Genomic DNA, 230,686 nt, shown 5'->3' with positions numbered 1-230,686 from the left:
AAAGGCTTACGGTGCATTTGCAGCTGGTAGTGGTATTACTCCTATTCTAAGTATGATCAAAGCTGTTTTACAAGAAGAAACACAAAGTAAATTTGTTTTGGTTTATGGAAATAAATCTCCAGAAGAAACTATTTTCTTAAATGAAATCAATTCTTTAAAAGAAACTTATGCCGATCGTTTTTTTGTAGAATATGTATATAGTCGTACACAAGAAGATAATGCTCATTTTGGACGCATAGAAAAACCGACTATTAACTATGTAATCAAAAACAAATACAAAGATTTTAATTTTGATTCATTTTATCTGTGTGGTCCTGAATCTATGATTCATCTTGTTACTGATATTTTATCAGAAAACGGAATTGCAAAGGATACTATTCGTTATGAATTATTTACAAGTTCTGTAGATACTTCTTCACTAGAGGTTGATCTTGATGGAAAAACTAATATAACTATCTTAGTTGATGATGAAGAATTTACTTTTGTAATGGATCAAAAGTCGAATATCTTAGATGCTGCATTAGGTGAAGATATCGATGCTCCATATTCTTGTCAAGGAGGAGTATGTAGTTCTTGTATGTGTCGTATCACAGAAGGAAAAGCTGTGATGCCTGAGAACAGTATTCTTACTGATAGTGAAGTTGAAGAAGGGTTGGTTTTAGCTTGTGTTGCTCATCCTACTACTTCAACCTTAAAAATTGATTTTGACGATGTTTAAACACTAATCATAGTATACTAAAAAGAGGCTCTAGAGCCTCTTTTTATATTTTAAATTACATTTTTAATCTTCTCTATAACCGTATCTGGTAATATACTATACATTACTTTTTCATATCCTTCTGGAAATTTATTTCCATAAACAGAAGTTGGTATCAAATTATATTGCTTCATATCTGGTAAAATAGCATAATCATCTGGTTGTTTAAATGGCATAAAACCTGCATACGGATGCGTTACTCCCCATATAGTAATTGTTTTGATACCATACATTGCTGCTAGATGTGCATTACCACTATCCATAGATAGCATTCCGTCTAAATTTGAAATTAAAATCAGTTCTTGATCAAAACTCAGTTTTCCTGCTATATTTATAACATTATTATAGCTTTTTTCTAAGGTTTTAAATATTGTGATTTCTTTTTCTCCTCCTCCAAAAAGCAATATTTCATATTGGTTAGTTTGATCTAGTTTGGCGATCACTTCTTTTATCAACTCAAGTGGATATGTTTTCCCCTCGTATTGTGCAAAAGGAGCTATTCCTAACCATTTTTTAGAAGTCCCATTTGTAATGTTATAAATTTCTGGTATAAGTCGTTTTTTGGGAGGAAAAATTGCTGTGGATAAATCTAACGGAAACCCTAATGTTTTAAACACATCTGCATATCGTTGATGAGATGTTTTTAATTGCTTAAATATTTTGTTGCTTTTTCTTGTTAATGCTTTTTTTTCTTCTCTTCCTTTATCTATTTGAACAACTGGAATATTGTTAATAGTAAAAAATGATTTTAACACTTTTGATCGCAATACATTATGCAAATCTGCTACAGCATCGATTCCTAATTGTCTTAATTCTTTTGACAATCGATATAAGCCAACAGCCCCTTTGTGTTTTCCTTTTACATCTGCTTCGTATATTTCTAAGTTATCTATATCTGCAAACATAGGTGCAAAAAACTTTCGCGTAAGCACAGTTAATTTTACTTCTGGATACTCTGCTCTAAACACTCTTAACACAGGTACTGTCATAGCTACATCTCCCATAGCTGAGAGGCGAATAACAAGAATATGTTTAACTTCTTTGGACTTCACTTTCTTTCTATTTTGATATCAACGAACTCATTTAAATTCTTTTTAGTTAGCTAAAAACTTAAATGGGTTCAATAAAAAATGATATCCAAATTTACTCTGAATATCATTTTTCTAATACTTTTAAGCTATTTTTTTATTATTTCTTACCTCTTAATACAGGATTTAGCTCATCATCATTATACATTTTCATTTGCTTATACACTTTCATGTATTTATCTCCGTTTTCTATATCGGCAAGTAATGTATCTATTGCAGTAGAAAGATCTACACGTTGTTCTAATAATACATCTAGTTTTTTCTTACATGCAGCTTTATGTTCTGCTGTAGCATCTTCTCTATTTACCTCAACATCCATATGGTAAATTTTAAGTGCTAATATCGATAATCTATCAATAGCCCAGGCTGGACTTTCTGAGTTAATAGTAGCATTTTCTTTTGGTGTTATTTCTTTGTATTTATCTAAAAAATAACTATCTATATACTCTACTGTATCTGTACGATCTTGGTTTGAAGCATCTATCTTTCTTTTAAGTGTTAATGCTGCAACAGGATCAATTTCTGGATCTCTAATGATATCTTCATAAGCCCATTGTACAGTATCTATCCAACATTTTCTATATAATAAATGTGCTAGAACATCTTCTTGCTTATCATATTTGTTTGTAAAAGGTTGGTCAACAGTATTAAGTATTTTATACGTTTTTATAACGTCTTGAAAAATAGCATTGGCTTTTTCTGAAAACATAATTTAATTCTTTATCTAAAATTTTATAAGGTAATCCTTTATTATCCTTTAATAATAAAGAATAACTGGTACAAAGGTATTATATTTTATTTATAGGCTTGTTTTTATTTTATTAGAATACCTCTAGTCTTAAAGAATTTTGAGTATTTGCAACAGTATGGGTGTTATTAGGAATAACCATAAACCAACTTCTTTTATTATTTTTTTTATTTTAAATTCAAAGAAACTCGCTCCCATTATAGCTAAGGGTGGAATTAAAAAAATGAACTGTATACTTGTTTTTTGATTTGATATAAAAGGTATTATACATGCTATCATCAAATAAATCACCAACATCACCATTGATGGTTTTATTTTTGTAGAGCTTCTATTATATTTTATCATAAATGCAATTAAAAATAACACTATAGAAATCATCATAACTATTGTTATCCAAAAATTATTTGCTGTAAAAAATAGTGTATTCTTTAAAGAATAATCTTGATACCATCTTTGTATCGTGAAAAATTCACTTGATCCTTGTAGGGTCACACAAGTTGTTAATACATATACCGCTAAAAACCCTATAATAGGTATTAATACATTGCGATAATTAGGTGCTATAAAAATTACCATTCCTATATACAATGGTAGTATGAATATAATACTCCAAAAATCTATTATAGTAGCTAAGCCAATACATAGTGATGCATTAAGTATTCTTTGTTTAACTGCTGTTTGTTTTTTTAAAGCAAATATATTGTGCATTGCAGCAACTATTAAGAAATTTACCCCTAATACAACTGGGTATGCTACTACATCATAAATCAAAAAGGTATAGGATGTAAATAGAAGCATTACATAAGTACTTTTACCTATTAACTCATTAGATTTAGCCAATTTATTAACGATAACCATGGTAAACCATAAGATTACCATACCTAAAATTAAATTTAGTATTGCTGTTAATGTAAATGAAATTCCAATATTTAAATGTACTATAACATACATCAACAAGATATAGATACTTACAATTGTAAAGTTTATAGGTTTTGATTTGCTAAAAAAACTTGATAACATTATTGTTTTTTATATTTTTGCTAAGTCATGTGTGTTTTACACATAAAATGCGAATTTAACCAAAGTATAAATATTTTTTATACTTGAAACTTATTAAAATCATGTTAGAATTTTTTCAATCGATTCAATCGCTTTTTGAAGATGTCATATTTGCACCTATGCACTTTTTTAGAGCATTAGAATTAGAGAATTGGACTGCTGCCAATATTATGAATTGGTTTTTTATGTTAATTGGTTTTGTTGCTTTTATCTACTGGATGAAACAACTTAAAGCTTTTAATGATAATAATGAAGAGGACAGAGATCCAACTGCCCACTCATTTTTAGGATAAAATCTTAAAGATCAAATCCAAGATCTTTTCTATAATACATCTTATCAAAATGTAGTTTTTCTATATTTTGATAAGATTTTTTTAGTGCCTTTTTATAATCTTCATCTAAAGAGGTTATTGCAATTACTCTTCCTCCATTAGTAATTACTGCATTCTCATCTTGCTTTGTACCTGCGTGAAAAACAATTGATTCTTCTATAGTTTCTAAACCTGTTATTACTTTACCTTTTTCATAAGCTTCTGGATACCCCCCAGACACTGTCATTACAGTTGTTGCAGTTCTATCATCAATTTCTAAAGTAATCTGTTCTAATGTTTCTTTATCTATGTGTTTAAAGATATGTACTAAATCAGTTTGTATCCTAGGTAATACTACTTCGGTTTCCGGATCTCCCATACGTACATTGTATTCTATCACCTTAGGATCATCTCCTACTTTAATAAGTCCTATAAAAATGAATCCTTTGTACGGTATATTTTCTTCTTGTAATCCTTTTACTGTAGGTTTTACAATACGCTCTTCTATTTTATTCAAGAATTCTTTATCAGCAAATGGTACTGGTGAAATAGCGCCCATACCTCCAGTATTAAGCCCTGTATCTCCTTCTCCTATACGCTTATAATCTTTTGCTGTAGGTAGTATTTTATAGTTTTTACCATCTGTTACTACAAAAACACTCAATTCGATTCCGTCAAGAAACTCTTCTATTACTACTTTTTCACTGGCTTTACCAAATTTTTGTTTGGTTAGCATATTTTCTAGCTCCGTTTTTGCCTCTTCTATGTCATTAAGAATTAAAACACCTTTTCCTGCAGCCAATCCATCTGCTTTTAAAACATAAGGAGCTTTGAGACTTTCTAAAAATAGTTTTCCGTCTTCGACTGTATCAGAAGTAAAGCTTTGATATGCTGCTGTAGGAATTTGATGTCTTTCCATAAATTCTTTAGCATATTCTTTACTTCCTTCTAATTGTGCTCCTTCTTTTGATGGTCCTATGACAATAATATCTTTAAGCGCTTCATCTGATTTAAAAAAGTCATAAATTCCTCTAACTAATGGATCTTCTGGTCCTACGACTATCATTTCTATTTGTTCTTGAAGAACAATATCTTTGATTGCTTCGAAATCTGTAACTGAAATTTCAATATTTGTTCCTAGTTGAGCAGTTCCTGCATTACCCGGAGCAATAAAAAGTTTTGAAGTAAGTGGACTCTGTGCAATTTTATAAGCAAAAGTATGCTCTCTACCTCCAGATCCTAGTATTAAAATCTTCATTGTAAAAATTGGTGTTATGTTGCTTTTATTTTGTGTTTCAAAAATAGATTTATTCCGCTTTAAATAACAACCTAATTCTCTTTTTTTACTTTGTCATCTATTTAATAGGCATTTTCGTCACCTTTCATGATATTTAAAACTGTTTCTATGATGATTTTTAGATCTAATAACACTGACCAGTTCTCTATATAGAAAATATCAAATTTAATCCTGTTAATTATATCTTCATCTTGTGACACTTCTCCTCTATAACCTTTTACTTGAGCTAACCCTGTAATACCTGGTTTAACCGAATGTCTAAACATATAGTTATACTTATCAACCTTCTTTGCATAATCCTTTGTATAAGAAAGCATATGTGGTCTTGGTCCTACTACGGACATATCTCCAAAAAGTACATTAAAAAATTGTGGGAGTTCATCAATACTAGTTCTACGTATAAAACGTCCTATTTTTGTTACTCTAACATCTTCTTTTGTTACTTGTTCTAATGCTAAATGTTTTTCGTTTTTCATTGAACGAAATTTATAACACTCGAATTCTTTATAATTTATTCCATTTCTTTTGTGTTTATAGAATAATGGGCCACTAGATTCTAACTTAATCAAAAGATACATTAGTGGAGTTAACCACGAAAGAATAAAAATGATAACCATTAAAGAAAAAGCAATATCAAAGACTCTTTTGATATATCTATTTGCATTTTTATTTAGCGCTACTTGCGGAATAGATAAAATAGGTATATAATCATAATGATCTACTTCTATTCGCTTAGAAAGCATCATTCCAGAATCTGGAACAAACTTAAGTACGCTATAATGCTCATCTGTATATTTTATATACTCATTAATTTGTTCGTCTGAAAGTTCTGAAACTGCACAATATATCTCATCTATATCATTCTCTTTAAGAAAAGAAAAACTATCTTCTATCGTATCTGGTAAACCTGCTGCAAAAACTTTAAGTACATTATATCCTAAATCAATTCTCTCTTTAAAAAAAGTTGCTAGTTGTTGCGTTCCGGTTGTATTACCTATAATGATTACATGTCTAGTATTACCGCCTAAATAAGATCTATATTTTTTTAATGCATAAAAGGAAATAATCTTAATTATACCTATTCCTCCTACTGCAATAGAGATAAATTGTACTGTATCTACTACAGACACATTTCTTGATCTTACAAATCCATAAAATGCATATAGTAATAAGAGAAGCATTGCCGATTGCTTAATAATCGAACTTACTATTTTTAAGACACTCGTAAATCGGTATACTTTGTAAAAGCCCAGAATATATGAGATACCTAGCCATCCTAATCCTAAATAATAGTATAATACATCATCATATTTGTCTTCAAGGCAATAATGAATAGACGTAATTAATATTGCCAAATCTATACAAATCAGTATTGGTCTAATTAAATATGAATATCCTCCTCTCTTGTGATGCATTATATCCTAATAAGCCTTATCTTCACCTTTAACTGCATTTAAAACTGTTTGTACAATAATCTTTAAATCTAAAAGTAAAGACCAATTTTCAACATAGAAAATATCATATTTCACTCTATTTACAATATCTTTATCTGTTTCGATTTCTCCTCTAAAACCACTTACTTGCGCTAAACCTGTAATTCCAGGTTTTACAAAATGACGCACCATAAATTTATTAACTTTTTCAGCAAAAATCTCAGTATGCTTAAGCATATGGGGGCGAGGTCCTACTACAGACATATCCCCAAATAAAACATTAAAAAACTGAGGTAGTTCATCTATACTTGTTTTCCTTATAAATTTACCTACTTTGGTAACTCTAGCATCATTTTTTGTTGCTTGTAATTTATCTGATTCTTCATTTTTAGCCATAGATCTAAATTTATAACACGAAAACTTTTTATAGTTAATCCCATTTCTTTTCTGCTTAAAAAAAACAGGACCTTTAGATTCTAGCTTAATTATCAATGCTAATATTGGTGTAAGCCATGATAAAATAGTAATAATTACTAACAGAGAAAAAATGATATCAAAAATTCTTTTTAAAAAAGCATTAATATTATCTTCTAATGGTATTTCTCTTAATGATAAAATAGGTAAATAATCGTAATATTCAAATTTTAATTTCTTTGTAAATATATATTTATTGTCAGGTAAAAATTTAACTATTTTTAAATTATTATCTGCAAAATCAATGATCTTAATGACTTGAGAATTTGTTAAAGATGATATAGAACAATATATTTCATCTATATCTTCATTAATTACATAATCAAAACAATCTTGAAACTCCGTATCTCTCTCTAAACAAAACTGTTTTTTAAATTCATAACCAAAATCTTCCCTTATTTTAAATATTTTTATTAGTTGATCTACCTTTTTATTTTTTCCAATTAAAATAACTTTTCTTTTATTTATTTTAGTTATATGCCTATACCTAATTACCAAATAGTAAATTATTATTTTGATTAATGTCACCCAGAAAAAAACTAGTAAACTATATTCTCCTAATTTAAGCCTACTTACACCTGGTTCTTTAAAAAAACCTATAAAGGCATATAATACTAGAAAATAAAATATAAATTGTGTAAATATTAAATTTACAACTCTTATTATTTTAGTATAGCGATAAACTTCATAAAATCTATTCTTAAATGCTATAATTATCCATAATATAGTGATATACATATAGAACACCCAAGGTTTTTCAAATTTTAGAGGTAATAAAAAAGCTATAAAATTTATTATTAATAAATCTATTAAATATGAGATTGTAGTTATATATCTTGTATACATTCCTCCTTTACTGTTCATTCTATTGATTTGCATAAAAATTACGATGATCGCTTTGGTATAAACGTTCATCAGAAAAATCTTTAAAATACTCTATTGTTTTCTCTATCCCCTTTTTTCTATCTATTTCAGGTAACCAATTTAAAATTTCTTTAGCCTTTGAAATATCGGGTTTTCTTTTCATAGGATCTCCTTCTGGTAAAGGAAGATATTTTATTTTTACTTTTTTTTGTGTTTGTTCAATTATTTCTTGAGCAAAACTCTTTATTGTAATTTCTTCAGGATTACCAATATTAATAGGTTCTGAATATTCACTCATTAATAATTTATAAATTCCGTTTATTTGATCATCAATATAACAAAATGATCTTGTTTGCAAACCATCACCAAAAACAGTTAAATCTTCTCCTCTAAGTGCTTGTCCAATAAAAGCAGGAATAACCCTTCCGTCATTTAAACGCATTCTGGGTCCATAAGTATTAAAAATTCTAACGATCCTTGTTTCTAATCCATGAAAACGATGATACGCCATTGTAATTGCCTCCATAAAGCGTTTTGCTTCATCATATACTCCTCTAGGTCCAATAGTGTTTACGTTACCATAATAATCTTCGGATTGAGGATGTAGTAAAGGATCCCCATATACTTCGGATGTCGAAGCTATTAATATTCTAGCATTTTTTTCTTTAGCTAGACCTAACAAATTATGAGTTCCTAATGATCCTACTTTTAATGTTTGAATAGGTATTTTTAAATAGTCTATAGGACTAGCTGGAGAGGCAAAATGTAATATATAATCTAATTTACCTGGAATATGAACAAACTTAGTAACATCATGATGATAAAATTCAAATTGCGGCAATGGAAATAAATGTTCAATATTCTTCATATCACCAGTAATTAGGTTATCCATCCCTATTACTCGAAAACCTTCTTTTATAAATCTATCACATAAGTGGGATCCTAAAAAACCCGCAGCCCCAGTTATAAGTACATTTTGCATTACATTCAAATTATACCACAAAACTAAGTAAAAAATAATAGACACTATGTGATATTTTAATATCGTCTCTTTTTGTCTTAAAAAATCACTTTATCGACCAATTGAAAAATATACAATATTTTCTTTTCTTAAATCTTCCACATCATATAAATTACGTCCATCAAAAATCACATGTCCTTTCATTTTTTTCTTTAATCTTGCAAAATCAGGAGTTCTAAAAATACTCCATTCTGTACAGATTACTAAAGCGTCAACACCTTTTACTGCTTCATACATTGAAGTTGAATATTCAATCCTGTTGCCAAGTTTATTTTTAACATTCTCTACGGCTTCTGGATCAAAAGCTATTATATTAACCTCTTTTTCTAATAGTTTTTCTATTAAATACAATGCTGGAGCTTCTCGAATATCATCTGTTTCAGGCTTAAAAGCTAATCCCCAAATACCGATTTTCTTTTCTTTTAAATTATTATTAAAATATGATGATATCTTAGGAAACAGAATAGTTTTTTGACTCTTATTTACATTTTCTACAGCATCTAAAATTTGAAAATCATATTCATTTTCCTTTCCTGATTTATACAAAGCTTTTACATCTTTAGGAAAACAAGATCCACCATAACCTATACCTGGGAATAAAAAGCGTTTACCAATCCTAGAATCAGTCCCCATACCAATACGAACTTTATCTACATCTGCACCTACTTTTTCACAAAAATTAGCAATTTCGTTCATAAACGTAATCTTAGTTGCTAAAAATGCATTTGCAGCATATTTGGTTAGTTCTGCAGAGCGTTCATCCATTATTATAATAGGATTGCCTGATCTAACAAATGGCCTGTAAAGTTTTTGCATTATCTCTGTAGCTCTATCTGAACTAGATCCAATAATAATACGTTCAGGTTTTAAAAAATCATCAACAGCAAAGCCTTCCCTTAAAAATTCTGGATTTGAAACTACGTCAAATTCGCAAGGAGCGTTATTTGATATAACTTTTTTTACTTGATCGGCTGTACCTACAGGCACAGTACTTTTATCGACAATTACTTTATACTCTTTAATTTCTTTACCTATTTGTTCAGCTACACCTAAAATATATCTTAGATCTGCTGATCCATCTTCATCTTCAGGTGTTGGAAGTGCTAAAAATATTATATCTCCATGATCAAGTCCTTCTTTTAAAGAAGTTGTAAAAGTAAGTCGTTTTGCATTTATATTACGCTCAAATAATACATCCAGATGTGGTTCATAAATTGGCACCTCACCGTTCTGCATTTTCGCAACTTTATCTTCATTAATATCAACACACACTACCTCATTTCCAGTTTCAGCAAGACAGGTTCCTGTTACAAGTCCTACATAACCAGTTCCTATAACTGATATTTTCATTTACCAAAAAATTTTTCTTTAAAGACTAATAAAATAAACTTAAGGTTACCCAATAAATATCTCTTCCACATTCTCTTTGGTTCTTGTATCAATCTGTAAAACCATTCCAAGCCATTTTTTTGCATCCAAATTGGAGCTCTTTTTACTTCTTCTGCAACAACATCAAAACTACCTCCAACTCCCATAATGAAGTTAACACCTTTTAATAATTCTTTATTTTCATACAAAAAATTTTCTTTCATAGGAGAACTTATTGCGACAAATAAAATATTAGCCTTACTTTCAGAAATCTCCTTAGCTATTTCACTTTCATCTTTCTTATCAAAATAACCATTTCTATAACCAGCTATGATCTCATTTGAAAATTCATTCCGATATTTTTCTACAACCTTTTTTACAACGGTTTCTTTAGCTCCTAAAAAATAAATTTTATATTTATTAACAAATGCTTTCTCCACTAATTTCATCATTAAATCTATTCCTGCAACTCTTTCTTTTAATGGCTTATTAAGAATATTTGATGCCCAAACTACTGCTTGACCATCAGCATTAATCATATCACTTTTGTTAACGCTTTCTCTAAGTCTTAAGTCTGATTGCATAGATACTATTTTCCCAGCATTAACGACAACATGATGAATCTGTTTATTATTCTTAATTGCTGTAACTATCTTTTCTAAAGTCTCTTCCATAGTAAGGTTATCTACTACAGTATTAAGCATTTTTATTCTTTCATTCCTCATTATAATATTATCTCTATTTCTAAACATAAAAATTGTATTCAAACATATTAAAAAAATAAAAGAATTAAACGGATACACAATTGTATTACCACTGAAACTTGCAATTAATAAAACTACAATGAAAAAAGCATTATTTAATTTATGTTTACAATACCTATCATATAAATATTTTAACATAAAAATCGTCAAAATAACTCCAGAAATACCAAAAAATAGAAATACATCTATAAAATCGAATTCAGTTCTCATTATTGATAAATCATATTGACCAAATAAAACATTTAATAAGTTTATATCATCTTTTATTTTATAAATAACGTCTAACAACATTTCATTTCTATAAGAAAATATTGCTGTTAAAATCCCTTTATTATTTATTATTTCTTTAAAAGTTGGAGAAATTAAAATATTAAGAAATGCTATTATAGCAATTGTCATCAAAACAATTACCATTTTAATTGATATTCTATTTTTAAAATTCAAAAAAAGTAAGATAGGAATAGCTAAAACTAACGCTTTAGTTCCTATAAAAAAGCTGCTTAAAAGTGCTATAAAAAAAAACAACTTATTTTTATCCAATAGAGCTATAGCAATAGAAGAAATATAAAAAATAGTAGATTGCATTTGAGTTAACATGATACCATTATATCCAAACCTTCCATAATATGTTTTGAACAAAGTTATATCGAATAAAACTCCTAAAACAATAAATATAAAATTTAAATAAACAATTTTTTTTACAATTTTAACAAAAATCACTCTATCAAAATCAACTATATCAAAATATAATATTAGAGAAAAGAAATATATATATTGTAATAAATATTCTATTCTTTGTAAAGAAAAATGATAAGCAAGTATAAATATTAAGATATAACTTATAAAAAAAAATAGGATTTTCTTATTAAGCTTTCTGATATTAGTAAAAACATAATAAAAAACTATACTCAAAAAGAAGATCTTTAAAATTCTATGAAATTTCAACCACCCAAAATCGTATCTATAATTTATTTTTTCTATAAAATCTAATAAAAATTGTAATACCAGATAATATATTACAATATTACTCTGTATTTTATTTTTTTTCTTAAAGAATAGATCAAAGGTAGAAGGCATTGTTTTCTTCAATTTGTATTTTTTTTAAATAACTAAAAATCGAAAAAGAAATAAAAAATGTAGCGATAAAAACTCCAATTTGCCTATCTAATATTGATTCCGTCATCATTGAAAGCAGTATAATAATAAGGATTCCAAAATTGAATAACATTTTTTTTCTTAAAAGCATTATTCCAATTATTAAAAATATTAATATAAATGAAATTCCTCCAATCATTCCAAACCTAACAAACTCTTCAAGGTATTGATTGTGTGCATTTAACTTTTCTAAGTATATCCAAGATTTTTTATGTCTAAATTTCAACATTTGATCTATAGCATCACCTGTACCAGCGCCAAATATTGGGTTTTCTTTAATAGCAAAAAAACCACTCTCCCAATTTCTTATTCTTGTTAAATCCTTTTTCTTATAAAGATGGTTTATTCTTTTTAATATATTATTACTATTTTCTATTTTTAGTTCACTAATGTAATATTCTGTAAATTGTTCTCCATTAGTCAAAATATATGTTCCTAGCGAAAGAGTCAAAATAGTTATTAATAGAAATACTTTCCTATTTATTCGAAGATAAATCCAATATAAAAAAACTAATGCTAATATGACTATAAATGTTATAAAAGTCATTTGACTCGCTAGTAATATTAAATTTATAATTAATATCATAGAAAAAATAACATATTTAAAACTCTTTTTACTTAAGAGTTCATAATAACAATTTAACATTGCGAGGTTTAAAAGAATACCAAAATAAGGAGGGTGTATTCCATAAGGCATAAACTCTTTATATATAAACCTTATATTCTTAGTATAAAAAAAACTCAAAGGTTCATTATGAGAAATAATAGAGTAAATAGATCTAACATTAGTTAATATACATATAATTAAAATAGAATACATAAAATATTTAAATACTTTATTATAATCTATTTTTTTATATAATGAAATAAAAATTATAGGTATTAATAATATTGGTAATCTTATTCTAATTAAAGAAAACGCTTCCTTTAAATTTAACGAATATATTATTCCAATAATATGAATTATCAAATAAAGAATATAAAAAACAACTATATACTTTATAAAAGTATACCTTTTAATATTTATTCTAGCTTTATTCTTAATAATACATAAAATAGAAAATAGAACACCTAAAATAATTACTACTGTATTTATAAATGGGGATATACTTATTGAAATAGGTAATAAAAAAATAATTACACTAAGAATTTCATTTTTTTTAGATAAAATATACAATTGTTAAATAAATTATATTAATTTGAAAGATTCTTTATATAAGTGTTTATAGTTCAAAACCATAGCTTGTTTTGAAAATTTACATCTAATTTTCTCTTTTTCATCGCTTAAAATTTCGCAAATATTTATTTTGTTATCTATAACATAATTTATCGAATTTAAAATTGATCCATATTCATGCACATTAAAAAAACATTCTTCTGGTAAAAAAGGAACTACTTCTCTCAATGTTGGTATATCATTACAAATAATAGGAATTCCCATTGATGCAGCTTCAACAGCAACTAAACAAAAACCTTCATATAAAGAAGGAATTACAATCATATCATAATCTTTAACATTATGCCAAGGGTTTTCATGAAAGCCATAAAAATTCAAAATATTATTCTTTTGTTTAGTTTCTCTAATGTCTCTTTCTAAAAAAAGATTTCCTTCTCCATAAAAATCCACTACTAATTTATTCTTTGCATCTTTTCTATAATTCAAAGCTTTAATAAAAAGATCTACTCCTTTTTCTTTACTTAATCTACCTACGTATAATATTTTGTTTTTCAATCCTTCATCACAATCATAAACACTTTCTCTTATATTAATACCATTGTAAATTAAATTGCTATTAATTCTATATTTTTCTAAATAGCGCTTAACACTATTAGATATACTTATAGATTTTTGAGGTTTTAATAAATAATAAAAATAGTTTTTATTTAAAAATGTGCTATGAAAAGTATGTATATGAAAACTATTCTTGCTTAAAAAAAATTTATATAAAATATCAATTCTATTATTTGTATGTAGTATTATTTTTTCATGCTTTTTGGATATATCATTTATCAATTTAATCATCTTTATACCCTTTAAGCCTGACCTATCAATAAATTTAATTTCTCTTTTAATCAGCTTTTCACTATAAACTCCTGATCTAGAAACTAAATATAATTCAAATTCTTCAGAAGAATCATTTAAACCTTCTATTAAATCAAAAAGAACCTTTTGACAGCCTCCAACTCCCATATGATTCACCAAAAAAATTATTGCCTTATTTTTCATTGCTTGTTTAAAACTAATCTTTCTTTTCTATTATTTATTATTACTTGTCTTAGCACAAAATAATAAATCATATACATCAAAAATTTAAATATCGGATATAATAAAAAGGAAATAATAAAAAGTAATAAAGCTCCTGTTAGATAAAAATCCTTTCTTGAATTAATTCTTTGTAAATGAAAAATATCTAAGAAGAATATCAGAGTACCTATTATACCAAGTTCAAAGAAATAAACAGGTAATTCACTTCCATCTCTTGAGTTTGGATTAATGGTATAATTTAAAACACTCAATCTATGCTTAACAGCTATTGTTCCCCAAGTTCCAAAACCTTCTCCAAATAAGGCTATATATACAGGTCTTTCTTCCATATAATTATAGACTCTTTTTAAAGGTTCAACTCTAGAATAATGATTAAATAATTCTATTCCTTTCCTACCTTTTTTTGATTCTGCGCGCTTATTTAAAATAATATTTCCAATTAATAAACCTATCAAAAAAACACCTATACCTATAATAAGGTTTCTTTTTAAATATTTATATCCATAAATAGCTATTAATATTATTAATGTACCAAATGTTCCATTTAATAATAAAACTATGCCTGTTAAAAAGAATACTATTGGATGTTTCTTTATAAAACCAACAATATTATTTTTTATCAGAAAAAAAGTATTAAATGTAATGGCTATAGCATACCAATTGGGTTCAACAAAAAAGCCTCTTAGCCTTTTAGGTACAGATCCTAATTTTTCATAATGATCCGTACCTAAAAAATTTAATTGATAATCAAAAAACAGAAATAGAGAAAACTGAATTAATCCAGTAATAATAATAACATATTGAAATCTAAATAATGTTTTCTCATCAATTAAATGAAAATTCTTTCTAATAAAAAAGTAAATATTTAATGCAATGAAAAAATATATCAATAAAAAACCATTGGATTCTTTATTAAGGATTATGCTTAATATTAAATAAAGAGTAAAAATGAATAACCACTTATCATTTTTATTAATAGTTATTTTCTGTTTCCATCCTTTAAAAAAAAAATAAATAAAGTTTAATCCTAGAATACATAAGATTCCAAGATGAATCTTCATCCCTAAATTAATTTTTAATAAGGAATCAAATGCAAAACTAATATAGATAATTGGTACACTAAACTTTAATATTTTTTTTTGTAATTCGGACATCAATTTTATTTGTATTATATGAAATCGTAAATTAATCCGCTAGAGCATCTAATAACAGTCTTTTTGACTGATTTACTAGATCTTGATATTTCTCATTAATAATAGAATAATCTATTTCTTCTAAATGTTTATGATTCAAATCTTCTAATTTATTTATAAATCTACTTTCTAACCCTACCCTTTCTAATAATGTTAACTGTCTTCTATTAAGTCTTTTTTTTGTTTCTCTAGTAAAGACAGTAAAATTTCTTTTGAAAATTAAGGAATATGCATTTCCATGAAATGAATTTGTACAAACTAAGCTTGCTTTAGCAAAAACCCCCAACCATTTAGACGGTGATTCGTAAAGATAATTAATCTTCGCTTCTTTAATTTTATGTCCTCCAAGATTTATCAATGGTAATCCTGTCATTTCTACGACCTTATTTATATACTCTCTAACTGATTTACTATCTTCAGTTAAATATGATACTATATACGGTTCTGATGGGACTAATGAATAATCAATTATTTCACTATAATCATCTATTAATAATGAAGGATCAACAACAATGTTTGATAAAATATTATCATCTACTCTTTTTATTTCGTTTTGAACAAAATCTTCTCTTACTAATATTTTCTTATATGATTTTAAATTAGATGCTATTCTAGCAAATTCCTTGTTATTAAAAGGTGTTTCTCCCATACTTGCTGCATATGAAATCTTATTCGCAGATTCAGGTAAAAAGTCTTGAAAAAAACCTTCATCTAATTTCCCATTTGTCAAATTAGCATTCCATACTTGATCACTTCCACAAATAAAAAAATCATCACTTTTTGAAAATGCTTTTTTAAGAGATTTAGTGCTAAAAAATATATCATCAGTTAATGGTAAAAAATCCCTTCTAAATTTATAAAACCTAATAGCTTTTAAAACTTTGGTATATGTTGTAAAAATCTTCTTTTTGGGTCTATATGTTTTATATAAAAAGTAACTAGGTCTATAATCAATAATAGAAACGTTTTTATCATTATTTTTTAAAAACTTAGCTAGAGCATAAGCTTGTAATACAGCTCCATAATTTAAAACATGGTGAAACGTTATTGTGTATATTTTTTTCATAATTATTTTATCGAGCTTGTTGTAATATATTTATTTTATTTAAATCCAATGTAAGTGTTTCTGTTAAAACACCAGGCCCAGAAAATTTCATCTCTATGTGATCTATTTGTTCAGGCTTTAATTTTGACCAACTATTTAATTTTCCTATATATCCATCTTTAGTTTTTATATAGTTTTTTAATTTTCTATATAGGTTATCAGATTTCCATTTATTTTTTTTAGACTTAACTTCCAATAAGTGTTCATATCCTTCTTTTGGAAACACACTAATTACCGTACTAACCTCTAAATAGGCATCAGGTATTGAATCAATTAAAACCCTAACATCGGTATTATATTTATTTGCAATAAGTAACTTTACATCCTTTACCTCTATTATACCTTTGTTTTTCTTATTTTTCATTTTGAAGGTAATAGAATTATTTTTTATAGTTTTGAAGTTATCAAAACTATATTGATTTTTTAAATAATTAGAAAAATATGATGTAACTTTCATTGATCCAGATTGCCTAACATGTCCAGGATCATAAAAATCTTCATACTTTAAATCAATTTCACTTTTTATTTGCTTTGTATTTAATTCCAAAACTTTAGTATTATTATAAGGTTTTGCCTTTTCCTTAATCAATTCAATAGAATCTTGATTTTCTGTACTTGCATCTAACTTTATATTATTGATAAATAAAAATTGGATTTCTGGATATTCTTCAGCTATATCTAATAATTCTTGAATTTTAATTATGCTTTCTTCGTCTATCACATTGTATTTTGTAATTTTATTGCCTGGTAATTTTTTATAAAAACTAGAGAAATCTTTCTTAAAATCTTTAAGTTTATCAGTATTTTGCTTAACTCTAACATCATAACCAAAGACTTTTCCAATTCTTGATTTCTTTTTTGTTCCATAATATTTTAATTCTTTCTCTGACGTTAAATTATATAAATTTCTCGTGGTCAATGAAAAGCTTTGTAGCCATAAATCTTTTCGATTATCTGGTATTAATCCATCTAACATTTCATATTTATCAATAGAAAAATTGAAATTAGAAATCGCTTTATTATTAAAAAACCAAGATCGATCAGAATCCGGACTAACAATTGTTGTACTTGAAATATCTATTACTACCAACTTTGGTCTTTGTGTAATCAATGCTTGTTTTAATATAAATGGCTCAAAACATAATCTTCGAGCAGAAGTTCCTAAATGTATAGAATTTAATCCTGTTAAACTTTTCAACAATAAGGGATCATATGCTGTAAATAAATAAGAATTACTCATAAACAGAACATCAAAATTTTGCTGTTTAAGAGTTTCTAAATTTATAGCAAGAGTATGATCTATACTAGGTTTAGTAAATCTTGATACAATATTGTTCGTGATAAAAATAAATACTATTAGAAATACTATTACTCTAACAATTTTAAAATTGAAAATATATAAAATTTGCTTGTTCATTATTATAATATCCAAAAATTAATAGAAAGAAAATGATCGATATATATAAAGTCCATCGTAATACTATATTTTGATTAAAAATTTCCTTTTTAATATTCAACCTAATATTCAAAAATTCTATAGTAAATAAAAGTAATATACTTATTAACGCAATTTTTACTTCAGACTCAATTAATCCATATTCATAAATTTTATCATTAAAAAAATCCACTATTTTTATATGTTTTACGCTTGATAAAACATCCAAAGCTAAAGAAAATGAATCTGCTCTGAAAAACACCCAAGCAATGGTTACTAAAGTGAAGGTAATTAATATTCTATATAATTTAAATGAAAACCTATGGACATTCCATCTTAATTTCTCATATATTTTAAATTGAACTTTACTATAAAGCTTTTCTATGATGATTAAAATTCCATGTAAAGCTCCCCAAATAATAAAAGTCAAAGCTGCTCCATGCCATAGCCCACTTACTAAGAACACTATAAAAAGATTTAGTAACATTCTTGTTTTCCCATAACGATTCCCACCTAAAGGAATATATAAATAATCTCTAAACCATGTAGATAAGGATATATGCCAACGTCTCCAAAATTCAGTTATAGATTGAGCTATATATGGATTATCAAAATTCTTTTTCAAATCAAACCCCATAATCCTTGCTATACCAATAGCTATATCTGTATAAGCAGAAAAATCACAATAAATTTGTACAGAAAACAATAACATTGCTATTAAAGAACCAAAACCATCATTTGTTACAGGGTTATTATATACATGATCTACAATTACCGCTATTCTATCTGCAATAACTACTTTTTTAAAGAATCCCCACGCAACAAGCATCAAACCATCTCTCATTCTATTATAATTGAAAGAGATTTTTCTATCAAATTGAGGTAATAAATTAGTAGTTCTTTCTATAGGACCTGCTACTAATTGAGGAAAAAAGGATACAAAAAGAGCATATTTACCAAAATGTTTTGTTGGTTGAATATCTCCTCTATAAACATCTATAGTATAACTTAAAGCTTGAAATGTGTAAAAAGAAATTCCTACAGGAAGTAAATAGTCTAATCTTGGAATATTAATATTCATTCCAAAATTAGTATACATTTTATCAACTAATTCTAATGTAAAATTAGCATATTTAAAAAAGAATAAAATAGCAAGATTTAAAGAAAAGCTTATAAAAACCCATACCTTCCTTCTAAAAATAGAACTTTCTTTTGCTATAAATAAACTTGTGATAAAAGTAATTATTGTAGATGTTAAAATCAATAAGGCATACTTAGGATTCCAGTTCATATAAAAATAATAACTAGAAAGTAATAACCATAACCATTGTATTTTTTTTGGTAGAATAAAAAGAATAATAACTACGACTGGAAAAAATAATAAAAAATCTATAGAATTAAATATCATAAAAAAAAAATTATATTACGACAACTTCTCTCTCTAATCTTATCGAAAATTTCTCATAAACAGATTCCACAATTTTCTCTGAGAATTCATGGATTTCTTCTCCAGTTGAATTTCCAAAATTAGCTATAATTAAAGTTTGATCTTTATACAATCCTACATCATTTATTCTCTTTCCTTGCCATCCACATTCTTTTATAAGCCATCCTGCTGATATTTTTGAATATTTATCATCTATATTATATGTTACCACATTAGAAAATTTATTTTTTAATTCATTAACTTTCTGGTTATCAATTATAGGGTTTTTAAAAAAGCTTCCTACATTTCCAACTTTTTTTGGATTAGGGATTTTTGCATTTCTTTTTTTAATAATCATATTCCTTATTTTTCTTAAAGAGAATATTCCAGAAGATTCAAAAACTCCTTTAAGAACTCTATAATCAATACTAATACTTCTCTTTTTCAGATTTATTTTAGCTTTAAAAAAGACATCCTTTAAATTCTTAAGTAATTCTATTAAAAATTCTAAGTATTTCGCAAAAACTCCTCCTTTATGTTCTCTTAACTTTATTTTATAGTAAGGAATCTTTGATAATTTATAAACAACCGATGTTATTATTACATTTCTATATTTTTCAGTTTTAAAAATACTATACCTATATCCAAAGTTACAATCTTCATTACTAAGTATAATCTCTTTTCTTTTTATAATATCATATGCTTTAACTTCTACTATAAAATCTTTTATTTCTACTCCATAAGCACCTATATTCTGGACAGGTGTTGTTCCTACATTACCAGGTATTAGAGATAGATTCTCAATACCATAGTAATTATTCTTAACACAAAATTCCACAAAATCATCCCAAGTTAAACCTCCATCAACTTCTAGTATTACATTATCATTGGACTCCTCTACAATTCTAATTTCTTTCATTAAAGAATGTATTACCCACCCTTCATAATCTTTAGTAAACAAAACATTACTACCTCCTCCAAGGATAAAAATGTTTTCATTTTCTTTTATATTTTCTTTTGAAAATGAATATAATTCATTCAATGACTCAAAAGAAAAAAAATACTTTGCCTTTACATTTAAGCCAAATGTATTATAGTTTTTTAAAGAATACTCTTTCTCTATCATTTGCTATAAGTTAGCTGTTGCTATTTTAAAAAATCTTCTAAAATCTTTAATAATATAATATATCCCATAAAAAATACTTTTTGTCTGTATTTTAAATATATATTTATATCTAAAAATAAATAAATGTGTAATATATGACGATGCTGCAAATGCTAAAATAGAAGCCCAAACAGCACCAATTGATCCATATTCTTGAATAAAAAAGAAGTTCAATATTAAGTTTACACACCCTCCTACTATACTCTTTATATATGATATTTGATGTGTATTTTCAATTATCATAATCTGACCTGCAACCGCACCAATTCCTATAAAAAAACCTTTCCAAGCAAAAATTTTCATTATTTCGATAGATGGTAAATAACTCTCGCCATAAAGCAATTTTATAATAATTGGAGATGTTATCATTATAACAAAAGACATAAGTATACTACTCCAAGTTAAAAAGTCAGAAAACCTTTGTCTAAACCAGATATATTGATCATTATCTTTTTCTCTAATTTTAACTAAAATAGGAACTAATGATTCTGAGATCACAATAGGTATAAAGGCTATAATGCTTGTTACGGATACGGCTGCTGCGTATTGTCCTACCGCTTCACTATCTATAAAGTGCTTAATCATTATTTGATCGATTTTTTGAAAAACAATCAATGCAAAACCAGATAGTACCAGTGGAAAAGAATCTTTAATTAATTTATTTTTAATTGATTTATCGTATTTCCATTTTTTTATTTTGCCATATTTATTATTATAAAATGTAAGCATTATTACAGAAAATAATAATAAATCTAAAACTCTAAGTATGATAAAATACGTTATAGATGTTTTCAGTATTATTAATATATAAGTTAGTAATAGAATTATTATAGTAGTAATTAATTCACTTTTAACAATAATATTATTTTTTTGTTTAGCTATAAAATAAGCTCTCAAAAAGCGAAACATTTGAAAAAAATAACTTAATCCATATAAAACGATAAATATTTTTATATCTATAGAATCTTTTATACTATAAGCGATAAAAGATAACGTTAAATATCCTATCGTTGCGAAAAAAAAACATATGTAAAAAGACGTTCCTAAAAGCTTTTCTATATTATTCCCTTTAGATATTTCTCTTAAAAGAATATTATTTAATCTAAATTCAGCTAAAACAGATAATAATGAAACAAAACTAACAACATAACTAATGATTCCAAACTTTTCTGGTCCAAGATATCTAGCTACCATAATTCCAAATATAGCCAGTTTTAATCCTGAAAAAAGTTTACTAAAAACTCCCCATATAATATTTAAAAATCCCTTTTGCATTCAATCTTCAAAATTGATTTTTATTTTAAATCTATTCCACAAAAATCTAATACAACTTTATTATCTTTTAATAATCTAAGTTCTTTAAATTCTTTGTGTCCAACTAAAAACGCTATAATATCTGCTTTTTCTACAGCTTCTTTATAGTCTGTTAGCTTAAAAACTGTATGTGTCTCTATATTAGGCTCTACTATATAATATTCTTCATTATTAGCATTTTGTAAAACTTTCTGAACTATATATTTAGCAGGAGATTCTCTTAAATCATCAATATCAGGTTTAAAAGCTAACCCCATCAATGCAATCTTAGGCTTTCTTCCATTTTGAAGTTCAAATTCTAATTTTGCATTTTTTATTTTCTCTGCACACCAGAACGACTTATAGTTGTTAATTTCTCTTGCCTTACCAATGATTTGAGATTCCATTGGATAATCAGCTACTATAAAATATGGATCTACAGCAATACAATGCCCTCCTACACCACAACCAGGTTGAAGTATATTAACTCTAGGATGTTTATTGGCCAAATTAATTAATTCCCAAACATTAATATCTGCTTTATCACAAATAAGTGATAATTCATTTGCAAATGCAATTTGTACATCTCTAGAAGAGTTTTCTACTAACTTGCACATCTCAGCTGTTCTAGCATTAGTTTTATGCAATTCTCCTTTTACAAATCTCTGATAAAAGTTCACAGCTTTCTCCGTAGAAACCTCATCTATACCTCCTATAACTCTATCATTATGAACCAATTCATACATTACATTACCAGGCAATACTCTTTCTGGACAATATGCCATATACAATTGACCTTTAAGCTCAGGTCTCTCTGTATAAATTAAATTTTTCATTTTTTCTGTTGTACCAATCGGAGATGTAGATTCTATTATATATAAATCTTCTGATTTTAAAAGCGGTAAAATTGCCTTTGTTGCTGATTCTACAAAAGAAATGTCTGGCTCATTTTTTCCTTTAAATGGTGTAGGAACTACTATAAGGTAAGTATTTGCTTCTACAGGTTTTGTATCTGCATATAAGTATCCTTGTTCTACAGCCGAAGCTACTGCTTGATCAAGTTCTGGTTCTACAATGTGAATTTTACCTGCATTAATTGTTTCTACTACTTGAGGATTAATATCTACACCGTGAACTCTTACTTTATTTTGAGCAATTAATGCTGCAGTTGGCAAACCTATATATCCTAAACCTACCATCACAACTTCTGAATTCTGCATATTCAATACTTATTTTTTTTCAATATTCTTTATAAAATCTATTATTCGTCTACAAGCTTGACCATCTCCATATGGATTATGTAATTTTTCCATTCTTTTGTATTCTTCATCATCACCTAATAAATACTTAGCCTGCTTTACTATCTCTTTCACATCTGTCCCTACTAACTTAACAGTTCCTGCTTCAACTGCTTCTGGCCTTTCTGTTGTATCTCTCATCACTAGTACAGGCTTACCCAAGCTAGGTGCTTCTTCTTGTACGCCTCCACTATCTGTTATTATCATGTAAGATTTATTCATTAACCATACAAATGAAGGATATGATAGTGGATCTATTAAATTAATATTATTAATATCTCCTAATAATTCAAAAACCGGCTTTTGTACATTTGGATTTAAATGTACAGGATATATAATCTGAACATCTTCATATGTTTCAGCTATTTCTTTTAAAGCACTGCATATATTTATAAATCCTTGTCCATGATTTTCTCTTCTATGCCCCGTAACCAAAATAAGTTTTTTAGAATTATCTACAATCTTATTTAAACTTTCAATTTCTTCATCAAAAAAATCAAACTGATTAACTTTATCTGAACTAAAATGAAGTGCATCAATCACTGTATTACCAGTAATTAATATATTTTTTTCGCTAATATTTTCTTGAATCAAATTATTCTTTGAAGTTTCTGTAGGTGAAAAATGATAATTACTAATACTTCCAGCTATACATCTATTCATTTCTTCTGGAAAAGGAGACCTTTTATTATGTGTTCTTAAACCAGCTTCTACATGACAAACTTCTGCTCCTGAATAAAATGCTGCTACACTTGTTGCCATAGTTGTTGTTGTATCACCATGAACATAAACATAATCTGGCTTAAAACTTTCTAAAATAGGTTTCAAATTTGTTATGATATCTGCAGTCAAAGTATATAAATTTTGATTTGGCTTCATTAAGTTCAAATCAAAATCGGGAGTTATTTCGAAAAAGGATAATACTTGATCAAGCATTTCTCGATGCTGTGCAGTAATACAAACTTTAGTTTCAAAAATTTCATTATCTTTTAAAAACTCTTTTACTAACGGAGCCATTTTAATTGCTTCTGGTCTAGTACCAAAAACAATTAAGTTTTTTATTTTCATATACTAACTTATTCGTTCAATATTTTTAATTGAGATTCAAAAAAATGATCTGCAAAGATACTCTTTTTTACTCTTATTTACATAAATTACAATCTAGAAGTAACTTCTTTTTTTGCTAAAAAGCTTTTTACATCAAAAACAACACTATTTTTATCTTTTTTCAGCTCTTTTATATTTAATGCTTTAAAATAATCATGCCCAACAGCCAAAATAATAACTTCATAAGTTTCATTTATTTGATCTATTAGCTCTATTTCATACGTATCTCTCACCTCCTCTTTTAACGCATAAGGGTCGTAAACACCCACCTCTATCCCAAAAGATTTTAATTCTTTTATAACATCTACAATTCTTGTGTTACGTATATCAGGACAGTTTTCTTTAAACGTAATTCCTAAAACAAGAGCTTTACTACTTTTTATTTTAAGATCATTCTCTACCATGAGCTTAATAACTTTATTAGCTATATGAACTCCCATAGTATCGTTAATTCTTCTTCCTGATAAAATAACCTCAGGATAATAACCTAGGCTTTCTGCTTTATAAGTTAAATAATAAGGATCTACTCCTATACAATGTCCTCCTACCAATCCTGGTCTAAATGGTAAAAAGTTCCATTTGGTTCCAGCAGCCTCTAATACTTCTGTTGTATCGATATTCATTTTATCAAAAATCAAAGCCAACTCATTCATCAAAGAAATATTTAAATCTCTTTGGGTATTCTCAATAACTTTTGCTGCCTCAGCTACTTTTATACTTGAAGCCTTATACGTACCTGCTTTGATAATACTTTTATAAAGCTTATCTATTACATTAGTTATTTTTTCATTACTTCCCGAAGTAACTTTTATGATATTGTATACCTTATGATTTTTATCTCCTGGATTGACTCTTTCTGGTGAATATCCACAATAAAAATCTTCATTATATTTTAAACCACTTATCTTCTCTAGTATAGGAACACATTCTTCTTCTGTACAACCAGGAAAGACTGTAGATTCATATATAACGATATTTCCTTTATCTAACAGATTACCGATAGACTTGGTAGCTTGTTTTAAAGGATTAAGGTTAGGTTTTTTAAAATCATCAATAGGTGTAGGTACTGTGACTATGTATATGGAAGCATCTTTTATATCATCAATTATCGATGTAAATTGAATTTTATTTTTTATTGACTTTAACTCTAGTTCTTCAACTTCTCTGGTTTGGTCTTTACCTGATTGTAATTCTTGTATTCTTCTTTGATTTATATCAAAACCATAAACTTCGTAACCATTTTTAGCAAACTCAACTGCTAATGGCAATCCTACATAACCTTGTCCTATTACAGCTATTTTATTATCAAATAAAGATATTTCCATACACTTACTTTAATTATTCTTTTCTAGAACACTATATCTAGGTCTTTTTGCTAAAGTTTTATATTCCTGATCAAAAACTTCTATATTTTCAATTTTATTAGATTTAATAATATCTAATGCAAATTCATACCAACTCATAATTTTATCTCCACAAAAATGATGTATTCCATAATTGTCTCTTTTATGAATAATCAACGCTATTATATATGTTGCTAAATCATCTGCATCTGTTGGACAACCAACTTCTTTACTCGTTATTGTTAACTTATCCTCTGTTTGTGCCTTTTTTAATATTGTTCGATAAAAATTCTTTCCATATCTTTTACTATACAACCATGATGTTCTAATAATAAAAAACTTCTCTAAGTATTTTTGAATATATTGTTCTCCTAAAAGTTTTGATTTACCGTATTCATTAATCGGATTTGTCTTATCATTTATTTTATAGGGTTCTGATTTTTCTCCATCAAATACATAATCTGTAGAGATATGTATTAATTTAATGCTTTTCTCTTTACAAATCTCAGTTAGATATTTAATAGCATTACTATTAACTGCTAATGCCAATTGAGGTGTTTTTTCTGCCTGTTCTACATTTGTATAAGCGGCACAATTGATAATATAATCATATTTTTTTTCTTTAAATACTTCTCTTAACTTATTATCATCTGTAATATCTAAATCTCTAGAATTTTTAAAATCCCAATTTATATTATCTATTGTTGTTTCTTTTGTTTTAGCAAAAATACTCTTACCTAATTGTCCGTTTGCTCCAGTGATAAGTATATTTATCATAATCTAGCATCTTTAAAGTTGGGAAGTATTTTATCTTTTTCTGAAACTATCAAAGTCATATTACCAATTTTCCAATTAATTTTCAATTGAGGATCATCATATCTAATACCTTCTTCTGAATTTTTATTATAAAAATTATCACATTTATAAAAGAACTCAGCTTCTTCAGATAACACAATAAATCCATGGGCAAACCCTCTAGGAATAAATAATTGCTTTTTATTTTCTGATGTCAGCTCAACTGTAATATGCTCTCCAAAAGTCTCAGAATTTGATCTTAAATCAACTACAACATCTAAAACTTTTCCTTTTAAAACTTGAACTAGCTTAGCTTGAGCAAACTCACCTCGTTGATAATGTAACCCTCTTAAAACACCTCTACTTGAATAAGATTGATTATCTTGAACAAAGTTTATTTCTTCTCCTATAAGTTTTGAGAATTTTTGCTGATTAAAACTCTCAAAGAAATAACCTCTTTCATCAAAGAAAACTGTTGGATTTATAATATAACACCCTTTTAATCTAGTTTCTTCTATCTTCATTAAACCTAAATTACGTTTAGTATAAATTCTTCGCGTAACCACTTTTCTTCAATGGCTCTACTAAATCTTTATAAGCTTTTCTATCTATATAGCCCATATTAAACGCTACTTCTTCTATAGCTCCTATTCTTAAGCCTTGTCTTTCTTCTATTACTTGAACAAATTGAGATGCTTGCATTAATGAATTAAATGTTCCTGTATCTAACCATGCTGTACCTCGATCAAGGATGCTAACATTCAGTTTTTTCTTATTTAAATATATTCTATTTATATCTGTAATTTCAAGTTCTCCTCGTTCACTTGGTTTAATACTTTTAGCTATTGAAACTACTTCATTATTATAAAAATAAATCCCTGGAATGGCATAATTAGATTTAGGTTTTTCAGGTTTCTCTTCTATTGATAATACATTTCCTTTTTCATCAAAATCTACAACACCATATCGTTCTGGATCATTTACATGATAAGCATAGATAATACCACCTTTAGGGTTTTTATTCTTCTGTAATAATTTCCCTAATCCAGATCCATAAAAAATATTATCTCCCAAGATCAATGCCACAGCATCTTTTCCTATAAATTTTTCTCCTATTATAAAAGCTTCGGCTAATCCATTAGGTTCCTCTTGAATAGCATACTGAAAATCACAACCTAATCGTTTTCCATCTCCTAACAATTCTTTAAACAAAGGCAAGTCTTTAGGTGTTGAAATAATTAATATTTCTCTTATTCCAGCTAACATAAGTGTTGACAATGGATAATAAATCATTGGTTTATTATATATTGGCATTAATTGCTTACTTATTGCTAATGTTAAAGGGTGAAGTCTGGTTCCAGAACCTCCTGCTAGAATAATTCCTTTCATTATCTCATTTTTTAAGATACATTTTATTATAATATTCTTTATAGGCCCCAGAAGTTATATTAACTAACCATTCTTGATTATCCAAATACCAATCTATTGTTTTTGATAATCCATCTTCAAAAGTAACAGAAGGCTTCCATCCTAATTCACTATAAATCTTATTAGCATCTATAGCATACCTTCTATCATGTCCAGGTCTATCTGTTATATAAGTAATCAATTGAGAAGATGTACCTTCATTTCTTCCTAATTTTTGATCCATCAATTTACATAATAATTTTATCAACGCTATATTTTGCCACTCATTAAAACCTCCAATGTTATAGGTTTCTTTATTTTTTCCATTATGAAAAACTATATCTATAGCTCTAGCATGATCTTCAACATACAACCAATCTCTAGTATATTTCCCATCACCATAAACAGGTAATGATTTATTATTGATAATATTATTTATAAATAACGGAATGAGTTTTTCTGGAAACTGATTTGCACCATAATTATTTGAACAATTTGTTATAATATATGGAATTTTATAGGTTTCACCATAAGCTCTAACAAAATGATCTGAACTTGCTTTGGAAGCCGAATAAGGTGAATTAGGTTTATATGATGTTGTTTCTTCAAACAGTCCTTTTTCTCCTAAAGAACCATAAACCTCATCTGTGCTAATATGATAAAATAAATGCTTTTTTCTATCATTGTTCCAGTTTTTTCGGCATTGTTCTAATAAATTTATAGTACCTATAATATTTGTCTCAACAAAAGCTAATGGGTTTTCAATAGATCTATCAACATGGGATTCCGCAGCTAAATGAATTATTGCATCAAAATTATATTTTCGGAAAATCTCTGTTAAAAAAGCTTTATCTGTTATATCTCCTTTAATAAAAGTGTAATTCTTTGCTTTTTCTATGTCTTTAATATTCTCAAGATTCCCTGCATAAGAAAGCTTATCCAAATTATAAATATTATAATCTGAATAAGCTTTCACAAATAATCTTACTACATGAGATCCTATAAATCCTGCACCTCCTGTTATTAATAAGTTCATTACTACTTATATTTATAAGGAACTCTTATAATTCTTTAAAAACTTATTTAAAGATTTCATTATCAAAAATCCAAACATTAAAAATATACCTAATAATCCTAATAAAAATGTTTTCTTTTCATAGATAACACTCACTCTAACTCCTCTAGATGGAAAATCAGATATCACATTAATTGTATTCTTAGTATCTATTATTTCTTTATTTAACTCAACTAGATCTTCTTTTAATTCGTCAATTCTTTTTAAGAGATCCATCTCGATATTTTCAGGATTAAGTTTAGATTCAGCTAAATTAATTTCTGTAGTAGCTGCTTCTTTACTTGCTTGAAGTTTTTTAATTTCTTTATTAAATTCTTGTAAAGATTTTATTTCTTTCAATTGATATTTTATAATAGAATCTTCTATTTTTAAATTATCAATATTAACAGCTTTTTGTTGTTTAAAATAACTATTATTATTTATTGATTCTATAATAGATGTTTGGCATTTCTTCGCAATAGTTGCATCTGTTGCTTTAAATATAACTCTATGGAATTTTGAATTAATATCATTATAATTCTTCAAATATTCTTCGTAATCTACATTACGTTGTGAAATAGTATCTAAAGAACTAATAAATTCACTAAATTGCTTTATTTTCTGAGTCTCATCTGTATATGACTCTACCGAAATCTCTTTAATTGTTTCTGCTTCTTTAATTTCAATTGAAAGAGCTCTTGATAAGCTTTTCGAGTCTTTTTCTTTTGCCAATTCATTATAAAAATGAATGTTATTATATAATTGTTGTGCACTATTAAAATTAGGAGAGACAACCATTGCTGATTGATACACAGGCTCTTCTTGTTTATCTAAATAAAGCCCTATAGCTCCAAACAAAATACCTGCTATTAAAAACTTTAAAAAATGAGTTTGAATAAATATCAAACTATTTAAGATTAATTTAATTATACGTTGTAAAAATAATTTTATTACACTCCATATCTTACCAATACCTTTTTCTATAAGAGAGAACAATTGTCCTATATCAATATCTTCTGATGAATTCTTTTCGTCCATTATATTTATTTTAACTTAACTTTTTCGTATAATTTCATGTTTATAAAAAATATAATTAAAACCAAAATTGATAAAATTGGTATAATTATAATCATTTTTCTAAAGATCAATTTTTCCTTTTTTAAAACTTCACCATAATTTAGTATCGAAAAAATATTTTCATTAAAAACTAAAAATTGTGATTCATTTTTAATGTTTTCAAGTATTCTTTCCTTTTGCTTTAACAGCTCAGTTAAGTATTTTCTATTATCTAATTCATAAACAATAGGCTTTTCTCCAGAAAAACTTTGTTTTTTTCCTATTTCTTTATTTACTTTATTAAGATATTCATCAATAAATTTTAGTGATTTTTCATTTTCTTCTAAATGATATTTGTTAGTTTTTCTGAGAAATGATATTTTTTTATTGTAAAAATCATTATTGTAAATAAAATTCAGAACATTATCAATTAACTTATTATTGATCAAACTATTATCAACAAAAGTAAATGTTATTTTATGATATGTATAAAATTCTTTAAACTTTTCATCTTCTAATATTTTATTACTAAAGTCAAAAAGAATATTATATGCTCTATTTTTATCATCATATTCTTTCTGTAAAACATCTAATACATCTCTTGAACGTATTATAGGTTCTATAGAGATGCTACTCAAGATAGATGCTTCATCTTGAGTAATATTAATTCTATTAAAAAACTCAGGGTTACTTAAGTTTAAATTAATAAACTCTATACTCTTATAAAGATATTCAGTGCTCTCTAATTTAGGTTCGATTATTATATCTTGATAGTATATTTCTGTAGCTCTTTTATCTATAAAATATCCTAGTACAATACTAATAATAATAATTGGAAAAAAGAACTTAGCTTTCTTTATGAAAAAAATTGGTATACTATATATTATAGCAACAAATTTTAATAAGGAACTATTAACCAATTGTAGCAATTGTGATACATCAATTTCATCTTCATTATGTTCAGATTGGGGATTATCTTTCATTTATTTATTCTTAAATAATTGTTCTAAGATTTTTTCTGTAATTAAATACGTTGGTTTTACTCCTGTTGTTCCTAATCCTCCAGAAGCTAATGTACTTCCTGTTTCTAATGGATTATCAGATGCATAATAGGCGTATCTAACCTTCACATCTGCACTAATACTTCCTCTTAATTTTGAAGCAGATTGTATTGCTTTTTGATAATGTGCTCCTTCCATCTCTAGTCCTATTACATTCCAAGTTGAATCATGGAAGAATTTTAAAATATCTCTATTTTGTAAAGATGTACCTAATACAGTTACCATAGCACCGTCGTAAACAGAAATTCCTTCTCCTTCAAGGTCTTCTTTTTGTAATTCGTTTACAAAAGGATAATTATCTGCCGTTCCTTCAAACAAATGAGCTGTAGGAATCATGATATCTCCTTTTCCTCCTTCTAGGATACCAGCTTTACCCATAATAGAAACAGAATCTACATTTAAATAAACTTTCTCAGACTCAGTTTTATTATATGGTTTTAAAAGTTCATCCATAGTTTCATATGCTTGTTCCCCAAAAGCATAATCCATTACTATAATTACTGGCTTTTTATCTTCTTCAAACCCCTTAATTAATGTTTTATATTTACTTGCTTCTGCATATTTTGCAGTATCAATAATTTGAACATTAATATTTGTACCACTTTGATCTTCAATATAGATCATTCCATTTTGTAGTGCTGTTTTTTGAACCTTAGCTCTTAACTTTTCGTTTTTACCATCACTAAGTAATTCGTAAACATCAAACGTAGATTTATTTTTTAATTCTGTTTTAAGTGCAACAGGTGCATATAACGTATTCATTACGCTATGCATATTTGCACTAATGATATGAATTGGTCTTTTTAATAAACCTCTATCATCTAATACTTTTTTAATCGAATCTGCCCATATTTCGCCATGGATATGATGTCCTAAACGTTCTCTTAATACTGGACTAAAAGTCACTATTCGTTTATTATCATTAATCCCTTCTTCCATAGCTAGTTTTCCTAACCAATAGATAATATGTAAGAAACGTTCTTTATTTTCTGGACAAGAGAATCCGTCATAAATAGAAGAAACTTCTCTAAAAGTTCTTCCTAATATATTGGCTGTATGAGTCAACGCAATTTCTCGTTGAGCTTGTGTTAAATCTTTTTTAGAAAGTACCGCATTCTCTAATTTCTTCCAATCTCTTGTTACATTTCCTTCTTCGTCAATCACAACTCTATGCATGATCTTGTGTGATTCAATAAATAAGAACGTTAAATGTGTTAATATATCATAGATTTCTGATCTTCCTCTAGTGATTTCAATATTCATTTGCTCATCGTCTATACGATAGCAATTTCTTCTTCTTTTTGGAGGGATTATGGCTTTAAAATGTGAGTTCTTATATCCTTCATCACTTGTAAGGTTAATAAATCTACATTCTTCTATCCCAATTGGTAATCTATCTATTACATATAAAAGTCCGTTTAATTCTACTTTCTCTTCTGCAATAGATCCATAAATTTCTGGACGTAATGTTAATAGTCCTTCTCTTAACGTTTCTCCAGAAACTCCCATTGGTTTATAAAAACCTCTATTAAATAAATGACGCATTGTAATATACATGCGTTCTATTGCGTTGGAACTTTCTTGAGCTCTTGTTCTCCCTTGTATTTTTATATCTGCCATATTCTTTTCTATATATAATTATTAACCGACTACCATATCTGAAAGTGCTTCAGCTATCTTACGATCATTTGATAATCTCGGTAGTTTATTTTGTCCTCCTAGTTTGCCTATTGATTTCATATACATTTTAAAACCATCTTTTTGTACTATTGTAATCTTAAGTGGTTTTAAAATACTTCCTTCAATTAAATCATCATAATACGAGTTTTGTTTTCTCAATGATGTATCAATTGCTATTGTTAATCTTTCAATATCAGTAGGCTGTTCTTTAAACTCAATAAACCATTCATGATATGGTAATCCTTCTTTTGGATTTATTTGTGGAGCAACTGTAAATTCATTAACAGCTCCTCCTATTTGTTCTATCCCCTCTTTTAACGCTTGATCTACTTCTTTCCCTATCACATGTTCCCCAAATGCTGAAATAAAATGCTTTATTCGTCCTGAAACAATCACTCTATATGGTTTTACACTAGTAAATATTACCGTATCACCAATGTTGTAACTCCATAATCCTGCGCTTGTTGAAATCAAAATTACATAATTAACTCCTACCTCAACTTCTCCTATGGTATAACGTTTAGGGTTTTCTGTAAAAAACTCATCTGTTTTTACAAATTCATAAAACATTTCGGAATCTAATTGTAATAGCATTCCTTTTTCATTTTGCTTATCTTGAAATGCAAAAAAACCTTCAGACGCTGGATACAACTCTATACTGTCAACTTTTCTCTGAATTAATTGCTCAAAAGTAGCTCTATAAGGTTCAAAATTAACACCTCCATAAATAAATAATTCAAAACTATTAAACAGTTCTCCGATTGGTTTACCTGTTTTATTTTTCAATCTTTCAAAATACATCTGTACCCAAGGCGGAATTCCGCTTATTACAGACATATTCTCTTTATAGGTTTCTTCTACAATTGCATCAACCTTTGTTTCCCAATCTTCTATACAATTAGTTTCCCAACTAGGCATTCGATTTTTTTGCAAATACTTAGGAACATAATGAGCTGCTATACCTGACAATCTTCCTAATTTTATCCCATTCTTTTCATTAAGTACTGGACTTCCTTGTAAAAAAATCATCTTTCCATCTACAAAAGACGCTTTTCCTGTCTCTGCTATATAACATAAGATAGCATTACGAGCAGCGTTGATATGATAAGGTATAGACTCTTTTGTCAACGGAATATATTTAACTCCACTAGTTGTTCCTGATGTTTTAGCAAAATAAAGTGGTTTTCCTGGCCATAAAATATCTTCTTCTCCTGCAACTACACAATCAACATAAGAACGTAATTCTTCATAATCTCTTACGGGCACTCTTTTGACAAAATCACTATGAGTTTTTATATTATCAAAATCATGATCTTTACCAAAACTAGTATCCTTTGCTTTGTCAATCAGGTATTTAAAAACTCTTTCTTGAGTTTCAATTGGATTTTCTGACCATTTATCAATCTTTTTACGAATGTACTTCGCAAAAATTTTAGCTCCTATTACTTTTATAGACATATAATTACCTATTCAAAATCAATAAATAAAGATGGGTCGATAGAATATCCATCTCTCCACAACTCAAAATGTAAATGCGGTCCCGTAGATAAATCTCCGGTAGATCCAGCAGTAGCAATCACTTCACCAGCTTTAACAAGTTCTCCTTGTTGTTTTGTTAGAGATGCATTATGCTTATATATGGTTAAGATATTAAAGCCATGATCTAATATCATTACATAACCTGTATCTGCCGTCCAATCTGCAAAAATCACTGTTCCATCTGCTGCTGCTTTAATAGGTGTATCTTTGGGTACAGCTACATCTATTGCATAGTGTTTTTCATTAGAATCGTATTTTGAGGTAATAGATCCTTTTACCGGTGGAAATAAAGAAAAATCTGCATTAGCTTTTTCTTTATCAAATAAGCTGTATTTATCTTCTCTAGAAACCTCTTCTCTTAATTCTATATCTTCTTGAGAAGGAGTTAAGTCTATTTCATCTATCTCAACTTTTTGTGTATTTGTAGAAGTATCTTTAAAATTTTCTTCTCCTTCTACATCTCCTAATAACACATTTTTAATAGCATTATATTCTTGCTCTTTAAGCGCAAATTGCGTTTTTAAAGAATCTGCTGTAATTTCTAATGCTCTCGCTTTTTTTGCTAATGAAGAAGATGAATAACCTGGAATGTATTCTCTTAATGGTGTAAAAGCAATTAAAACTGTAGTACAAGAAATTAAGATAACAGAAACCATCATGACTATAACAAATACATTTAGTCTGTTTAGTTTAAAAGAAATACGCTCTTCAAAAGTATCTTCATTAAGGATTACCAAACGATACTTATTAAGCAGTTTTCTAGCTATCTTCTTTTTATTTTTCTTGTCCTTTCCCATAAAATTAACGACAAATATACGTATTCTCCCTATGCATAAAAATCCTTACTCATAGATTTCTTCCTTTTTTAACTCTAAATTCAACTTCTTCATTTTATTTTTTCATTTTTTTGAATTATCTCTTCTTTCTTAGCTTTTTTTAGTAGGTAAATCTTTTTAACTTTGTATTCTAAATTTTAAGACAATGATTTCATTACATACTTTTTTAGGAATGATTGGTGCTCCTCAAATCATTCTAATCGTAGTTGTAGTTCTACTTTTATTCGGAGGAAGAAAAATTCCTGAATTAATGAGAGGATTAGGAAGCGGTATCAAAGAATTTAAAGACGCAACTAAAGAAGATGAAGATCCTAAAATAGATCAAAAAAATTAATACTATTATATCATAAAAAAGAAAACCCTTCTAAAATTTAGAAGGGTTTTCTTTTTGTTTTAATCTATCAACGATAATTGTATTCTCTTTCTTGCTAAATCAACATTAATTACTGTTGCCATGACTTGTTGATTTAATTGTACAACTTCATTAATATCACTTATATATTCATTAGCTATTTTCGAAATATGTATTAATCCACTTTCTTTTACTCCTATATCTACAAAACATCCAAAATTGGTAATATTATTTACTATTCCAGGTAGTTTCATTCCTATTTTTACGTCTTCTATTGATTTAACGTTAGGGTCAAACTCAAAAACCGAAGCAGTTGCTCTAGGGTCAACTCCTGGTTTTTCTAGTTCGGCTATAATATCTGTAAGTGTAGGTATTCCTACTGCTTCAGAAACATATTTATTGATTTTAATTTTTTGAATGGCTTGTTTATTACCTATTAATTCTTTTAATGGAACTCCTATATCTTTTGCCATTTTATTCACCAGTTGATATCGTTCTGGGTGTACTGCCGAATTATCCAATGGATTTTCTGGTTTTACAATTCTCAAAAAAGCTGCAGCTTGTTCAAAAGCCTTACTGCCTAATCTTGGTACTTTTTTGAGCTCTTGTCTAGATTTTAAAGCTCCATGTTCTGATCTATACGTAACAATATTCTCTGCTAATTTTTCACCGATTCCTGATACATAGCTTAATAGTGGTACACTGGCTGTATTTACATTAATACCCACACTATTTACACAACTCATAACAACAGTATCTAACTCACTCTTCAGTTTTGTTTGATCTACATCGTGCTGGTATTGTCCCACTCCTATAGATTTAGGATCAATTTTTACTAATTCTGCCAATGGATCTGCTAATCTTCTTCCTATAGAAACTGCTCCTCTTACTGTAACATCATAACTAGGAAATTCATCTCTAGCAATTTTTGATGCAGAATATACCGATGCTCCACTTTCGTTTACCATAAAAACTTGCAAATCTCTATCAAATGGAATTTTCTTAATAAAAGCTTCAGTTTCTCTTGCCGCTGTTCCATTACCTATCGCTATGGCTTCTATTTTATATGCATTAACCAAAGATTTAATCTTTTTGATCGCTTGTGTTGTTTCTCTTTGTGGCGCGTGTGGATATATATTTTCATTATGTAATAACCCTCCTTGTTGATCTAAACACACTACCTTACATCCCGATTTAAAACCTGGATCTAATGCCAAAATTCTTTTTTGCCCTAATGGAGAAGCTAATAATAATTGTTTTAAATTTTGTGCAAATACTTTAATTGCACTTTCATCTGCTTTTAATTTATTTTTATTCAATGCTTCAGTTGCCAGTGCAGGTGTTAATAATCTTTTGTAGGCATCTTCTATTGCAATGAATAATTGATCTGTGCATGCTTTTACATCTGTTTTGATAATAATATCATCAATAGTATCTAAAGCTTCTTCTTCATTTATAGCTATTTTAACTCTTAATACCTTTTCTTTTTCTCCTCTCAAGATAGCCAATAAACGATGAGATGGGCATTTATGCAATGGTTCTTCCCACTCAAAATATTGCTCATATTTCTGAGCTTCTTCTTCCTCTTTTTTTGTTTTTATTACTTTGGCACTGATTACTGCTCTTCGTTCATAAATTCTACGCAATTTGGTTCGAACTCTTTCATTTTCATTTATCCATTCTGCAATAATATCTCTAGCTCCTTCTAATGCTTTATCCGTATTCTCTACATCTTTATTTACAAATTTTGAAGCTTCAAAATCTAACTCAGTTTCTCTTTGCTTCATGATCATCTGTGCCAATGGTTCTAAACCTAATTCACGAGCAACAGAGGCTTTGGTTTTTCGCTTTTTCTTATAAGGTAAGTATATATCTTCAAGTATGGTTAAATCAAAACATTCTTTAATCTTCTGTTCTAACACAGATGTTAATGCATCTTGTTCTTTAATACTTTCTAAAATGCTTTCCTTTCTTTTTTCTATAGTTTCAAAAGCTGTTTTGTGTTTTACAATTTCTCCTATAGCTACCTCATCAAGATTTCCTGTCATTTCTTTTCTATATCGAGAAATAAAAGGGATTGTTGCTCCTTCTTCTAATAAAGAAACAGTATTCTTAATTTGCTTTTCTGATACTGCTGTTATTTGCTTGTTTATATAATGTACTAGGTTCATTCTAATATTCTATATATTTTTTATATAAAAAAAGGAGATGCATCGCTCTCCTTTTCAAGTTTTTTTTATACGTATATTAGTTAAATTTAACTGTTTTCATAATTGCTTCAAGCTCAAACATATTATCTCGTTTGTTCACTGATGGAGCAAATACAAATCCTTCTAAAACAACTAATCTATTATTCTTTTTATCCTCAATCACATAATTTACAAAAGGTCCAGCCATAAATTTATTTTTTACTTCCCAAGTACCTTTAGTTTCATAAGCAAAATTACCATCCATTGTTGTTTCAAATAAAAATGGTGCGTATGATTTTTCTGTGATAAATCTTCCTCCTTCTATCGTTGGGATATTAATTCCTCCTATAGAATCACGCATTTTAATAATATTAGCAACAATACTACTATCTTTTTTAATTGTATTTATTGGTAATTCATATGCGATTAAATTCATGCTACCATGTGTAATATCTTTTCTAATCCAAAAGAAGTTTTTCTCAAGTTTGGCTAATCGATAAGCTGTTGGTATTTTTAGTTCAACGCCTAATTGTTCTTTTAGTTCTGGTATCTTTTCAAGCGACTTACTTATACGTCTTTGTTTTTCTTTTGTTTCTGTAGCTTTTAATTTTGCAATTATTGATTCTGCATTTTCTGTAATCTGTGCAATAATCTCTTCATTCGAATTACCTGCTACAACTATACCTTTTTGAGGAGTTGCGTATTTATTAGTGTATTCTTTAATGTTTTTTTGCCCTTTTTCTATTTTCAGAAATGTTCTATTCTTTCTAGATATCCCAGAAAATGCTTGCGGTGGCATTTGTCGCATAGAAAATAATGGTTCTACTTGAGGTAACCCCGCTACTTCTGCTGCAAAATATTTTCTGATAGTTTCTCCAACTTCTCCTTTCCATAATTCATTATCTACAATGATAGAAAGTTCGTTAATCCTACCTACAGATTGCGCCATAGCGTTTTTATTCCTATTTGCTTTGTTTTCTTTCTTATCAGAACAACCTATAATTGTAAAAACACTAAGAGTAAGTATTGCTAGATATTTTTTCATTTGATTAGCTTTTTGATATTTTTAGTTTCATTCCTGGCTTTATACCACTACTGCGAATACCGTTCCATTTTTTCAATTTATCAATAGTAACTCCTTTAAATTTTTGTGCAATGCTCCATAAAGTATCTCCTTTTTTAACCGTATAGGTTCCTCCTTTTGGTGCTACTTTAGAATTTTTGGCTACACTACTCTTCTTTCTTCCAGACATAACTGGTCTTCTAGGATAAATTGTTAATCGTTGGCCAACTCTTAAATTATTGCTCCGCAATCCATTCCATCTCTTGATCTGACTTACCCTTACTCCATATCTTCTAGCTATCTTTCCTAAATAATCTCCATTACGTACACGATAACGTATACGGTTTTGTGCTTCAAAAAATTTGGGTAAAGGCTTTTCTCTTTTATCTAATTCTGCTTGTGCTAAAGCATATATTTGATCTTCATTGGCTACAAATTGACCTATCTTATCTAATGGTAATCTTAACGTATAATTTTCATCTTTGATATAAGGTATAATATCTAATTTATAAGAAGGGTTTAAGAATTGTAATTCTTCGATATCAATACTCATAATTTCTGAAACCTGATCTAGAGTAATCATCTTCTTGACTTTTACTGTATCTGTTTCAAAATATGCAAACTCAGGTTTTTTAGGCTGAAATCCATGCTTATCTGCATATTCAAAAATATACATTGTAGCTAAAAACGCTGGTAAATATCCTGCTGTTTCTCTAGGTAAATTAGGTCGAATATTCCAATAGTTAGTATAACCTCCACTACGTCTAATCGCTTTTGTTACATTACCTGGTCCAGAATTATATGAAGCCAATACCAAATCCCAGTCTCCAAATACTTTATATAAACTTGCTAAATATTTACAAGCTGCTTCTGTAGCCATAACAGGATCCATACGCTCATCTACATAAGAACTCACTTCTAATCCAAACATCTTTCCTGTTCCAAACATAAACTGCCATAATCCTGTTGCTCCTACTCTTGATTTTGCTCTAGGTTTTAATGCAGATTCTACAATCGCCAAATATTTTACCTCTAGAGGAATATCATAATTATCTAATTGCTGTTCGAATAACGGAAAATAAAATTCTTTTAATGCCATTAATCGCTCAAGTGTTCTTCTTCTATTTTTTAAATACCCTTTGATAACACTTTCTAAAGCAGGATTATAATCTATATTAAACGGTGTTCTTGCATCTAGTTCTTTTAATCTTGCTTTTAAGGTATCTGTTGGTAACTCTTTATACTCAACAGGTTTGTATTCTAAAGTTGTAACTGTTTTATGTATAGTATCAAACAGATCTGAGTTATATAATTCTTGTTTCCAAATAGAATCTAATGCAGCTAACTGAGGATGATCCTCTAAAGTATAAACGATACTATCTTTTACCGAGGTTTTTGTTAATGTACTAGTTTTAAGCTCTCCTCCTAGATTATGTATAACTTGCGTTGTATCTACAATATGTAATGTATCTTTTTTAATACTCAACTCAAGAGGAACAATTTCTTTTCCTTTAGTCTTCTTTGTTTTAGATGATGTTTTTTTTTGAGTATATCCAGAGACACTAATTAACAGTATCAAGAGTAGCCCATATACATTTTTCATTCTATCTATCTTTTTTAGCACTATAATTATTATTATTCTACATAGACATAACGTCTAGAGATCAAAAAAGTGTCAATTTTAATACCAAGGTTTGTTTTTTTAATATAAAAATAACGTTTTCCCCCATTAACTTATTAAATACCAATCTTATTTAGTATTAAACACTCTTAAGACAACCTTGCGAAAATCGCATAATTTTATAAAAATCCAAAATGGTCTTTTTAATAAACAAGAAAATCTGGCTAAGTGCCAGATTTTCTGATTCTATTATATCTATTTATTTCTTAATCTAAAATTGCTGCAATTCCCGGTAAAGTTTTTCCTTCTAAACTTTCTAACATTGCTCCACCTCCTGTAGAAACATAACTCACTTTATTACCAAAACCAAATTGTTTTACAGCAGCAACAGAATCACCACCACCTACAAGAGAAAAAGCTCCATTAGCAGTAGCTTCTGCAATTGATTCTCCTAATGCGATAGTTCCTTTTGCAAAGCTTTCCATTTCAAAAACACCAAGTGGTCCATTCCATAATATTGTTTTTGATTGCATTATTACTTCATGAAATTTCTTTATTGTTTCTGGTCCTGCATCTAATCCCTGCCATCCATCAGGTATAGCATTTACAGCAGCTATTTGTGTATTAGCATCATTTGCAAAAGCATCTGCACCTATTACATCTACTGGTAAATGAATTTGTACACCTTTTTCTTCGGCTTTCTTCAATATTTCAAGAGCCAATTCTTGCTTATCATCTTCGCATATAGAATCTCCTATTTGTCCTCCTTGAGCTTTAATAAAAGTATATGTCATTCCACCTCCTATAATTAAGTGGTCCACTTTGTCTAATATATTTTCAATAATCGTGATCTTTGAAGAAACTTTTGAACCTCCCAAAACAGCTGTTACAGGTTTTTCTCCACTCTTTAACACTTTATCTATACTTTCAATTTCTTTGGCTAATAGTTTTCCAAAGCATTTATTTTCTGAAAAGAACTTCGCTACTATTGTTGTTGAAGCATGAGCTCTATGTGCTGTACCAAATGCATCATTTACATAAATGTCTCCTAATTTTGATAGTTTTTCTGCAAAAGCATCATCTCCTTTAGTTTCTTCACTATAAAATCTTAGGTTTTCTAATAATAATACTTCTCCTGGATTTAGTTTTGCTACTTCGGCTTCTACTGCTTCGCCTACACAATCAGTAACAAACTTTACTTGTACACCTATAATATCAGATACTTTCTCTACAATATGCTTTAAAGAAAACTCCTCTTGAACTCCTTTAGGTCTTCCTAAATGAGACATTAATACTGCACTTCCACCATCTTCCAAAATTTTTATAATAGTAGGTTTTGCAGCTTGTATACGCGTTGTATCGGTTACATTAAAATTCTCATCCAAAGGCACATTAAAATCTACTCTAATTAACGCTTTTTTATTGTTGAAGTTAAAATCGTTTATGGTTTTCATTTCTAATTGGTTTGATCACAAATATACTTTTTTCATAGTAATTCTGTCTCTCAATCCAGCAAATCCTTGATACACTTTAATGTTAAAATTATCTTTGAATCTTATATGTGGTTACATATGCAACATTTATCTTTGCTTCATGCTTTTTTCAGAAATTTTAGGTCTACCTCATATCAAGAAACATCTTACACATAGTGTAGATGGTAAACGAATTGCGCATGCTCAACTGTTCTCAGGAGCAAGTGGTAGTGGTGTATTACCCATGGCTATTGCCTATGCACAATATATTTTATGTAATAATACCAATGGTGAAAATACTGGTGGTAATCAAGCTTGTAATCTTAAATTTGATCACTTAGCTCATCCTGATTTACATTTTGCTTATCCAGTTGCTACTAACGATAAAGTAAAAAGACATCCTATTGCTGATCATTTTGCTCAAGAATGGCGTTCTTTTATTCAAAAGACTCCATATGGGACAATTTTTGATTGGTATCAACATATAGGGATCGAAAATAAACAAGGGCAAATTGGGGTTGATGAAGCTTTAGAAATTGTTAAAAAACTTTCTCTTAAAAGTTATGAAGGAGGCTATAAAGTAATGCTAATCTGGATGGCCGATAAAATGAATGTTGCAGCCTCTAATAAACTTTTAAAGTTAATAGAAGAACCACCAGAGAAAACAATATTTCTTCTTATTGCCGAAGATGAAAAACAATTACTTCAAACGATACGTTCTCGTTGTCAAATTTTACATTTTCCTCCTCTTGGTGAACAAGTAATTAAAGAATCCTTAAATAAAAATGAAGGAGTTGATGAAAATACTGCTATAAAAATTGCTCATCAAGCTAATGGAGATTATAATAGAGCTTTGTCAATTTTGCACAATGATGGTAGTGATCAACAATTTGAAGAATGGTTTATTCAATGGGTTCGTACTGCTTTTAGAGCCAAAGGAAATAAATCTTCTGTGAATGATTTAATTGCATGGAGTGAAACTATAGCTGCTACGGGGAGAGAAACTCAAAAGAAGTTTTTAAGGTACTGTCTTGACTTTTTTAGACAGGCTATGCTTCTTAATTATGGAGCTAATGATTTGGTATTTCTTGAACCTAAAACAAATGGGTTTAAATTAGAAAAATTTGCACCTTTTGTTCATGGTACAAATATTATTGATATCAATAAAGAACTTCAAGATGCTATTTATCATATTGAACGTAATGCTAATGGAAAAATAGTTCTTACTGATTTATCTATTAAATTAACTCGATTACTACATAAAAAACCGATATAATACTCATGGAAAACTTTATGCATCACATTGTTTCTATTACTATTCTTTTATTCTTTTTTATTACTTATTTTCAATCTGGAGTAGATAAAATCTTAGATTGGAAAGGTAATGTTACTTGGCTTAAAGGTCATTTTTCAGCCACATTTTTAAAGAATTTTGTACCACTAGCTTTAGCATTAATACTTTTTATAGAAATCATTACTGCTGTATATACTGTATTAGGGATTTATAATCTTATCGTTTATAATACTACTCCAATTGCTATACATGCTTTATTCTTATCATGTATTACGCTTTTAATGCTTTTATTTGGGCAACGTCTTGCAAAGGATTATCAGGGTGCTTTAACCATTACTTGCTACTTTATTGTATCTGTGTTTGGTTTATATGTGATCACTGCTTAAATCCTATTTAAATTATAAAAGAAAGGGCTTTAGAATAATTATCCTAAAGCCCTTTCTCTTTTTCTGTATTTCTATTTTAATATGTACATCCACATTTACTTTGTCTACAAGCAAAGTCAATACCAAATGTTATCATATGAGTTCCTGCTGTACTGGTTGGAAAAAATTCATTCACGTTTACCTGATATCCATAAGCTAAATAAAAATTAGCTTTCTTAATTCCTATCATAGGCGAAACAGATAATGGTTTAAAATCTTGATCTACCAAAGATCTTAACGAAACCCCAGCCCAATAATAATCTGTCGAGTGACGATCTTTTTTACGCACTTTAAGGTTAATATCTGCTGTTGATCTACCGTCTCCTGCAAAGTTTTGATATAGCACTGAAGGTTCATACTCCATATCTGTTAATTGATGTTGGAACGTATATCCCGTGTACACAAAATAGTTTTGGATCGCTTGTGGTTCATCAATTTGAAAATCATCTATTTCTCTTTTTAATAAGTTAACTGCATTACCACTTAAAAAGAATCTTCCATAACGATATAAGAACCCTATATCAAAATTTGAATTATTCACCTGAATATTAGGTAAATTAGGTGAAATAGGATTATCTGGATCTCCATTATTAAACTCACTTGCATCTATACCAAATTGAGTAAATCTATAACTTAAACCAAAAGATAAATAATGATCATTATATGCATCTAGGGTCAAGTGATGAGCAAAAGACAATTGAGCTCCCCTTTGTGTAGTAAAACCATTTTTATCATTAAACAAAACGGCTCCTACACCAGATCGATCAGATATTCTACCATCTACAGATAAAGATTGTGTACCTGGTGAATCTTCTATATTTACCCATTGTTCTAAACCAATACCTCTAACTTGCCAGCAATCCCCAATTCCAGCATAAGCACTGGAAATTAGATAGGGATTATCTGCAATATATTGATTCTGTACAGGTGGTAAAAACTCCTGTCCTAAAGCCATACAACTTATAAACAGGCTTACTAATAATATGCTATACTTTTTCATCTTATCTGTATAATGTAAAGTGACCTGTAAATTCTCTATTTTCTCTATCGTTAAGTTCTATCACATACCAATAATCTCCTGATGGCAATTCTTTACCATTATAAAGACCATCCCATCCTTGACCTTCTCCTCTAGGTCCCATAAAAGTTCTCAATAATCGACCATTACGATCATAAATATTCACTTCTATATTTGGGAAGAATTCAAGTTCTCTAGGATACCATGTATCATCTTCACCATTATTATCTGGTGTAAAGTAATTAGGTATTTGTATATCGATAAATTCAAGCGGTATACTTCTTATCAATTCACAACCATCATTATTAGCAAAATCTAATACTCTGATTTCGTAATCTCTAGTTTCATCGATAATGAAGATATTAGTTCCTATAGGTAGTAACTCGTTTCCATCAACAAAGTAACGGTAATTACCTCCAGCAGAAACTCCTCCTGTAACCTCTATTCTATATTCATTTAATTCTCCAGTAGCAACTACTTCAAAAGCTACAGGAACATATGCTTCAAGTTCAACATTATCATTCAATATTCTAGTACAAGAACTAGCTGTATGCTCCATCGAAGCTATAAAAGTTAAGCTTGATGTTGCACTAAAGGTAAATACATTACTAGTTTGACTTATTGGATTCACTCCGTCATCTAATGTATAGATAATACCCGTATTTATTGATGCATCACTATGCTCAAATGTTACTCTATACATAGCATCAGTAATTACTGTACCATTTTCATCTCGTTCTGGACAAATTAATTCTGTTACTATATTTGCTTCTAACAATGGTCCTGCTGGTATGATAACATCATAAGATGTTTCACAATCATTAGCGTCTCTAATAAATATACTCACAGTACCAGCTGCAAGTGGTGCAAAAGAAACACTAGTAGGATCTGAAACCTGTCTAAAATCAGTATCTAATCCTGTTAAGCTTACAAAGTATGGTGGTGTTCCTCCTTCTAAAGAAATAGTTACAGCTCCATCTGCATCTCCTTGACAAGTTTCTGGTATCACATTATTAGGATCCAATGTTACTTGAATAGCATCTGGTTCTACAATTTCGATATTCTCGATTAAGAACGCACATCCATTATTATCTTGAACATATACTGTATAAATTCCAGCTGTTAAATCTTCAAATACATGTTGACCTATTGTACCATCTCCTTCATCTTCAAAATATTGATTATTATCTAATGAATAGAAATAAGGTGCTGTACCTCCACTAGCAACAACAGTTATCATTCCATCTGCTTCTGCATTACAAGTAATATCTTGCGGTGTAGCATCAGCTACGAAAGCTGCATCAGGTTGCGTTATTTCAAATGGTAATACAACTGGAGTACAATCTCCACTAGTTACAGTGTAAGTATAAGTTCCAGCTAACAATTCACCAAAGAAACTTTGACTCTGTGGTCCAATGTTAACTCCAGCTCCTAAATAATCTGTTCCTGTAACTGTGTACATATAGTTTCCTAATCCACCTTGTACAGTACTATCTATAGAACCTGAATTATCTCCGAAACAAACAATCTCTAAGTTATCCATATCTAGAGTAACATCTAGATCATCTGGAGCATTTACAGGAACTGCATTAGAAGGTAATGAAATACATCCATTTGCATCTCTTACATAGAATACATATGGTTCATCATTAGCTTGCTCTGCAAGGTTCAAGAATACATTACTAGTTTGGAAATTCACTCCATCAATACTATATTCATAAGTATTACCTGCTAAAGGAGTTCCTCCACTTCCTGTAACTTCGACATCTATGGTTCTATTTGTACAATCTGGGAATCTTGTTATCACTACATCTGCCATTACTCTTGTAGGTCTAACGATAGTAATCGCTGGTAATACAAAGAAATCACAATTTAAAACATCTGTAACTTTTATAGTATATACTCCTGGTGCTAAATTTTCAAATATATTAGATTGCTGTAAAGCAGATTCTGGTCCTCCTTGCTCTTGGATTGTATAGAAATAACTACCTGCTCCCAAACCTCCTGTAGCATTTACTGTAATTGTACCATCGATACTATCAAAACACGCTAATGTACTAGGAGTAGCTGTAGCTGTAATCAAGGCTGGTGGAGTTATTTCAATTACAAATCCTGCTAGACAATCATTAGCATCCCTTGCTCGTACTCTATAGAATCCATCACTTAATCCAGTAAATGTAGATACCGTACTATAAGGTGTTATTATTGTACCACCAAGTGTTTCTAATTGGAATTCTTTAGCTCCTGTTCCTCCAGAAGCTACTGCTTGAATACTCGCATCACCGCCAGGGTTACAAGATTCTGGATTAACCAAACTAGCTGTAACAGTAACAGCCTCTGTAGGTGAATCTATAGGAACAATAGCACTAGTTTCTTCACAGAACGGATATGAAGTTTCTACAAATCTAATTTCATATGATCCGGCTGTTAATCCAGTTAATGGAATCGTTGTAGGATCAGCAGTTATCGTACCTGTAACTGTTGGTAATGGTGTTCCTGAAATTGTTTCAGTTATAGTATATTCATAATTTCCTGTGTATCCAGTTACAACAAGATCAATAGCCCCATCTGCATCTCCAAAACAAGCTAAATGATTTGTTGCTGAAGCATCCAAAGTTATATTGTCAAAAGGAATGACTTCGTATGTGGCATTAATCGTACATGTTGTATCGTTATCTCTTACCTCTATTGTATATAATCCTACGGCAGTTAAATCAAAGATTCCTGTCGTATTAGTATCTCCTGTTTCTATTACCGTAAATGTATAGTTTCCTGATCCTCCTGTAACTGTTACCGTAATATTCTCAAAATCTCCAGCTTGACATGAAATCTGAGAATTTTGAGTAATTACTGGATCGTTCATAATTTCAAATGTATTAACTACTACATTTTCTGTATCTGTACATCCATTAGCATCTGTAACAACCACTGTATAAGTTCCTGCCTCAGTAGCTTCTAATTGCATAGAAGTCGCTCCTCCAGGTATTGTATTTGTAATTGTCCTACTAGGTGTTGTGTAAACAATTTCTTGTGGGTTAGTTCCTCCTGTAATATTAGTAGTAATCACAGGTAAAACTCCTCCATTAGAAGTATCACAACTATATTCTGTTGCAGAAACTGTAATATCTAATAATGTAGGATCATCAATTCTGATATTAGGCTGAGTAACATCACATCCACGATCAGAGGTTACCGTAATAGAATAGTTACCTGCTGGTAAGCCTGTAAATAATGGATTATCTACTTGCGTAAAAACATTCGGAGGCGGTATCCCTAAATTTGTTAATACATAGGTATAAGGTGGTTCAGAAATCGGATCTATATTAATTAAAATAGTTCCATCACTATCTCCTACACAACTTGGACTTGTAACATCTACTCCTAAAACAGTTGGTATAGTAGGTCTACTTCTAGATACATCGGCAGTATAAGTACATCCTGCAGCAATAATTCCTGAATCAAATACTTCTACAGTATAATCATCTGCTTCTTGATTAGGGAATACATTACTAGCTTGAGGTCCTGTAACTACTCCTGTACGATTATTGGTTAAAGTATACATTAAGGCAGCACCTGATCCACCCGAAGTAGTAACTGTAATTACTCCATCGGCATCTAAACAATTAGGTTCTATAGTAAAATCAGCATCTACAACTACAGGATCAAAAACTGTAATAGTTCCTGTATCAAAACAACCTCTTGCATCTCTTACAGTTATAGTATATGTACCTGAAGATCTAATTGTAAAAATATGACTACCTAAAGGATCCCCAGCTATATTAATATCTGTTTCAAAATTAATACCGTCTAAACTATATTCTAATGGTCCATCTCCCGTAGCAGTAACTGTAAACTGATAAAAACCATTAAAATTACAAATATCAAAAGGTGGTACCGTAATTGTTGGATCTGTAAATAAAGTTAAAGGTCCTACATCTATCGGGCTAGGAATAGCCTGACATCCATTAGCATCTATAACATATACATCCCAATTTAAAGAAATTGTAGCATCTAAATCCAATATACCGTCTGCATCTGCAACAAAAGCTCCCACAGGGTTACCATCTGGAACTGCGCTATAACTATATGGTGGTGTTCCACCAACAACGCTAATAATAGCTGTTGCTAGATTATTACAATCTTGTGGTGTTATATCAACTAAATCGGCAGTTAATACTGGCGGTACATCAATAGTAAAGGTTTCTGCAGCATTACAAGGTTCCGCTAGTGCTGTATCTGTTTCTATTACTCTAAATAAATAGTCTCCAGGAGCTAATCCTGTAACTGTTCCTGTAACTGCTGTACCCGTAAGCCCTGTAGTAGGATTAGGTATAGAAATAACAACAGTTCCTGTAATATCTTGTAATGTATTAGCTACTAATACTTCATAGGTTAACTCTGCACCTTGGTAATTTGTAATTTCAAAATCTAAACTTCCATCAGTAGTATCGTTACAACTTGTTAAATTAGGTGTAACATCTATTACCATAGCTGAAGGACTTGGTTCTGCTGCTATAGACTGTATATCTGTACAACCCGTATCAGTATCTCTAATTTGATATACAAAAGGAGTATCAAATGGTAAACCAGTTAAACTAACATTTCTCACTACTGTTGGTGGCGTTCCTATCGCTGTATAGGTTCCTGATGGGTATTCTCTTATTTCGAAAGGTCCAACTCCACCAGTAATAGTAATATCTATAGTAACTCCATCTGTACAGATTCCAGTAGTTACAGAAGATGTTGTGAAAATAGGTAGTGTTTCAATAAGTTGTGAAAATTCTCTAAAACACCCTCTTGAGTCCTCTACACGTATTCTATGGTTACCAAAACCTAAATTCAGGAATTCAACAAAATCATTCATTGTAGGTCCTACTTGTACAGTAGAATTATCAGGATTAATCAACGTATAGGTATATGGTGGTGTTCCACCAATAACATTTGTTAATTCAAAAGAACCTGGAATATCACCTGTAGGTCCACATCCTATTGGTTCGTGATCTTGTACAGCTGTAATAGCAGCTGGTTCCCCAACGGTAACTGTAAAATCTGCAAAACACTCTTTTGCATCTCTAACTCTATAAGTATATGTACCTGCTGTTAAATTTCTATAAGTTAAGTTAGTACTAAATCCTCCTCCATCAAAATCAACTTCAAATGGAGCTACTCCCATAGTATCATCTATATCAATAACTACTGTACCATCACTACCTCCTGGACATGTAACATCATCTACTGTTTCTGTCGCTGCAGGTGTTTCTAAAGGCTCTAAAAGAAAATCATTAGAAAAATCTTCACATCCTCTAGCATCTCTTACAGCAAAAAAGTAGTGTCCCGGAGTTGCAACTGAATGCGTTAAAGTACTTACTCCTGTTGTGAAATTACCAATAGGCACAGCACTTGCTGGGTTTCCTACTTCCAAAAAGAAAAGTGTAGCTGGTAAATATCCTCCAGTATTAGTAATCTCAAATTGAGCTTCAGGTGTTGCAGAACAATCTAAATCTTTAAGTAATCTAGCTGTGATGCTAATTGCTGGTTCAATCGTAACTGTAACATCTGTAGCGTTACATGAGTTAGCATCCATTACAGATATTGTATGTGTACCCGGTGTTAATCCTGTAACCGTAAAATCTGTTTGAGTAGCTCCTAATGTAACAATTGCTCCTCCATCAACTTGATAGCTATATGGTAAAACACCATCTGTTACATCTACATGAATACTCGCTGCATTAGGGTCTGTAGGATCATAACAATAATCACTTAATGTATCATCTATTGTGGCAGTAGGATCAACTGTAGGATCAATAGTTATTGTTGTACTAGCAATACATCCTCTACTATCCTCAACATTTACTGTATATGTACCATCTGATATATTAACAAAAGTATTAGCTGCTTGGTAAGGTCTAATTACTGTTGTATTTGCAGCATCTCTTAATTCGTATCTATATACAGGTTCACCTCCTGTTGCAGTAACTGTTATAGTAGCTCCAGTAACACAAGTAAGTCCTGCTTCTGTAGCAGTAACTGTTAAATCATTTGCTGGTTCGTCTATAACTATAGTTTCTGTAGCTGTACAATTAGTCACATCATCTGTTACTGTTATTGTATAGTTACCAGCACCTAAATTACTTAACACAACTGGAACTGTAGTGGTACCTGTAACTGGAGGTACTGCTGTTCCTGTACTAGTAACCGTATAACTATATGTAGTATCAAAACTACCTGCAGTAAATGTTATTTCTCCTTCTGTTCCTCCACGACAAACAATATCACCTGTTCTAGTTGCTGATATTGTAATATTATCAATATCATTTATTGTGATTTGTTCACTATAAGAACATCCATCTGTTATAGTTTCTGCATCTATTCTATACGTACCTGCAGATAATCCAGTAAAGATATTTGATGTTTGAGGACCTACAACTAATGCAGGCGCAGCTGGAATAACTCTTGTTAAAGTATATCTAATATCAGCTGCTGCACCATTAGATGTTGCCGTTACAGTAAGATCAGATGTTAATGCTGGACATTGCATCTGAGAAATATCAAAATCTAAGTTTGTAATCTCATGTAAAGGATCTATTGTTAATGAAGGTAATGTTACTGTACATCCATTGGCATCTCTTACATGTGTAGTATATGTTCCTGCTGTAAGGTTGGTAAATACTCCTGTTGTATTGGTAAAGTCAGTACCATTAATGCTATATGTATATGCAGGTGTACCACCATTAACATTAGTTATTGTAATAGTACCTTCTTGGGCACATGTATAATCTTGAGTAATCGCTACATCTGCAGTAATAGGAGTAGCATCAATAACTTCAACATTTATTTCATCAGTTTCACAATCATAAACATCTTTTATTGTAACTATATGATTCCCTACAGATACTCCAGTAAACGTATATGTTGTAGTTGTCCTTGGAGCTAATTCAACTCCATCCAATGCATATATATAAGGTGGAATTCCTCCTGCTACCGTAACAGTTATCTCTCCTGTTTCACCTGGACAATCGGGACTAGTAGCTGTTGCTGTTCCTGTTATAGGTGTATAAGGGTCTATTACAACACGTATTGGTTCTGAACAAACAATACTTGTAGCTCCAGTATCTTGTACTTCTATAGTATAAGTACCATCCGTATGGAATCTAAATTCATATGTTGTTCCTGTTACTGGCTCTAAAACGTTTCCTCCTGAAGTAAATGTATAGGTACCAGATCCTCCTGTTACAGTAACTTCTACAAGAGCTACTAAAGGATTAGGATCAAAAGGCGGTGCCGTAGGATCATAATCAGGATGAGTATCATCATTTAAATCAGGGTTAGGTTGAAAACCTGGATTACAATGTAATTGCTCAATAACTCTAGCATTAATCGTTAACTCTGGAGCTGGGTTTATAGTTACAGTTTCTGATCTAACACAAACACCATCATTTGTAGTTACTTCTACATCATAAGTATCTGCACCTAATCCTGCAAAGGTATGTAAGGTTTGAGTTGTTGGTCCCTCAGTAATAGAAAATGGAGTACTTGTACTATTAACTGTATATAAATAATTAATATCTCCATCAGTTACCTGAACAACAATGCTTCCGCTATCTGCTGCACAACTCATATCATTAGCAGTAACAGTCACGGCTGCATCTTCACCAAATAAGTTGATTCTATCTTCATAGATACATCCTTCTGGTGGATCTCTTCTTACTCTCGCTTCTAATCTATATTCTCCTATTTCAGTAAGTCCGTCAAATAATGGACTGTCTTGATAAGCTGTAGGTGTACCTGAAGGTAAAATTAAACGGTATTCGTATGCAGTTGCTGCATTTAAAACTTCTAATGCACCAGCATTTCCACAAATAATTTCTCTTACAACACCTAACTCAGGTTCATAATTATTAGTAAATACATTAAAATGGAATGTTACTTCACATCCACCAGGGAATGTTGCTCTAATTCTATATTCACCCTCTTCTGAAATCGTATGTACTCTTGTTGTAGCAATTTCTGTCCATTCTGGTTCACAAACAGGATCTATAGTAGGACAATCAGGATCTCGAGTTACTGTAGCACAAGCTGTAGGATCTAATCGTTCCCAAATAATAGAAGTTGCATCTATAAAATTTGTATCGATAGTTTGAGAATCAGAAGCCCCACATAAAAATATTTCTGGTAATTCTTCACCGTTAATAGGACATGTTCTTATGTTATCAGCTATAGGAATAACTGGGTTAGTTACCGCCGTAAATACATCTACGGTCCATTCTTCAAATAAACTTATACATCTTGTACTTGTTTTATTTACTCTATATGTTCCTGCTGCTGATGCAGTGAAAATATTACTAGGTCCATCTTGAACTACATTACCACCACCATCTGTCCATGTATAGTTATCAAAACCTGTTCCTGCTACTAAATCAACATCACCAGAACATATAAACGCACTATATTGGTTATCGCAACTATCTGTATTAATTAAGAAATTAGATAATCCTGGTATTGGAGTACCACAAATAGGATCTATTCCTGAAATACTTTCGTCTCCTGTAACTACATCTCCTGTATCTACTCCCTCATATCTAGATCTAACTGTATTAATAATATCATTAGAACACGCATCTCTTAAATCTGCACAAGTAGCTACTACTTGAACTTTAAATCGTATTTTAAATGAGGGGGCATTCTCTTCAACTAAACTATCATCTGGAAGAAAACGAAGTCTTCTTATACCATTAGGTAATACTGTATTTTCAAAGGTTACTCCTGCTGGTACAATAATATCACTGTCTGATAATAAATCAGTATTAATAGGTAATCTATCATTAATTCTTACATCTGTAAGATCTTCATTTCCTATATTTTGAATAGTAAGTTCATAAAATAATTCATCACCAAAGTTTACTCCTCCACCTGTAATATCAACACCACTACTATTTAAAACACGCTTAATAACTCTCAATTCAGGTTTAACAACTTCAATAGAAAGTGCGTTTAAGAAAATATTATAAACATCACCTGTTGTTGTTGCTTCAAAACGAACTGAGGTCTGATTATTTCCTATAACTGTATTACTGGGGTTATTAATACTAAAATAATCGGCATCAAAACCTAAAGTATTTCTAGAGTTAGGATTTCTTGTATTATCATATGCTCCTTGATTTGATACAGAACTATTAAAAAAGTTAGTAGAACTATTTACTGGATCAAATAAATCCATTTGAGTAGTATTAACTCTTCTTATACGTAAACGATCTCCTCGAATACCAAAATCTCCTTCTAAGGTAGCTACACCAAAATTAGCTCTAACTGGAGTTGGAGCTTCTAATGTTAAAAATCCATCATAAGTAAAAGGTTGATTTTGCCCACTAATATTTAAAAAACCATGTTTTGTAGATAATCTTTTGGTAGACAAATTCTCATCTTCATACATCAGTACCAAAACCCATCCAGAAGAAGCTCCATTAGTACTTCTAAATAATGTTCTTCCTGTTGCAGCTCTTACATTGGCAACTGTATATTCACCTCCAGGACTAGTTAAACTACTTAAAAGACTAGTTACATCTTTATAACAAACATAAGGCATATCCCATGCAGCACGAGTAGTATTTGCATGAGTAGGATCTCCTGGATATCCATTATAAATTACTTCGTCTGCAGTTAAATCTACATAAGAAGTTGTTCCTGGTAATTTAATTTTAGCATTTCTAAATGTTCCTGGCAGTCCATCTTGTATATGCCTATTATCTGGTATTGTAGGTGTATTTAAGTTCGTGCTTTCTAAAAAATATGCAGAAGACCAATATAATCCAGCATATACTACTCTAGAACAAGCAGAAGGGGGTGTAAATGATGCCGAACTAGAACTAAAAGTTGTAGGGTCACTGTCCACATCTATATAACCATAAGTCAAGTTATTATTTCTAGCACCTCCATTATAAGCATTGTTAGGATTATATGTAATATTTTGAATATCAACTTCAACTCCTTGAGGTTGGGGACCTGATAATCCTATATTAGTATTTCCTATAAATTGCATATCACCTCTTATCTCTATATCTGCTCCAGTAGGAGTTCTAAAAGGTATATTAGTCACAGATGTCTGTGCTAATAAGGTATTGACCGAGAATAGTATCAAGGCCAATAGGGTTAAGCTTATTTTTAGATTACTCTTAGTTTTCATAAGCGTTGTATTTTATTTCGGTTGAATTGGGACTCTATATTGTTGTTTATTTATTCAATTTTTAGAATAAATAAATCTCCATTATATGTATTGTTTACGTTAGAGAATAAACTTTCTTTAGCTTCATCAAGAGAATCAAATCTTTTTAGATATACATAAGTATAATTATCCTTAGGGTTTCTAAAAGATTGTGGTTCTAAACCTAATGATCTTAGTCTAGCCATTCCTCGTTCTAAATAATTTTCTTTTTTATATGTATCTGTAATCAAATAATATCCAACTTGAATATTGTGACCTCCGATATATGATAGTTTTTCAGATAATACAGAATCATCTTGTACTTGATCTTTGATCGTTCTTGTTTCTTCAACTAATCGCTTAAATGATTCTACTTTATTATGTGCAATTTTTAAAATCCACATATCTCCAAAATACTGACCATCAATATTATTTAAGTATTTTTCTACAGCTACATCTTTATCTTTATAACTTTGAATAGCTACATATCTATAATCATTTTCTGGATTAATTACAGTTTGAGCATTATCAAATCCTAACTCATTTAATGTTTCTGTAAACTTCTTAGCATAGTTATCTGCTTTAAATACATTTCCTATTAAATAATATCCTTCTGGATAATCTAAGATATACTTAGTAGCAAATTTAGCATCAGGTCTTGCTTTTATCGCATACTTTACAAACTTAGAGTTTTCTATTAAACGCTTAGAACTACGTTTACCCGGCTCTCTTTTTATTTCATTAGCATCATTAGTCATGCTAATTAAAGATTGTAATACATTTTGGAATCCTTTCTTATCAACTTCTAAAGTTGAATTTAAAAGAGAATCTTGTTGGGCTACTAATCTATTAGTAATTCTACTACTACTCTCTAATTCTCGTTTAATGTTTTCAATTTCATTATCATTCCCACTAGCTGAAGCGGCAGCTTGCCTTGCAGCTTCTTCTTCGGCTGCGATTCTTTGTTGTTCTGCCTCTAGCTCTCTTTCTCTACGAATTCGCTCTTCCTCGGCCTTTCTAGCAGCTTCTTCTTCAGCCGCTTTTCTTGCTGCCTCTTCTGCTGCGATTCTTTGTTGTTCTGCTTCTAACTCTCTTTGCCTACGAATTCGCTCTTCCTCAGCCTTTCTAGCAGCTTCTTCTTCAGCCGCTTTTCTTGCTGCCTCTTCTGCTGCAATTCTTTGTTGTTCTGCTTGTAATTCTCTTTCTCTACGTACTCGCTCTTCCTCAGCGGCCTTCTCTGCTGCGATTCTTTGCTCTTCTGCCTGTAATTCTCTTTCTCTACGTACTCGCTCTTCCTCAGCTGCTTTCTCTGCCGCGATTCTTTGTTCTTCTGCTTGTAACTCTCGTTGTCTGCGTACTCGCTCTTCTTCAGCGGCCTTCTCTGCTGCGATTCTTTGTTCTTCTGCTTGTAATTCACGTTGTCTGCGTACTCGTTCCTCCTCAGCTGCTTTCTCTGCCGCGATTCTTTGCTCCTCTGCCTGTAATTCTCGTTGTCTGCGTACTCGCTCTTCTTCAGCTGCTTTCTCTGCTGCGATTCTTTGCTCCTCAGCTTGTAATTCTCTTTCTCTACGTACTCGTTCCTCCTCAGCTGCTTTCTCTGCTGCGATTCTTTGTTCTTCTGCTTGTAACTCTCGTTGTCTACGTACTCGTTCCTCTTCAGCTGCTTTCTCTGCTGCGATTCTTTGCTCTTCTGCCTGTAACTCTCTTTCTCTACGTACTCGCTCTTCTTCAGCTGCTTTCTCTGCTGCGATTCTTTGCTCTTCTGCCTGTAACTCTCTTTCTCTACGTACTCGCTCTTCTTCAGCTGCTTTCTCTGCTGCGATTCTTTGCTCTTCTGCTTGTAACTCTCTTTCTCTACGTACTCGCTCTTCTTCAGCTGCCTTCTCTGCTGCGATTCTTTGCTCTTCTGCCTGTAATTCTCTTTCTCTACGTACTCGTTCCTCCTCAGCCTTTTCAGCTGCTATTCTTTGCTCTTCTGCCTGTAATTCTCTTTCTCTGCGTACTCGTTCCTCCTCAGCCTTTTCAGCTGCGATTCTTTGCTCTTCTGCCTGTAATTCTCTTTCTCTGCGTACTCGTTCCTCTTCAGCTGCTTTCTCTGCTGCGATTCTTTGCTCCTCTGCCTGTAATTCTCTTTCTCTACGGATTCGCTCTTCTTCAGCTGCCTTCTCTGCCGCGATTCTTTGCTCTTCTGCTTCTAACGCTCGTTGTCTGCGGATTCGCTCTTCCTCTGCTGCCTTTTCAGCTGCGATTCTTTGTTCTTCTGCTTGTAATTCTCTTTCTCTGCGGATTCGTTCTTCTTCAGCTGCCTTCTCTGCTGCTATTCTTTGTTCTTCTGCTTCTAATGCTCGTTGTCTACGGATTCGCTCTTCCTCTGCTGCCTTCTCTGCCGCGATTCTTTGCTCTTCTGCTTCTAATGCTCGTTGTCTGCGGATTCGCTCTTCCTCTGCTGCTTTTTCAGCTGCGAGCCTTTGCTCTTCTGCCTGTAATTCTCTTTCTCTACGGATTCGCTCTTCTTCTGATTGTGTATTGTTTTGAGCAGCTAATCTTCTTTCTATTTCTAAACGCGCTTTCTCATCTTCAATCACTTGAATTCTTTCTGAGTTAGCAATTCTAGCCGCTTCAGATTTAGCTATTTCTGCAATTTGTTCATCTGTTAATCCAGCTTTTTTACGAATCTCATTTTCAGCATCTAATTCACGCTGTCTACGAATTCGTTCTTCTTCTTCTGCAGCAGCCAGTGCTCGTCTTTCATCTTCAACAATTTGCTCAGGAGATTTGTTTAGTAATTCTACTTCTCTATTTCTTTTAATTTCAAGTTCTCTAGCCGCTTCTTCTTTCTTTCTATTTTCCTCTGCCAAGCTACGTTCTATACGACTTCTAGAATTTCTTCTATCGGCTAATGTATCTACTATACCACCTCGAAGTTCTTTGATAATTTTATTTTGATCTCTAATCTCTTTTTGAAGTCTTCTTATTTCAGAATCGCGTTCTTCATATTTACGTTGTAAACTAGATCTACTTCTTCCTCTTCTATATCTAGTTCTATTATCACCAAAATTATACGCAAAACCTACCTCATGTGTTGTACCAAAAGAACTTGTATCTCCAAAACCTGTTTCGAAAGTATATCCTACAGAAACATTAGGATTAATATTTCCTCCTATACCCACAGAAACTCCATAGAAACTATTATAACCTGCTTGAGCCCAACCTAATTTTGGTAATTCCAAAATCATGTTAGCCCCATATCTTAAATCAGCATCTGCTATCATATTAGCATATGCCATAGCTCTTAATATTTTATCAGACCTTCTTTCTATACTTGTAGTATACATTACATGTCCTCTAAATCCTATATAATCTGTAATTAATTCGCTACCAGATATATTATATGCTACTAAATTATTTACAGCGATTCCTACATCAAATGCATCATAATTAAAGTTTACTCCAGGGTGTAATAAAAAAACAGAATTACCTTCATAATTCTGAATAACTGGATCTATACCTACGTTTCCATTATTAAGCGTTACTGGTTCTGAATCTATATTTGATTTAATTGCACTTTGAGAAAAATGCAGATTAACTCCAAAGGTTAGATTCATATCTCTATCTAATTCTACATTGTAAGCATAGTTACCAACACCTCCATAATAGCGATATATTCCTTCATTTTGTTGAAATAAACCAATACTAACTCCCATTCTATCATCAAAATTAGAAGTATAGTTTATTAAATATGTTTGAGGGTTATCGTTAAAAGTAGCCCACTGTACTTTATTATAAACATTTATAGATGTTTTGTTTTCTCGTACTAGTGAAAATGTAGGGTTAAAATAGAATCTGTTATATTTTACTAAACTATGCGTAGGAATATCTGATGGTAAAACACCATAAACAGAAGCCTCTTCTTGTGCCCTTACCACATGAAGAGAGAGATAGCATAGTACTAATAAAAATAATTTTTTAATCATATATTACCTCATTACCGTAATAGATCCTTTTCTTAATACGGAATTATTTTTTGTTATTATATAATAATACACAGATTCTTGTCCTTGACTTTTTGAATTTTCTTCTGGCCAATTATTTTGATAATTAGTACCACTAAAGTCTTCTTTACCTTGTGCATTATAGATTTTAATTTCTACATCTTGTTGGTTAGCTAATTCTGCTGGTAAAACCCAATTATCATTAATTGGTGAATCTCCTCCTGGAACAATTACATTAGGTATTAATCCAGAAAAAGATACTGCATCATTTACTTCTACCTCAATTCTTTTTCCATCACATAAATCTGTTGTGATTACTACTGCATAAATACCTTCTGTAGATACTTCTAAAGTATTTTGAGTTGCTCCGTCAATAATTTCATCGGTATCATTAACTACTTGATACCACTGGTATGTGTATCCTGTAACTTGTGTTGCTGTTAATAATACTGTACTTCCTAGAGGCAATGTATCAGGTGTTCTGGTTACTTCGACTGTATCTGATATTAAAGCAACTTGTAATGTATTTGAAAAATCGGGTTCAAATCCTCCAGGAATAAATGTTAATTGCAGCACATAAGCTCCATTTTCGTCAACTCCATTAACAAGAAAATCTGAAGTCGTAACTCCAGTTGCTGTATTATCTTTAAACCATTCTAAACTAAATTGAGCTATTTGACTATCAATCAAAGGAATTTCTAATCCTCCTCCTGTGATACCAAAAATCCGTTCTGTAATTAAACCTACTTCTTCTAGATCACAATCTATATCTGAATCAAATGCAATTTCAGCTCCAAAATCTGTGGGTATAAAAACCTCAGTTTCTGCTATTAATATACTATCACAAGCATCATTTGTTGTTACTTCTACTCTATAAATACCTGTTGTAGTAGCTGTAATAGATAATCCATTTTCACCAAATAAAGCTGTATTATCTTTAAACCATTGTATAGTTCTACCGGCTGGTGCATCTGTAGTTATTTCTAAAGTTAAAGTTTCTCCTGGTAATACTACCATTTGAGGTGGAGGTTGTGTCAATAAATTAGAACCTAAATTGATTACTTCTACAGGATTAGTGATTACACTACAATCTTCTGTTGCTGTTACTTCTACTCTATACATTCCTCCAAAATTACTTTGAGGTAATGTTAATATCGCAGTATTCGAGTTTTCTACAGGTTCTCCATCTTTAAACCATTGATATGTAAAAGCATCATCAACTATATTACAACTTAAAATTCTATTATCTGAAGGACAGTATGAAACTTGAGGATTTTGATCTATAAAAACATCTGTAGTAGTAAAATTAATTACTTTGATTGTATTTGACGTATTAAAAGCATAAAATGGATTACAAGATCCAAAATCAATTTCAACTCTATATTCTCCTGTAGCTATCACATCTGTTAAAATAGCATCTGTTTCTCCTGGTATAATTACTCCATCTTTGTACCAAATATATGCAGGAAAATCATTAGGTGTTACTGTAAGATCAACAGCTTGAGCGTTACATATAGCTGCATGTAACTCACTATCACTTGGTGCAGTTACTTTAGGTTGTTCATTACTAAAATAGTATATCGGAATATTTTGAAGCTCTCTTCCAATTTCAACTGGATCTGTAGATACTATTCTTAAACTATAATTTTCTCCTCTTACTGTAATTGGAAAACTAAAATTATCAAAATTTATAGTTGCTGGAGAAGGTGAAGGTGTAGTAATATCATTTAATCTGTCTAGTTCTACATTGTTGAATACATCTGAATCAAAATTTCCATCTGCATCTGATAATTGTAAAACAAAATCATTTCCTGCATTAAAACCAGCTGGACTTACATAAGTAGCTTCAACAGAAAATGTATTTCTTCCATCACGTGCACATGCTAAATCATCTGATGTACCGTTAAGTTCAGGCGCGTTTATCCTCTGCGCAAAAATCCCCATAGATGGTAATAGCAGGGATAGCACCATTAGTAATGACGACAGGTTAAGTTTATTTTTCATTGTATCACATTTATACAAAATGCTGATATATGCAATATTACATTAGCGATTTGGGATGAACTTGTTAATAATATTGTTAATATATTTATTGCAAGGTCATAAAATTATAAATTAAATGTTTACCACGTAGCAAAAAAATGTTTTTTTATTGTGCTAATATTCTTACTACTATAATAATTAATCATCAAATTTATATAAAAAACTAGATATCAAGCATTTAACAACAGTAATATTCATTTATAATTGTTAATAATAAAATCATTGTTATTACTTATAATTTTTATAAAAATAAGCTTATTTCAGTAGCAAAAAGACCCACTTTTTGATTAAATGAAATGCTATATGCTTATAATTATTTAAACATTTCAATTTGATATTAAATTATTGCTTTTTTAAATATTTCTTAAAATATGAAAAAAATCTAAATATATCAGTATATAAATACTATTTAATTCATTTTCAATACTATTCTGTCTTAAATATTAAAAAGAATAGCCTATCAAACGGTAATATATTATTGAAATTTTCTTATACAAATATTAGAACTAATCAGTTAGATTATAAGAATTTTTAATTAATTCTTCTTTTTTAAAAGGTAAAGTTTATGTTTTAAATAGTCATTTATCTTATCTAACATTGATAATATTATGGTATTTTATACTAGTATTTAATTATATATATTCTTACCTTCTATTACTTAAAAGAATAATTCTTTTTGCATTTAAAACATATAGCTTATCACAGTTTTTGAACATATTAAACAAGTTCATAATTTATGCAATGTTTACTACTGAGGAGTCTCGGTCCTGTATAACTCACTTTAATAATTTTATCTAAAGCACATCATTAGACTATTTTATATAAACATATTTTCAAATTCTAAAGATTTATAATTGAAAATGATGATTTCTCTATTAATTAAATTACTGCTAAGTGATTCAAAATTGAGATTAATAAAAAAGCCCAGTGAAAATACACTGAGCTCATATTTATTAGGAATCTTATAATTCTTATTCTTTAGTTGATCCGTTTAATTCTGCTAATACTTTATCAGTAAGATCTAAACCATCTTTTGCATATAAAATATTTGAAGCTTCATTGTCACCATAGATATATGTAAATCCATTTTTCTTACCGTAATCTTTGATATAATCTTTTACAGTTGTTATGATAGAATCTATTTCTTTTTGGCTTCCAGCTTGAATTTCTTGGATTCTCAACTGTTGTTCTTGCTGTAGTTTTTGTTGCTTAGCTAATAATTCGTTTTGTTTTTTCTCTTGATTAGCTTTGCTCATAGATTTGCTTATATTTTGAAATCCTTGAACTTCAATTTGAAATTGCTTAGCCTTCTCTTCTAATTCAGCTCTAAGTTCTTCATTTTTTTTAGTCCATTTATCTTGAGCCTCTTTCATAACTTTATAATCAGTTACTACTTTAGTGTTATTAATATAACCTGTTTTTTCTGCTTGTTGGTTACATGACTGTAAAGTAGCTACTGCAAGAGCTATCCATAAAATTCTTTTCATTTTCTTAAAAATTGATTTCTGCAAAAATATAAAGATCAATTGAAGTTTTTCTAGAAAACTTCAATTTTATCATCTATCAATAAAATTAATGATAAAACTTAGTCATTATTTTAAAAAGTTATAAAAAACGGCTTAAAATTAGTCGTTTTAAGCCGTTTTTAAATTTTATTAAGGTATTTGTACATATCTACCTTAAATAACTAATATTATTACATTCTAAATCGTTTTTACTCTTTTTTAAGGATATAAATATGCGATGAATACTCTTTTGAACTCATTCCTTTAAAATTTGAGAGAAATCCAATAATAAAAGCTTTTATAAAATTCATTTTTCCATTTTTATATTTTTCTGATAAAAGAGAAACATAATAAGAATCAAATTTCATTGGTTTTATTTTTTGCAAAACAAAACCTTCTCTGGAAAAAAGCTTCTCAATGCTATTTTTTGAAAAATGCCATAAGTGTCTTGGCACATCATAAGCAGCCCAGAATTCTTTATAATAGTTAGCATCGTACGATTTAAAATTTGGTACGGCTATAAAAGCATATCCTCCCTTTTTCAATATTCTTTTTATTTCTTTAATCTGTTGATCTAAATCTGGTACATGTTCTAAAACATGCCACATCGTAATTACATCAACCTCATTATCTTTAAATATTGAAGTTGTTTGATCTAATATCACTCCTTTTTTCTGGGCAAGTTCAATTGCAGAAGTATTAGGTTCAACTCCGGATACATTCCAATTATTTTTTTTAGCAACGGTAAGAAAATCTCCAGTTCCAGCTCCGATATCCAAAATATTCCCTTTTTTAGAAAGAAAGCTTTCTATTAGGTTTATTTTTTGTTGTAATGCATATTTTTTTACAATTTGATATACTTTTTCAAATAAACTCCTTGTACCATCTGTATGTGATATATAATCCTCACTTTCGTAATACTTTCCTAGTTCTTTTGTTTCAGGTTTGGGAGATGTAACAAGCATGTCCAATTTTTCATTATATACTAATTCAAATTGTTCTCCTGTTACAGTATAATCTTTACACTTTAAAAATGATCTAGTCATTATTCTTTTTCTAATTAAAACAAAAAAGAATCATTTTCTATTGAAACAATTCTTTTATCATCTATTTACTTTCTCTGAAGAATTCGAAAGATACTTCATTTTTATTGGAATCATAAATAAGTTTTAAATTTCTTTAGAACTTATAAAATCCTTTTGTTTCTCACAACTTCTACTCTATTTCAAATCTTATTTACAGATAATTTTATCATTATTCATAACTAGATTTGTATTCTTTAGATTAATAATTAATTTTTCTTTTAAAAGATCTTTCTGCTTTCAAAAAAATAGACTTTATATCCATTTTTTAAATATTAGCATAAAAAACACAACTATTATTTCATTAATTGATCAAAATAGCACTAAAACTCATTTTTTATTCATCTAATTACTATTTTTAGTAATCAAGTCTTTTTTATAATACATATGCTCTTTATTTTAATACTGAACTGAGCCCTACATACTTTGATTAAAAATTAAATTCTAAAATATAATTTTAATTCTTTAGTCTTAATCTTTCTTTTTCATCATCATTGATTATACTCAAAATACTTTCGCTTTCTTATTTAAATTTTCACTACTAAAGTCTTCAATGTATCAATCCAAAAAATCATTTATGAATTTTACTAATATATTGAATTAAGAATAACGATTGTATTTTTTCATTATAAACCCATCTACTTAAAAACTAAAGCTACTTACACATTTCAGATTGACTGAACATATTCTTTTAAATATCGCTTAAAAAGAATCAAAAATCCAGATAAAAGAATGAAAAATATCGAATATCGGTTGCTGACTTTAGATTTCACTCAAAGGTTCCTAATTCACCATATTTATTACTAGCTAAGTTTATATCTTCTTCATCGCAGTTTTTTAGGATATATTTAAATAGGTTGATAAAAGAATTCAGTTTTATATTTTCACTTACATCGGTCACTGAGTTTATTGAAATGATTCAAAAACTCATCATCTATACATTTTAGATTATCTGTGGGAGTTAAAACCACACTAATTGTTCTTCTTCCCTTCTATTTATAGCAAAATAATACAGACATCTCTTTTATACCATTACTCAATTAAAAATACCGTATTAAAATTGTTATTTATGCATTTTACTTCAACATAAAATATCAGCGTAGCTATTACTTCGACTTTGCTCAGTACAGGTGTTAGGTTTCTATTCTCTTTTGTGTAAAACCTCAAAATCTAGAATTTTTCTACAATATACTTTCAAATAAGAAATGGTATTGCACTTTATTTTAAGTATAAAATTGTTCAAATTCATTTACAAAACATATCTTCTTGCTAATTTTTAATAAAAAAAAGATACTGCATAAAAAAAGAGCAAGTTTCATTAAAAACCTGCTCTTTTTTATCTTTTTATTCATGTTCCACGTGGAACCTTCCTTTTTATCTCCCCATATATACTAATAATACAGAAATATCACTTGGAGAAACTCCACTTATACGCGAAGCTTGAGAAATTGTGACTGGTCTTATTTTCGAAAGCTTCTCACAGGCTTCAAATGATAACGATTTTAATTTTGTATAATCAAAATTATCAGGGATACGTATATTTTCTAATCTGTTTAATTTATCAGCATTATTTTTTTCTTTCTCAATATATCCTGAATATTTCACTTGAATTTCAGTTTGCTCTAAAATTTCACGATCCAAATTATTTTTACTTATATATTCTGAAACACTTTCTACCTTTTTCATGTCTTCAAGTGTAATTTGAGGTCTCGCAAAAACTTTAAACATTTTCCCTGTTTGTTTTATTGCTGTAGATCCTCTTTCTTCAAGAATAGGGTTCATTTCTTTAGGTGTAACGCTAGTATCCTTAAAAAACTGAACAAAAGAAGAAGCTTTTTTGCTTTTCTCTTCCATACGACGCATTCTATCCTCTTTTGCTAGCCCAATATTAAAAGACATAGGTGTTAATCTAAAATCAGCGTTATCTTGCCTTAAAAGCGTCCTATACTCTGCTCTAGAGGTAAACATTCTATAAGGTTCTTCTGTGCCTTTTGTAATTAAATCATCAATTAAAACTCCTATATAAGCTTCATTTCGTTTAATCAAGAAAGGATCTTCTTCTTTTACTTTTAAAGCAGCATTAATACCAGCAATCAATCCTTGAGAAGCTGCTTCTTCATATCCGGTTGTACCATTAATTTGTCCAGCAAAATATAATCCAGATACTAATTTTGTTTCCAGGGTATGTGTTAATTGTGTAGGTGGAAAATAATCATACTCGATAGCATAACCTGGTCTAAAGAATTTCACGTTTTCAAAACCTGCTACAGAACGTAAAGCTTTAAATTGAACATCTTCTGGAAGAGAAGTTGAAAATCCATTTACATACACTTCTACTGTATCCCATCCTTCTGGCTCTACAAAAAGCTGATGACGATCTTTATCTGCAAATCGATTTATCTTATCCTCGATAGAAGGACAATATCTAGGCCCTAAACTTTTAATTCGCCCATTAAACATAGGAGAACGATCAAAACCTTCACGCAATAAGTTATGAACTTCTTGCGAAGTATATGTCATAAAACAAGAACGTTGTTTTGTTAACGCACTTGTTTTATCTGAGTAGCTAAATTTCTCTGGGTTATCATCTCCTGGTTGTTCTATCATTTTTGAATAATCAAGAGATCTTCCATCAACTCTAGGAGGTGTTCCTGTTTTCATCCTTCCTGATTCAAATCCAAGCTCAACAAGTTCTTCTGTAATTCCTCTAGAAGCACTCTCTCCTGCTCTACCACCACCAAACTGTTTTTCTCCTATATGAATTAATCCATTCAAAAAAGTTCCGTTTGTTAGTACAACAGATTTAGCTTTAATATCCAATCCGAGTGAAGTTTTCACTCCTTTTATCTTTCCATTTTCTACGATCAAACCAGAAACCATTTCTTGATAAAAATCAAGATTTGGAGTTTGTTCCAACATCAATCTCCACTCCTCTGCAAAGCGCATTCTATCACTTTGAACTCTTGGGCTCCACATTGCAGGTCCTTTTGATTTATTCAGCATCTTAAATTGAATAGCAGTTCGATCACTTACAATACCACTATATCCTCCAAGTGCATCAATCTCTCTTACTATCTGTCCTTTTGCAATACCTCCCATAGCTGGATTACAACTCATCTGTGCTATGTTCTGAAGATTCATTGTAACCAATAAAGTACTACATCCTAAATTTGCCGCTGACGCGGCCGCTTCACTTCCCGCGTGACCACCACCAACTACTATCACATCATACTCTTTATCAAACATCTCTTTCCTTTTTTGTTTTGTGTTCCACGTGGAACACAAATAACTCTATATACATTTCAACGTTCCACGTGGAACGTTGTTTTTATTAACTAAATCAGCACATGTTCCACGTGGAACATGTATTCACAACTCTATCGTTCCACGTGGAACATATCTAGCTTTTCGTTTTCTTTATTTCTCATCATCTTATCCTCTTCTTCTGTCTTATCTTTATATCCACAGAAATGTAAAACCCCATGAATCAATACTCTTCGTAACTCCTCTTCAAGTGATACTTTAAATATTTTAGCATTTTCTTCTACTCTTTCGATAGAAATAAATATATCTCCGTTTAATTGATTACCTAAAGTATTATCAAAACTTATTATATCTGTATAAGTATCGTGGTCTAGGTAATCTTGATTTATCTTAAGAAGGTATTCATCGTTACACAAGATATAGTTAATTTCACCTATACTTTTACCTTCAGAATTAACAACATCTTTTATCCAATTTACTAGTTTATCTTCTTCTAGCTTACTAGTTTCACATTCGTAAAAAAAATTAATCATCCTTTTTATTAAAATATTCTTGAACCTTAATTTTATAATTTGACCGCAAAGGTAATGTTTGTCTATTTAATATTTCTGTAGCATTAAAATATTGTCTTATCTTTTCTTTTAAATCATTACTATTATTTTCAAAATCGACATTGCTATTCTTACTTTCACGCTCCTTTTTTTCTCCTTGTTTAAGCGTCGCTTCTTCTAATTTTAATAATTGATGTTTTAAATTAATAAGTCTACTTAATGTCTGTTCATTAAATCCTTTATTTAGAAGTTCATCCTCTACATCTTTCATTTCATTAAGTATTCTTTTTTCATCAGGATTCAAACCATTTTCAATAAGCTTATTTTCTAATGCATTCCTTAGCTCTTGCTGCTTTTTATAAATCTCAAATAATTGTCCGTTTAATTCTTCATTAAAATCATCACCTTCACCATCTCCATTCTTTTCACCACCATCTTTTTTTCCTCCTTGCTTACCTTCCTTACTTTCATTAGATTTTTCACCTTCTTTATTTCCTTTTCCATCTTTAGGTTTACCATCTTTACTTTTCTTCAATCCTTCTTTCATTTGTTCTCCTAATGATTCTTGCTGCTTTATAATATCAGGTAATTGAAATCCTCGAGATTGATTAGGCTTACCAGAAGAACTACTAGCAGACATGCTTATATTCATATTATTTAAAGCTTGACTTAACATATAGGCTAAATCATTCGCTCCAGTAATAGTGTAACGTTGACTAGAAGTTCCTTGAGAAATCATATTTTCTGATAAACGTTCAAGAGATTTATCTATATTAAATTCTATATCTGTAAGTTTTTCTGTTACATCTTCACTTATTTTAGGATTACGTAAAGCTAATGCATAAAGGCTATCGTCAACATGTCTAAAGTTTTCTCTTAATACACTTTGTCTTTTTAATCTATTTGCATAAGTAGGATGGTTAGGTTCTATGCTCTTGAAATTCTTCATAAGTGTTTCTTGAGATTTAGAAAACTCAACAAGGTTATCCAATATCTGTCTTAGCATTTCAATATCTTCTTGCTCTTGTTCTTCTCCTCCACTCTGCATCATTGATTGCATCTGTTCGCCCATTTGCTTCATTTTGTCTGCAGCACTTTTTTGTTTTTTTTGGGCAGCATTTTTATCTCCTTTCTCTAATTCTTCAGATGCTTTTTGTTGATCTTTTTTTACACTTTCTTCTTCAGATTTTTGATCTTCTATTGGAATTGGTTTCTTTAAATTCTCATTATCTTTTTTTAGTTCTTCAAGTTCTTTTTGGTAATCTTCAAACTTATTATTGAGTTTATCTTGTTTTTCTTTTGCATTATCTTCATTATTATCTTTAGATAATTGCTCTTGTTCTTCTGCTAATTTATTTAATTCTGAAGCTAACTTTTCTAATTTCTTATTTACATAATACCTCTTAGTAAGCTCTAGTAATTGCTCAAGATTTTTTTGAGAACTTTTATTCTTCTTCCCTAACTTTTCAAGCTTATCAAATAATTCTTCTTTATTAATTTTATCTTGTATCTTTTCTAATTCTTCTAATAACTTTTCATTTTGTTTTAGCTTCTTTTCGTTACGTTCAAGTCTTTCTTTTAAGGCTTTTTTATATGGATCATCTGTTTTATTTTTTTCAAACTCTTCAAGATTTTTCTTCAGTTCATCTCCAAATTTTTGCATCAGTTGTTCTTGCTGCTTTTGTCGCTTTAAAAAATCTTGTAGCTTTTTCTTATCATTAAAACTTAAATTCTTTTTTTCTTTTTGTGTCTTGCTTATCTCTTCAAAAGTCTTGTTTTGTTCTTTTAGCTTATCTAGAGTTTTATCTATATTATCTATCGTATTGTTTTGTTGTAACAATTGTTCCTTTTCTTTTTCTTCAAGTGTTAGTTTGTTATATGAAAAGGTTTTTGTCTTTGAATTTTTGTAACCATGCAAAACATCATTATCGTATACTCTAAAGAAAAACTCATAACTATTGCCTTCTATCAGTTTTAAACCTGAAGGAAATTGATAATTAAATTCATCATAATTTGTATTAGCTATTTCAATCTTCTTCTTTTGAATTTCATCTGGATTATTAACATCGTAATAGATAAGTTCCAAAGCTCTCAATCCATAATCATCACTAACCTGTCCAAGAAAATACCATATCTCTGTATTGGTAGAATCTACTTGAGATTGAATTTTTATTTCTGGATATTGATCTTTTATTACATTTAAATTAAATGATAAGCTTTCATAATTTTTTAAATGTTCATTTGAAGTATTAAGTGTATATGGAATGGCTTCAAAAATAGTTCTGTTATAATTAAACTCATCACCGTCCTTTTGAAATTTAAAAACAGAATCTCTATCTACAAAATCTACTATTTGAGTATTTCTCCCCTTCACTTTCCATTCAACAAGAGTTCCTTCAGGTATAGTAGCATTACCTGTACTTTTTAAAATTTCTGATTTTTTATTTAAATATTCAGGAAACTGAAGCTTCATTTCAAAAGCTTCAATAGCAGGAATTGCTGTTATCTCTAAAGTATATTCTTTTGATATAACATCATTAGCTTTAAGTTGAAAAGTAATATTATCATCTATTCCGATGAAATCATAACTAAAACTACCATCTCCTCTATTCTTTAAAAAATAGTCTTGGTCATTAAAATGTACTTGAACTTGGTCTGGTAAAATTTTTCCTTCAGTTTTAACTTGCAGTCTAAAATTTTGATTCTCTTCTGTAGTTAATGATTTATTAAGAATAACAAAGTGAAATGGTGCTGGTGCTTCATATGCAACTTTATAATTAACCATTCTTTCGTAACTTGAGGAGAACCAATTTTTACTATTAAAAATAGAAACAACTAAAAAAATTAAAACTGGTATAATTGCATACTTGAGATACTTTATGTTTTCTCTAAAATTAATTGCTAATCGAAATGGTACAGATTGTAATTCTAGTGACTTTTGTTCAATACTAGCAAGTACTAACTCAGCATCATTATGCTGTTTTTTTAATTGTAAAATATTTAAAAGTTTATCATTTACTTCTGGAAAGTGTTTCCCTATGATTTTCGAAGCATTAAACTCGTCTATTCCTTTAAAAACTTTGAAGAGTTTTAAAACAGGAAATATAATTAGTCTATAAAACAATCCAATTTCAACAATCACAAATAGCCAGAATAGTATACCTCTACCGGTTTTATTTAGCCATAAAAAATTCTCTATTAAAACACTTGTCAAAAAATATAAAGCTCCGATAGCAAAGAAGAGAATAATTCCCTTGATTAATTCATTGACATAGTATTTATAGATAAACTTTTCTAGTTTTTGTTTTATTTGATCGTAATGATTCATAAGCAATTTTTAAAAAACAATCTTTTTTAGAGTGATTAGTACATGATTAAAGCTTCTAATTTTTAGCCAAAATCACATAGAAAACAGTTTAACTTTTAAAACTACAATTTTATTTTTACAATTGATTTTATAATTTTCTTAATTCTACTTCAAAAAACTTTCTCTTTTTATCTTTTAACCATTAAAAACTAATGATAGATAAGATTATCTTTGCTCCTAATTTTGAATTTAAATTGTAAAGCGTCATAAAAAAATATAGTATGTCGAAAGCTGTTAGAGTGCGATTTGCACCTAGTCCTACAGGACCATTACATATAGGTGGTGTGAGAACTGCTTTATTTAATTATTTGTTTGCCAAGAAACACGGTGGAACTTTTATATTAAGAATTGAAGATACAGATCAAAACCGTTATGTTTCTGGTGCAGAAGATTACATTAAAGAATCATTAGAATGGTGTACAATTCCTTATGACGAAGGTCCTGGAAAAGAAGGTGATTTTGGTCCTTATCGTCAAAGTGAAAGAAAACATTTATATAAAGAATTTGCAGAACAATTAATTAAAAGTGGTGATGCTTATTATGCTTTTGATACTGCAGAACAATTAAGTGCTTTAAGAACTGAAGCCGAAAGTAAAAAGGAAACTTTTATCTATAATCATACTACTCGTATGAATTTAGAAAACTCTTTGACTTTGTCTGAAGAAGAAGTTCAAAAAAGAATTGACAATGGTGATAATTATTCTATCAGATTTAAAATTCCTTTAAACGAATCATTAGCTCTTGAAGATGAAATAAGAGGTCAAATGAAAATAGATACCAACTTATTAGATGATAAAGTATTATTTAAAAGTGATGGTATGCCAACATATCATTTGGCAAATATTGTTGATGATCATTTAATGGAAATCACTCACGTTATCCGTGGTGAAGAATGGTTACCTTCTTTGGCTCTTCATGTTCTTTTATATAGAGCTCTTGGTTGGGAAGCTCCAATTTTTGCTCACCTCCCATTAATTCTTAAACCTGTAGGTAAAGGTAAACTAAGTAAAAGAGATGGTGATAAATTAGGATTTCCAGTATTTCCATTAGAATGGAAAGATCCTAAATCTGGAGAAATATCTAGTGGTTATAAAGAAGATGGTTATTTACCTGAAGCTGTTGTTAACATGTTAGCCTTTTTAGGATGGAATCCAGGAACTGATCAAGAATTATTTTTAATGAATGATCTTATTCAAGCTTTTAATCTAAAACGTGTAAATAAGTCTGGAGCTAAATTTGATCCTGAAAAAACTAAATGGTTTCAACAACAATACCTACAACAATTAAGTCAAGAAGAATTAACTATAACATTTAAAAATATACTTAAAGAAAATTCAATAGAAACTTCTTTGGATATTTCAACTATAGCTTCTTTGATCAAAGAGAGAGCTGTTTTTCCAAAAGATCTATGGAATCTAAGTTCATACTTTTTCATTGCACCAACATCTTATGATACAAAGGCAGCAAAAAAAGCTTGGAAAGAAGACACTCCTACTCTAATCACTGAACTAGTTTCTGTTATAAAAAATATAGAAGATTTTTCTACTGACAATGTAACTACCATTATAAAAGAATGGATTACAAGTAAAGAAATTGGTTTTGGAAAAGTAATGATGCCTCTTCGTTTATCATTGGTAGGTTCATTACAAGGTCCAGATGTTTATCAAATAGCAGCTATTCTTGGTAAAGATGAAACAATTAAACGTTTAGAAAATAGTTTGAATACTTTGTAATCATTACTATTTTATCGATATAAAAAGCATTGCTCAATAAAGGGTAATGCTTTTTTTGTAACAAAACTTCAAATTTTACTACACATAATTAAAGTACTTCAAAAAATAAATTAAGCTTTCACTTTAACTTCTTAATTCAATTTGTACTTTTAATAAAAAATCAATCAACATTAATTTAAAAAAATAATTATGAGTTTTTACACTATACCTTTAATCATTCTCGGAATCTTAATGATTTTCTCTGGGATATTCACAGTTAAGCAACAAACTTCTGCTATTATAGAACGTTTTGGAAAATTCTCAAGTATTCGTAATTCTGGATTACAAATTAAAATTCCAATTTTTGATAGAATAGCAGGTCGTATGAATTTAAGAATACAGCAGCTTGATGTTATAGTTGAGACTAAAACAAAAGATGATGTATTTGTGAGATTAAAAATATCTGTACAGTACCAAGTTATCAAAACCAAAGTATATGAAGCTTTCTATAAATTAGAAAATCCACATGATCAAATTACTTCATATGTTTTTGACGTTGTTCGTGCCGAAGTTCCTAAAATGAAATTGGATGATGTCTTTGAGCGTAAGGATGATATCGCAATCGCTGTAAAAGGTGAATTAAATGAAGCTATGGTTGAATATGGTTATGACATTATAAAAACACTTGTTACAGATATAGATCCTGATCTACAAGTAAAAGAAGCTATGAACAGAATTAATGCTGCAGAGCGTGAAAAAGTTGCTGCAGAATATGAAGCTGAAGCTGAACGAATTAAGATAGTTGCAAAAGCAAAGGCCGAAGCTGAAAGTAAACGTTTACAAGGTCAAGGTATTGCTGATCAAAGAAGAGAGATTGCACGTGGTCTTGAAGAAAGTGTAGATGTACTGAACAATGTAGGTATTAATTCTCAAGAAGCTTCAGCCCTAATTGTAGTAACTCAACATTATGATACTTTACAATCTATAGGTGAAGAGACAAATAGTAATTTAATTTTATTACCTAATTCTCCTCAAGCCGGAAGTGATATGCTTAACAATATGGTTGCTTCTTTTACTGCTTCTAACCAAATCGGTGAAGCCATGAAAAAGCAAAGTTCTATAAAGAAGAAAAAAGATGATCTAGATTCTTAATTTCAAAATTATTCAAAAAAAGCCCATCTATGAGATGGGCTTTTTTTATATAGCGATATCTTATTACTTAACAAAAAATCATCATTATTTTTTATATTTTATTTTAAAAAGTAAAAAAACTAATTTAAATACTATTTAAAGCTACTTTGTACAGTAAACAATACAATTACATTTCTCTTTTTTTTTAAAGCCTTATATAGTTTATTTTTAGCTCTTTTTTGATAAATAAAAGTTATCATTAAATACTAATAAATAATTTTTAATGATGTAAACAAAATAATTGAAATAAATGCTTTTAATACATTATCTAAATCTAAAATAATAATTACTACAGGTAAGTTTTTAAATTTCTTTAAATCGCTTAATTTTAATCAACTTTTAATCAAAATATACTATAACAGATAAAATATTCATAATTAAAATCAATATTAAGTAAAAATCAAAAATTAATACATTTTAAGCTTATTAAATTATAATAACATATAAATACATCAACCTATTTTTTAAACACTCTAATAAGGCTTTATATCGATTCAATATTAATAATAAAAAACTATAATAATAATTAAACAATAATTTATAATTATACATATATTCAGTAATTTATTATTATGAAAATAATTATTAACATAAAATATAATTATCATTAATAATGGATCAAAAAAAAACCAGAGATGACTCTGGTTTTATAAACTTAATAAAAAAGTGTTTATATCTTTTCTTTAAACTTTTCTTGAAGTGATTTATTTTTTGAGATAAGATTAATAGTTTCATTTTTTAACAACTCGTTTTTGTCATCAAGTCCTAAAGTAATATAATCTAATATTGCGTTATTAACTTCTATATTATTTTTGTTAATAAGTACATCAAGAGCTAACATAATAGCTATTCTAGTACCAACTTTTTTAATTGCCGTACCAAAATGTTTTTCAACATCTTCATAAGAAACATCTTCAGCAGCTATCAAAATTTTCGATTTTAAAGCTTCTCTTTTAGCATCTGGTAAATTTGTATACTTCTTACCAGACTTTAGTATTTCGTTAATTTTAGGCGCCTCATTTTGAGTTTTAGGCTTATTTACTGGCTTATTCTCAGCAGTTGGTTTAGATTTTTTAGTCCAACCATCTTTTAATCCAACAGTTTTATTAAATACTAACTTATCAACAGTACTGTCAATATCTACATTAAAATATCCTAAACGTTGAAATTGAAATTGTTCATAAGTCTTAGCCTCTTTTAAACTAGGCTCAACGTAACCAGTAATTGTTTTTAATGATTCTGGATTTACAAAATCCATAAATGTTTTGTCCTTATGACCATCTGGTGCTTCATCTATAAACAAACGATCATATACTCTAATTTCTGCAGGAATTGCATGTGCTATAGAAACCCAATGCAATGTTCCTTTTACATTACGTTTTGAAGCTTCGGTTCCACTACCCGACTTACTATCAGCATCATATGTACAGTGAATCTCTATTATGTTTCCTTGATCATCTTTTACTACACTTTCTCCTTTGATGATATACGCATTTTTAAGACGTACTTCTTTACCTAAAGTAAGTCTAAAATATTTACGGTTAGCTTCTTCTTTAAAGTCTTCTCTTTCTATGTATAATTCTCTAGAAAAAGGAACTTCTCTAGTTCCTGCATTAGGATCTTCTGGATTATTTTCTGCAATTAAATATTCAGTTTCACCTTCAGGATAATTAGTAATAACCAATTTAACAGGATCCAAAACTCCCATTACACGAGTTGCTATCTTATTTAAATCTTCGCGTACACAAAACTCTAATAAAGAAACATCTATAACATTTTCTCTTTTGGCTACTCCTACAGTTTCAACAAATTTCCTAATTGAATTAGGTGTGTAACCTCTTCTTCTTAAACCAGATATTGTAGGCATTCTAGGATCATCCCAACCTGTTACTATACCTTCATTTACTAATTGGAGTAACTTACGTTTACTCATGATGGTATAACTAAGGTTTAAACGTGCAAATTCTCGCTGTTTAGGCTTTAATTTAGTAGAATCATATACTTGTTCCAAAAACCATTCATAAAGCTCTCTATGAGGCTTAAATTCAAGCGAACATAATGAATGTGATATTTGCTCTATATAATCACTCTCACCATGAGTCCAGTCATACATAGGATAGATACACCAATCACTTCCTGTTCTATGATGATCCTTCTTTAATATACGATACATAAGTGGATCACGCATTAACATATTAGGGCTAGACATGTCAATTTTTGCTCTCACTACATGTGCTCCTTCATCAAATTCTCCAGCTTTCATTCTCCTGAATAAATCCAGGTTTTCTTCTACACTTCTATCTCTATACGGACTATTAGTTCCTACTTCTGTAGGTGTTCCTTTTTGTTCTGCGATAGCTTCGGCAGACTGAGAATCTACATAAGCTTTATTATTTTTTATTAAAATTTCAGTCCAATCATATAACTGTTGAAAATAATCTGAAGAATAACATTCTTTATCCCATTGGTATCCTAACCAGCTAATATCTTGTTTAATAGCATCAACATATTCTTGTTCTTCTTTTGCAGGATTAGTATCATCAAACCTTAAATTTACAGGTGCATCATACTTTAATCCTAATCCAAAACTTATCCCAATAGCTTTAGTATGCCCTATGTGTAAATATCCATTAGGTTCTGGTGGAAATCTAAATCGTAACGCATCATTAGACATCCCATCCTTTAAATCATCTTCTATTATGTGCTCAATAAAATTAAGCGATTTTTTTTCTTCTGTCATAAGTATCTGAAATATGAAACAAAAATACTAAAAATTGCTACTCTAAAAGATACAATACTTGTAAACTGAATCGATTTTATATGAAATTTATTCTGTTCATTTTATAAATTTTATGCTACTTAATATTCTTTGTTCATAATTGTTAAATTCTATACAATCTTAAAACCCCTTTATATCATATTAAAAAACAATAAATTATAATCATAATGTAAGTTTTTACATTCTAAAACGATTAATTATAAATAAAAACTATAAAAGATCACATTATGATAAGTAATACAAAAAAAAGAAACCATACACACTCTACAAATAGTTATGTTGCAAGAACTTATACTGCAAAAAAATACACTACAGATAATTGTCCAAATTGTTGGGGAGAACAAGAATATGATGGACTGTATACAACACCATCAAAACAGTAGTTTAAATAGTATTACCTACTAGATATTAACTATGTTTGTAAAAAAAACAAGTGGGAATAATTAAGTTACAAAATATCAAGGTATATGCTTATCACGGTTGCCTTGTTGAAGAAAAGAAAATAGGTTCTGATTATAGAGTTGATTTAACTATAAAGGCAGATTTAACAACATCTGCAGCATCTGATCAATTATCTGATACCGTAGATTATGTTCATCTTAACCATATTGTTAAAGAAGAAATGGCTATTGCATCAAAATTATTAGAGCATGTTGCAGAACGCATATTGATGAGAATACTAAAAGAATTGCCTATGGTGAAGAAAGCAACAGTAAATGTTTCAAAAATTAATCCTCCTATAGGTGGTAATGTTGAGATGGTTACAATACAAAAATCAAAAAAACGATAATTTTATTGCCAATCTATTTTTTTGTAATGGTAAAATTTTATTACATTTGCGAACCAATAACGAATTGGGTGTCGTGGCCGAGTGGCTAGGCAGTGGTCTGCAACACCATCTACAGCGGTTCGAATCCGCTCGACACCTCAAAAAACCTTTATCAAATATGATGAAGGTTTTTTCTTTTTATATAGAAATGAGATTTATTGCATAAACAAAAAACGCTATCAAATTTGATAGCGTTTTTTGTTTTATTTCTTTCGTTCTATATTAATCTTATCTATTCCTTTTTGAATGTCTAATTTATCTTTTGGTAAAAATCCTTTTATCATCATGACGACTCCACAAATAAGTAGAATAAATCCTAACAGTTTCTTTAATTTGAATATTCTTCTAGGCGTTAATTTTCTTTTTAGTTGCTTTGCTAAAACTATTTTTAATAAATCTGTAGCAAAATACATCCCTATTGTAGCACCAAAAAATAAAAATAAACGATTAGGATCGTTGTCCAAAGTAGGCCCAACAATAATAATTACTCCTAACCAAAATACTAAAACTCCTATATTGATAAAGTTAAGTAGAAAACCTTTTATAAATAATCCTAAGTAGTTGTTCTTTTTAACTTTTAATCGTTCTGGATCTAGCATCTCTCTTGTTGGTTTCTTGAGATAAGTCACTAAACCATAAATAATTAAAATTGCACCTCCAAAAACATATAATCCAGGTTCATTACTTAGATTTTCTAATAATTGAAAACTACTTAAATAAGCAATTGCTATAAATATTATATCGGCAACTATTACTCCTAAATCAAAAGAAATAGCAGCTCTTACACCTTTAATAGCAGCGGTTTCTAATAACACAAAAAAAACCGGTCCAATCAAAAAAGCTAAAAAGAAACCTAAAGGAATTGCAGCCTGAATGTCTTGTAGCATAAGGAAGTTCTAAATTTCTTACAAAGTTAGAAAATACTAATTAGTTTACCTCTATTATTTTACCTCCTAATACCTTTTTACTATCAATTTGTCTAGGATTACCATAGATTCTTATAGTTCCTCCGGCATTGGTATTTGCTTTTACATATTTTGAAGCATTAACACTACCTCTACCTCCTGCACTAATTTTAATTAAACTATTAACTGTCGTTAAATCTTGACCTTGATATTCTCCTCCAGCTTTAATTGTAATTTCTTGTTCTTTACTCTCTCCAAAAGTTTCAATATATCCTCCTGTAACAGCTCTACCTATAAAGCTATTAGCTTTTACTCCAGCATATATTTTACCTCCTTCTTGTGCTTTAAAAACTATAGTTTCATTTTCTATAGTTTCTTCTGTTTTTACAACAGCTCCTTCATTTACATCTATAATTTCTAAATATGTATAATACACTGTAACTTGAGTATTATTATTATCCCATAAATTATTTAAAGCCATTTTGATTTTTAGCTTTCCATTTTTTTGAACTACATCTATCTTTTCTCTATAAATACCTGATATTTCTACTTTATTAACATTGGATTTTACCAGCGTTAATTGGATCTTATCAAAGACTTTTAATTCATTAAATCTACTTACTTTTTTTTCTATAACTTCTTGAGCCGAAGCATTTATTCCTATACATAAAAGGAAAATATACATTAAGTTTTTCATTGTATACATTTTATAATTTCATGTTCTTTTTAAATAAAAAAAACCTACTTTGTTAATAAGTTAGGTTTTTTAGTGGTTGTCGTAAATAACGTATTTTTAATAACGTTTATTCTATTTCATCTCGTGTACCTAACAATGTAAAATCAAGATGTCTTTTTATTAAATCTGCGTTTTTCACTTTAACATACACTTCGTCTCCTAATTGGTATGTCTTTTTTGAATGTTTACCCACTGCTGCATACAGTTCTTCATCAAAAACATAAACATCATCATTCATATCTTTTAAACGTACCATCCCTTCACATTTATTAGCGATTATTTCTACATAAATTCCCCATTCTGTTACTCCAGAAATCACTCCTAGAAATGCTTCATCTTGATGATCTTGCATAAAACGAATTTGCATAAACTTGATAGAATCTCGTTCTGCATTAGCAGCCAAATGCTCCATTTCGCTACTGTGTTTACATTTTTCTTCAAATTCTTCTTCGCTTGCAGATTTACCTCCATCTAGATAATGTTGTAACAAACGATGTGCCATTACATCTGGATAACGACGAATAGGTGATGTAAAATGTGAATAGTAATCAAAAGCTAATCCGTAATGCCCTATATTGTTTGTAGTATATTCTGCTTTACTCATACTACGTATCGCTAGGGTATCAACAAGATTTTGTTCTTTTTTACCTTGCACTTCATTTAAAAGCGAATTTAAAGACTGTGTAGTGCTTTTTCTATCCTTAAGGTTAAGTTTGTATCCAAAACGTCCTATTACGTTTTGTAATGCGGCTAATTTTTCGTCATTAGGCTCATCATGTATTCTATATACAAATGTCTTTTTAGGTTTTTGCTTTCCTATAAACTCAGAAACTTTTTTATTAGCCAGAAGCATAAATTCTTCGATCAATTTGTTGGCATCTTTTGATGTTTTAAAGAATACTCCTGTAGGATTGTTAACTTCGTCCAAATGGAATTTTACTTCTACTTTATCAAAAGAAATAGCCCCAGCTCCCATTCTTTTGGCTCTCATTAATTTGGCTAATTCATCTAACTTAAGAATAGCATCTGCTATATCTTGATCTGCTTTATATGTTTGCCCTGTTAATGAAATTTCTTCTGGAATAACATTCTCTTTAGTTTCAATAATATGCTGTGCTTCTTCATAAGCAAATCTAGCATCAGAATATGTTACAGTTCTCCCAAACCATTCGTTTATAATTTCTGCTTTATCATTCAATTCAAATACTGCAGAAAAAGTATATTTTTCTTCATGTGGTCTTAATGAACAAGCATTATTTGATAATACTTCTGGCAACATAGGTACTACTCTATCTACTAGATAAACAGATGTTGCTCTCTCATAAGCTTCGTCATCAAGTACAGTTCCTGGCTGCACATAATGTGATACATCTGCAATATGAATTCCTATTTCATAATGACCATTTTCTAAAACTTTAAATGATAATGCATCATCAAAATCTTTGGCATCTTTAGGATCAATCGTAAAGGTAAGCGTCTCACGCATATCTCTACGTTTTGCAATTTCAGATTCTTGTATACTCGTATCAAGCTCGTTAGCAAATCTTTCTACTGCTTCAGGAAATTCATATGGTAATCCATATTGAGCCAAAATAGCATGAATCTCTGTGTTGTGTTCTCCAGGTTTACCTAAAACTCTAATTACTTTACCAAAAGGTGAATCTGCTTTTTCTGGCCAATCTGCTAATTTTACTAAAACTTTATCACCATGTTCTGCTTCATTTATCTTATTCTTTGGAATAAAAATATCAGTATACATTCTTCCATCAGGTACATTTACAAAAGCATAATTCTTTTGTATATCTATAACACCTATAAATTCTGTTCTCTTTCGTTCGATTATTTTGGTAATCTCACCTTCACTTCTTCCATTGCGTTTTCTACGATATACATAAATTTCTACTTCGTCTCCATCTAAAGCTTTATTTAAAGCATTATTAGGTATGTATACATCGTTTTCAAGATCTTCTACTATAACATACCCGGCTCCTTTAGAAGTTATTTCTAAAACACCTGTATATGTATTTATATTAGGGATAATCTTAAATTTTCCTCTATCTACTTCTTCTATTTGTTTTTTTGAAGCTAGAATAGCAAGTTTTTTAATGATTTGATTACGACTACTCGCATCATTCACATTAAATTTTGCTGCTATTTGTTTATAATTAAATGATTTTGAAGGTTCTGCTTTTAATATTTTGAGTATTCCTTGGGCAACATTTTCAATTTTTCCTGACTTTTTTCTTCTTTTACTCTTTCTTTTCATTAATCTCTCTTAAAATAATACGTTATAAAATTACGTTTAATCTACCAACATTTATAATATTAAGATTAAACTTTTGTTAATCCATTAACTGCATTTTTAATGGATTACATTTTAATTTACTGATAATAAGCTGTATCAATTATACATTTTAAAGATATAACATTATCGTTATTTCTTAATATTTTCTTAATTTTAACATTATAAAACTCAAATCACAATACTATTTGTGTTTATTTATTATGCTAAAACTTAAAAGAATACATAAAATCATATTCCTTTTTATACTAATTTTTATATTAGGAATATATTCTTTATCAGTATATATAGACAATAGCATAAATCAAATGGACGAAGTCTATACTCCTGTTTCTCCCCAAACAGATTCTAAAGATATTAACAATTAGAATTTATTACGATTCCTTATCTTTATAAAACAACAATTTTTTATATAAAAACTTAGATGAAGGATTCTGTAATCATAGCAACTTTCACATATTCACACGAATACACCGTTATAAAGCTTCTTTTGGAACAAGCAAAAATCACTTATTTTTTCGAAAATGAAACCATGATAGGTGTATTTCCATTCTATTCTCAAGCTATAGGAGGCATCAACCTAAGAGTCCACCCGGCCGACGAAAAACGCGCAAAGCAAATCCTCGAAGAATTCAAAAACAATCCTCACCTCAGAATAGTCTGACTCAAAACAAAAGTTCAATTCAAATCTTCTCTTATTCAAAATTTCTTTTTAATTCTTCTTATTAACATATATAACTATTAATATTCTTTCTTTTTCTTTTTTTAAAAAATTAAATAGTGATTATTATAGTGTGTTAATAAGTGGAATAACTTTTTTGAATTTTATTTGTTTTTGAAGTTAGCTTGTGTTATCCCCACGTAATTAACAACGATATTTGATACTAAATAGCTGATTTTATAGGGATATTAAAAAATAATCAACAGTTATTAACAGTTGTTAACAATGAGAGTTCACGAGTTATTTTTAATTCTTTTTTTTGAAAAGCATAGTTGATAACTGTAAAACTATGTTTAAAAAGTCTCCAAGAAAAAAAGAATAACTAAATAGGTTTTATGAAAAAAATTACGCTATTCGAATTCTGTATATAAAATGCAAATTTTTTTGTTCGATTTTAACTACAAATTATTCACAATGGATATTAACATGAGTTAGGGAGTTATGAACAATAATTGTGATATTGCTAAAATATTGATGTTTTGATCTTTAGTTATTTCTAGATTGAAGTATCTTTGTGTATATCGTAGAGATAATTTTAAAAGTTTATATAAGTGTATGTTGATACACTCTTAAAATCCATTAATTAAATGAAAATTGCCATAGGAAATGATCACGCAGGCACAGCTTATAAGCTTGCGATTGTTGAATTTTTAAAATCTGAAGGGATAGATGTTAATAACTACGGAACTGATCATACTGATAGTGTAGATTATCCAGATTTTGTACATCCAGTTGCAAAAGATGTTGATACTAATACAGTTGATTATGGAATTTTGATTTGTGGTAGTGGAAACGGTGTTTCTATGACTGCTAATAAGTATAAAAATGTAAGAGCAGGACTATGTTGGACCAAGGAAATAGTATCTTTAACAAGACAACATAATGATGCTAATATATTAAGTATTCCTGCACGTTTTACTTCATTACCTCAAGCTATAGAAATGGTTAAAACATTTTTAAATACAGAATTTGAAGGAGGACGCCATTTAAATAGAGTCAAAAAAATAACAATGTGTTAATAACTATATAAACTATTGAAATATAGTTGTATATACTGTTAATTATAGGATAAAAAAGCTAAGATGTTTGTTTTACAATCAAATATCTTAGCTTTTTTGTTTATTAATGATTGAGTAAGACATAATACAATGGTGTTAATAATGTTAATAAGTGTGTAGAAGTTAAAATAGATTGCACATATTTGCTTCTATAGTAGCGGTTTGATAATTCGCTTAATGATATTTAGAAAGGAATGATACAATTTGAAGTAAAAAAATTTGAAGATATTAATAGTATTGAATTATATGATATACTGAGATTACGAGCAGAAGTTTTTGTAGTGGAGCAAGATTGTGTATATCAGGATATTGATGGTAAAGATAATAATGCTTTACATATAATAGGGAGAAAGAATGGAAAGGTTATAGCTTATTCTAGAATATTTAATAGTGGTGATTATTTTGATTTACCAAGTATTGGGCGTGTAGTTGTTGATAAAGAAGAACGACAACATGGATATGGACATGATTTAATTAAAGCAAGCATTAAAGCTGTTGATAAGTGGTTTAATAAAGGTAAAATCAAGATATCAGCACAGTTATACCTTAAAAAATTCTATGAATCACATGGTTTCATTATGAAGGGGGAAGAATACTTAGAAGATGGTATACCACATATTGGTATGATTAGAGATAGTAATTAACAATAGTGTTAATAAGTTGATAATAGTATAAAAAAAGCCGATTTTTAATTAAAATCGGCTTTCTTACTTTATTTTATTATGGAGTTGTTAATATCTTTTGGTATTGTTTAGTATCATTAAGAACCTCTTGAGCTTTAGCTATTTCTGGATTATTTTTAATATAATATTGATACAAACCTTCTCTATAAAAATAGCGTTTTATGATCTCATCTGTTAATAAACTTTGGATTTCACTTTTACTATCATTTAAAGCTTCATCTTTTGCTTTATCTATAGCTGTTAACAATGTATTGTATTGATTTTGAATAATGACATCAAATTTCTCCTCTTTTGCTGCTTCTAATGTCTTTTTTAATGCTTTATCGGTCTTTGTATTATATTCAAAGTTTTGAGCCTTTAAATAAGCTTTAAAATCATTAAAATCATTAGAGGTGAATTTGAATTGTAAAGGATCTTTTAAAGAATGTTTATAATAATAAGCAGTAGCATAATCAAAAATAGCATCTGCTTTAAGCAAAGCTGTAGTAATACCACTATATTTTGAAGAGGCTAACTCAATATCTGGTTGAATTCCTCCTCCATCATAGACAGTACGTCCATTTTTTGTTTTAAAAGCTTTGTAATCTTGAGATTGAGTACGAGTTGCATTATTGTTTTCATCTCTATTCCAGTAATCTAGAGATTGTATACAACGCCCACTAGGTGTATAATATCTTGATATAGTTATTTTTAATTGTGTACCATAAGTTAAGTTTTTTGGTCTTTGAACTAATCCTTTCCCAAAACTTCTAGCACCTATTACTACACCTCTATCAAGATCTTGAATACTTCCTGAAACAATTTCACTAGCAGAAGCACTTCTACCATTAACAAGTACTACTAAAGGGATATCAAGATCAATAGCAGGTTTTTTTGTATAATATTCTTTATTATATTTTTTAATAACAGATTTTGTAGTAGTTATTAATTGTCCTTTAGGAACAAAGATATTAGTGACATTAATGGCTTCACTAAGTAAACCACCTGGATTACCTCTTAAATCTAATATTATTTTAGTAGCACCTTTACTTTTTAAATCTTGTAAAGCACTTATAGTTTCAGAAGAGGCTTTCTGATTAAACTTATTTAATATAATATAACCTGTATTGTCGTCTAATAAGGTAAAAAATGGAACAGCTTTGACTTCAATTTCTTCTCTAGTAATGGTAGTATTATGTTGTTTACCTTGACGTTTATAAATGATATCTATTTTTGAATTTGGAGCTCCTTTTAGAAGTTCACCAGCGTCATCTTTAAAATCAATTACGTTGATATCTCCAATTTTAATAATTTCATCTCCTGCTTTTAATCCGGCTTTATCTGCAGGATAACCTTTGTAAGGTTCTATAATTATGATTTTATCTTTGATTGTTTTTACAATAGCTCCAATACCTGTATATTCACCAGAATTGCGTATTCTAGCAGCTTCTACATCCTGTTCATTCCAATATTTTGTATATGGATCAAGGTCATCAAGCATAGATTTGATTGCAGTATCCATAAGTTCTGCAGGATTGGTTTCATCTACATAATTCATGTTTAATTCTTTAAATAATGTAGTGAAAATTTCTATTTGCTTTGCTATTTCAAAAAAATCAGATTTGATAGTAAAACTAGCAGTAGTTAAAAAAAGAACTACAACTACTGTTAACAGAGATAATCTTTTCTTTATCATGATAAGGGTTTGATTTCTTGTTCAATAAATTTTTCGATGAGTTTTTTCATCTTTATGTTTATGGTTGTAAAATCTTTTAAATCTTTCCCCACATATAAAAACATAAAAATAAATTTACGGTCGGTAGCATCTTGTACAAGATACTTATTTTTTCTGTAGGCTTCTCTTAAAAATCTTTTAATATGGTTGCGATCAACGGCTTTTTTAAAGTTTCGTTTACTTACAGAAACAGCGATTTGTATAGGAAAAGATGATTCTTGGTCGAGTTCTCTATATACTAATCGTATAGGATATTTTGCTGTTGATTTTCCTTCAGAAAATAAGGAATCAATTAACTTTTTACTTTTTAATTTTTCTTCTTTGCCTAATCTTTCATTCATAATAGGTAAAAGTAGTAATATGAAATGTAGAAGAATGAATTTTAAGCATAAAAAAAACCGATTATGTATCATAATCGGTTTTTGATCTCATGAAAATGAGAAATTATATTTTGATAAACTTAGATGTTTTAGTTCTATTAGAAGAAGCTAATTGTAAGAAATAAACACCATTAGTTAAATCTTGAACATTAACTTTCTTATCACTAGATAAAGTTCCACGTTTAACAACTTTACCAGTTAAGTCTACTACTGAGTAGTCTAAATCTCCTTCAACAAAAGATGATTCTAAAGAAATATTTAATTCTGATGAAGTTGGATTAGGATACATAGTTATAGCATTATCAGAAGCAGCATCAAATTCGTCTACAGATAGAGGTCTAACTGTAGCCATATACATTCCATTACCGTGAGTACCAATTAATAATTGATTATCTGCTGGTCTATAAGCTAGAGATCTAGCAACAGCAAAACCAATTTGATCTGGTGATTCAATAACCCAATCATTAGATGTTGGATCTATAGAACTATATAATCCTCTCGCTGTACCAACAAAATAACGAGTTTCACCATTAACTTCTGTAATAGCTGCGGCTCTTATTGAGAATGAAGCTAAGTTTCTTTCAACTTCAGTCCAAGTTGGATTAGCACTTGTAGCATTTGTTGTAACAAAAATATTTCTTACAGAACTTCCATAACTAGAATACGTAACCATAACAATATCACGGTTATTAGGATGAACAGCTATACCACTTACATTAGCACCATTTGTAGCACCAGAAGGAGTAATATTTACAGCATTAGAAATATTAAATTTGTTTTGAGGATCATCTAATCTAAATAAGTTACCTCGATTTCCTCCTATTAATAAGTAACTTGTTGATGTATCATAATCTCCCCACGAAGTTGCCATAGTTGATATAAGCTCGTTATTAGCTAAAGCTCCTATATCTAACCATGAATTAGATGTTACATTACTAGCATCTGTAGTATATATTAAATTACCTCTACCAGCATAATAAAGAGCATTATTATTACTAGGATCTAGATAGAAGTAAGTAACAAACTCACTTGAAGAACCAGCTGGAGTTATTATTTGTCCATTAGGACAATCTCTACGAATTCTTCCAAATTGTGAACCAAAAAAGAAAGGTATACAACTATTATCTCTAGAAATAGCAACAGCAACACCATCACCACCTCCTACACTACTCATTGAAGTTAAATCAGGTCGTCCAAAGTTTGTACCACCAGCGACAGTACCATTATCTTGAGCTCCCCCAATAACAGTATCTGATCCTGCTTGAGGGTCAATAGCTACATGATAAAATTGATATGTTTGATAATCATTATTTAAACTAGTCCAGGCTACAGTACCTGCATCTACATCATCTGTTCTATGAACACCTCCATCGGTACCACTAAAAAGTCTATTAGGATTATTAGGATCAAAAACTAATGCATGAATATCAGGATGGTGATCATCTCCACCACCACGATTATATAACCCATAAGAACTATTATTTATATAACCACCTATACGAGTAAACATAGGATCTGTGGTTATATCCTCTATTTTATAAACATTTGTACCACCTATAACAACAAAATTTTCATTATCAGGTTTAACAGAAACAATCATATCATAACCACCTTGAACAGATATAGGATCATTACCAGATAAGTTTCCACCTGCTTCATCTGGCATTTTACTAGAATAATTGGTCCAAGTATCTGTAGCATCATTCCATTGCCATAGCCCTGCTTGAATTACTTGAACAGCTTGACTAGGATCATTAGCTGTATGCATAAAAGAATATACTATATTTTCATTAGAAGGTGCTATAGCAATTACGTTTCTACTAATAGCTCCAAAACCAGGAGAAGTATTAGAACCTATTCTAGTCCAAGAACTAGGGCCATTAGGATTATCAGACCTCCATACACCTTCTAAAGAAGCATTTGCACGAGCTGAAATTGATACATAGGTTATACCTGTACTTGTAATAGCTACATCTGAAAATTGCGTACTACTAGTAAGGTCAAATTCTTGAATCCAACTTGTACCATTAAATCTATAAACACCACCAAAAGTAGCTGCTATAAGTTCACCAGAAATGGGATGAACTACTAATTTGTGAACAAAATCAAAAACAGAATCATTACCTGCTTCTTGTTGTGATGCAGTAGTAGGCATTTGAGTCCATGTTAAACCATTATCTGTAGATTGCCATATACCTTGACCATTATATGAAGCTCCACTAGCTCCTGCACTATTTCCAGCGAATTCACCAGTTCCATAATACCAAATATTTTCAGATCCTGCTCTTGGATCTTGAACTATTGTTGTTACATTGTGAATTTCTTGATTAGAAGAAACTTTAGTCCATTTAGCACCACCATCAGTAGTTCTAAAAACACCACTACTAACACCACCAGATATCATTGTATTTCCAGTAGCATCAGATTTATCAATAACAACTGATCTTGTTCTTCCTCCTAAGTTAGAAGGTCCTCTAGAAATATAATCATTATTACTAGCATTAGTAGAGCTATTTTTTTGAGATTCTTTTAAATTTTTAGCCATTAATAGCTCTTTTTCTACTTCAGCTTTAGGAATTACGCCAGAAATTGGATCTTTTTGGAGTTCAAACTCATATTTCAGTCTTTCTTCTACATGTAATCTGCGATCTTCTAAAGTTTTCTTTTTTTTCTTTTTTTTCTCTTGTTTTGTAGCTATTTTTTTTACAGCTACATCTTGAGTTTGTGTATTACTATCGAAATAGTAAGTACCGACTGCTAGAAGAGACAGTACGGAAAGGGGGATAAGTAATTTTCTTCTTCTCATTTTTATATATAATTACACTATAAATCAATACAAATAATTCAGTAAAATTAATAAACTATTTTTTAATAAGTTAAGAATTTAACATATTAAGAGATTATTTGTTTATAAAGTTGTTATTATTTTTGTTAATATCAGCCATTTTATTCTTTGGATCTATAATTATTTTTTGTATTAAGTCTTTAGTCTTACTGATAGAAAATGAATATTCAGGATGAGCCCAATCCCAATCTTTTAGGATAGTTCTTTTTGTATTTTTTGAATCACTAGGTTTCTCTCCACGCATCATTCTTAAAGGGATGTAGTACAATTCTTTTGTACCATCTGTGTATTCTATTAAGAGATCAATAGGCATAGGCATAAGACCATTACGTTGTAAAGTTATTGTAGTATCATCGTTTATAGTTTCAACTGAAGTTATTTCGTAATCAATAACATTAGTAGTTTGAGTCCAATCTGTTAAATACCAATCTAATTGTAATTGAGAAACTTTTTCTGCTATTCTCTTAAAATCATTAGGAGTAGGATGTTTAAATTTCCATTCCTGATAATATCTTTTTAATGTTTTTGCTAAATTTTCTTCCCCTATAATATATCCTAATTGAGCAAGAAATACTTGACCTTTAGAATATGCAGCAGCTCCATAAGCACCATTTCTAGCATAGCGATCTGCATGTGTTGATTGTGGTTGTTCTATACCTGACGTTGCTAATCGGACATAGCTTTTAAAGGCTCCAGCATTAGGATTTTTTGATTGCATAACTTTACTCATAGCTTTATTAGAAATATAGCTAGTAAAACCTTCATCCATCCACTCGTGTTTAGATTCATTTGTAGCTAGAATATGTTGAAACCAAGCATGAGCCATTTCATGTGAGGTTACACCTACTAAGCTACCAAAACTTCTATGTCCTGTAATTAATGTACACATAGCATACTCCATACCTCCATCACCTCCTTGAATTACTGAGTATTGCTTATATGGATAAGGTCCTATATGCTTACTAAAATACTGTATTAATTCTACAGATTTAGGTTGTAATTTTTTCCAATTTTCAATAATCTCAGGAGTATTTTTATATAAGAAATGTAATGTTGGTCCATTAGGAACTTGAATAGTATCATGAAGATATTCAGGGTCAGCAGCCCATGTAAAGTCATGTACATTAGGAGCTATAAAATGCCATGATAATTTTTTTCCTTTTCGTTTTACTTTTGTGCCTTCAGTTTCATATCCGTATCCTATTTCATTAGGATTTTGTAAGTAACCTGATCCACCTAGAATATAGTTTTTGTCAATATTAATGGTAACATCAAAATTACCCCATACACCATGAAATTCACGACCTATATATGGATCAGCATGCCAACCTTCAAAATCATATTCTGCAATTTTAGGATACCATTGTGTCATTGATAAAGCAACTCCTTCTTTATTATTACGACCAGAACGACGAATTTGTTGAGGTACTTGACCATCAAATTTCATTTTAAAAGTAACTTGTTCGCCCGGAAGAATAGGTTTGTTTAATTGTACTTCAAGAACAGTACCTTCTGTATGATATTTTAATGTTTTCCCATTTTGTTTTAATGAACTAACTTTTATGTATCCAATTTCGTCTGGACTAAGTTTACTAATGCGATCTTTTACACGAGGATCTGGATCTGCAATAGAACGAGAGCGTATATCCATTTCGCTATTAGGTTGAAAAGCATTAAAAAATAAATGATAAAATACTTGATGTAAGGTATCTGGAGAATTGTTTGTATACACTAATTCTTGATTTCCTTTGTATTGATAGGTTTTAACATCCATATCAATATCCATTGTATAATCAACTTTTTGCTGCCAATAAGAAGTATTGTTTTGAGCTGAAACAAGTTGAGCTCCTATTAAGGAAATAATTAATAAAAATCGCTTCATGATATTAATTTTTAAATAAACACATAAGCTCATTTAACAGATTTAAATGAGCTTATGTAAAAGATATATAATGTTATTTATAAGCTATTTAGATATTTTATCGGCTAATATCATAGCATTATAAAGGTTTACCATTTTACCAGATGTTGATAAGTCTGTAAATTTCCCAGTATGAGAAGTATCTCCACCTATGACTACAGTTGCTGTAGATGTTAAACCACTATCCATAATAATTTTCTTTACTTGTGCAGCAGAAAGTTTAGGATAGTGAGATCTAATTAAAGCAGCTACACCAGCTACACCAGGAGCTGCCATAGAAGTACCTTGTAGGTAGCTATAGGTATTAGATGGTGTTGTAGCATATATTTTTACTCCAGGAGCAAAAACATCTACTTGATGTTTTCCATAATTAGAGAAACTAGCTACTAAGTCTGATCCGTACTTATAGTTAAGTGCACCAACAGTTAAGAAGGTATCCGAAATTTCGTTAGTATTATCTGTTTGATCATTAGGATATACTTGAGTACTATCTAAGTCAGAAGAATCATTACCTGCTGCATTCACAATTAAAACATCTTTTTCTGCAGCATATTTGATTGCATCATAAACCCATTCTGGATGTGTTGAATAGTATTTACCAAAACTTGTATTGATTACTTTTGCACCGTTGTCTACTGCATAGCGAATAGACAAAGCTATATCTTTATCATATTCATCTCCATCTGGAACGGCTCTTAATGTCATTATTTTTACATTATTAGCAACTCCCTTACCTCCTAGTTTATTTTTTCTGTTTGCAGCAATAATTCCAGCTACGTGAGTACCGTGTTTCGTACTTTCGCGATCAGGTCCCATAACATTATTATCACCATAAGTTTTATCTGAAAAATCATCTGGATTATCTCCTAAAACTGCTCTGTAATTTGAATCCAAATTTAAATTACCATTAAGTGAACCAGCAAAATGATCAATACCTTCTTTAAGATCTTTGATAATATCAGGTATACCTTGTCCTGGATCTACATAAGAAAACATTTGAGTAAGTCCAGCAATATTTTGTTTCATTCCTTCTGTAGAAGGTTTTAGAGCTAATAATTCTTCTTTGGTATAGTTTTCTTTACCTAGAGCAGCAGAAACATCTTTATGAGCAGCAGAAACTTGTTGTAAAATAAGTTCGTATCTATTTTTATTTTGCAAGGCTTCATTATACTCTTTTTCATACTCTGCAGCAGCCTTTTGATATAATGCAAATTCTTTTTGATCTTCTGCACTTACCATAGAAGCATCTTTACCTTCGTATTTAGGTTTTAATTGCTTTAAAATACGTACAAACTCTAAGTTTTCAGTAACAATATCACCTAGAAAATTCCAACCATAGATATCATCGATATATCCATTGTTATCATCATCTTTACCATTACCTTTGATTTCGTTTTTGTTTGTCCAGATTGAACCTTTTAAATCTTCATGTTCTACATCTACACCACTATCTATAACAGCAACAATAACAGATTGTCCTTTTTTATTTTTAATGAGTTCATTATAAGCTTTATCAACACTCATTCCAGGAATAGTATCTTTTATAAGATCAAGAGCATTCCAGTGTTTTAGTTGAGTATCTGATAAAGATGCTGTTTTAAGAGGAACATTATCTATGTTTTCTATTGGAGTAGAAATTATTTTTGGAGCACCACAACTTGCTAAAATTAAAGAAGATGCAAGTGTAAAAATAGATGCTTTATGTTTTGTATTCATTTGTAAGTTATAATATTTATAAAGTAAATAATTCGTTAAATGTAAAAGTATCTTTAAGACGGACACCTTTTTCTGTATGTTGCACAGTAATTACATGATTATGTGCATCGTGTTCTAAGAATAGATACCAATTGTTACCTGCAGCTTGATCAAGAAAACGCTTTTTTTCGTCAAGAGTTAATAAAGGTCTAGTATCATATCCCATAACATATGGTAAAGGGACATGACCTGCTGTAGGTAATAAATCGGCCATAAATACTAATGTTTTATCCTGATATTGAATATGAGGAATCATTTGTTTTTCTGTATGACCATCTGCAAAATGAATACCAAAACCTAATTCTGACGAAGATTGAAAATCATCTCCATTTCTTTCTATAAAATTGAGATGACCACTTTCTTGTATAGGTAAAATATTTTCTTTTAAAAAAGAAGCTTTTTCTCTAGCATTAGGTTCTGTAGCCCATTTCCAATGAGATTCATTACTCCATACTTTAGCATTTTTAAAAGTCATTTCATAACCAGTTCGAGTAGCATTCCATTGAACAACACCACCACAATGGTCAAAATGTAGATGAGTTACAAAAACATCTGTAATATCATCTCTATGAAAACCATATTGAGCTAAGGATTTGTCAATAGTATCATCTCCCCATAGCGAATAATAGCTGAAAAATTTGTCTGACTGCTTGTCTCCCATTCCAGAGTCAATTAAAATAAGTCTTTTTCCTTCTTCTATGAGCAGACACCTTGCAGCAATATCAATTTGATTATTTGCATCTGCAGGATTTGTTTTATTCCATAAAACTTTAGGAACTACTCCAAACATGGCACCACCATCCAACTTAAAGTTTCCTGCATTAATAGGATATAATTTCATGTATTTAAATAGGTTAAACTATGAAAAAAAAGTCTGAATATTAGTGATATTTAAATCGTTAACTTAGTGTCTAAGTAAAAATTAAAATATCACCTATTTATATCCTTGCAAAATAGGAAAAAAGCTAGGGATAAGTAATGTATTTGCATTCTTTTTAACAAACTATGAAGAGAATGTCTATAAAGGCTTTCTTTATTAACAAATGAAAACCTTTATAAACAAGTATATTTTAATATACCATAACAGGCTCAGTAATAGAACTAATTATTTTTTCTAAGCGCATACCATAATCTAGCATTTCTTTAATTTCTTTTGTACTAGCTTGACGCTCTTTTTTTAATAACAATAATTGATTACCGTTAGATTCTATGTGATAATAAGGATTACTCTCAAAGAATAAAACTAATTCTTTTGTGAAAAAATCTTGTATTTGTTTTTCGTTTTCTCCTAATAAGAAGAATCGCTTAGAAAAATCAGATGAGTTTTTTATGTTAATATCTTTAAAACCAGCAAACTTATAGATGAACTCTAATAAACCTTCTTTATCCAAAGTAAATTTCGGAATTTCAAATTTAAGATTAATATGCATTATGGTTGTTCTCACTACTTCTTTGGCAATAAATTCTCCTTCAGAAAAGAGTACATCAGTAATTTCATAGGTTTGATCAAAATCAGAAATAGTATTGTATTTAACATCAATTTTTTTAGTTCTGAAATAAACAAAATCATTTAAAAATGAAGTGTTTTCGTTTTTAGAAGGTGTATAATTCCATGAAAAATTTGAAGCGATATTTTTTAATTCTTCCTGACGTTTTGTTAGCGTTGATCTTCTCTTTAAAGACAAAACTTTATCAAAAGAAAAAACACTTTTAATTGCAAGTGGATGGGTAGATGATGTAGCATGTCGATCTAATCCAGTAATTTCAAAAGAGCCTCCTTTTCGTTTAAAAACTTCTTGATAATTTAATAAATTTTCTTGTACAGTATGATCTACAAAATCACACATAGAAAAATCTATGATAGCATCTTTATCCTCTGGAATAGCGTCTAATTTTTGCTTTAATTTGTTGAAATTAAGAAAGCTGGAGAAATTTTTTACACTTATAAAATAAGTACCATTTACCCCACTTTCTTTAAACATTAATACATTAGGTTTAAAGATATTACGTACAAAGAGCATTAGACTCTTGTTTAATATAACATGAATTAAAATAGTTGTTAAAATACCCGTTAAAATACCATTAATGAGATTTGAACTTATAGTACCTATGATAGTAGCAAAGAAAATAATGGACTGTTCCACTCCTATTTTTGCAATACTTTTTAAATTTTGAGGCGCTGCTAATTTATATCCTGTATAAACCAAAATTGCAGCAAGTGCAGTAAGCGGAATTCTACCTAATTGATCTTGAAATAATAAGACAAACAAAACTAAGAATATAGAATGAAAAAAGTTTGCAGATCGATTAGTACCTCCATTATTAACATTAACAGAACTACGAGCAATTACTGTTACAACATTTAGCCCTCCTAAGAAACCACTAACAATAGATGCTATACCTAATGCATTTAAATCTTTATTAACATTAGATCTCCTCTTTTTTGGATCTAGTTTATCAACAGCTTTAATACTCAATAACGATTCTATACTAGAAATTAAAGTAATAGCAATTACAACACCTATAAATTTTGAATCTAGAACCATCGAAAAATCAGGAAAAGGAAAACTAGATAAAGGATCTTCTGGAATGTTTACCAATAATTTTTTATCTATAGGATAGTCATTAACAGAGAAAAACTCGTAATAATAGCTTAATCCTACTGTTAAAACAACAATCCACATTGGTGCAGGAATTAATTGAAAATATTTATTGCGAATTTTTCCATAGAAAAACATGATTAAAAAACTAAAAATACCTATGATAGCAGCAATTATAATTCCTTGTTGATTGGTATGAAATAAATTGATAATACTACCTGGAATATCTAATAATAAAGAAATAGTATCTCCTTTTATTGATATATTGGCTAACATTACATGAAACTGCTTGGCTAAAATACCTAGACCTATGGCGGCTAGCATCCCTTGAATTGCCGATGACGGAAAGAAATCCCCTAGAATACCTAAGCGTAAGAGTCCAATAATAATTAATAAAACTCCAGAACAAATAATAGCGGCTAATGTGAATAAATACCCTTGATATAAATCACCATTTGCTAGTGTAGTAATTGCACCTAATAATACAATAACGAGTCCATTACCAGGACCAGTAATAGTAACATTAGAACCTCCTAAAATAGAAGCTACTATCCCTCCTGCTACAGCAGCTATGATACCGGATATAGGTGGAGCTTCAGAGGCGATAGCGAGGCCTAATCCTAAGGGTAAGGCTATTAATGAAACTACAAAACCAGAAAATATATTTTTGGGTAAATTCTGTATGAATTCTTCTAAATTGTTTTTTGACTTTACCATATAATTATCTTACAATTAACACATCTGTAGGAAGTTCAGAAAGAATATATTCTAAATCATGAGGGAAAATTCGATCCCATAACGAAGTTCTTTTTGGCGCATTCATGATCAATAAATCGGCACCTACTACCCTAGCATAATGACCAATAGAATATCCTCGTTTACCGAAAATAGATTGTGTTTTAATTGTTATATTATTTTTGAGTGTTTCAGGAATTTGTTTTAAAATATCTTGTACCCTAAGATCTTCTTTACGACTAAGTTGTTCTTTTCTCAAGAAATTTTTTCTTAAAGATTCATCATCTTGAACAGTAAAATGAACTTCTTGCTGAGAAATTTCTTCTACAACTGTTATTTTTTGAGTTCCTAAATTTTGAGCTACGCCAAAAGAAGTTGCAATAGTTTCTTCAGTTTTTTTATCTTTTAAACCATTAACAACAATGTGTTTACAAGGGACTGAATTTTCTGAAGGTTTTATCAAAAGTAAAACAGAACAAGATGCTTTACGCGTAATCTTTCTAGCAATTGATCCAACATAGAATTTAAAAAATTGTTCACGTTGTAGGGCTCCTAGCATGATTAAATCTACATGATTATCTTTTGCAGCATTAATGATAACATTAACAGGATCACCTTCTTGCCATATTGTAGTTACTTGTTCTTTATGATTAGGAAATCTAGAAAGTAAAGTGTCTATTTTATCTATTTTTTCTTTAGTTTTTACACCTACATGAACCAGAATTAACTGGGCATCAAAGAAATCAACCATCCTCATAGCTTCATAAATATTGTTCTTTAAATTAGGTGAAAATGCAATACCGATAAGAATGGTTTTAAATTTATGTTGTGGTAATAAACTCAATATAATTGAATATTAAATAATGATTAATACTATTAAAAAACTGTTATAAACTCAATTTAAGGGCGATAATATATTATTTTTTTTAAAAAAACTTAAAAAGGATATTAAAATTGTTATAAATACATAAAAAAATCCCTTTGTACTCATGCAGTACAAAGGGATCTAATCATATCGTTAAAATATATTAATTCTCTTTAATTAAGTAAATGTATACAGGGAAATGATCACTATATCCTCCTGTATATGATCCATTTGCAAAACTACGGAAAGGATATCCTTTGTAACGACCTCTAGGGTTTGAAAGATATGTCTTATTAAAAACTCCAGCTTGGTAGAATTTATAAGAAGTATAATCTTTGTCTAAAAGCCCTTTTGAGATAATAATTTGATCAAATAAATTCCAACTATCTCTATATGCTAAAGAGCCTATCCCCTTTTTAGCCATTTTTTCCATTGGATTATACAATCCTTTTAACCCTACTTTTTCTTTTTTTGCTTTTGCGCCTAAAACTTTCTTTACACTAGAATTAGAAGGATCATCATTAAGATCTCCCATTGTAATAATCTTAGCATAAGGATCTAAATTATGTAAAGAATCAATAATCTTTTTATTTAAAGCAGCAGCTTTTTCTCGCTTATAACGACTTCTAGCCTCTCCACCACTTCTTGATGGCCAGTGATTTACAATAACGTGAATTTTATCTCCGTCTAAAAAACCACTAACTAATAATTGATCTCTAGTATAAATACGTTTTGAAGCATCTCTATTATCATATATTAGTAATTCATGTTTACTTATATTAGTAGGTCTAAACAAAGACTTTTGATATAATAAAGCAACATCGATTCCTCTACGATCTGGAGAATCAAATTGTACGATTCCGTAATCTTTTGCTAATAAATTAGGCTGATTTACAAGATCTTCAAGAACTTTTCTATTTTCAATCTCAGCAACACCAAGTAATGCCGGAGCATTTTTGGTAACATCATGACCAATATCTGCAATTACTTTGGCCATTTTCTTCAATTTATCTTGATAAATTTCTTCTGTCCAATGATCTTTTCCATTAGGAGTCCTATCATCATCAAAAGTGACAGGATCATTTTGAGTATCAAATAGATTCTCTAAATTATAGAAAGCAATGGTATTTACTTTGTAAGTTTTCTTCCCTTGAGCCGTCATTGACGAATAAGAAAAAATAAAAAGCACTGATAATAAGATACTTATGTTTTTCATTTTAGTGTAAATAATATTAAATTAACGCTAAGTTTAACCCAAACTTTGCGCCAAAATTAGCTTTTCTATTTAAAAAATGTACTTTTGCTCGTCAGAAATTATAATTTCTTAACTAAAATTAGTATTTAATGAGAATATCGTACACCAAAAAAATCAGTATGTTTTTACTGATTTTTCTGAATTCGGTTTTTGTGATGCACGCACAACAAACAGGGTTTAAAGGAAAAATTGTTGATGCAATTACAAACGAGAGTCTCCAGGGAGTAATGATTAGGATAGAAGGAACAAGTTTATCCTCATTCACAGACGCTTTTGGAGAGTTTAGTTTTGAAGCTATACAGCTTCCTTTAGGAGAACAAGTTGCTTCCATTTCAAAAAGTGGTTATGTAACGCAACGTTATCCAATTACAATTAACGAAGGACGTATTTTAGACATTAAAGTGGTAAGTCTTCAATACGACGTTAATCAAGAGCAATTGCAGATCGGTACTATCAGCCTTGCTGATAACGAACTTGATCAAGAAGAAGGAGTGACAGATAATATATCTGGTTTATTACAATCTTCGAGAGATGTATTTCTCAATGCGGCTGCCTTTGATTTTAGTGCAGCCTTTTTTAGACCCAGAGGTCTGGATAATGCAGATGGTAAAGTTTTGATCAATGGGATCGAAATGAACAAATTATCAAATGGTCGTCCACAATGGGCTAATTGGGGAGGATTAAATGATGTACAACGTAACCGAGAGTTTACTATGGGATTAACACCTAATGAGTATACTTTTGGAGGATTAGCAGGAACTACTAATATAGTAATGAGAGCTTCACAATACCGTAAAGGTGGAAGAGTATCTTATTCTGTAGCAAATAGAAGTTATACAGGAAGAATTATGGGAAGCTATAGTTCTGGTATGATGCAAAATGGATGGGCTTATTCGTTTTTAGCTTCTAGAAGATTTGGAGATGAAGGGTTTATTGATGGCACTTTTTATGATGCAAACTCATTCTTTGCAGCTATCGAAAAGAAAATCAATGACAAGCACAGTATTAATTTAACTAGTTTTTATGCTCCTAATAGAAGAGGAAGATCTACAGCAATTACTAGAGAAGTTTATGATTTAAAAGGAAGAAAATATAATCCTAACTGGGGATATCAAGATGGTGAAAAGAGAAACTCTAGAATCCGTGAAATAGAAGAACCAGTATTAATGTTAAATCATTATTGGACAATGTCTGATAAAGTAAGTTTGAATACAAACATTGCTTATCAAACAGGAAAAATAGGAAATAGTCGTATCGAAAGTAGAGGAACTACTTTAGGAAGTACAGGTGATTTTGTATTTGGAGATGCATCAAATCCATCACCAGATTACTTTAGAAATTTACCAAGTTTCTATTTACAAGATGCTAATCCTAGCACAGAAGATTTAGCCAATGCTTATTTAGCAGAACAAGCCTTCTTAAATGATGGACAATTAGATTGGAATAGTCTTTATTTGGCTAACCAAAATAATGCAGGTCAAGGATACAATTCTACTTATATTTTATATGAAGATAGAACAGATGATACTCAAATCTCTGCAAATACTATCTTAAATGCAACATTAACAGATCATATTTCTTTAAATGGTTCGGCTAGTTATACTAACTTAAAAAGTAAGAACTTTGCAAAAGTATTAGATTTATTAGGAGGTTCGGGATATTTAGACGTTAATGCATTTGCGTCTGATGCAGATGAGAATTTCTCTATTGATAGAGCTCAAAATGATGTGGCTAATCCTAATAGAATAGTAGGAGTAGGTGATACTTTTAGATATAATTACGAAATCGATGCAGAAGTAATTTCTGGATTTGCACAAGCACAATTCAAATATAATCTTGTTGATTTTTATGTAGGAGCTAATGTTTCTCAAACTTCATACCAACGTACAGGTCTTTATGAAAACGGACGTTATCTAGGAAATGCTTCTGTAGGAAAGAGTAGAAAATTAGATTTTACAAATTACGGAGCAAAAGCAGGATTTACATTTAAAATTGATGGTCGTAACTTGATTGATGTAAATGGAGCATATTATACAAAAGCACCTACAATTCGTAATGCATTTACTAATGCAAGAGAAAATAATGTTACTGTAGGAGAATTCTATAATCCACTAACAAATCAAATAGAAACATTAAGAGATCCTGATAATGAAAAGATTAAAAATGTAGATGTAAGTTATATTTTTAGATCTCCAATCGTTAAAGCGAGGTTAACAGGGTATTATAACGAATCTACAGATGGTACAGATATATCATTCTTCTTTACAAATGGTTTAGGAAGTTTTGTACAAGAAGTATTAACTAATGTTGATGAGCGTAGAATAGGAGGAGAGCTAGGTATCGAAGCTCAAGTAACACCTACTATTAAATTAAAAGCTGTAGCAGCAGTAGGACAAAATACCTATACAAACAATCCTGATATCGAAGTAACATCTGATGATGCCAACTTTATTTTTCCAGGAGGATTAAAATCAAACTTAAAAGATTATCACGTAGCGTCAGGACCAGAAAGAGCTTATCAAGTAGGGTTTGAATATCGTGATCCTAACTTCTGGTGGGTAGGAGTAACAGCAAACCATTTTTCTAATACATATTTAGACATTAGTCCTTTAACAAGATCTGAGGCGTTTCCTCTTAACTTAGATGATCCAGATCAGTTACCTTATACAGATTATGATCCAGCTGTAGCTAGAGAATTATTACGTCAAGAGCAATTTGATGCGTATACTTTAGTAAATGCAGTAGGAGGTAAGTCATGGAAAATAGGAGACTATTTTGTTGGAGTATTTGCGGGAATCAATAATATCTTTAACGAAAGATATATTACAGGAGGTTTTGAGCAATCAAGAAATTCTGATTATAGAAATGCTTTAGAAGAGAGTCAAAGAGATACACCATTATTTGGACCTAGATATTTCTTTGGACAAGGAACAAATTACTTCGTAAATTTATCTTTAAGATTTTAAGAACAAAAAGAGGAAAAACAATATAAAATTTTCAGTATGAAAACGAATAAACTTAATATATTTTTACTTTCTGCATTAATGACATTAGGGGTGACCTCTTGTGTGCAGGATGACGATTTTTCTACACCAGCTGTAGTTCAAAATCAAGATGGAAGAGAACTTCCGGCAGGATTAATTAAAACTGATATTGATGCTATTAAAGATGCTGTAGCACAAGATGGTTTTACAACTTTTGAAAATACTAATTTATATATTGAAGGATATGTAGTATCTAGTGATGAGAGCGGGAACTTCTTTGAAGAATTAATTATTCAAGATGCAGCAGAAAATCCAACAGCTGGAATACGTGTTAGTATCAATGTTTCTTCTTTATACAACACTTACGAGTTTGGTAGAAAAGTAGCAATCTTATTAGATGGATTAAGCGCTGGAGAAGGTAACGGAGTTGTATCTTTAGGTTTTGCTAATGGAAGTAGTGTAGGTCAATTACAAGAAGCACAATTAACAGATTATATCTACAGAAGATCAGAAGTAGCTACTATCGTAGCAAAAGAGGTTGCTATCGCAGATTTTTCTGATGAGTTAGAAAACACATATATCCAGTTAACAAATGTACAATTCCCTAAGGATATCGCTTTAGGAGATGATACTATTACATATGCAGGAGAGGCTTCAGATAGTTTTGATGGTGAAAGACCATTAATGAGTTGTGAGACTGGACAATCAGTAGTTCTAAGCACAAGTACTTTTTCAGATTTTAAATCTGTTCCATTAGCAACAGGAGCTGGAAATGTAAGTGGTATTTTGACAAGAGATTTTAGAGATGAATTTTATACTGTAATTGTTAATAACTTAAACGGTGTTGATTTAGGTGGTGAGCGTTGTGATCCAGATGAAATTTCTTGTGGATTAGCTACTACAATTGGAGCTACAAATATCTTTGCAGATGACTTTGAATCTCAAACTTTAAATGCACCTATTTCTGGAAATGGATGGACTAACTATATCGAAGCTGGTACAGAAACTTGGGAAGCTTATACTGCTTCTGGTGGTAACGCTTCTTTAGGAGTATCTGCTAGAGTAGGATCTTTCAGATCTGGAGATGCTAGTACTGTAGCTTGGTTAATTTCTCCACAAATTGATTTAGATGCTCAAGAAGGAGAAACGTTAAGATTCCAGACTTCTAATAGTTTTGCTGATGGTAGTGAAATGCAAGTATTATTCTCTAGAGATTGGGATGGTACAGAAGCTAACATTACTGCTGCAAACTGGGGAGTTTTAGTTGACGCTACTATTGTTCAAGATTCTGATGATTTTGGAGATTGGATCGAGTCAGGAAATGTTGATTTATCATGTGAAACAGGTACTATTTACATCGCTTTCAAATATACAGGAAGTGGAGATAGTGCATTAGATGGAACATATGAGTTAGATGAAATCAGTATAGATGCAAACTAAGAATTAGTTTTTTACTATAAAGAACCCTCTCAGATACCTGAGAGGGTTTTGTTTTTTTATAATATTGCAGTTAAAATAGAGTAATGATCATACAACCTATACTTCATTATAGTTTACATTTTTTGTTTCCAGGATTATTATCCTATATTTTTTTTAGGAAACAATGGAAAAAAGCATGGTTAATAATGATAGCTACTATGCTTGTCGATCTAGATCACTTATTAGCAGATCCTATATTTGATGCCAATAGATGTAGTGTGGGATTTCATCCATTACATAGCTATGTAGCAATAGGAGTATATGTCATATTTTTGTTTATTCCTAGAATGAGAATCATAGGTGTAGGTTTGCTATTTCATATGTTTACAGATTATCAAGATTGTTTATGGATGTAAAAGAAAAGAAGAATGCGTAGTAATTTATATATCACTCATAAAGAAAAGATAGCCATAGATGAAATTATGTATGACGATTTCTTGAAAGTTCAAATTCAAGAAATTTTACAAGAGTACAAACATCTAGAAGCGTTAAGAAAATATGATTTACCAGTACACCATAAACTACTGTTATACGGTAAAACAGGTTGTGGTAAAACGATGACGGCAAGAGCTATTGCAAGTTATCTAGATAAAAAGATTATTATAGTTAATCTAGCTACTATTATTTCTTCAAAACTGGGAGAAACTGCAAAAAATATAGCAGATATATTTAAAAAAGCAAGTATAGAAAATGCGGTATTATTTTTTGATGAATTTGATGCTTTAGGAAAATTAAGAACAGCAGAAGAGAGTGATAGTGGAGAAATGAAACGTGTTGTAAATGTACTTTTACAACAATTAGATTATCTACCTATAGAAGTGATATTTATAGCAGCAACCAATCTTAGAACAAGTATAGACGAGGCTATATTACGTAGATTTGAAGCACAATTAGAATTTAAAGCGCCATCTAGAACTTTATTAGATCAATACTATGATCAATTTTTAGTAAGGTATCCAAAAGAATACCGTCATTTTGAAAGAAAGTATGAATTATCTTTTGCAGAGGTAAAAAATTACATTCAAAAGGAAGTTAAAAAAGCAATCATTAAACAAATAGAACAATAAATTTTATGTCTCTAGAATTGATTAAAACATATCATTTTAAAGAACAAGATCAGGCTACCTTTAGTTTGAGCTTGGTTAGTTTTGATGAAGCGTGTATAATCAATGCACCAGAACAAGTTGATGCATTCAAAATTTATTGGATCAAAGAGGGAAGAGGAACCTATACTATTGATTTTAAAACATACAGTTTTGAAGGAGAAGTATTGTTTTTTTTGACACCAGGACAAGTATTTTCTATTACATCTGAGGCTATAAAAGAAGCATGTAGATTAAGTTTTATACCAGACTTTTATTGTATAGCAACTCATGATAAAGAAATATCATGTAATGGTATTTTATTTAATAATACATATGAAACACCGTTTGTAAAACCACAACAAAGAGTATCTAATCAATTGAGAAGAGTATTAGAGAATATTATAGATGAATTTGAACATCCAGATACAGCTCAATATGATTTATTACAGTCTTTTTTAAAGCAGTTTATTATTCTCTCTGTAAGAGCAAAAAAAGAGGGCACAATGCTACTAGATGAGGAAGAATCTTTGGTGTTTAAAAACTTTAGTGTATTAGTAGAACAAAACTATAAGAAAATGCATAGTGTTTCTGCCTATGCAGAACGATTGGGGATTACTTCAAAATCTTTGACAAAACATCTTCAACGTATAGGAACATCGAGTCCGAGTACAATTATCAAAGAGAGGATTATTCTAGAATCCAAAAGAGCATTAATATATACAGACAAAAATATTAAAGAAATAGCATATGATTTAGGGTATGAAGACCCAGCGTATTTCTCTAGATTTTTTACTAAAGCTGTAGGTAAATCACCTTTAAATTTTAAATCAGAATACAAATCTTCTTAAAAGAGGAAAATAATCCAATACTAAAGAACTTTTGTCCATGTATTGCCTTTGATTATTACAGCAATTTTGTCCTGAATAATTAAAGTAACACATTATGAAAAAGATTTTTTTAGCATTAGGAGCAATCATTTCTTTAACAAACAGTGCTTTTGCGCAATTACCAGATCCAGGGTTTACTATAGACGAACATACAGCAATTGTTATAACTGATCCACAGAATGATTTTTTAAGCCCAGAAGGAGTAGCTTGGGGAGTAGTAGGAGAAAGTGTAACAAAGAATAATACAGTAGAAAATCTCGAGACCTTATTTAAATTAGCAAAGAAGAATGATATGCTAACATTTGTTTCTCCTCATTATTATTTCCCTCATGATCACAAATGGGAAATAGAAGGTTCTTTAGAAGCATTAATGCATAAAATTAATATGTTTGATCGAAAAGGGTCATTATCTGTAGATGGTTTTGAAGGATCTGGAGCAGATTGGTTAGATCGTTACAAAAAGTACCTTAAAGGAGATAATATAGTTATTACAAGTCCACATAAAGTATATGGACCAGATACAAATGATCTAGTATTACAATTAAGAAAAAGAGGAATTAATAATGTAATTCTTGCAGGAATGTCTGCAAACTTATGTACAGAATCACATATGAGAGAGTTAGTAGAGCAAGGATTTAGAGTTGCTGTGGTAAAAGATGCTACTGCAGGAGCAATCTTACCTAATATGGATGCTTATGAAGCTGCTGTGATTAATTTTCAGATGATAGCTAGTCATGTATATACTATAGCAGAATTGAAAAAAGAATTCAAAAAATAGAGATAATATGACTAGTCCTAAATAAGTATTACACATTTTGTAATGCTATTTCAAGACGTAATAATATTTATCATAAAAAAAGAGACTCTTCAAGAGTCTCTTTTTTTATGAATTAAGTTTTAGTTGTACAAATACTGGAAAATGATCACTATAACCACCGTGATATTTTTTACCTACATAAGTACGAAAAGGAGTTCCTTTGTAACGACCTTTATGTTGCCTTAAGAAATCTTTATCAAAGATCTTTGCATCAGAAAAGGTGTGTGTATCTTTTTTATATTGATGAAAGTTGTGACTAAAAATTATTTGATCAAATAAATTCCATCTATCTCTATAGCTCAAACTACCCTGATGTCTCGTATGTAAACGTTCCATAGGATTAAATAATTCAGGACCTATTAAATGCTTTTTAATACTAGTATTACTAGGATCATCATTAAAATCACCCATGATGATAATTTTTGCATGAGGATCTTCTTCAAGTATTTGAGTAATCAGTTCTCTATTTCTTTCAGCAGCAATAATACGTTTGTACTCAGAGGCACGAGCATCATCTCTACGAGAAGGCCAATGATTGACTAGAATATGCATTTTCTCATTATGCATCATACCTTCAACCCATAAAATATCACGAGTATAGTCCCTTTCGCCATTAGGTTCTGTAATATAAACAGGTATACTTTCTGAGTGTAATACTGTAAAATGATTCTTTTGATATAGTAGAGCTACATCGATACCGCGTTCATCTGGAGAGTCATAATGAACAATATCGTAACTCTTATTTTTAAGATGTTTAGAATGTATAAGATCTTCGAGAACTTGTCTATTTTCAATTTCGGCTACACCAACAAGAACAGGAGACTTACCTGATCTAGCAAAACCTATATTAGAAATAGTAGTTCCTAATTTGAAGATTTTTTTTTCATAGCGTTTGATATGCCAGTTTTTTTCAGAGTTGGGAAGAAAATCAGTATCTCTTATTTTAGGATCATTATGGATATCAAAAAGATTCTCTAGATTATAAAAAGCAACAGTAAATAGATTTGTGATTTTTTTTGTTCTGTAAATAGAATGTGACATATACAAAAAATAAATAATGAATGTGCAAAGTACGAATTCATAAGCATACAATGTTGTACCTTTGTAGATTAATTGTACTCACAAGATGGTTGTGAGTACTCCCTTTATACTATTGAAGGAGGAAAAAACGATATAGAAGTTTATGTTAGAAAAAAAAGAGATAGCATACGAAAAAGCCATATTAATAGGAATTATAACTAGAAGTCAGAATGAAGAAAAATTAAATGAGTTTCTAGACGAATTAGAATTTCTTACATATACAGCAGGAGGAGAGGTTGTAAAGCGTTTTACACAAAAGATGGACATGCCCAATTCAAAGACGTTTATAGGAACGGGTAAGATGGAAGAGGTTCAAGCTTATGTAGAGCAACACGATATAGGTACAGTAGTTTTTGATGATGAATTGAGTCCTGCACAACAACGTAATATAGAAAAGATACTTAAAGCAAAAATCATAGATAGAACAAATTTGATTCTAGATATTTTTGCTCAAAGAGCACAAACAAGTTATGCACGTACACAAGTTGAATTAGCTCAATATCAATATTTACTACCTAGATTAACAGGAATGTGGACTCACCTTGAACGTCAACGAGGAGGTATAGGTATGCGTGGACCAGGAGAAACAGAGATTGAGACAGATAGACGTATAGTAAGAGATCGTATAGCATTATTAAAGAAAAAGCTATTAACGATAGATAAGCAAATGGCTACGCAGCGAGGTAATCGTGGTAAATTAGTGAGAGTGGCATTAGTGGGGTATACTAATGTAGGTAAATCAACATTAATGAATGTAATCGCAAAAAGTGAAGTATTTGCAGAGAATAAATTATTTGCCACACTAGATACTACAGTACGTAAAGTAGTAATAGGTAACTTACCATTTTTATTGAGTGATACTGTAGGGTTTATTCGTAAGTTACCTACACAGTTAGTAGAAAGTTTTAAAAGTACTCTTGATGAGGTGAGAGAAGCAGATTTATTATTACATGTAGTTGACATCTCCCATCCACAGTTTGAAGATCATATTGCCTCTGTAAATAATATCTTGAAAGAGATTGATAGTACAGATAAACGAACTATTATGGTGTTTAATAAGATAGATGCTTATAAACACGAAGAAATAGCCGAAGATGATCTGGTGACAGAACGTACCAAAGCACATTATACGCTAGAAGAATGGAAGCAAACATGGATGAATAGAATAGGGGATAGTGCCTTATTTATTTCGGCTACCAAAAAAGAAAACATGGATACCTTTAGAAATAGAGTATACAAAGAAGTTAGAGATATACATGTAACACGTTTTCCTTATAATAATTTCTTATATCCAGAAATTATGTATGAAGAAGGAAGTGAAGAATAAGATCAAAAAGGCTTTAGAAAATTTATAATTCTAAAGCCTTTTTTTATAGTTATAAAGTATAGTTTAAACCTATACCTATGATTTCTCGTATTTGAAATCCTCTAGAGGCGTTATCATTATAAATAGCTTGAAAGACCAAACTACCAGAAATGTATTTGTTAACAGTGAGATTGACATTTGTGGTATAATCAATGTCTACATTAAGAGGCTCCTCAATGTAATTTGAGTATAAATTAAGCTTGTTCTCCATAGTAATATCTTCCATTACCTTAAATTTGAAATAAGCGTTTAAATGCCCTCCAAATTCGAATCTAGAATTTTTTCCTGTACCAACTCCAAAATAACTACCATCAACATACTCTGGAGTAGATGTAAATTTATCATCTACAAAAATCATACGTGCAGTTACTGGTGCTAAGTTAAAATTAAAATTATCGTTTTTTTTCCATAATAAACCTGGACCAGCTTGTATAGTAGCAGGAGAGAAGAAGTGAGTTTCTTCTGTACGAATGATCTCTTCTGATTCTTCGCTTTTGTCAAAACGATACCCAATAGCGAATTGAGATTTAAAATTGGTAAAATAAGAATAGTTCCAATTACCGTTGTTAATACGATGACCTAAACGGGTTTCTAATTCAACACGGTCGTTAGTTTTTCTAACAAAATCTTCGCCTTTGATAAAGGTTAAACCAAAATCGGCTAAAAATTTGTTTTCCCATGTAAAGCCGTGGTTTTTGTGAAATAATTCATAATTGACAGTCGTGTTTCCTGCTACGTTTGAGCTTCCACCACCTTGCCAATTTCTATTAAAGGCAGCTTGATTAAATACTAAAGAAAACTTCCCTTTTTGTTTCCAATAGATTAAAGAATCTTTTTTGCCTAAGTTTTTATCATTAGCATGTAAACTTATAGTACATAAACCTATAAGTAAGCCGGATACAATTTTTCTCATAGATACTTTATGTTTTCAATTACAAACATAAAGACTTAATTACTTTTAAGAAGTTGTAAAATGAAAGAAATTTCTTATAAAAAAAGGGATTACCTATAAGCAATCCCTTTAGTTTATATAAATGTGTTAGTTATTAAAAACCATAGTTGATTCCTAAACCAAATACTTCTCTAATCTGCCAAGCTTTAACAGCATTATCATCATAAATAGCTTGGAATGTTAAGTTTGTAGATAAATACTTATTGATAGTCATTACAATATTAGCAGTATAGTCAACATCAACATTTTGAGGATCTTCTAGATAGTTAGAATATAAGTTCAAGATGTTTTCCATAGATACATTTTTCATGATTTCAAATTTGGCATAAGCATTTAAAGCAGCACCAAACTCAAAACGTGAAGATTCATTAGCATCTACACCAAAATAAGGAACATAAGCATCTAATGCACCCGGAACAGTAGTATCAACTCTAGTAAAATCTTTATCTACAAATACGAATTTTGCAGTAGCAGGAGCGATGTTTACTTTTAAGTTATCGCTCTTTTTCCATAACATACCAGGACCAAACTGTAAATATGCAGGAGAGAAGATATGCGTAGTTTCGGTTCTTGTTTCGTTACCTTGAGCATCTTCACCAAATACGAATCCTTTGTCAAATTGAGTTCTAAAATTTAAGAAGAAAGATACATACCAGTTAGAATCTTTTAATTGCTTTCCAGCTAAAGAGTTAAGTTCAAAACGGTCATTGGTCTTTCTTGTAAAATCTTGATCCTTAGTTTTTGATAAACCATAATCAGCTAGAATTTTGTTATCCCAAGTAAAAGCTCCTTTTCTATAATTGAAATCATATGAAAGAGAAAAGTTACCTGCAATATTAGAAGTTCCTCCTCCTAGCCAATCATTATTAAAAGCAGATTGATTTAATAAAAAGGCAATGTTTCCTTGTTTTGTCCATCCATCTTTAGGACCTTCTTCTGTTGTAGCTTCTTGTGCATAACTAGTAAATGCACCAACAAATAACGCTAATGATAGTACTATTTTTTTCATATTGTTTTGGATTTTTTTGCGGCAGCAAATATAGATTAAGTTGTTTCTAATAATTAAAAAGCTAATAGTATAAAATCACAAATTCGATAAAAAGCGCAATCAATCGATCAAGGGGGAATTTATTTACGTTTGTATAATGGTACTGACGAGCAAGCCTCACCATACATAATACTTTTTGCAATAGGTTGTAACTTTTGGATAAGGGCTATATATGCTCCTTCTGGAACAGGTTTATTAGAGCATCCTTTAATGATCACAAGTTTATCCTTATATGTTGTAGTATCTAAGGTAGTAATTATTTCGTTATAAAGTATAGTTTCTAAGTGATCTAATGTACCTACTACTACTTTTTTTGTATACGGAATTAATTGAGAAGTAAGTAATAAATAGGCCCAACCAGGTATTATAGCATCGCTAGAACAACAAAGTGCTATATAGTGATCTTGATATTGAGACCAATCATGTTGAGCTACCTTTGCTCTAAAATCTTTTTCTCTAAGAATAAGACCTTCATATAACCAATCTTTAATATCAAAAAGAACTCTTTGACCTTTAGGGTAATATTCTTCAAGGTCAAAAGAGACTAATTTTTGATTATTGGCTACTCTATTAATAATTTCGTCTGCCATGATAATATAATTATAGCATTCCTAATTCTAATTTAGCTTCTTCGCTCATTAGGTCTTGAGTCCATGGAGGATCAAAAGTAATTTCTACCTCGGCATCATTTACAGCATCAATAGATTTTACTTTTTCTTCTACTTCTACAGGCAATGTTTCTGCTACAGGACAATTAGGCGTTGTTAATGTCATTAATATTTTAACATCATAGTTTTCGTTAACAAAAACATCATAGATTAAACCTAACTCGTATATATCTACAGGAATTTCTGGATCAAAAATAGTTTTTAATACACGTACTATTTTATCTCCTAATTCATTTGTATCGATGGATATGTTATCACTCATAATTTTTAATTTATTTGTGTTTGATAAGCAATAGCATACATTTTTAATTGCTTTATCATACTTACTAGACCATTAGCTCTAGTAGGAGACAAATGTTCTTTTAGACCAATTTCGTCAATAAAATCAGTATTAGCATCTATAATATCTTGAGGGTGTTGATTAGAAAAAACACGTATAAGAATAGCAATAATACCTTTGGTTATAATAGCATCACTATCGGCTGTAAAAACAATGTTATCTGCATTCATCTCTGCATGAACCCAAACCTTACTTTGACACCCTTTGATAATATTTCCGTCTATTTTATATTTTTCATCTATTAAAGGAAGTGATTTTCCTAATTCTATCATATATTCATAACGCTGCATCCAATCATCAAACATAGCAAACTCGTCAATGATCTCTTCTTGTAATTCTCGTATAGACATGCACTTAATTTTTAGCTGCAAAAATACAATAACTCATATCCCTTAACAAATTCTAATTAAGGAAACACTGTGAATCAAACGTTAATTGTATAAATAAAGAGTGATAATAGGCTAATCTCTTAAATATAGAGACAGTTCATCCATTAATTGTTGAAGCGCTTTAGGAGGAGTACCATGATCAAAAGAACTAGAAGTATAAGTAGAGTCTCCTTTTTTAATTACTACAGCAGCAATGGCAGCAGCATCATAAAAACGCTCTGTTGTAGGTGATTTTAAGTTTTTTATCTCAGGTAAATTAATAGCCCTTACAATATTTTGAATACGTTGCCAATGTATAGTTTCTTTTTTAAGTTTGATAGGAGCTTTCGCTAAATTTTTTCTTGTGATTAAACAGTGTTCTTTATTGATTTTTAAATTAAGATTAAAACCTCTAGTTATAGCAGAATATTCTATTTCTAACGGAAGTTGTTGCTGTGTTTTTGAAATAATTCTTTTTAAAGTATAACGTAGTGCTGAAGCATCTGCAGGAGGGTTGGCTATTTTAGAAACTTCGACTTCGAGTTGGTATTCATAACCTTCTTCATAAGAAAAGCCATCTATAGTGTCATAAAAGTTTGTCCAATCATTTTCTAGGCTTTCTTTTACTAACATACATTTTTGAGGTGCGACACCTTGACAATCTACGGTATAATGAGCAATATAGATAGTTCTTAAGGCTTTACAAGAACTTAAAAGAGGTAATAAAAAACATAAGAAAACTAATTTTTTCATAATCATATAATAAGTGTAAAGTGTATAAGAACTATCTATAATATTTTTAGCTTAACATCATCTTTGCTTTTTTAACAGCTTCGACCAAAATATCAATTTCTTCTTTGGTATTATAGAAAGCAAAAGAAGCACGAACTGTACCTGGTATGTTATAAAAATCCATAATAGGTTGTGCACAGTGATGCCCGGTACGAACAGCTACTCCTAGTTTATCAACTATCGAACCAATGTCATATGGATGAATATTTTCTATATTAAACGAGATAACCGATGTTTTTTGTTTAGCAGTACCATAGATTTTTAAACCTTCGATCTCAAGTAATTTTTGTGTACCATAAGCTAACAATTCATTTTCATAGGCAGCTATTTCATCAAAACCAATAGCATTCATATAATCCAAAGCTGCTCCAAAAGCAATTCCACCACAAATATTAGGCGTACCAGCTTCAAACTTATGAGGTAATCCAGCATAGGTTGTTTTTTCAAAAGTAACTTGATCGATCATCTCACCACCACCTTGATAAGGAGGTAGTTTATTTAACCATTCTTCTTTACCGTATAGTAAACCTACACCAGTAGGGCCGCATAATTTATGTGCAGAAGCTACATAAAAATCAACATCCAATGCTTGAACATCAGGTTTAACATGAGGACAAGCTTGAGCCCCATCAATTAATACTACTGCACCATGTTGATGCGCTTTGGTAATAATCTCTTCTATAGGATTAATTGTACCAAGTGCATTAGAAATGTGATTTGTAAAAACTAGCTTGGTTTTACTAGATAGTAACGCGTCATAAGCATCCATTAATAATTCTCCATCTTGATTCATAGGAATTACCTTAAGGATAGCTCCAGTACGCTCACAAAGCATTTGCCACGGAACAATATTAGAGTGGTGCTCCATAGCAGATACTATAATTTCGTCACCTGCTTCTAATAAAGCAGAAAAACCAGTAGCAACAATATTAATACTATGTGTTGTACCAGAAGTTAAGATAATCTCATGAGAATGCTTGGCATTAAAATGTGACTGTACTTTTTTACGAGCAAGCTCATAGGCATCTGTTGCTTCTTGAGATAAGGTGTGAACACCTCTATGTATATTGGCGTTGTATTTTGTATAATAATCTACAATAGTATCAATAACTACAGTAGGAGTTTGAGATGTTGCTGCATTGTCAAAATAGACTAGAGGTTTCCCATTTACAGTTCTTTCTAAAATAGGAAAATCAGCTCTTATTTTTTGTATGTCTAACATGTATTCAATCTTTTTCAATGAGACAAAGTTACGATATTGAAATTTGATAAAAGCTAGTTTATATGAATCTTATAAAGAGTTTTTTATTGCTCAAATTTGGTTATAAAATAATTAAAGACTAGAATGAGAAAAGGTCTAACTCTTCTTGAATTAGACCTTTTCTTTATAATAACACTTTAAAATAGCTAAAGCTAATTATAGATCAAAACCTATATCTACATTAAGCTTTTTGGCGATAAGCTTATTGATTCTAGCCTTAAGTTGAGGTATTTTAACACTTTCTAAGATGTTGTTTGCAAAAGCATACATTAATAATGCTCTAGCTTCTTTTTCGCCTATACCTCTAGATTGCATATAGAATAATGCTTTTTCGTCTAATTGACCAATAGTACATCCATGTGAACATTTTACATCATCTGCAAAAATCTCTAATTGAGGTTTTGAATTGATAGTAGCTTTATCACTTAATAGGATATTGTTATTAGATTGAAAAGCATTAGTTTTTTGAGCTTCTTTATTTACGATAATTTTACCGTTAAATACTCCAGTTGCTTTTTCGTCAAAAATACCTTTATAATCTTGATGACTCTCACAGTTAGGCTCTGTATGATGTACTAAAGTATAGTGATCAACATGTTGTTTGTTTTCTATAATAGTAACACCATTAAGAATAGAATCTATACGTTCTCCTTTTTGATAGAAGTTTAAGTTATTACGCGTAATATTTCCACCAAAAGCAAATGTATGAACAGAAACCACACTTTGAGTTTGTTGTTCTATATAGGTATTATCGATTAAAGAGGCATGTTCATTATCATTTTGGATTTTATAATAATCAACAAAAGCTCTTTTATCTGCATAAATCTCTGTAACAGAATTAGTCAATACAGGATTGTCTGTTAAACTTTGATGACGCTCAATAATTTGTACATGAGAATTTTCATCTACAATGATTAAGTTACGTGGTTGTAACATTTGAGCAGCTTCATTACCTGTAGAAAAATGTATGATTTGTACAGGCTTATCGGCCATTTTATTAGCACTGATATGTATATAAGCTCCTTCTCTTGAAAACGCAGTATTTAAAGAAGTTAAGCCATCTTGTTTAGCTACTTTATTAAAGTAATTATCAATAACAGCTTTGTACTTATCATGCGTTAATGCAGCAGACATTAAACATACATCAATCTTATCATGAGTAGTTTCAGACAAATGAGAAGAATATTTACCATCAATAAATACAATTTTATAGGTATCTAAATCATTGATAAAATACTTCTTTACATCTCTAAATTCTAAAGCATTTTCTTCTTTAGGGAAAATACTAAAATCATGTTTAAGAACTCCTTTAAGCGAAGTGTATTTCCAAGCTTCTTCTTTTTTTGAAGGAAATCCTTGTTGTTCAAACCTCTTGATAGCTTCGCTACGAATATCGTGTATTGATGAGTTTACATCAACAGTATTTTCAAAAGCTAAAAAGGAGGATACTAATTTATCTTTTAAATCCATTTTTATGCTTTTACTTCGTCTTTAATCCAATCGTATCCTTTTTCTTCAAGCTCTAGTGCTAGTTCTTTTGTACCAGACTTTACAATTTTACCATCGTGTAGTACATGTACAAAATCAGGAACGATATAATCTAATAATCTTTGGTAGTGCGTAATCACGATAACAGCGTTATCTTTATTCTTTAGCTTGTTTACACCATTTGCTACGATACGAAGCGCATCGATATCCAAACCAGAATCCGTTTCATCCAGAATAGCTAACTTAGGTTCTAACATAGCCATTTGGAATATTTCGTTACGTTTCTTTTCACCTCCAGAGAATCCTTCGTTAAGAGAACGAGATAAGAATTTACGATCAATCTCTAATAATTCTGATTTCTCACGAATCATCTTAAGCATGTCTTTTGCAGGCATTTCTTCAAGACCTTTTGCTTTACGAGTTTCATTAATCGCAGTTTTCATAAAATTAGTAACAGTTACACCAGGAATCTCTACTGGGTACTGAAATGATAAGAAAATACCTTTATGTGCACGTTCTTCGATAGCTAATTCTTCGATATCCTCTCCTTCAAGAAGGATATTACCTTGAGTTACTTCATAATCTTCTTTACCAGCAATAACACTCGCTAACGTACTTTTTCCGGCACCATTAGGCCCCATGATTGCGTGAACTTCTCCTGCATTTACTTTTAGGTTAAGACCTTTTAAAATCTCTTTTCCTTCTACACTTGCGTGGATATCCTTAATTTCTAACATTTTTAATCTATCGTTGTATCCCTTATTACAATAGGATTAGGTTATTCTTTTCTTTGCCTTTTTTCTTTACTCAGCAGGCTTAGTTTCTGAGGTTGTATTTGTTGTTTCTTCTTCTGTTACAGAAGATTTTACTTTGGTAACTAGTTCTGCAGTAGGAGCACTTACTCCTACAATTTCAGTAATAGCTACAATTTTCTCCCAACCTTCGTTAGGATTATCTTTTAAGATTCCTTTGATAACAACAGGAACCATATCATATTCTTCTCTTTGTAATGGCTTAGTTTTATTTGCTAATTCTTTTGCTTTAGCATCCAATTGAACTCCATATAAAAAGTCTTTTCCTTTTAATACTGCGGCGTTATCAGTATAAATAAATTCACCTCTAAATACTTGTCCTTCTTCTGTTTCTGAAGCAGGTTTTGTTTCGTTTTTGCAAGCGAAAGTGATTACACTTACTAATAGAATTAAAAGTATCTTTTTCATAATTAGTTCATATATTTTGGTGCCTTAGGCATTTTAGCAAAATCAGTTACTTCGTGTTGAATATATACTTTTGCATTATTTTGTTTTGCAAAATCTTCAAACTTAGCGATACTTTTTTCTGTTTCAGGAATATCATGATTGAATTGCGGAACAATTTTACCTGTTCTGTTTTTTCCAAAATGATATAAATCTCCAGAAAGTAGGATAGGACCATTATTGGTTAAGTTTAAAAATAAAACTTGATGACCAGGTGTATGACCAGGCATTGATTTTATGATTACGGTACCATCACCAAAAACATCATGATCACCATGAAGTTGTTGTACTTTATTTAATTTTGCTATAGCATCAACAGAATAGAATCCATTTGATTTAATTTCTTCACCTTGAGAAAATTCATATTCTGGTTGTTGTACTAACCATGTAGCATCTGCAAAATGATTTGCAGGTCCAGTATGATCAAAGTGTAAGTGAGAAAATGCTATATAATTAACATCACTAGGTTTAAGATCAATTTTATTTAATTGATTTACAATAGAATCTTTACGTGTTACAGTAAAAGCTTTATCAGGAGAAGTATAAGGTTCTTGACCTACGAGATTCTCTGGTAGACCAGCATCCCATAATAAATTTCCTTTGGGGTGTTTAATTACATAAAAAGCATTGGCTAAATCAATAGTTTCTCCTTTATAAGTATCACCTTGAGCAAATAAATTTAGGTTATTAACTTTAATATGACCTCCGTCAAAAGTATATAACTTAACTTCAGGTTTTTGAATGACTTCTACGACATTCTCCGTTGTTTCTTGTACAGGTTTTGCTTCTTCCTTGGCATCATTTTTACAAGCAACGATGCTGAGGGCAACAGCAGACAATAGTGCTAATTTTTTCATTTTCAATTGTATGTTAGTTTAGTTTATCCTACAGAACCTTCTAACGAAATTTCCAATAATTTTTGTGCTTCTACAGCAAACTCCATTGGTAATTTGTTTAGAACTTCTTTACTAAATCCATTTACAATTAATGCAATTGCTTTTTCTGTATCGATTCCCCTTTGATTACAGTAGAAGATTTGATCTTCTCCAATTTTACTCGTAGTAGCTTCGTGCTCAATTTGTGCTGTTTTGTTACTAGCTTCTATATAAGGAAATGTATGTGCTCCACATTCATTACCCATTAATAAAGAATCACATTGAGAGAAGTTACGTGCATTTTTTGCTTTGCTATTAATTTGAACTAAACCACGGTAACTGTTTTGTGATTTACCAGCAGATATTCCCTTTGAGATAATAGTACTTTTTGTATTCTTCCCTAAATGAATCATTTTAGTACCTGTATCTGCCTGCTGATAATTATTAGTTACTGCGATTGAGTAAAATTCTCCTACAGAGTTATCTCCTTTAAGTACACAAGAAGGATATTTCCATGTAACTGCAGATCCTGTTTCTACTTGAGTCCAAGAGATCTTAGCATTGGTTTCACAAAGTCCACGTTTTGTAACAAAGTTGAAAACTCCTCCTTCTCCTTCTGCATTACCAGGATACCAGTTTTGTACTGTAGAATATTTTATTTCTGCATCATCAAGAGCAATTAATTCTACAACTGCAGCATGTAGTTGATTTTCATCACGAGAAGGTGCTGTACATCCTTCAAGATAACTTACATAACTACCTTCGTCTGCGATTACTAAGGTACGCTCAAATTGACCTGTCCCTGCTTGGTTAATTCTAAAATAAGTAGACAGTTCCATTGGACAACGTACACCTTTAGGTATATAACAGAAAGATCCGTCACTAAATACAGCCGAGTTTAAAGCTGCATAAAAGTTATCTTTTTTAGGAACGATAGTTCCTATGTATTTTTTTACTAATTCTGGATGTTCTTTTATAGCTTCAGAAATTGAACAGAAAATAATCCCTTTTTCTGCTAGAGTTTCTTTAAATGTAGTTGCTACAGATACAGAATCCATTACAATATCAACAGCTACACCAGCAAGTTTCTTTTGTTCGTCTAACGAAATCCCTAACTTTTTAAATGTTTCTAATAATTCTGGATCCACTTCATCTAAGCTATTGTACTTAGGTTTTTTGTTTGGTGCAGAATAATAAGAGATATTTTGAAAATCAGGTTTTTGATATGTTACATTAGCCCATTCTGGTTCTTCCATTTTTTCCCAAATACGAAAAGCATCTAATCGCCATTCGGTCATCCACTCGGGCTCTTCTTTCTTTTTAGAAATTGCGCGAATAATATCTTCATTTAAACCTACGGGAAAAGTTTCAGATTCTATGTCTGTATAAAATCCGTACTCGTATTCCTTAGTTTCTAATTCCTTCTTTAAATCGTCTTCAGTATATGCCATCTTCTTTCTTCCGAATACCTTTCGAAATATTCAATTAAAATTATAGTGAAAAACTTTCACCACATCCACAAGTCCTACTTGCATTAGGGTTATTAAATACAAATCCTGTTCCGTTAAGACCACCAGAATATTCTAGTGTAGTCCCAACGAGATATAAAAAGCTTTTCTTATTAACAACGATACGAACATCATTGTCTTCAAAAACTTTATCTCCTTCTTCTTGATTTTTATCAAATTTTAAATCATAAGATAAACCTGAGCAACCACCACTCTTAACACCTACACGAACATAGTCTGTTGTAGTGTCAAATCCATCGTCATTCATGAGCTCAATGATTTTCTTTTTAGCTATATCAGAAACCTTAATCATACTTGATTATTAATAGATTAATTCTAAATTATGCGCAAATATACTACATAAGTAGGTTTTATGCACGTAACCTAACATTATTCTATTATATGGAGGTATAATTAAAATCAATACTACTATTGAAATAAACGATTAATCCTTTTGGAAATCATTCTTTACCTGAGTTTAATATTGATAAGAAAGTAATATTAAACTCAGGTATAATGTAAGTTTTGTCTGCTAAGATGAAATAATGAAACTAGAATTCTGAAAAACGATCATCTGCTATAAAGCTATCATCTGTTAATGTTTTTAGAAAAGCTATGATGTCTTCTTTTTCTGAGTCTGTCATAGGAATACCAATAACCGTATCTCCTTGTTTAAAGAAAGGGTCTAAAGTTTCAGAATTAACCATTCCGTCGCTATAATGATCTAATACGTCTGGTAAGGTCTTAAAACGACCATCATGCATATAAGGAAAAGTAACTTCAATATTACGAAGATTAGGTACTTTAAATTTATAAATATCAGTATCTAAGCCTGTAACTCGTTTTCTACCTATATCGTTGTATTGAGGATCAATAGGGAGTCCGTTATTGCGATATGACTGATCTGTAAACAAGGTTCCTTGATGACAATTAGCACATTTGGTCTTAAAAAGTTCAAAACCTCTAGCTTCGGAATCTGTAAAAACAGCTCCTTCGTTTCTTTCTATTTTATCGTATTTAGCATTAGAAGAAACCATCATGATCATAAATTGAGATAGCGCTTTTAATATATTATCGGCATTGATTTGTTGATCTTTAAATGCTTGAGAAAAAAGAGTTACGTAAGACGGATCTTGTTGTAGTTTTGAAATGATATTTGAAAAAGTTTCATTCATTTCGACTTCTGCTGTGATAGGAATTACAGGTTGTAAATCTAAATGTGCAGCAGCACCGTCCCAAGTAAATTCTTTTTGAAAAGCAAGATTATGTAGCGGTTGAGCATTGCGAGTACCCAAGGCACCATCTACACCATGACTTACTATATGTGTGTGATGTGTAAAGGCAAAATCTTGTATATGACAAAATCCACAAGAAACTACACCATCTGAGGCAAGTTTACCATCATAAAATAATTTTTTTCCTAATTCAAACCCTTTTTCTGTAGGCGGATTTAAAGCCATATTGTATGTAGGTTCTGGAAAGTTTGATGGTACTGTAAATTCTAAGGCAGGATTAGACGAAATAGGCATATAAGTCTCTTTGTCAGAACTACAGCTAATACCAAAGATGGCTAAGAATATGTAGGTTAAAAATTTCAAATTCTAATTATTTATGCTAAACATTGTACGTACGTTTTCTGCAATTTTAGGAGCATTGACAGGATCTACTTGAATATCACTTTTTGTAGCTAATGCATGTGTATTTGTACTGTCAAATATTTTTGCTATATCTGCTTTTATATTAATCGTAGCACTACCACTTTCGTTAACTGCTATACTAGAAGGTAAATCTAATACTACTTCTTTATAATTATCCAAAGTTGCTCCATGACTACCTACGTGCAATATAAAATCATCTTGTGTTCCTCCATCTGGAGTAAAATTACCTTCAAACTTTAAGAATTTATATCCTGCAGACCATGACCATAACATTCCTGTTTCTTCGGCAGTAGGAATAAAATTATTAACACCATTAAGAGGATAATTGGACTGATCTATCCCAAAACCAAATTTAATTTGAGCATATTCTCCAGCAGTAATACCACTTAAAGCAACAGTTTTACTATTAGCATCAGCTTCATTAATTACAAAATAACTTTGTGCTATAGGGTAGATAAATTCTTCTCCATTAGCTTTAATAAGAGTTATATTACTAATGATATATTTTAGTTCTGATACTGTGTAGGTTTCATTACTAGTATTTGTATAATTTTCTGTTTCTAGTGTAAGAGCATTTGTTCCTACTACATTAGTAAATTGAAGTGATAAACTTCCAGTAGGGTTGTCATCATCTTTACAAGAATACATAAAGAGTGATAAACATATGAGATATATAATCTTTTTCATGAATTATTTTTTAGGGTATTTTATTTATACTTTATGATAACAACATCTCTTTCTCCTTTATTGTTAGAGATGTCATGATCGTCACTTTCTGTAGTACCTACTACAACTAATTTTGAATCATTTGTACCTATACAACCATTACCAAAGTCTGATTGAGAACCACCTAAAGTATGTTGCCAGCTAACATTGGCATTGGCGTCAATAAGCATAGTCCAAATATCGCTTTGACCAAGGTTATTAGATAGATCGATATCGTTACTGCGAGAGTTTCCTGTAATCACAAAATTACCATCAGGTGTTTTATGAATGGCTCTCCCTGTATCAAATTGAGAACCACCAAGAGATTTCTCCCATAATAAATTTCCGTTACCATCGATTTGTACCATCCATAGATCTGCATTACCATTGGCAGTAGTAATATTACCATCATTACTTCTTGAATCTCCTACAATAATGTATTTACCATCACCAGTTGCAGTAATAGCATAAGCAACATCGATTTCACTCCCGCCATACGATTTTTGCCATAATAAAGTTCCTTGTGCATTAACTTTTACTAACCAAAAATCATAACTTCCTTTACTATTAGTAATATCAAAATCATCACTCTCTGAAGACCCAATCATTAAAAAACCATTATCTGGAGTCTGAAGCACATCATAACTGCGATCATTGTTAGTACCACCAAAATATCTACGCCATTCTTGTTCTCCGTTTGCATCAAGTTTAATTCCCCAAAATTCTCCTACACCATGTCTAGTGTTATTTTTGGTAAAACTGTTTCCATCTCCACCACTAGCAGTTACATCTAAAAAGCCAGATATAAAATAACCACCATCAGTAGTTTGTACTACAGAATAAGCTCTATCAATACCAGCAAAACCAAATGATTTTTGCCATTGTAAGGTTCCGTTTGCATCAGTTTTTACAATCCAGTAATCTTGTAACCCTTCATTATTAGAACTATCTCCATCATTACTTCTACTATAGCCCACCATAGCAAAACCACCGTCGGATGTCTGGATTAATTTATCTGCACGATCATCATTAGTACCACCATAAGTTTTACTCCATAGAATGGTTCCTTCTGTATCTAATTTAAGTAACCAGAAATCACTATCTGTTGCAGTTTTGTCTGTGATATCCCCATCATTACTTAGGGTATATCCTAAAACAGCATATGCATTATCTGTAGTTTCTACTACAGATAATGCATTATCTTCTTTACTTCCTCCAAAAGTTTTTACCCAATCGACAACGCCTTCAAATTGAGGATCTGGAGTATCAGTAGTGGAGTTATCGTTAGTATCATCATCTTTATTACAAGAGAATAGCCCTAAAGTAAGACTGATTACTAAAGCGTAAGATGATATTTTATTCATATATTTCATTAGCTACGAACTATAAGTTTTTTAGTTATTGTATCATTTATTTTAACAATATAGATTCCATCTGGTAAATTTGAAGTAGAAACATTAGTTTCTTGAAGAGGTGTTTCTAATTGTATAGATTGAACACGTTTACCCAAAATATTAAAAAATTCTATGTGATGTATTCCAGAAGTCAATCCGGTTTTAAATGTTACATTACCACGAGTAGGATTAGGGAACATGGATAAGCCTGTAGTAGGATTAGTACTTACTTCGTCAACAGATAAAGTATTACTTTGACGAATAAGAATGAATCCTCGATTGATATCACTCAATACGATATTACCACTTTCAAAATAGGGATATACATTCCATACACCGCTAAAACTAGCGCTATTACTAGAAGGATAAGTATCAAAAAAACCAACTTCATTAATATTTTTATTTCCAATATCAGAGATATCAATAATTCTTACACCAGCACGATAATTAGCCAAAAAGAATTTATCTCCTTTTACATATCCATTATGATCAATAGCTGGAGTAGGACCATTGTAAACCATATGTTGTATAGGGTTATCAAGATCAGAAAAATCAAATACAATAGACCTAGTATTAAAACCAACTCCTTGTTCATCAGTTTCATCTCCTAAGATGAAATATCTCATATCTTCTGTAAACCAACCTTGATGTGTATAGCCTAGATCAGCATAACTAATAGTAGAAATATTGACAGGATTAGCTTTATCTGTAACATCTGCAATTACAATTTCTACCTCGTTACTTCCGATAAGAATTTCTCTACCTGTATAATCATTATCAGGGCCGTTATAAATAATAACTTGTGCGTCATGACTATATTGTCGAGCACCTGTAGATGCAAAACCACCTTCTAGAGTAGGATTTAAAGGATCTTGTATGTTTATAAAAACAGGACCACCTCTATATGTACCCGAACGACTTGTACCAACAGCATAGGCATAACCAGAATCTTCGTTAATTACAATATTGTGCGCACTACCAAAACCAGTAAAATGTGTATCGGCATTAAATGTTTGTGGTGGGTTAGCTACATTACGTAATCTTGTTAAATCAAAAACCTGCATTCCGTGATTAGAAGCTTCACTTACAATAAAGGCATGATCATTATATACTTTTACATCTCTCCAAGAACTGTTGTTTGTTGCTGTAGGGAGTTTACCTAAATAAATAGGACTAATAGGATCTGAAATATCAATAAAAGCAGTACCATTATTTAAGCCTATTAATGCATACTCTTTGTTTGTCGTGGGATCTGTCCATCCCCAGCTGTCGTTACCTGCACCAGCACTCATTTGAGCAAGTGAAATTTCAGACATGAGATCATAATCATTACAAGGGTAAGATCCTGCCATACCGTTTTCACATAGTGTCTGACCAAAAGTAGCAAAGGAGGTCAGCATAAGTAGGGTTGATAATTTTCTTAACATAGTTGAATTTTTTAGATTTGTGTTTAGGTTAAATAGATTAATTGGGGGTAATAAGTATAAAGCCAGAGCTAATATCACTGACGACTATATGGTTACTCTGGAAATAAGGATATACACTCCAGGCACCTTCAAAACCTACATTATTATTTAAAGGATAAGTGTCAAAAAAACCTATTTCAGAGATATTTTTATTTTCTATATCAGATATATTTAAAGCCCGTATACCTGCACGATAATTAGCTAGATAAAAAGTGTTACCTACAACATAACCATTATGATCTGTAGCAGGCGTGATACCTATATAATTGGTATGAAATAAAGGATTATCTAGGTCTTGTAAATCAAATATGATAGTTCTAGTATCAAAACCTACAAGTTGTTCGTCTAATTCGTCTCCTAGCAAAAAGAATCGCATATCTTCGGTAAACCAGCCTTGATGAGTATAGCCGACATTATTATAACTTATTGTGGAGATTATAGTAGGATTATTTTTTTCGGTAATATCTGCAATTACAATTTCAGATTGATTACTTCCTATAAAAATTTCACGATTGTTATAATCTTGATCAGGACCGTGGTAAGTGATAATCTGAGCATCATGACTATAAGGATCTCCATTAGGCGAAATAAAGCCACCTTCAGCTATAGGATTAATAGGATCTTGAATATTGATAAAATGAGGCCCACCGTTAAAGGTTTCTGTACCTACAGCATAGGCATAACCAGAAGTTTCGTTAATAACGATATTATGCGCATTCCCAAATGCAGTATAGTGTGCATCGACTGTAAAGGTTTGAGGCGGATTTGTAACGTTTCTTAATTTAGTTAAATCAAAAACTTGCATACCATGATCTATAGCCTCACTTACAATAAATGCGTGGTTTTGATAAGTTTTTATATCTCTCCAAGAACTGTTAACAGTAGCAGTAGGAAGTTTACCCAAATAAATAGGAGTAATAGGATCTGAAATATCAATAAAAGCAGTACCGTTATCTAAACCTATGAGTACATATTCTTTATTCGTATTAAGATCTGTCCATCCCCAACTATCATTGGCTTTTGAAGCATTCATTTGAGTTAATGAAATTCTAGATACTAAGTCAAAACCTTGGCAAGGGTAAATACCAGCAAAACCATCTTCACACAATGCATTGTTTACATCTTCTCTATCAGTTGTAGGAGATAGCTGTAGCGTGTCATCATCACCACAACTTATTAATAATAAGCATAGAATATATAGACATAAGAAAGGCTTTTTTATGACATACATGAGTAGTTTTTTAACGATAGGGTAAAGTATTAATAGTAATTATATAATGTTTTTTTTATAAAAATATTGCTTTTGCATATTTTTTATTGCTGTTTGTGAGATATTTAAGGATTTTTAACATTTGAAGTAAAATAATAATAATGATATATATAATAAAGCATGAATTGTAAAATACCCTACCACCAAGTATGAACTCTTAATTATAAAACTAAGAGAAGTTGAGTGGTATGATTTTGATAATTTTTAACTTTGCAGCTATGTTAGAAGATAAAAATACATCCAAAACGCAATTGTCTGATTTAGGAGAATTCGGACTAATAAAACATCTTACCAAGCATTTTAATATTACTCATAAAAGTACAGTTTATGGAATAGGAGATGATGCAGCGGTATTGGCATTTGAAGGAGATCAATGTGTAGTTACTACAGATTTGCTTGTAGAAGGAGTTCATTTTGATTTATCATATGTGCCTTTAAAGCATTTAGGATATAAGGCAGTCATGGTTAACTTATCAGATGTATATGCTATGAATGCTACTGCGACCCAAATTACAGTATCAATAGCTGTGTCTAATCGTTTTCCATTAGAAGCATTAGAAGAATTGTATGCAGGAATTAAAACTGCAGCAGATATTTATAAAGTTGATGTTATAGGAGGGGATACCACATCGTCTACAACAGGACTTTTGATTAGCGTAACAGCAGTAGGTCAAGCAAAAGCAGATGATATTGTTTATCGTAATGGAGCAAAAGAAAGTGACCTATTAGTGGTGACAGGAGATTTAGGTGCAGCATATTTAGGTTTACAAGTATTAGAAAGAGAAAAAGAAGTATTTAAAGTAAACCCAAATTCGCAACCAGATCTAGATCAATATAGTTATCTAATAGAACGACAGTTAAAGCCAGAAGCTCGTAAAGATATTCCAGAATTACTTAAAGGATTAGAAGTAAAACCAACTAGTATGATTGATATTAGTGATGGATTATCTTCAGAAATCATGCATTTATGCGAGCAATCTGAAGTAGGAGTACATTTATATGAGAACAAAATTCCGCTAGATCCAACAGTGATTTCTACCTGTGAAGAATTTAATTTAAATAGTACTACAGTCGCTCTTAATGGTGGTGAAGATTATGAATTACTCTTTACCATTAAGCAAGAAGATTATCCAAAAATTAAGGCAAACCCAAATCTAACCGTTATAGGACATATAACGAATAAAGATCAAGGAGCAGCATTAATTACTAGAGCTAACGAGAAAATAGCGTTACAAGCTCAAGGCTGGAATCCTATAAAAAATAACTAAGTTTTAAGAAGCTGATTGAAGTTGGGCTTGATTTTGTTTTCGAGCCTGCTTCTTTGCATGTACAAATTCTAAAGCTTGATTAATTTCCTTAAGCTTTGGAGTGAGTACTTCTAATCTTCCATTACTATTTGTAGTAATCTGTTCTTTACAATTACAACAAGTATACTCATTAATGTGATGAGTTACTTTTTTAGATAGTTTGTAATTATGTCCAAAAACTGAGCAATAGATTTTGGATATAGAAAAAGATGACGAGGGGGAATGCTTTTTCATTATCAATTGGGGTTACAAGTTCATTATCAATACAATAATAATGTTTTTTTTTATAAATACCTCTTAAATGACTGAAAAACACACGAATTACCCTAATATTAACAATTAAATAACATAAAATACTGCTTTTTAACCTAAATTAATGTCGTTTGTCGGTTAAATTACCTTTTTATGATATTGAATTACGGTGTTTGATGATTGATAATCATATCTTTAATGTATTTTTTAACTAGTATAATTACTCACAAGAAAAAGATTTAATGTTGAAATAACATCAGTTTTATTTTCTAGATAAGACATATGCCCCCCATCAAAAGATATTAAGTTAGTATTACTTTCTAACGCTTCATTTTGTAATTGATTATAAGATAAGACAGGATCTTTTTTACCTGCTAGTATTAATTTACCACCAGTAAAGTCTTTTAAAATATGCAAACGATTCTTTCTTATTTTCATACCTTCTAGAGCAGCTATGATTCCTTGTAACGAAGTTTGAGCAGCTTGTTCTTTAATAAACAAAATATCTTCTAATAAACTAGCTCTATTTTCTGGAGCAAATAGATTAGCGATGGCCATACTGGTATATGCATTAGGATTCTTTTTTACTACAGCTATAGCACGGTCTCTGTTTAATTTTCGCTCTGAGCTGTCTTCTAGAGAGGTTGAATTAAGTAAGACAATATTAGAAACGGTATCAGGGAATAAATCTATATACGCTAGAGCAACATAACCACCCATAGAATGGCCTATTAAGGTATATTGAGTTAATTGAAGCTGTGTAATAAGTACATGAACCAATTGAGCCATCTCTTCCATAGTATGGATATATCCCAAATTTTTAGTTTGACCATGCCCAAATAGATCTATGGTAATGCATTGAAAAGTATTAGAAAAATGTGGTATAAGATCTTTCCAGATCGTACTGTTTTCAAGGAAACCATGTAAGAAAATTAAAGGTTTACCTTGACCAGATATAGTGTAATGTATTTGAGTTTGTTTATAGGTAAATATCATATACGAATAATATAGTACAAAGGTAAATTCTTATAGAAGAGGTACAAGTTTATTTTTTAGGATAAAAAAATAAATGGATATTTGAGAAAAAGACAATATTGCTATTGAGCAATATAACGTAGAAAAAGAATTATAATATGAAGTTTACAAAAGAATCATTAGTTACTGGATTTGCTTTATTTTCGATGTTTTTTGGAGCAGGAAATTTAATTCTTCCTCCTAATCTAGGGTTAAAAGCAGGAGATATGTGGTCTTGGGTAACTATAGGGTTTGCTATTTCTGCAGTATTACTTCCGCTATTAGGAATCGTCGCCCATGCTCGTTTACAAGGAACAATGTTTGATTTTGCAAAAAAGGTATCTCCTGTATTCAGTATGATATATTGTTTTATTGTTTATGCCATATCTATAAGTCTACCTTCTCCACGTACAGCATCAGTAACACATGAAATGGCAATAGCACCTTTTTTTGGAACAAGTTCATTACTCACTAGTAGTATTTATTTTGTGTTGGTTTTGTTTTTTGTATTGAATAGATCCAAAGTAATTGATTACATAGGTAAGTTCTTAACACCGCTTATTTTTATAGTGATTTTAAGTATTATTTGTGTAGGGATTTTTACAGCAGATACAATAATGATATCCACTACAATGAAAATGCCTTTTATAGATGGATTATTAGAAGGATATCAAACTTTTGATGCCATAGGTGCAGTTGTAGTAGGAGGAGTACTTATTGTTTCTTTAAAAATAAAAGGAAATCACACTTATGAAGAAAGTAGATCATTGATAGCAAAATCAGGAATAGTAGCAGGAATAGGGCTTTTTATCGTATATGCAGGATTAATTTATAATGGAGCTTTATTTAGTGCTACAGTAGATCAAACCATAAGTAGGACAGAGCTGTTATCAACATTAAGTATAGCTACATTAGGTAATATAGGTAATGTGTTTTTAAGTGTATTAGTTAGTCTAGCATGTTTTACAACAGCAGTAGGTATCACTACAGGAACAGCAGATTTTGTAAAAGGAATATGTAAAGATTCTACTCTAGCATATACGTTAACAGCTATTGTAGCTTGTTTGTTTGGTATTGCTATGGGACAAATGGATGTACATGATATTATTGTGGTAGCAATACCAGCATTAATGTTTATTTATCCTATAACTATTATTTTGATTTTATTAAACGTATTACCAGCAAAACTACAATCAACTATAGTTTTTAAAGCTGTAGTTTTGGTAACTATAATATGTAGCATTCCAGATTTTATAAAATCGTTAGGAATAACCTCAGAAACTATAGATGCAATACTTCAAAACATGCCTTTAGGAACCTATAGTTTAGGATGGTTATTACCAGCGATTATTACATTTGTGATCACTAATCTAGTACAGAAAAAAATATAAAATTAAACAGTGTATCTATAGATATTAAGTTGGTTATCATTAGGAGGTGTTTTTGTTTCCACGAAATCAAATTTTAATTTGTGAAATAGTTTTTCTGAAGCAATATTCTCAGGTTCATATACGCCATAAATTTCAGTAAGCTTTAATGTATTGATAGCATGATCCATTACGGCTTCTGCACATTCTGTAGCGAACCCTTTTCTATGATGAGCATTTTTTAATAACCAACCTATTTGAATCTTTTCAGGTTCAGTAGGAATAGGAGTGAGATTAATAGCACCGATAAATTCGTTTGAATCTTTTAATCGTACTACCCAATAATATCCTTTTTTAGTTCTAATTTCTTCTAGTTTTTTCTGCAAAAAAGAAAGGTGCTGCTCAACCGTAGCATTAAGCATAGGTTTGATATATTTAAATGCATCAGGTTCAAGAAACATATCTAATGCATCTTGAGTATCTTCTGTAGTAAATAGAGATAAATGAGTTCTAGCTGTAGTAATCATATACAAGTTTTGATTAAGATTAAAGTTTAATACCATTACTCAATTAAAATTACCATATTAAAATTGTTATTTTTGCATTTTACTTCAAAATAAAATATCACCGTAGCTTTGGCTATGCTTCAATTTTCTTTTTTGTAAAACATCAAAAATCTTCAATTTTCCTATACGATACTTTCAAATAAGAAATGGTATAAAAATAAAAAAACCAGTCTAGGACTGGTTCATTAAATCTTCAATTTCTTCTACTTCGATAGGAATATCTTGCATAAGATTAAGAGGAGCACCATTTTCTTGGATTACCACATCATCTTCTATACGAATTCCCATATTTTCTTCAGGAATATAAATACCAGGCTCAACAGTAAATACCATATTAGCTTTCATAGGTGTTTTTAATGCACCATAATCATGAACATCTAATCCCATATGATGAGAAGTACCATGCATAAAATATTTCTTATATGCAGGCCAATTAGGATCTTCATTTTGAACATCGGCTTTATCAACTAAACCTAAACCAAGTAATTCACTAGTCATGATATTACCAACTTCTTTATGATATTCTGCCCATAATGTTCCTGGAACGAGCATTGCAGTAGCTGCATTTTTAACACGATTTACAGCGTTGTAAACAGCTTTTTGGCGTTCTGTAAAACGACCAGAAACAGGAATAGTACGAGTCATATCACTAGCATAGTTAGCATATTCTGCACCTACATCCATTAATAGCATATCTCCAGCTTTACACTCATGGTTATTTTCGATATAATGTAAAACACAAGCATTGTATCCAGAACCTATGATAGGTGTATAAGCAAAACCTTTTGAACGATTACGGGTAAATTCGTGAATATACTCTGCTTCAATTTCGTATTCCATAACTCCAGGCTTTACGAATTCAAGCACTCTACGGAATCCTTTATTTGTAATATTACAAGCGTGTTGAATTAAGTCGATTTCGATTTGTTCTTTTACACCACGTATTTCTTGTAAAATAGGATTACTTTTTGCCCAAGTATGCGCAGGAAAATCTGCTTTTACCTTTTTGATAAAGCGATCTTCACGTGTTTCCATTTCTACAGATTGGCGGTAATGCTCATTAGTATTAAAATATACTGTCTCTGCTTCTGTCATTAAATCAAAGAATACCTTATCAAAATCTGTTAGCCAGTATACAGTTTTAATACCAGAAACAGCAGTTGCTTGTTCTTTGTCTAATTTTGCACCTTCCCATATAGCAATAAGTGGACTAGTTTCTTTTACAAAAAGCACTTCTCTATGAGCAGGATTAATAGCATCAGGAAATAAAAGTAAAATACTTTCTTCTTGATCTACACCACTTAGATAAAAAATATCTCTGTGTTGATGAAAAGGTAAAGCACCGTCTGCACCAGTAGTAAAAATATCATTGGAATTAAAAACAGCAATACTTTTAGGTTTCATATGTGCAGTGAACTTTGCACGATTTTTTATAAATAGAGTAGAATCTATAGGATGATATTTCATACGTTCCGTTAATTTAATATATATCAAAAATAAAGTGTTTTTTGAGATAAACAGTATGATTAGGCAAGCTTATTCATGTTAAAGATGTTTTAGGTACTATATAAGCTTGTTAAACTTGGAATAAAGTTTTTGTCAACATCTAGGGTTTCAATACATTTAGAACACTATAATAACCATAAAAATGATAGTTGTGAAAAACCAAGTGTATACTTTGGTAGCATCAATGTTGTTAGGATATAGTGCATATGCGCAATCTCCTGCGACTACAGCAGCGATGGTACAGAACGGAATTCAACAAAAAGAAAACCTAGCAAAAACATCTATAGTTAATAAAGTACCTTTTGTTAATATAGGACCTACAGTGATGAGTGGGAGAGTAGTAGATTTAGAAGTAAATCCACAAGACCCAACAGAGTTCTATGTAGGATATGCTTCGGGAGGACTTTGGTATACCAATAATAATGGAACTAGTTTTACGCCAATTTTGGATAATGCACCTACACAAAATGTAGGAGATATAGCAGTAGATTGGAAAACTAAAACTATCTGGGTAGGAACTGGAGAAAACAATTCATCTAGATCATCTTATGCTGGAATCGGAATTTTAAAATCGAAAGATCAAGGAAAAACATGGGAACATGTAGGATTACCTGATTCACATCATATAGGCCAAATTTTGATCAATCCACAAAATCCAGATGAAGTTGTTGTGGGTGTTATAGGACATTTGTATTCTCCAAATGAAGAACGAGGAATCTACAAAACTACAGATGGAGGAAAAACATGGAAAAAAACATTGTTTATTAATAATGAAACAGGGATTATAGAAATTGTTCACGCACCAAATAATTATAATGTAATGTTTGCTGCATCGTGGCAACGTGATCGTAAAGCTTGGCATTTTGAAGGTAGTGGAGAAGGTTCTGCTGTTTATAAAAGTACAGATGCAGGAGTTACATGGACTAAGATATCATCACCTGATAGTGGATTGCCTACAGGAAAAGGAGTGGGTAGAATAGGTTTGACTGCATTTAGTGAAAACGAAGTGTATATACTACACGATAGCCAATTTCGCCGTAAGGCAGAAGACAAAAAGAAAAAGGCTAGTGGTTTAACCAAAGAGAATTTTAAGACAATGACTAAGGCTGACTTTTTAGCTTTAGAAAATAAAAAACTTAATGTTTACCTGAAACAACATGGTTTTCATGAAAAGTATAGAGCAGAAAATGTAAAGCAATTAATTAAAAGCGGAAGTGTAACTCCAGCAGATTTAGCAAAGTATTTAGAAAATGCAAATGCTATAATACACGATACTCCAGTAATAGGGGCAGAAGTATATAAAACTACAGATGGAGGAAAAACATGGAAGAAAACACATAAACAATATATCGAAAATATGTATTCAAGTTATGGATACTATTTTGGAGAGATTAGAGTAGACGCAACTAAATCAAATACGATTTATTTATTAGGAGTATCTATTTTAAAATCTGATGATGGCGGAAAAACATTTGAGTCCATTGGTAAAGAAAATGTACATGCAGATCATCAAGCTTTATGGGTAAACCCAAAACGTTCTGGGCATTTAATTAATGGAAATGATGGAGGAGTGAATATCACCTATGATGATGGGGCACACTGGAGCAAAGCTAATGAGCCTAGTGTAGGACAATTTTATTATATCAATATAGATCACCAGAAGCCATATAATGTATATGGAGGATTGCAAGATAATGGAGTATGGGTTGGACCACATACTAATAAAGAATCAAGAGCGTGGGAGAGTACGGGTCACTATCCTTATGAAAGTTTAATGGGAGGAGACGGAATGCAGATTCAGATAGATCGTCGTAATCCTGATATTGTATATACTGGATTTCAGTTTGGAAATTATTTTAGAATCAATAGAGCAACAGGAGAACAAACTTATATTCAACCAAAACATGAGTTAGGAGATACGCCATATAGATTTAATTGGCAAACACCTATTTTATTATCATCGCATAACCAAGATATCTTGTATTATGGAGGAAATAAATTGATGAGGTCAATGAATAAAGGAGACGATTGGGCTGTGATTTCTCCAGATTTAACTAATGGAGGAAAGAAAGGTAATGTGGCTTATGGAACATTAACTACGATAGCCGAATCACCTATGCAATTTGGTTTAATCTATACAGGTAGTGATGACGGTATAGTACAATTGACTAAAAATAGTGGAGGAGATTGGACAAAAATCTCAACTACATTTCCTAAAGATTTATGGGTATCTAGAGTAGTAGCATCTCAACATAAGAAAGAACGAGTATATGTGACACTTAATGGATATCGCTGGGATGATTTTACGCCTTATGTATATGTAAGTGAAGATTACGGTACAACGTGGAAATCTTTATCAAAAGGATTACCTACTTCTCCAGTTAATGTAATAAAAGAAGACCCTAGTAATGAAAATGTACTATATCTAGGAACAGACAATGGTGTTTATGTATCCTTTGATAAAGGAACTAAATGGGAGTTGTTTAAAGAAGGAATACCTAATGTAGCAGTACATGATTTGGTAATACAACCTGAAGCCAAAGACCTTTTAATAGGAACACATGGTAGAAGTATTTATAAAACTAATATCACATCATTACAAGAATATGATGTTAAAGGAGGTTTACAAAGTTTTAAGATTAATCCAGTAAAATGGTCACCAAGATGGGGAAGCTCGTGGAGTGTATGGCGCCCAGCTTTTGAGAGTAAAACAGCAGTATCCTTTTATGCGCCAAGAACAGATAAAGTAACTATAGCTTTTCAAATAGAAGATACAGTATTTAAGAAAGAAACTATAGAAGCTGTTACAGGATTCAATTATTGGGATTACGATTTAAGTATTACAGAAAAAGAAAAGAAACAATTATTAAAAGCGTTACCTGAAGAAAAGATAGAGAAGAAAACTAATGAGAAGTATTATTTACCAACAGGTAAGTATACTGTAATAATCACTCAAGGTAATCAAAAAGTTACTACTGCTTTAGAAGTAAAGTAAATAAATAGTAGATAAAAAGAATAACAGAAAAGGGTTAATACTGCATGATGCGAGTATTAACCCTTTATTCGAATTTAACACTTAACTTATATTGTAACTATTAATATTAGATATTAATGGTTGAGGTTTAAATTTCGGAAACTCTAAGTGTATTAACCATCCCCTTATTAGCAACAGGCATTGCAGCTAAGTTGATTAGCATATCTCCTTCTTCAACAAAACCACGTTCTTTGGCAAGGACATTAACATCATCTACAGTTTCATCTGTACTCACGTATTTATCATAATAGAAAGCTTTTACTCCCCATAATAAATTTAATTGACACAATATACGCTTATTGCTTGTAAAAACCAATATATGCGAATCAGGTCTCCATGCCGAAATCTGGAAAGCTGTATATCCACTGTTTGTTAATGTTGAAATAGCTTTGGCTTTGATATCATTAGCCATTAAAGCAGCATGGTAACAAATAGATTTAGTAATAAAACGATTTGTTCTAATATGTGGAGGACTTTGAGGCACTTTAATTAAAGGAGATCCTTCTACGCTATTTAATATCTTAGACATAGTTTGTATTACCTGTACAGGGTATTTACCTACAGAAGTTTCTCCAGAAAGCATTACAGCATCTGCACCATCCATTACAGAGTTTGCTACGTCATTTACTTCGGCACGAGTTGGAGTAAGACTATCAATCATTGTTTCCATCATTTGAGTAGCAATGATTACAGGTATTCTAGCAGTTTTAGCTTTTAAAACTAATTGTTTTTGTATTAATGGTACTTCTTGTGCAGGAATTTCGACACCTAGATCTCCACGAGCAACCATTAATCCATCGCAATAAGCTACAATTTTATCAATGTTTTCTACACCTTCTGGCTTTTCGATTTTAGCAACAATTGGAATTTTATATTCACTATGTTCTCTAATTAGTTCTTGTAGTTCCATTAAATCTTGAGCATGACGAACAAAAGAAAGTGCAATCCAATCTACTTGTTGTTGACAAGCAAAAATAGCATCCTTAACATCTTTCTCTGTTAAAGCAGGTAAAGATATTTTTGTATTAGGTAGGTTTACTCCTTTTTTTGAACGTAAAGGACCACCTTGAACAACTTTTGCTGTAACAGTATCTTTTTTGTTTGTGGCAACAACTTCAAAGATTAATTTTCCATCATCTAGTAAGATACGCTCACCGGTATTTACGTCTTTAGGAAAATTTTGATAATTCATATAAACACGATCCTTGTTTCCTTGAAAAGGCTCACCAGTAACAAAGTCTATAGTATCATCTTTGGCAACAATAACATCACCACTCATAACACCAACACGTAATTTTGGACCTTGTAAGTCGGCAAGAATAGCTGCATTGTAACCGTGTTCTTCATTTAACTCACGTATGATTTTAATACGTTCTTTAACTGCTTCATAATCTGCATGAGAAAAGTTTATTCTAAAAACATCTACTCCTGCTTGCAACATATTGTTTAATACCTCTTTAGAACTGGTTGCCGGTCCCAAGGTTGCAACTATTTTGGTTTTTTTACGTTTTGGCATTATTCAAATATTAAATTATTCTTCGATTTTAGTTGTTTGTAATCTACAGTATATGCCGTAATGATTTGGGGTATAGTAATCATTTTGGCAATTAGTGATTTAATAGGAAACAGGAGTCCCTCGGTTTCTATTTTCAATAAATAATCAACATTTTTTAATTCAGGAATTAAATACTTAATAATATGTCGCGACTCAATATTAGTGGTAGTAAAAAGCCCCTCGTTATTTTGAGCTTTTCTCACGACTCTAGTATGGTATTTATTTCCGATTAAATTAAAAGTATGATATTGATACTCATCATAATATTGATATAAAGGAAAACAGGCTATCATTTCACTAAATTCAAAAAAGATGTCTTTATCTTTTCTCGCAAAACGAACATCTATATTTTGATTTAATAAAAAGGCTAAACGATAAGAAGGAATAGAACAGTGAATGGCGATTAATTGATAATCGTCTTCCTCTATCATATCCAAAACCAAACGTTGAGCAGCCATGTGATTCTTTTATTTTTCAGAAACCAATGCGAAATATACGAATAAAATCTACGTATGGGATTAATGAATTATAAAGAAATTACACGAAAACGATTGAGTTAATATTTTTATAAAAAGAATGAGAAAATTATAATAATGTGATACCATACGAAGACAAAAATGTCATCTTATTTACACATTATAAATACTAAAAAATAATTGTTTTTAACTTTTCATCCTTGATTGCAAAGCAAAATATGCGCGTTTTGAAGCTTTTTCTTCAGCTTTCTTTTTTGAAGTAGCTCTTGCCTTTGCAATTACTTTTTCGTTAATCCATAATTTCACGGCAAAATGTTTCATTTCATCTTTACCAGTATCTTCATAGATTTCGTATTTAAAAGCCTTTTTTTCTTTTTGACACCATTCTATCAATAAGCTTTTATAACTAATGATTTGTCCTTCTAGGCTTTCAATATCTATATAAGGTTCTATAACTGCCTCTTTTACAAATTTTTCGCAATAAGTGAAACCACGATCAAGGTAAATAGCTCCAATAAGCGCTTCAAAAATATTTCCATGAATATTAATACCAAATTGGCTATTAGGAATATTAGATCTCATTAAATCTATGAGTTTAAGATCTTTACCTAGTTCGTTTAAATGTTTTCTACTTACCACTTTAGAACGCATTTTGGTTAAATAACCTTCATTACCTTCAGGAACTTCATTAAATAAATGAGCTGCAATAATACTACTTAACATAGCATCTCCTAAGAATTCAAGGCGCTCATAATTAATAGCATTTCCCTTTTTGTCTTTGATATTCATCGACCTATGAGTGAATGCTTTTTCGTAAATAGAGATGTTTTTTGGCTTAAAACCAAGTATTTTTTGAATTTTAGTAAAAAAAATCCCGTTCTTTTCAGAGCGGGATTTTAATATGTTGCGAATAACGTTCATACGCTTATTCATCTAATTTTTTAAATAACACACATGCGTTATGTCCTCCAAAACCAAAAGTATTACTCATTGCTACTTTGATTTCACGTTTTTGAGCATTGTTTAGTGTTAAATTTAATTCTGGATCTATGTTTTCATCAACTGTTGTATGGTTGATTGTAGGAGGAACTATACCGTGCTCGATAGCTAGTAAAGAAGCGATCGCTTCGATAGCACCTGCAGCACCAAGTAAGTGTCCTGTCATAGACTTGGTAGAGTTAATATTTAACGTTTTAGCATGGTCACCAAATACATTTGTGATAGCTTTTAATTCGGCTACATCACCTAATGGTGTAGATGTACCGTGAGTGTTTATAGCATCAACATCTTCTGGTTGTAAACCTGCATTTTCTAAACAATTTTTCATAACAGCCATTACTCCAATTCCCTCAGGATGAGGAGCGGTCATATGATGAGCATCGGCAGATAAACCTCCACCTACAACTTCAGCATATATTTTAGCACCTCTGGCTTTTGCATGTTCGTATTCTTCAAGAATCAATGCTCCTGCTCCTTCACCAAGTACAAAACCATCTCTGGTAGCGTCAAATGGACGTGAAGCTGTTTCTGGACTATCATTTCTTGTAGAAAGTGCGTGCATTGCATTGAACCCTCCCATACCAGCTTGGGTTACAGCCGCCTCACTACCTCCGGTAACGATAACATCACTATGACCTAGTCTAATATAGTTAAGTGCATCAATTAATGCATTAGCCGAAGATGCACAAGCAGAAACTGTTGTGAAATTCGGTCCCATGAAACCGTTTCGGATAGAAATGTGACCAGGTGCGATATCAGCAATCATTTTAGGAATGAAGAAAGGATTAAAACGTGGTGTTCCATCTCCTTTGGTAAATGAAGTAACTTCTTGTTGAAAAGTTTCTAAACCACCTATTCCTGCTCCCCAGATAACCCCAACACGACTTTTGTCGATTTTGTCAAGGTCCATACCAGAGTCTTTGATAGCTTCGTCAGATGCTACGATAGCATATTGAGCAAATTTATCGAGCCTGCGAGCTTCTTTTCTATCGATAAAATCTGTAACAGTAAAATTTTTGATCTCGCAAGCGAATTTAGTTTTGAACTTCTCAGTGTCAAAATAGGTAATAGGAGCGCAACCGCTCTTACCATTCACTAATCCGTCCCAATATTCTTGAATATTGTTACCTATAGGTGTTAATGCACCTAAACCTGTTACTACAACTCGCTTTAATTCCATACGTTATTGTGGAAGTTATTATTTTGCGTCTTCGATGTATGATATTGCTTGACCAACTGTCGCAATATTTTCTGCCTGATCATCTGGAATTTGAATATCGAATTCTTTTTCGAATTCCATAATTAATTCAACAGTGTCTAATGAATCGGCTCCAAGGTCGTTTGTGAAGCTAGCTTCTGTTACTACCTCGTTCTCGTCTACTCCTAATTTGTCAACGATTATCGCCTTTACTCTTGATGCAATGTCTGACATAATGTTTAATTTTAATTTTTAATTAAGTGGCAAAAATAAAAAACTTTATTTTAAAACCCCATAATCCTTTAAAAATGTGACAGAATTTTCTCAAAAATAAGATAAGTATTTAGTTTTTGCTACCTTTAAATGGATAATAATTCTTTTTTTTGTCTTGAATCAACCCTAATTTTTTGTCATTTATGAAGCGTATCATCATTTTTGCTTCGGGATCGGGTACCAATGCCGAAAACATCATTAAACATTTTCATAGTAAGAATAATGCTGTAATTACACATGTATTTTCTAACAATCAACGTGCGAAGGTTTTAAAAAGAGCACATGACCTTAAAGTTAAAGCGCTACATTTTGACCGAACTTCTTTTTATGAAAATAATGAAGTCTTACGAATTTTAAAAGATGCTAATCCAGATATTATTGTGTTGGCTGGATTTTTATGGAAATTTCCAGAAAGTATATTAAATCATTTCCCTAGTAAGGTTATTAATATACATCCTGCATTATTACCTAATTATGGAGGAAAAGGTATGTATGGAAAATTTGTACATGAAGCAGTGATAAATAATAAGGAGAAAGAGAGTGGTATTACAATTCATTATGTAAATGAAGCTTATGACGAAGGAGCAATTATTTTTCAAGCAAAGACAACGATAAAAGAAGGAGATACACCTGAAGTTTTGGCTTCTAATATTCACAAATTAGAATATGAGCATTTTCCTAAAGTAATTGAAGATATTTTATTTCCAGGAGAATAGTATATAATGGCAAAAAAAGAAAAGTTTTATGTAGTCTGGGAAGGACATAGACCGGGTATTTATTTAAAATGGGATGATTGTAAAGCTGCAATACAAGGATATTCTGGTTCAAAGTATAAATCATTTTTATCTTTTGATGAAGCTAAAGAAGCTTATAAAGGAGTATATGAAGATTATAAAGGGACTGCCACAAAAAAGAAATCATTAAGTCAAAAAGAGTTAGATGATATAGGAGAGCCTGACCTATATTCTATAGCAGTTGATGCTGCTTCTAGTGGTAATCCTGGTAAAATGGAATATCAAGGAGTTGATACGCAAACAGGTAAACGATTATTTCATCAAGGCCCTTTTCCTGAAGGAACGAATAATATAGGAGAGTTTTTGGCTTTAGTACATGGATTAGCTTATTTAAAACAACAAAAAAGCGATAGGATTTTATATACAGATTCTAAAATAGCAATGGGGTGGATTAAGAAGAAAATCTGTAAAACAAGTCTGACTCGTAATGCTAGAAATAAAAAAATGTTTGATCTTATCGATAGGGCTATTCACTGGTTAAAAACTAACGAGTATACTACAACAATAGTAAAATGGGAAACCAAAGCATGGGGAGAGATTCCAGCAGACTTTGGAAGAAAATAATAAAGAATATAATACAATTAACGTATAAATAGAATCCCCCAGAGTTTATTACTCTAGGGGATTTTTATTAATCTTAACTTAGATAAGTTTTATTTTTGATTAGTTACATGGTCCAAGGTTAGTCCATCCAGTTGCTGTTCTCTGGTATAATGATCCTTGGTAAGTTACTTGATCTCCTGTAGCGTAAGATCTAAATCTATTATATGCTGCTACACCTGCACATGGATCTACATCTTCTTCTACACTACCACACTCTCCAAGGTTAGTCCATCCAGTTGCTGTTCTTTGATATAAAGATCCCTGGTATGTTACTTGGTCTCCTGTGGAGTAAGAATTATTTGAGTTATATGCTGCTACTCCATCACAAATATCTCCACTAGTATCAGGGAATGGGTATATTCTACCGATAAAAGCTTTATCAGTTTCAGAAAGACGAGTGTTAGATCCTACGGCTACACCATCTAATGTATGTTCAGCAGGAATAGGGTAATGCATGATAGATAATGGATCATATTCACTATAGTTAGAAACATTAGTCTCATAACGTCTAAATAAGTTGTGATCAACTTGATCTTTAGTCCAGTAGTTTGGCGCTCCAGCATAGTATGCATAAACAGCTTCTCTATCCCAGTTAATTCCTGCAACTGGATTTTGATGTTCGTGAATTAATCCAAGAGCGTGTCCAAATTCATGAATTGTAGTTCTTCTAAATTCAGTATCCGAAGTATTGTTATTAAACCATCCAAAATGCATACTATGAGGTTCTAAATTAGAATCTGTTCCTAAATAAGACCACGAACCTGTAATACCTGCATAATCACCTTCGTTAAAAGCAATTTTGATGTTTGCACTACTACTTGAAGAAACCCATTCAAATTTAATATTTGCATGTTCTTCCCATTCTACAGCGTATTGTCTAACCTTTGATTGAACAAAGTTACTCCCGTTTAAAAACTTTACACGAATTGTTTGACCTGTTTCCCATTCTTTATCTTTAATACTGGCAGCTTTACCTGTTTCAAGATCCCATTTAGCAATACACGCATGGGCATTTTTAGAATGATCAATCTGATTTTGTTCGAAAACTTCTTCTGAGTCCTTTTCACAGTTAGCGACAGAAAATGCGACTACGACAGCTAGGGCTAGTTTTGCCCATTTAGTTTTTTTCATAATAATTGTTGAGTTTAGTTAAAATGAGCGGCGAATTAACAAAAAAAATAACAATAACTAAGCTTTTTCTGTAAAAAAAGTACGTTTTTATAGTAAAACAATTAATTTGATTAAGAAAAGCATAATGGTAAATCTTGGTTTTTACTATGCTCATACTGAGTCAGAGAAACTAATAAATGACTATTCAACAAATATTTTTTCTGAAGGCATAAATTAGATTAGGAGTGTTTTTGATATATGAACTCGAGCTTATATTAGCTATTTGGAACAATAAGAAGAGCTAGATATTGCCTTATAGAGTTATTCCCTGTTTAAAATATTAATATGGATTTATTCTAAATAATATTTTTATTTAGAATAAATTTAAATAGATTTGTTACCCCAAAATTAAAATAATGTTAAGAAATAGGTTTGTCCTTTTTGTTTTCGTCTTATTTACACAGTTGGTAGCTAGTCAAATACAAGGGAAAGTTATAGATAAAGATACTGGTGAACCCATAGCAAATGTGTTGATACAAGATGTAGATCATAAAAAATGGGCAATTACAGATACCCAAGGTGATTTTGAATGGATTACCGAAAAAGAAATAGTAGAGCTTTCATTTTCTCATGTAAGCTATACAGATTTTAAGAAAAATATTGTTGTTGATTTAAACAAAGAAGTTTTAATAACAATAGAAAAGAAAACATTAAGAATAGATGAAGTCCTGTTAATAGGGAAAAAGAAAAAGTTCTCAGAAATCAAGTTAGAAACTGAAGCAATACAAAATGTACAAGCATTTACGCTTAAAAATGTATTGTCGCAGTTACCAGGACAAAATATAGGAAATTCCGATTTTTCTGGTTTTGAGAATGTTGTTTTTAGAACAGGACAACAAATAGGAAATTCCACAACTCATAAAGAAGCTTTTGCTAATAAAGCTTTTGGAACTGCAATAATCGTTGATGATATACCATTGAGTAATGATGCTAATATGCAAAGTTGGGCAACAAATACGGCTCCAGTATTTGGTAATGTATTTAGTGTTTTTGGAGTAAATAATCCTAATGTGGGTATAGATTTAAGACAGATATCCACAGAGACTATAGATGAGATAGAAGTTGTTCAGGGAATTCCAGATGTTAAATACGGTAACTTAACTTCTGGTTTAGTAAAGATAAAGACAAAAGCAGGTAGAACACCTTATTTAGCTTCGGTTTCTTTTAGAGAAGGAACAGTTCAAACAAGTATATCAAAAGGCTTTAACATAACAGATAGATGGGGAGATGTTAATCTTTCTGCTTCATATTTAAGATCAGATAATGATCCTAGAAATTCACTCAATGCCTTTAATCGATTTAATGTAGGAGCAATATGGTCTTTGTATAGAGAGCAGTTTAAAAATACGGTACAAGTTTCGGTATTTACAAATGTTGATGATGCAGAAGAAAACCCAGATGATGTTAATGGTACCACATTAGACAATCATACTAATGGGATACGATTGAGTAATAATTTTGACTATCAATTTAAGGATAATAAATGGGTAGATCAATTTTCTGCAAATATTAGTTTTAGTTATCAAAATCAATATACTAAACGAACGTTATTAGTTAATAATGGGGGATCTGTAGTTCCTTTAGGGTTAGAAACAGGAGTGTTTAGAGCAGCATATTCTCCAGTAGCATACCGATCTACTCGAGAAATTGAAGGAAAACCTATTCACGGATTTTTAGATGTAGATATTAAAAAGACTGTAGAGACTTCTAGCTTATGGAAGCATAGTTTAAAACTGGGAGGATCGATTAATTATACAGATAATCTAGGTGCAGGGCAGTTAGGATCTCCAGAAACTGCAGATAATAAATTTATAGTAAGATCAAATAAATCTGGAGTAGGAGTACGTCCGTATAACTATAAAGACAATGTAAGAGCACAAGTAAATAGTGCAATATATATTCAAGATAGAATAAAAAAACAGTGGGAAGACCATTTCTTAACGATACAATTAGGAACGCGTGTAGATATACAAAATGGTTATGTATCATGGTTACCTAGATTAAACACTTCTTGGAGGTATAATAAAATGAGATGGAGAGGAGGGATAGGATTTGCATCTAAAGCACCTTCTTTGAATCAAATTTATACAGGAAGACAATATTATGACAGATTAGTAGGTGATTATCGTTTGCCAGGAGAATATGCGGTAGCATGGGTACAAACCTATGTAAAAGAACCTCAAAATAGAGATTTAAAACCTACAAAGAGTTTTAAGACAGAAATAGGGTTTGATTATGAACTCCCTATAGCAACAGCAACAATAACAGGTTTTTACAATAGACTTTATGATGGTGTAACAAATACAGATATTATTAATAAAGAGCTTTTGCCAGAAACAGAGGTAATATTTAATGACCCAGAAGAACCACAATTAGTATTCACTGGAAATATAACAGACTTTTATTATACAGATAGTAGGATTATTAATGATTTGAGCTCTGTAGATAAAGGAATAGAGTTTTCTATTGATTTTAAAGAAATAGAAGCATTAGGGCTTGATATCTCTGTTAATGGACAATATATACAAACGTCGACTACTTATGGAGATTCTTTTCAGTTAATACGATCGTCAGAGCTAACCTCAGAAGAAATTTATGGAGTATATAATCGAATCGATAATAGCTCTGAGATTTTTAAAGTAGGAAGTATATGGAAATATCATTTTGCAAAAGCAGGATTATTATTAACACTACAAACAGAACATTATTTAAAAGATGATTATCAGACTGCAGATGATAACAATTACCCAATAGCATTCTATGATGCTAATTTACAATACCATGAAATTCCAGAAGCAGATCGGTCAAATCCTGCTTTATATGGACATTTATTTAGAAGTGTAACAGGAAACGGAACTATAGGTAGTTTACAGAATACCTATCACAATTTTCACCTAAGAGTATCCAAGGATTTTTTAAGTGGATTGCGATTTGATTTTTATGTGAATAATGTCTTTAACCTAAAACCCACTTATACCGATCAAGATAACGAAATAAGACGAATATCAAATGTTACGAGTTTGTCTTTTGGATCCAAATTAACGTATAAATTTTAACCCTTATTAACAATAAACAACAAATGAAAAAAGTAAGTATCCTAGCACTTTTATTAACGCTATTTTTAATAGGTTGTAATAGTGACGATGATTTTTCTGGACCAGCAGTAGAATTAATAGACTTTGAAGTGACTTTAAATTTTGAAGCAAATTTAGGTCAAGGTAATGTAGCAGGAGCTAGAGTGATTGCTGTAGATCAGGCTACTGGAGATGAATTTGAAACAATATCAAATGAAAGTGGTGTAGCTACTTTTGAAGGATTAGTAGCGGGTAATTATAATATTACTGCGACCAAAGAATTAAACGCTACAGCATTTGAAGCTTTATTTAATTATACCCCAGATGCAGAAACAATAAACTTTAATGGTAATCAAGAGAATGTAACGGTATCTGTTAATGTAACTGCAACAACTATTGAATTGATAGCAGGAAGAATAGGAGATTTGGTAATCAAACAAATCTATTATGCAGGATCAGATTTGGCAGATGGATCAGCATTTAGAGATCAATTTATAGAGATTTATAATAACTCCAATCAGGTAGTATATGCAGATGGATTGTTAATTGCACAAACATATGGACGAAGCCGTACAAGTGTATTAGATTATACATTAAATGATGGGCAATATGATTGGTCTAAGTCTATTACTAATACTATAGGTGTAGGAACAGCAGCAAATACAGATTATGTATATTCAGATTATATCTATAGAATACCAGGAACAGGAGAAGAAAATCCAATTCAGCCAGGAGAGAGTATTGTTATTGCAGCAACTGCAATAAATCACAAACAACCATTAACTATCGATAATGGAGATGGAACTACAGATGTTTATCAACCTAATGATCCATCCTTAACAGTAGATTTAAGTACTGCAGATTTTGAAGGACATTTGGCAGAATACTTGACACAAACAGGAACAAGTTCTCCATTAGCTACAGATGTACAAAACCCAGGTGTAACAGATCTTGATATTGTATATTTTAAATCAGGAAAAGAGATGGTTTTTCATACCAGTGGATTTGATAGTTTTGTGATTTTTAGAGATACAAGAGATGCTGTAGAAGCATATCCTAAATACATTAGACCAGGATCAACATCAGATACTAATATATATGTACAAATACCTATTAGTAAGGTAATAGATGGTGTACAATTGCAACGTAATGATGTTTCTGATTTAATACCTAGACAACTACCAACTAGTATTGATGGGGGGTATACCTTTAATACTTTAGGAAAGTTTACTTCACAATCTGTAATCCGTAAAGTAAAAACAACTGTTGGAGAAAGGAAAGTATTAGTTGATACTAATAATTCTATTGACGATTTTGTAGTATTAGATAGAGCAGAACCTAGAGGTTTTGCTCAATAATATAAGCTATAAAAATAATGATGAAGAATACGATTCTTTTTGGAATACTAATTTTAAGTGTTAAGTTATCAGCTCAGGTTGATAGCTTAACACTTGATTTAAATAGGTATTATGCACATCATAAAGAAATGCTTTATGATAATCCTATATATTTCTCAACTTTAGATGTAGTAGATTATACGCGATTATCGTTGTATGGTGTGACCAAAGAGCAATCTTTACGAAAACGACAAGAACCTAATCGTACTATATATTATGGTGTAGAAGGAGAAGGGATTTTTCACTTAAATCTCAAAACTAGCTTATTGGGAACAATGAATGTTGCTAATTCTAGATATAAGAGTTCATCTTATAATTTGTTGATTCAAGATATAGATGAAACACAGAATGAAATTCATTCCCCACATTACCCATTTGCCAAACGTATTGGTAATTGGGAAAACCAGCATTATCATTTTTCAGGAGGATTGATGCGAAAACTTAGTCATCAATTATTCTTAGCTGGAAAGATTCACTATAATACAGACAAATATTATAAAACTATAGACCCTAAACCAGAAATTAGTAGGCTTAATTTTGGAGGGAAAATATCTCTGGGATATAAAAATAACGGATATACATTTTTTGCTAATACTGGATATAAAAGAAGAGATGTAGATTATAATATCAGTTATACAGATGCAGAAACACAAGATCAACCAGCAGCACCTTTAACATTTTTAAGAACCTCTTATGGATTTGGATCAGTAAGAGCTGCACAAAATCAAGTACGTTCTGGATTTTTACAACAACATGATATACATTTTGGAGGTGGTATTTTAAAAAAGAATAAGAAATATCAAGCTCAAATAGCTTATACCTATCGAGATCAGCAAGAAAAAATATATTATAAAAGTTATAAAGACCCTAATAATTTATTGGGAATCTTTAATATAGATTCACATAAGTTAACTTTTGGTTACCAAAATACAGCCTCTTCATTACAATGGAAAATAGGAGGTAAGCTGTGGTTACAAAAAGGCACAAATGCACAGATTTTTAGGACGTATAGAGAAGATAATGCGAGACAAGCAGAAGCAACATCAAATTATAAACAAAATAAAAATGAGATTACAGTTTATGCTGGAGTTTTAAAAAAGAAAGAAACCACGACACTATATGATATTTCACTAGAGACATCATATATCGATGATAAAATTGTTGATCTTTTGGCTGCACGTAAACAAATACAATATTGGAATACCACGATAAGAGCTAATAAAGACTTAAAAATAACTCCAAAACAAAAAATTAATTTAGAAGGAAGCATAGAAACGTATATTCCTGTTACAGATAAATTTCAATATACAATAAACCCTAATGCTTCAGAACCTACTTTAAATGATGATTTTGTAAATAATGTAATCTTACCTGATATGGAATATGAATCAAATATAAGGTGGAGTACATCATTACAATTGCAATATCATTTTAGGTTACTAGATCAAAAGTCTTTAATAATTTCTTCAAGTGTGTATTTTTCTAAAATCTATGACCAATCACACAACTATTGGAATCAAAATTTTGATGATAATACCAATTTAAATTTAGGGCTTATTTATCGTTACTAACAACAACAATGAAACATACAAAACGCATAATAATAAGTACATTCTTTTTAATGGGAATATTGTTAACAACGATGTCTTTAACAAAAGAACCACAAGATGAATATTATGACATTAATGAATTAAGAAAAATTTATGGGAGTGGAGATGCTACTTTATGGCCAAAACCACAAATAGATAGTGTAGTTATAAAAGACTATGTAGAAATAGGTAGTTTACCCAAACCTGAATTCCCAGAAGATAATACATTTAATAAAGCTAAAGCAAAATTAGGAAAGACGTTGTTTTTTGATGCTAGGCTTTCTGTATCAAAACAAATAGCTTGTGCATCGTGTCATGAACCACAATTAGGATGGGGAGATGGAAAACGTTCTTCACATGGACATAATAGGACTTTGGGAAATCGTAATGCACAAACGATTCTAAATATAGCCTATGCTAAGAGTTTATTTTGGGATGGGAGATCTCCATCTGTAGAAGCGCAAGTACTTTTTCCGCTACAAGCGCCAAATGAAATGAATACACATTCGGCTATAGCAGTACAACATATTAAAGAAATAAAAGGATATTATCCTATGTTTAAAGAAGCTTTTGGAAATGATAGTATTACAGTAGATCGTATACAAAAAGCAATAGCAACATATGAGCGAACAGTAGTAAGTACATCATCAAAATTTGATCGTTTTATAAGCGGAAAAAATAATAGGTATACAGATCAAGAAGTATTGGGGTTGCATTTATTTAGAACCAAAGCTAAATGTGTTAATTGTCATTATTCACCATATTTTTCAGACCAAAAGTTTCACAATTTAGGGTTGACATATTATGGTAGAAAGTATGAAGATTTAGGATTGTATAATGTTACTAATAAAAAAGAAGATGTAGGTAAATTTAGAACACCTACCTTGAGAGAAGTAGCTAATACAGGACCATGGATGCATAATGGATTATTTCCTAGTCTAGCAGGAATAGTGAATATATACAATGCAGGAATGCCTAATGAAAAACGTAAACCAGAGATGGTTAATGATTCTTTGTTCCCTGTAAAGTCAACATTGATCCATAAATTAGAATTAAACAAAGAAGAAAAAGCAGCCTTGGTAGCATTCATGAAAACATTATCTACAACGGCCTCAAGAAGATCTATTACTAATGTTAAAATGCCAATGTAATCTTATAGATAATAAAAAAAGAGCAATTACATTATTGAATTTTTTTTATAGGATATACATTAGTAATATGTAACCCTTATATTTGCAGAAAATTTATTAGCTATACTATGAGCAAGTTATTGATAGTAGGGACAGTAGCATTTGACGCTATTGAAACACCTTTCGGAAAAACTGATAAGATATTAGGAGGAGCAGCAACATATATTGGGTTAGCAGCTTCAAACTTCAACATACCATCTGCAATAGTATCTGTTGTGGGTAACGATTTTCCTGAAGCATATTTAAAAATGTTAGAAGATCGCAATATTGATATTTCAGCTATAGAAATTGTACCAGATGGAAAAACATTCTTTTGGAGTGGAAAGTATCATAATGATATGAACTCTAGAGATACTTTAGAAACACAGTTAAATGTTTTAGAAAACTTTAATCCAGTGGTTCCAGAAGGATATAAGGATGCAGAAGTAGTAATGCTAGGAAACCTACACCCATTAGTACAGTTAAGTGTACTTGAACAAATGACAGAAAAACCTAAGTTAGTAGTATTAGATACTATGAACTTTTGGATGGATGTAGCTTTAGAAGATCTTAAGAAAGTAATTGCAAAAGTAGATGTAATCACTATCAATGATGAAGAAGCTAGACAGTTAAGTGGAGAATATTCTCTAGTAAAAGCAGCTAGAGTAATAGCAGAAATGGGACCTAAATATGTAGTGATTAAGAAAGGAGAGCATGGAGCTTTATTATTCCACGAAGATCAAGCCTTCTTTGCACCAGCACTACCTCTAGAAGAAGTATTTGATCCTACAGGAGCAGGAGATACTTTTGCAGGAGGATTCTCTGGATATATTGCAAGAACAGAAGATGTGTCTTTTGAGAATATGAAAAATGCAATTGTTCATGGATCAAATTTAGCATCATTCTGTGTAGAGAAGTTTGGTACAGAGCGTATGGAAGGACTAGCAAAAGAAGAGGTTCAAAAACGACTACAAAGATTTAAAGAACTGACTCAGTTCGAAATAGAATTATCATAACTACAATGCCCTGAATTTTCGGGGCATTTTTATACCATTTATAACACAACAACACAATAGTTTACAATGAGCGATGCATTAAAACATGAGTGCGGTATAGCACTTGTTAGACTTTTAAAGCCATTAGAATATTATAAAGAAAAATACGGAAGTGCATTTTATGGCGTAAATAAAATGTACTTGATGATGGAAAAACAGCACAATCGAGGTCAAGATGGAGCAGGTCTAGCAAGTATAAAACTAGATATGAAACCTGGACAACGATACATAAGTAGAGTACGCTCAAGTGAACAACATCCTATTCAAGATATTTTTGGACAAGTTAATGAACGAATCAACAAGGCATTAATAGAGAATCCAGAATATAGAGACGATGTTCAATTACAAAAAGAAAACATACCTTATATAGGAGAAGTATTATTAGGACATGTACGCTATGGAACTTTTGGAAAGAATAGTGTAGAAAATGTACATCCTTTCTTAAGACAAAACAACTGGATGCATCGTAACCTAATCGTTGCAGGTAATTTTAATATGACTAATAACCATGAGTTATTTGCAAACTTGGTTAAAATAGGTCAGCACCCAAAAGATAATGTCGATACCATCACTGTGATGGAAAAAATAGGTCATTTTTTAGATTCTGAAGTAGCTAAGCTATATAAAAAACTTAAAAAAGAAGGCTTTAATAAAATCGATGCTTCGCCACAAATTGTAGAACGTTTAAACATTTGCAAAATACTTAAAAAGTCTACAAAGAAATGGGATGGAGGATATGCAATGGCAGGAATGTTAGGACATGGTGATGCTTTTGTATTACGTGACCCAGCAGGAATAAGACCAGCATATTACTACCAAGATGATGAGGTGGTTGTTGTAGCATCAGAGCGCCCAGTTATACAAACAGTATTTAATGTAGCCTTTGATGATGTAGTAGAATTAGATCCTGGTAAAGCGATTATTATTAAGAAAAACGGAAAGATTTCTATAGATCAAATTATTGAACCACTTGAACGAAAAGCATGTTCTTTTGAACGTATTTATTTTTCTAGAGGAAGTGATGCCGAAATTTATAAAGAGCGAAAGGATTTAGGAAAACTAGTAATGCCTCAAGTATTAAAGGAAATAGATTATGATACAGTAAAAACTGTTTTTTCATATATTCCTAATACAGCAGAAACATCTTTTATCGGAATGGTTGAAGCTGCTCAAGATGAATTGAATAAGCAGAAGAATGAAACCATTCTTAAAGAAAGAGAAACACTTACAGATGAACGTTTATCAGAGATTTTAGCATACAAACTGCGCACTGATAAGATCGCTATAAAAGATGCTAAACTAAGAACTTTTATTACAGAAGATAGTAGTAGAGATGATTTAGTTGCTCATGTGTATGATGTAACATATGGTGTAGTAAGACCAGAAGATAATCTAGTTATTATAGATGATAGTATTGTAAGAGGAACTACCCTCAAGAAGAGTATCATTAAAATGCTTGATCGATTAAATCCTAAAAAAATCGTGATAGTATCCTCTGCACCACAGATTAGATATCCAGATTGTTATGGTATAGATATGGCAAGATTAGAAGGATTGATAGCTTTTAAAGCCGCGCTTGAATTATTAAAAGAGAATGGGAATTACGACTTGGTAGAACAAGTTTATGAAAAGTGTAAAGCCCAAGAATCTTTACAAGATAACGAGGTGGTAAATTATGTGAAAGAAATTTATGATGGATTTGAGCCACAAGAAATAAGTGATAAAATAGCAGAATTATTAAGTGATAAATCGGTAAAAGCCGAAGTAAAAATTATTTATCAAACTGTAGATAATTTACATAAAGCTTGCCCTAAGAATTTAGGAGATTGGTATTTTACAGGTAATTACCCAACAGATGGAGGTAATAGAGTTGTAAATAAAGCTTTTATCAATTTTTATGAAGGTAAAGATGAACGCGCTTATTAGAACTAAATAACACCGTTAAAAAAAAGTTAATTTGTGTAGTTCAACAATTATTTAGGTTGTTTATCTAAAAATTTTTAAATCTACCTATTATCATCATATATTAGCTTCGCCATAGCATAAGTAGGTTAAGTTCATGGTAGATTTGGGGCAAAAAAGGGTGGACTATCCACCTTTTTTTATTTTATATACTTTCCATTTTTAGAAAATCAAAAGAAAAATATAAGCGCGATTATTTTATAGAAATAATTAAGTTATATCTAGATATAGAAAGAGGTGTTATCTAATCGATAACACCTCTTTTATTTTGTATGATAAAGAATCTAGTGACTATTTATTTTTTGCAAAACGTGTAGCTACTTCTTCCCAGTTAATTACGTTAAAGAAAGCCGAAACGTAATCAGGTCTACGGTTTTGATAGTTTAAGTAATAAGCATGCTCCCATACATCAAGACCTATGATAGGAGTACCACCACATCCTATTTCTGGCATTAATGGATTATCTTGATTAGGTGTAGCACAGATTTCTAGTTTTCCACCATCATGAACACATAACCAAGCCCATCCAGAACCAAATTGAGTTGCAGCAGCTTGTGAAAATTCATTTTTAAAAGCTTCAAAAGACCCAAAAGTACTATCGATAGCTTGTGCTAATTCTCCTGTTGGTTTTCCACCTCCATTAGGAGATAAAATTTCCCAAAATAGACAGTGATTGTAGAATCCACCACCATTATTTCTCACTGCAGTATTAGAAGTATCTAAGTTTGTAAGAATATTTTCGATTGTTTTTCCTGCTAAATCAGTTCCTTCAATTGCAGCATTAAGTTTTGCCGTATATCCTGCGTGGTGCTTACCATGGTGAATTTCCATAGTACGTGCATCAATATGTGGTTCTAGCGCGTCAAAAGCGTAGTTTAGTTTTGGTAATTCAAAAGACATATTATACTTATGTATTTAGTTAATAAAAATATGACCTCAAATTTAGGAATTAGAGTGGGGAATTAAAATTTTTATATGTTATAAATTGATTAAAATGAAGTAAATCAAATATATATCGGGATAAAAAGCTATTACTAATGATATTACAGAGATGAAAACAAAAGCGATTTAGTATTTTAGTAAAAAATATAATTATTGGAATCACAACATTCATTTACGGTTTATAATGCGGCAGCAGGAGCAGGAAAGACCTATACGCTTGTAAAAGAATACTTAATACAACTTCTTAACACAAAGAGAGAAGATAATTATAAAAATATTCTAGCAATTACATTTACCAATAAAGCTGTAGGTGAAATGAAAACTAGAATTCTAGAAACACTTCAAGGTATTAGCGAGCCAGAAATATCTGAGAAATATAAGACTATATGGAAAGATATTTATGAAGAAATAGGAGGGGTAGAAAAAGATCTAAAAGAAAAGGCTGCTAGAATTTTAAAAAAGATTTTACATAATTATGCAACTTTTGATGTAGTTACAATTGATACTTTTACACATAGAGTTATTAGAACCTTTGCTCACGATCTTGAAATTCCGATGAATTTTGAGATAGAAATGGATACAGATTTCTTGCTACAAGAAGCTGTTGATTCTTTAATAAACAAAGCTGGAGTAGAAGAAGCATTAACTCAAATCATAATTGCTTTTGCTTTTTATAAATTAGAAGAAGATAAAAGCTGGGATATTACTTTAGAATTAAATAAGATAGCTAAATTATTACTCAGTGAAAATGATAGAAATTATATAGCACGATTAACATCAAAAACTCCAAAAGATTTTGAAAACCTTAAAAAGAAGTTAGTTAACGAGACAGAAAATTTACAGTTGAAGACTATAGCATCTTCAAAAAAAATATTAGAAAAATTTGATCAGCAAGGATTAGAAAAATCAGATTTTACGAGAGGATCGATACCAACTCATTTTTTGAAACTGTCTCAAGGAGAAATATTAACAGATTATACAGCCGCCTGGAAACAAGAGATAACAACAGCATCTTTTTATAGTGCTAAGTTAGATGCGAGTAAAAAAGAAAGAATAGATGCTCTTAGATTAGAAATAGAAAATGTTTTTTTAGAAACTAAGGAGGCAATGCAAACTATAGGGTTTTATAAAAATATATTAAAGAACCTTACACCATTATCTGTTCTTAATGCGATTCATAAAGAAGTAGAGCAGATTAAGAAAGAGCAACATATTTTATTGATTTCAGAGTTTAATGCTATAATAAGTAATGCTATAAAAGATCAGCCAGCTCCTTTTATATATGAACGATTAGGAGAACGATATAAATCTTATTTTATTGATGAATTTCAAGATACTTCTGTATTGCAATGGCATAATTTAATACCATTAATAGATAGTGCTTTATCAGGAGAAAATTTAGAAGGAGAAACAGGTAGTCTGGTTATAGTTGGCGATGCAAAACAAGCAATTTATAGATGGAGAGGTGGAAAAGCAGAACAATTTATTTCGTTGTCTAACGATGAAAATCCATTTTCAATACAAGATAAAAAGGTATTGAATTTACCAACCAATTATAGAAGCTATTCAGAGATAATTAAGTTTAATAATGAATTCTTCACATACCTCTCTAAAGAATTTTCAGATACTTCACATCAAGAATTATATTTAGAAGGAAATAGGCAAGAAACAAATGCTAAAAAAGGAGGATATGTTAATATTTCATTCATTGAAGCAAAAAATGCAGTTGAAGAAGACGAAGCTTATGCTCAGCGAACGTATGAAATTGTGGAAGCATTATTAGAAAAAGGATATAGACTTAATGAGATATGTATACTTACACGAAGGCAAAAAGAAGGGATTGCTATTGCAAACTATTTAACAACAAAAGAGATCGATATTGTCTCGTCAGAAACCTTATTAATTAATAATTCGCATGAAGTAAGATGTATTATTAATATTTTAAAATTAGCAATGCATCCCAACGATTTGTTGTTAAGAGTAGAGGTGTTGTATTATTTAGCAAATAAATTTGATATAGCAGATCATGCGCAGTTTTTGGCTGATCAGACCCAAGCAACAATTGAAGAATTTGAGCACTATTTATCCGAATTAGGAATTGAATTTGAATTTAAATTTAATCAGTTGTTTATATTACCATTATACGAAAGTGTAGAGTATATCATAAGAAGTTTTAAGCTTCATGAACAGGTATCAGCATATATTCAGTTCTTTTTGGACATTGTATATGATTTTACTCAAAAGAATATAGAGGGAATCATAGGATTTTTATCATACTGGGAACAACGAAAAGACAGATTGAGTATCGTAGCACCAAAAGGTAGAGATGCTATTCAAATTATGACAATACATAAATCCAAAGGGTTGGAGTTTCCTTGTGTAATTTATCCATATGCCAATGTTGATATTTATAGAGAACTAGAACCCAAAGTTTGGATACCAGTAGATGAAGAAGATTATGAAGGTTTTGGAGAAGTGTTTGTAAATTATAATAAAACAATTGCAGATATAGGAATTGTAGGTGAACGATTAGTACAATATAGGGAGTCACAATTAGAATTAGATGCGATTAATATATTATATGTAGCACTTACTAGAGCAGAAGAACAATTATATATTGTAAGCAAATTAGATTTAAGTGCAAAAGGCATAGCAAATAAAAATAAATTCTCTGGAAAACTTATCAATTACCTTAGTGCTATAGAACAATGGAATAGGGAACAATTAGAATATAGTTTTGGTGAAGAGAAAAGAAGCAGTGAACTACAAAAGATCAAGGATACAGAGGATGCATTAGAATTGAATAAGATGATTAATACCTCTAAAGAAGCTCATAATATAAGTATAGTTACTAATCAAGGAAAATTATGGGATACAAATCAACAAGATGCAGCAGAAAGAGGTGTTTTGTTACATGATATTTTGGCAAAAATAAAAACAGAAAAAGATATAAAACCTATTGTAGAAGAAGCTTATCAAACAGGAATTATCAACGAAAAGCAAAAAGAAGAATTAAAAGAAAGTCTATTTTATATTATTACAAGCGATGAATTAAAAAAATATTTTGACAATGAATTAACTATTTTAAACGAAAGAGATATTTTTTCAAATGGAGAGATTTACAGACCAGATAGGGTAGTTATCAATCAATATAATAAAGCAGTTGTAATAGATTATAAAACAGGTTTATATGAGACTGGGCATGAAGAACAGGTATATGATTATGGAGTCCTACTAGAAAAATTAGGATATAGTATTGATAAACGAATATTGGTTTATATCAACGAAAAAATGGAAATAAAATACGTTTAAAATAAAGAGAATTATATAATTACTAGAAAAAATATATAGATAAAAGGTATTTTTATCTTATAATTGTACCGTAAATATTTATAGTATAAATTATTAATAAAGATTATTGTCATTCCTTATAAGCATTATGGATTATACGTAATGGCTGTGAGGTATGATATACACTGGGCTATTAAGAAAAATTTAGTAGTTTTGTCTTTGTTAATAAATTTTAACATATTACATTTGCTTTAATTAACACTTAAAAAATTAAATTATTGAATATGAAACATCTTAGCAGATTTTTATTGGCTTCGCTGTTTGTACTTGGTTTTAGTACAGCGAATGCGCAAGACGAAAACAACCCTTGGGCTGTATCTATTGGCGTAAATGCTGTAGATTTTTACCCTACTGGAGGTGACGACGGTTTCCAAGGAGAAATTTTTTCAGAATACTTTAATGTAAACGATCACTGGAACATTTTACCATCAGTTTCTAGATTAGCAGTAGGAAGATACATTGGAGATGGTTTCTCATTCACTGTAGCAGGTACTGTTAATAAAATTGAAAAATTAGGAGATGTAGCTGCAAATGATTTAGCATACTACGGATTAGATGGGAATATCAAATATAGCTTTAAAGATCTTTTAAAGACTAGCTGGTTTGATCCTTACTTAGGTGTAGGTGGAGGATATACTTGGTTAGACGATGAAGGAGCTGGTAACTTAAATGGATTAGTTGGAGCAAACTTTTGGTTAACTGAGAATTTAGCATTCAATATACAATCTGCTTATAAGCATGTTTTTGAAGATAACATTCCTGAGCACTTCCAACATTCTGCTGGAATTACTTTCGTATTTGGAGGTAAAGATACTGACGGTGACGGAGTATATGACAAAGAAGATGAGTGTCCTGAAGTACCAGGTTTAGTTGAATTTAACGGATGTCCTGATTCTGACGGTGATGGTATCATCGATAGTAAAGATGAGTGTCCTGAAGTTCCTGGAACTGCTGAATTTAACGGATGTGCTGATTCTGATGCAGATGGTATTCCTGATCCTAAAGATGAGTGTCCTACAGTTGCAGGTATCGCTTCTTTAAATGGATGTCCTGATGCAGATGGTGATGGACTTACTGATGCTAAAGATGGTTGTCCTAACGAATTTGGACCAGCTGCTAATAACGGATGTCCTTACCAAGATAGAGATGAAGATGGAGTATTAGATAAAGATGATAAATGTCCAGATGTAGCAGGAACTAAAGCTAACAATGGATGTCCTGAGCCAACTAAAGAAGAGCAAGATCAGTTAAACGCTTACGCTAAAACTATCTTATTTGCTTCAGGTAAATCTACTATCAAAACTCAATCTGAGTCAGTATTAAAAGATATCGTTGAGATCTTAAAGAAATACCCAACTTCTAAATTTACTGTAGAAGGACATACTGATAGTGCAGGTAGTAACAAGTTAAATCAAAGACTATCTGATTCTAGAGCTAACGCTGTTAAGAACTTCTTAGTTGAAAACGGAATTGATCAATTCAGATTATCAGCTGTTGGTTACGGAGAAGATAAGCCAATCGCTTCTAACAAGACAAGAGCTGGAAGAAAAGAAAACAGACGTGTAGAAATAAACTTAGTTAAAGAATAATTTATTTCTTCATAAATAATATAAGAACGCCTCGATTATATCGAGGCGTTTTTTATTTTTAGAAAATGAAAAGTTTTCTAAGAGAAGTCATAGAATATGCCGATAGACAAGAGGAACAAAAAATAAGTGACCTTATTTTTATCTTACCTAGTAAGAGAGCTGGCCTTTTTTTAAAAAAAGAACTAGCAAATTATTATAAAAAACAAACACTCTTTGCTCCCAATATAATAAGCATTGAAGATTTTATAGCAGAATTATCAGATTTACAATTAATAGATAATACAGAAACTCTATTTGAGTTTTACGAAGCTTATTTAGGAGTTAATATGTCTCAACCTAAAGAAGATTTTGAAACGTTTAGCAGTTGGGCTCAGACATTAATTTATGATTTTAATGAAATTGACAGGTACTGTATTGACCACCATTCTTTCTTTAGTTACTTATCAAGTATCCAAGATATAAACCATTGGTATGTACAAAAAGAAAAGACGGCATTAATTGAGAATTATATCATTTTTTGGAATAATTTATATTTATATTATCAAGCTTTTTCAGAGAAATTAATTCAGAAAAAGGCTGGATATCAAGGATTATTATATAGAGAAGCTGCAAATAAAGTTGAAGAATATGCTTCAAATAGTACTCAAAAACATTTTTTTGTAGGGTTTAATGCCCTAAATAATGCTGAACAACAAATTTTTCAAGTTTTATTAGAAAAAGAAAAAGCAGAAGTATTTTGGGATGTCGATAAGATATTTATAGAAGATAAAAATCATGATGCATCATTATTTGTAAGAGATTATTTAAAGCACTGGAATCATTATAAAAAACAACCATTTAAACCTACAGAAACTCAATTTGCTTTAGCAAAAAAAATAGATATTATTGGAGTACCAAAAAATATAGGACAAGCTAAATATGTAGGAGAAATTTTAACCTTAGTTCCAAAAGATAAGTTAGAAAATACAGCGGTAGTACTCGCAGATGAAAAACTGCTCTTACCTATGTTAAACTCATTTCCTAAATCGGTAGATGCAGTAAACATTACAATGGGATTATCATTAAAAGATGTTCCTATGGCAGCTTTTTTTGAACTTCTTTTTAAGTTACACAAACTACCTAATGAACAAGGGATTTATTACAAGGCAATTTTAGAAGTTTTAAATACACAAATAGCTACAAGAATCCTTGGAGAGTTAGCACAGTATATTGCTAATGAAATAACCAAGGATAATTTAATTTACATATCAGCAGCTCATCTTTTCAGTTTTACAAAAAATAAGCAAGAGTTAAATCGATTAAAACTTTTGTTTGAATCATGGAGTAATGCAACTATAGCTTTAGAGCGATGTCATAAAATTGTTTATGTTTTAAAAGAATGTTTAGATAAAGAAAAACATGTTTTAGAATTAGAATATGCCTTTAGATTTCATACAGTTTTTAATAATTTAGAGAGACTTAATACTAAGTTTAAATATATTGAATCCTTAAGTTCTTTATATCGATTGTATCAAGAAATAATAACGGTAGATACGTTAGATTTTAAAGGAGAACCATTAAGAGGATTACAATTAATGGGAATGTTAGAATCAAGATGTTTAGATTTTGAAACTGTAATTATAACCTCGGTAAATGAAGGAATATTGCCAGCAGGAAAAAGCGCAAATTCATTTATTCCGTATGATTTGAAAAGAACATATAAGTTGCCTACCTATAAAGAAAAGGATGCTATTTATACGTATCATTTTTACCATTTATTACAAAGAGCTAAACAAGTATACTTATTATATAATACAGAAGCAGAAGGAGTAAGTGCAGGAGAAAAGAGTCGATTTTTATTACAATTAGAAATTAATAAGCAAGCTCAACATGAGATAAGCCATAAGGTGGTAGCAACACCTGTACCTAGAATACAAAAAACGTCAATTACCATTCAAAAAAACGATCAGGTATTAGAAAAACTTCGAAGTTTGATGAGTTATGGTTTATCGCCTTCGGCAATTACCAGCTATATTAGAAATCCTATTGAATTTTATTATAGATATATTTTAGGAATTAAAGAAAGTGAAGTTGTAGAAGAAACTATTGCAGCAAACACAATGGGAACCGTGATACATAATACATTAGAAAACTTTTATAAACCATTTGTAGGCAAAAATCTAGAATTGGTTGATATAAAGAAAATGTATAAGCAAATTGATAAGGAAGTAACACAACAATTCAAAGAAGAATATTCTTCTTTAGACATAAAGCAAGGAAAAAACCTGTTGATATATGAAGTATCAAAACGATATGTATATAATTTTTTAAAATTAGAAGAAGATAGTTTAAAACAGGGAAAAACATTGAGAATTGTCGCGATAGAAAGTGATTTAAAAGCTCAAATTGATATTCCAGAATTGCCATTTCCTGTATATATCAAAGGAAAAGTTGATAGAATAGATGAATTAGATGGACAGTTGAGAATTATTGATTATAAAACTGGTAAGGTGATGCAAGGAGATGTAGAAGTTGTCGATTGGGATGTCATTACTACAGATTATAAATACAGTAAGATTATTCAAGTGTTAGCATACTCGTATATGCAATACAAAGAAAAAGCGTTTGAAATGCCAGCAGAAGCAGGAATCATTTCGTTTAAGAATCTCAAAGGAGGTTTTTTAAAGTTTGGTACAAAAGCTTCAAAAATGGCTCGTAAAAAAGATAATGCTATTACGACTGAAGTATTAGAAGAATATTTAAAAGTACTCAAAGCATTAATTATTGAAATCTACGATCATAATCAACCTTTTATAGAAAAAGAAGTATGATAACTATAAAGAAGAATATAGCAGTTACAGGAAAATATGAAAAACCTATAGTGACAGATGTTTTTTATAAAGAGAACAAAAAAAATAAGCCAGTAGTAATTTTTTGTCATGGATATAAAGGTTTTAAAGATTGGGGTGCATGGGATATAGTGGCTAAGCATTTTGCAGCTTCAGATTTTTTCTTTATAAAGTTTAATTTTTCACACAATGGAGGAACGCTTGAGCAACCTATAGACTTTCCAGACCTAGAGGCATTTGGTAATAATAATTATATAAAAGAATTAGATGACCTTCAATCAATTATTGATTGGAGTATTTCTAATGAAGAATTTCATGAAGAACTAAACCATAATGAAATTATTTTAATAGGACATTCTAGAGGAGGAGGGATTGTAAGTTTAAAAGCTGCAGAAGAACATAAAGTAACACAAGTGATAAGTTGGGCAGGAGTATCAGATTATGCATCGAGATTTCCTATAGGAGAAGCTTTTCAACAATGGAAAAAAGAAGGTGTGATGTATATCAAGAACGGAAGAACATTACAAGATATGCCACATTATTTTCAGTTTTATACAAATTTTATTGAAAATAAAGAACGATTAACAATTGCTAGAGCAATACAACAATTATTAAAACCACATTTAATTATTCATGGAGTAGAGGATACAGTAGTACAGTTAGAAGAAGCAAAAAGATTACATAAATGGAATCCTAAGAGTAAATTAGAATTTATTTCTAATGGAGATCACGTTTTTGGAGCAAAACATCCATGGAATAAAGTAGAATTACCGCAGGAATTAGAAGAAGTTATTTTTAAAACTATAAAATTTAGCATTATAAATATGAATAAAGAAAGCTAAATATTTAATTTATAGTATTTAATAGCATTTTGTTTAATTGGGTTTTTACTCCATTCTTCCCATTGATTAGTATAAGGGTTGTACCCACATTTTAAAGGCTTCGAAAAAATATCAGTAGGATTTTCTATGAAAGCTCTACAATCAGTACAAATATTTCTAAATTCACAATCTTTACAAACATCAATTTTGTTTTTATTTATGCGCCAATTTTTTTTTATGGTACTATTAGTTAATATATCGTACATAGAAGATTGGCGGATATTACCATAACTATCTTTCATAGAAGGACAGTTTTTTATATAGCCATTGACATCAACTGAGATTTTTTTATTTAAACATGTATTATGTTTTTGAGATTCAGAAAATACTTTTGTATCAATACAAAAATATTTTTGATTAATGACCCCGCAATAATTGTTGTTTATAATTGTTTTTGTAGAAAAATTGAAAAAATCATCATTTGAATTAAATGGAGCAGAATGAAATTTAATTTTTCCTATTAGAGGATTCTCTAATATTATTTTTTTTAGAATAACAATATCATTTTCATTTTTAGGATAGTTTAGAATAAAATCGATATTCCTAAAATATCCTTTTGACGAATGATGTATAATGTCTTTTATTATATCAACATTAAGGTATGAATATGATCGTATTTCAAGAAAAACACATCTTAAATCGATAAGTTGATCAATTACATTTTTAATATCATAATCAGAATTTTTATCCAGATCAATTATTGCATTGTTAATAATTTCAGGAGATTGAAAATCTAAATTTAATAAAGGGAAAACACTAGGTGATTTACAATAAAAGCCGATACCTTCATCAATGAAATAATTAATATAATCCATTAAGATTTGTTGACTATTTTTATCAAACTCTGATATTAACGTATTTAAAGGTGTAGTTCTTAATTGAACTAGAGTGTCATGCAATTCGTTAGGTAGAAAATGAATCTGTTGTTTCTGTAAATCGGTAATAGTACTTCTATTAGCACCTTTTGTTAAAATACAATTTGAAAAAAGTATGAAGTGTTTTTTCATAAATTAAAATATTTTAGAAACCGGCTTAGGTGATGTAAATGCATAAGTCTTTTTTGAATTATACTTTTTTATAGAGATAAATCTATTAGATCTTATATTATTTAAGTTTTTATCTATGCTATCTTCTTTTGTATTATGATTGATTTCAGCTAATTGATATACGAGAGGAAGTTCGTTTAAACCAGATTTGATTATTTTTTTCATAGTTAATTATGGATTCATTAAATCTAAAGCAATTTTTCGTTCTAAATAATAATTACAAGACTCAGAAATCATTCCAAATTGTCCAATAGGGTTAATTTCTAAAAAATATAATTGATCATCTTTACCATAAATAAAATCTAAAGAAGCTGTATTTAAATTTAATTTGTTCATTAAAACTTTAATTTTTTCTTCTACTTCGTAAGGTAATTGATAAGGCACTTTTCTTAAATCATTAGGATCTCTCTTTCTATAATCAATTTCATTTCCTGAAGTAATAATTGCCATTGAATATATATTACTATTTAATACAAAAGCTCTTATTTCATATTCTTTTTCAATAAATTTCTGAATAAAAGATTCAGGAAATGTTGAAGGAATTTTATTAAGATGATGATTTGTAATTTCAATTGTATAGAACAATACAGAATATTCAGTATCTATTAGCATTTCTGTATTAGCTATACTTTTGGTAATTATACGTTGATTATTTTTTTTGAATTCTACTAGCCTTTTTTTATTGTTTACTAATGTATAATTAGGAATATTAAATCCTATCGTTTCAGCTATATCTAATACTATTAATTTATTAATATATACATTCTTTGGATGAGATAACCAATAAGAACTTCTTAGTTTATGAAAAAAAAAATCAGATTTAGCTTTTTGATTATATAATAAATTGTTTTTTAATATAGATGTACTTTTTATAGAGTTTAATTCTATTTTAAAATTTTTAGAATTATCCCATCTCCTATACCAAACACTTTTATAGTCATCAAAATCTTTTAATATATCAAGTCTTTGATCGCTATTAATTTTAACATAACTAATATTAAAATGGAGTAGCCAATCAATTACTTGTTCTGTAGAAATTTCAAATTCACTTTGACTTAAAATTAATATCATAAATAAAAACAGTCTAATTTTTAAATTAGACTGTTAAGTTTTGTTAATGATTTAAGGTAAATTAAAATTTTATAATCTCAGGATCTCCCTTTTCATCATAATAAGAAGCAACAACCCAATTTCCTGGTGTACTTGTTCCTCCAGGTTTAGCATATTCTAAGATATAGCTATGCCAACCACCTTTAATCTTTTCACAAGTTTTTAAATCTAATTTATTAGCTTTAAATTCAGATAATGTTTTCATAATTAATGAATGTTATAAATTATACATGTCAAATATATGTGCTAATGTTAAAATTTTCAAATTTAATTGAATATTTAACATTATATTTTTTACATTGCAATCGTGAAAAACAAGAGACATATCATAGCATCTTTTTTACTGATCATATTTAGTATGCTTCAGTTTGCAGATCTGCATGCTTTTGAGCATGATGCAACAGATGTTGATTGTCATATATGTCAGATGGTTTCGAGTGAGGATGTTAATGATGGTTTTATACCTTCTATTGTTTTAGATATCCCAGAACCAATCTTGTTACCAATAGATACTACTATCTTATCAAAAGATATAGAGAAGGTAACGGCAATTACACTACTTACACATAACAATAAAGCTCCACCTAGAGCTTAATTATATTTTATCTTTTATATAAAAGATTAATCTTTAATACAATAGTATATAATCCTATATACTATTATGACCTTATTATTTAATTTTTTTCAGAGCAATGAAGAAGCATTTATATGTTGTAATGTTTCTTTTAGCAGGTATATCAATGTTTTCACAAGATTGTAATCTTGTATTAACAGGTAGAGTAATAGACTTTCATGATGGTGTGCCTCTAAAAGGGGCAGAGATTTCGTTTAATAATCAAAAAATAATCACAAACGAAAAAGGAGAATATCGAATAGAAAATTTGTGTAATGTAGCTTATGCCTTTACGGTGGCACATAAAGAATGTAATACACAAGTTGTAACAGTAGATATGGGTGAGAAATCAAAATACGATTTCTATTTAGAACATCATTATACAGACTTAGAAGAAGTTGATATAATAGATAGTTCAAAAAAAACACTAACTAATAGTCAAACAGAAGGAAAATTAAATAAAGAACAATTAGAAGAATATAGTAATTTATCTCTTGGAGATGCTTTAAAAGAAATTTCAGGAGTAAGTAGCCTTAATACAGGAAATACAATTGTAAAACCAGTTATTCAAGGATTACACAGCAGTAGAATTGTAATTATGAATAATGGTGTACGTCAAGAAGATCAAGAGTGGGGAGAAGAACATGCACCTAATATAGATCTTAACGCTTTTGATGAGTTAAGAGTAATCAAAGGAGCAGGAGCATTACAATATGGAGGAGATGCGATAGGAGGTATTGTAATAGGAGAGAATAAACTAACTACGTTACGTGATACAATTTTTGGAAAAGTTCAAGTATCTGCAAGTAGTAATGGTAGAGGCGGTAGTACTAATGGTGTTTTAAATATTGGATTTAAAAATAATTGGAGTACTAAAATACAAGGAACACTTAAACATTATGGAGATAGTGAAGCGCCAGAATATGTTTTGAGTAATACTGGTATACGAGAACAAAGTTTTTCTATAGCAACAGGCTATAACACTTTTGAATATGGAATAGAAGGATACTATAGTCTATATAATGCAAAACAAGGTATTTTAAGAGCTTCTCATATAGGTAATAGATCAGATCTTTTTAGAGCAATAGAAAGTGATGAACCATTAATTATTAATTCGTTTGCATATGATATAAATGCACCTAGGCAGGAAACACAACATCACCTAGCTAAACTTAAATATTATCAACGTTTTAAAAATGCAGGTAAACTTGTATTGCAATATGCATTTCAATATAACAATCGAAAAGAATTTGATATAAGAAGAGGAGATGATAGAAATAAAGCAAGTCTAGATTTAGAATTATTTACACATACACTTGAAGGTTCTTTTGTTTTTGATGCTAAAGATACTTTTAAAAAAACAATAGGAATTCAAGCGAGTACACAAGAAAATGTACCTAATCCAGATACAGGAGTAAGACGATTAATTCCAGATTATCTTAAAAACGAATTAGGAGCTTTTGCAACTTTCGATTTTGAGATTAATGACAAATTAAGAGCGGATGCTGGAATACGATATGATTACACCTTGATAGATGCAGATAAATTTTATGAAAAAGATTTTTGGGATGAGAGAGGATACAATACTGATTTCCCAGATTTAATCATAGGAGAAGAAGGAAATCAATGGTTGACGAATCCAAAGTTTGACTATCATGCAATTTCTGGAGCATTAGGTATTAATTATGAAATAGGAAATAAACAGTGGTTAACCTCTAATATTTCTTATGCAAATAGAGCACCTAACCCGGCCGAATTATTTAGTGATGGATTACATCACAGCGCAGCAATAATAGAGCTAGGAGATTTAAGAATTGAACAAGAAAAAGCTTTAAAGTGGGGAGCTAGTTATCAACACAATAATTTCATATTTAATAATGCAAAGATGACAATTGCTCCGCATGCAAGTTGGATTAAAGATTTTATAGTATTAGAACCAATAGGTTTTGAAGAAACAACAAGAGGTGCATTTCCTGTTTGGGAATACAAACAAACAAATGCAACTTTATATGGGGTAGATATAGATTACCATGTGCCAATTACAAATAAATGGAATATAGAAACAGGTTTTTCTTATATATATGGTCAAGATGAAGAAAGAGAGCGTCCTTTAATTCATATGCCTTCTCCTAACTTTAGTACAACATTTAGTTATGAAGAAGATAAATGGAATGTAAGATTAGTAAATACAACGACATTAAAACAAACTAGATATCCAGATAATAATTTTACAGAAAGCTTCTTAGAAAATGGAGTATTGGTAGATAGAATAGTAGATATATCAACACCACCAGATGGATATACAGTATTTGATCTTCATGGAGCGTATAAATTATCACTTTGGAACCCAGAAGACTTTACTATAGGTCTAAGTATTACAAATCTTTTTGACACTCAATATAGAGATTACCTCAATAGACAACGTTATTATGCTGATAACGTAGGTCGAAATTTTACAATTAATTTAAAACTTAAACTTTAAAAGCAATGAAAACAATTAGTAAATTTTTAGCTATTTCAGTAATGACAATGTTCATTTCATGTTCTAGTGATGATGATGCGCCACAAGTGATTAATGAAGAAGAAGTAATAACTACAGTACGATTGTTAGTTACAGAAGACGGTACGACTAATACGCAAACTGTGACTTGGAAAGAAGGAGTGAATGGGGCAAATAATTTACCTAATGTTACTTTAGAAGAATCAAAAACATATAGTGTTAAAGTACAATTCTTAAATGAAAGTGATCCTAATGATGTAGAAGATATTACTGAAGAGGTGATAGAAGAAAGAGACGAACATTATGTTTTCTTTGACAATAGTGCAGTAAATGGTGTCACAATAGCTAGTGGAAATGAAGATTCTATAGATAGTAACAATATTGGTATAAATATTGATACAGATTGGACTGTGACAGCTGGATCAACAGGAAGAAATTTAAGAGTATATTTGATTCATGAACCAACACAAAAAACAGGAAGCACAAGAGCTGATTTTGGTGGAGAAACAGATGTAGAAGTTGATTTTAATGTTACCATCCAGTAAGAAAATTAGCCTTATGGCTATGTGATATTATAGTATTGTTAAATGATAATAAAATGTACTAAAATTATTCAAAACAGTGCTATATTCACATTCAAAAGAGATAAAAACATATAACAATAAAATTGAAACATTCATAATTATGTATAAGTTGAGTTTGTGTTAACATAAATTAAAGTTTCAATTAGACCCTCAGGAGTAGTTAACCTGAGGGTTGTTTTTTTATACAATTTTGAAGTAGAAAATCGGGGGTTTTTACGCTAGTGAAGACGATGAATTATCACGAAATTTGAGAGTAAAACTAATTAACTCCTAATGTCATGAAAAATCAAACCCAATTACTCAAATTAAGTTGTATTATATTTTTAGTGCTAAATGTATTTACAGCATGTAAAAAAGAACAAAAAGTCAAAGAAACTCCAGAAGTAGAAAAAGCAGAAGAAGTGGCTACTTCATATGTGAAAACTAAGGAATGTACATGTGAGAGCGACTGGTTTCCGCATACACAAACACCAGCTCCAGAAGAAGGCGTAGGGAGTCCTTTTGATAGCCCTACAACAACCAATTGTATTTTTCATCAATGGTCGTGGCAAAAGTTTTTATGGTTAACAAAACCGCAAAGTAATTACCTACCGTTATTTTTAAACGAACTTACTCAAGTAAATAGCAATATGATACCTGTTACACCTGTTGCAGGCGTAAATGTGGTATTAGAAGATACTGCTCAAGCAGGATCAAGCGGTATTTTAAAAACAAATCCAGCATATAATAGTGCTAAAAACACAGCAGCAACAGTATATTATTCTATACATATAAGTGATACTTTAAAAAATGCAGCAGCAAAATTTAAAACAGGTTTAAATAATGGAACCATTCCTCAATCTAATCTAGAGACTTTTCCAGTGGGTTCATTAGAACTTAAAGTATCTTGGGTAACCGTAGATGCTATTCCAGCAGATAAACAAGCAAACTATTATAAAACTAAAGCAACTATAGATGGTAAAGCAGCAACCGTAGCATTATTAGGAATGCATGTAGTAGGTGTAGTGATCAATCACCCAGAGTTTATTTGGGCGACATTTGAACATAATGATTTAGCACCAAACTACGATTGGCCAACTAATCAAGCTAATTCAACAACAGAACAATTATTATATACCAAAGGAACTACTACTGGGTTAGATGGTATTACATGGACAGGAAGTCAAGCTAAATTACCAGCAAAAGCATATGATTTATTTCAATATGGAGTACCCGTAAATCCTGATGGTAGTTATATGACAACAAGTCAAAGTGAGCCAAAGAATTTTGATAATATTCGAGATTTAAATAAATGCGTACAAGCAAGACTTACAGATGTATTTCAGAATTATTTTTACAATGGATCTATATGGATGGATACCGATGGAAAAACACCTACACAACAAGCACAGTTATTAGTAAACACAGGGGGCGATTTAAGCAAAGCTACTCCAGGATCTGTAGCTAGAGGATCATTAAATGCGGCAAATGTAACAATGGAAACCTATACACAGACATTTGAGAGTACAATGGAGAGTATTAATGTAGATACATTAGCCAATTGTTTTTCATGCCATAACGCAGTTAGTTTTAGTGCAGAAAGACCAACATCACCATTGTATATAAGTCATATTTTTGATGGGTATTTACAAACTTCTCAAGGAAAAACAGAAGCAGAGATTGATCAACTTAAAGATCAATTGCATGAGTATTTAAACGTAAAGAAATAATCAAGAAATAAAAAGAATATAAAAGAGCCTTCAAAATTTATTTTTGAAGGCTCTTTAAATTTTATTCTGCGATTCCTTTTCCTTTTAGGACAAGTAACGGAATTCTACTTTCAAAATCTACTTTCTTAATGGTATTATCTTCCCATAACTTAGCAAAGAAACCACGTTTACGTCTAAATACACAAAGCATATCAGGATTATTTTCTTTAAGATGTTCTAATACACCATGAAAAACAGTTGCATTTTCGGTTGATTTGTACAATGAAGTGATTTCACCTAATTCTTTACCAAACTGTGTGTCTTCAGGTAGAAAACTAGCAGTTTTAACTTGTAATAGACGCATCTCTGCACCAAAAGCTTTTAGTATTTTTTTAATAGGATTCAAAGAATTTGGTTTACGTATAGCTCCAGACTTTACAGCCATTAATACACGTTGAATAGGTTTAAACTCATAGTTATCTGGAATGACTAATACAGGGAAATTCATTTTTTTAACGATATTTCCTGAAATCTCTCCTAAGAAATAAGGATCCTTAATATCTTCATGTTGAGGACTCAATGCAATAAGGTCTATAGACATTTTTAAACTAAACGTAGATATAGCGTCTAATAAATCTCCTTCTAATGGATGCGAAATAATAGTAACACCTTTTCTATCAAGACCTTCAAACTCTTGTTCGATAGTGTTAATAGATATTTCTCGTAAAACTTTATTAACGTCAGGTAAACTTCCTGCTCTGGGTAATTCTTTAAAAATACGCACTGCATATATGGTAGCGCCTAGTGCTTTGGCAAAATCAATAGCATATTGTAATTGCGAAGTACTAATAGCTTTATCACTTGATCCTAATGGGACTAGAATGTTTTTCATGGAATAGCTAAAGTTATTTTTTTATCAAAATTGTTTTTAAATTGAAACTAACTTAGATTTAAATCAAAAACCATCATCAAATCAAGTTAATAAGTGTTAATTATCTAAAGACCTTACAAGATAGATGTAAAAAATATAAAGATAAGCTCTAAATTTACACTTTAATTTGAAAAAGCCGTAATTAATCTATGATTCGATTGGCAAAAAAAGAGGAAATTGATACAATTTTATCTTTAACCCAAGCCTGTGCTCAGCACATGATAGCTCAAAATATATATCAATGGAATGATACATATCCTTCTAGAACAGCCTTTGAAAAAGATGTTGAGCGAAGAGAACTATATGTATATATCCTTGAAGATAAAATTATTGGTACTATTGTAGTTAGTGATGATATGGATGAAGAATACAAACCCATTTCATGGAAAACACCTAATACAAACAATATCTACATTCATAGATTGGCGGTACACCCATCATATCAAGGAAAAGGTATAGCACAAGCTATGATGACTTTTGCAGAAAATTATGCTCAAAAAGAAGGATATATTTCAGTGCGATTAGATACCTTTAGCCAGAATAAAAGGAATCAAAAGTTTTATATCCGAAGAGGATATGTACAATTGGGAAATATTTATTTTCCTAAACAAAGCGAAGCTCCTTTTTACTGTTATGAATTAGTATTGTGAGTACAAATATTTCTTTTAAAAGTATCAATAAATTAGCTATTCCAGCAATAATAGCGGGTATAGCAGAACCAGTATTATCATCTACAGATGCAGCTATAGTAGGTAATATACCAGAAGAAGGAACAACAGCATTGGCAGCGGTAGGAGTGGTAGGATCTTTTTTATCCATGTTGATATGGGTTTTAGGGCAGACCCGTAGTGCTATTTCTTCTATTGTAGCACAATATTTAGGAGCAGGAAAAGTTGAAGAGATTAAAAGTTTACCCATACAGGTAATTTTTCTTAATGTGATATTTAGCATAGTAGTATTATTGTCAACGTATTTTTTTACAACAGAAATCTTTAATTTTTTTAATGCAACTGGAGATGTCCTAGCGTATAGTATCCGTTATTACGAAATCAGAGTATGGGGATTTCCGTTAACCCTTTTTACGTTTGCAATTTTTGGAATCTTTAGAGGATTGCAAAATACATTCTGGCCAATGATTGTAGCAACTATAGGAGCAATAGTAAATATTGTTTTAGATGTTGTTTTGGTATATGGGATTACAGATATACTTCCTGCAATGGGGATAGATGGGGCAGCTTATGCCAGTTTAACTTCACAATTAATAATGGCCATATTAGCTTTAATATTAGTATTGAAGAAAACTAAAATTAGTTTTAATCTAGGTCGAAAAATTCATCCAGAAATTAAGAGGCTAGTATTAATGAGTTTTAATCTTATTATACGTACAATAGCGTTAAATATAGCATTGATTGTAGCGGTAAGAGAAGCAACGGCTATAGGTAAAGAATTTATAGCAGCACATGCTATAGCAATAAATATATGGTTTTTTACCGCCTTCTTTTTAGATGGCTATGGAGCAGCAGGAAATGCACTTAGTGGAAGACTACTTGGTAATAAAGATTATAAAGGATTATGGTTATTATCAAAACGTATTACAAAATACAATCTTATAGTAAGCGGAATATTAATTCTTATAGGACTGATTACATATAAGCAAATAGGACTGATCTTTAATAAAGATGAAACGGTTTTGAATATATTTTATACCATGTTTTATTTGGTATTAATTAGTCAACCTCTTAATGCAATAGCATTTAGTTATGATGCTATGTTTAAGGGATTGGGAGAAATGAAAGCGTTGCGTAATGTACTGTTAATTGCAACATTTCTAGGGTTTTTACCTATGGTATACATAGCTAAATATTTTGAATTAAAATTATTCGGGATATGGATAGCTATACTGCTATGGTTGTTTATAAGAGGAGTATTACTCATTTTAAAATTCAGAAAAAAGTATTATCCACTAGTAATGCAAGAAGCATGAATCTTTCAAAAATAGTACCTTTGAATAAAAATCAAAAAGATGAGTACTACACGACTAGACGGCAGTTTATATACGAAGATCGAAAATAAAGTAGCTACTATAGAATTTGGACATCCAGCAAGTAATTCTTTTCCATCAATATTGCTTGATAGATTAGCAAGAGCTTTTGAAGAACTGGATACCAATACAGAAGCACATGTGATTGTATTAAAATCAGAAGGAGATCGTGCTTTTTGTGCTGGAGCATCTTTTGATGAGCTGTTAGCAATTACTACAGAAGAAGAAGGAAAAGAGTTTTTCTCAGGATTTGCAAAAGTAATCAATGCTATGCGTAAATGTAGTAAGCCAGTAATTACACGAGTACAAGGAAAAGCAGTAGGAGGAGGAGTAGGTTTAATTTCGGCATCAGATTATGTGTTGGCAACAGAAGCTGCGGCTATAAAGTTGAGTGAATTATCTATAGGTATAGGCCCTTTTGTAATAGAACCAGCGGTAACACGTAAGATTGGTGTTGCAGCTTTTGAAACCTTATCATGGGATGCTACATCATGGCAAAATGCGTATTGGGCAAAAGATCATGGACTTTATGCTCGCGTATTTGAAACGATAACTGAATTAGATAAAGAAGTATTGCTATTTTCAGAGAAACTTGCTGGTTATAACCCAGAGGCACTTAAAGAAATGAAGAAAGCAACATGGAAAGGAACAGAAGAGTGGGAAGAATTATTATTTGAAAGAGCAGCTATTTCAGGAAGTTTAGTACTTTCTGAGTTTACAAAAAAAGCATTAACAAAATTTAAAAAGTAAATGGATATATTAAGTTTTATAGGAGGAAATGGATTATTCCTCATACTAGGAGTGGTAATTGTTATCTTGTATTTCGTAAACCGTAGAAGAAGATAAATAGGGTAAATAAACTTACCTTTGTACAGGAAATCAACCTAACGATAGATAGTAAAAAGAGAAAATGAGTAAAATTCGAATCACAAAGCAATTTACCTTTGAGACAGGACATGCGTTATATGGATATGATGGTAAATGTAAAAATGTACATGGACATAGTTATAAACTAGGAGTAACAGTGATAGGAACACCTATAACAGATATTTCTCATGTAAAACATGGAATGGTGATAGATTTTGGAGACTTAAAGAAGATTGTCAAAGAAGAAATCGTTGATCGTTTTGATCATGCTACAGTATTTAATAAAAACACTCCTCATTTAGAACTAGCTCAAGAGCTTAAAGAAAGAGGACATAGTGTGATTTTAGTAGATTATCAACCTACAAGTGAACGTATGGTGATAGATTTTGCAGATAAGATCAAAAAAAGATTGCCAGAAGGTGTACAACTACACTCATTAAAACTACAAGAAACCGAAACTTCGTATGCCGAGTGGTATGCTAGTGATAATGAATAGAACTTCAAACAATACTGTGAAAATACCAGAAGGAAAAAAAGTGTATTTTGCTAGTGATAATCATTTAGGTGCACCAACGCCAGAACAAAGTTTTCCACGAGAACAAAAATTTGTTAGATGGTTAGATCAAGTTAAAGAAGATGCAGCTGCTATATTTATTCTAGGAGACATGTTTGACTTTTGGTTTGAATATAAAACTGTAGTTCCTAAAGGGTTTACCAGAACATTAGGGAAATTGGCCGAGATTACAGATGCAGGAATTCCTGTATATTATTTTGTGGGAAATCACGATCTGTGGATGGATGGTTATTTTGAAGAAGAACTAAATATTCCGGTATATCATAAACCACAAGAATTCACCTTTAATAACACTAGCTTTTTTATAGGTCATGGTGATGGATTAGGGCCTGGAGATAAGGGGTATAAACGAATGAAAAAAGTTTTTACAAATCCTTTTTCCAAATGGTTGTTTAGATGGTTACATCCAGATATTGGAGTACGACTGGCAAAATATTTATCAGTAAAAAATAAATTGATTTCAGGAGACGAAGATGTTACTTTTTTAGGAGAAGATAATGAATGGTTAGTACAGTATTGTAAACGAAAATTAGAAACAAAACATAGCGATTATTTTGTATTTGGGCATCGCCATTTACCAATGACCATCACCCTTAACGAAAAATCTAAATACATTAATTTAGGAGACTGGATAGGGTATTATACCTATGGTGTATTTGATGGGAAACACTTAGAATTGAAAGAATTCGAAAAAGACAAGTAGATATAATATTAATCTAATGTTAAATAATAAAGAAGCGAAGTGATAAAATATCTCTTCGTTTTTTTTATGAAGTATAGTTGAGGATAGGTAATACATATATTGTATGGTAAATCCTTTGTGTTAAGTACTTAAAATCATTAGAAAGTATGTGGAATCTCCATATACGAAAAAGACTGATTGATGATTAATTTCATACTCACAAATCATTTTAAAAATAAAAACATGAAGTTGATCAAAGTTTGCATAAGCTTATTCTTTTTAATAGTAACAAATACATATGCTCAACATATTGGACAAGGAGTAACAAGTCCTGATGATTGGAGAGATTATTCAAACTTAGGAATTTACGTTGATGTAGATACTTCTGGTTGTGGATTTGAGAGTACACCACATTATTTAGTGAGTATTGAATCTTTAGAAGAATTAGGGTATCATTGGGGATTAACTGGATTACCAGCGATATACAGACCTACGCCTACAGGTTTTAGAGTATATTTAAGATGGGCAGATCACCCATCTGAAGAACCTACTATAGGTAGTTTAGCGTTTGCAAATCCATTAAGAACTTCTACTGCGATTGATAGACAATGGGTGATTAGATGGACAGGAATCGAACAAAAAGATTGCCCTAGCAGACAAACACTTAAATGGAAAGAAATAGAATCTGAAAACCTCAAAATATATCCAAATCCGGGGCATGATAAAATATCAATAGCGAGTGAAGAAAAGGTATCAGTTTATGAAATATATGATTTGAATGCTAATATTGTTAAAATTTCAAATAAAGATACTATTGATATAGCTGAGTTACCTAATGGGAAATACATTGTAAAAGCATTTACAAAGAAAGGAATTATAACCAAAAAGTTTATAAAGGAATAGTGAGTTTCAGTTTAAAGAGTGTTAAATTGAGTGAAGTTTAGATAGAATTTAGAATAGCTTTTTAAGTTGCATTAAGTTTTTTTATAAGAAACTCACTAAACAAAAGCGGATGGAATTATTACAATTCCATCCGCTTTTTATAGTTATAAACTAGATTATTCTCTTATATAAACCTGTAAGGAATTGCTTTTTTTCATGGCATATGATAAAGCTTTACCATTAAAAGATTTTTCTGGTTTAAAGTTTAACAGTGATAAAACAGGAGGTAATTGTAAGTTCCATGATGAAGATTTTTTCATTTCACCAGGTACAAGCATTACAACATGTCCATATGAGTTTTCGGTATCAATAACTAGAGATAACCCACCATTATTAGTATGTTCCATTGCCTGGTCCAAATGTTGTTGATTAAGAGCACTACCTAATTTTTTCCATTGATTTGAACGGGAAATAATGGGACGAATACTATCATAAATCACATAACCATTTTTTTGATCTTTAAAATCAGCTATAGAATAAGTCTGACTAATGATTTGAGAAATAGAATTTCTACAATGATTACGCTCAGAAGCTTGTTGCTTACAAGCGATAAAATCAGAAACTACAGTTGTGAAATCTATAGTAGGAGTTGATGATGTAGTATTTGTGGTATGATCATCTTGTAAAGAAGCTGGTTTTTTAGATTCTTTACGAGTACGCTCTCTACTTTTTTTCACCATAGGAGACACTTTGGGCGCTGTTTTTTTAGTATCATCTTTACAAGCAAAACATAAACTTATTGCAAGTATAGGTAAAATTAGTTTTTTCATATTTGAGGGTTTCATTTGAAGTACGAAGATAGTATATCTATAATCATAAACGGTTTTGAAAAATAAATATTTGAATACAAAAAAACGGATGCGATTACCCTTTATCGCATCCGTTCTTTGAACATAACCAACAAATTAAATGATTGTTGCAATTGCAACTGAGAGATACACCTCGTTTTTTGATTTGATTCAAATATATGGTGAAACCATAAACCTATAAAGTATAAATGAGTGAACGCGTTTGTTTATTGAGGGAAATGACCTTTTTTATAAAAAAGCGTTAAAAAAGAGATACTACTTGTATATCAAATGAGTTTTTAGAAATAAAATACTGCATAAAATTAAAATTCATCATAGCATTATTTAAGATCCAAGCATCAGAAGTTATAACAATATGATTGCTTTGAGCTAGAACTTTATCGGGATTATTATCTAAATGTATTTCCCATTCAAAATTATGTGTAATGGCTAATTCATAGAGTATAGTTTTTAATCGACCACTATTAGAAACAGGAGCATCAAAATACCATATAGCTTTGGTAATACCGAGCTCTTGTAAAGTTTTTCCGATTAATAAAAGAGCTTCTTCTGTTTTTTTAACACGCTTATAAGTACCATGAACACTTGAAATATCTCTATAATAACCATCTAATCCTTCAAATAAATATGCACCAGATAAAGCACTTTCCATAATGATTAGTAGATTAAAACCATCGATAATTACTGTTTTTTGTGATAGTTGTTCTGCTGGTAAAGACTTTTCACTTCTTAACGAAATAGCTTGTTTACTGGCACTCATACCTTGCATCACCATAATTTGTCTAGCATTAAGGCGATAATGATGACCAACTAATTTTACAGATGATTTTTCGGCATAACCACGAGATAATAAATAATGCATATCATGTACAGCAGCTCTTATTTTTTGCTGTTGTTTGATGTTTCCAAATAAACGATCATCGCTTGCTTCTTTTCCTCGATTGCGTTTAGGTGTTTCCATAATTAAGTTTTTAATTAGAAGGTAAAAAAGGTTCTAAAAAACCAATAAATTCAGTTCCTGTATGATTCCAGCGAATACCATGACCACTAGCTACACGAAGTTCAAAAACTAATTTATGTTTATAATGATAAAAAATATTCCACCATGTGTGTTCTTGAATCATTGTTGATAACAAATTAGTAACAGTTTCTTCTTTTTGTATCGGAGAACCAGTTATGCTACCCCAAAAGGTTTCAGAAGAGCGACCAATGTGTTTTTCCCAAGCTCGAGTAGCAACTTTTATTTGTGAATTAAAAGGAAGCATAGCACTATGGAGTAAAACTTTGGCAGTAGGAGGAATAGCTTGTTCATCTCTAATACTAGCCGAGGTTAAACGTTGTCCAAGAATCAGTAAGACATCAGCAATAGGAATTTGTTCAAAAAGAAGAACAGATTCTTCTAAAGAACAGTTTTTATCAACGGTATTTAACCATGGTTGAAATGCCAAGAAACTATGAGTAATAGAAGGAATGATTTCTTCGTCAAACCATGGTTTTGGTCGTGTTTCAGTTATTCCGTCTATATAAAATATACTTAATTGAGCAGCTAATTTTTCTAAATGCTCTTCATGAAGTAACCTATGATATTTTAAAAGCCATTCTTGAGAGAGGGAAGGGCGAATAGCTAATAATTGATTATAGATTGATGAGACCTTCATGATTGAGAATGGTAAAAATTATTACGAATGGTGTATACAAGATGATTAATAATTGTTTTATTAGGTTTTTCTTGTAAAGTACTTTTATCAAATGAAAATAATAATTCTTCTTTTAGTTGTTTAGCTTTTTGAATGAGGTAATCATAATTATAAATTCCTTTTTTTATATCCAATAAATAAGAGCTATCATTTTTTCTATAGACTTCTATTTTGTGTTCCATAGCAATTTCTTTGGCCATAGATAATAACCTAAAAGTATGCATCATATTTTTAGCATCGTAATTTTTGCCATGTGAAATAGTATTTAGATACCTATGCTCGTTACGTTTTTGAACCCATGACCAATACTCTTTATATTGTTTACAATAAGAAGAGTACCCTTCTTGATTATAATATAACATACCAATAGGAGTATGATCTTTTGGAACAGATGATAAACGAAGTTCGTTAGCATTTTCAGTGCAAATACCTTTATAACTAGAATCAGTGTCATAGAATAAATTATAACAACCTTTCATATGAGGTAGCTTAACAAGACCAAAGTATTGAATATTGAAATTTTCTTTCTCAAGAAAAACTTTCAATGGAATAGAGGTATTGTTCTTATATATATGACAAAAATCTAATATGGATTTTCGCTCTTTTTCCATAGGATTTAAAATCTTTTTATTGAGACCGTGAGCCTTTTTTATCTGAGTAAAAGCATAATTTACAAAAGTGTTTTTACATAGTTTGGATAAAAAATATTCAGCTTTAATGAGATCAAATAATGAATTTTTCTGAATGATACAAAAGTCAGGAACGAATAATAATTCTAATATATTAGGATTATTTTTTTCTAATAAAGAAATGAATTTTTTGAGTTCATAAAAAACAATATCATTAGTTTCATCATTGATTTGATCTATATGATCTAAACTATAGAAATCTTTTTTAGGATGGATAAATACGCCACGAATATCCGTATCAGAATTTTTAGAATCTAAACCATAGGATTTACTCCCACTAATACATTCAAAAATAATATGTCCAGAGGCTCTAAGTTGTTCTATGTTTTTCATAACATGATTTGTTTATATAAAAACTGATCTATACGTTCTAAGTCAGGTTTTCCAGATGGAAGTGATTTAGCGTATAATTCATTATTTTCAATAGTAAATAATATCCATTTTATAAGTTCTTTAGGTATGTCATGTGTATAAGATTCATTTTGTACTGATTTTATTGCTAATAACTCTTGTATTTGTTTTCTAATAGAAATAGGTACTAACTCGAACATTTGAGATATTAATACGGGAGGCATAGTTTTCTTTTCTAAAACCCATTGACCAGCAAGTGTTGTACGAATAGCATAAAATATAGATTTAAGTTTTGTGTTTTCTGTAATTGCTGAAGTGTAGTTTTTACTCATATTTAAATAGTGATACATAGCCGCTATTGGAGAAAAACAATCTATAGCAATAGGTTCTATTTCTTTGATGAAATTAGGAGATGATAGATAAGTTATAGGAGAATATAAGTGTTCTAAAACAGCTACATTTGATTTTTTTAAAAGACGTAACGTTTTACGAAGATCCCAACCTACAGCATCAAAATCTCCTTCAAGAATTGAAATAGTATCTTTTTTTTCTGAAATGGATAAGTACCATTCAATAGGTTTCGTATATATATAACGTACATCATAATCACTATCTGGTGAAGCCATTCCCCAGGCTCTGCTTCCAGATTCACATGCATGTACAATTTTAATATTATGTTGCTTTTCGAGTTGATATAGTTTTGTTTTCATTTGTTTCTTTATTTGATAAAACAAAGTTGAAAAGTATTTGCGCAATGTATTTACGTAGTTCTTTTTTGATATACTTTTTTTAATAAAAAAGCAGTAATTAGGATAGGTATAAAAAGACAAAAAATAACAGAGGATAATATATAATTACTACCCCCATGTATTAAAATAGTTTAAAAAATCAACAGCAAAATCGAAGAGTTGATGAGAGAATTGTTCAAAATTAGGAATGAATAAAAAAGAAGAGATAGCAATAGAAAAACCTAATAATTTAAAATAAGAAGAAGATCTAATTTTATCAATTAGAAAACACCAGAATAAGGGGATACCGTAGAACCAAATAAGAATATTAAGTTCTCTGTAAGTAAAACCTGATAAATCTTCTAGAAGTTTTAAAGAATGATATGTAATTTCAAAAAGACTTTTGATCATGAAAACAAAAAAAGCGCTTAGCGCGCTAACATTACATAGGTAAAATTTCGATAACCTTACCATATACATTTTTGGTCCATCCATTGATATGACCATGATTGTTTCCTATAAGTAATCCACGTTTTTCGTTTTTACCTTTTACCAAGTGTGTAAAACAATTACCACGTACTTTACAAAATACAATATCACCTGTTTTACATTCTTGCCATGTTATAGGCTGTAATCTTACAGGTTGTTTTGATTTAAGTAAAGGTAACATCGAATTACCAGGTTCTTTAGAAACAATTGTTTCTCCATCCAATAGTTTTTGAATCTTCCAATTCATAATCATAGTTTTAAATTAAACATAAATTCAAGAACTACGGAATGTTTTCAATATCAAAAATATATAAATTATAGTAAAGCCCACTAAAATAAGTAGGCTTTTTGATTATTGTTGTTTACGTTTTCTTCTTTTTCTTTTCAAAGGTGCGTTTTTTTGTACATCACCTGCCATGATACATCCATAAGGAAGTACCTGATCGATAACAGTACCTAAACCATACTTTTCCATTTGTGCTCTCACAGTATTAGCATTTTTATAAGCACTAGGTAATTCGGTAATATCAATTTCATTAGAGAAAAACCTAACATCTAGACCAGCGGTTTCTTCTTCAAAGATTTCGGTATAGGTTTTTCCTTCTTTAGATTTACGATGTTGAGTACGGCTTAAATTTCTTCCAGTACCATGAGGAGCAAAACCTAAATTAGCGGTAGTAGTAGTTCCCTCTACGATTAATACAGGCTCGGCCATATTTAGCGGAATCAATCTAGGACCAGTAATATCGGGCATAAATTTGGGATCAAGCGGCGTAGCTCCTTTAGCATGATAAAACAAGTCTCCATCTTTAAAAACAAAATTGTGTTCGTTCCAATAACGATCTTTTGCTTTTAAGTCTAGCTTTTGTAAAGTTGCATTATGAATGCACTCATGATTCTTTTTTGTCCATTTACGTATGATTTGTAAAGCATCCCAATACATTTCACCTTCTGGAGTCTCAAATGGAATCCAGGCATTTTGCTTTAGTGTATCTGGAGAAATTTGTTTTCTAAAACGTTCCGCAATTTTCATTCCTTTTTTGTATAACAAAGCTCCTGGAGCTCTAGAACCGTGATGAGTTACCAGCATAGTATCTCCAGTTTTTTCAGAGACTCCTACAAAAAGAAAATGATTTCCATCTCCTTGAGTTCCTAGATGAGCTCTGGCTGCTCCTATAATACGATCTTCATTGAGTAAATCATTGCTTTCAAATTCAGATAATAACTCTGTTGGAAATCTAAATTGTGTATTACGATCTCTACCACCAGGACCAAAATGTGTAATATTATGTGCTGTATCCAATACCGTTTTTGGATCTGTTTTACCAAAGTTAGTAAGCATAACAGAACAGCATATATCGGCACTATGCATACCTGGGTGAATCGCATTTTTTGCAACAGCTACACCACCTACAGGGATAGTCCCGTTTGCTCCAGTAGGACATGCATCAGGCATGATAGTTCCTGCTACTAGAGTAGGTGTTTTTAATAGAGTATGCATAGAAGAAACTACTTGATCTACGTTATGTTGTTCTACAGGGTTTGTAGCTTCAATATTAATAGCAAAAGGAATTTCTTCTTGATGTAACTCCATAGTTGGGGGAGATTTATATTGCTCTAAATAAGCCAACATTGCATCTCCTTCTAATTGATGTTCGTTGATATGAGCAATAGCTTCAGGAAACCATTTTCCCGAAGAAAACCCTAATTTAACTAATGTTTTTCCAGTTATATTCATAATGTTTTCTTTTGATGATGAAGCAAAGGTGATGATCATTTACGCAATTATTTTGCGTTGTATAAGTTTTCAATGGATTTATTTAATAAATTACAGAATAAATGAGGAGTATTTTGTTTTTTGACAAAATACTTAAAGGAATTATAGTGTTTTTTTTGAATTATTTTTTGATTATGAATCATGACGAGTTTAGGGTAATTATGTTTAGTGTTTTGTTTGGTTAAATATTCTAATAATAAATAATTGGAATTTGAATTAACATTAATGAGATTAATATTATGTATGTTTTTGAAAGATTTATGAAATAGTATAAATTCTTGATTATTGGTATATAAGAGAAATATTTTCCTTTGATTTTCTTTTAAAATTGAGCAAAGTTTTTTTTGTTTTTTAAATCTCAATATGTAATTGTTGATTAAAAGTATCACAAGAATTACGAAAAGAATTGGAGTTAATAAAATGACTATAAATAATAAAAAAGGAATTAATAGTACTTTTAAAAAGAATGAAGAATTCATGATAGGCTAAAAAAAGGAAAAACTCTAGGAATTATACTGTGATAGAGACCTAGAATTGTAATAAACATATTGATTGACATAGACTATTTGCGTACTGCAAAAATATCTTTAAGTTGTTGTACCATTCCACCATTGCCATTTACGGTAATTTCGCCAATTTTGTCTGCAATTTTTTCTACAAACTCCATTTCTTTTAGTTGATACAACATCGTATTTTCTTCCATAAGTTTGGCTGTATTTAATAGACTACGTGTAGCAGCAGTTTCTTCTCTACGTGTAATGCTATTAGCTTGGGCACGTTTTTGTGCTACCAAAACTTGATTCATAATTTCCTTCATTTCACCAGGAAGAATCACATCTCTAATACCACTATTTAATACTTGAATACCAATTTTTTGAGCTTGCTGTTTTACTTCATCAAGGATAATTTGAGCAATATCATCTTTACGATCTAGAATTTCGTCTAGTGTATATTTTCCGATGTAGGCTCTTAATGCAAGCTGTAACATTACATATAGTTGTTTCTCATAGTCTTTGATTAACAATAATGCTTTTTCGATATCAGTAATTTTATAATGTGCATAAAAATTAATTCTAATTCCTGCTTTATCTTTGGTTAATAGTTCTTGACCTGTAATTTCAAGTTGTAACTGTCTCAAATCAGCTTTGGCAAGCTTAATAGTTTTTTCATTTCTCCAAAAACGATAGATACCACTACCTAAGGTTTTAACATAAACATCATCAACCATTAAGAGTGCTTTTTCATATGTGGCGACTTCAAAACTGCGGATATATCTATTAAGCAACATGTGATTTAACACACTTTTATTTATCTTTTCGGTAATGTAGATTTTACTCAAATCTACTTTGATAAAAACCAGATCAAGCATAGGTTTCCAGAAAATGTAGCGACCAGGAGTCAATACTTCCTTTAGGTTATCATTTTTATAAACCAATGCTAATTCATGATCTTTCACATCAACAATAGTTAATAAAGCTGCAAGCTGTTCGTCTTTAAGTAAGAGTTCCAAAGCTATTGGAGCGTCAAAAGGTTGTGTAAGATCAAAACGAGATACTTGTTCTCTAATACCTAGCCAGTGTTTCCCAGCGGTAATGAAACGTTGGTAATCATCATTTTTGAAAACCAAACCAATTTGCCCTTGATTAATGTGTACTCTTTTCATAGTTTTAGAATTTTGATTAATGATTACTTAAATAAACATTGCAGTTGTAACGGAACTGATTTGTTTTTTTATTAATGGGCGTGTCCCTATCGGGCCGGGCTTTTGCTACTCGCTTTTTGCTATACAAAAGAGCTCAAACAAGCGCTCAATCCCTCACGCAATACTTCGATTTAAAAAGATTACAATAACAAACCCTCTTTTATAAGCGGATTTTTAACAAAGTATAATCTTCACAAATAATGTTACTATACATAGATGTTCTAGATGATAATAACTGTTTTATAAAACGATAGCGATTCTTTGTAAGAGTGCTATATACTTTATGATAGGTTAGAGCCAACATAGAAATCAAAAGTATAGTAAGACTACATCTTTTGATTATACGATAACTAAAATTCAGGCGTATGCCAGAGTGTTATACCTAATGATATAACCGATTAGTTATTGTAATCTTTACTGATGTTTCACGATCAGAGCATCTGTTTTACAAGTGATGCAACTTTGGGTTTAATGGTTTTTAAGACCAGTGCATTCGACCACTCTGCCATTCCAAATACGGAAGTAGGATTCGAACCTACGAAACAAAAATCTATTGCTTAACCAGACTAAGCTACACAACCAAAATGTGATGGGATTCGAACCCATGTAAATAGAATTGATAATGATTATTTGGTCAATCGTAACCTTTAAGTCAAGTTGGATATAGCATACAATACACTATGCAGTATACTATACAATGGTGCTATATAGAAACACACAACAAGACTTGCTTAAAGTGAGTGCAGTAGGATTCGAACCTACATGCTCCATAGAGACCAGATTTACAGTCTGGCGAGCCAACCAATTGCTCAATACACTCAGTGATGACCTCGCTACCATAATATGCTTCTCATGGACTAGTAGCGAGGCTGATGCTAACATCTCCAAAATGGTGTTAGCGTTCGTTTTTGATTGTGGTACAAATATTTCCAAAGAGATGCGCAATGTTTTTACGTAGTAGAAAAAATTTTGGCATCCTTTTTGAAAACACGACATTGAGAAATAAAAATCACCGCTTGAATTATGGTGATCTGATGATTTTTTTATTTTTGGATTGTGCCTATAACACATGTATATTTACTGTTTGGCAATATTTAAGCTAAAAAATCGTTACATTATATTGTCAAGCACATAACTAATAAACCTAAATAGAGACCCAAACATTATGAAAAAACTATTTTTACTATTATGTATTTTTGCTAGCAGCCTAACAATCCAAGCTCAAGAAGATTGGAGTGAATTAAAAGAAGAATATACTAAATTATATTCATTAGCTACTGATATAAGCAAACAAACGGATAAGATTAAAGTCAGTAATCGTGTTATTTCGATTGTTAAATTATATGGTACAGTGTCAATTAAACAACAATTAGATAGATCTAAACCTAAAATTAAAAATCACTATAAATATTCTTTAGTTAAGGCAGACGGTAATGAAATACCATTAAAGAAAGTTCAAACTGAAAAAGTGATGAATAGTTTTAAGATGGTTTTAACAAGAGTTAAAGAAAGTCTAGAGAAGAATCACCAAGAAGAAATAGATGATATTTTAAATAGTCTTTAAAAAAATAAATAGGGAGAATTAAAAATTCTCCCTATTTTATTATTGAATACTAGCAGCAGCTTCACATAATCGTCTAGCTCTAGCACCTGCAAGTCTCGCAGCAGAAGCTGCGTAGCTTTGTGATACACCAGAATTCCTTAAGTCATTATAAGTAATAGCTTCTACTTCTAATCCTTCTAAATCACATTCCCAATTACCACCAGTAATGTTTTTTTGCATGTTTTTTGACAAATGTGTAATACCTTTTAACTCTAAAATTTTTGATTTCATAAAATTTGATGAATTTAAATTAAACTTACCTTAATAATAAGGGTTGTTTTATAACTGAAAAAACAAGTAAATATTGTTTTTTGTAGCATTTAATCTTTATAAAAAAATGAATGATGATTGATGAATATATTGATCTATTCGTTTTTTGTTGATGTTTTTGGGTTTCATAGATAAAAGTTTTAAAAGGTTAATAAAAGGTGCCGTTTCTTTTTTGAATGAAGAAATATGAGTGTTTAGAGACAGTAAACATCATAGGTAGAATACCACGGCACAAACGGAATAGGTTTGCGGAGAACAAAGGAATCGAACCTTTACCGCTTTTAAACGGACTTGTTTAGCAGACAAGCACAGCAAACCAATATCTGTCTGTTCTCCAGTTATCTTACAATATGTCAAAGAGCATAAAAAAACCCGATCTTTATAAAGATCGGGTTATATAATATCGTTATAGTATAGTTCTTATACTATAAACCTCCGATCTTGTTTAAAATAAACAACACTTATACTGAAGTATCCTAACTCGCAACTAGTATACTTTATGTTTTGTGATATGTCTCTAGATAATGAGTGCATATATGTTGTTGTTTAATGACTATATATAGTCTTGATTAATATTTAGTTATACAGTCAAAAAATATAAATACTTGTTTTATTTTGACGTTGCAAAGATTAGAACTTAAATTTAATTCTCCAAATAAAATCTAATATTTTTTTTAAATTAAAGTATTGATTATCAGTTGTTTGTGTGTAGTTTTTAAGCAATAGAAATGCTGTCCACAATTGTTGTAGATACGATTAGTATTGCAATAGCTTGTCTATCTTTTGCTTAACCTTCAAATATTTGATTTTATATTAGTTTAACTGATTGCTCATTTTTTTCTTAAATTTTTTATTTCTTTTGATTGATTATTAGGTTTTTCTATAAATCATATGATTTTAATCCATAAAAAAAGCGCCCATTATTATGGACGCTTTAGTTAATATAGTGCTTTTCTTTTTCTAGATAATTTCGATTTCAAGTGAATAAGCAACTGGTAAACGTCCGTGTAATTGTAAAGAATATACTTTACAAAATCTACTTGATATTTGAGAGTTATGAAATAACACGGCGTTTATATTTAATTATTTTTATACTTATTCTAGTACAAATATCTAAATAAATAATTCTAAAATCCAAATTTTAAGTATAAAAAACGATTTTTTTGTTACTGCGTAAATAAATTGCGTACTTAGTATTTCATTTTATATCAATAAAAAAATAGCAGTTATGGCGGTTAATAAAAATGCATTAATTAGATATAAAACTATAGATAAGTGTTTGCAAAACACGTTTAAACAATGGACATTACAAGATTTAATTGATGCTTGTTCTGATGCGTTATACGAATATGAAGGAAAAGACACCTATGTAAGTAAACGTACTATACAATTAGATATACAAATGATGCGTAGTGATAAGCTAGGGTACAATGCTCCAATTATAGTGTATAACCGTAAGTATTATAAATATGAAGATACTAGTTATAGTATAACTAAGATTCCTATCTCTGATCAAGATTTAGATCGATTATCAGATACAGTTGCTTTCTTAAAGCAATTTAAAGGGTTTTCTCATTTTAGAGATTTAGAAGGAATGGTGCAAAAATTAGAAGATCATGTATACACTCATAAGAACAATGAAACTCCTATAATTGATTTTGAAAAAAATGAAGAGCTTAAAGGATTAGAATTCTTAGATGAATTGTATCGTGCTATTCAGCAAAAAAAAGCTATAGTGTTAACTTATAAATCATTTCAAGCTAGAGAAGAAAGCTCGTTTGTTTTTCATCCTTATTTATTAAAAGAATTTAGAAACAGATGGTTTGTGATAGGAATAAAGAAAAAGAGAGAAGGGCTTTTAAATTTAGCTTTGGATAGAATAATCACTATAAAAGAAACTACAGAGGAGTATAAGCCTAATAGAACTGTAGATCTTACTACGTATTATAAAAATGCGATAGGTGTATCGGTTAGTCCTACTATGCCAACAGAAAAAGTGGTCTTATATGTGGTACATAAACATGCTCCCTATGTTTTGACTAAACCGTTTCACGCTAGCCAACAATTGATAGCAAAAGATAATTATGGTATAACGATTTCTCTTGATGTACAACACAATTTTGAACTAGAGAAAGAGATATTGAGTATAGGAGATGGTATTAAAGTAATTTCGCCTCCTAGACTTAAACGTAATATTATTGATAGAATTCAAGGTGCATTAGATAGTTATAATACAGAAATCACTGCGTCTGGACTTAAGACGGCCAAGAATAGATTAGCATTCAAAGGATTTTCTATTATGAATTACGTATATACCAAACGTGAAATAAAAAAGATTAGGAATGTTTTGGATTCGTATATTAAAAATACAAAAGAGAAAGGATATGGGATACGAGCTATTATAAAAAAAATACCAGAGTTAAAAACGCTCTTATTAAATGATAATCTAAAACGAATTATTGAAATTATAGACGATAAAGCTGTATTGATCAAAGCGATTTATTTTGATAAACCTGCAAAGAGCAATTGGTATGTGACATGGCATCAAGATATCCCTATTAATGTTGAAGAGAAAATAAAAACCGAAGAGTATACTGAGTGGACATTTAAACAAGAAATTAATAGTGTTTGTCCTCCAGAAAGCATACTGAAAAATATTTTTACGATTAGAATACATTTAGATGATACAAATGAACGCAATGGAGCATTAAAGGTTGTTCCTGGATCACATCATAAAAAGCATACTAATGAAGAAATACAACTAATTACCAAAAACTCGATACCATATACTTGTGATGTTTTAGCTGGAGGAGTACAATTGATGAAACCATTGTTATTGCATGCATCATCAAAAGCAAAAAGCTATAAAAGAAGAAGAGTATTACACCTAGAATTTTCTTCTGAAAAATTAGCTAATGGATTAGAGTGGTTAGAAAAAGAGATATTAAACTAAACGTTGTTGTATAATAGAAGGAGATAATGTTATGTATATCTGACTTTGAGGAGTTAAAGGTGTAGGATGTGTAAAGAAAACTCTTTGTGAATTAAGTAGTGCTTCTATATAGTAATGACTTCCTTTAAAATAAGATTGCAGGGCAGTAACTTTACAATTTGAAGATGAGGTAACCGTCAATTCATGAGGATAAACAAGTAGTGTTTTTTCTTTAGAAATAGTAGCGTCAAATAAATAAGCTGGTAATTCATTAACCTCATCAAATAATGAAGCAATATAGATTGAAGATGGTTGGTGATATAATTCTAAGGTAGGTTGTTGTGTTAATAATATCCCATCTTTCATAACTAGAGTTTCATCGGTAAATGATAAAACATCTGTAGTATCATGAGTAGCTACAATACAAGTTATGTTTTTTGACTTAAGGTAAGCAAAAAGTTGACGTCTTAATTTATTCTTTCTGTGGTTATCAATATGACTAAAAGGTTCATCTAATAATAACACTTGAGGTTCTTTTGCTATAGCTTTGGCTAGCGCGATACGTTGCTTTTGACCACCACTTAAGTATTTTACCTTAGTATTTGCATAAGCGGTCATTTCTACGATTTTAAGAAGTTCATCTGTTCTTTTTTTGCTTTCTTCAGGATAAAATCGAGATAAAAAAGTATTGATATTTTCTGCAGCCGTAGTAAAAGGCATAAGATCAAAATCTTGTGCTAGATATTTTATATAGGATTCACCAGGAACAAGATGATAACTAGGTCCTAATACTTGAGTGTCTTCCCAAAAAATAGTGCCTTGATCAAGATCAAATAAACCATAAATTAATTGTAAAAGAGTACTCTTACCACAACCACTTTCGCCAATTACGGCAATGTGTTGTCCTCTCTGTATTGTAAAACTAATATTACATACTACAGGAGTATCAAAATAGGCAAATGAGATATTTTCGACCTTTAACATAGTGGGCAAAGATATTAAACAAAAAACCATTTCTAATACTAGAAATGGTTTTTTAAAAACACTGAATTAATTTGTTTAATTCTTTAATTCGTTATGTATTTTCTCTGGTAATACTTCATATCCCATATTGTATAATGTAAAACCAAGCATATCTGCAGATTGATCTATAAGTTTACTTACAGGAGTACCAGCTCCATGACCAGCATTAGTTTCAATACGAATAAGAACTGGATTAGTTCCAGATTGTTTTGCTTGTAGTTCTGCTGCAAATTTAAAAGAATGCGCAGGTACAACACGATCATCATGATCTCCAGTAGTAACCATAGTTGCAGGGTAAGCTATTCCTTCTTTTACATTATGAACAGGAGAATACCCTTTTAAATACGCAAACATTTCTTTATTATCTTCTGCTGTACCATAATCGTATGCCCAACCAGCACCAGAAGTAAATGTATGATAACGAAGCATGTCTAATACTCCTACACCAGGTAAAGCTACTTTCATTAATTCTGGACGCTGCGTCATTGTAGCTCCTACTAACAATCCACCATTAGAGCCTCCTTTAATTGCTAAGAAATCGCTAGAAGTATATTTACTGTTGATTAAAAACTCACCAGCAGCTATAAAATCGTCAAATACATTTTGCTTTTGCATTTTTGTCCCCGCATCATGCCATTTCTTTCCATATTCGCCACCACCTCTTAGGTTTGCTACAGCATAAATTCCACCTTGTTCCATCCATACGGCATTACTAATGCGAAAATTAGGAGTAAGGCTAATATTGAATCCTCCATATCCATAAAGAATAGTTGGATTTTTACCATTGAGTTCAATACCTTTTTTATATGAGATAATCATAGGTACTTTTGTACCATCTTTAGACGTGTAAAATACTTGTTTACTCTCGTATGCTTCAGGATCAAAATCAATTTCTGGTTTACGATATAATTCAGATGTACCATTTGCTATATCGTAAGTATAGATACTACTAGGAGTTGTATAATTAGTAAAAGAGAAATGTAACGTTGAATCTTCTTTTTTTGCTCCAAAACCACTTGCAGTACCTACACCAGGTAATGAAACCTCTCTAACTTTTTTACCGTTATAGTCATATTGGATGATTTTAGAAATAGCATCAACCATATAGTGAGCAAAGAAATAACCACCTCCTGTGTTAGGACTTAATACATACTCAGTTTCAGGAATAAAATCAACCCAGTTTTCTGGAGTAGGGTTGGCAACATCTGTAGTTACAATTTTTTTATTTGGAGCATTAAGATTGGTTACCAAAAATAATTTACTTCCGTCATTTTCGATTATGCTAGTGTCACTATCTGTATGATCTAGAATAGTAATCAATTTACTATTAGGATCGTTAAGATCTTTTATGAATAATTTGTTTCCAGAAGTAGATACACTTGCCGAGATGATTAAATAGCGATCATCTTCTGTTACACTGGCACCTACATAACGATGTTTTTCTTCTGGAGTTCCTCCGAAAATAAGTTGATCGTCTTTTTGTGCAGTTTTAAGTTTGTGGTAGTATACTTTATGTTGATCTGTTTTTGCAGAAAGTTCACTTCCTTTTGGTTTATCATAGCTAGAATAGTAAAAACCTTCATTTCCTTTCCATGAGATTCCAGAAAACTTTACATCTACTAGAGTATCTTCAATAGTTTCTTTGGTTTCTGCATCAATTACAATAATTTTTCTCCAATCACTACCTCCTTCAGAAATAGAATAGGCAGCTATTTTTCCATTTTTAGAAAAACTTAACCCACCTAATGAAGTAGTACCATCTTTACTAAATTTATTAGGATCTAAGAAAACCTCTGGAGTATCTCCTTCATTTTTGAATCTATAAACTACATATTGGTTTTGTAATCCATCGTTTTTATAAAAATAACTATAGTCTCCTTCTTTAAATGGAGCACCTACTTTTTCATAATTCCATAAACTAGATAGACGGTCTTTTAAATCTTTTCTAAAAGGTATTTGATCTAGGTAATTAAATGTTGTTTTGTTTTCTTCTTTTACCCAATTTTCGGTTTCGGGACTGCGGTCGTCTTCGAGCCATCGATATGGATCTTTTACTGCGGTACCAAAATATGTATCAACGGTGTCAACTTTTTTTGTAATAGGATATTTCAAATTAGTATCGTTTTTGGTATGATTTTGGTTGTTTTCGGTTTTACAAGCAAAAAATATGCTTGCAAAAGCTGCAGAGAGAAATACTTTTTTCATCATAATGGGGGTTATTATTTAATACAAATCTATATAAAAGAGAAAGAGATAATCCTAATAAAATGTAAAAAGGCTGCATAACGCTGAATACTAATCTTTTTGACTAGTGAATATTACGTTTTGGGGTATAACATAATATCTTCTATGCGTTTGCAGCCTAAACTTTTTTTGAGGGGGCAAAAAAAGATCGCTTAATATATTAAAAAATATAATATAACGACTGATACAAAGGTGAATTAAGAAGAAATTAACAAGTAATAACAATATGTTTTTTAGAATAAATAATAGATAACCTTGTATAATCTTTTAAGATAAAAAAAGACTTTTCAAATTAATGAAAAGTCTTAATTATATTGAGGTACTTTTTATATAAAGTATTATACGAGATTTTCGGCAATAAGGTGCTCTCCTATTTGAACAGCGTTTGTAGCAGCACCCTTACGAAGGTTATCTGCAACTATCCACATATTTAATGCATTTTGTCTCGAGTGATCTCTTCTTATTCTTCCTACAAAAACATCATTTTTACCTTCGGCATAAATAGGCATAGGATACGTATTTGTATCTGTATTATCCTGAACGGTAACTCCAGGTGTTTCACTTAAAATTTTACGAATATCATTTTCTATAAAATCGTTAGCAAACTCAATGTTAACACTTTCACTGTGACCACCTACAACAGGAATTCTAATAGCAGTAGCAGTGACAGCTATAGTGCGATCGTCGAGAATCTTTTGTGTTTCATTAACGAGTTTCATTTCTTCTTTTGTATATCCATTGTCTTGAAAAACATCACAATGTGGAATAGCATTACGGTGTATAGGATATGGATATGCCATTTCTCCTTTAGCACCACTATATTCGTTTTCTAATTGCTGTAAAGCTTTAACACCTGTACCTGTAATAGATTGATATGTTGAGATAACTACACGTTTGATCTTGTATTTTTGATGTAAAGGAGCTAGAGCCATTACTAATTGAATAGTAGAACAATTAGGATTAGCAATAATTTTATCTTCTTTGGTTAAATCTTTGGCATTAATCTCTGGAACAACTAATTTTTTTGTTGCATCCATTCTCCAAGCAGAAGAGTTGTCTATAACAGTAATACCTGCTTCGGCAAATTTAGGTGCCCATTCTAAAGAAGTACTTCCTCCAGCAGAAAATAAAGCAATATCTGGTTTCATTTCTACTGCAGTAGATAATCCCACTACAGGGAAATCTTTACCTTTAAAACTAAGCATTTTTCCAATCGATTTTTCTGAAGCAACAGGGATTAATTCCGTTACAGGAAAATTTCTTTCTTCTAATACTTTTAACATCACGGTTCCTACCATTCCGGTAGCACCTACTACAGCTACTCTCATAATTGATAATTTATATTGCCATTAACTGGCAGCAATTTTTAGATTTTTTAATGTTGGCAAATGTGAGAAATATTTTTAGTACTCACATCATTTATAAGTAGATATCAAAAATAGCATGTTTATGTTATATATTTAACTAATTAAAGCATAAAAAAAGACCGCTCAATTCATGAACGGTTTAAATATTAAAATATATAGTGTAGCGGTTACGTAGTTATTGTTTATTTTTAAGTAAGTCTCTAATTTCTGTAAGTAATTCTTCTTGAGTAGGTCCAGCAGGTGGTTTTGGAGCTTGTTCTTCTTTCTTCTTGGTTTTTTCATAAGCTTTAAGTACTAAGAAGATAAATAAACCTACAATAATAAAGTTAATAGTTGCTTGTATTAGATTACCGTAAGTGATAACTGCGGCACCAGCTTCTTTGGCAACTTTGAGGCTTTCATAACTATTACCATCCAAGGCTATAAACTTTTGTGTAAAATCTGTTCCACCTGTGATAACTCCAACAATAGGCATGATAATATCAGCTACAGCAGAGCCTACAATTTTGTTAAATGCACCACCAATTACAACAGCAGTTGCTAGATTTACAATATCTCCCTTTAATAAGAAAGATTTAAAGTCTTTAAAAAATCCCATATTTTTTGTGTATTTAGTTGATTACTAGTTACTAATTTAACTAAAAAACAAATACACTATCTTATGATAAATAAAAATAAGTCAAAGGTTTATAAAAAATAAATAGGCTATGTAATAATTTTACGTTGAATTCTAGAAGAGATAGAAGTAAGTAATTCATACGAAATAGTACCTGCATTTTCGGCTACAGATGCAGCTGTAGTTTTAGCATCAAAAATAGTTACCATATCACCTTCTTGACAAATGATATTAGTAATATCAACCATAATCATATCCATACATACATTCCCCAAAATAGGAGCTTTTTGACCATTTATATAGACAAATCCTTTTTGGTTACCATAAATACGATTAATACCATCGGCATGCCCAATGGGTATTGTTGCTGTCTTTGTAGTTTGTTGTGCTATAAATGCTCTATTGTAGCCTAATGATTCTCCACTTTGTAAAGTGTGTATTTGAGAAATTGAAGAAGTTAGCGATGCTATAGGTTTCAATTTTGTATCAAATAGAGGGTCGTTACCGTAACCATATAAACCAATACCTGTGCGTACCATAGAAAAATGTGCTTCAGGATAATTTAAAATTCCAGAAGTATTGGATTGATGCAGTATAGGAGTATACCCTAATAAAGAGATAAAGTTGTGACTAAGTTCTTTAAAAGTAGCTATTTGTTGTAAAGTAAAAGTTCTCTCATTGTGATCTTCACTGGCAGCCAAGTGTGAAAATAAAGAAGCTATTTTTACAGATGTAGTTTTATTGATTAATTCGAATATTAAAGGAATATCAGCAGGATCAAACCCTAATCGATTTAATCCAGTGTTAAACTTTAAATGTACACGATATTCTTTTAAATTATTATGTTCTGCTACAGCAATAAAATCTTTTAAGACCCTAAAACTATATAAATTAGGTTCAAGTTTATATGCTATTAAAGTTTTAAAATTAAGTGGTTGAGGATGTAGAACTAGAATAGGAGTTTGAATTCCTGCTTCTCGTAAAGCAACACCCTCTGCCGCATAAGCTACAGCAAAATAATCTGCACCTAGAGTTTCTAGATGCTTTGCAATAGTAATAGCGTCACTACCATAGGCTGTTGCTTTTACTACAGCCATAAATTTAGTATCCGAATCAATTTTACTTTTTAAATAGTTAAAATTATGAGTCAGATGCTGGAGATTAATAGTAAGTACTGTTGCGTGTGGATTATTCATCAATAGCTTCAGTTGATTCGTCTGTAGAAGAAATCTCGGTACTGTCTTTTACCTCTATATCTTTTACTTGTTCGTTAAGCATGGCCTTATAATAGGCAGCACGACTTAATGGTTCATATTCATCAGTTTCCCCTAAAAGTACAAGGTCATCTTGTTTTGATTTCCTATAGCTATATTGAGCCAAGTTTCCTGTACGTGTACAAACAGCATGAACCTTGGTTACATATTCTGCAGTAGCCATTAAAGCAGGCATAGGACCAAAAGGATTTCCTTTAAAATCCATATCTAACCCAGCAACGATAACACGAATCCCTTTATTAGCAAGGTCATTACAAACACTAACAATTTCTTCGTCAAAAAATTGAGCTTCATCAATACCAATTACATCACAGGTATCTGCCAAAATTCTAATATTTGCAGCTGCAGGAACTGGTGTAGAACGTATCTCGTTTGCATCATGAGAAACTACCATTTCATCATCATAACGAGTGTCTATAGCCGGTTTAAAAATTTCTACTTTTTGTTTAGCAAATTTAGCGCGCTTTAATCTGCGAATCAATTCTTCGGTTTTACCAGAGAACATTGAACCACAAATTACTTCGATCCATCCAAATTGCTCTTTATGATTTACTGTATTTTCAAGAAACATTTCGTATTTTTCAGCAACAATTAAAAGAGTGTCTTTATCCCCTAATAAAGACGAGGCAAAGGTATTAAAAAACCAAAACCTTGAGAACGACTTTTAAGAAAGTTATGAAATAAGTTTACTTTTTATACTAAAAACAAGAATAAATTCAAGGTATAAAAAACTTAAAATAAAGAGTGATAGGGGAATATGATTTTAATTAAAAAAAGCGTTATAAAAAAGAACCTACAGCGACCTAAACAATAGAGGAACAAGAAAAGTAAGATCAAAAATGAAAAAGCAAATTCAAGCAGAATTAATAAGTATTGCACATAAGATTTTAAGAGCGGGAGAAGAAGTGCCTGTTACTCAGTTACAAGAAAACGCTAGAGTATTGTATGAAAAATTAACGCTATTAAATTTTGCTGAAAAACATTTTTCTGAACCACAACCTACTATAGGTAAGGTTTATGAAGTATTAGATCTTGATACTATAGAAATACCAGAAGAAACTACTACTTCTAGTATCATTACTCCTGTACATGAAAATAATGATAGCCCAGTTGAGGTTAAAGAAATAAAAGAACCTGTAGTAGAAACACCTACAGTTGATACCTTTGAACCTATACAATCACAAGATGAGGTAGTTAAGGAAGAAGAAAAAATACCAGAAATTGTTATAGAAGAGGTAAATGCCAGAGTTATAGAAAAAGATATTTTTATACCTAGAGAAGAAACTCCAGCAGCACCAGCACCAGAGTTAGTTTTTGAAAAAAATGATATACAGGATATAGCAAATGATGCTCCTGAACTTATAACTTTTGAAAAAGTAAATCAGTCACAACAGCCTAAAGGAATCTCGTTAAATGATCGTTTAAAAAAGACTATTAATATAGGATTAAATGATCGCTTAGCCTTTATCAAACACTTATTCTTAGGAAGCTCTGCTGATTACAACAGAGTTTTGTCTCAATTAAATACGTTGAATAGCTTGGCTGAAGCCGAAGAGTTTTTAAGAACATTAGTAAAACCTGATTATAATTTTTGGGAAGGAAAAGAAGAATATGAAGAACGCTTTATGAAAATAATTACAAATAAGTTCGACTAAGTTCGTGATAGAATTCTAAAATCTAAATTACCATGAAAGTTGTTTACTGGATTTTTACAGCATTATTATGTGGACTAATGCTGTTCTCGGCTCAAATGTATTTTAGAAATACAGCAATGGTAGAAGGCTTTTTCGAAAGTTTTAACTATCCTAAATATATTGTTATACCTTTGGCCATAGCAAAAGTTTTGGCAGTAATAGCGATATTAACTAATAAGATAAAATGGATTAAAGAATGGGCTTATGCGGGACTGTTTTTTGATTTGGTTTTGGCAACAGCTGCACACCAATATGCAGGACATCCAATAGGTTTATCGTTTTACGGAATAATATTTCTTATAATCTCGTATGCTGCTGGAAAAAAAGTAAGACCATAAATGAGTAAACTATATTTAGTCCCTACACCCATAGGAAATCTTGAAGATATGACTTTTAGAGCTATTAAAGTTCTTAAAGAAGTGGATTTGATACTAGCAGAAGATACACGTACTAGTGGAAAATTATTGAAGCATTTTGAAATCAATACACAAATGCATAGTCATCATATGCATAATGAACATAAAACGGTAGAGGGAATAATTAGTAAATTACAAAGTGGATTATCTATTGCTCTTATTAGTGACGCAGGAACACCAGCAATTAGTGATCCAGGTTTTTTGTTAACTAGAGCTTGCGTAGCTAATGATATTGCTGTAGAGTGTTTGCCAGGAGCGACTGCATTTGTACCTGCATTAGTGAATAGTGGATTGCCTAATGATAAATTTGTTTTTGAAGGTTTTTTGCCGGTAAAAAAAGGAAGACAAACTAGGTTTAAATTACTAGCAGAAGAGACGCGAACTATTATATTTTATGAATCTCCACATAAACTTCTTAAGACGTTAAATAATATAATGGAATATTTTGGAGCAGATCGTCAAGTTTCTGTTTCAAGAGAATTATCAAAACTACATGAAGAAACTGTAAGAGGAACTGCAGCAGAAGTATTAAAACATTTTGAAAATAAACCACCAAAAGGAGAGATTGTTTTGATAGTTGCAGGAAAAAAATAGTATATAATCGTAACAAGATTAAAAAAGAGTACACCTATTAGATAGTTATTAAATACTACTTTTTTGAAAACAAGAAGCTCTAATTTCTCATTTGATTATACTATTATATGGATAGCCATCCTTGTATTGGCTATGTATAAACTACCTTATTTTGGAGCTTTACAATATCCCTTTAAATTATTAGGCACCTGGTTTCATGAAATGGGACACGGGTTAACTGCTCTTCTTGTAGGAGGAGATTTTCAACACTTAGAAATATATAGTAATGGTGGTGGGGTAGCATACACTAATATCACGCAAAGTTATTTACCTAATGCTATTGCTAGAGCGTTAACTGCAGCTGGGGGATTATTAGGACCTGCTATTGCAGGGGGACTATGTATAGTGGCTGCGCGAAATCATAAAACTACAGTTTGGGCATTAAGAATTTTAATAGGTATTATGATGATCTCATTACTTATGTGGGTAAGGTCTTTATGGGGGATTGTAACGATAAGTAGTTTTGGTGTTTTGTTTTTATATATTAGTTATATTAAAAACAGAAAAATAGAAAGAATAACCTTGCTATTTATAGGTATTCAATGTTGGATAAGTACTTATGGTCAATTAGATTATTTGTTTACAAAACAATTTGAAAGAGATGGACGTGTATTAAATTCTGACACTCAAAACATAGCAGAAAACTTAATAGGACCATATTGGTTTTGGGCTTTTATTATTGTTTGCATAAGTGTAGTAATCATCTGGAAAAGTTTAAATTACTATTTAAAAAAACAATCATAATAAGATAAAAAACTACGATTGCGGGAACTACGTGGTTTACCAGAAAAATCACCCGAAAATAGCGTAGAGATGAAGAATAAACAGCTTTTTTGAGTAGCTTTAATACGTTATTAATCATAACGATAAAAATTAAAGCGATGAATCAAACTTCAAAACAAGAACTCAAAAAGAACATAAAAAAGTGGAAAGAAGCAGATATACAAACCTTATCAAAACACTTTCATAGATTAAATACTCTAGCAAAGGGAGATATTCATTTTGAAAGAGTAAATAAGTTTGTGATGCAAGAGGATGATATAGTAAGATTTAGAGAATATCAAGCTACTATAAAAGGTATAAAAATACATTTAGCATTACAGAAGAATAATAAAAAGAAGTTTACTTTTTTTCCAATTTTAGAAGCGATACTTGATTCGGGTCAAGAAGAGTATTTTAAACTAATTCCGAAGAAAAATACAACAGAGAATAGTAGAGCATATTCTGCAATAGTACCAGGGATATTTAAAGAGATGATAGTTAAAAACTGGGAAGAAATTGAAAATCATTTATTAGATGATTTATTTATTGCCGAAACGAATAAGGAATTAAAGCGAGTACATTATTTTGTGATCGATCAAGCTATAGTTTCTCTTATAAATAAGTTTGAAGATATCGAAGCAATTACATTATATCCAGGAGTAGATATGAATAAGTTTAATACTAAACAAATGATATCTTTTACACCTGTATTGGGGATTTTGCATAAGAAATCAACAGAGACTTTACAAATGTTTATTCCGTCACATGGCTTATTAGAATTTGAAAACGAAGGAGAAAAAGAAGAAATTTTCATAGAGTATTCTAGACCTTGTCCGCCTACATGCGAAGATCAATAATCAAAACAAATGAGCAAAGAGGTATTTGATATTTTGAGTTTAATATCTTCATATGGGATAGTAATACCTATATGGTTGGCTATACTCAAGTACAATAGATTACAGCGAGTACAAGTCAAGTTGTTTTTATTGATGCTAGTAACATTTGTAATTGAAATCAGTGCTGGAATTTTATGGAATAAAAAAATAAATAATTTACCACTATATCATTTTTATGCAGTAATAGAATTTCTATTAATTGTAGAATTATATGAAGAAAGATTGAGTTTAATTGGATCCAAATTATTTTTTAGGGGACTGCGTATTGCTTTTATACTTTTTGCGATTAGCAATGCTATATGGTGGCAAGATATCTTTACATTTAATTCTAATGTGACAACAATATTAGGAGTTCTAGTAATATGTTTTGCATTAGGGTATTTTTATACATTATTAAAAGAAATTAAGTATGAAGCATTAGAGACTAATCCTATGTTTTGGATTAACTCAGGTTTTCTTATGTATTTTTCGAGTAACTTAATACTGTTTTTTGTTAATAATACCTTGTTTAAGAATGTTACGACAGCAACAACAGCAAGTTACATGCTTTGGGGGTTACATGCAATCATAAATATTATATTAATAATGTTTTATACCATAGCTATATGGATACATCAGAAGAAGCAATTACATTAAAAATTGTGATCATAGGGATGGTTGTTTTATTCTTATTGTCAATAGGATTGATTGTCTTTTTTATTATGTATCAACGTAGATTACTAGCACAACAAAAGAAACATCAAGAATTAGCAGCTATATATCAAAAAGAACTTTTAACAACTTCTATTTTAAGTCAGGAAGAAGAACGTAATAGAATCGCAAAAGAAATGCATGATGATATAGGAGCAATGTTAACAACCACAAAGTTGTATTTGGGGCAAATTACTCAAGAACAATCACCAGAAGAATTAGAGAGTCTTACAAATAAAGTAAAAGGTTTTATAGATGATATGATTACTAGTGTAAGAGGGATAGCTCAAGATTTAAGACCTGTTGTATTAGAAAAACTAGGGCTAGTTGAAGCCGTTCATAGTTTAACACAAAAAATACAAGAGTCTGGAACAATACAGATATCGTTTAGTAGCCCTGCAATTGTAATAAATGATAAAGCAAAAGAATTAAATAGCTACAGGATTATACAAGAATTGATTAATAATACATTAAAACACGCTCAAGCAAATGCAATTATAATTCGGTTTAATATACTTAATAAAAAGCTTGTAATTCTATACGGAGACGATGGTATAGGTTTACAATTAGAAAACATAAAGATAAAGCAGGGATTAGGACTTAAGAACATAGAAAGTAGGTTGTCTATTTTATCTGGTGAGTTTAAAATATTAGATAGTAATATAGGGTTACAAATACAGATAGAAATTCCGTTATAAACTAATAAGAAAAGAACATTATGAAAACTATAAGAATAGGACTGGTAGATGATCATAATTTATTTAGAGAAGGCATAAAATCCTTAATAGATAAAATGCCTAATATAACATTAGTTCTAGAAGCAGTTAATGGAAAAGATTTATTGATAAAGCTTAATAACGTTATTCCAGATGTGATATTATTAGACCTAGAGATGGAAGAGATGAATGGAGAAGAAGCTACAATCAAGGTAAAAGAATTATATCCAGATGTTAAGATTATTATTTTAACAATGCATAAAGAAGATCGTATGATATCGTATTTAATGGAAATAGGAGCTAATGGTTATTTACTTAAAGATACGAGCCGAGAAGAATTAGAAAACGCTATAAAATGTGTATCAGAGAATGATAATTACTTTAATACATTAGTATCTGAAGCTTTATTAAAAAACACTAAGAATAAAACCAGAGTGTTACATACAAACTTATATCATAAATATCATTTAACACATAGAGAAATAGAAGTATTACAATTAATAGCGCAAGAATATACTACTACAGAAATTGCTAAAAAACTATTTTTGAGTGTTAGAACAATTGAAGGTCACAGAAAGAATTTAATGGATAAGATGGACGTGAAAAATGTAGCTGGATTAATGATTAAAGCAGTAAAAGAACAAATGATTAATGTATAAAAATTTTAAAGCTACATTCTTATATGTAGCTTTAAAATTTTTATTTGATAAAGGAACTAATAAGATTAAATATGCTTTCCTTTTTCCCAGCCGTGTTTACCTAGATATTGCTCTCCAGATTCTACAGCCCCATCCTCAATAGACGTTCCCATAGAATCATTCCAGCGATTAAGATATCCAAAAAGAGAAATTACACCTAGCATTTCTACAATCTCACCTTCATCCCAGTGTTTATATAGTTCTTCTTTAATTTTTTCGTCAACTGCATTCGGAATTACAGAAGCGGCTAGAGAAAAATCAAGAGCAGCACGTTCTGCGTCATTAAAAGCAGGATGCGTTTTATACTCCCAGATATTGTCTAATTGTTCTTGTTCTGCACCATAACGTTCTGCAGCACGAATAGCATGTGCTTGACAGTAACGACATCCAGTAGCATTACTACTTACCCAAGCAATCATACGTTTTAAAGCAGAAGTTACACGTCCTTCATTAGCCATAACAGCTTTGTTAAGGTTAATAAATGCTTTAGAAATAGCAGGACGGCGTTGCATGGTTAATACAGAATTAGGACAAAAACCTAAAGTTTCATTAAAAAATTCTGCCAATTCTTTGGTTTCCAAATCGTGATCAGCAGAAAGGGGTGTTACTAGTGGCATAGTATTGAAATATTTTTTAGTCTGAGTTATGTTATTACAATTTTTTATATGGGTAAAATACAAAAAATAAGTAATCATTACGACTATGTTTTTATAATGTTTTGTTAGAAAAAAAAGACGGTTTTTGTATTTTGCCACTTCCGTCATACTTTAATACTATATATATGCGCTGGACGCTTAAACCTATTCCTACTAAAGAAACTATTAATCACTTATCCGAAGTTTTGCAAGTAGATCGTACAATTGCACTATTACTTGCTCAAAGAGGAATAGCTTCATTTGATGCTGCTAAGAAGTTTTTTAGACCTACACTTGAAGATTTACATGATCCATTTTTAATGAAAGATATGGATCGTGCAGTAGCTAGAGTTAAACAAGCAATAGCGCAAGGAGAAAATATTATGGTATATGGAGATTATGATGTAGATGGAACGACATCGGTAGCTCTTATGTCTTCGTATTTACTTAGTCATTATCCTCAAGTTACTACATATATCCCAGATCGATATGCCGAAGGTTATGGAGTATCCTTTCAAGGAATTGACTATGCAGCAGATAATGATATTACATTAATCATAGCATTGGATTGCGGAATTAAAGCTATTGAAAAAGTAGCTTATGCTAAAGAAAAAAGGATAGACTTTGTCATCTGTGATCACCATAGACCAGGAGCTGCAATACCTAAAGCCGCAGCTGTATTGGATCCTAAACGATCAGACTGTGAGTATCCATACAAAGAATTATGTGGATGTGGTGTTGGATTTAAATTGATTCAAGCATTATCGAGTGATTTTAATGAAACTATCGAAGATTTGTTACCATACTTAGATTTGGTAGCAACAGCAATAGGAGCAGATATTGTCCCTATTACAGGAGAGAATAGAGTATTAGCTCATTATGGATTAAAAGTTATTCAAGATGCACCTAGAGCTGGATTTGAAGCAATTATTGGAGAAGTAAAGAGACCTATTAAAACGATTACCGATGTAGTCTTTACTATAGCACCTAGAATTAATGCGGCAGGAAGAATGAAACATGGTATTCATGCTGTAAATTTATTGACAGAGACAGATATTGTTCAAGCTACAGCTTATGCAGCTGCTATAGAAGCATATAATAGTGATAGAAAACATGCCGATCAATCTATTACAAAAGAAGCTTTGGTACAAATTGAAGAGAATAATGAACAAGAACGATTTACTACGGTAGTTTATGATCCTACATGGCATAAAGGAGTGATAGGAATCGTAGCTTCTCGATTGACAGAAACTTACTATAGACCTACACTAGTATTTACAAAAAGTGGAGATAAATTAGCTGCTTCGGCAAGATCAGTAAAAGGATTTGATGTATATAATGCATTAGAAGCTTGTGCCGATTATATAGAACAATTTGGTGGACATAAATATGCAGCTGGACTCACTCTTAAAGAAGAACAATACGAAGGCTTTAAGCAAAAGTTTGAAGAGGTTGTAAAAAATACTATAGATACGCAATTATTGACACCAGAAGTAACAATAGATACCCGCTTAGATTTTGATAGTATCACACCAAAGTTTTTTAGAATACTCAAACAATTTGCTCCTTTTGGTCCAGACAATATGACTCCTGTTTTTATGAGTGAGAATGTATATGATACAGGATTTGCTAGAGGAGTAGGAGAAGACGAAAAACATTTAAAATGTAAGTTGTATCAAGAAGAGAATACGAGTTCTTTTAATGCTATAGGTTTTAATATAGGAGATAAACTAAATTTACTTGAAGGTAAACAAAAGGTAAAAGCTACTTATGTGATAGATGAAAATGTATGGAGAGACGTGACTTCTATTCAGTTACGACTAAAAGATGTAAAATAAATCTTCTTTATTTAGATTAATTATAAATAATGTTTATTTTTGAATTAAAACTAATTCAAAGATGAGCGCTATAGATAAGATATATGCAAATGATTTTGGAATCTCTTTTTATTGGAGAAAGAAAGACAAAGACACAAAAGATAAAATCCAATTAATTTTCAGAGATACAGGTTTTTTGCTTACTGTTAATGAATTGAAGGATTTTGCAAAATCGTGTGCATATACAATGACCTCTATACAATGTAGCAATTGCCAACATATAGATACATGTCGCTCTTTATTATTAAGAACACCATCAGAAAAGATAGACTTAGCTGTTAATAGAACAGAATTATATCAAATCAACGAATTGATTAAAGGCACTATTTTTAATGTAGAATTAAAATACTGGTTAAATAATCTTTGTGCTAATTAGTAATCTTAATTCAAGAAATCAAATAGAATTTCGTTAATCTCATTGTGTTTAGTTTCTTGAATAAAATGTTTTTCGTCAAGGAAATGTACATTTTTTTCACTGATATTAAAAGCTTCCATAACTTTACTTTGTTGTGGAGTCCATTGCAGTATGGTATCGTGAATTCCCCAAATTACAGCTACAGGAATTGATATGTTATAAAAAGTATCGGTATAATCGGGTAATTCGTTACAAGTCTGTGTAAAAAAGTAATACATACCTAATGTTTTCCCTTCTTTAAGCGGTGCTTTGTATCCTTCTAAATCAACAGGTGTTAAGGTGTTTTTTTGAAGTCCATCTTTAAATAAAAGATTCAATAACGTATTGGTCGTTACTCCATTGCGATAAGCCCACATAGACGTTTTTGCAAAGGCACCTGGTTTCATACGTACAGGAGGATAAAATCCTTCTTCGTTGATAACCGTATTAAGAATAACCAGTTTATTGATACGATTAGGAGCCTGTTTAAACAATTCCCATGTCCATAAACCCCCAGCATCGTGCATAACATGAGACCAAGAATCTATTGCTAAGAAATCCATTAACTCTAGAATTCTTCGTGCGTGGTTTACTTCGCTATATAATTCATAACCATCTGGAGAATCACTAGCACCAAATCCTAACATATCAGGAACAATAATGCGATATCCTTGATTAACTAATCCATTAAGCATTTTACGATACAACCAACCAGAAGTTGGTACACCATGAAGTAGTAAGATTACAGGTCCTGTACGACTTCCTTTATCAATGTATTTGATATCACCTTCGTCTGTATAAAAAGTTTTTTGGATAGATTTAAATTGCTCATAGGTAATTTGACCTTTAGCATTTTTGGTAGTGCTTTTAGGAGCATTACAACCAATAAATAATAAACTTAAACATAGAATTAATATCTTTCTCATACCAATAGGGGATATTTAGGACTTCATTTAGGTATAAATATACAATATATTACACCATAAAATCAATCATAGTATAAACAGAAATTGCATTAAAAAAGTGTGAGGATTTCAAATTTTTTACCGTTGAAAACAAAAAAATCACCTTGTTCTTTTCCTATTAGCGCTTTACCAATAGGTGTATTAGGAGCTATAGCAAAGAATTTGGTATTATCGATTGTAATTTCTCCTATAGAAATTCCGATATAATAATTTGATAAAGAAGTATAAACTACACTACCCAAATGTATACGAGAAGCATCAACACGAGTGTTAATTTTGACTAAAATTTGTTGAAGTTTTTGAACTTCTGCAAGTTGATTTCCTGTTTTTTCTCGCTCTAGTTGTAACATAGCACGACCAGTTTCGTGTTTATCGCCAGCAGTACTTTTCGTTTCAGAAGTAAGCGCTTCTTGCAATCGAGAAATGGTTTGTTGAATGCGTGACAAACGTTGTGCGACAGTGGTGGCACAAAAATGATATAACTGCTCTTTAATGTCTAATGGATTCATAAAAAACCAAAAGTACAAATAAAAAGCAGTTATAAGCTAACTTAATTAATGATCTATTTTTGGCAAATAGATATTTACGATTCCTCTATAAGATGAATTTTGTTCTTTTTTAAAATCTACAACTCTACAAGGATCAGCAACCATAGCAATATCATCAATAAGAATTCTAGGATCATTTTTAAAATAAATCTGTGTTTCTAATGTACGATATCCTGGTGCAGAAATACGATAATGAAAATGCCTTGCTCTATCCCCAAATAGACCTGGACGAATACTAGAAAAAGCATATTCACCATTTTCGTCAGTAAGGATAAATCCTCTTAAAATAGGCTTGTTTGTTGAGTAGTAACTAATATCTTTATTATGCTCTTCGATATGATATGTTCCAAAATCATCTGCATGCCATACCTCTACCTTTGCATTTCTTACAGGCTCTTTTTTGTCTAAACCACTATAAATCTTTCCAGAAACAATAATTTTGGATCCTTTAAGGTTACGGGGGTTTAAATTCACAATCTCTGTCGTAGGTTTAATTAAACCAGTTACAGCTATACCTTGAGTGGGTAACGAAGTGATTAGAGGGATGTTTTTCATATACCAAATAGTTTTGTGAAACAATCAATCACATAATAATTATAGCGGTGATTTGAAAGTATAACAGCTAACTAAGGGTATACCCTACTTTTTTTATAAAAAAAAATGAAAAATAATATCAGAGCTTAAAAACACCATACAAACGCATTTGTTTTACAATCCATTCTTTTCGTCTTTGAATGTAATTTGATGCAGGACGTGCTCTATATTTTCTGGGATTAGGTAGAATAGCAGCAATAGCAGCAGCTTCGTAACGAGTAAGTCTATTGGCAGGTTTTTTAAACCAGTATTTAGAAGCAGCTTGAGCGCCATATACACCACTTCCCATTTCTATACTGTTAAGATATACTTCTAGTATACGTTCTTTACTCCATAAGGTTTCTATTAAAAAAGTAAAGTAAACTTCAAACCCTTTACGAATCCAGCTGCGATGAGGCCATAAGAATACATTTTTTGCTGTTTGTTGTGATATCGTACTACCACCTTTAATACGTCTAGACTTTTGATTACTTTCTATAGCTTTTTCTATAGCTTGAAGATCAAAACCATTATGCGATAAGAATTTTTGATCTTCACTGCATATAACCGCTAATTGTAAATAAGGAGAGATTTTTTCTATAGGAACCCAATCATGTTTAAAAACTTTGGCTTTACCTTGTAATGATCGTATCCCCATTAAAGGAGTGTAGGGGATAGGAGCCCATTTATAGACTAGTACCCATAGAAAGGTAATAGCAATAAACCAGGCAATACATTTACCGATTAGTTTTGAGATTTTATGTAATTGTTTCTTTCTTTTTGGCATTATAGTAAATCTGCAAGTTCATCACCTACTAAGCTACCTATGGCAACTCCCATTCCGCCTAAACGAACTCCACAAAAAACATGATTAGAGAGTTGAGTGACTATGGATTTTTTTTGCGTACCTACACCCATTATTCCAGACCATCTATGTGCTATAGTAAAAGGTGTATTAGGTAAAATAATATGTTGAAGAATTTCTTCTAATTTATTTTGAATTAAAGGTGTTTGAGATATTTGTGTTGTTTCTTCTCCTTTAAAATCTAGATTGCGACCTCCTCCAAGTAAAATTCGGTTGTCAATATTTCTAAAATAATAATATCCTTTATCAAGGTGGAAAGTCCCTTTGATGGATAGGTTTTCTATAGGATCAGTGATTAGAACTTGAGCTCGAGCTGGCTTTACGTTTGTTATACCTAATTGTGAAGCAAAGCCATTTGTAGCGATTAGTAATTTGTTAGTTTTAAAACTAAAAGTATCTGTTTGAATAACAACATTGGAAATATTTTCTGTATACGAAAGAACATTACAATGATTAAGGATTTTTATACCGCTTTGTTGTACTTTATTCAGTAGCGCTTCCATCATTTTTCCGGTATGGATTTGCCCTTCAAAGGCATTAAAAATATAGTGTTCTTTAATATTGTTAAACTGAAATAAATTAGTTGTACTACTAAAAACATTAGCATTGAATAGCGGAAAAAGTAGTTTATTAATATACTCTTGCTGAGTTAAACAATGTTCATATAATTCAGTGTCTTGTCGAGTGAATAATTCATATCCTCCGTGAGCGAAAAACTCAATAGCAGTATCAGATAAGTTTTTACGTAATAAAGTTAACCCATCAATACGTTTTTTGACTAACTGAAGCACTTCTTCTTCTGTATGCGTAATGAGATCATCTAGAATTTCAGATAAACTCCCAAAACATGCAAATCCTGCATTCTTTGTACTAGCACCATTAGGAAGTATTCCTTTTTCGAGAATTAAAATTTTGGCTTTCGGAAATTTTTTACGCAACGATAAAGCACAGTTTAACCCTACAATACCACTACCTATAATAGTAAAATCTACATTAGAAAACCAAGTGTCACGTTCCCAATAGCTGAACATAAGTGAGAATTATTTTGTTGTTGAATATACTAACAAGAAATATACATAAAAAGTATAAACAAACAGTGTATAATGATGATTCAACGTAAGAAAAGAAAAAGGCGTTGATAAATTCAACGCCTTTTATATTTAGTGATCCCCTTTAGGATCTTCCATTTCAAAATCTTCCATAAATTTTGTAGTGTAGTCACCAGCGATATAATCTGGATGATCCATTAATTGTCTATGGAAAGGAATAGTAGTTTTGATACCTTCTACGATAAATTCATCAAGAGCACGTTTCATTTTATTGATAGCCTCTTCACGAGTTTGCGCAGTTGTAATCAATTTTGCAATCATAGAATCGTAGTTAGGCGGAATGATATAACCACTATACACATGAGTATCTACACGAACTCCATGACCACCAGGTACATGTAAGTTAGTTATTTTTCCTGGAGAAGGTCTAAAATCTTTATAAGGATCTTCTGCATTAATTCTACATTCTATAGAGTGTAGTTGAGGTATATAGTTTTTACCAGAAATTGGTACACCTGCAGCTACTAATATTTGCTCACGGATTAAGTCATAATTAACAACCTCTTCTGTGATAGGGTGCTCTACTTGGATACGTGTATTCATTTCCATGAAGTAGAAGTTTCTATGCTTATCTACAAGGAATTCTACAGTACCAGCACCTTCGTATTTAATAAACTCGGCAGCTTTTACAGCAGCTTCTCCCATTTCTTGACGTAATTCGTCTGTCATAAATGGAGAAGGAGTTTCTTCAGTTAATTTTTGATGTCTACGTTGTACAGAACAGTCTCTTTCAGATAAGTGACAAGCTTTACCTTTGCTATCACCTACAATTTGGATTTCGATATGACGAGGCTCTTCGATAAGCTTTTCCATATACATATCGTCATTTCCAAAAGCAGCTTTAGATTCCTGTCTTGCAGAATCCCATGCTGGTCTTAAATCTTCTGGATTCCATACAGCACGCATTCCTTTTCCACCACCACCGGCAGTCGCTTTAAGCATTACTGGGTAACCTACTTCGACAGCTAATTTTTCACAAGTTTCGAAATCTGGAATAATTCCATCACTTCCTGGTACACAAGGTACACCTGCAGCTTTCATAGTAGCTTTGGCAGTAGCCTTATCTCCCATTTTATCGATCATCTCTGCGCTAGCACCGATAAATTTAATTTCGTGCTCTTCACAGATTTTAGAAAACTTAGCATTTTCTGATAAGAATCCATATCCAGGGTGAATTGCATCTGCATTTGTGATTTCTGCAGCAGCGATAATATTAGACATCTTTAGGTAAGATTGGTTACTAGGAGCAGGACCAATACAAACAGCTTCGTCTGCAAAACGAACGTGTAAACTATCTGCATCTGCAGTAGAGTATACAGCAACTGTTTTTATACCCATTTCTTTGCAGGTTCTGATCACACGCATAGCGATCTCCCCTCTATTTGCAATTAGAATTTTTTTAAACATAACCTATACACTTTTGTAATTAGTAATGTTCAATTAGCAATTAATAAATAAGACATAATTAGCTCTATTAATAAGCTAATAATCGCTGATCATTAATTATTAATTGATAATTAAGATGGGTCAACTAAGAATAAAGGTTGATCAAACTCTACTGGAGAAGAATCATCAACTAATACTTTTACTATTTTTCCAGAAACTTCACTTTCGATTTCGTTAAAAAGTTTCATGGCTTCAATGATACAAAGTACGTCTCCTTCTTTAATTGAATCACCTACTTCAACAAAAGTTGGCTTGTCTGGAGATGGTTTTCTGTAGAGTGTACCTATGATAGGTGACTTTACAGTGATATATTTTGAGTCATCGCTAGCAGCAGCTGGAGTAGCTTCTGCGGCAGCTGGAGTAGCAGGAGTGCTAGCTACAGGAGCCGGAGCAACTGGTTGTTGAGGAATTGCAGCTCCCATAGGGATTTGCTGAACGATAGTAGTTTCTTTATCTTCTGAACCTGTTTTAATGGTGATTTTTACATCATCCATTTCTAGTTTAACCTCGCTAGCACCTGACTTAGCGACAAACTTGATTAAATTCTGAATTTCTTTTAAATCCATAATAAGAGGGTATTATTTAGTTGTTTAGGAATTATAAGCCCATTTTACATACATTGAGCCCCAAGTAAAGCCTCCACCAAATGAAGCAAATACTATATTATCTCCTTTTTTGAATTTCTTTTCATAATCACTTAACAGTAACGGTAATGTTGCCGAAGTGGTATTTCCATAACGATGAATATTCATCAGAACTTTACTTTCATCGGTAAGATTCATTCGTTTAGCTGTTGCGTCAATAATGCGCTTGTTTGCTTGATGAGCAATTAACCAATTAACATCTTCGTTTGTTAAATTGTTACGTTCCATGATTTTAACACTTGCATCGGCCATGTTTGAAACTGCATATTTGAATACAGTTTTTCCATCTTGATGTACAAAATGTTGTCTATTAGCAACTGTTTCTTCTGTAGGCGGTAATAAAGAACCTCCTGCTTCTATTCGCAAGAAATCTCTACCTATTCCATCAGTACGTAAATATTCGTCTTGAACTCCAAGTCCTTCTTCATTAGGCTCAAAAAGAACAGCACCACCACCATCTCCAAAAATGATACAAGTTGCACGATCTGTATAGTCAATAATAGAAGACATTTTATCTGCTCCTACTACCAATACTTTCTTATATCTACCAGACTCTATATAACGAGCTGCGGTAGACATAGCGTATAAGAAACTAGAACAAGCTGCTTGTAAATCATAAGAAAATGCATTTACAGCTCCTATTTTTGAAGCAGTATATGCAGCAGTAGCTGCTACAGGCAAATCTGGGGTAGCTGTAGCAAAAATTAACATATCGATTTCTTTGGGGTCTAAGCCTTTTTTTGCGATTAGATCTTCGGCGGCCTTGATTCCTAGATAAGATGTCCCTTTATCTTTATCTTTTAGGATTCTTCGTTCTTTAATCCCTGTGCGAGTGGTAATCCACTCATCATTGGTATCAACCATAGTTTCCAGAATCTGGTTGGTCAATACATAATCAGGCACATATGCGCCTACAGCAGTGATTGCGGCTGTGATTTTACTCATATCGTTGTTTTAGTTTCACAAAACTAGAGTGCAAATAAGCACTATAAAGTCGTTGAAATTACTAAATTTATATGTAAATATGGCGCAAAATAAGTTGATTTTGACACATATTCAACTAAAAACAAAAAAACTCTCACTGATGTGAGAGTTCTAGCTATAATTTTAACAATAACCTTAGGCTACTGCTTCTTCTTCAGTATTGTCGATAATCACTTGACCACGGTAGTATAATTTACCTTCGTGCCAGTGAGCTCTGTGATATAAATGTGCTTCTCCTGTTGTTGGATCGATTGCGATTTGAGGAGTAGTTGCTTTATAATGAGTTCTTCTCTTATCTCTTCTAGTTTTCGAGATTTTTCTCTTAGGATGTGCCATTGCTATATGTTATTTATTATCGTTTAATAAGTTTTTTAATTTATCCCATCGAGGATCAATTTCCTCGCTATCATTTTCTGCTTCCTTTTCTTTAGGACTTAATTCGTCCAGCTTATCTAGTAATTCGGATTCTAATGAGCCATCTTCTACACCAGGGTGTATTCTTTTTGATGGTAATGCTAATACAATCAATTCATAAATAAATTGCTGTACATTGATTTCGTAGTCACCATGAGGAAGAATTAAAATTTCTTCATTCTCATCATTGTATTCGTTTCCAAATTTTACAATCAACAAGAATTCGTCTTCAATAGGAAGATCAAATGGCTCATTGGTGAGATCACAATTTACATTAACGGTACCTTTTACTGTAAAAGTAAGTTCAAATAAAGTAGTTTTTTTATTAAACTCTAAGTTTACATCAAGGGACGCATCATTAAAATCGTCATATTCAAAATGCTGAAAGAACGTATTGTCAATTTGATATTCAAACTGGTGTACTCCTTGCTTCAGTCCAACAAAAGGGATCGTATACTCTTTTAGTTGTTTCATGTTCGTCATCAGTTTTGAGCGCGCAAAGATAATAAAAATTAATTATGAAAACTACTTATTAACAAATTTATGTGTATAACTAGCGTATTTTTATTTCTTTAAAGCAACTCATTTTGTGCAATGTAGCAATTATTATTGGTTTTGAACTTGCTTTTTTGGCGCTTTTTTAGTGTGTTTTTTTAAAGGATTTTTTGTGAGTTCTGCATATTCTTTTCGGTTTTTATACACTTTTAAAGCAGTGAATACCGCTTCTTTAAAAGAACTAGCATCTGCTTGATTTTTACCTGCAATCTCAAAAGCGGTACCGTGATCTGGTGAGGTACGTACTTTATTTAATCCAGCTGTAAAATTAACCCCTTTCCCAAATGATAAAGTTTTAAAAGGAATTAAACCTTGATCGTGATATGAAGCTATGATAGCATCAAAAGCCTTGTAGTTGTTGGAACCAAAAAAGCTGTCTGCAGCATAAGGACCAAATACTAACTTGCCAGATTCTTTGATCTTTTCGATAGTAGGTTTAAGTATTTCCTCATCTTCTTTTCCTATTACACCGTGATCACCACTATGAGGATTAATACCTAGAATAGCAATCTTAGGCTTGTTAATTCTAAAATCCTGAACCAATGATTGGTGAATTGTATTTACTTTTTGAGTGATCAATTTTGGTGTGATCTTTTTTGTGATATCTCGTAAAGCAACATGATCGGTTAATAATCCTACTTTTAATTCATCAGTAACCATAAACATCAAACTATTACCATCGAGTTCTTGATTTAAATAATCAGTATGCCCAGGGAATTTAAAATTATCTGATTGAATATTATGTTTATTGATAGGTGCAGTTACTAAAACATCTACTTGATCATTTTTTAAAGCTTCGGTTGCTGCTTGTAATGATTTTAAAGTGTATTGTCCTACTTTAGGATCTTCCTTTCCAAAGTTGATGTTTACAGGCTCTTTCCAAACGTTAAAAACATTGATTTTTCCATCTAATATCTGAGAAGTATCATCAATACCATGTAAATTGATATTTACTTTATAATGTTTCTTTAGAAATGAAAGTATTTTTACTGAAGCAAAGATTACAGGAGTGCAGAAATCTAGCATAAGAGGATCTTCAAATGCTTTTAAGGTAACCTCACTACCAATACCATTAAGATCTCCTATGGAAATACCTACTCTTATTTTCTCTTCTTTCTTCATATATAGCTTAGTTATGATTAATTTTGAAGCTCAGTAATCAATATTTGTAGCTTCAATTAGATATAAAACTACAAATTTAACCAAATAATTTGCATTTATGTTTACAGGTATCATCGAAGATCTTGGGAAAGTAATAAAAATTCAAAAGGATAAAGAAAATCTTGATATAATGGTTCAATCTAGTTTTACTTCAGAATTAAAGATAGATCAAAGTGTAGCTCATAATGGAGTTTGTCTTACTGTAGTATCTATTAATGGTGATCAATATGTAGTAACAGCGATAAAAGAAACGCTGGATAAAACAAATCTTAACAATTTAAAAGAAGGAGCTATTGTGAATCTAGAGCGAGGAATGAAGTTAGGAGATCGTTTAGATGGACATATTGTACAAGGACATGTAGATCAAACAGCAGTATGCAAAGAAATTAAGGAGGCAGATGGAAGTTGGTATTTTACCTTTGAGTATGATCCTTCGTTACATAATGTTACTATAGAAAAAGGATCGATTACAGTGAATGGAGTAAGTTTAACAGTAGTAAATTCTAAGAAAAATGAATTTAGTGTAGCTATTATTCCGTATACCTATGAGCATACAAATTTTAATACATTTGAAGTAGGAACGGTGATAAACCTAGAGTTTGATGTAATTGGTAAATATGTAAAACGAATTACAGAATTAGGATAATTGATAATAAAGCATACAATTAAAAGCTCCTTATATAGGGGCTTTGTTTTTTAATATACATTTTTGCAATCTTTTTTATATGAATCAACATCCCATGGATCAAATTTACAAGCGTTTTGATAGCAATTAACACAAGTAGAGCCTTCGCTGTTCAAGCTTACGCTAAAAGCACCATTAATTATTTTTAATTTTTAGGATTAAATATTGATTTGATTTATTTAGACATTATATCTAGGGAAATCAAGAAAGTTCACATCAATAATGAATCTTTAAAGAAAGATGTATTAATGATTTTATAGGATGCTTTAGGATTAATTAAATTTTAGCTATGCTTTTGATAAACCGATAAAAGAATAATGGATATAGAAATCTTAGATAGTCTGAAAAAGATCTTCTACAGGCTAGATTTATCTTCAATTTTAAAGCATAAAAAAGCCGCTTCAAGTTGAAGCGGCTTGTGATTCAATTTTTAAGTGGTCCCACTTGGGCTCGAACCAAGGACCCCCTGATTATGAGTCAGGTGCTCTAACCAGCTGAGCTATGGGACCTGAATCGGGTTGCAAATTTATGTAAATGTAATGTACACACCAAACTTTTTTTGAAAAATTATTTAATTTCTTCGCATAGCTCTACAAGTACTCCATTAGTTCCTTTAGGGTGTATAAAAGCAACTCGTTTATTATCAGCGCCTAACTTTGGTTTTTCGTTTAAAATAGTAAAACCTTCATTTTTTAATCGAGCTAATTCTTTTTCTATATCATCGACGTCAAAAGCGACATGATGGATACCTTCTCCTCGTTTTTCGATAAATTTAGCTATTGTTCCTTCTGGCGAAGTGCTTGCTAATAATTCAATTTTGTTTTCACCTACTTGAAAAAATGATGTAATTACAGCTTCACTTTCTACGGTCTCTTGTTTATAGGGAGGAACACCAAGTAATTTTTCATATATCGTATTGGCTTGATCAATATCTTTTACAGCTATTCCTAGATGTTCTATTTTATTAATGTGCTTCATTGAGTATAACTTTATATAATCCGTATTAATGTATATAGATATAGTGCAAAATACGTATTTTTGCACCTATGGAAACAAATAGACAGAAAAAAATTGCAGGTGTTTTACAACGAGATATAGCTGATGTAATCCAACATGCATTGCGTGAGGCAGGAGTAAACGGAATCCTTGTTTCGATAACTAAAGTGAGTGTAACAACAGATTTATCTTTGGCAAAAGTATATATGAGTGTTTTTCCGCATAAAGAGGGAGAAGCAGTACTAGAAGAAGTAAATGCTGTTAAATCTCAAATCAAGCATCAAATTGCACAACGTACAAAACATCAATTGCGAAGAATGCCTGATTTATCATATTTTATTGATGATTCTTTAGAGTATATAGAAAAAATAGATCGCGCAGTAAAAGGAATAGACAACCCACTAGAAAATCCAGATCTATTAGAACGCCGTAAAAAGAAATAAATCATATTGAACTTCTCCTATTACATTGCCAAACGATACCTTTTTTCCTCTGGAAGTAGTAATGCTATTAATATTATAACAAGCATTGCAGCAGCAGGTGTAGTGATAGGAGCAATGGCACTATTTATAGTATTATCTGGCTTTGCGGGATTAAAAGAATTTAGTATTCAGTTTTCAAATTATTTTGATCCTGATTTAAAAGTATTTCCAGAAAGTGGAAAGACAATACTGTTTTCTGATATACAGAAAGCTCAACTCCAAAAAATAGAAGGAATAGCACACTTTTCTGAAGTAATTGAAGAACGTGTATTTTTAAGATTTAGAGATAAACCATTTGTAGCCAATATAAAAGGTGTAGATAGTACATATCAAAATATTGTGATTACAGATAGTATTATGGTTTTAGGAACTTGGTTAAGAAATCATGATGCAGAAGTGGTGATTGGTAATGGAATTAGTAGAGCTTTAGGTTTGGGAGTTAATGACTATAGAGAGTTATTAAAAATTTATGTGCCTAGACCAGGAAAAGGACAGCCTACAGATCCTACCAAAGCATTTATACAAGAGAAAGCTGTTAATGTGGGGATTTATAGTGTGAATGATGAGTTGGACGAAAAATATGTGTTTTCTACAACAACACTTGCTAGAAGCTTGTTGCGATTACCTAAAGATAAAGTTAGTGCTATTGAATTAAAACTAGAGGCTAGTGCTGATGAAGATCAAATAAAGAAAGCTTTGCAAGAACTATTTGATAATAAGGTAGTGATCAATAATCGTATACAATTAAACGCTACTTTATATAAAATGCTAAATACAGAGAATTTGGTTTCTTATCTGGTAGTGACACTTATCGCTATTATAGCTTTATTTAATGTTGCAGGAGCGATTATCATGATGGTAATTGATAAGAGAAAGAATATAAAAACCTTATATAATATTGGCGCTACTTTAAGTGCAATAAGAAGAATCTTTTTATTACAAGGTTCTTTGATGACCGTATTAGGAACTGTATTAGGATTGTTTTTAGGTGGAATTATCATTGCTTTACAGCAGCATTATGGACTATTAATGATTACACCTACATTAGCATATCCTACAAAAATCACAGTAATGAATTTTGTAATTGTATTCTTTACAATTACCATTATAGGAGGAATAGCTTCTTTATTAGCTTCAAGTAGAATTAATCAGCGATTGATCAAATAGGAATGTAGTACCTAATGAAACATTAAGTACTACATAGAAATATTATAGTTTAAATTCGTATCCAGCAAATTTTTCTAAAACTTCGTCAAAAGCAGCGAAGACATCTTCAGGAAGATCGCTTGTTACCATTTTGGTGCGATATTCTTTAAAATGAGGAATACCTTTAAAGTAGTTGGTATAGTGTCTACGAGTTTCAAATACACCAAGTTTTTCACCTTTCCAATCGATAGACATTTGTAAATGACGTCTTGCAGCTTCTACACGTTCTTCTAGAGTAGGAGGAGCCATATGCGTTCCTGTTTCAAAGAAGTGTTTTACTTCTCTAAAAAACCATGGATAACCTATGCTAGCACGACCTATCATAGCACCATCAAGACCATATTGATCCCGCATTTCCATAGCGCGCTCTGGCGAATCGACATCTCCATTACCAAAAACAGGAATATGCATTCTAGGGTTATTTTTAACTTCGGCAATAGGTTTCCAGTCAGCATTACCTTTATACATTTGAGCACGTGTTCTACCGTGAATAGAAATAGCTTTTGCACCTACATCTTGTAAGCGTTCTGCAACTTCTACAATACGAATAGAATCATGATCCCAACCTAATCGAGTTTTTACAGTAACAGGTAATTTGGTATGCTCAACCATGGCTTTGGTTAATTTAACCATAAGATCTATATCTTTTAAAATACCTGCTCCAGCCCCCTTGCTAACTACCTTTTTTACAGGACAACCAAAGTTGATATCAATAATATCAGGTCCAGAAGCTTCTACGATTTCGACAGATTTGAGCATAGAATCTAGGTTAGCTCCAAAAATCTGAATACCTACAGGGCGTTCCTTCTCGTAAATATCTAATTTCATGACACTCTTTGCAGCATCACGAATTAAACCTTCAGAAGAGATAAACTCTGTATAAACAACATCTGCACCTTGTTCTTTACAAAGTGCTCTAAAAGGTGGATCACTTACATCCTCCATAGGAGCTAATAATAAAGGAAATTCACCTACGTCTATATCACCAATCTTTGCCAAAATCTTCTATTTTTCTGCAAAAGTAAGGATTTTAATTATTTCGGAAAGAGAATTGAGTTTAAGGCTTAATTTTAAAATAAGTAAGATTAATAATAGAAAAGCTAGTTATGGATACTTAAAATTATGTTTCTTTGATAAGAAAAAACATAAGAATACATTTTCCTTTTAGAAAAAATAAAGAAACCCTATCAAAACAATTATATTTGCAACGATAGAATATGATTTATGAAGCACATAAGAAACTTTTGTATAATAGCTCATATCGACCATGGTAAGAGTACCTTGGCAGATCGACTATTAGATTATACAGGGTCTGTAACCGCTAGAGAGGCACAGGCACAATTATTAGATAGTATGGATTTGGAACGTGAACGTGGTATTACCATTAAGAGTCACGCTATCCAGATGGAATATACTTATAAAGGAGAAGAATATATCTTAAACTTAATTGATACTCCAGGACACGTAGATTTCTCTTATGAGGTATCTCGATCAATAGCAGCATGTGAAGGAGCTTTATTAGTAGTAGATGCTGCACAAAGTATACAAGCACAAACGATATCTAACTTATATTTGGCGTTAGAGAATGATTTAGAGATTATTCCAGTATTAAATAAAGTAGATTTACCTAGTGCTAATCCTGAAGAAGTAACAGATGATATTGTTGATTTATTAGGATGTGATGCAGAAGAAGTAATTCCTGCCAGTGCAAAAACTGGAATTGGTATCGAAGAGATATTAGAGGCTATTATAGAGCGTATTCCAGCTCCAGAAGGAAATCCAGAAGCACCCTTACAAGCATTGATTTTTGATTCTGTATATAATCCTTTTAGAGGGGTTGAGACTTATTTTAGAGTACTTAATGGAGAGATAAAAAAAGGACAACAAATTAAATTTATGGCAACCGATAACAGTTATTATGCAGATGAGATCGGAACGCTTAAATTAAATCAAGTACCTAAAAAAATAATCAAAACAGGAGATGTAGGGTATTTGATTACAGGTATAAAAGATGCTCGTGAAGTAAAAGTAGGTGATACAATTACAGATGCAAAAGTATCTACAGAAAATGCAATTGAAGGATTTGAAGATGTAAAACCAATGGTATTTGCAGGGATTTATCCAGTAGATACAGAAGATTATGAAGAGTTACGTGCTTCAATGGAAAAATTACAACTTAACGATGCGTCGTTAGTCTTTCAGCCAGAAAGCTCTGCTGCATTAGGATTTGGTTTCCGTTGTGGATTCTTGGGAATGTTGCATATGGAGATCATTCAAGAGCGTTTAGAGCGTGAGTTTAATATGACGGTGATTACTACGGTACCTAACGTATCATATCATGCTTTTACACATAAAGAACCAGATCAAATCATTATTGTTAACAATCCATCAGATCTACCAGATCCATCTAGTATGAATCGAGTAGAAGAACCATATATTAAAGCATCTATTATTACTAAAGCAGATTTTGTAGGGCCAGTAATGTCATTATGTATAGAAAAACGTGGTGAAATTACTAATCAAACATATCTTACACCAGAGCGAGTAGAGCTTAGTTTTGATATGCCATTAGCCGAGATTGTATTTGATTTTTATGATCGATTAAAAACGGTATCAAAAGGATATGCATCATTTGACTATGCTCCTATAGGAATGCGTTCGTCTAAATTAGTAAAAGTTGATGTATTATTAAATGGTAATACAGTAGATGCATTATCAGCTTTATTACATAAAGATAATGCATATGATATAGGGAAGAAAATGTGTGAGAAATTAAAAGAATTGATTCCACGTCAACAGTTTGATATTCCTATTCAGGCAGCAATTGGAGCAAAAATCATAGCTCGTGAAACAGTTAAAGCATTACGTAAAGATGTAACTGCAAAATGTTATGGAGGGGATATCTCTCGTAAACGTAAATTACTTGAAAAACAAAAAAAGGGTAAGAAGCGTATGCGTCAAGTAGGTAATGTAGAGATTCCACAAGAAGCATTTATGGCTGTTCTTAAATTGAACGATTAATCATAGTATTCTATATATAAAATCCGAAACCATATGGTTTCGGATTTTTTTATTGTTGAGATGTTTTCAAATAAAAAACATCATCAAATTAAGGTTTATTTCTTATTACTGAAGCGATAGTTTTGCCATATATGGTAAGGAATAACAAAAATATGCTTTAATAAGAAAAAGGAATTGATCTATCTAGGATAGTAAACACAAACTCCATTTTGAGGCCTCCAGTCTCTACAAAGACATAGTGTTCCGTCTAACGAAATTGCATTTGCACAAGCAGGATTGTTAAATCCACCATTGATTTGCTTTTGTTCCTTTTTGTTTAAAGAAGTAATTCCTTCTGATGATAAAAGATTTTGTAACATTTGTAATGAAAGTTTTAAATTAATAATGCATTAAAAATAAGGATATTATATTTTTTATGCAAGTAAAAAACTTTAAAACAATGCTAACTATAAAATATAGAAGTATAATCTAATTATAAGAGTTAAGATATTACAACTATATGAAAGTCTGTTTATATAGCGTTAAAATATATATGTCTTTTCTGGTGTAATACAGTAATTCAAAGGAATATCAGTAGGTAGAACATCAATAAGTTCTTCTTCTGCTTGAAAAAGAGAAAGCCCTATTTTAAGTGTATTGGAGTTGCATAGAGCTAAAAACTTATCATAAAATCCTTTACCATAACCTACACGATTACCATGAGTATCAAATGCTAATAACGGAATAAAAACAACTTCGATAGAAGCTTCCGGAATAGGAATACCAGATACAGGTTCTGGAATACCCCATTTATTAACCTGAATAGGCGTGTTGTCTGTTAATAATATATGTTGAAGTGTTTCGGTTTCAAAATCACTTTTAGGTACGATGATATGTTTGTCTTTGCCTTGTAAAATATGCAACAAATATTGCGTATCAAGTTCTTTTTGTTTTGATATAGGCAAAAAGATATGATAATAAGATTTATCCCATATGGGTATAGATAACGCGCGGTTTGCCAAATCAAGACTAAGATCATCTATTTGATCAGATGTGAGTTGATTGCGTAAAGTTTTATATTTTTTTCGTAAAGCTGTTTTGTCCATTAAGGTAGTTTTTGTGAAATATGAAAAATAGCATCACCTTTATATACAATAGGTGCTTCATTAACATTGATAATATATCCTTGATTAGGAGCCTTAACGATATGTCTCATTTTACCATAAGGATCAGTAATAGTAGCTAGCTCTTCGCCTTTTTCTACTTTTTTACCATAAGGTACTTTAATATGTAATAACCCACTGTATTTAGCGCGAATCCACATGCTCTTTTCAATAAAAACAGTGTCTTGTTTTTGTATTGGGATTTCAAAATGAGGTAATAACATTTCTAGATGGGCTAAGATACGCATAGTACCTTCAACTCCTTCTTTGGCAATATCTCGATTATTATCTTGAGATTTACCTCCTTCAAAAAGAAGGATATCAATATCTTTTTGAGCACAAATACTACGATAAGATTTCTTAATATTCTTAGAGAATAAAGTAAAAGGTGCATTAAAGATTTTTGCATACTCAATGAGCGAAGTATTGTCGGGTGCTACACGTATATGAGGAGCATTAAATCGACTAGCACCTCCTGTATGAAAATCTAAACAAAAATCTACATGAGGTAAAATTTCATTGACAAATTGATAAGCAAAACGACTGGCTAAAGAACCATTTTTTGTTCCTGGAAATACGCGATTTAAATCCTTACCATCAGGAAAGTAACGATCCATGGATAGAAAACCAAAGACATTTAATAACGGAATACAAATAATAGTACCTCTTGCTGGTTTGTTTATTTTTTTTGCAATGATTTGTCGCACCACTTCAACACCGTTTAATTCATCACCATGTATACCTCCTGTAATGAGTACAGTAGGTCCAGCATTTTTAGAACGCTCAACAATGACAGGAATTTCTACTTTGGTAGAAGTATATAATTTGGCAATATTGAAATTAATAGTTTTACTTTTTCCAGGAGCAATAGTCTCTCCTAAAATGTGTAATATATCAGTGGTTTTTTCTTTATTCATAAAAGTTGATCAATACGTAACACTGCGCTCAATATAACGAATAATAGCTTTGGCAATATCTTTTCCAGTAGCATTTTGTATACCTTCTAATCCCGGAGACGAGTTAATTTCTAAAAGTAAAGGACCTTGACGACTTTGTAAGATATCAACTCCAGCGACTCCTAAATTCATGACCTGAGCAGCTTTGATAGCAATAGCTTCTTCTTCACGACTTAAATTTATAGATGTAGCAGAACCCCCGCGGTGAAGATTGGACCTAAATTCTCCATTTTTGCTTTTACGTTTCATAGCAGCTACAACCTCTCCATCTATAACTAACACACGTATATCTTCTCCTTTTGATTCAGGAATATATTGCTGAATTAAAACATCTTTTTGTAAACTTCTAAAAGCTTCAATTACAGAAATAGCAGTATTAGAGGTCTCGGCTAAAATCACACCTAAGCCTTGTGTACTTTCTAATAATTTAATAACAACAGGTAAACCACCAGCTTGAGTAATAAGTTCTGAAGCGTCTCTTGTATGGTGACCAAAAACTGTTTTTGGCATATTAATACCTGCACGAGATAATAATTGTAGACTACTAATTTTGTTTCTAGAAAGCAAGAGACCAGAAGACGATACGGTGGTGAAAATATTCATCATTTCAAACTGACGAATAACACTGCTGCCATATGCAGTACTAGAAGCACCAACACGTGGTATGATAGCATCTACGTGATTTAATCGTTTGCCTTTGTAATAAATTTGTGGTTTGCTTCTTTCTAGATGTATGTCACAATGCATAGGATCTATAACTTGTACATTGTGTTTACGTTTGATGGCAGCTTGTATCAAAACCTCTGTTGAATATAAGCTAGAACTGCGTGACAAAATTTTAATATTCATCTTGAGGTAGCGTTACGAACGTATATAGTTTTTCATTTTATGTTGATTTTGCAAAATAGCACGATACTAAGGTACTAAAAAAACATATTGACTAAGAAATAAGTTGATTTTTATGAATTTAGAATAATAAAAAGAGATGTAAATAAAATTAATAATAAAGGAAGCAGTTTTAATGATTCAAAAAGTAGAGTAAAAAGAGATAATGCCTTAAATTTACACTAGCTTATGGAAAAAACTGCTATTGAAATACAATTAAAAACATTACCTACTAGCCCAGGAGTATATCAATATTATGATAAGGATGGAAAAATACTCTATGTAGGAAAAGCTAAAAATTTAAAAAAACGAGTTACATCATATTTTACGAAAAAGCATGAAAATGCAAAGACAGCTGTTTTAGTAAAAAAGATTGTAGATATACAACATATTATAGTACCTACAGAAACTGATGCATTATTGTTAGAAAATAATTTAATAAAGAAATATCAGCCACGATATAATATTTTATTAAAAGATGATAAAACATACCCATGGATATGCATAAAAAAAGAGCGATTCCCGCGCATATTTTCTACAAGACGTTTGATTAAAGATGGATCAGAATATTTTGGACCATTTACGAATACAAAAACAGTAAGTACACTCCTAGAATTAATTAGAGGATTATACCCTATACGTACGTGTAATTTTGATTTATCCAAACAAAAAATTGATCACGGTAAGTATAAAGTTTGCCTAGAATATCATATAGGTAACTGTAAAGGACCATGTGAAGATTATCAAAGTGAAAAAGAATACATGGAGCAAATTGAAGCGATACGTCAAATTGTTAAAGGGAATTTTAAAACTTCTCTAGAAGGATTTAAGAAACAGATGATGGATCATGCTACGCGTATGGAGTTTGAAGATGCTCAGCGTATTAAAGAAAAAATAGATGCATTAGAGAACTATCAAGCAAAATCTACTGTAGTAAACCCTAAAATAACTAATGTAGATGTATTCTCAATTATAAGTGATGATACCTATGGATATATTAATTTTTTACAAATATCACATGGAGCTATCATAAGATCACATACGATAGAGATTAAGAAAAAATTAGAAGAAAGTGATCGAGAGCTATTAGAATTAGCAATTATAGAAATAAGACAGCGTTTTCATTCGTTATCAAGAGAAATATATGTGCCGTTTCAAGTTAATGTAGGAGATCAAATAAAAGTAACAGTACCTCAAATAGGAGATAAAAAAGCAATTGTAGATATGTCATTGCGTAATGCAAAGTATTATAGACAAGAACGTTTTAAGCAAATAAAGATTATTGATCCAGAACGACATGTAAAACGTTTGATGAATCAAATGCAAAAAGATTTAAGGTTACCTGTATTACCGGTTCATATAGAGTGTTTTGATAATTCAAATATACAAGGTACTAATCCAGTTGCAGCCTGTGTAGTATTTAAGAACGGAAAACCAAGCAAAAGAGATTACCGCAAGTTTAATATTAAAACGGTAGAAGGACCTAATGATTTTGCTTCTATGGAAGAAGTCGTATATCGTAGGTATAAACGGTTATTAGACGAAAAACAACCATTACCTCAATTGATTATTGTGGATGGGGGTAAAGGGCAATTATCGTCTGGACTTAAAGCCTTAGAAGATTTAGATTTAAGAGGTAAGATTACAATTATAGGGATCGCTAAGCGATTAGAAGAAATCTATTATCCAGGAGATTCCATTCCGTTATATCTAGATAAAAAATCTGAAACATTAAAGGTAATTCAGCATTTACGTAATGAAGCACACCGATTTGGAATTACATTTCATAGACAAAAACGAAGTAAAGCTGCATTAAATACAGAATTAGAAGAAATACCAGGAATAGGTGAGAAAACAATTGTAGAGCTATTACAGCATTTTAAATCTGTAAAACGAATTAAAGAAGCTAGAAAAGAAGAGCTTGTAACCGTTGTAGGTAATGCTCGTGCAACCAAAATATATAATTATTATCTTAATAGAAAATCATCTTAAAAATAAAATATGTCTGTTTCACTCCGTTTTTTAAAATATATTTTCATCCTAATATTGATGAATAATAGCTTTATAGAAAAGGTTAAAGCTCAAGAAAAAACAGAAGATGTTAAAGTAGGATTAGTACTTAGTGGAGGTGGAGCAAAAGGATTAGCTCATATAGGAGTGCTTAAAATTATTGAAGAAGCAGGAGTGCGAATTGATTATATAGGTGGTACAAGTATGGGGGCTATTGTAGGGGGATTATATGCATCGGGGTATTCTGCAAAACAATTAGACTCTATTTTTAAAGCGGTAGATTTTGATGTATTAATACAAGATGATTTACCTAGAAATGCAAAAACCTTTTATGAAAGAGAAAACTCTGAAAAATATGCAATAACATTGCCATTTGATGGATTTAAAGTAGGACTACCTATAGGACTTTCTAAAGGACAAAATTTTTATAATTATTTTTCGAGATTAACTACCCATGTAAACAAAATAAGAGATTTTAACGAATTACCTATTCCGTTTTTTTGCATGGCAACCAATATAGAAACAGGAAAACAAATCTTACTGGACAAAGGGTATTTACCACAAGCAGTAGCTGCAAGTGGAGCACTTCCTTCTGTTTTTAGTCCATTTGAACTTGATGGAGTACTGGTTACAGATGGAGGAGTTTCTAATAATTATCCTATTGAAGAAATAAAACAAAAAGGAGCCGAAATTGTAATAGGAGTAGATGTACAGGATTCATTAATGACAAGAAAGCAAATTAATTCGTTAACAACGGTATTATTACAAATTAGTAATTTCAGAATGATAGAAGGGATGAAGAATAAAATCCCTGCCACAGATGTATATATAAAACCAGATATCAAAGAATTCTCAGTAATGTCTTTTGATAAAGCAGATCAAATTATTACTAGTGGGGAAAAAGCTGCATTTGAACATTATGAGGTTTTAAGAGAAATTAAACATAGGCAACAACCATTAAAACGCAAAAAAACAGCACTGCCTAAAGAAGAAGAATTAAGGATCTCTGCTGTTAAGATAGAAGGAAATCAGAAATATCCTAGATCATATATTAAAGGGAAATTAAAAATAAAAACGCCACAAGAAACTACTTATACTAAGCTTAATGAAGGTATTAATAATTTATCAGCTACAGGTAACTTTGATAGAGTAGATTATTTATTGGTAGATGAGCCTAATGGAAAGAAATTAATTGTTAGTCCTAAAGAGAGTAAAAATAAATCATTATTGAGATTAGCAATTCATTATGATGATTTATTTAAAACAGCAGCCTTGATTAACTATACGAGAAAGAGTTTGTTATTTAATAATGACGTATTGTCGTTTGATGCAATATTAGGAGACCATTCTCGATATAATTTTGATTATTATATAGATAAAGGATATTATTGGAGTATAGGGTTAAAGCATAGATATGTACGTTTAGAAAAAGACATTTCATTTGACTTTATTAATCAAGGCTTAAACCTACCTAATCCAGATGATATAAATAAAATAGATATAGGGTATACAGATTTTACAACACAATTATATGTACAAACATTACTTAATCAGACATTCTCTGTAGGATTAGGAGGGGAGCATAAACGGTTGAAAATTATTACAGAAACTTTTGGTACGGATCAAGATGAACAACCCAGAACGGTGTTTGATGATAGTGATTACTGGAGCGTATATGGTTATGTGAAATTAGATACCTATGACCATAAATATTTTCCTAAACGAGGTTTCCTTTTTGATGCAGATTTGCATACATTTTTACTGTCTTCAGATTATACAAATACCTTTAATGAATTTTCTGTGCTTAAAGCAGAATTAGGGTATGCAGCTACCTTGTTTCCGGGGTTTTCTATAAATCCATCGTTAGCTGTGGGATCGAGAATAGGAAATACAAATTTAGCTGCATTAGATTTTTTATTTGGTGGATATGGAGCGAAAACTATTAATAGTTTTGTTCCTTTTTATGGATATAGCTTTTTAGATGTTTCAGGTAATAGTTTTATTAAAAGTGAACTTACGATTGATTATGAGTTGTTTAAAAATAATCACCTTAATATTTCTGCAAATTTTGCAAACGTAGGAGAACAGATTTTTAGTGAAGGAGATTGGTTTAAAAAACCAGAATATACTGGATATGCCATAGGGTACGGAGTAGATACATTTGCAGGACCAGTACAAGTAAAGTATTCATATTCACCAGAACTTAGTGAGAGTAATTGGTATTTTAGCATAGGCTTTTGGTTTTAACTTCATCTTTTTTGTATTATTGGAAAAAATAAAGATAAATAATTACGATATTTGTAATACTATGAGTCTTTTTTGGCAAGATTTATTATTGTTATTACACTACCTCATGAAACGCAATCCAGAATGAGGCAGTGCACTACTTATGCACATATTTTAGAATACTAGTTTAATACCATAATTATTTAAGATCATGCCTTTTTATCACAAATTAGGAAGCATACCTCCTAAACGACATACAATATTTAGAAAACCAGACGGGAATCTTTACTATGAGCAATTGTTTGGAACGATAGGGTTTGATGGAATGTCAACAAACTCATATCATCAACATCGACCTACACAAGTAAAAGATATACGCGGAAGTTATGATGTAGCACCCAAAATAGCGATTAAGAATAATATGAAGTCATATCGCTTAAAGGGTTTTCAGGTAGCACCTACTCAAGATTATTTGGAGAGTAGAAAAATAGTGTTGACCAATAGTGATGTAAATATTATTCTAGCAGCACCACAAGCAAAGACACAAGATTATTTCTATAAAAATACAGATGCAGACGAACTAATATTTGTTCATAAAGGAAGCGGAAAGTTTAGAAGTCATCTAGGAAATATTGACTTTAAGTACGGAGATTATCTATTAATACCTAGGGGAACTATTTATAAGATGGACTTTGATTCTAGTGATAATAGATTGTTTATTGTAGAGTCTAGAAGACCTATATATACACCAAAAAGATACCGTAACTGGTTTGGACAATTACTAGAACATTCACCTTTTTGCGAGCGAGACTTAAGACCTCCATATGAATTAGAAACCTATGATGAAAAAGGGGATTTTTTAATAAAAATAAAAAAGCAAGAAGAAATCTTTGATATGGTATATGCTACACATCCATTTGATGTAGTAGGATATGATGGATATAGTTTTCCATATGCATTTTCAATACATGATTTTGAACCTATAACAGGACGTATACATCAACCACCTCCAGTACATCAAACTTTTGAAACAGATGCTTTTGTGATTTGCTCATTTGTACCTCGTTTATATGATTATCATCCAGAAAGCATACCTGCACCATATAATCATAGTAATATTGATAGTGATGAGGTATTGTATTATGTAGATGGAGATTTTATGAGTCGTAATGATATTGCTCCAGGACATATATCACTTCATCCAGCTGGAATTCCGCATGGGCCACATCCAGGAGCTGCAGAGCGCAGTATAGGAAAGACAGAAACAGAAGAGCTAGCAGTGATGGTAGATACATTTAAACCATTAATGGTTACAGAAGATGCTATGCAAATTGCTGATGAAGAATACTACAAATCTTGGTTAGAATAAAAACCTAAATTATATATGAAAAGCTTCAATATACATATCGCAGTTCATTGTAGAGCTATGTGGTAAGTGTGAACAATTATGGACTTATAGTAAATAAAAAAGCTATAAGTGATAGATGTATAATCATAGTAGTAATTTAATTTTAGGCAAAACAAAACAACAATAAAATGGCAACGAATATAGATTTAGATAAATTAGAAAAGGTAGTACCTCAAGCAGAGGACTTTTTACCTTTATTAGGAACAGATTATGTAGAATTATATGTAGGTAATGCAAAACAATCTGCATATTATTATCAAACAGCATGGGGATTTCAACCTATAGCATATTCTGGATTAGAAACAGGAAGAAAAGATCAAGTTTCTTATGTTTTAGAACAAGATAAAATACGATTAGTATTAACATCTCCATTAGAACCGGATGGGCCAGTAAATGCACATATTAACGCACATGGTGATGGAGTTAAAGTGGTAGCTTTATGGGTTGATGATGCTACAAAAAGTTTTGAAGAAACTGTAAAACGTGGAGCAAAACCATATATGGAACCTACAGTAGAAGAAGATGAGTATGGTAGTGTTGTGCGATCAGGAATTCATACTTATGGAGAAACAGTACATATTTTTGTTGAACGAAAAAATTATAAAGGAGCCTTTTTACCAGGATATAAAGCGTGGGATAAGCCATATACAACCGCATCAAATGGATTAAAATATATTGATCACATGGTAGGTAATGTAGGTTGGAATGAAATGAATACTTGGTGCGAATTTTATGCAAAAGTTATGGGGTTTGCACAATTAGTATCCTTTGATGATAAAGATATCTCTACAGAATATACAGCCTTGATGAGTAAGGTGATGAGTAACGGAAATGGTAGAATTAAGTTTCCGATTAACGAACCTGCTGAAGGGAGAAAAAAATCACAAATAGAAGAGTATATTGATTTTTATAATGGAGCAGGAGTACAGCATTTGGCTTTGGCAACAGATAACATCATAGAAACAGTTACAAATTTAAGAAATCGTGGAGTAGAATTTCTTACAGTACCTGCTACATATTACGAAACAGTATTAGATAGAGTAGGTGAGATTGATGAAGATCTTGAGCCGTTAAAAGAGTTAGGGATTTTGATAGATAGAGATGATGAAGGGTATTTATTACAGATTTTTACTAAACCGGTATTAGATAGACCTACTATGTTTTTTGAAATTATTCAGCGTAAAGGAGCGCAATCGTTTGGAAAAGGAAACTTTAAAGCTTTGTTTGAAGCTATAGAAAGAGAACAAGCAGAACGCGGTACATTATAGAAAAACAACTAAAAACTGAAAAACATTAACAAAATCAATGTAAAACCTCATTTTTATTGAAGTAATTGTCATATTGATAGTTAAGGCTTAATTTTTTGTTAAATTTCATAATAAAAAAACGTTTTCGGTTGATAAATCTGCAAAAAAAAACGACTTTTGCAAAGCGTTAATGGAGTGGTTACCATTTGCGAAAAACGATAATTATTCTCATAATTTAAGTTTTTAGTTGGTTAATAAAAGTAAAAGAGAGCTGTGGTGGCTCTCTTTTTTTATGGATACATTTACATATAAATGAAGATATCATAAACCGTAGTATTTTTATCTCTATACATTAATGATTACTTTTGGAATAGATATTGTATTTCTACGATAGAGGCTATTCAGGTAATCAATAAACAATGCATAATTGCTTATAAAAGGATTGGTGATATACAACTGTAATTAGTGATAATATTTCAAAGTAAATTCCTTTGGTGATTAAAAAAATAAAAATGAGCAAATGAAAAAGAACATTATAGTAATAACCATTCTATTACTTAGTAATTTACTAAGCGCACAAGATTTACACAAATCTTTTGATAATGGAGAATGGTTTAAGTTTAGAATACATTATGGGGTATTTACAGCGAGTTATGCCACTTTAGAAGTAAAAGAAGAAGTACTCAATAATACTCCTGTATATCATGTAGTAGGTATAGGGAAATCATCTGGTTTTTTAAGTCTATTTTTTAAAGTAGAAGATTATTATGAAACGTATATAGATAAAGAAGTGGTTAAGCCGTATCGTTTTATACGAAAAATCAATGAAGGAGGATATACAAAAGATATTGAGATTAATTTTGATCATCAAAAGAAGGAAGCTTTTGTGTTTAACAAAAAACACAATACTAAAAAGTCTTTTTCGACACAAGAGAAGGTACAGGATATGATGTCGGCATTTTATTATTTGCGTAATAATATTGATGTGAGTAACCTTAAAACAGGTGACGAAAAAATCATTAATATGTTTTTTGATAGCGAGAATTATAAATTCAAGCTAAAATTCTTAGGTAGAGAAGTAATTAAAACAAAAATGGGAAAAATTGCTTGCTTGAAATTTAGACCATATGTACAGGCTGATCGTGTTTTTAAAGAAGAAGAAAGCTTGACTGTTTGGGTTAGTGATGATGATAACCGTATGCCAGTAAAGATAAAAGCAGATATATTAGTGGGGTCTATCGATGCAGACTTAGATGCATTTAAAGGGCTAAAACATCCATTTAAAATAATAGTAGATTAATGAGTGATACAATCCAACCAGAAATAGCAGAACGAATAAAACAATTAGAAAAGAAATTTAAGAATTCGGGTCAAGATTTAGGCTCATATTTAGATGGGTTACTATATGATAGATATTTGACTTATTGGGATTATATTCACCTAGATACATTATTAAGTCTGCAAATACCAAGAACTCATTTTCCTGATGAAGAGATTTTTATTACATATCATCAAATAACAGAATTGTATTTTAAACTTATCATTCATGAATTGAAACAAATCATAGACGATAAGTTACAAACAGCAACATTTTTTATAGAGAAAATAAATCGTGTAAATCGATATTTTCGAGTATTGATAGATTCGTTTGATGTGATGATTAAAGGAATGGATAGAGAGCAATTTCTACAGTATAGAATGTCGTTATTGCCAGCAAGTGGATTTCAATCTGTTCAATACCGTATGATAGAAATTTATGCGACACCGTTACAACATCTAGTTAACGAAAAAGAAAGAGCATCTTTTGAAAAAGAAGAATCTTTAGAAGTTTTATACGATCACTTATATTGGAAATCTGGAGCTACAGATATTAAAACAGGAGAAAAAACACTTACACTAAAACAATTTGAATACCGTTATACGCCTAGAATGATGCGTATAGCAGAGCAAGTAAAAAACAGCACAATTTATCATAAATACCTGGATTTACCAGAAAAAGAGAAAAATAACGCTCAACTTATTGAAGCTTTACGTACTTTTGACGCTAATGTAAATATTAACTGGTTATTAATGCATATGG

The 230,686-nt window shown here is 30.7% G+C and carries 190 protein-coding genes and 3 tRNA genes (2 of these 193 only partly in view); 67 read left to right on the top strand and 126 right to left on the bottom strand.

What is annotated here, in order from left to right; translation table 11 throughout:
- Positions 1 to 718 carry the 3' portion of a 2Fe-2S iron-sulfur cluster-binding protein gene (locus ACYEKI_RS06070; RefSeq protein WP_459210278.1) on the top strand. The gene continues 335 nt to the left of window position 1, outside the view, so 718 of the gene's 1,053 nt are visible here — the last part of the coding sequence; the start codon falls outside the window, past its left edge; the stop codon is at positions 716 to 718.
- Between the two features lie 50 nt (positions 719 to 768).
- Here the strand turns inward: ACYEKI_RS06070 and ACYEKI_RS06065 are convergent, their stop codons facing one another.
- The 3 genes from ACYEKI_RS06065 to ACYEKI_RS06055 form a co-directional block, all read right to left on the bottom strand.
- The gene (locus ACYEKI_RS06065) at positions 769 to 1,809 is read right to left on the bottom strand and encodes a glycosyltransferase family 9 protein (protein ID WP_459210277.1); all 1,041 of its coding nucleotides are present in this window, start codon (positions 1,807 to 1,809) and stop codon (positions 769 to 771) included.
- 136 nt (positions 1,810 to 1,945) lie between these two features.
- On the bottom strand, positions 1,946 to 2,554 hold the full coding sequence (locus ACYEKI_RS06060; RefSeq protein WP_459210276.1) for a DUF4254 domain-containing protein: 609 nt from the start codon (positions 2,552 to 2,554) through the stop codon (positions 1,946 to 1,948).
- A 129-nt stretch (positions 2,555 to 2,683) separates the two neighbouring features.
- A complete protein-coding gene (locus ACYEKI_RS06055) occupies positions 2,684 to 3,613 on the bottom strand; it encodes a DUF6427 family protein (protein ID WP_459210275.1) in 930 nt (309 codons plus the stop codon).
- Between the two features lie 101 nt (positions 3,614 to 3,714).
- Here ACYEKI_RS06055 and ACYEKI_RS06050 point away from each other — a divergent pair, with 101 nt between their 5' ends.
- Entirely contained in the window at positions 3,715 to 3,945 is a 231-nt protein-coding gene (locus tag ACYEKI_RS06050; protein WP_459210274.1) for a DUF6341 family protein, read from the top strand.
- 4 nt (positions 3,946 to 3,949) lie between these two features.
- Here ACYEKI_RS06050 and purD read toward each other — a convergent pair whose 3' ends face one another.
- The 26 genes from purD to ACYEKI_RS05920 all read right to left on the bottom strand — a co-directional run bounded on the left by purD (position 3,950) and on the right by ACYEKI_RS05920 (position 35,359).
- Entirely contained in the window at positions 3,950 to 5,221 is a 1,272-nt protein-coding gene (gene purD, locus ACYEKI_RS06045) for a phosphoribosylamine--glycine ligase (RefSeq protein WP_459210273.1), read from the bottom strand.
- 101 nt (positions 5,222 to 5,322) lie between these two features.
- The gene (locus ACYEKI_RS06040; protein ID WP_459210272.1) at positions 5,323 to 6,675 is read right to left on the bottom strand and encodes an exopolysaccharide biosynthesis polyprenyl glycosylphosphotransferase; all 1,353 of its coding nucleotides are present in this window, start codon (positions 6,673 to 6,675) and stop codon (positions 5,323 to 5,325) included.
- Positions 6,676 to 6,681: 6 nt separating this feature from the next.
- Positions 6,682 to 8,031 (bottom strand): undecaprenyl-phosphate glucose phosphotransferase, encoded by a 1,350-nt coding sequence (locus ACYEKI_RS06035; RefSeq protein ID WP_459210271.1) that lies wholly within the window; start codon positions 8,029 to 8,031, stop codon positions 6,682 to 6,684.
- 1 nt (position 8,032) lies between these two features.
- Positions 8,033 to 9,013, bottom strand: coding sequence for a UDP-glucuronic acid decarboxylase family protein (locus ACYEKI_RS06030; RefSeq protein WP_459210270.1), 981 nt, complete (start codon positions 9,011 to 9,013; stop codon positions 8,033 to 8,035).
- 90 nt (positions 9,014 to 9,103) lie between these two features.
- Positions 9,104 to 10,402, bottom strand: a complete 1,299-nt coding sequence (locus ACYEKI_RS06025; RefSeq protein WP_459210269.1) for a UDP-glucose dehydrogenase family protein — start codon at positions 10,400 to 10,402, stop codon at positions 9,104 to 9,106.
- Positions 10,399 to 12,273 (bottom strand): WecB/TagA/CpsF family glycosyltransferase, encoded by a 1,875-nt coding sequence (locus tag ACYEKI_RS06020; RefSeq protein ID WP_459210268.1) that lies wholly within the window; start codon positions 12,271 to 12,273, stop codon positions 10,399 to 10,401. The genes ACYEKI_RS06025 and ACYEKI_RS06020 overlap by 4 nt, the downstream gene beginning before the upstream one ends.
- Positions 12,245 to 13,516, bottom strand: coding sequence for an O-antigen ligase family protein (locus ACYEKI_RS06015; RefSeq protein ID WP_459210267.1), 1,272 nt, complete (start codon positions 13,514 to 13,516; stop codon positions 12,245 to 12,247). The genes ACYEKI_RS06020 and ACYEKI_RS06015 overlap by 29 nt, the downstream gene beginning before the upstream one ends.
- 12 nt (positions 13,517 to 13,528) lie before the next feature.
- A complete protein-coding gene (locus ACYEKI_RS06010; RefSeq protein ID WP_459210266.1) occupies positions 13,529 to 14,566 on the bottom strand; it encodes a glycosyltransferase family 4 protein in 1,038 nt (345 codons plus the stop codon).
- Positions 14,563 to 15,666, bottom strand: coding sequence for a hypothetical protein (locus tag ACYEKI_RS06005; RefSeq protein WP_459210265.1), 1,104 nt, complete (start codon positions 15,664 to 15,666; stop codon positions 14,563 to 14,565). The genes ACYEKI_RS06010 and ACYEKI_RS06005 overlap by 4 nt, the downstream gene beginning before the upstream one ends.
- A gap of 124 nt (positions 15,667 to 15,790) precedes the next feature.
- The gene (locus ACYEKI_RS06000) at positions 15,791 to 16,864 is read right to left on the bottom strand and encodes a polysaccharide pyruvyl transferase family protein (RefSeq protein WP_459210264.1); all 1,074 of its coding nucleotides are present in this window, start codon (positions 16,862 to 16,864) and stop codon (positions 15,791 to 15,793) included.
- Positions 16,865 to 16,871: 7 nt separating this feature from the next.
- Positions 16,872 to 18,335, bottom strand: coding sequence for a hypothetical protein (locus ACYEKI_RS05995; RefSeq protein WP_459210263.1), 1,464 nt, complete (start codon positions 18,333 to 18,335; stop codon positions 16,872 to 16,874).
- Entirely contained in the window at positions 18,286 to 19,746 is a 1,461-nt protein-coding gene (locus ACYEKI_RS05990; RefSeq protein ID WP_459210262.1) for an MBOAT family O-acyltransferase, read from the bottom strand. The genes ACYEKI_RS05995 and ACYEKI_RS05990 overlap by 50 nt, the downstream gene beginning before the upstream one ends.
- 10 nt (positions 19,747 to 19,756) lie before the next feature.
- The gene (locus ACYEKI_RS05985) at positions 19,757 to 20,890 is read right to left on the bottom strand and encodes an FAD-binding protein (RefSeq protein ID WP_459210261.1); all 1,134 of its coding nucleotides are present in this window, start codon (positions 20,888 to 20,890) and stop codon (positions 19,757 to 19,759) included.
- A 3-nt stretch (positions 20,891 to 20,893) separates the two neighbouring features.
- Positions 20,894 to 22,204: a flippase gene (locus ACYEKI_RS05980; protein ID WP_459210260.1), complete on the bottom strand. Its 1,311-nt coding sequence runs from the start codon at positions 22,202 to 22,204 to the stop codon at positions 20,894 to 20,896.
- A 20-nt stretch (positions 22,205 to 22,224) separates the two neighbouring features.
- Positions 22,225 to 23,442 (bottom strand): UDP-N-acetyl-D-mannosamine dehydrogenase, encoded by a 1,218-nt coding sequence (gene wecC / locus ACYEKI_RS05975; RefSeq protein WP_459210259.1) that lies wholly within the window; start codon positions 23,440 to 23,442, stop codon positions 22,225 to 22,227.
- A gap of 9 nt (positions 23,443 to 23,451) precedes the next feature.
- A complete protein-coding gene (gene wecB, locus ACYEKI_RS05970) occupies positions 23,452 to 24,588 on the bottom strand; it encodes a non-hydrolyzing UDP-N-acetylglucosamine 2-epimerase (RefSeq protein WP_459210258.1) in 1,137 nt (378 codons plus the stop codon).
- 86 nt (positions 24,589 to 24,674) lie between these two features.
- The gene (locus tag ACYEKI_RS05965) at positions 24,675 to 25,952 is read right to left on the bottom strand and encodes a nucleotide sugar dehydrogenase (protein ID WP_459210257.1); all 1,278 of its coding nucleotides are present in this window, start codon (positions 25,950 to 25,952) and stop codon (positions 24,675 to 24,677) included.
- A 9-nt stretch (positions 25,953 to 25,961) separates the two neighbouring features.
- Positions 25,962 to 26,747 (bottom strand): dTDP-4-dehydrorhamnose reductase, encoded by a 786-nt coding sequence (gene rfbD, locus ACYEKI_RS05960; protein WP_459210256.1) that lies wholly within the window; start codon positions 26,745 to 26,747, stop codon positions 25,962 to 25,964.
- Entirely contained in the window at positions 26,744 to 27,289 is a 546-nt protein-coding gene (gene rfbC / locus ACYEKI_RS05955; RefSeq protein ID WP_459210255.1) for a dTDP-4-dehydrorhamnose 3,5-epimerase, read from the bottom strand. Before rfbC ends, rfbD begins: the two co-directional genes overlap by 4 nt.
- Before the next feature lie 16 nt (positions 27,290 to 27,305).
- On the bottom strand, positions 27,306 to 28,154 hold the full coding sequence (gene rfbA / locus ACYEKI_RS05950; RefSeq protein WP_459210254.1) for a glucose-1-phosphate thymidylyltransferase RfbA: 849 nt from the start codon (positions 28,152 to 28,154) through the stop codon (positions 27,306 to 27,308).
- A 4-nt stretch (positions 28,155 to 28,158) separates the two neighbouring features.
- On the bottom strand, positions 28,159 to 29,208 hold the full coding sequence (rfbB, locus tag ACYEKI_RS05945) for a dTDP-glucose 4,6-dehydratase (RefSeq protein WP_459210253.1): 1,050 nt from the start codon (positions 29,206 to 29,208) through the stop codon (positions 28,159 to 28,161).
- Between the two features lie 12 nt (positions 29,209 to 29,220).
- A complete protein-coding gene (locus ACYEKI_RS05940; protein WP_459210252.1) occupies positions 29,221 to 30,264 on the bottom strand; it encodes a hypothetical protein in 1,044 nt (347 codons plus the stop codon).
- A 5-nt stretch (positions 30,265 to 30,269) separates the two neighbouring features.
- A complete protein-coding gene (locus ACYEKI_RS05935; protein WP_459210251.1) occupies positions 30,270 to 31,265 on the bottom strand; it encodes a hypothetical protein in 996 nt (331 codons plus the stop codon).
- On the bottom strand, positions 31,266 to 32,963 hold the full coding sequence (locus ACYEKI_RS05930) for a DUF6909 family protein (RefSeq protein WP_459210250.1): 1,698 nt from the start codon (positions 32,961 to 32,963) through the stop codon (positions 31,266 to 31,268).
- Between the two features lie 21 nt (positions 32,964 to 32,984).
- A complete protein-coding gene (locus tag ACYEKI_RS05925) occupies positions 32,985 to 34,481 on the bottom strand; it encodes a GH3 family acyl-acid amido synthetase (protein ID WP_459210249.1) in 1,497 nt (498 codons plus the stop codon).
- An 8-nt stretch (positions 34,482 to 34,489) separates the two neighbouring features.
- Positions 34,490 to 35,359: a M23 family metallopeptidase gene (locus ACYEKI_RS05920; RefSeq protein ID WP_459210248.1), complete on the bottom strand. Its 870-nt coding sequence runs from the start codon at positions 35,357 to 35,359 to the stop codon at positions 34,490 to 34,492.
- A 184-nt stretch (positions 35,360 to 35,543) separates the two neighbouring features.
- Between ACYEKI_RS05920 and ACYEKI_RS05915 the strand changes: the two genes are divergently transcribed.
- A complete protein-coding gene (locus ACYEKI_RS05915) occupies positions 35,544 to 35,732 on the top strand; it encodes a twin-arginine translocase TatA/TatE family subunit (RefSeq protein WP_459210247.1) in 189 nt (62 codons plus the stop codon).
- Positions 35,733 to 35,791: 59 nt separating this feature from the next.
- On the opposite strand, the gene ACYEKI_RS05910 is transcribed toward ACYEKI_RS05915, so the two are convergent.
- The 4 genes from ACYEKI_RS05910 to ACYEKI_RS05895 form a co-directional block, all read right to left on the bottom strand.
- Entirely contained in the window at positions 35,792 to 37,921 is a 2,130-nt protein-coding gene (locus ACYEKI_RS05910; RefSeq protein ID WP_459210246.1) for a Tex family protein, read from the bottom strand.
- 76 nt (positions 37,922 to 37,997) lie between these two features.
- Positions 37,998 to 38,984 carry a DUF4837 family protein gene (locus ACYEKI_RS05905; protein ID WP_459210245.1) on the bottom strand — a complete coding sequence of 329 codons (987 nt, stop codon included), beginning with the start codon at positions 38,982 to 38,984 and terminating at the stop codon, positions 37,998 to 38,000.
- Between the two features lie 4 nt (positions 38,985 to 38,988).
- The gene (locus ACYEKI_RS05900) at positions 38,989 to 40,605 is read right to left on the bottom strand and encodes a LysM peptidoglycan-binding domain-containing protein (protein WP_459210244.1); all 1,617 of its coding nucleotides are present in this window, start codon (positions 40,603 to 40,605) and stop codon (positions 38,989 to 38,991) included.
- A 284-nt stretch (positions 40,606 to 40,889) separates the two neighbouring features.
- Complete coding sequence (locus ACYEKI_RS05895; protein ID WP_459210243.1) at positions 40,890 to 42,077, bottom strand: phosphoglycerate kinase; 1,188 nt, start codon at positions 42,075 to 42,077, stop codon at positions 40,890 to 40,892.
- Between the two features lie 139 nt (positions 42,078 to 42,216).
- Here ACYEKI_RS05895 and ACYEKI_RS05890 point away from each other — a divergent pair, with 139 nt between their 5' ends.
- Positions 42,217 to 43,371, top strand: a complete 1,155-nt coding sequence (locus ACYEKI_RS05890; protein WP_459210242.1) for a DNA polymerase III subunit — start codon at positions 42,217 to 42,219, stop codon at positions 43,369 to 43,371.
- A 5-nt stretch (positions 43,372 to 43,376) separates the two neighbouring features.
- Positions 43,377 to 43,775, top strand: a complete 399-nt coding sequence (locus ACYEKI_RS05885) for a DoxX family protein (protein ID WP_459210241.1) — start codon at positions 43,377 to 43,379, stop codon at positions 43,773 to 43,775.
- Between the two features lie 76 nt (positions 43,776 to 43,851).
- On the opposite strand, the gene ACYEKI_RS05880 is transcribed toward ACYEKI_RS05885, so the two are convergent.
- From ACYEKI_RS05880 to ACYEKI_RS05840, 9 genes are all read right to left on the bottom strand, one after another.
- Positions 43,852 to 44,814, bottom strand: a complete 963-nt coding sequence (locus ACYEKI_RS05880) for a PorP/SprF family type IX secretion system membrane protein (RefSeq protein WP_459210240.1) — start codon at positions 44,812 to 44,814, stop codon at positions 43,852 to 43,854.
- 1 nt (position 44,815) lies between these two features.
- Positions 44,816 to 55,012, bottom strand: coding sequence for a T9SS type B sorting domain-containing protein (locus tag ACYEKI_RS05875; RefSeq protein WP_459210239.1), 10,197 nt, complete (start codon positions 55,010 to 55,012; stop codon positions 44,816 to 44,818).
- 50 nt (positions 55,013 to 55,062) lie between these two features.
- Entirely contained in the window at positions 55,063 to 59,004 is a 3,942-nt protein-coding gene (locus tag ACYEKI_RS05870; protein ID WP_459210238.1) for a PorP/SprF family type IX secretion system membrane protein, read from the bottom strand.
- A gap of 3 nt (positions 59,005 to 59,007) precedes the next feature.
- Positions 59,008 to 61,026: a T9SS type B sorting domain-containing protein gene (locus ACYEKI_RS05865; protein WP_459210237.1), complete on the bottom strand. Its 2,019-nt coding sequence runs from the start codon at positions 61,024 to 61,026 to the stop codon at positions 59,008 to 59,010.
- A gap of 1,010 nt (positions 61,027 to 62,036) precedes the next feature.
- Positions 62,037 to 62,552 carry an OmpH/Skp family outer membrane protein gene (locus ACYEKI_RS05860; RefSeq protein ID WP_459210236.1) on the bottom strand — a complete coding sequence of 172 codons (516 nt, stop codon included), beginning with the start codon at positions 62,550 to 62,552 and terminating at the stop codon, positions 62,037 to 62,039.
- Positions 62,553 to 62,779: 227 nt separating this feature from the next.
- Positions 62,780 to 63,616, bottom strand: a complete 837-nt coding sequence (locus tag ACYEKI_RS05855) for a class I SAM-dependent methyltransferase (protein WP_459210235.1) — start codon at positions 63,614 to 63,616, stop codon at positions 62,780 to 62,782.
- A gap of 1,410 nt (positions 63,617 to 65,026) precedes the next feature.
- On the bottom strand, positions 65,027 to 66,898 hold the full coding sequence (mnmG, locus tag ACYEKI_RS05850; RefSeq protein ID WP_459210234.1) for a tRNA uridine-5-carboxymethylaminomethyl(34) synthesis enzyme MnmG: 1,872 nt from the start codon (positions 66,896 to 66,898) through the stop codon (positions 65,027 to 65,029).
- A 131-nt stretch (positions 66,899 to 67,029) separates the two neighbouring features.
- The gene (gene ybeY / locus ACYEKI_RS05845; RefSeq protein WP_459210233.1) at positions 67,030 to 67,449 is read right to left on the bottom strand and encodes an rRNA maturation RNase YbeY; all 420 of its coding nucleotides are present in this window, start codon (positions 67,447 to 67,449) and stop codon (positions 67,030 to 67,032) included.
- Positions 67,442 to 70,795: a DUF4175 family protein gene (locus ACYEKI_RS05840; RefSeq protein ID WP_459210232.1), complete on the bottom strand. Its 3,354-nt coding sequence runs from the start codon at positions 70,793 to 70,795 to the stop codon at positions 67,442 to 67,444. Before ACYEKI_RS05840 ends, ybeY begins: the two co-directional genes overlap by 8 nt.
- Before the next feature lie 260 nt (positions 70,796 to 71,055).
- Between ACYEKI_RS05840 and gltX the strand changes: the two genes are divergently transcribed.
- Positions 71,056 to 72,567 (top strand): glutamate--tRNA ligase, encoded by a 1,512-nt coding sequence (gene gltX, locus ACYEKI_RS05835; protein ID WP_459210231.1) that lies wholly within the window; start codon positions 71,056 to 71,058, stop codon positions 72,565 to 72,567.
- Positions 72,568 to 72,756: 189 nt separating this feature from the next.
- Positions 72,757 to 73,698, top strand: coding sequence for an SPFH domain-containing protein (locus ACYEKI_RS05830; RefSeq protein WP_459210230.1), 942 nt, complete (start codon positions 72,757 to 72,759; stop codon positions 73,696 to 73,698).
- 709 nt (positions 73,699 to 74,407) lie between these two features.
- On the opposite strand, the gene ACYEKI_RS05825 is transcribed toward ACYEKI_RS05830, so the two are convergent.
- The gene (locus tag ACYEKI_RS05825) at positions 74,408 to 76,477 is read right to left on the bottom strand and encodes a glutamine--tRNA ligase/YqeY domain fusion protein (protein WP_459210229.1); all 2,070 of its coding nucleotides are present in this window, start codon (positions 76,475 to 76,477) and stop codon (positions 74,408 to 74,410) included.
- Positions 76,478 to 76,743: 266 nt separating this feature from the next.
- Here ACYEKI_RS05825 and ACYEKI_RS05820 point away from each other — a divergent pair, with 266 nt between their 5' ends.
- From ACYEKI_RS05820 to ACYEKI_RS05810, 3 genes are all read left to right on the top strand, one after another.
- Positions 76,744 to 76,899 (top strand): hypothetical protein, encoded by a 156-nt coding sequence (locus ACYEKI_RS05820; protein WP_459210228.1) that lies wholly within the window; start codon positions 76,744 to 76,746, stop codon positions 76,897 to 76,899.
- Between the two features lie 50 nt (positions 76,900 to 76,949).
- Entirely contained in the window at positions 76,950 to 77,306 is a 357-nt protein-coding gene (gene folB, locus ACYEKI_RS05815; protein ID WP_459210227.1) for a dihydroneopterin aldolase, read from the top strand.
- Between the two features lie 67 nt (positions 77,307 to 77,373).
- Positions 77,374 to 77,444 (top strand) — tRNA-Cys (locus ACYEKI_RS05810).
- 104 nt (positions 77,445 to 77,548) lie between these two features.
- Here ACYEKI_RS05810 and ACYEKI_RS05805 read toward each other — a convergent pair.
- The 3 genes from ACYEKI_RS05805 to rnr form a co-directional block, all read right to left on the bottom strand.
- Entirely contained in the window at positions 77,549 to 78,232 is a 684-nt protein-coding gene (locus ACYEKI_RS05805) for a LysE family translocator (protein ID WP_459210226.1), read from the bottom strand.
- Between the two features lie 40 nt (positions 78,233 to 78,272).
- A complete protein-coding gene (locus ACYEKI_RS05800; RefSeq protein WP_459210225.1) occupies positions 78,273 to 78,947 on the bottom strand; it encodes a head GIN domain-containing protein in 675 nt (224 codons plus the stop codon).
- A 106-nt stretch (positions 78,948 to 79,053) separates the two neighbouring features.
- Complete coding sequence (gene rnr / locus ACYEKI_RS05795) at positions 79,054 to 81,252, bottom strand: ribonuclease R (protein ID WP_459210224.1); 2,199 nt, start codon at positions 81,250 to 81,252, stop codon at positions 79,054 to 79,056.
- A gap of 460 nt (positions 81,253 to 81,712) precedes the next feature.
- Between rnr and ACYEKI_RS05790 the strand changes: the two genes are divergently transcribed.
- The 3 genes from ACYEKI_RS05790 to ACYEKI_RS05780 all read left to right on the top strand — a co-directional run bounded on the left by ACYEKI_RS05790 (position 81,713) and on the right by ACYEKI_RS05780 (position 83,711).
- Positions 81,713 to 81,952: a putative signal transducing protein gene (locus tag ACYEKI_RS05790; RefSeq protein ID WP_459210223.1), complete on the top strand. Its 240-nt coding sequence runs from the start codon at positions 81,713 to 81,715 to the stop codon at positions 81,950 to 81,952.
- Between the two features lie 644 nt (positions 81,953 to 82,596).
- Positions 82,597 to 83,028, top strand: a complete 432-nt coding sequence (gene rpiB / locus ACYEKI_RS05785; RefSeq protein ID WP_459210222.1) for a ribose 5-phosphate isomerase B — start codon at positions 82,597 to 82,599, stop codon at positions 83,026 to 83,028.
- Positions 83,029 to 83,261: 233 nt separating this feature from the next.
- Positions 83,262 to 83,711 (top strand): GNAT family N-acetyltransferase, encoded by a 450-nt coding sequence (locus ACYEKI_RS05780; RefSeq protein ID WP_459210221.1) that lies wholly within the window; start codon positions 83,262 to 83,264, stop codon positions 83,709 to 83,711.
- Positions 83,712 to 83,787: 76 nt separating this feature from the next.
- On the opposite strand, the gene ACYEKI_RS05775 is transcribed toward ACYEKI_RS05780, so the two are convergent.
- The 9 genes from ACYEKI_RS05775 to ACYEKI_RS05735 form a co-directional block, all read right to left on the bottom strand.
- Entirely contained in the window at positions 83,788 to 85,425 is a 1,638-nt protein-coding gene (locus tag ACYEKI_RS05775; RefSeq protein ID WP_459210220.1) for a S41 family peptidase, read from the bottom strand.
- Entirely contained in the window at positions 85,422 to 85,805 is a 384-nt protein-coding gene (gene rnpA / locus ACYEKI_RS05770) for a ribonuclease P protein component (protein ID WP_459210219.1), read from the bottom strand. The genes ACYEKI_RS05775 and rnpA overlap by 4 nt, the downstream gene beginning before the upstream one ends.
- 103 nt (positions 85,806 to 85,908) lie before the next feature.
- Positions 85,909 to 88,650, bottom strand: coding sequence for a T9SS type A sorting domain-containing protein (locus ACYEKI_RS05765; protein ID WP_459210218.1), 2,742 nt, complete (start codon positions 88,648 to 88,650; stop codon positions 85,909 to 85,911).
- Between the two features lie 94 nt (positions 88,651 to 88,744).
- Positions 88,745 to 90,571 (bottom strand): M1 family metallopeptidase, encoded by a 1,827-nt coding sequence (locus ACYEKI_RS05760; RefSeq protein ID WP_459210217.1) that lies wholly within the window; start codon positions 90,569 to 90,571, stop codon positions 88,745 to 88,747.
- An 84-nt stretch (positions 90,572 to 90,655) separates the two neighbouring features.
- Complete coding sequence (locus ACYEKI_RS05755) at positions 90,656 to 92,326, bottom strand: S8 family peptidase (protein ID WP_459210216.1); 1,671 nt, start codon at positions 92,324 to 92,326, stop codon at positions 90,656 to 90,658.
- 16 nt (positions 92,327 to 92,342) lie between these two features.
- A complete protein-coding gene (locus tag ACYEKI_RS05750; RefSeq protein ID WP_459210215.1) occupies positions 92,343 to 93,206 on the bottom strand; it encodes an MBL fold metallo-hydrolase in 864 nt (287 codons plus the stop codon).
- Positions 93,207 to 93,435: 229 nt separating this feature from the next.
- Entirely contained in the window at positions 93,436 to 95,682 is a 2,247-nt protein-coding gene (locus ACYEKI_RS05745) for a SulP family inorganic anion transporter (RefSeq protein ID WP_459210214.1), read from the bottom strand.
- A gap of 4 nt (positions 95,683 to 95,686) precedes the next feature.
- The gene (locus tag ACYEKI_RS05740; RefSeq protein WP_459210213.1) at positions 95,687 to 96,544 is read right to left on the bottom strand and encodes a universal stress protein; all 858 of its coding nucleotides are present in this window, start codon (positions 96,542 to 96,544) and stop codon (positions 95,687 to 95,689) included.
- Positions 96,545 to 96,728: 184 nt separating this feature from the next.
- Positions 96,729 to 97,781 carry an endonuclease/exonuclease/phosphatase family protein gene (locus ACYEKI_RS05735; protein WP_459210212.1) on the bottom strand — a complete coding sequence of 351 codons (1,053 nt, stop codon included), beginning with the start codon at positions 97,779 to 97,781 and terminating at the stop codon, positions 96,729 to 96,731.
- Between the two features lie 158 nt (positions 97,782 to 97,939).
- Here ACYEKI_RS05735 and ACYEKI_RS05730 point away from each other — a divergent pair, with 158 nt between their 5' ends.
- The 6 genes from ACYEKI_RS05730 to ACYEKI_RS05705 all read left to right on the top strand — a co-directional run bounded on the left by ACYEKI_RS05730 (position 97,940) and on the right by ACYEKI_RS05705 (position 105,033).
- Complete coding sequence (locus tag ACYEKI_RS05730; protein WP_459210211.1) at positions 97,940 to 100,786, top strand: carboxypeptidase-like regulatory domain-containing protein; 2,847 nt, start codon at positions 97,940 to 97,942, stop codon at positions 100,784 to 100,786.
- A gap of 36 nt (positions 100,787 to 100,822) precedes the next feature.
- Positions 100,823 to 102,244, top strand: a complete 1,422-nt coding sequence (locus ACYEKI_RS05725) for a DUF5689 domain-containing protein (protein WP_459210210.1) — start codon at positions 100,823 to 100,825, stop codon at positions 102,242 to 102,244.
- 83 nt (positions 102,245 to 102,327) lie between these two features.
- Positions 102,328 to 102,639, top strand: coding sequence for a DUF6122 family protein (locus ACYEKI_RS05720; RefSeq protein ID WP_459210209.1), 312 nt, complete (start codon positions 102,328 to 102,330; stop codon positions 102,637 to 102,639).
- Between the two features lie 12 nt (positions 102,640 to 102,651).
- Positions 102,652 to 103,350: an AAA family ATPase gene (locus ACYEKI_RS05715; RefSeq protein ID WP_459210208.1), complete on the top strand. Its 699-nt coding sequence runs from the start codon at positions 102,652 to 102,654 to the stop codon at positions 103,348 to 103,350.
- Positions 103,351 to 103,355: 5 nt separating this feature from the next.
- Positions 103,356 to 104,216, top strand: a complete 861-nt coding sequence (locus ACYEKI_RS05710) for a helix-turn-helix domain-containing protein (RefSeq protein ID WP_459210207.1) — start codon at positions 103,356 to 103,358, stop codon at positions 104,214 to 104,216.
- 94 nt (positions 104,217 to 104,310) lie between these two features.
- Positions 104,311 to 105,033, top strand: a complete 723-nt coding sequence (locus ACYEKI_RS05705) for a cysteine hydrolase family protein (protein ID WP_459210206.1) — start codon at positions 104,311 to 104,313, stop codon at positions 105,031 to 105,033.
- 105 nt (positions 105,034 to 105,138) lie between these two features.
- On the opposite strand, the gene ACYEKI_RS05700 is transcribed toward ACYEKI_RS05705, so the two are convergent.
- Positions 105,139 to 106,113 carry an endonuclease/exonuclease/phosphatase family protein gene (locus tag ACYEKI_RS05700; RefSeq protein WP_459210205.1) on the bottom strand — a complete coding sequence of 325 codons (975 nt, stop codon included), beginning with the start codon at positions 106,111 to 106,113 and terminating at the stop codon, positions 105,139 to 105,141.
- 142 nt (positions 106,114 to 106,255) lie between these two features.
- Here ACYEKI_RS05700 and hflX point away from each other — a divergent pair, with 142 nt between their 5' ends.
- Positions 106,256 to 107,479, top strand: a complete 1,224-nt coding sequence (gene hflX / locus ACYEKI_RS05695) for a GTPase HflX (protein WP_459210204.1) — start codon at positions 106,256 to 106,258, stop codon at positions 107,477 to 107,479.
- A 49-nt stretch (positions 107,480 to 107,528) separates the two neighbouring features.
- Here the strand turns inward: hflX and ACYEKI_RS05690 are convergent, their stop codons facing one another.
- The 18 genes from ACYEKI_RS05690 to ACYEKI_RS05605 form a co-directional block, all read right to left on the bottom strand.
- Positions 107,529 to 108,431 (bottom strand): DUF3078 domain-containing protein, encoded by a 903-nt coding sequence (locus tag ACYEKI_RS05690; RefSeq protein ID WP_459210203.1) that lies wholly within the window; start codon positions 108,429 to 108,431, stop codon positions 107,529 to 107,531.
- A 133-nt stretch (positions 108,432 to 108,564) separates the two neighbouring features.
- Positions 108,565 to 109,479: a DUF3078 domain-containing protein gene (locus ACYEKI_RS05685; protein ID WP_459210202.1), complete on the bottom strand. Its 915-nt coding sequence runs from the start codon at positions 109,477 to 109,479 to the stop codon at positions 108,565 to 108,567.
- A gap of 119 nt (positions 109,480 to 109,598) precedes the next feature.
- Positions 109,599 to 110,108 carry a DUF2480 family protein gene (locus ACYEKI_RS05680; protein WP_459210201.1) on the bottom strand — a complete coding sequence of 170 codons (510 nt, stop codon included), beginning with the start codon at positions 110,106 to 110,108 and terminating at the stop codon, positions 109,599 to 109,601.
- A gap of 10 nt (positions 110,109 to 110,118) precedes the next feature.
- A complete protein-coding gene (locus tag ACYEKI_RS05675; RefSeq protein WP_459210200.1) occupies positions 110,119 to 110,448 on the bottom strand; it encodes an SUF system Fe-S cluster assembly protein in 330 nt (109 codons plus the stop codon).
- Between the two features lie 5 nt (positions 110,449 to 110,453).
- On the bottom strand, positions 110,454 to 110,876 hold the full coding sequence (locus ACYEKI_RS05670) for a SufE family protein (RefSeq protein WP_459210199.1): 423 nt from the start codon (positions 110,874 to 110,876) through the stop codon (positions 110,454 to 110,456).
- Positions 110,877 to 110,987: 111 nt separating this feature from the next.
- Positions 110,988 to 111,647 (bottom strand): DUF4377 domain-containing protein, encoded by a 660-nt coding sequence (locus ACYEKI_RS05665; protein WP_459210198.1) that lies wholly within the window; start codon positions 111,645 to 111,647, stop codon positions 110,988 to 110,990.
- A gap of 46 nt (positions 111,648 to 111,693) precedes the next feature.
- Positions 111,694 to 112,908, bottom strand: coding sequence for an aminotransferase class V-fold PLP-dependent enzyme (locus tag ACYEKI_RS05660; protein WP_459210197.1), 1,215 nt, complete (start codon positions 112,906 to 112,908; stop codon positions 111,694 to 111,696).
- A gap of 195 nt (positions 112,909 to 113,103) precedes the next feature.
- Complete coding sequence (sufD, locus tag ACYEKI_RS05655; RefSeq protein ID WP_459210196.1) at positions 113,104 to 114,417, bottom strand: Fe-S cluster assembly protein SufD; 1,314 nt, start codon at positions 114,415 to 114,417, stop codon at positions 113,104 to 113,106.
- A 2-nt stretch (positions 114,418 to 114,419) separates the two neighbouring features.
- Positions 114,420 to 115,172: a Fe-S cluster assembly ATPase SufC gene (sufC, locus tag ACYEKI_RS05650; RefSeq protein ID WP_459210195.1), complete on the bottom strand. Its 753-nt coding sequence runs from the start codon at positions 115,170 to 115,172 to the stop codon at positions 114,420 to 114,422.
- Positions 115,173 to 115,238: 66 nt separating this feature from the next.
- Entirely contained in the window at positions 115,239 to 115,655 is a 417-nt protein-coding gene (locus ACYEKI_RS05645; protein WP_459210194.1) for a hypothetical protein, read from the bottom strand.
- A 2-nt stretch (positions 115,656 to 115,657) separates the two neighbouring features.
- Positions 115,658 to 116,548 (bottom strand): N-acyl homoserine lactonase family protein, encoded by an 891-nt coding sequence (locus ACYEKI_RS05640; RefSeq protein ID WP_459210193.1) that lies wholly within the window; start codon positions 116,546 to 116,548, stop codon positions 115,658 to 115,660.
- Between the two features lie 23 nt (positions 116,549 to 116,571).
- Positions 116,572 to 118,017 carry a Fe-S cluster assembly protein SufB gene (sufB, locus tag ACYEKI_RS05635; protein WP_459210192.1) on the bottom strand — a complete coding sequence of 482 codons (1,446 nt, stop codon included), beginning with the start codon at positions 118,015 to 118,017 and terminating at the stop codon, positions 116,572 to 116,574.
- Between the two features lie 40 nt (positions 118,018 to 118,057).
- Positions 118,058 to 118,387 (bottom strand): HesB/IscA family protein, encoded by a 330-nt coding sequence (locus ACYEKI_RS05630; RefSeq protein ID WP_459210191.1) that lies wholly within the window; start codon positions 118,385 to 118,387, stop codon positions 118,058 to 118,060.
- A 238-nt stretch (positions 118,388 to 118,625) separates the two neighbouring features.
- Entirely contained in the window at positions 118,626 to 119,672 is a 1,047-nt protein-coding gene (locus ACYEKI_RS05625) for a cytochrome-c peroxidase (RefSeq protein WP_459210190.1), read from the bottom strand.
- A gap of 3 nt (positions 119,673 to 119,675) precedes the next feature.
- Entirely contained in the window at positions 119,676 to 120,419 is a 744-nt protein-coding gene (locus ACYEKI_RS05620; RefSeq protein WP_459210189.1) for an MbnP family protein, read from the bottom strand.
- 20 nt (positions 120,420 to 120,439) lie between these two features.
- Positions 120,440 to 121,801, bottom strand: a complete 1,362-nt coding sequence (locus tag ACYEKI_RS05615; protein ID WP_459210188.1) for a hypothetical protein — start codon at positions 121,799 to 121,801, stop codon at positions 120,440 to 120,442.
- A gap of 8 nt (positions 121,802 to 121,809) precedes the next feature.
- Entirely contained in the window at positions 121,810 to 123,258 is a 1,449-nt protein-coding gene (locus tag ACYEKI_RS05610; RefSeq protein WP_459210187.1) for a choice-of-anchor B family protein, read from the bottom strand.
- A 37-nt stretch (positions 123,259 to 123,295) separates the two neighbouring features.
- Positions 123,296 to 124,528: a choice-of-anchor B family protein gene (locus tag ACYEKI_RS05605; protein ID WP_459210186.1), complete on the bottom strand. Its 1,233-nt coding sequence runs from the start codon at positions 124,526 to 124,528 to the stop codon at positions 123,296 to 123,298.
- A gap of 257 nt (positions 124,529 to 124,785) precedes the next feature.
- Here ACYEKI_RS05605 and thiL point away from each other — a divergent pair, with 257 nt between their 5' ends.
- Positions 124,786 to 125,835, top strand: coding sequence for a thiamine-phosphate kinase (gene thiL / locus ACYEKI_RS05600; RefSeq protein WP_459210185.1), 1,050 nt, complete (start codon positions 124,786 to 124,788; stop codon positions 125,833 to 125,835).
- 3 nt (positions 125,836 to 125,838) lie between these two features.
- On the opposite strand, the gene ACYEKI_RS05595 is transcribed toward thiL, so the two are convergent.
- Positions 125,839 to 126,108, bottom strand: coding sequence for a hypothetical protein (locus ACYEKI_RS05595; RefSeq protein WP_459210184.1), 270 nt, complete (start codon positions 126,106 to 126,108; stop codon positions 125,839 to 125,841).
- A 225-nt stretch (positions 126,109 to 126,333) separates the two neighbouring features.
- The gene (locus ACYEKI_RS05590; protein WP_459210183.1) at positions 126,334 to 127,122 is read right to left on the bottom strand and encodes an alpha/beta fold hydrolase; all 789 of its coding nucleotides are present in this window, start codon (positions 127,120 to 127,122) and stop codon (positions 126,334 to 126,336) included.
- A 137-nt stretch (positions 127,123 to 127,259) separates the two neighbouring features.
- On the opposite strand from ACYEKI_RS05590, the gene brnQ reads away from it, so the two are divergent.
- A complete protein-coding gene (gene brnQ / locus ACYEKI_RS05585; RefSeq protein WP_459210182.1) occupies positions 127,260 to 128,531 on the top strand; it encodes a branched-chain amino acid transport system II carrier protein in 1,272 nt (423 codons plus the stop codon).
- A 2-nt stretch (positions 128,532 to 128,533) separates the two neighbouring features.
- Here brnQ and ACYEKI_RS05580 read toward each other — a convergent pair whose 3' ends face one another.
- Positions 128,534 to 129,034 carry a GNAT family N-acetyltransferase gene (locus ACYEKI_RS05580; protein WP_459210181.1) on the bottom strand — a complete coding sequence of 167 codons (501 nt, stop codon included), beginning with the start codon at positions 129,032 to 129,034 and terminating at the stop codon, positions 128,534 to 128,536.
- Between the two features lie 210 nt (positions 129,035 to 129,244).
- Positions 129,245 to 130,540 carry an aminopeptidase P family protein gene (locus tag ACYEKI_RS05575; RefSeq protein ID WP_459210553.1) on the bottom strand — a complete coding sequence of 432 codons (1,296 nt, stop codon included), beginning with the start codon at positions 130,538 to 130,540 and terminating at the stop codon, positions 129,245 to 129,247.
- A 223-nt stretch (positions 130,541 to 130,763) separates the two neighbouring features.
- Between ACYEKI_RS05575 and ACYEKI_RS05570 the strand changes: the two genes are divergently transcribed.
- Positions 130,764 to 133,574: a WD40/YVTN/BNR-like repeat-containing protein gene (locus ACYEKI_RS05570; protein ID WP_459210552.1), complete on the top strand. Its 2,811-nt coding sequence runs from the start codon at positions 130,764 to 130,766 to the stop codon at positions 133,572 to 133,574.
- Positions 133,575 to 133,701: 127 nt separating this feature from the next.
- Here the strand turns inward: ACYEKI_RS05570 and pyk are convergent, their stop codons facing one another.
- The 5 genes from pyk to ACYEKI_RS05545 form a co-directional block, all read right to left on the bottom strand.
- Positions 133,702 to 135,129, bottom strand: coding sequence for a pyruvate kinase (gene pyk / locus ACYEKI_RS05565; RefSeq protein ID WP_459210180.1), 1,428 nt, complete (start codon positions 135,127 to 135,129; stop codon positions 133,702 to 133,704).
- Positions 135,129 to 135,626: an IPExxxVDY family protein gene (locus ACYEKI_RS05560; protein ID WP_459210179.1), complete on the bottom strand. Its 498-nt coding sequence runs from the start codon at positions 135,624 to 135,626 to the stop codon at positions 135,129 to 135,131. Before ACYEKI_RS05560 ends, pyk begins: the two co-directional genes overlap by 1 nt.
- Positions 135,627 to 135,830: 204 nt before the next feature.
- Positions 135,831 to 136,565, bottom strand: coding sequence for a ribonuclease III (gene rnc / locus ACYEKI_RS05555; protein ID WP_459210551.1), 735 nt, complete (start codon positions 136,563 to 136,565; stop codon positions 135,831 to 135,833).
- A gap of 4 nt (positions 136,566 to 136,569) precedes the next feature.
- A complete protein-coding gene (gene fabF, locus ACYEKI_RS05550) occupies positions 136,570 to 137,823 on the bottom strand; it encodes a beta-ketoacyl-ACP synthase II (protein ID WP_459210178.1) in 1,254 nt (417 codons plus the stop codon).
- A gap of 18 nt (positions 137,824 to 137,841) precedes the next feature.
- Entirely contained in the window at positions 137,842 to 138,075 is a 234-nt protein-coding gene (locus tag ACYEKI_RS05545; RefSeq protein ID WP_027394586.1) for an acyl carrier protein, read from the bottom strand.
- A gap of 182 nt (positions 138,076 to 138,257) precedes the next feature.
- Between ACYEKI_RS05545 and purN the strand changes: the two genes are divergently transcribed.
- Positions 138,258 to 138,830 (top strand): phosphoribosylglycinamide formyltransferase, encoded by a 573-nt coding sequence (purN, locus tag ACYEKI_RS05540; RefSeq protein WP_459210177.1) that lies wholly within the window; start codon positions 138,258 to 138,260, stop codon positions 138,828 to 138,830.
- Between the two features lie 6 nt (positions 138,831 to 138,836).
- Positions 138,837 to 139,472: a ribonuclease H1 domain-containing protein gene (locus tag ACYEKI_RS05535; protein ID WP_459210176.1), complete on the top strand. Its 636-nt coding sequence runs from the start codon at positions 138,837 to 138,839 to the stop codon at positions 139,470 to 139,472.
- A 99-nt stretch (positions 139,473 to 139,571) separates the two neighbouring features.
- Here the strand turns inward: ACYEKI_RS05535 and ACYEKI_RS05530 are convergent, their stop codons facing one another.
- Positions 139,572 to 140,642: a carbohydrate-binding protein gene (locus ACYEKI_RS05530; protein ID WP_459210175.1), complete on the bottom strand. Its 1,071-nt coding sequence runs from the start codon at positions 140,640 to 140,642 to the stop codon at positions 139,572 to 139,574.
- A 395-nt stretch (positions 140,643 to 141,037) separates the two neighbouring features.
- Between ACYEKI_RS05530 and ACYEKI_RS05525 the strand changes: the two genes are divergently transcribed.
- The 6 genes from ACYEKI_RS05525 to ACYEKI_RS05500 all read left to right on the top strand — a co-directional run bounded on the left by ACYEKI_RS05525 (position 141,038) and on the right by ACYEKI_RS05500 (position 150,891).
- A complete protein-coding gene (locus tag ACYEKI_RS05525; RefSeq protein WP_459210174.1) occupies positions 141,038 to 143,737 on the top strand; it encodes a TonB-dependent receptor in 2,700 nt (899 codons plus the stop codon).
- Between the two features lie 23 nt (positions 143,738 to 143,760).
- Positions 143,761 to 145,113: a DUF4876 domain-containing protein gene (locus ACYEKI_RS05520; protein ID WP_459210173.1), complete on the top strand. Its 1,353-nt coding sequence runs from the start codon at positions 143,761 to 143,763 to the stop codon at positions 145,111 to 145,113.
- Positions 145,114 to 145,130: 17 nt separating this feature from the next.
- Positions 145,131 to 146,723, top strand: a complete 1,593-nt coding sequence (locus ACYEKI_RS05515) for a DUF6850 family outer membrane beta-barrel protein (protein WP_459210172.1) — start codon at positions 145,131 to 145,133, stop codon at positions 146,721 to 146,723.
- A gap of 8 nt (positions 146,724 to 146,731) precedes the next feature.
- The gene (locus tag ACYEKI_RS05510) at positions 146,732 to 147,892 is read left to right on the top strand and encodes a cytochrome-c peroxidase (protein ID WP_459210171.1); all 1,161 of its coding nucleotides are present in this window, start codon (positions 146,732 to 146,734) and stop codon (positions 147,890 to 147,892) included.
- A 107-nt stretch (positions 147,893 to 147,999) separates the two neighbouring features.
- Entirely contained in the window at positions 148,000 to 148,926 is a 927-nt protein-coding gene (locus ACYEKI_RS05505) for a PfkB family carbohydrate kinase (protein WP_459210170.1), read from the top strand.
- A 66-nt stretch (positions 148,927 to 148,992) separates the two neighbouring features.
- A complete protein-coding gene (locus tag ACYEKI_RS05500) occupies positions 148,993 to 150,891 on the top strand; it encodes an amidophosphoribosyltransferase (RefSeq protein WP_459210169.1) in 1,899 nt (632 codons plus the stop codon).
- A gap of 327 nt (positions 150,892 to 151,218) precedes the next feature.
- Here ACYEKI_RS05500 and ACYEKI_RS05495 read toward each other — a convergent pair whose 3' ends face one another.
- Complete coding sequence (locus tag ACYEKI_RS05495; RefSeq protein WP_459210168.1) at positions 151,219 to 151,827, bottom strand: superoxide dismutase; 609 nt, start codon at positions 151,825 to 151,827, stop codon at positions 151,219 to 151,221.
- A gap of 195 nt (positions 151,828 to 152,022) precedes the next feature.
- Between ACYEKI_RS05495 and ACYEKI_RS05490 the strand changes: the two genes are divergently transcribed.
- The 4 genes from ACYEKI_RS05490 to ACYEKI_RS05475 all read left to right on the top strand — a co-directional run bounded on the left by ACYEKI_RS05490 (position 152,023) and on the right by ACYEKI_RS05475 (position 160,479).
- On the top strand, positions 152,023 to 155,181 hold the full coding sequence (locus ACYEKI_RS05490) for a UvrD-helicase domain-containing protein (protein WP_459210167.1): 3,159 nt from the start codon (positions 152,023 to 152,025) through the stop codon (positions 155,179 to 155,181).
- 263 nt (positions 155,182 to 155,444) lie between these two features.
- Positions 155,445 to 156,809, top strand: coding sequence for an OmpA family protein (locus tag ACYEKI_RS05485; protein ID WP_459210166.1), 1,365 nt, complete (start codon positions 155,445 to 155,447; stop codon positions 156,807 to 156,809).
- A gap of 65 nt (positions 156,810 to 156,874) precedes the next feature.
- Positions 156,875 to 159,619 (top strand): PD-(D/E)XK nuclease family protein, encoded by a 2,745-nt coding sequence (locus ACYEKI_RS05480; protein WP_459210165.1) that lies wholly within the window; start codon positions 156,875 to 156,877, stop codon positions 159,617 to 159,619.
- The gene (locus ACYEKI_RS05475; RefSeq protein WP_459210164.1) at positions 159,616 to 160,479 is read left to right on the top strand and encodes an alpha/beta hydrolase family protein; all 864 of its coding nucleotides are present in this window, start codon (positions 159,616 to 159,618) and stop codon (positions 160,477 to 160,479) included. The genes ACYEKI_RS05480 and ACYEKI_RS05475 overlap by 4 nt, the downstream gene beginning before the upstream one ends.
- Here the strand turns inward: ACYEKI_RS05475 and gwsS are convergent.
- The 4 genes from gwsS to ACYEKI_RS05455 form a co-directional block, all read right to left on the bottom strand.
- Positions 160,476 to 161,525, bottom strand: a complete 1,050-nt coding sequence (gwsS, locus tag ACYEKI_RS05470) for a grasp-with-spasm system SPASM domain peptide maturase (RefSeq protein ID WP_459210163.1) — start codon at positions 161,523 to 161,525, stop codon at positions 160,476 to 160,478. The two genes, ACYEKI_RS05475 and gwsS, sit on opposite strands and share 4 nt — an antisense overlap.
- Positions 161,526 to 161,528: 3 nt before the next feature.
- Positions 161,529 to 161,729 carry a hypothetical protein gene (locus ACYEKI_RS05465; RefSeq protein WP_459210162.1) on the bottom strand — a complete coding sequence of 67 codons (201 nt, stop codon included), beginning with the start codon at positions 161,727 to 161,729 and terminating at the stop codon, positions 161,529 to 161,531.
- A gap of 6 nt (positions 161,730 to 161,735) precedes the next feature.
- On the bottom strand, positions 161,736 to 162,635 hold the full coding sequence (locus ACYEKI_RS05460; protein ID WP_459210161.1) for an ATP-grasp domain-containing protein: 900 nt from the start codon (positions 162,633 to 162,635) through the stop codon (positions 161,736 to 161,738).
- Between the two features lie 61 nt (positions 162,636 to 162,696).
- Positions 162,697 to 162,879 carry a hypothetical protein gene (locus ACYEKI_RS05455; protein ID WP_459210160.1) on the bottom strand — a complete coding sequence of 61 codons (183 nt, stop codon included), beginning with the start codon at positions 162,877 to 162,879 and terminating at the stop codon, positions 162,697 to 162,699.
- Positions 162,880 to 162,981: 102 nt separating this feature from the next.
- Between ACYEKI_RS05455 and ACYEKI_RS05450 the strand changes: the two genes are divergently transcribed.
- From ACYEKI_RS05450 to ACYEKI_RS05435, 4 genes are all read left to right on the top strand, one after another.
- The gene (locus ACYEKI_RS05450) at positions 162,982 to 163,269 is read left to right on the top strand and encodes a hypothetical protein (protein ID WP_459210159.1); all 288 of its coding nucleotides are present in this window, start codon (positions 162,982 to 162,984) and stop codon (positions 163,267 to 163,269) included.
- Positions 163,270 to 163,366: 97 nt separating this feature from the next.
- Positions 163,367 to 165,769 (top strand): TonB-dependent receptor, encoded by a 2,403-nt coding sequence (locus ACYEKI_RS05445; protein WP_459210158.1) that lies wholly within the window; start codon positions 163,367 to 163,369, stop codon positions 165,767 to 165,769.
- A 5-nt stretch (positions 165,770 to 165,774) separates the two neighbouring features.
- Positions 165,775 to 166,332 (top strand): type 1 periplasmic binding fold superfamily protein, encoded by a 558-nt coding sequence (locus tag ACYEKI_RS05440; protein WP_459210157.1) that lies wholly within the window; start codon positions 165,775 to 165,777, stop codon positions 166,330 to 166,332.
- Between the two features lie 317 nt (positions 166,333 to 166,649).
- Positions 166,650 to 168,080: a hypothetical protein gene (locus ACYEKI_RS05435; protein ID WP_459210156.1), complete on the top strand. Its 1,431-nt coding sequence runs from the start codon at positions 166,650 to 166,652 to the stop codon at positions 168,078 to 168,080.
- A gap of 61 nt (positions 168,081 to 168,141) precedes the next feature.
- On the opposite strand, the gene ACYEKI_RS05430 is transcribed toward ACYEKI_RS05435, so the two are convergent.
- Positions 168,142 to 168,951, bottom strand: a complete 810-nt coding sequence (locus tag ACYEKI_RS05430; RefSeq protein ID WP_459210155.1) for a universal stress protein — start codon at positions 168,949 to 168,951, stop codon at positions 168,142 to 168,144.
- A 188-nt stretch (positions 168,952 to 169,139) separates the two neighbouring features.
- Here ACYEKI_RS05430 and ACYEKI_RS05425 point away from each other — a divergent pair, with 188 nt between their 5' ends.
- The 6 genes from ACYEKI_RS05425 to ACYEKI_RS05400 all read left to right on the top strand — a co-directional run bounded on the left by ACYEKI_RS05425 (position 169,140) and on the right by ACYEKI_RS05400 (position 174,057).
- The gene (locus tag ACYEKI_RS05425) at positions 169,140 to 169,640 is read left to right on the top strand and encodes a GNAT family N-acetyltransferase (protein ID WP_459210154.1); all 501 of its coding nucleotides are present in this window, start codon (positions 169,140 to 169,142) and stop codon (positions 169,638 to 169,640) included.
- A complete protein-coding gene (locus ACYEKI_RS05420) occupies positions 169,637 to 170,974 on the top strand; it encodes an MATE family efflux transporter (RefSeq protein ID WP_459210153.1) in 1,338 nt (445 codons plus the stop codon). Before ACYEKI_RS05425 ends, ACYEKI_RS05420 begins: the two co-directional genes overlap by 4 nt.
- A 39-nt stretch (positions 170,975 to 171,013) precedes the next feature.
- Complete coding sequence (locus ACYEKI_RS05415) at positions 171,014 to 171,781, top strand: enoyl-CoA hydratase/isomerase family protein (RefSeq protein WP_459210152.1); 768 nt, start codon at positions 171,014 to 171,016, stop codon at positions 171,779 to 171,781.
- Between the two features lie 160 nt (positions 171,782 to 171,941).
- Positions 171,942 to 172,394, top strand: coding sequence for a 6-pyruvoyl trahydropterin synthase family protein (locus tag ACYEKI_RS05410; protein WP_459210151.1), 453 nt, complete (start codon positions 171,942 to 171,944; stop codon positions 172,392 to 172,394).
- Positions 172,395 to 172,410: 16 nt separating this feature from the next.
- A complete protein-coding gene (locus ACYEKI_RS05405; protein ID WP_459210550.1) occupies positions 172,411 to 173,175 on the top strand; it encodes a UDP-2,3-diacylglucosamine diphosphatase in 765 nt (254 codons plus the stop codon).
- Between the two features lie 222 nt (positions 173,176 to 173,397).
- Positions 173,398 to 174,057, top strand: a complete 660-nt coding sequence (locus ACYEKI_RS05400; RefSeq protein ID WP_459210150.1) for a T9SS type A sorting domain-containing protein — start codon at positions 173,398 to 173,400, stop codon at positions 174,055 to 174,057.
- A gap of 155 nt (positions 174,058 to 174,212) precedes the next feature.
- Here ACYEKI_RS05400 and ACYEKI_RS05395 read toward each other — a convergent pair whose 3' ends face one another.
- The 10 genes from ACYEKI_RS05395 to ACYEKI_RS05350 all read right to left on the bottom strand — a co-directional run bounded on the left by ACYEKI_RS05395 (position 174,213) and on the right by ACYEKI_RS05350 (position 183,158).
- On the bottom strand, positions 174,213 to 174,866 hold the full coding sequence (locus ACYEKI_RS05395) for a hypothetical protein (protein ID WP_459210149.1): 654 nt from the start codon (positions 174,864 to 174,866) through the stop codon (positions 174,213 to 174,215).
- A 280-nt stretch (positions 174,867 to 175,146) separates the two neighbouring features.
- Entirely contained in the window at positions 175,147 to 175,866 is a 720-nt protein-coding gene (locus ACYEKI_RS05390) for a DUF434 domain-containing protein (RefSeq protein WP_459210148.1), read from the bottom strand.
- A gap of 10 nt (positions 175,867 to 175,876) precedes the next feature.
- The gene (locus tag ACYEKI_RS05385; protein WP_459210147.1) at positions 175,877 to 176,563 is read right to left on the bottom strand and encodes a hypothetical protein; all 687 of its coding nucleotides are present in this window, start codon (positions 176,561 to 176,563) and stop codon (positions 175,877 to 175,879) included.
- Positions 176,560 to 177,624, bottom strand: a complete 1,065-nt coding sequence (locus tag ACYEKI_RS05380; protein ID WP_459210146.1) for a nucleotidyltransferase domain-containing protein — start codon at positions 177,622 to 177,624, stop codon at positions 176,560 to 176,562. Before ACYEKI_RS05380 ends, ACYEKI_RS05385 begins: the two co-directional genes overlap by 4 nt.
- Positions 177,621 to 178,352 carry a nucleotidyltransferase domain-containing protein gene (locus ACYEKI_RS05375; protein WP_459210145.1) on the bottom strand — a complete coding sequence of 244 codons (732 nt, stop codon included), beginning with the start codon at positions 178,350 to 178,352 and terminating at the stop codon, positions 177,621 to 177,623. Before ACYEKI_RS05375 ends, ACYEKI_RS05380 begins: the two co-directional genes overlap by 4 nt.
- Positions 178,353 to 178,499: 147 nt before the next feature.
- Positions 178,500 to 178,781 carry a hypothetical protein gene (locus tag ACYEKI_RS05370; protein WP_459210144.1) on the bottom strand — a complete coding sequence of 94 codons (282 nt, stop codon included), beginning with the start codon at positions 178,779 to 178,781 and terminating at the stop codon, positions 178,500 to 178,502.
- 31 nt (positions 178,782 to 178,812) lie between these two features.
- Positions 178,813 to 179,106, bottom strand: coding sequence for a hypothetical protein (locus ACYEKI_RS05365; RefSeq protein ID WP_459210143.1), 294 nt, complete (start codon positions 179,104 to 179,106; stop codon positions 178,813 to 178,815).
- Between the two features lie 105 nt (positions 179,107 to 179,211).
- Entirely contained in the window at positions 179,212 to 180,597 is a 1,386-nt protein-coding gene (locus ACYEKI_RS05360; RefSeq protein ID WP_459210549.1) for an RtcB family protein, read from the bottom strand.
- Between the two features lie 601 nt (positions 180,598 to 181,198).
- Complete coding sequence (locus ACYEKI_RS05355) at positions 181,199 to 182,299, bottom strand: slipin family protein (RefSeq protein ID WP_459210142.1); 1,101 nt, start codon at positions 182,297 to 182,299, stop codon at positions 181,199 to 181,201.
- A gap of 776 nt (positions 182,300 to 183,075) precedes the next feature.
- Positions 183,076 to 183,158 (bottom strand) — tRNA-Tyr (locus ACYEKI_RS05350).
- A 345-nt stretch (positions 183,159 to 183,503) separates the two neighbouring features.
- Between ACYEKI_RS05350 and ACYEKI_RS05345 the strand changes: the two genes are divergently transcribed.
- Positions 183,504 to 183,902, top strand: coding sequence for a hypothetical protein (locus ACYEKI_RS05345; protein WP_459210141.1), 399 nt, complete (start codon positions 183,504 to 183,506; stop codon positions 183,900 to 183,902).
- A gap of 39 nt (positions 183,903 to 183,941) precedes the next feature.
- Here ACYEKI_RS05345 and ACYEKI_RS05340 read toward each other — a convergent pair whose 3' ends face one another.
- A complete protein-coding gene (locus ACYEKI_RS05340; RefSeq protein ID WP_459210140.1) occupies positions 183,942 to 184,172 on the bottom strand; it encodes a hypothetical protein in 231 nt (76 codons plus the stop codon).
- 1,267 nt (positions 184,173 to 185,439) lie between these two features.
- On the opposite strand from ACYEKI_RS05340, the gene ACYEKI_RS05335 reads away from it, so the two are divergent.
- On the top strand, positions 185,440 to 187,164 hold the full coding sequence (locus ACYEKI_RS05335) for a WYL domain-containing protein (RefSeq protein WP_459210139.1): 1,725 nt from the start codon (positions 185,440 to 185,442) through the stop codon (positions 187,162 to 187,164).
- Here the strand turns inward: ACYEKI_RS05335 and ACYEKI_RS05330 are convergent.
- The 6 genes from ACYEKI_RS05330 to ACYEKI_RS05305 form a co-directional block, all read right to left on the bottom strand.
- Positions 187,156 to 188,127, bottom strand: coding sequence for an ABC transporter ATP-binding protein (locus ACYEKI_RS05330; protein WP_459210138.1), 972 nt, complete (start codon positions 188,125 to 188,127; stop codon positions 187,156 to 187,158). The two genes, ACYEKI_RS05335 and ACYEKI_RS05330, sit on opposite strands and share 9 nt — an antisense overlap.
- Positions 188,128 to 188,202: 75 nt before the next feature.
- Entirely contained in the window at positions 188,203 to 190,371 is a 2,169-nt protein-coding gene (locus ACYEKI_RS05325; protein WP_459210137.1) for a prolyl oligopeptidase family serine peptidase, read from the bottom strand.
- Between the two features lie 377 nt (positions 190,372 to 190,748).
- A complete protein-coding gene (locus ACYEKI_RS05320; protein ID WP_459210136.1) occupies positions 190,749 to 191,738 on the bottom strand; it encodes an aspartate-semialdehyde dehydrogenase in 990 nt (329 codons plus the stop codon).
- A gap of 214 nt (positions 191,739 to 191,952) precedes the next feature.
- Positions 191,953 to 192,375 (bottom strand): large conductance mechanosensitive channel protein MscL, encoded by a 423-nt coding sequence (gene mscL / locus ACYEKI_RS05315; RefSeq protein WP_459210135.1) that lies wholly within the window; start codon positions 192,373 to 192,375, stop codon positions 191,953 to 191,955.
- Between the two features lie 107 nt (positions 192,376 to 192,482).
- Positions 192,483 to 193,589: an alanine racemase gene (gene alr / locus ACYEKI_RS05310; protein ID WP_459210134.1), complete on the bottom strand. Its 1,107-nt coding sequence runs from the start codon at positions 193,587 to 193,589 to the stop codon at positions 192,483 to 192,485.
- Positions 193,582 to 194,238 carry a thymidine kinase gene (locus ACYEKI_RS05305; RefSeq protein ID WP_459210133.1) on the bottom strand — a complete coding sequence of 219 codons (657 nt, stop codon included), beginning with the start codon at positions 194,236 to 194,238 and terminating at the stop codon, positions 193,582 to 193,584. Before ACYEKI_RS05305 ends, alr begins: the two co-directional genes overlap by 8 nt.
- Positions 194,239 to 194,506: 268 nt before the next feature.
- Between ACYEKI_RS05305 and ACYEKI_RS05300 the strand changes: the two genes are divergently transcribed.
- The 8 genes from ACYEKI_RS05300 to ACYEKI_RS05265 all read left to right on the top strand — a co-directional run bounded on the left by ACYEKI_RS05300 (position 194,507) and on the right by ACYEKI_RS05265 (position 200,133).
- A complete protein-coding gene (locus ACYEKI_RS05300; RefSeq protein WP_459210132.1) occupies positions 194,507 to 195,322 on the top strand; it encodes a hypothetical protein in 816 nt (271 codons plus the stop codon).
- Positions 195,323 to 195,354: 32 nt separating this feature from the next.
- Positions 195,355 to 195,699 (top strand): DoxX family protein, encoded by a 345-nt coding sequence (locus ACYEKI_RS05295; RefSeq protein WP_459210131.1) that lies wholly within the window; start codon positions 195,355 to 195,357, stop codon positions 195,697 to 195,699.
- Positions 195,700 to 196,371, top strand: a complete 672-nt coding sequence (rsmI, locus tag ACYEKI_RS05290; RefSeq protein WP_459210130.1) for a 16S rRNA (cytidine(1402)-2'-O)-methyltransferase — start codon at positions 195,700 to 195,702, stop codon at positions 196,369 to 196,371.
- Between the two features lie 63 nt (positions 196,372 to 196,434).
- Positions 196,435 to 197,154, top strand: coding sequence for a M50 family metallopeptidase (locus ACYEKI_RS05285; protein WP_459210129.1), 720 nt, complete (start codon positions 196,435 to 196,437; stop codon positions 197,152 to 197,154).
- A gap of 137 nt (positions 197,155 to 197,291) precedes the next feature.
- Positions 197,292 to 198,029 carry a hypothetical protein gene (locus ACYEKI_RS05280; protein ID WP_459210128.1) on the top strand — a complete coding sequence of 246 codons (738 nt, stop codon included), beginning with the start codon at positions 197,292 to 197,294 and terminating at the stop codon, positions 198,027 to 198,029.
- Positions 198,030 to 198,038: 9 nt separating this feature from the next.
- The gene (locus ACYEKI_RS05275; protein ID WP_459210127.1) at positions 198,039 to 198,704 is read left to right on the top strand and encodes a hypothetical protein; all 666 of its coding nucleotides are present in this window, start codon (positions 198,039 to 198,041) and stop codon (positions 198,702 to 198,704) included.
- The gene (locus tag ACYEKI_RS05270; RefSeq protein WP_459210126.1) at positions 198,674 to 199,456 is read left to right on the top strand and encodes a sensor histidine kinase; all 783 of its coding nucleotides are present in this window, start codon (positions 198,674 to 198,676) and stop codon (positions 199,454 to 199,456) included. The genes ACYEKI_RS05275 and ACYEKI_RS05270 overlap by 31 nt, the downstream gene beginning before the upstream one ends.
- Before the next feature lie 20 nt (positions 199,457 to 199,476).
- Positions 199,477 to 200,133, top strand: a complete 657-nt coding sequence (locus ACYEKI_RS05265) for a response regulator (RefSeq protein ID WP_459210125.1) — start codon at positions 199,477 to 199,479, stop codon at positions 200,131 to 200,133.
- A 65-nt stretch (positions 200,134 to 200,198) separates the two neighbouring features.
- Here ACYEKI_RS05265 and ACYEKI_RS05260 read toward each other — a convergent pair whose 3' ends face one another.
- Complete coding sequence (locus tag ACYEKI_RS05260) at positions 200,199 to 200,789, bottom strand: carboxymuconolactone decarboxylase family protein (protein ID WP_459210124.1); 591 nt, start codon at positions 200,787 to 200,789, stop codon at positions 200,199 to 200,201.
- A gap of 164 nt (positions 200,790 to 200,953) precedes the next feature.
- Here ACYEKI_RS05260 and recJ point away from each other — a divergent pair, with 164 nt between their 5' ends.
- Both recJ and ACYEKI_RS05250 read left to right on the top strand, forming a co-directional pair.
- Positions 200,954 to 202,645: a single-stranded-DNA-specific exonuclease RecJ gene (gene recJ, locus ACYEKI_RS05255; protein WP_459210123.1), complete on the top strand. Its 1,692-nt coding sequence runs from the start codon at positions 200,954 to 200,956 to the stop codon at positions 202,643 to 202,645.
- A gap of 61 nt (positions 202,646 to 202,706) precedes the next feature.
- A complete protein-coding gene (locus tag ACYEKI_RS05250; protein WP_459210122.1) occupies positions 202,707 to 203,060 on the top strand; it encodes a hypothetical protein in 354 nt (117 codons plus the stop codon).
- A 5-nt stretch (positions 203,061 to 203,065) separates the two neighbouring features.
- Here the strand turns inward: ACYEKI_RS05250 and ACYEKI_RS05245 are convergent, their stop codons facing one another.
- The 11 genes from ACYEKI_RS05245 to pdxA form a co-directional block, all read right to left on the bottom strand.
- Positions 203,066 to 204,004: an alpha/beta fold hydrolase gene (locus ACYEKI_RS05245; protein ID WP_459210121.1), complete on the bottom strand. Its 939-nt coding sequence runs from the start codon at positions 204,002 to 204,004 to the stop codon at positions 203,066 to 203,068.
- Positions 204,005 to 204,093: 89 nt separating this feature from the next.
- On the bottom strand, positions 204,094 to 204,552 hold the full coding sequence (locus ACYEKI_RS05240; protein ID WP_459210120.1) for a GreA/GreB family elongation factor: 459 nt from the start codon (positions 204,550 to 204,552) through the stop codon (positions 204,094 to 204,096).
- A 45-nt stretch (positions 204,553 to 204,597) separates the two neighbouring features.
- The gene (locus ACYEKI_RS05235; RefSeq protein ID WP_459210119.1) at positions 204,598 to 205,146 is read right to left on the bottom strand and encodes a dioxygenase family protein; all 549 of its coding nucleotides are present in this window, start codon (positions 205,144 to 205,146) and stop codon (positions 204,598 to 204,600) included.
- Positions 205,147 to 205,264: 118 nt separating this feature from the next.
- The gene (mtgA, locus tag ACYEKI_RS05230) at positions 205,265 to 205,951 is read right to left on the bottom strand and encodes a monofunctional biosynthetic peptidoglycan transglycosylase (RefSeq protein WP_459210118.1); all 687 of its coding nucleotides are present in this window, start codon (positions 205,949 to 205,951) and stop codon (positions 205,265 to 205,267) included.
- Complete coding sequence (locus ACYEKI_RS05225; protein WP_459210117.1) at positions 205,951 to 207,060, bottom strand: NAD(P)/FAD-dependent oxidoreductase; 1,110 nt, start codon at positions 207,058 to 207,060, stop codon at positions 205,951 to 205,953. The genes mtgA and ACYEKI_RS05225 overlap by 1 nt, the downstream gene beginning before the upstream one ends.
- A gap of 129 nt (positions 207,061 to 207,189) precedes the next feature.
- On the bottom strand, positions 207,190 to 208,545 hold the full coding sequence (gene accC / locus ACYEKI_RS05220; protein WP_459210116.1) for an acetyl-CoA carboxylase biotin carboxylase subunit: 1,356 nt from the start codon (positions 208,543 to 208,545) through the stop codon (positions 207,190 to 207,192).
- A gap of 110 nt (positions 208,546 to 208,655) precedes the next feature.
- On the bottom strand, positions 208,656 to 209,150 hold the full coding sequence (accB, locus tag ACYEKI_RS05215) for an acetyl-CoA carboxylase biotin carboxyl carrier protein (protein ID WP_459210115.1): 495 nt from the start codon (positions 209,148 to 209,150) through the stop codon (positions 208,656 to 208,658).
- A 24-nt stretch (positions 209,151 to 209,174) separates the two neighbouring features.
- Entirely contained in the window at positions 209,175 to 210,173 is a 999-nt protein-coding gene (locus ACYEKI_RS05210) for a beta-ketoacyl-ACP synthase III (protein ID WP_459210114.1), read from the bottom strand.
- A gap of 174 nt (positions 210,174 to 210,347) precedes the next feature.
- Positions 210,348 to 210,548 carry a 50S ribosomal protein L32 gene (gene rpmF, locus ACYEKI_RS05205; RefSeq protein ID WP_459210113.1) on the bottom strand — a complete coding sequence of 67 codons (201 nt, stop codon included), beginning with the start codon at positions 210,546 to 210,548 and terminating at the stop codon, positions 210,348 to 210,350.
- A gap of 9 nt (positions 210,549 to 210,557) precedes the next feature.
- Positions 210,558 to 211,100 carry a YceD family protein gene (locus tag ACYEKI_RS05200; RefSeq protein WP_459210112.1) on the bottom strand — a complete coding sequence of 181 codons (543 nt, stop codon included), beginning with the start codon at positions 211,098 to 211,100 and terminating at the stop codon, positions 210,558 to 210,560.
- Positions 211,101 to 211,232: 132 nt separating this feature from the next.
- On the bottom strand, positions 211,233 to 212,303 hold the full coding sequence (gene pdxA, locus ACYEKI_RS05195) for a 4-hydroxythreonine-4-phosphate dehydrogenase PdxA (RefSeq protein ID WP_459210111.1): 1,071 nt from the start codon (positions 212,301 to 212,303) through the stop codon (positions 211,233 to 211,235).
- 97 nt (positions 212,304 to 212,400) lie between these two features.
- Between pdxA and ACYEKI_RS05190 the strand changes: the two genes are divergently transcribed.
- A complete protein-coding gene (locus tag ACYEKI_RS05190; protein ID WP_459210110.1) occupies positions 212,401 to 212,988 on the top strand; it encodes a riboflavin synthase in 588 nt (195 codons plus the stop codon).
- A 474-nt stretch (positions 212,989 to 213,462) separates the two neighbouring features.
- Here the strand turns inward: ACYEKI_RS05190 and ACYEKI_RS05185 are convergent.
- Positions 213,463 to 213,536 (bottom strand) — tRNA-Ile (locus ACYEKI_RS05185).
- A 58-nt stretch (positions 213,537 to 213,594) separates the two neighbouring features.
- Entirely contained in the window at positions 213,595 to 214,005 is a 411-nt protein-coding gene (gene mce / locus ACYEKI_RS05180; protein ID WP_459210109.1) for a methylmalonyl-CoA epimerase, read from the bottom strand.
- Between the two features lie 68 nt (positions 214,006 to 214,073).
- On the opposite strand from mce, the gene rbfA reads away from it, so the two are divergent.
- Positions 214,074 to 214,466, top strand: a complete 393-nt coding sequence (rbfA, locus tag ACYEKI_RS05175) for a 30S ribosome-binding factor RbfA (protein ID WP_459210108.1) — start codon at positions 214,074 to 214,076, stop codon at positions 214,464 to 214,466.
- 6 nt (positions 214,467 to 214,472) lie between these two features.
- Complete coding sequence (locus tag ACYEKI_RS05170; protein ID WP_459210107.1) at positions 214,473 to 215,672, top strand: ABC transporter permease; 1,200 nt, start codon at positions 214,473 to 214,475, stop codon at positions 215,670 to 215,672.
- Positions 215,673 to 215,714: 42 nt separating this feature from the next.
- Here the strand turns inward: ACYEKI_RS05170 and dusB are convergent, their stop codons facing one another.
- Positions 215,715 to 216,710, bottom strand: coding sequence for a tRNA dihydrouridine synthase DusB (gene dusB / locus ACYEKI_RS05165; protein WP_459210106.1), 996 nt, complete (start codon positions 216,708 to 216,710; stop codon positions 215,715 to 215,717).
- 225 nt (positions 216,711 to 216,935) lie between these two features.
- On the opposite strand from dusB, the gene lepA reads away from it, so the two are divergent.
- A complete protein-coding gene (gene lepA, locus ACYEKI_RS05160) occupies positions 216,936 to 218,732 on the top strand; it encodes a translation elongation factor 4 (RefSeq protein WP_459210105.1) in 1,797 nt (598 codons plus the stop codon).
- A gap of 179 nt (positions 218,733 to 218,911) precedes the next feature.
- Here lepA and ACYEKI_RS05155 read toward each other — a convergent pair whose 3' ends face one another.
- From ACYEKI_RS05155 to rimK, 4 genes are all read right to left on the bottom strand, one after another.
- Positions 218,912 to 219,091, bottom strand: coding sequence for a hypothetical protein (locus ACYEKI_RS05155; RefSeq protein WP_459210104.1), 180 nt, complete (start codon positions 219,089 to 219,091; stop codon positions 218,912 to 218,914).
- Between the two features lie 162 nt (positions 219,092 to 219,253).
- Positions 219,254 to 219,817 carry a 5-formyltetrahydrofolate cyclo-ligase gene (locus tag ACYEKI_RS05150; protein ID WP_459210103.1) on the bottom strand — a complete coding sequence of 188 codons (564 nt, stop codon included), beginning with the start codon at positions 219,815 to 219,817 and terminating at the stop codon, positions 219,254 to 219,256.
- Positions 219,817 to 220,791 (bottom strand): succinylglutamate desuccinylase/aspartoacylase family protein, encoded by a 975-nt coding sequence (locus ACYEKI_RS05145; protein ID WP_459210102.1) that lies wholly within the window; start codon positions 220,789 to 220,791, stop codon positions 219,817 to 219,819. Before ACYEKI_RS05145 ends, ACYEKI_RS05150 begins: the two co-directional genes overlap by 1 nt.
- A gap of 9 nt (positions 220,792 to 220,800) precedes the next feature.
- Entirely contained in the window at positions 220,801 to 221,679 is an 879-nt protein-coding gene (gene rimK / locus ACYEKI_RS05140; protein ID WP_459210101.1) for a 30S ribosomal protein S6--L-glutamate ligase, read from the bottom strand.
- 225 nt (positions 221,680 to 221,904) lie between these two features.
- Between rimK and uvrC the strand changes: the two genes are divergently transcribed.
- The 6 genes from uvrC to ACYEKI_RS05110 all read left to right on the top strand — a co-directional run.
- On the top strand, positions 221,905 to 223,707 hold the full coding sequence (gene uvrC / locus ACYEKI_RS05135) for an excinuclease ABC subunit UvrC (RefSeq protein ID WP_459210100.1): 1,803 nt from the start codon (positions 221,905 to 221,907) through the stop codon (positions 223,705 to 223,707).
- A 57-nt stretch (positions 223,708 to 223,764) separates the two neighbouring features.
- Positions 223,765 to 225,972, top strand: a complete 2,208-nt coding sequence (locus ACYEKI_RS05130) for a patatin-like phospholipase family protein (protein ID WP_459210099.1) — start codon at positions 223,765 to 223,767, stop codon at positions 225,970 to 225,972.
- A gap of 190 nt (positions 225,973 to 226,162) precedes the next feature.
- On the top strand, positions 226,163 to 227,320 hold the full coding sequence (locus ACYEKI_RS05125; protein WP_459210098.1) for a homogentisate 1,2-dioxygenase: 1,158 nt from the start codon (positions 226,163 to 226,165) through the stop codon (positions 227,318 to 227,320).
- 167 nt (positions 227,321 to 227,487) lie between these two features.
- Complete coding sequence (gene hppD / locus ACYEKI_RS05120) at positions 227,488 to 228,627, top strand: 4-hydroxyphenylpyruvate dioxygenase (RefSeq protein WP_459210097.1); 1,140 nt, start codon at positions 227,488 to 227,490, stop codon at positions 228,625 to 228,627.
- A gap of 499 nt (positions 228,628 to 229,126) precedes the next feature.
- Positions 229,127 to 229,906, top strand: a complete 780-nt coding sequence (locus ACYEKI_RS05115) for a DUF3108 domain-containing protein (protein ID WP_459210096.1) — start codon at positions 229,127 to 229,129, stop codon at positions 229,904 to 229,906.
- Positions 229,906 to 230,686, top strand: partial view of a tryptophan 2,3-dioxygenase family protein gene (locus ACYEKI_RS05110; RefSeq protein ID WP_459210095.1) — the 5' portion only. Its footprint extends 188 nt past the window's final position; 781 of the gene's 969 nt are visible here — the first part of the coding sequence; the start codon lies at positions 229,906 to 229,908; the stop codon falls past the right edge of the window. Before ACYEKI_RS05115 ends, ACYEKI_RS05110 begins: the two co-directional genes overlap by 1 nt.

Origin of the sequence: Aquimarina rhabdastrellae, assembly GCA_947387485.1 — a bacterium.
Classification (GTDB): domain Bacteria; phylum Bacteroidota; class Bacteroidia; order Flavobacteriales; family Flavobacteriaceae; genus Aquimarina.
Note: the sequence above shows the minus strand (reverse complement) of the source record. Positions and strands in the feature narration are given on the sequence as shown.

Bases quoted from the DNA above. Each gene is read 5' to 3' on its own strand.
- ACYEKI_RS06060 (WP_459210276.1), bottom strand. From the start codon at position 2,554: ATGTTTTCAGAAAAAGCCAATGCTATTTTTCAAGACGTTATAAAAACG.
- ACYEKI_RS06055 (WP_459210275.1), bottom strand. From the start codon at position 3,613: ATGTTATCAAGTTTTTTTAGCAAATCAAAACCTATAAACTTTACAATT.
- ACYEKI_RS06050 (WP_459210274.1), top strand. From the start codon at position 3,715: ATGTTAGAATTTTTTCAATCGATTCAATCGCTTTTTGAAGATGTCATA.
- purD (WP_459210273.1), bottom strand. From the start codon at position 5,221: ATGAAGATTTTAATACTAGGATCTGGAGGTAGAGAGCATACTTTTGCT.
- ACYEKI_RS06040 (WP_459210272.1), bottom strand. From the start codon at position 6,675: ATGCATCACAAGAGAGGAGGATATTCATATTTAATTAGACCAATACTG.
- ACYEKI_RS06035 (WP_459210271.1), bottom strand. From the start codon at position 8,031: ATGAACAGTAAAGGAGGAATGTATACAAGATATATAACTACAATCTCA.
- ACYEKI_RS06030 (WP_459210270.1), bottom strand. From the start codon at position 9,013: ATGCAAAATGTACTTATAACTGGGGCTGCGGGTTTTTTAGGATCCCAC.
- ACYEKI_RS06025 (WP_459210269.1), bottom strand. From the start codon at position 10,402: ATGAAAATATCAGTTATAGGAACTGGTTATGTAGGACTTGTAACAGGA.
- ACYEKI_RS06010 (WP_459210266.1), bottom strand. From the start codon at position 14,566: ATGAAAAATAAGGCAATAATTTTTTTGGTGAATCATATGGGAGTTGGA.
- ACYEKI_RS06005 (WP_459210265.1), bottom strand. From the start codon at position 15,666: ATGAAGATTCATCTTGGAATCTTATGTATTCTAGGATTAAACTTTATT.
- ACYEKI_RS06000 (WP_459210264.1), bottom strand. From the start codon at position 16,864: ATGAAAAAAATATACACAATAACGTTTCACCATGTTTTAAATTATGGA.
- ACYEKI_RS05990 (WP_459210262.1), bottom strand. From the start codon at position 19,746: ATGATATTTAATTCTATAGATTTTTTATTATTTTTTCCAGTCGTAGTT.
- ACYEKI_RS05985 (WP_459210261.1), bottom strand. From the start codon at position 20,890: ATGATAGAGAAAGAGTATTCTTTAAAAAACTATAATACATTTGGCTTA.
- ACYEKI_RS05980 (WP_459210260.1), bottom strand. From the start codon at position 22,204: ATGCAAAAGGGATTTTTAAATATTATATGGGGAGTTTTTAGTAAACTT.
- wecC (WP_459210259.1), bottom strand. From the start codon at position 23,442: ATGCAGAATTCAGAAGTTGTGATGGTAGGTTTAGGATATATAGGTTTG.
- wecB (WP_459210258.1), bottom strand. From the start codon at position 24,588: ATGAAAATAAAAAACTTAATTGTTTTTGGTACTAGACCAGAAGCAATT.
- ACYEKI_RS05965 (WP_459210257.1), bottom strand. From the start codon at position 25,952: ATGGAAATATCTTTATTTGATAATAAAATAGCTGTAATAGGACAAGGT.
- rfbD (WP_459210256.1), bottom strand. From the start codon at position 26,747: ATGATAAATATACTTATCACTGGAGCAAACGGACAATTAGGTAAGAGT.
- rfbC (WP_459210255.1), bottom strand. From the start codon at position 27,289: ATGAAGATAGAAGAAACTAGATTAAAAGGGTGTTATATTATAAATCCA.
- rfbA (WP_459210254.1), bottom strand. From the start codon at position 28,154: ATGAAAGGAATTATTCTAGCAGGAGGTTCTGGAACCAGACTTCACCCT.
- rfbB (WP_459210253.1), bottom strand. From the start codon at position 29,208: ATGAACTTATTAATAACAGGAGGTGCAGGATTTATAGGATCTCATGTA.
- ACYEKI_RS05940 (WP_459210252.1), bottom strand. From the start codon at position 30,264: ATGGACGAAAAGAATTCATCAGAAGATATTGATATAGGACAATTGTTC.
- ACYEKI_RS05935 (WP_459210251.1), bottom strand. From the start codon at position 31,265: ATGAAAGATAATCCCCAATCTGAACATAATGAAGATGAAATTGATGTA.
- ACYEKI_RS05930 (WP_459210250.1), bottom strand. From the start codon at position 32,963: ATGGCAGATATAAAAATACAAGGGAGAACAAGAGCTCAAGAAAGTTCC.
- ACYEKI_RS05925 (WP_459210249.1), bottom strand. From the start codon at position 34,481: ATGTCTATAAAAGTAATAGGAGCTAAAATTTTTGCGAAGTACATTCGT.
- ACYEKI_RS05920 (WP_459210248.1), bottom strand. From the start codon at position 35,359: ATGGGAAAGGACAAGAAAAATAAAAAGAAGATAGCTAGAAAACTGCTT.
- ACYEKI_RS05915 (WP_459210247.1), top strand. From the start codon at position 35,544: ATGATTTCATTACATACTTTTTTAGGAATGATTGGTGCTCCTCAAATC.
- ACYEKI_RS05910 (WP_459210246.1), bottom strand. From the start codon at position 37,921: ATGAACCTAGTACATTATATAAACAAGCAAATAACAGCAGTATCAGAA.
- ACYEKI_RS05905 (WP_459210245.1), bottom strand. From the start codon at position 38,984: ATGAAAAAATATCTAGCAATACTTACTCTTAGTGTTTTTACAATTATA.
- ACYEKI_RS05900 (WP_459210244.1), bottom strand. From the start codon at position 40,605: ATGAAAAATGTATATGGGCTACTCTTGATACTGTTAATTAGTGTCTCT.
- ACYEKI_RS05895 (WP_459210243.1), bottom strand. From the start codon at position 42,077: ATGAAAACCATAAACGATTTTAACTTCAACAATAAAAAAGCGTTAATT.
- ACYEKI_RS05890 (WP_459210242.1), top strand. From the start codon at position 42,217: ATGCTTTTTTCAGAAATTTTAGGTCTACCTCATATCAAGAAACATCTT.
- ACYEKI_RS05885 (WP_459210241.1), top strand. From the start codon at position 43,377: ATGGAAAACTTTATGCATCACATTGTTTCTATTACTATTCTTTTATTC.
- ACYEKI_RS05880 (WP_459210240.1), bottom strand. From the start codon at position 44,814: ATGAAAAAGTATAGCATATTATTAGTAAGCCTGTTTATAAGTTGTATG.
- ACYEKI_RS05875 (WP_459210239.1), bottom strand. From the start codon at position 55,012: ATGAAAACTAAGAGTAATCTAAAAATAAGCTTAACCCTATTGGCCTTG.
- ACYEKI_RS05870 (WP_459210238.1), bottom strand. From the start codon at position 59,004: ATGATTAAAAAATTATTTTTATTAGTACTATGCTATCTCTCTCTTCAT.
- ACYEKI_RS05865 (WP_459210237.1), bottom strand. From the start codon at position 61,026: ATGAAAAATAAACTTAACCTGTCGTCATTACTAATGGTGCTATCCCTG.
- ACYEKI_RS05860 (WP_459210236.1), bottom strand. From the start codon at position 62,552: ATGAAAAGAATTTTATGGATAGCTCTTGCAGTAGCTACTTTACAGTCA.
- ACYEKI_RS05855 (WP_459210235.1), bottom strand. From the start codon at position 63,616: ATGACTAGATCATTTTTAAAGTGTAAAGATTATACTGTAACAGGAGAA.
- mnmG (WP_459210234.1), bottom strand. From the start codon at position 66,898: ATGTTTGATAAAGAGTATGATGTGATAGTAGTTGGTGGTGGTCACGCG.
- ybeY (WP_459210233.1), bottom strand. From the start codon at position 67,449: ATGATTAATTTTTTTTACGAATGTGAAACTAGTAAGCTAGAAGAAGAT.
- ACYEKI_RS05840 (WP_459210232.1), bottom strand. From the start codon at position 70,795: ATGAATCATTACGATCAAATAAAACAAAAACTAGAAAAGTTTATCTAT.
- gltX (WP_459210231.1), top strand. From the start codon at position 71,056: ATGTCGAAAGCTGTTAGAGTGCGATTTGCACCTAGTCCTACAGGACCA.
- ACYEKI_RS05830 (WP_459210230.1), top strand. From the start codon at position 72,757: ATGAGTTTTTACACTATACCTTTAATCATTCTCGGAATCTTAATGATT.
- ACYEKI_RS05825 (WP_459210229.1), bottom strand. From the start codon at position 76,477: ATGACAGAAGAAAAAAAATCGCTTAATTTTATTGAGCACATAATAGAA.
- ACYEKI_RS05820 (WP_459210228.1), top strand. From the start codon at position 76,744: ATGATAAGTAATACAAAAAAAAGAAACCATACACACTCTACAAATAGT.
- ACYEKI_RS05805 (WP_459210226.1), bottom strand. From the start codon at position 78,232: ATGCTACAAGACATTCAGGCTGCAATTCCTTTAGGTTTCTTTTTAGCT.
- ACYEKI_RS05800 (WP_459210225.1), bottom strand. From the start codon at position 78,947: ATGAAAAACTTAATGTATATTTTCCTTTTATGTATAGGAATAAATGCT.
- rnr (WP_459210224.1), bottom strand. From the start codon at position 81,252: ATGAAAAGAAAGAGTAAAAGAAGAAAAAAGTCAGGAAAAATTGAAAAT.
- ACYEKI_RS05790 (WP_459210223.1), top strand. From the start codon at position 81,713: ATGAAGGATTCTGTAATCATAGCAACTTTCACATATTCACACGAATAC.
- rpiB (WP_459210222.1), top strand. From the start codon at position 82,597: ATGAAAATTGCCATAGGAAATGATCACGCAGGCACAGCTTATAAGCTT.
- ACYEKI_RS05780 (WP_459210221.1), top strand. From the start codon at position 83,262: ATGATACAATTTGAAGTAAAAAAATTTGAAGATATTAATAGTATTGAA.
- ACYEKI_RS05775 (WP_459210220.1), bottom strand. From the start codon at position 85,425: ATGATAAAGAAAAGATTATCTCTGTTAACAGTAGTTGTAGTTCTTTTT.
- rnpA (WP_459210219.1), bottom strand. From the start codon at position 85,805: ATGAATGAAAGATTAGGCAAAGAAGAAAAATTAAAAAGTAAAAAGTTA.
- ACYEKI_RS05765 (WP_459210218.1), bottom strand. From the start codon at position 88,650: ATGAGAAGAAGAAAATTACTTATCCCCCTTTCCGTACTGTCTCTTCTA.
- ACYEKI_RS05760 (WP_459210217.1), bottom strand. From the start codon at position 90,571: ATGAAGCGATTTTTATTAATTATTTCCTTAATAGGAGCTCAACTTGTT.
- ACYEKI_RS05755 (WP_459210216.1), bottom strand. From the start codon at position 92,326: ATGAATACAAAACATAAAGCATCTATTTTTACACTTGCATCTTCTTTA.
- ACYEKI_RS05750 (WP_459210215.1), bottom strand. From the start codon at position 93,206: ATGAAATTATATCCTATTAATGCAGGAAACTTTAAGTTGGATGGTGGT.
- ACYEKI_RS05745 (WP_459210214.1), bottom strand. From the start codon at position 95,682: ATGGTAAAGTCAAAAAACAATTTAGAAGAATTCATACAGAATTTACCC.
- ACYEKI_RS05735 (WP_459210212.1), bottom strand. From the start codon at position 97,781: ATGAAAAACATAAGTATCTTATTATCAGTGCTTTTTATTTTTTCTTAT.
- ACYEKI_RS05730 (WP_459210211.1), top strand. From the start codon at position 97,940: ATGTTTTTACTGATTTTTCTGAATTCGGTTTTTGTGATGCACGCACAA.
- ACYEKI_RS05725 (WP_459210210.1), top strand. From the start codon at position 100,823: ATGAAAACGAATAAACTTAATATATTTTTACTTTCTGCATTAATGACA.
- ACYEKI_RS05720 (WP_459210209.1), top strand. From the start codon at position 102,328: ATGATCATACAACCTATACTTCATTATAGTTTACATTTTTTGTTTCCA.
- ACYEKI_RS05715 (WP_459210208.1), top strand. From the start codon at position 102,652: ATGCGTAGTAATTTATATATCACTCATAAAGAAAAGATAGCCATAGAT.
- ACYEKI_RS05710 (WP_459210207.1), top strand. From the start codon at position 103,356: ATGTCTCTAGAATTGATTAAAACATATCATTTTAAAGAACAAGATCAG.
- ACYEKI_RS05705 (WP_459210206.1), top strand. From the start codon at position 104,311: ATGAAAAAGATTTTTTTAGCATTAGGAGCAATCATTTCTTTAACAAAC.
- ACYEKI_RS05700 (WP_459210205.1), bottom strand. From the start codon at position 106,113: ATGTCACATTCTATTTACAGAACAAAAAAAATCACAAATCTATTTACT.
- hflX (WP_459210204.1), top strand. From the start codon at position 106,256: ATGTTAGAAAAAAAAGAGATAGCATACGAAAAAGCCATATTAATAGGA.
- ACYEKI_RS05690 (WP_459210203.1), bottom strand. From the start codon at position 108,431: ATGAGAAAAATTGTATCCGGCTTACTTATAGGTTTATGTACTATAAGT.
- ACYEKI_RS05685 (WP_459210202.1), bottom strand. From the start codon at position 109,479: ATGAAAAAAATAGTACTATCATTAGCGTTATTTGTTGGTGCATTTACT.
- ACYEKI_RS05680 (WP_459210201.1), bottom strand. From the start codon at position 110,108: ATGGCAGACGAAATTATTAATAGAGTAGCCAATAATCAAAAATTAGTC.
- ACYEKI_RS05675 (WP_459210200.1), bottom strand. From the start codon at position 110,448: ATGAGTGATAACATATCCATCGATACAAATGAATTAGGAGATAAAATA.
- ACYEKI_RS05670 (WP_459210199.1), bottom strand. From the start codon at position 110,876: ATGTCTATACGAGAATTACAAGAAGAGATCATTGACGAGTTTGCTATG.
- ACYEKI_RS05665 (WP_459210198.1), bottom strand. From the start codon at position 111,647: ATGAAAAAATTAGTTTTCTTATGTTTTTTATTACCTCTTTTAAGTTCT.
- ACYEKI_RS05660 (WP_459210197.1), bottom strand. From the start codon at position 112,908: ATGTTAGACATACAAAAAATAAGAGCTGATTTTCCTATTTTAGAAAGA.
- sufD (WP_459210196.1), bottom strand. From the start codon at position 114,417: ATGGATTTAAAAGATAAATTAGTATCCTCCTTTTTAGCTTTTGAAAAT.
- sufC (WP_459210195.1), bottom strand. From the start codon at position 115,172: ATGTTAGAAATTAAGGATATCCACGCAAGTGTAGAAGGAAAAGAGATT.
- ACYEKI_RS05645 (WP_459210194.1), bottom strand. From the start codon at position 115,655: ATGAAAAAGATACTTTTAATTCTATTAGTAAGTGTAATCACTTTCGCT.
- ACYEKI_RS05640 (WP_459210193.1), bottom strand. From the start codon at position 116,548: ATGAAAAAATTAGCACTATTGTCTGCTGTTGCCCTCAGCATCGTTGCT.
- sufB (WP_459210192.1), bottom strand. From the start codon at position 118,017: ATGGCATATACTGAAGACGATTTAAAGAAGGAATTAGAAACTAAGGAA.
- ACYEKI_RS05630 (WP_459210191.1), bottom strand. From the start codon at position 118,387: ATGATTAAGGTTTCTGATATAGCTAAAAAGAAAATCATTGAGCTCATG.
- ACYEKI_RS05620 (WP_459210189.1), bottom strand. From the start codon at position 120,419: ATGAAAAAGATTATATATCTCATATGTTTATCACTCTTTATGTATTCT.
- ACYEKI_RS05615 (WP_459210188.1), bottom strand. From the start codon at position 121,801: ATGAATAAAATATCATCTTACGCTTTAGTAATCAGTCTTACTTTAGGG.
- ACYEKI_RS05610 (WP_459210187.1), bottom strand. From the start codon at position 123,258: ATGTTAAGAAAATTATCAACCCTACTTATGCTGACCTCCTTTGCTACT.
- ACYEKI_RS05605 (WP_459210186.1), bottom strand. From the start codon at position 124,528: ATGTATGTCATAAAAAAGCCTTTCTTATGTCTATATATTCTATGCTTA.
- thiL (WP_459210185.1), top strand. From the start codon at position 124,786: ATGTTAGAAGATAAAAATACATCCAAAACGCAATTGTCTGATTTAGGA.
- ACYEKI_RS05595 (WP_459210184.1), bottom strand. From the start codon at position 126,108: ATGAAAAAGCATTCCCCCTCGTCATCTTTTTCTATATCCAAAATCTAT.
- ACYEKI_RS05590 (WP_459210183.1), bottom strand. From the start codon at position 127,122: ATGATATTTACCTATAAACAAACTCAAATACATTACACTATATCTGGT.
- brnQ (WP_459210182.1), top strand. From the start codon at position 127,260: ATGAAGTTTACAAAAGAATCATTAGTTACTGGATTTGCTTTATTTTCG.
- ACYEKI_RS05580 (WP_459210181.1), bottom strand. From the start codon at position 129,034: ATGATTACTACAGCTAGAACTCATTTATCTCTATTTACTACAGAAGAT.
- ACYEKI_RS05575 (WP_459210553.1), bottom strand. From the start codon at position 130,540: ATGAAATATCATCCTATAGATTCTACTCTATTTATAAAAAATCGTGCA.
- ACYEKI_RS05570 (WP_459210552.1), top strand. From the start codon at position 130,764: ATGTTGTTAGGATATAGTGCATATGCGCAATCTCCTGCGACTACAGCA.
- pyk (WP_459210180.1), bottom strand. From the start codon at position 135,129: ATGCCAAAACGTAAAAAAACCAAAATAGTTGCAACCTTGGGACCGGCA.
- ACYEKI_RS05560 (WP_459210179.1), bottom strand. From the start codon at position 135,626: ATGGCTGCTCAACGTTTGGTTTTGGATATGATAGAGGAAGACGATTAT.
- rnc (WP_459210551.1), bottom strand. From the start codon at position 136,565: ATGAACGTTATTCGCAACATATTAAAATCCCGCTCTGAAAAGAACGGG.
- fabF (WP_459210178.1), bottom strand. From the start codon at position 137,823: ATGGAATTAAAGCGAGTTGTAGTAACAGGTTTAGGTGCATTAACACCT.
- ACYEKI_RS05545 (WP_027394586.1), bottom strand. From the start codon at position 138,075: ATGTCAGACATTGCATCAAGAGTAAAGGCGATAATCGTTGACAAATTA.
- purN (WP_459210177.1), top strand. From the start codon at position 138,258: ATGAAGCGTATCATCATTTTTGCTTCGGGATCGGGTACCAATGCCGAA.
- ACYEKI_RS05535 (WP_459210176.1), top strand. From the start codon at position 138,837: ATGGCAAAAAAAGAAAAGTTTTATGTAGTCTGGGAAGGACATAGACCG.
- ACYEKI_RS05530 (WP_459210175.1), bottom strand. From the start codon at position 140,642: ATGAAAAAAACTAAATGGGCAAAACTAGCCCTAGCTGTCGTAGTCGCA.
- ACYEKI_RS05525 (WP_459210174.1), top strand. From the start codon at position 141,038: ATGTTAAGAAATAGGTTTGTCCTTTTTGTTTTCGTCTTATTTACACAG.
- ACYEKI_RS05520 (WP_459210173.1), top strand. From the start codon at position 143,761: ATGAAAAAAGTAAGTATCCTAGCACTTTTATTAACGCTATTTTTAATA.
- ACYEKI_RS05515 (WP_459210172.1), top strand. From the start codon at position 145,131: ATGATGAAGAATACGATTCTTTTTGGAATACTAATTTTAAGTGTTAAG.
- ACYEKI_RS05510 (WP_459210171.1), top strand. From the start codon at position 146,732: ATGAAACATACAAAACGCATAATAATAAGTACATTCTTTTTAATGGGA.
- ACYEKI_RS05505 (WP_459210170.1), top strand. From the start codon at position 148,000: ATGAGCAAGTTATTGATAGTAGGGACAGTAGCATTTGACGCTATTGAA.
- ACYEKI_RS05500 (WP_459210169.1), top strand. From the start codon at position 148,993: ATGAGCGATGCATTAAAACATGAGTGCGGTATAGCACTTGTTAGACTT.
- ACYEKI_RS05495 (WP_459210168.1), bottom strand. From the start codon at position 151,827: ATGTCTTTTGAATTACCAAAACTAAACTACGCTTTTGACGCGCTAGAA.
- ACYEKI_RS05485 (WP_459210166.1), top strand. From the start codon at position 155,445: ATGAAACATCTTAGCAGATTTTTATTGGCTTCGCTGTTTGTACTTGGT.
- ACYEKI_RS05480 (WP_459210165.1), top strand. From the start codon at position 156,875: ATGAAAAGTTTTCTAAGAGAAGTCATAGAATATGCCGATAGACAAGAG.
- ACYEKI_RS05475 (WP_459210164.1), top strand. From the start codon at position 159,616: ATGATAACTATAAAGAAGAATATAGCAGTTACAGGAAAATATGAAAAA.
- gwsS (WP_459210163.1), bottom strand. From the start codon at position 161,525: ATGAAAAAACACTTCATACTTTTTTCAAATTGTATTTTAACAAAAGGT.
- ACYEKI_RS05465 (WP_459210162.1), bottom strand. From the start codon at position 161,729: ATGAAAAAAATAATCAAATCTGGTTTAAACGAACTTCCTCTCGTATAT.
- ACYEKI_RS05460 (WP_459210161.1), bottom strand. From the start codon at position 162,635: ATGATATTAATTTTAAGTCAAAGTGAATTTGAAATTTCTACAGAACAA.
- ACYEKI_RS05455 (WP_459210160.1), bottom strand. From the start codon at position 162,879: ATGAAAACATTATCTGAATTTAAAGCTAATAAATTAGATTTAAAAACT.
- ACYEKI_RS05445 (WP_459210158.1), top strand. From the start codon at position 163,367: ATGAAGAAGCATTTATATGTTGTAATGTTTCTTTTAGCAGGTATATCA.
- ACYEKI_RS05440 (WP_459210157.1), top strand. From the start codon at position 165,775: ATGAAAACAATTAGTAAATTTTTAGCTATTTCAGTAATGACAATGTTC.
- ACYEKI_RS05435 (WP_459210156.1), top strand. From the start codon at position 166,650: ATGAAAAATCAAACCCAATTACTCAAATTAAGTTGTATTATATTTTTA.
- ACYEKI_RS05430 (WP_459210155.1), bottom strand. From the start codon at position 168,951: ATGAAAAACATTCTAGTCCCATTAGGATCAAGTGATAAAGCTATTAGT.
- ACYEKI_RS05425 (WP_459210154.1), top strand. From the start codon at position 169,140: ATGATTCGATTGGCAAAAAAAGAGGAAATTGATACAATTTTATCTTTA.
- ACYEKI_RS05415 (WP_459210152.1), top strand. From the start codon at position 171,014: ATGAGTACTACACGACTAGACGGCAGTTTATATACGAAGATCGAAAAT.
- ACYEKI_RS05410 (WP_459210151.1), top strand. From the start codon at position 171,942: ATGAGTAAAATTCGAATCACAAAGCAATTTACCTTTGAGACAGGACAT.
- ACYEKI_RS05400 (WP_459210150.1), top strand. From the start codon at position 173,398: ATGAAGTTGATCAAAGTTTGCATAAGCTTATTCTTTTTAATAGTAACA.
- ACYEKI_RS05395 (WP_459210149.1), bottom strand. From the start codon at position 174,866: ATGAAAAAACTAATTTTACCTATACTTGCAATAAGTTTATGTTTTGCT.
- ACYEKI_RS05390 (WP_459210148.1), bottom strand. From the start codon at position 175,866: ATGGAAACACCTAAACGCAATCGAGGAAAAGAAGCAAGCGATGATCGT.
- ACYEKI_RS05385 (WP_459210147.1), bottom strand. From the start codon at position 176,563: ATGAAGGTCTCATCAATCTATAATCAATTATTAGCTATTCGCCCTTCC.
- ACYEKI_RS05380 (WP_459210146.1), bottom strand. From the start codon at position 177,624: ATGAAAAACATAGAACAACTTAGAGCCTCTGGACATATTATTTTTGAA.
- ACYEKI_RS05375 (WP_459210145.1), bottom strand. From the start codon at position 178,352: ATGAAAACAAAACTATATCAACTCGAAAAGCAACATAATATTAAAATT.
- ACYEKI_RS05370 (WP_459210144.1), bottom strand. From the start codon at position 178,781: ATGATCAAAAGTCTTTTTGAAATTACATATCATTCTTTAAAACTTCTA.
- ACYEKI_RS05365 (WP_459210143.1), bottom strand. From the start codon at position 179,106: ATGAATTGGAAGATTCAAAAACTATTGGATGGAGAAACAATTGTTTCT.
- ACYEKI_RS05360 (WP_459210549.1), bottom strand. From the start codon at position 180,597: ATGAATATAACTGGAAAAACATTAGTTAAATTAGGGTTTTCTTCGGGA.
- ACYEKI_RS05355 (WP_459210142.1), bottom strand. From the start codon at position 182,299: ATGAAAAGAGTACACATTAATCAAGGGCAAATTGGTTTGGTTTTCAAA.
- ACYEKI_RS05345 (WP_459210141.1), top strand. From the start codon at position 183,504: ATGAAAAAACTATTTTTACTATTATGTATTTTTGCTAGCAGCCTAACA.
- ACYEKI_RS05340 (WP_459210140.1), bottom strand. From the start codon at position 184,172: ATGAAATCAAAAATTTTAGAGTTAAAAGGTATTACACATTTGTCAAAA.
- ACYEKI_RS05335 (WP_459210139.1), top strand. From the start codon at position 185,440: ATGGCGGTTAATAAAAATGCATTAATTAGATATAAAACTATAGATAAG.
- ACYEKI_RS05330 (WP_459210138.1), bottom strand. From the start codon at position 188,127: ATGTTAAAGGTCGAAAATATCTCATTTGCCTATTTTGATACTCCTGTA.
- ACYEKI_RS05325 (WP_459210137.1), bottom strand. From the start codon at position 190,371: ATGAAAAAAGTATTTCTCTCTGCAGCTTTTGCAAGCATATTTTTTGCT.
- ACYEKI_RS05320 (WP_459210136.1), bottom strand. From the start codon at position 191,738: ATGAGAGTAGCTGTAGTAGGTGCTACCGGAATGGTAGGAACCGTGATG.
- mscL (WP_459210135.1), bottom strand. From the start codon at position 192,375: ATGGGATTTTTTAAAGACTTTAAATCTTTCTTATTAAAGGGAGATATT.
- alr (WP_459210134.1), bottom strand. From the start codon at position 193,589: ATGAATAATCCACACGCAACAGTACTTACTATTAATCTCCAGCATCTG.
- ACYEKI_RS05305 (WP_459210133.1), bottom strand. From the start codon at position 194,238: ATGTTTCTTGAAAATACAGTAAATCATAAAGAGCAATTTGGATGGATC.
- ACYEKI_RS05300 (WP_459210132.1), top strand. From the start codon at position 194,507: ATGAAAAAGCAAATTCAAGCAGAATTAATAAGTATTGCACATAAGATT.
- ACYEKI_RS05295 (WP_459210131.1), top strand. From the start codon at position 195,355: ATGAAAGTTGTTTACTGGATTTTTACAGCATTATTATGTGGACTAATG.
- rsmI (WP_459210130.1), top strand. From the start codon at position 195,700: ATGAGTAAACTATATTTAGTCCCTACACCCATAGGAAATCTTGAAGAT.
- ACYEKI_RS05280 (WP_459210128.1), top strand. From the start codon at position 197,292: ATGAATCAAACTTCAAAACAAGAACTCAAAAAGAACATAAAAAAGTGG.
- ACYEKI_RS05275 (WP_459210127.1), top strand. From the start codon at position 198,039: ATGAGCAAAGAGGTATTTGATATTTTGAGTTTAATATCTTCATATGGG.
- ACYEKI_RS05270 (WP_459210126.1), top strand. From the start codon at position 198,674: ATGGATACATCAGAAGAAGCAATTACATTAAAAATTGTGATCATAGGG.
- ACYEKI_RS05265 (WP_459210125.1), top strand. From the start codon at position 199,477: ATGAAAACTATAAGAATAGGACTGGTAGATGATCATAATTTATTTAGA.
- ACYEKI_RS05260 (WP_459210124.1), bottom strand. From the start codon at position 200,789: ATGCCACTAGTAACACCCCTTTCTGCTGATCACGATTTGGAAACCAAA.
- recJ (WP_459210123.1), top strand. From the start codon at position 200,954: ATGCGCTGGACGCTTAAACCTATTCCTACTAAAGAAACTATTAATCAC.
- ACYEKI_RS05250 (WP_459210122.1), top strand. From the start codon at position 202,707: ATGAGCGCTATAGATAAGATATATGCAAATGATTTTGGAATCTCTTTT.
- ACYEKI_RS05245 (WP_459210121.1), bottom strand. From the start codon at position 204,004: ATGAGAAAGATATTAATTCTATGTTTAAGTTTATTATTTATTGGTTGT.
- ACYEKI_RS05240 (WP_459210120.1), bottom strand. From the start codon at position 204,552: ATGAATCCATTAGACATTAAAGAGCAGTTATATCATTTTTGTGCCACC.
- ACYEKI_RS05235 (WP_459210119.1), bottom strand. From the start codon at position 205,146: ATGAAAAACATCCCTCTAATCACTTCGTTACCCACTCAAGGTATAGCT.
- mtgA (WP_459210118.1), bottom strand. From the start codon at position 205,951: ATGCCAAAAAGAAAGAAACAATTACATAAAATCTCAAAACTAATCGGT.
- ACYEKI_RS05225 (WP_459210117.1), bottom strand. From the start codon at position 207,060: ATGTTCAGCTATTGGGAACGTGACACTTGGTTTTCTAATGTAGATTTT.
- accC (WP_459210116.1), bottom strand. From the start codon at position 208,545: ATGTTTAAAAAAATTCTAATTGCAAATAGAGGGGAGATCGCTATGCGT.
- accB (WP_459210115.1), bottom strand. From the start codon at position 209,150: ATGGATTTAAAAGAAATTCAGAATTTAATCAAGTTTGTCGCTAAGTCA.
- ACYEKI_RS05210 (WP_459210114.1), bottom strand. From the start codon at position 210,173: ATGAGTAAAATCACAGCCGCAATCACTGCTGTAGGCGCATATGTGCCT.
- rpmF (WP_459210113.1), bottom strand. From the start codon at position 210,548: ATGGCACATCCTAAGAGAAAAATCTCGAAAACTAGAAGAGATAAGAGA.
- ACYEKI_RS05200 (WP_459210112.1), bottom strand. From the start codon at position 211,100: ATGAAACAACTAAAAGAGTATACGATCCCTTTTGTTGGACTGAAGCAA.
- pdxA (WP_459210111.1), bottom strand. From the start codon at position 212,303: ATGAAGAAAGAAGAGAAAATAAGAGTAGGTATTTCCATAGGAGATCTT.
- ACYEKI_RS05190 (WP_459210110.1), top strand. From the start codon at position 212,401: ATGTTTACAGGTATCATCGAAGATCTTGGGAAAGTAATAAAAATTCAA.
- mce (WP_459210109.1), bottom strand. From the start codon at position 214,005: ATGAAGCACATTAATAAAATAGAACATCTAGGAATAGCTGTAAAAGAT.
- rbfA (WP_459210108.1), top strand. From the start codon at position 214,074: ATGGAAACAAATAGACAGAAAAAAATTGCAGGTGTTTTACAACGAGAT.
- lepA (WP_459210105.1), top strand. From the start codon at position 216,936: ATGAAGCACATAAGAAACTTTTGTATAATAGCTCATATCGACCATGGT.
- ACYEKI_RS05155 (WP_459210104.1), bottom strand. From the start codon at position 219,091: ATGTTACAAAATCTTTTATCATCAGAAGGAATTACTTCTTTAAACAAA.
- ACYEKI_RS05150 (WP_459210103.1), bottom strand. From the start codon at position 219,817: ATGGACAAAACAGCTTTACGAAAAAAATATAAAACTTTACGCAATCAA.
- ACYEKI_RS05145 (WP_459210102.1), bottom strand. From the start codon at position 220,791: ATGAATAAAGAAAAAACCACTGATATATTACACATTTTAGGAGAGACT.
- rimK (WP_459210101.1), bottom strand. From the start codon at position 221,679: ATGAATATTAAAATTTTGTCACGCAGTTCTAGCTTATATTCAACAGAG.
- uvrC (WP_459210100.1), top strand. From the start codon at position 221,905: ATGGAAAAAACTGCTATTGAAATACAATTAAAAACATTACCTACTAGC.
- ACYEKI_RS05130 (WP_459210099.1), top strand. From the start codon at position 223,765: ATGAATAATAGCTTTATAGAAAAGGTTAAAGCTCAAGAAAAAACAGAA.
- ACYEKI_RS05125 (WP_459210098.1), top strand. From the start codon at position 226,163: ATGCCTTTTTATCACAAATTAGGAAGCATACCTCCTAAACGACATACA.
- hppD (WP_459210097.1), top strand. From the start codon at position 227,488: ATGGCAACGAATATAGATTTAGATAAATTAGAAAAGGTAGTACCTCAA.
- ACYEKI_RS05115 (WP_459210096.1), top strand. From the start codon at position 229,127: ATGAAAAAGAACATTATAGTAATAACCATTCTATTACTTAGTAATTTA.